The 165312-nt window shown below is 42.8% G+C and carries 134 protein-coding genes, 9 tRNA genes, 1 other RNA gene and 1 riboswitch; of the genes, 27 read left to right on the top strand and 117 right to left on the bottom strand.

Annotated features, from left to right (window positions below):
- Window positions 1–355: 355 nt before the first annotated feature.
- Entirely contained in the window at window positions 356–1897 is a 1542-nt protein-coding gene (gene guaA, locus G625_RS0103735) for a glutamine-hydrolyzing GMP synthase (RefSeq protein WP_029200040.1), read from the bottom strand.
- 242 nt (window positions 1898–2139) lie between these two features.
- Window positions 2140–3513: an NCS2 family permease gene (locus G625_RS0103730; RefSeq protein ID WP_029200039.1), complete on the bottom strand. Its 1374-nt coding sequence runs from the start codon at window positions 3511–3513 to the stop codon at window positions 2140–2142.
- Window positions 3514–4020: 507 nt separating this feature from the next.
- Here G625_RS0103730 and G625_RS0103725 point away from each other — a divergent pair.
- Window positions 4021–4860 carry a DUF5688 family protein gene (locus G625_RS0103725; RefSeq protein ID WP_029200038.1) on the top strand — a complete coding sequence of 280 codons (840 nt, stop codon included), beginning with the start codon at window positions 4021–4023 and terminating at the stop codon, window positions 4858–4860.
- Window positions 4861–5174: 314 nt separating this feature from the next.
- On the opposite strand, the gene G625_RS0103720 is transcribed toward G625_RS0103725, so the two are convergent.
- Entirely contained in the window at window positions 5175–5717 is a 543-nt protein-coding gene (locus G625_RS0103720) for a helix-turn-helix domain-containing protein (protein WP_029200037.1), read from the bottom strand.
- A gap of 330 nt (window positions 5718–6047) precedes the next feature.
- Between G625_RS0103720 and ssrA the strand changes: the two genes are divergently transcribed.
- Window positions 6048–6393, top strand: a transfer-messenger RNA (tmRNA) gene (gene ssrA / locus G625_RS21810).
- A gap of 53 nt (window positions 6394–6446) precedes the next feature.
- Here ssrA and uvrA read toward each other — a convergent pair.
- The 24 genes from uvrA to uxuA all read right to left on the bottom strand — a co-directional run bounded on the left by uvrA (window position 6447) and on the right by uxuA (window position 29507).
- Window positions 6447–9278 carry an excinuclease ABC subunit UvrA gene (gene uvrA, locus G625_RS0103715; protein WP_029200036.1) on the bottom strand — a complete coding sequence of 944 codons (2832 nt, stop codon included), beginning with the start codon at window positions 9276–9278 and terminating at the stop codon, window positions 6447–6449.
- A 144-nt stretch (window positions 9279–9422) separates the two neighbouring features.
- The gene (locus G625_RS0103710; protein ID WP_029200035.1) at window positions 9423–9938 is read right to left on the bottom strand and encodes a Gx transporter family protein; all 516 of its coding nucleotides are present in this window, start codon (window positions 9936–9938) and stop codon (window positions 9423–9425) included.
- A 185-nt stretch (window positions 9939–10123) separates the two neighbouring features.
- A complete protein-coding gene (locus G625_RS0103705) occupies window positions 10124–10321 on the bottom strand; it encodes a cold-shock protein (protein ID WP_029200034.1) in 198 nt (65 codons plus the stop codon).
- A 166-nt stretch (window positions 10322–10487) separates the two neighbouring features.
- Window positions 10488–11375, bottom strand: a complete 888-nt coding sequence (gene hslO, locus G625_RS0103700) for an Hsp33 family molecular chaperone HslO (RefSeq protein WP_029200033.1) — start codon at window positions 11373–11375, stop codon at window positions 10488–10490.
- Window positions 11376–11503: 128 nt separating this feature from the next.
- A complete protein-coding gene (locus G625_RS0103695) occupies window positions 11504–12058 on the bottom strand; it encodes an SEC-C metal-binding domain-containing protein (RefSeq protein WP_029200032.1) in 555 nt (184 codons plus the stop codon).
- 91 nt (window positions 12059–12149) lie between these two features.
- Window positions 12150–12995, bottom strand: a complete 846-nt coding sequence (gene kduI / locus G625_RS0103690; protein ID WP_029200031.1) for a 5-dehydro-4-deoxy-D-glucuronate isomerase — start codon at window positions 12993–12995, stop codon at window positions 12150–12152.
- Window positions 12996–13195: 200 nt separating this feature from the next.
- Complete coding sequence (locus G625_RS18200; protein WP_044931447.1) at window positions 13196–14653, bottom strand: AI-2E family transporter; 1458 nt, start codon at window positions 14651–14653, stop codon at window positions 13196–13198.
- A 617-nt stretch (window positions 14654–15270) separates the two neighbouring features.
- Complete coding sequence (locus tag G625_RS0103680) at window positions 15271–16005, bottom strand: thiamine diphosphokinase (RefSeq protein WP_029200030.1); 735 nt, start codon at window positions 16003–16005, stop codon at window positions 15271–15273.
- An 82-nt stretch (window positions 16006–16087) separates the two neighbouring features.
- Window positions 16088–16612: a nucleoside deaminase gene (locus tag G625_RS0103675; RefSeq protein ID WP_044931444.1), complete on the bottom strand. Its 525-nt coding sequence runs from the start codon at window positions 16610–16612 to the stop codon at window positions 16088–16090.
- Window positions 16613–16623: 11 nt separating this feature from the next.
- The gene (udp, locus tag G625_RS0103670) at window positions 16624–17406 is read right to left on the bottom strand and encodes a uridine phosphorylase (protein ID WP_029200028.1); all 783 of its coding nucleotides are present in this window, start codon (window positions 17404–17406) and stop codon (window positions 16624–16626) included.
- 122 nt (window positions 17407–17528) lie between these two features.
- Entirely contained in the window at window positions 17529–18230 is a 702-nt protein-coding gene (gene deoD / locus G625_RS0103665; protein ID WP_029200027.1) for a purine-nucleoside phosphorylase, read from the bottom strand.
- 113 nt (window positions 18231–18343) lie between these two features.
- The gene (locus G625_RS0103660; RefSeq protein WP_029200026.1) at window positions 18344–18763 is read right to left on the bottom strand and encodes a cytidine deaminase; all 420 of its coding nucleotides are present in this window, start codon (window positions 18761–18763) and stop codon (window positions 18344–18346) included.
- Between the two features lie 80 nt (window positions 18764–18843).
- Window positions 18844–21267 carry an AAA family ATPase gene (locus G625_RS0103655; protein ID WP_029200025.1) on the bottom strand — a complete coding sequence of 808 codons (2424 nt, stop codon included), beginning with the start codon at window positions 21265–21267 and terminating at the stop codon, window positions 18844–18846.
- A 73-nt stretch (window positions 21268–21340) separates the two neighbouring features.
- Window positions 21341–22183, bottom strand: coding sequence for a hypothetical protein (locus G625_RS0103650; RefSeq protein ID WP_029200024.1), 843 nt, complete (start codon window positions 22181–22183; stop codon window positions 21341–21343).
- Between the two features lie 395 nt (window positions 22184–22578).
- A tRNA-Leu gene (locus G625_RS0103640) sits at window positions 22579–22659 on the bottom strand.
- Window positions 22660–22784: 125 nt separating this feature from the next.
- The gene (locus G625_RS18195) at window positions 22785–23714 is read right to left on the bottom strand and encodes an EAL domain-containing protein (protein ID WP_049895665.1); all 930 of its coding nucleotides are present in this window, start codon (window positions 23712–23714) and stop codon (window positions 22785–22787) included.
- Between the two features lie 139 nt (window positions 23715–23853).
- A tRNA-Lys gene (locus tag G625_RS0103630) sits at window positions 23854–23926 on the bottom strand.
- 5 nt (window positions 23927–23931) lie between these two features.
- A tRNA-Gln gene (locus tag G625_RS0103625) sits at window positions 23932–24003 on the bottom strand.
- A 20-nt stretch (window positions 24004–24023) separates the two neighbouring features.
- Window positions 24024–24097 (bottom strand) — tRNA-His (locus G625_RS0103620).
- Between the two features lie 53 nt (window positions 24098–24150).
- Window positions 24151–24224: transfer RNA gene (locus G625_RS0103615), tRNA-Arg, on the bottom strand.
- Between the two features lie 123 nt (window positions 24225–24347).
- Entirely contained in the window at window positions 24348–24980 is a 633-nt protein-coding gene (locus tag G625_RS0103610; RefSeq protein ID WP_029200023.1) for a bifunctional 4-hydroxy-2-oxoglutarate aldolase/2-dehydro-3-deoxy-phosphogluconate aldolase, read from the bottom strand.
- 306 nt (window positions 24981–25286) lie between these two features.
- Window positions 25287–26471, bottom strand: coding sequence for an RdgB/HAM1 family non-canonical purine NTP pyrophosphatase (gene rdgB / locus G625_RS0103605; RefSeq protein WP_029200022.1), 1185 nt, complete (start codon window positions 26469–26471; stop codon window positions 25287–25289).
- 317 nt (window positions 26472–26788) lie between these two features.
- Window positions 26789–28399, bottom strand: a complete 1611-nt coding sequence (locus G625_RS0103600; RefSeq protein WP_029200021.1) for a mannitol dehydrogenase family protein — start codon at window positions 28397–28399, stop codon at window positions 26789–26791.
- Window position 28400: 1 nt separating this feature from the next.
- A complete protein-coding gene (gene uxuA / locus G625_RS0103595) occupies window positions 28401–29507 on the bottom strand; it encodes a mannonate dehydratase (protein WP_029200020.1) in 1107 nt (368 codons plus the stop codon).
- Window positions 29508–29860: 353 nt separating this feature from the next.
- On the opposite strand from uxuA, the gene G625_RS18190 reads away from it, so the two are divergent.
- The 4 genes from G625_RS18190 to G625_RS0103565 all read left to right on the top strand — a co-directional run bounded on the left by G625_RS18190 (window position 29861) and on the right by G625_RS0103565 (window position 35860).
- Window positions 29861–30574, top strand: a complete 714-nt coding sequence (locus tag G625_RS18190) for a GntR family transcriptional regulator (protein ID WP_049895662.1) — start codon at window positions 29861–29863, stop codon at window positions 30572–30574.
- Window positions 30575–30837: 263 nt separating this feature from the next.
- Entirely contained in the window at window positions 30838–31611 is a 774-nt protein-coding gene (locus G625_RS0103585; protein WP_242826585.1) for an SDR family oxidoreductase, read from the top strand.
- Between the two features lie 479 nt (window positions 31612–32090).
- Window positions 32091–33770, top strand: coding sequence for a sensor domain-containing diguanylate cyclase (locus tag G625_RS0103570; RefSeq protein WP_029200017.1), 1680 nt, complete (start codon window positions 32091–32093; stop codon window positions 33768–33770).
- A 261-nt stretch (window positions 33771–34031) separates the two neighbouring features.
- Window positions 34032–34137, top strand: a riboswitch (glycine riboswitch).
- A 340-nt stretch (window positions 34138–34477) separates the two neighbouring features.
- Entirely contained in the window at window positions 34478–35860 is a 1383-nt protein-coding gene (locus G625_RS0103565; protein ID WP_029200016.1) for an alanine/glycine:cation symporter family protein, read from the top strand.
- Between the two features lie 51 nt (window positions 35861–35911).
- On the opposite strand, the gene carB (G625_RS0103560) is transcribed toward G625_RS0103565, so the two are convergent.
- The gene (carB, locus tag G625_RS0103560) at window positions 35912–39130 is read right to left on the bottom strand and encodes a carbamoyl-phosphate synthase large subunit (RefSeq protein WP_029200015.1); all 3219 of its coding nucleotides are present in this window, start codon (window positions 39128–39130) and stop codon (window positions 35912–35914) included.
- A gap of 502 nt (window positions 39131–39632) precedes the next feature.
- On the opposite strand from carB (G625_RS0103560), the gene G625_RS0103555 reads away from it, so the two are divergent.
- Window positions 39633–41000, top strand: a complete 1368-nt coding sequence (locus tag G625_RS0103555; RefSeq protein ID WP_029200014.1) for a GGDEF domain-containing protein — start codon at window positions 39633–39635, stop codon at window positions 40998–41000.
- Between the two features lie 172 nt (window positions 41001–41172).
- On the opposite strand, the gene G625_RS0103550 is transcribed toward G625_RS0103555, so the two are convergent.
- The 13 genes from G625_RS0103550 to G625_RS22280 all read right to left on the bottom strand — a co-directional run bounded on the left by G625_RS0103550 (window position 41173) and on the right by G625_RS22280 (window position 56711).
- A complete protein-coding gene (locus G625_RS0103550; RefSeq protein ID WP_029200013.1) occupies window positions 41173–42774 on the bottom strand; it encodes a xylulokinase in 1602 nt (533 codons plus the stop codon).
- 171 nt (window positions 42775–42945) lie between these two features.
- Complete coding sequence (gene araA, locus G625_RS0103545) at window positions 42946–44382, bottom strand: L-arabinose isomerase (protein ID WP_029200012.1); 1437 nt, start codon at window positions 44380–44382, stop codon at window positions 42946–42948.
- A gap of 164 nt (window positions 44383–44546) precedes the next feature.
- A complete protein-coding gene (locus tag G625_RS0103540) occupies window positions 44547–45677 on the bottom strand; it encodes a GntR family transcriptional regulator (protein ID WP_029200011.1) in 1131 nt (376 codons plus the stop codon).
- A gap of 121 nt (window positions 45678–45798) precedes the next feature.
- Complete coding sequence (locus G625_RS0103535; protein WP_442852564.1) at window positions 45799–46710, bottom strand: ABC transporter permease; 912 nt, start codon at window positions 46708–46710, stop codon at window positions 45799–45801.
- A 72-nt stretch (window positions 46711–46782) separates the two neighbouring features.
- Window positions 46783–48282, bottom strand: a complete 1500-nt coding sequence (locus tag G625_RS0103530) for a sugar ABC transporter ATP-binding protein (RefSeq protein ID WP_029200009.1) — start codon at window positions 48280–48282, stop codon at window positions 46783–46785.
- A gap of 14 nt (window positions 48283–48296) precedes the next feature.
- Entirely contained in the window at window positions 48297–49265 is a 969-nt protein-coding gene (locus G625_RS0103525; RefSeq protein ID WP_029200008.1) for an ABC transporter permease, read from the bottom strand.
- Between the two features lie 230 nt (window positions 49266–49495).
- Entirely contained in the window at window positions 49496–50683 is a 1188-nt protein-coding gene (locus tag G625_RS0103520) for a sugar ABC transporter substrate-binding protein (RefSeq protein ID WP_029200007.1), read from the bottom strand.
- Window positions 50684–51090: 407 nt separating this feature from the next.
- Window positions 51091–52071: a DUF3089 domain-containing protein gene (locus G625_RS18185; protein ID WP_044931439.1), complete on the bottom strand. Its 981-nt coding sequence runs from the start codon at window positions 52069–52071 to the stop codon at window positions 51091–51093.
- A gap of 78 nt (window positions 52072–52149) precedes the next feature.
- Window positions 52150–53805, bottom strand: coding sequence for an amidohydrolase (locus tag G625_RS0103510; protein WP_029200006.1), 1656 nt, complete (start codon window positions 53803–53805; stop codon window positions 52150–52152).
- Between the two features lie 528 nt (window positions 53806–54333).
- Window positions 54334–55719: an ATP-binding protein gene (locus G625_RS0103505; protein ID WP_029200005.1), complete on the bottom strand. Its 1386-nt coding sequence runs from the start codon at window positions 55717–55719 to the stop codon at window positions 54334–54336.
- An 84-nt stretch (window positions 55720–55803) separates the two neighbouring features.
- Window positions 55804–55965 carry a chemotaxis protein gene (locus G625_RS22285; protein WP_156885016.1) on the bottom strand — a complete coding sequence of 54 codons (162 nt, stop codon included), beginning with the start codon at window positions 55963–55965 and terminating at the stop codon, window positions 55804–55806.
- A 132-nt stretch (window positions 55966–56097) separates the two neighbouring features.
- Window positions 56098–56553, bottom strand: a complete 456-nt coding sequence (locus G625_RS0103495) for a hypothetical protein (RefSeq protein WP_029200004.1) — start codon at window positions 56551–56553, stop codon at window positions 56098–56100.
- Window positions 56550–56711, bottom strand: coding sequence for a hypothetical protein (locus G625_RS22280; protein WP_156885015.1), 162 nt, complete (start codon window positions 56709–56711; stop codon window positions 56550–56552). Before G625_RS22280 ends, G625_RS0103495 begins: the two co-directional genes overlap by 4 nt.
- A gap of 766 nt (window positions 56712–57477) precedes the next feature.
- Here G625_RS22280 and G625_RS0103485 point away from each other — a divergent pair.
- The 6 genes from G625_RS0103485 to G625_RS0103455 all read left to right on the top strand — a co-directional run bounded on the left by G625_RS0103485 (window position 57478) and on the right by G625_RS0103455 (window position 62969).
- Window positions 57478–57948 (top strand): hypothetical protein, encoded by a 471-nt coding sequence (locus tag G625_RS0103485; RefSeq protein WP_029200003.1) that lies wholly within the window; start codon window positions 57478–57480, stop codon window positions 57946–57948.
- A 655-nt stretch (window positions 57949–58603) separates the two neighbouring features.
- Window positions 58604–58996: a plasmid mobilization protein gene (locus G625_RS0103475; RefSeq protein WP_049895659.1), complete on the top strand. Its 393-nt coding sequence runs from the start codon at window positions 58604–58606 to the stop codon at window positions 58994–58996.
- Entirely contained in the window at window positions 58945–60249 is a 1305-nt protein-coding gene (locus G625_RS0103470; protein WP_029200001.1) for a relaxase/mobilization nuclease domain-containing protein, read from the top strand. The genes G625_RS0103475 and G625_RS0103470 overlap by 52 nt, the downstream gene beginning before the upstream one ends.
- A complete protein-coding gene (locus tag G625_RS0103465) occupies window positions 60176–60976 on the top strand; it encodes a DUF6040 family protein (RefSeq protein ID WP_156885014.1) in 801 nt (266 codons plus the stop codon). The genes G625_RS0103470 and G625_RS0103465 overlap by 74 nt, the downstream gene beginning before the upstream one ends.
- Before the next feature lie 120 nt (window positions 60977–61096).
- The gene (locus tag G625_RS0103460; protein ID WP_029199999.1) at window positions 61097–61378 is read left to right on the top strand and encodes a hypothetical protein; all 282 of its coding nucleotides are present in this window, start codon (window positions 61097–61099) and stop codon (window positions 61376–61378) included.
- A 559-nt stretch (window positions 61379–61937) separates the two neighbouring features.
- The gene (locus G625_RS0103455) at window positions 61938–62969 is read left to right on the top strand and encodes a radical SAM protein (RefSeq protein ID WP_198014846.1); all 1032 of its coding nucleotides are present in this window, start codon (window positions 61938–61940) and stop codon (window positions 62967–62969) included.
- A 249-nt stretch (window positions 62970–63218) separates the two neighbouring features.
- Here G625_RS0103455 and G625_RS0103450 read toward each other — a convergent pair whose 3' ends face one another.
- The 7 genes from G625_RS0103450 to G625_RS0103415 all read right to left on the bottom strand — a co-directional run bounded on the left by G625_RS0103450 (window position 63219) and on the right by G625_RS0103415 (window position 67200).
- Window positions 63219–64241, bottom strand: coding sequence for a hypothetical protein (locus G625_RS0103450; protein WP_029199997.1), 1023 nt, complete (start codon window positions 64239–64241; stop codon window positions 63219–63221).
- Between the two features lie 74 nt (window positions 64242–64315).
- Complete coding sequence (locus G625_RS22275) at window positions 64316–64471, bottom strand: hypothetical protein (protein WP_156885013.1); 156 nt, start codon at window positions 64469–64471, stop codon at window positions 64316–64318.
- A gap of 31 nt (window positions 64472–64502) precedes the next feature.
- Window positions 64503–65486 carry a hypothetical protein gene (locus tag G625_RS0103440; protein ID WP_029199996.1) on the bottom strand — a complete coding sequence of 328 codons (984 nt, stop codon included), beginning with the start codon at window positions 65484–65486 and terminating at the stop codon, window positions 64503–64505.
- Window positions 65487–65572: 86 nt separating this feature from the next.
- Entirely contained in the window at window positions 65573–65788 is a 216-nt protein-coding gene (locus G625_RS0103435; protein ID WP_029199995.1) for a hypothetical protein, read from the bottom strand.
- A gap of 637 nt (window positions 65789–66425) precedes the next feature.
- Window positions 66426–66785 (bottom strand): hypothetical protein, encoded by a 360-nt coding sequence (locus G625_RS0103425; RefSeq protein ID WP_029199994.1) that lies wholly within the window; start codon window positions 66783–66785, stop codon window positions 66426–66428.
- Window positions 66786–66794: 9 nt separating this feature from the next.
- Complete coding sequence (locus G625_RS0103420) at window positions 66795–67004, bottom strand: hypothetical protein (protein ID WP_029199993.1); 210 nt, start codon at window positions 67002–67004, stop codon at window positions 66795–66797.
- Between the two features lies 1 nt (window position 67005).
- Window positions 67006–67200, bottom strand: a complete 195-nt coding sequence (locus G625_RS0103415; RefSeq protein ID WP_029199992.1) for a hypothetical protein — start codon at window positions 67198–67200, stop codon at window positions 67006–67008.
- A 394-nt stretch (window positions 67201–67594) separates the two neighbouring features.
- On the opposite strand from G625_RS0103415, the gene G625_RS0103410 reads away from it, so the two are divergent.
- A complete protein-coding gene (locus tag G625_RS0103410; RefSeq protein ID WP_029199991.1) occupies window positions 67595–68194 on the top strand; it encodes a recombinase family protein in 600 nt (199 codons plus the stop codon).
- Between the two features lie 33 nt (window positions 68195–68227).
- Here G625_RS0103410 and G625_RS0103405 read toward each other — a convergent pair whose 3' ends face one another.
- The 6 genes from G625_RS0103405 to G625_RS20950 form a co-directional block, all read right to left on the bottom strand.
- The gene (locus tag G625_RS0103405; protein ID WP_029199990.1) at window positions 68228–68902 is read right to left on the bottom strand and encodes a hypothetical protein; all 675 of its coding nucleotides are present in this window, start codon (window positions 68900–68902) and stop codon (window positions 68228–68230) included.
- Between the two features lie 29 nt (window positions 68903–68931).
- Complete coding sequence (locus G625_RS0103400) at window positions 68932–69234, bottom strand: hypothetical protein (protein WP_156885012.1); 303 nt, start codon at window positions 69232–69234, stop codon at window positions 68932–68934.
- A gap of 127 nt (window positions 69235–69361) precedes the next feature.
- Complete coding sequence (locus G625_RS0103395) at window positions 69362–70792, bottom strand: restriction endonuclease subunit S (protein ID WP_029199988.1); 1431 nt, start codon at window positions 70790–70792, stop codon at window positions 69362–69364.
- Window positions 70789–72270, bottom strand: coding sequence for a type I restriction-modification system subunit M (locus tag G625_RS0103390; RefSeq protein WP_029199987.1), 1482 nt, complete (start codon window positions 72268–72270; stop codon window positions 70789–70791). Before G625_RS0103390 ends, G625_RS0103395 begins: the two co-directional genes overlap by 4 nt.
- A 1-nt stretch (window position 72271) precedes the next feature.
- Window positions 72272–74596, bottom strand: a complete 2325-nt coding sequence (hsdR, locus tag G625_RS0103385) for an EcoAI/FtnUII family type I restriction enzme subunit R (RefSeq protein WP_044931480.1) — start codon at window positions 74594–74596, stop codon at window positions 72272–72274.
- A 48-nt stretch (window positions 74597–74644) separates the two neighbouring features.
- Window positions 74645–75793 carry a helix-turn-helix domain-containing protein gene (locus tag G625_RS20950; protein ID WP_049895656.1) on the bottom strand — a complete coding sequence of 383 codons (1149 nt, stop codon included), beginning with the start codon at window positions 75791–75793 and terminating at the stop codon, window positions 74645–74647.
- A gap of 204 nt (window positions 75794–75997) precedes the next feature.
- On the opposite strand from G625_RS20950, the gene G625_RS22700 reads away from it, so the two are divergent.
- Window positions 75998–76333, top strand: a complete 336-nt coding sequence (locus G625_RS22700) for a hypothetical protein (protein WP_049895653.1) — start codon at window positions 75998–76000, stop codon at window positions 76331–76333.
- Between the two features lie 757 nt (window positions 76334–77090).
- Here G625_RS22700 and G625_RS0103370 read toward each other — a convergent pair.
- The 5 genes from G625_RS0103370 to G625_RS0103350 all read right to left on the bottom strand — a co-directional run bounded on the left by G625_RS0103370 (window position 77091) and on the right by G625_RS0103350 (window position 79779).
- Window positions 77091–77759 (bottom strand): hypothetical protein, encoded by a 669-nt coding sequence (locus G625_RS0103370; RefSeq protein WP_029199985.1) that lies wholly within the window; start codon window positions 77757–77759, stop codon window positions 77091–77093.
- Window positions 77760–77762: 3 nt separating this feature from the next.
- Window positions 77763–79094 carry a hypothetical protein gene (locus G625_RS0103365; protein ID WP_029199984.1) on the bottom strand — a complete coding sequence of 444 codons (1332 nt, stop codon included), beginning with the start codon at window positions 79092–79094 and terminating at the stop codon, window positions 77763–77765.
- Between the two features lie 13 nt (window positions 79095–79107).
- On the bottom strand, window positions 79108–79263 hold the full coding sequence (locus G625_RS22695) for a hypothetical protein (RefSeq protein WP_198014844.1): 156 nt from the start codon (window positions 79261–79263) through the stop codon (window positions 79108–79110).
- A gap of 112 nt (window positions 79264–79375) precedes the next feature.
- Window positions 79376–79534, bottom strand: a complete 159-nt coding sequence (locus G625_RS22265) for a hypothetical protein (protein WP_156885011.1) — start codon at window positions 79532–79534, stop codon at window positions 79376–79378.
- Window positions 79531–79779 (bottom strand): hypothetical protein, encoded by a 249-nt coding sequence (locus G625_RS0103350; protein WP_156885010.1) that lies wholly within the window; start codon window positions 79777–79779, stop codon window positions 79531–79533. Before G625_RS0103350 ends, G625_RS22265 begins: the two co-directional genes overlap by 4 nt.
- A 546-nt stretch (window positions 79780–80325) precedes the next feature.
- Here G625_RS0103350 and G625_RS18170 point away from each other — a divergent pair.
- The 6 genes from G625_RS18170 to G625_RS0103310 all read left to right on the top strand — a co-directional run bounded on the left by G625_RS18170 (window position 80326) and on the right by G625_RS0103310 (window position 82934).
- Entirely contained in the window at window positions 80326–80688 is a 363-nt protein-coding gene (locus G625_RS18170; RefSeq protein WP_044931434.1) for a hypothetical protein, read from the top strand.
- Window positions 80689–80696: 8 nt separating this feature from the next.
- Complete coding sequence (locus G625_RS0103340) at window positions 80697–80897, top strand: hypothetical protein (protein WP_029199982.1); 201 nt, start codon at window positions 80697–80699, stop codon at window positions 80895–80897.
- A 170-nt stretch (window positions 80898–81067) separates the two neighbouring features.
- Window positions 81068–81349 carry a type II toxin-antitoxin system MqsA family antitoxin gene (locus G625_RS0103330; RefSeq protein ID WP_242826583.1) on the top strand — a complete coding sequence of 94 codons (282 nt, stop codon included), beginning with the start codon at window positions 81068–81070 and terminating at the stop codon, window positions 81347–81349.
- Entirely contained in the window at window positions 81349–81774 is a 426-nt protein-coding gene (locus tag G625_RS0103325) for a hypothetical protein (protein ID WP_029199979.1), read from the top strand. The genes G625_RS0103330 and G625_RS0103325 overlap by 1 nt, the downstream gene beginning before the upstream one ends.
- Window positions 81764–82420, top strand: coding sequence for a DUF6718 family protein (locus G625_RS21805; protein ID WP_084152740.1), 657 nt, complete (start codon window positions 81764–81766; stop codon window positions 82418–82420). The genes G625_RS0103325 and G625_RS21805 overlap by 11 nt, the downstream gene beginning before the upstream one ends.
- A gap of 316 nt (window positions 82421–82736) precedes the next feature.
- On the top strand, window positions 82737–82934 hold the full coding sequence (locus G625_RS0103310; RefSeq protein WP_029199976.1) for a DUF7695 domain-containing protein: 198 nt from the start codon (window positions 82737–82739) through the stop codon (window positions 82932–82934).
- A gap of 87 nt (window positions 82935–83021) precedes the next feature.
- Here the strand turns inward: G625_RS0103310 and G625_RS22260 are convergent, their stop codons facing one another.
- From G625_RS22260 to G625_RS18160, 6 genes are all read right to left on the bottom strand, one after another.
- Window positions 83022–83195 (bottom strand): hypothetical protein, encoded by a 174-nt coding sequence (locus G625_RS22260; RefSeq protein WP_156885009.1) that lies wholly within the window; start codon window positions 83193–83195, stop codon window positions 83022–83024.
- Between the two features lie 87 nt (window positions 83196–83282).
- Window positions 83283–83666: a hypothetical protein gene (locus tag G625_RS0103300; protein ID WP_156885008.1), complete on the bottom strand. Its 384-nt coding sequence runs from the start codon at window positions 83664–83666 to the stop codon at window positions 83283–83285.
- A gap of 17 nt (window positions 83667–83683) precedes the next feature.
- On the bottom strand, window positions 83684–84028 hold the full coding sequence (locus tag G625_RS0103295; protein ID WP_029199974.1) for a hypothetical protein: 345 nt from the start codon (window positions 84026–84028) through the stop codon (window positions 83684–83686).
- 68 nt (window positions 84029–84096) lie between these two features.
- Window positions 84097–84636 carry a Uma2 family endonuclease gene (locus G625_RS20940; protein WP_049895649.1) on the bottom strand — a complete coding sequence of 180 codons (540 nt, stop codon included), beginning with the start codon at window positions 84634–84636 and terminating at the stop codon, window positions 84097–84099.
- Between the two features lie 66 nt (window positions 84637–84702).
- Entirely contained in the window at window positions 84703–85161 is a 459-nt protein-coding gene (locus G625_RS0103285; RefSeq protein ID WP_029199973.1) for a hypothetical protein, read from the bottom strand.
- Between the two features lie 442 nt (window positions 85162–85603).
- A complete protein-coding gene (locus G625_RS18160; protein WP_044931430.1) occupies window positions 85604–86146 on the bottom strand; it encodes a helix-turn-helix domain-containing protein in 543 nt (180 codons plus the stop codon).
- Window positions 86147–86520: 374 nt separating this feature from the next.
- Between G625_RS18160 and G625_RS0103275 the strand changes: the two genes are divergently transcribed.
- Window positions 86521–88056, top strand: coding sequence for an ATP-binding protein (locus tag G625_RS0103275; RefSeq protein ID WP_029199972.1), 1536 nt, complete (start codon window positions 86521–86523; stop codon window positions 88054–88056).
- Between the two features lie 459 nt (window positions 88057–88515).
- Here the strand turns inward: G625_RS0103275 and G625_RS0103270 are convergent, their stop codons facing one another.
- The 14 genes from G625_RS0103270 to G625_RS0103185 all read right to left on the bottom strand — a co-directional run bounded on the left by G625_RS0103270 (window position 88516) and on the right by G625_RS0103185 (window position 107797).
- Window positions 88516–89004 carry a hypothetical protein gene (locus G625_RS0103270; RefSeq protein WP_029199971.1) on the bottom strand — a complete coding sequence of 163 codons (489 nt, stop codon included), beginning with the start codon at window positions 89002–89004 and terminating at the stop codon, window positions 88516–88518.
- A gap of 328 nt (window positions 89005–89332) precedes the next feature.
- Window positions 89333–90466 carry a plasmid recombination protein gene (locus tag G625_RS0103265; RefSeq protein WP_029199970.1) on the bottom strand — a complete coding sequence of 378 codons (1134 nt, stop codon included), beginning with the start codon at window positions 90464–90466 and terminating at the stop codon, window positions 89333–89335.
- A gap of 1759 nt (window positions 90467–92225) precedes the next feature.
- Complete coding sequence (locus G625_RS0103260; RefSeq protein WP_156885007.1) at window positions 92226–92378, bottom strand: hypothetical protein; 153 nt, start codon at window positions 92376–92378, stop codon at window positions 92226–92228.
- A 2363-nt stretch (window positions 92379–94741) separates the two neighbouring features.
- Window positions 94742–95050, bottom strand: a complete 309-nt coding sequence (locus tag G625_RS0103245) for a glutaredoxin domain-containing protein (protein WP_029199967.1) — start codon at window positions 95048–95050, stop codon at window positions 94742–94744.
- A gap of 773 nt (window positions 95051–95823) precedes the next feature.
- A complete protein-coding gene (locus G625_RS20930; RefSeq protein ID WP_049895644.1) occupies window positions 95824–96405 on the bottom strand; it encodes a type III toxin-antitoxin system ToxN/AbiQ family toxin in 582 nt (193 codons plus the stop codon).
- 320 nt (window positions 96406–96725) lie between these two features.
- Complete coding sequence (locus G625_RS22255; RefSeq protein ID WP_156885005.1) at window positions 96726–96893, bottom strand: plasmid mobilization protein; 168 nt, start codon at window positions 96891–96893, stop codon at window positions 96726–96728.
- A gap of 75 nt (window positions 96894–96968) precedes the next feature.
- Window positions 96969–98312: a tyrosine-type recombinase/integrase gene (locus tag G625_RS0103225; protein ID WP_029199966.1), complete on the bottom strand. Its 1344-nt coding sequence runs from the start codon at window positions 98310–98312 to the stop codon at window positions 96969–96971.
- 214 nt (window positions 98313–98526) lie between these two features.
- Window positions 98527–99723: a THUMP domain-containing class I SAM-dependent RNA methyltransferase gene (locus G625_RS18145; RefSeq protein WP_044931426.1), complete on the bottom strand. Its 1197-nt coding sequence runs from the start codon at window positions 99721–99723 to the stop codon at window positions 98527–98529.
- An 84-nt stretch (window positions 99724–99807) separates the two neighbouring features.
- Entirely contained in the window at window positions 99808–100455 is a 648-nt protein-coding gene (locus tag G625_RS20925) for an HAAS signaling domain-containing protein (protein ID WP_049895643.1), read from the bottom strand.
- A gap of 215 nt (window positions 100456–100670) precedes the next feature.
- Window positions 100671–102491 (bottom strand): aspartate--tRNA ligase, encoded by a 1821-nt coding sequence (aspS, locus tag G625_RS0103210; protein ID WP_029199965.1) that lies wholly within the window; start codon window positions 102489–102491, stop codon window positions 100671–100673.
- 176 nt (window positions 102492–102667) lie between these two features.
- Window positions 102668–103939, bottom strand: coding sequence for a histidine--tRNA ligase (hisS, locus tag G625_RS0103205; RefSeq protein WP_029199964.1), 1272 nt, complete (start codon window positions 103937–103939; stop codon window positions 102668–102670).
- 212 nt (window positions 103940–104151) lie between these two features.
- Complete coding sequence (locus tag G625_RS0103195) at window positions 104152–105417, bottom strand: diaminopimelate decarboxylase (RefSeq protein WP_044931423.1); 1266 nt, start codon at window positions 105415–105417, stop codon at window positions 104152–104154.
- Between the two features lie 282 nt (window positions 105418–105699).
- A complete protein-coding gene (gene pyk / locus G625_RS0103190) occupies window positions 105700–107130 on the bottom strand; it encodes a pyruvate kinase (RefSeq protein WP_029199962.1) in 1431 nt (476 codons plus the stop codon).
- A 19-nt stretch (window positions 107131–107149) separates the two neighbouring features.
- Window positions 107150–107797 (bottom strand): hypothetical protein, encoded by a 648-nt coding sequence (locus G625_RS0103185; RefSeq protein WP_029199961.1) that lies wholly within the window; start codon window positions 107795–107797, stop codon window positions 107150–107152.
- Between the two features lie 496 nt (window positions 107798–108293).
- On the opposite strand from G625_RS0103185, the gene G625_RS0103180 reads away from it, so the two are divergent.
- Window positions 108294–112676, top strand: coding sequence for a 2-hydroxyacyl-CoA dehydratase (locus tag G625_RS0103180; protein WP_029199960.1), 4383 nt, complete (start codon window positions 108294–108296; stop codon window positions 112674–112676).
- A 322-nt stretch (window positions 112677–112998) separates the two neighbouring features.
- On the opposite strand, the gene glyA is transcribed toward G625_RS0103180, so the two are convergent.
- Together glyA and recJ are read right to left on the bottom strand one after the other, a co-directional pair.
- Window positions 112999–114252, bottom strand: coding sequence for a serine hydroxymethyltransferase (glyA, locus tag G625_RS0103175; protein WP_029199959.1), 1254 nt, complete (start codon window positions 114250–114252; stop codon window positions 112999–113001).
- Between the two features lie 25 nt (window positions 114253–114277).
- The gene (gene recJ / locus G625_RS0103170; RefSeq protein WP_029199958.1) at window positions 114278–116029 is read right to left on the bottom strand and encodes a single-stranded-DNA-specific exonuclease RecJ; all 1752 of its coding nucleotides are present in this window, start codon (window positions 116027–116029) and stop codon (window positions 114278–114280) included.
- A gap of 78 nt (window positions 116030–116107) precedes the next feature.
- On the opposite strand from recJ, the gene G625_RS20920 reads away from it, so the two are divergent.
- Entirely contained in the window at window positions 116108–116974 is an 867-nt protein-coding gene (locus G625_RS20920; RefSeq protein WP_029199957.1) for a CPBP family intramembrane glutamic endopeptidase, read from the top strand.
- 45 nt (window positions 116975–117019) lie between these two features.
- Here the strand turns inward: G625_RS20920 and G625_RS0103160 are convergent, their stop codons facing one another.
- The 3 genes from G625_RS0103160 to pflB form a co-directional block, all read right to left on the bottom strand.
- A complete protein-coding gene (locus tag G625_RS0103160) occupies window positions 117020–118579 on the bottom strand; it encodes a helicase HerA-like domain-containing protein (protein WP_029199956.1) in 1560 nt (519 codons plus the stop codon).
- Window positions 118580–118854: 275 nt separating this feature from the next.
- Window positions 118855–119592: a pyruvate formate-lyase-activating protein gene (gene pflA, locus G625_RS0103155; protein WP_044931419.1), complete on the bottom strand. Its 738-nt coding sequence runs from the start codon at window positions 119590–119592 to the stop codon at window positions 118855–118857.
- 165 nt (window positions 119593–119757) lie between these two features.
- Window positions 119758–122004, bottom strand: coding sequence for a formate C-acetyltransferase (pflB, locus tag G625_RS0103150; protein WP_029199954.1), 2247 nt, complete (start codon window positions 122002–122004; stop codon window positions 119758–119760).
- A 402-nt stretch (window positions 122005–122406) separates the two neighbouring features.
- Here pflB and G625_RS0103140 point away from each other — a divergent pair, with 402 nt between their 5' ends.
- Both G625_RS0103140 and G625_RS0103135 read left to right on the top strand, forming a co-directional pair.
- Window positions 122407–122817: an RrF2 family transcriptional regulator gene (locus G625_RS0103140; protein ID WP_029199953.1), complete on the top strand. Its 411-nt coding sequence runs from the start codon at window positions 122407–122409 to the stop codon at window positions 122815–122817.
- Between the two features lie 188 nt (window positions 122818–123005).
- A tRNA-Arg gene (locus G625_RS0103135) sits at window positions 123006–123079 on the top strand.
- Window positions 123080–123202: 123 nt separating this feature from the next.
- On the opposite strand, the gene G625_RS0103130 is transcribed toward G625_RS0103135, so the two are convergent.
- The 24 genes from G625_RS0103130 to G625_RS22690 all read right to left on the bottom strand — a co-directional run bounded on the left by G625_RS0103130 (window position 123203) and on the right by G625_RS22690 (window position 150103).
- On the bottom strand, window positions 123203–123766 hold the full coding sequence (locus tag G625_RS0103130) for a DUF5662 family protein (protein ID WP_029199952.1): 564 nt from the start codon (window positions 123764–123766) through the stop codon (window positions 123203–123205).
- Window positions 123767–123852: 86 nt separating this feature from the next.
- Window positions 123853–124176, bottom strand: a complete 324-nt coding sequence (locus G625_RS0103125) for a hypothetical protein (protein WP_029199951.1) — start codon at window positions 124174–124176, stop codon at window positions 123853–123855.
- 234 nt (window positions 124177–124410) lie between these two features.
- Window positions 124411–124608, bottom strand: coding sequence for a hypothetical protein (locus G625_RS0103120; RefSeq protein ID WP_029199950.1), 198 nt, complete (start codon window positions 124606–124608; stop codon window positions 124411–124413).
- A gap of 258 nt (window positions 124609–124866) precedes the next feature.
- Complete coding sequence (locus G625_RS20915; RefSeq protein WP_049895640.1) at window positions 124867–128595, bottom strand: EAL domain-containing protein; 3729 nt, start codon at window positions 128593–128595, stop codon at window positions 124867–124869.
- Window positions 128596–128811: 216 nt separating this feature from the next.
- Window positions 128812–128897 (bottom strand) — tRNA-Ser (locus G625_RS0103110).
- Between the two features lie 55 nt (window positions 128898–128952).
- Window positions 128953–129026 (bottom strand) — tRNA-Met (locus tag G625_RS0103105).
- Between the two features lie 51 nt (window positions 129027–129077).
- Window positions 129078–129150: transfer RNA gene (locus G625_RS0103100), tRNA-Val, on the bottom strand.
- A 265-nt stretch (window positions 129151–129415) separates the two neighbouring features.
- On the bottom strand, window positions 129416–130435 hold the full coding sequence (locus G625_RS0103095) for a glycosyltransferase family 2 protein (RefSeq protein ID WP_029199949.1): 1020 nt from the start codon (window positions 130433–130435) through the stop codon (window positions 129416–129418).
- Window positions 130436–130690: 255 nt separating this feature from the next.
- Window positions 130691–131626, bottom strand: coding sequence for a carbamate kinase (arcC, locus tag G625_RS0103090; protein WP_029199948.1), 936 nt, complete (start codon window positions 131624–131626; stop codon window positions 130691–130693).
- Between the two features lie 193 nt (window positions 131627–131819).
- Window positions 131820–135035: a carbamoyl-phosphate synthase large subunit gene (gene carB, locus G625_RS0103085; RefSeq protein ID WP_029199947.1), complete on the bottom strand. Its 3216-nt coding sequence runs from the start codon at window positions 135033–135035 to the stop codon at window positions 131820–131822.
- Window positions 135036–135039: 4 nt separating this feature from the next.
- Entirely contained in the window at window positions 135040–136149 is a 1110-nt protein-coding gene (locus G625_RS0103080) for a carbamoyl phosphate synthase small subunit (protein WP_029199946.1), read from the bottom strand.
- Between the two features lie 140 nt (window positions 136150–136289).
- Window positions 136290–137126: a diaminopimelate epimerase gene (gene dapF, locus G625_RS0103075; protein ID WP_029199945.1), complete on the bottom strand. Its 837-nt coding sequence runs from the start codon at window positions 137124–137126 to the stop codon at window positions 136290–136292.
- 343 nt (window positions 137127–137469) lie between these two features.
- Window positions 137470–138930, bottom strand: a complete 1461-nt coding sequence (locus G625_RS20910; RefSeq protein WP_029199944.1) for a GGDEF domain-containing protein — start codon at window positions 138928–138930, stop codon at window positions 137470–137472.
- A 185-nt stretch (window positions 138931–139115) separates the two neighbouring features.
- On the bottom strand, window positions 139116–139823 hold the full coding sequence (locus G625_RS0103065) for an ABC transporter ATP-binding protein (protein ID WP_029199943.1): 708 nt from the start codon (window positions 139821–139823) through the stop codon (window positions 139116–139118).
- A complete protein-coding gene (locus tag G625_RS0103060) occupies window positions 139816–140595 on the bottom strand; it encodes an ABC transporter ATP-binding protein (protein ID WP_029199942.1) in 780 nt (259 codons plus the stop codon). The genes G625_RS0103065 and G625_RS0103060 overlap by 8 nt, the downstream gene beginning before the upstream one ends.
- A complete protein-coding gene (locus G625_RS18120) occupies window positions 140595–141686 on the bottom strand; it encodes a branched-chain amino acid ABC transporter permease (RefSeq protein ID WP_044931457.1) in 1092 nt (363 codons plus the stop codon). Before G625_RS18120 ends, G625_RS0103060 begins: the two co-directional genes overlap by 1 nt.
- Window positions 141687–141711: 25 nt before the next feature.
- Complete coding sequence (locus tag G625_RS0103050) at window positions 141712–142593, bottom strand: branched-chain amino acid ABC transporter permease (protein WP_029199941.1); 882 nt, start codon at window positions 142591–142593, stop codon at window positions 141712–141714.
- 233 nt (window positions 142594–142826) lie between these two features.
- Complete coding sequence (locus G625_RS0103045; RefSeq protein WP_029199940.1) at window positions 142827–144020, bottom strand: ABC transporter substrate-binding protein; 1194 nt, start codon at window positions 144018–144020, stop codon at window positions 142827–142829.
- A 586-nt stretch (window positions 144021–144606) separates the two neighbouring features.
- Complete coding sequence (locus G625_RS18115; RefSeq protein WP_049895637.1) at window positions 144607–146148, bottom strand: D-alanyl-D-alanine carboxypeptidase family protein; 1542 nt, start codon at window positions 146146–146148, stop codon at window positions 144607–144609.
- Complete coding sequence (locus G625_RS0103035; protein WP_029199939.1) at window positions 146145–147053, bottom strand: DNA glycosylase; 909 nt, start codon at window positions 147051–147053, stop codon at window positions 146145–146147. The genes G625_RS18115 and G625_RS0103035 overlap by 4 nt, the downstream gene beginning before the upstream one ends.
- Window positions 147034–149121 (bottom strand): aminopeptidase, encoded by a 2088-nt coding sequence (locus G625_RS0103030; RefSeq protein WP_029199938.1) that lies wholly within the window; start codon window positions 149119–149121, stop codon window positions 147034–147036. The genes G625_RS0103035 and G625_RS0103030 overlap by 20 nt, the downstream gene beginning before the upstream one ends.
- A 6-nt stretch (window positions 149122–149127) precedes the next feature.
- On the bottom strand, window positions 149128–149448 hold the full coding sequence (locus tag G625_RS0103025; protein ID WP_029199937.1) for a hypothetical protein: 321 nt from the start codon (window positions 149446–149448) through the stop codon (window positions 149128–149130).
- Window positions 149449–149471: 23 nt separating this feature from the next.
- Window positions 149472–149951: a VanZ family protein gene (locus G625_RS0103020; protein ID WP_029199936.1), complete on the bottom strand. Its 480-nt coding sequence runs from the start codon at window positions 149949–149951 to the stop codon at window positions 149472–149474.
- Between the two features lie 2 nt (window positions 149952–149953).
- Window positions 149954–150103 carry a hypothetical protein gene (locus tag G625_RS22690; RefSeq protein ID WP_029199935.1) on the bottom strand — a complete coding sequence of 50 codons (150 nt, stop codon included), beginning with the start codon at window positions 150101–150103 and terminating at the stop codon, window positions 149954–149956.
- 153 nt (window positions 150104–150256) lie between these two features.
- On the opposite strand from G625_RS22690, the gene G625_RS20905 reads away from it, so the two are divergent.
- Window positions 150257–151195: a GNAT family N-acetyltransferase gene (locus G625_RS20905; RefSeq protein WP_198014842.1), complete on the top strand. Its 939-nt coding sequence runs from the start codon at window positions 150257–150259 to the stop codon at window positions 151193–151195.
- 115 nt (window positions 151196–151310) lie between these two features.
- Here the strand turns inward: G625_RS20905 and G625_RS0103005 are convergent, their stop codons facing one another.
- From G625_RS0103005 to G625_RS18105, 9 genes are all read right to left on the bottom strand, one after another.
- Window positions 151311–153770, bottom strand: coding sequence for a glycogen/starch/alpha-glucan phosphorylase (locus G625_RS0103005; protein WP_029199933.1), 2460 nt, complete (start codon window positions 153768–153770; stop codon window positions 151311–151313).
- 94 nt (window positions 153771–153864) lie between these two features.
- Window positions 153865–157116 carry an isoleucine--tRNA ligase gene (ileS, locus tag G625_RS0103000; RefSeq protein WP_029199932.1) on the bottom strand — a complete coding sequence of 1084 codons (3252 nt, stop codon included), beginning with the start codon at window positions 157114–157116 and terminating at the stop codon, window positions 153865–153867.
- 249 nt (window positions 157117–157365) lie between these two features.
- Window positions 157366–157782: a PTS transporter subunit EIIB gene (locus tag G625_RS0102995; RefSeq protein WP_029199931.1), complete on the bottom strand. Its 417-nt coding sequence runs from the start codon at window positions 157780–157782 to the stop codon at window positions 157366–157368.
- A 112-nt stretch (window positions 157783–157894) separates the two neighbouring features.
- A complete protein-coding gene (locus G625_RS0102990; RefSeq protein WP_029199930.1) occupies window positions 157895–158803 on the bottom strand; it encodes a LysR family transcriptional regulator in 909 nt (302 codons plus the stop codon).
- 18 nt (window positions 158804–158821) lie between these two features.
- Complete coding sequence (locus G625_RS0102985) at window positions 158822–159979, bottom strand: hypothetical protein (protein ID WP_029199929.1); 1158 nt, start codon at window positions 159977–159979, stop codon at window positions 158822–158824.
- 11 nt (window positions 159980–159990) lie between these two features.
- A complete protein-coding gene (locus G625_RS0102980) occupies window positions 159991–160977 on the bottom strand; it encodes a diaminopimelate dehydrogenase (RefSeq protein ID WP_029199928.1) in 987 nt (328 codons plus the stop codon).
- Window positions 160978–161163: 186 nt separating this feature from the next.
- Window positions 161164–162405, bottom strand: coding sequence for an alanyl-tRNA editing protein (locus tag G625_RS0102975; protein ID WP_029199927.1), 1242 nt, complete (start codon window positions 162403–162405; stop codon window positions 161164–161166).
- 10 nt (window positions 162406–162415) lie between these two features.
- Window positions 162416–164239 carry an aminopeptidase P family protein gene (locus G625_RS0102970; protein ID WP_029199926.1) on the bottom strand — a complete coding sequence of 608 codons (1824 nt, stop codon included), beginning with the start codon at window positions 164237–164239 and terminating at the stop codon, window positions 162416–162418.
- A gap of 15 nt (window positions 164240–164254) precedes the next feature.
- The gene (locus G625_RS18105) at window positions 164255–164965 is read right to left on the bottom strand and encodes a Cof-type HAD-IIB family hydrolase (protein ID WP_198014840.1); all 711 of its coding nucleotides are present in this window, start codon (window positions 164963–164965) and stop codon (window positions 164255–164257) included.
- Window positions 164966–165312: the final 347 nt, after the last annotated feature.

Below are 165312 nucleotides of genomic sequence, written 5' to 3'. Positions count from 1 at the left end.
CATTCGTCAAAATGACGGTGGATAAGGAGATTAAAATCCGTCCGAAAAAAGTAGACCATCCACAAAAACACCGGTTTATGATGCATAAAAAGAAAAAAAGTACTGTGAAATAGCGAGAATTATCCACAACTGTATTTTTATGACTGCATTCATAAAATGAGAATTCAGATATCCACAGATGCCGTATGAAAAGTCAGCTGAAATTTCGGCATCTTTTTTTGCAGAGGGTGGGGGTCAAAGAATTAAGCCTAATGAAATCGTTGATGGGGTGGGCAAAAAAAGTGCCGACCAAGGAATTTATAATCCAGGGTCGGCTGAACTGTTACTATTTATGCCCGTTTCCAGCGATAATACATTACTCCAGCTCTATCGTCCCGGGCGGCTTACTCGTGAGGTCATAGAATACTCTGTTTACTCCCTTAACCTCGTTTACGATCCTGTTCATGCACTTTTCAAGTACTTCGAAAGGAATGTTGGTTACTTCCGCGGTCATGAAGTCATCTGTCTCAACTGCACGAAGAACCACAGCATAGTCATAGGTTCTGAAGTCGCCCATTACACCTACGGAACGTACATTGGTAAGTGCCGCAAAATACTGGCTGATCTTTCTGTCGAGACCTGCATTTGCGATTTCCTCACGGTAGATGGCATCCGCATCCTGAACGATGCGAACCTTCTCGGGAGTTACTTCGCCGATGATTCTGACACCGAGTCCTGGACCCGGGAATGGCTGACGGTATACCAAATACTCAGGAAGACCAAGCTGTAAACCTACACGGCGAACCTCATCCTTAAAGAGAAGGCGCAGCGGCTCGATGATGGCCTTGAACTCAACCTTCTCAGGAAGGCCTCCTACATTGTGATGAGACTTGATAACTGCGCTCTTGCCGAGGCCTGACTCCACAACGTCAGGGTAAATGGTTCCCTGGCAGAGGAAGTCTACAGCACCGATCTTCTTTGCTTCACGCTCGAAAACTCTGATGAACTGCTCGCCGATGATCTTACGCTTCTTTTCAGGTTCTTCAACACCCTGAAGCTTTTCAAAATATTCAGGTCCTGCGTTAACGCGGATGAAATTAAGATCGTACTGACCCTTGTCGCCAAAGATTGCCTCAACCTCATCACCCTCATTTTTACGAAGAAGACCGTGATCAACAAATACGCAGGTAAGCTGCTTTCCGATGGCTTTTGCCATAAGAGATGCAGCAACTGAAGAATCAACTCCGCCGCTGAGTGCCAGAAGCACCTTACCGTCTCCGACAGTCTTACGGATCTCTTCTATCTTATCCTGGACGAATGTCTCCATCTTCCAGTCGCCGGTGCATCCGCATACATCATAAAGGAAATTATGGAATAACTTGTTTCCTTCTACGGAATGCTGTACCTCCGGGTGGAACTGAACCGCATAAATCTTACGCTCAGGATCTTCCATTCCTGCTACAGGACAGTTCTCTGTGTGGGAAATGATTTTGAAGCCCTTAGGAGTTTCTGCAATGTAGTCGGTGTGGGACATCCACATGATGGTGCTGTCTGAAACACCGCGAAGAACAGAATTCTGTTCATCAATGAGCACCTCGGTACGACCATACTCTGATACCGGTGCAGTCTTTACTGTGCCGCCAAGTTCATAGGCGATAAGCTGAGCACCATAGCAGATACCAAGGATAGGTATACCAATATCAAAGATAGCAGGGTCGATGTGCTGAGATTCCTCTTTATATACTGACTGAGGTCCGCCTGTAAAAATGATACCCTTTGGATTTAATTCTTTGATCTTATCAAGACCGATTGAAGATGCGTAAACTTCGGCATAAACTCCGAGGTCACGTACTCGTCTTGCAATCAACTGGTTGTACTGACCACCAAAGTCCAGTACCACAACAAGTTCTTTTGCCATTTTTCCTCCAAACCTTTTAGACAACGAGATACTGTAAATCAATGTATAAAAAATCAGATGATAAATCAATATACAATTAATATAATTTTTCGCAAAAAATGCGTGCCCTTGTAACAGTTCAGTCGGTGGGTCAGGGGGACGGGGTTGGTGTTCCATTTTCCTAAAATGGAACACCAACCCCGTCCCCCTGACCCACCGACTGAACTGTTACGTGCCCTTTGGGAGCCCGCATCTAAATCTAATTACTGGAAGTTCATTATAAGTGTAATTATTCTCAGGCAGAAAAGCACGAATACTACCCACATGGTCGGGCTGACATCCTTTGACTTTCCTTCACAGGTCTTGATGATAACCCATGCAAGAATTGCAAACATTATACCTGTAGCGATTGAGTATGAAAGCGGCATCATAAGCATTGCAAGATAAGCACCAACGGTGTCTGCGATATCTCCGTCGAAGGAAATCTTCTTGGCTGAAGATACCATGAGCATTCCTACATAAAGAAGTGCGGGAGCTGTTGCAAAGCCCGGGATGGCAAGGAAAATAGGTGAAAGCAGCAAGGATACGAGGAACATGCATCCGGTTGTAAATGCTGTAAGACCTGTCTTTCCTCCGGCTGCAACACCTGCTGAAGACTCAACGAAGGATGTGATGGTTGAAGTACCGAGGCAGGCACCTGCTACTGTTCCCAGGGCATCTGCCATAAGAACTCTTCCAACTCGCGGAAGCTTGCCTTCTTCATCAAGTAAGCCTGCCTTATCGGCAACGCCGACTACAGTGCCGACTGTATCGAAAAGGTCTACGTAAAGGAATGAGAATACGATAGCGATAAACTGTATAAGATTCTTTGCTACCCAACCAAAGTTAAACTTGAATGCTGTGTTTGCGATGCCTCCAAGCTGTAATCCCTGTGAGAAATCCGGAATGAGACTGTAAACTCCTGCATCGATGTCAACCTTGTACCAGCCCGAGAACTCGGCAAGGATTCCGAGAAGCCATGTAGCAAGGATTCCTATGAGAACCGCACCCTTAACTTTATAGTTAACAAGTACGATGATGATAATGAAACCGATGAGCGCAAGGGCAACTCTTGGATCTGCAAAGCTTCCGAGAGTTATGGTAGCACTTCCGTCGTTAACATTAAAAAAGATAATGTTTGCGCCCTGAAGTCCGATGTAGGCAACGAAGAGACCGATACCTGCAGAGATACCGTTTTTGAGATTCTGAGGTATTCCGTTGATCATCTGCTCTCTCACCTTGAATACCGAGAGGAGGATAAATATAAGACCCTCTACGAGAACCGCTGTAAGAGCGATGGTGAAAGGATTCTCAACATCGGCAAGCTCGCCGAGACATACGGTATAGGCGAAATATGCGTTGAGACCCAGACCTGCTGAAAGTGCGATGGGGTAATTTGCATAAAATGCCATGATGAAGGTTGCCAATGCTGACGCAATTGCCGTTGCAACGAATACGCCGCTTCTGTCCATAACGGAACCCAGTATGTTAGGGTTTACGGCGAGGATGTATGCCATGGTCAAAAATGTTGTTACACCTGCAATGACTTCGGTCTTCACAGTTGTACCGTGTTCCTTTAGTTTAAAAAACTGTTCCATACAAAAAATAGCCTCCTTTTTTTGCGGGATGATTCTTATATGCTTCGCAGGTCCTGAGACCGGAACGATGCATATGCCCTTTGAAAACATTGATAATTCTAGCACATAATGATGAGGAAGTCTTAAAAATATAATTTCTTGTTGACATCGGAAGGAAACTAAAATATAGTAAATTCCGAAAATCGTGAACAAGAAAATCATGATTTTTAATAAATGAGTTTTTCTCGGGTTTTCATTATCTGTTAAACCCGGATGACTCAGTATATTTCTATAATGCCTGTATCGGAGTTAAGAGCTTCAGGGAATCGATCGTCCATCGGAGCTTCCGGTCATGCGCTTAAACCGACATTAACTTTTGGGTATCAGGCGGATCAGACCTTTCAGGTCAATCAAAAATTCAATCAACAATAATATCATCGGTTTCAGGTTTTATGTGAAAACCTGAGCTTTCTTGACGACCCCTTTTTCTGCGGGTTGAAGTTTCAAAAATAAGGAGAATTAAAAACAATGACAAATGAATATGAAATCAAAGATGAATTATTAACTCGTGGTTATGCGGAGGTTACTATTTCCGATGTTGTGAAAAATTCAGTCCGGATGACCGGAATAACCATCAGAAAAAATAAAGATGAAATCATTTCTCCCTGCATTTATATCACGGATAAAATAAGAAATCTTGAAAATGCCAAAGCTGCCTGTGACTTTATCGAACGTCGCCTGGTAAGAAGTCAGGATCCTGATATCGGAGATCCGTGCGAGCTTATTTCAAAAGAGAATATTCTTAAAAGGGTGGCCATAGGCGTCCAGAGAAGTTCGGATCAGGAGCTGATCAAGCGTTCAACCGAATTTGAAGGCATTGAGCAGTTCCTCTTTATCTCCGGTGACAATAAGGATGGAAGCAGCTGGAAAGTAAAGCTTAGCCGGGCGCTTTTGGACAATGCAGGGCTTAGTGAAAACGAGGTTTGGGAAAGAGCTGAGAAGAATACATTTTCGGAGGAAAACATTTGCATCAAACCTATGAGAAGTATTTTTGAGGAAATTCTCGGAAAGCTTGATGACCCCAATGAGTATGATGTGCCCATGTATGTTGTTTCAAATCAAAAAAGATTGAATGGTGCTGTGCAGATCTTCAATAAAAAAGCTGTTAAGGAATGGGCCGGAAGTCACGGGTACGACACCCTCTTTATGCTGCCCTCTTCTATTCATGAGGTTATAGTGTTGCCGGTGGAGGTGAGCAGTATGAATTTTGAAGAGCTTAATCTGATGGTCAGGGATATCAATGCCTGTGAGGTTAATCCCATCGATCAGCTCAGTGATCATGCATATATGATCGATCTGGCAGGCTGAAAAAGCCATGGCTCCGGGATGTGATTATGAGAATGGCGCAGGCACCGGTAAGACCAAGACACCGGTTTGAACTGAAAAAGACGGACTACGGTATGTGATCACGAGCTGAGCAGACATTTAGTTTGCAGCTTATAATGCTGCTGCCGCGCACTTTATAAATCATGGTTAATACTAAAGAGAGACCATTACGTAGATGAAACACGTAATAGTCTCTCTTATTTTTACATGATCAACGGTTTGCAATGAGTGTGTCCCTTAGTCCGGAAGATGTGATTTGATTATAGAAAACTTTTCCTTGCCATTTTATCAGATGTTCATGAAGGTGTATTGTTTTCGTTTGTTATGGATATTTCCGTATTGCTTTGGTTATAGCCTGTCTTATTGGTATCTGCAACCTTCGTGTTTGGACCATCGTTTTTATATTTGTTTACCGTGAGAGGTTTTAGAGTGTGTCTCCTGTCGTTTTCAAGGGCACTTTGGTACAGTTCTGATTTTGCAATTTCTGCATTAATGTTCTTCATCAATTCATTAAGGGCTTTTTCTGTTTTGCTGAGAGGCTCTGATTCCAAAATTCCATCGTAAAGAGCATTGGCATCCATTTTGAGGGCGTGCATCAAAATAACAAGCTGGTGAGGGTTGGGATGTTTTCCATAATTATTTCTCTCGAATTGAGAAATAGTAACTGAAGGAATTCCTGTTATATCCGAGAGATTCTGCTGAGTATAATTAAGTTCAACGCGACGTCTGGCAATGTTTTTGCCTATAATCTTCCAATCGATGCGATAGGACTTGTTGTTATAGATGGGATCCTCCGGGTAGATTCTTTTGTTTTTTGCACGTTTTCTGTATGTAGGCATAACTTTTCTCCTTATGCCGTGATTTTAATTGCATTTGGAAAATATAAACATTCTCGGATTGGGTGAGAAGTTACCTAATCTGATATAGTTAGCGAAAATTTATATGTCGGATTTGGTGATAAATGGAAATTAAATATACCGGGAAGGGTTAGTTTGAGGATGTTTGCATTTTGTAACAGGGGTTTCCTATGTACAGTAACAGTTCAGTCGGTGATCCGGGTGGGGTGGTCCACCGACGGATCTGTTACTATGTACAAATTAAAAACAAATTTTTAAACTACAGGTTTATTTACAAGTCTTTATAAATTCGCTATTATCATTACGTAACAAGGGCTAGTACCGGTTTCGACGGGGACGATGCAGCTTTAGAAGCTATCCGAAAGACAGTCGCGTTAAACTTCAAACCTAAATATAAACGCTAACGATACAAGTTACGCATACGCAGCTTAATTGCTGCGTGGTCAGCCTCATTGCACTCACACTTTGAGAACCTGGCCTCATCTATGTGAGAAACGACTTTAAGAGTTCCTCCTCTTAAAGGGCGTATCAGAGGATACCGGTCATAACAAGACGTGCACATCTTAGTTATGATGGGGAATCTTAGAAGTGTACTATGATAGTAGAAGGAGAGGGAATTTGTTTTCGGACACGGGTTCGACTCCCGTCTGGTCCACTAAAAAGGGATATCGCCAGGATGATGATCATCCGGGCGATATCCCTTTTTTTCTGTCACTTTTTAAGATATTTCTTTATATAGTGTCCGGTATAGGATTCTTTTACCTTTGCTACTTCTTCGGGGGTGCCCTTGGCTATAACGGTGCCGCCCTTCTCTCCGCCCTCAGGGCCGATATCTATGATGTAATCAGCACATTTTATGACATCAAGATTATGCTCTATTACTATTACCGTATTACCGCTTTGGGCAAGCTTATCAAGCATGACCACAAGCTTGTGGACATCCGCGAAATGAAGTCCTGTGGTGGGCTCATCAAGGATGTAGATGGTTTTTCCGGTAGGTCTGCGGCTTAACTCGGTAGCGAGCTTTATACGCTGTGCTTCACCGCCGCTGAGCTCTGTACTGGGCTGTCCAAGCTTAACATAACCGAGACCCACATCATAGAGAGTCTGTATCTTTCTGGTTATGGTAGGAACATTTTTAAAGAACTCAAGAGCTTCCTCAACGGTCATTTCCAGAACGTCGTAAATGTTCTTTCCTTTGTATTTAACATCCAGAGTCTCTCTGTTGAATCTCTTGCCGTTACATACCTCACATGGAACATACACATCCGGAAGGAAGTTCATCTCTATCTTTACGATACCATCGCCCTGGCAGGCTTCACATCGGCCGCCCTTAACATTGAAGGAAAATCTTCCTTTGCTGTAGCCATGGGCCTTTGCATCCTGAGTTCCTGCAAAGAGATCTCTGATGAGATCAAATACTCCGGTATAGGTTGCGGGATTTGATCTGGGAGTACGGCCTATGGGTGACTGGTCTATGGCGATTATCTTATCCAGCTGTTTGATGCCGTCTATACGTGTGTGCTTTCCTGCTATGATACGGGCTCTGTTAAGCTGGCGTGCCAGTGATTTATAAAGTATCTCGTTTACAAGAGATGACTTGCCGGATCCCGATACGCCTGTCACACAGGTGAACACACCTAGAGGAAATTCCACATCGATATTCTTTAAATTATTCTCCCGTGCACCAACAACCTTTATCCATCCGTTGGGTTTGCGCCTTTTCTTCGGTACCGCGATCTTCAGCTTACCGCTCAGGTACTGTCCGGTTATGCTTCGCGGGTTTGCCATGATCTCGTCTATATTGCCGGTGGCGATGACTTCTCCGCCCTCAGAACCGGCTCCAGGTCCTATATCTATGATATAGTCGGCAGCTCTCATGGTATCTTCATCATGCTCTACCACAAGCACTGAATTTCCCAGATCCCGGAGATGCTTCAAAGTGCCGATGAGACGGTCATTGTCACGCTGATGAAGTCCTATACTCGGTTCATCAAGTATGTATGCTACTCCCACAAGACCGGAACCTATCTGGGTGGCCAGACGTATACGCTGGGCTTCACCTCCGGAAAGAGTTCCGGCAGCACGTGACAGACTCAGGTAATCAAGACCCACATCCAGCATGAAGGTTATCCTGTTTTTGATCTCCTTCAGGATTTCGTCAGCAATCTTATGCTGCATGGGGGTGAGCTCCAGTCCCTGTACCCATTCATTGAACTTGGTAATGGATAATGTTGTGGCCTCGTAAATATTGAGATCACCAACAGTAACTGCAAGGCTTGATGGTTTCAGTCTGGCACCGTGACAGCTTGGACAGGAAGTTATGCGCATGAACTGTTCATACTCTGCCTTCATCCTGTCGGAGAAACATTCCCTGTAGCGGCGGTTAACATTGGAAACAAGACCCTCGAAGGCTACGTGGTGCTCGTTGCCGTTTCCGAATTGGGACTCGTAGTAAACAGTAACCTTCTCGTCTCCTGTTCCGTTTATGATGATGTCTCTGGCCTTATCACTCAGTTCATTAAAAGGAGTATCCAGACTGAAAGCATATTTTTCGGAAAGAGCCTTCAGCATGGCATGGGTATAGCTTCCCTCGTCCTTTGAGTTCATCCATCCCATAACTGAGATGGCGCCTTCATTTATACTCAGGCTCTCGTCGGGGATCATGAGTGCAATGTCAAATTCCATTTTATAGCCGATTCCGAAACACTCGGGACAGGCACCGAATGGATTGTTGAAGGAAAAGCTTCTGGGCTCGATTTCCTCGATGGATATGCCACAGTCAGGACATGCGAAACTGGTGGAAAAATTCACCGGCTCACCGCCGATGACATCCACGGTCATCTGACCCCCGCTAAGCTGCATGACCTGTTCAGTTGAATCTGCCAGACGTTTTTCTATGCCCTCTCTTATGACGAGACGGTCAACTACTATTTCGATATTATGTCTGATGTTTTTCTCAAGCTTTATTTCTTCGGAAAGCTCGTAGAGATTTCCGTCGATACGCACTCTTACATATCCGGAACGACGGGCGCTGTCCAGAACCTTTTCGTGCATGCCCTTTTTTCCTCTTACTATGGGAGCAAGCAGCTGGATACGGGTTCCGTCCTTCATGAGAAGCAGCTGATCTACAATCTCATCTACGGTCTGCCGTCTGATTTCTCTTCCGCAATTCGGGCAGTGAGGGATACCGGCACGTGCGTACAAAAGACGCATGTAATCATAAATCTCGGTAACGGTTCCGACCGTTGAACGGGGGTTCCTGTTTGTTGATTTCTGGTCAATGGATATGGCTGGGCTCAGACCCTCGATCATATCAACCTTTGGCTTTTCCATCTGTCCAAGGAACTGTCTTGCATAGGACGAGAGGGACTGCATATATCTTCTCTGCCCTTCGGCATAAATGGTATCAAATGCCAGCGATGATTTACCTGAGCCGGATAATCCTGTCATGATAACAAGCTCATCCCTAGGGATGTCCAGATCCACATGCTTGAGATTGTGTTCACTGGCTCCCCTGATCTTGATGTAATTCTTTCCCATTACTACTCCGCTTTATATGATAAAAAAGTAAAATGTTTAAAAAACTCGACAAACAAATGTTTGCCGAGCAATTGTATCATGATTGAAATTGAAAATCAATATAACGAATATACGTTTTGCTTTTGTTTATGATTATTTCATATTTCAGATGTTTTGAACCTGATGCAAATACATGTGTATGCGGTCTGCTATAAGTCCCGCGACGAGACCTATCAGGGCTCCGGCAACAACTCCCGCCACCATAAGTACAGGGAGATAAAACAACAGTGCCTCGCTGTGAAGCAGTAATATCGCGGCTAAAAGCTGGCCCACATTATGCATTACACCACCGGTGATACTTACCACTGTTCTTTGGAAACCGCCTATCTTTATAAGTGCGGTCATGGTAAGGAAACTGATTGCAAAGCCAGACAGAGAGTATGCCAGAGTCATGGTGTTGCCAAACATAAAGCTTACCAGAAGGATTCTCAGGAAACTTATGATTAATGTTGGCACAGCACCCAATGTGTAAAGACCTATGACTGTAACTATATTCGGAAGTCCCAGTTTGACTCCGGGGACACCTATATTGATGGGAATCATTGCTTCTACATAGCTCAGAATCATAGCCAGTGCCAGAAGCATCCCGTATAAACTTGTTTTTCTTGATGATATTTTCATAACGGTAATTATAAGCGAAGGGTATTTTAATCGCAAGTATAAGTACTGTGTATAGCAGCGCTTAAGTTATTGCAAAGTAAAAGCGGTACCCATCCGGATACCGCTTTGCTTTTCTGTTTAGTTCTCTGATACTTTTCTTGCAAATAATATATTAATTACAATTAAGGTACGTGGAAATCTAAAAATTAAAGCTTAACTACGTTTACTGCCTGAGGTCCCTTTGCGCCATCCTGAACGTCGAACTCAACATTCTGTCCCTCTTCAAGTGACTTGAAGCCATCACCTGTAAGACCTGAATAGTGAACGAAAACATCCTTGCCTGACTCATCAGAAATGAAACCGTAACCCTTCTGATTGTTGAACCACTTAACTGTACCCTTCATTGTGTATACCTCCATAAAGTAATGCAGAATGATTTCTGCAACGGAATAAATATTAGCATAAACCAAAATCAAGGTCAATCAAATGTATACAAACCGGTTATACATTTTTGAAGGGTGAAACATAAATAAAAATAATATGAACCCCGGGATCATATGTCCACAGGGTTTATTTTGCTGAATCATACAGCTCCTGAAGCTCGGCCACAGAAAAACTATAGTGCTTCTCGCAGTAATCACAGAAAACATCCTGTGTTTTTTTGTCAGCGATCAGAGCTTCAAGCTCCTTCTTTCCCAGGGATATAAGAGCCTTTGATACTTTTTCCCTGCTGCAGTTACAATGAAAACGTACAGGAATATGATCGTTGATCTCCATATCCATATCACCGAGGATAAACTGAAGCATCTCTTCCGGTGTCATGCCTTCGTCAAGCATGGCTGTTACGGACTTGATGTTTGAAAGCTTTTTTTCCAGCTTTGAGATGACATCTTCCGTGGCATCCGGCATAAGCTGAAGGATGAAACCGCCGGACTGCTTTACGGTGTTGTTTGTGTTCATAAGAACGCCGAGTCCCACTGAAGAAGGTATCTGCTCGGATACGGCAAAATAATATGTAAGATCCTCTGCGATCTCTCCGGTCCGGAGATCCACAGAACCGATGTAGGGCTCCTTGAGACCTATATCCTTAATAACACTGAGCTTTCCTTTTCCGAGAGCCTCTCCTACGTTCAAATGTCCTGCTTTGTTTGGAGGAAGAAGGACATTGGGATTGGAAACAAAGCCTTTTACATTGCCCAGATTGTCAGCTGTGGCAGTTAAGCCTTTTATGGGACCGTCGCCCTTTATGGTAAGTGTGAGCACGCTTCTGTCGCCCTTTAAGTCAACACCCATCATCAGCGCTGAGCTCATAAGTCTTCCGATGGCTGCTGTACATATAGGGAAGGTGTTGTGGATTTTTCTGCATTCCTCAACCAGATCTCTGGTTGTACATGCAAATGCTCTGATCAGTCCATTAGCCGCAGTTGCTCTTACCACATAATCATGACTGTCCTCGATATTTGATTGAGTGAGCCTCGCGGCTTTGAGCGGTTCAAAAGAATCTGCAGGGGTTCTATCCTGATAAGTGCCGGCGGAAGCATTACCCTCCACACCGGCACTTATGTTTGTCCTGATCTTTTCTGACATTACTGTTCAGCTCCTGCCATAGCCTTGAGCTCATTTTCCTGGTCTATGCGCATGTGGCACTTCTTGTACTTCTTGCCTGATCCGCAAGGGCACTGATCGTTAGGGTAGATCTTCTTGCCTTCTCTGCGGATGGTTCCTGAAGCCTTCTGTTTACGGTAAAGCTCATGACGCTTCTCTTCTGTAAGGATAGAATCCCATGCAGGAAGTCCGTAAAGCCAGCTTGCCTTTGCCTCTACCATGTTGTAGTAAAGCTTCTCAGGGTCGATCTCAATCTTAACCTGAGTGTTCTCATCCATGGTTTCGATAGGATTGTGATATCCCTTTAAAGACTCGTCGATTCCGTCAAGTACTCCTGTGAAATGGAATACATCGATGCCGAAGTGGTCTGCAAGCTCTTTGACAGTTCCTTCGTATACATGTGAAGGATCCTTGAGTACTTCCTCATAGAATCCCTTCTCAAGTGCGAAGTACTCCTGCCAGAGTCTTTCCTGGTCAGCCTTTGAAAGTCCGTTGCCGTAAGCCTGGGTTCTCCAGGTTTCAAGTAATGTTGCCATAAAAATCTCCTCACCCTGTCACAGGGTTTCCTTTTTTGATAATGTTTCGGTCTGACATTATACGACAGACCACCACACTATTCTACTATATTTATCGCAAATCTGGTGTATAAATATTGTCCATATCATCAAATTCCTGATTTTCTCCGCCCATAGCCCAGATAAATGTATAATTATGGGTTGCGGAAGCACAATGAATGGACCATGAAGGTGAGATAACAGCATCATAGTTATGCATTACCAGATGTCTTGTTTCCTGAGGCTCTCCCATGAAGTGGATAACAACCTGATCCTCAGGCACCTCAAAATATGTATAGATCTCCATACGTCTCTCGTGTGTATGAGCAGGCATGGTGTTCCATACAGAACCCGGTTTAAGTTCTGTCATACCCATGCTGAGCTGGGCTGTCTTAAGTACATCGGGATGGATGAACTGGTTGATGACACGCTGGTTTGCAAGCTCCGGCTCTCCGCAAGGTCTGTGATTTGCCTCTGCCATGGTAATGAGCTTTGTTTCATAGCTTACATGGGCGGGTGCGGAAACCATGAAGAATTTAGCCGGCTTTTCAGCATCATCGGAGGAGAAAAGAACTTCCTTTGCTCCCTTTGTGATGTAAAGGCAATCCTTGTAGCCAAGCTTATATTCTGTACCGTCAACCAGGATCTTTCCGGATCCGCTTCCGATATTGAAGATACCTATCTCACGTCTTTCAAGTATATAGTGTGTTCCAAAATTATGCCAGCAATCGATGCCTTTGTCCAGAGAAACTGTTTCATGTACTGGCATACATCCGAATGTAACCATACGGTCAACATGGGAGTAAACTGCAACTACTTCGTCCGGCTTGTAAAGGTCTGTGATCAGAAATTCGTTTCTGAGTTCTTCTGTTGTGTATCTTTTTACATCTCTCTGATTTGCGCTGTATCTTATATCCATTGATAGCCTCCTGAAAAAAATAATGCTCTTTTGGTTATAAAAAACGGGTCCGGAGCTCTGCCAAAAACAGGACTTCCGAACCCAAAATCATTATACATAAAAATGGCGGAATTGCAACACTTAAAGCGCTTTCAAGGTAATTTAGAAAACCGGTTTATAAAGTGACTGAAAAAGAGCCGGAGGATGCCTCCGGCTCTACACTACTTTTCTGCATTTGTAATATTATCTGCTATCAGGTTTCCCTGGTCATCCAGCGTTACCTTCCTTTTATCCAGAAGATATTGGGTGAGGCGTTTTACCCCCTGAAGGATGATGGCCCAGATGGGAACCCCGATGATCATGCCAACAAATCCAAAGAGGCCGCCGAACAAAAGGATGGAGAACAGTACCCAGAAGCTGCTGAGACCTGTTGAGCCACGAAGGATGTAGGGACCGATGATATTGCCGTCCAGCTGCTGAAGGATCAGGATAAAGATGGCAAAATACAGAGCATGGATAGGACTTTGTATCAGTATAAGTATGATTGAAGGTATGGCTCCGATGAAGGGTCCGAAGAATGGGATTATATTGGTGACTCCCACTATAACGGAAACCAGCATGGTGTAAGGCATATCCATTATGCTCAGAACCACAAAGCATATTATACCGATGATGAAAGAATCGATGATCTTTCCTACTATAAAGCCTCCGAACATCCTGTCTATTTCTTTTAGCTCAGCAATTACCATATGAGCATACTTTGATGGAAGTATGGCGAAGAGAATCCTGCGGGCGCTTATGAGCATGGACTCCTTGGTATTGAGAAGGTAGGCCATGATGATGAGACCGATGATGAAGTTTTTTATCCAGGTTACCGCTGACCATATACCTATTCCCAGGGATGTAATGACATTTCTCAGGTTAGGAAGCAGGGAATTCTGAATAAACTGCTGCATAGAGGTGAAGATTTTTTGTATTTCACCGGACAAAGAATCGCCTATTCCCAGGGAATTTGTAATGCCTTGTATAAAATTGGAGATATGAGTGATGATACCCAGAGAATCAGTGGAGTTCTCAATCAGCTCTGAGAAATAGTCGTCATCGATAAATCTCAAGGTGTAGGACAGGCTGGACAGGGACTTGATCAACTCAGGAATGATCATTGAAACGAGTCCGAAAACAGCTATCAAAACAAGCAGCACGGAGAAAAATGTAGCAGAGATACTGCTGATCCTTGCTATAAAGTTCTGTCTCTTAACCTCAGCAGGAGTTTCTTCGGTATTGTTTTTTGCAAGTTTTCCGGTGACTTCTTCCCGCAGCTTGTCGGTAAACTTATTTTCGGAAATCTTATCAGAAATCTTATCGGAAAGGCTTTTGAGCTTTGCCTGAAGCTTCTGCCTTCCAAGGAGAGCTTTTTCGGTAGTCTGATCCGAGGCAGACTTCATGACTTTATCCAAAAGTATCCCTGTGTATTTATAAATAAGCTTGTAGGCAGGGTTCACAAGATAAGCCATGACAGCACCGGTTATGATGGGCGATAAGATAGCTATCAGATTGTTGAACCTGTCGGTTATCAAATTATAGTTGTGTAAGGCCAATATGACAACGGCACTTCCTACTATCACAAGGAATGCTGTGATTCCCCAGCGTTTCTGTATTTCCCACTTCTCTTTATTCACTGCTGTCCTCCGGGATGATCCTGTATAAGTTTAAGGTGAAAGAATCGAACTTTATCTTATATAACTATAATACTGATTATAACACATGATAAACCAAATTCACTTTTTTACATTAAACTATGGAATTTTTTTCTCCCCAACGTAATCGAGTAGAGGGAAGGCACCCATACTCGATGTCACGTTGGCCTTCAAATGAATATAAATATTCCCTTGAAGGTCGTATCGCACAAACAAAAAAACCGGTGAACTGCTCACCGGTTTAAAAATCATACGATTTTTTGGAGTAAGACCAAAACGCCGTACCACACGCTTGACTCCTAGCCTGTTTGCTAGGTGGGAGACCCCACGAATACCACTATAGTCCTTTACCAGATGGAAGGCATTATATTATGTATTCAGATATCGGAATCCCGTATGTCGTATTTGTAGGTTCAATTTGTGCGGCCTCGCACGTTCTAGTTATTTACTTCTTAAACGAATTATAACAGAACACATTTTTCTGTTCAAGATATACGTAAAACTGTCATGAAAATTTTAGAAATAAAAAAATTTCTTTTTTTCAGGATAAGGCAGTCATGCGGACGTTGTGTTTATACAAACGCGCATGGGAGCTCCGGTTAATTACAGCAGCTGAATTTATGCACCTTCATCTGGTCATAGATAAGAAGAAGGGTTCCGTCCTTAACGCTTATCTCCGCCTCTGTTCCCACGAATTCATTGCTTATTCCGGTGGGGATGGTGTTTTGCAGTTCCACATCATTGACGATGTATTTGAAGCCCTTTTCGGTTACTCCACGGCACCGGTCCGACAGAGCAAGTGCGGAAAAATACCCCTGCATTTCAGCCGGAAATTTTTGGGTTTCGTTATGTATCGCCGTTATGATCTGGAATTCGTTGTAAATATATCCCCGGCAGCCACGAGCAGCCAGAAACCCAAGTATCTGAAGATTGGCAATGCTATGGTCGATACGTTTTCCGGTTCCGCCTATAATATGAAACTCCGAAAAGCCCTGTTCGAGGCCAAGTCTCACACAGGCCATCATATCGGGATCGTTTTTTATGGGATCTATGACCTTTGTTTCGATGCCGTCAACCTCCATCTGTTTAAGATGATGCAGATATTCGGCTTTTTCTGCGTCTTCATATATGTCAAGATCTTTAACCGGTCCGGTGGTGCCTGCTACCCCGTCAATGTGCATTGAATCAAAATCCCCCACAAGGAGATCCGGTAGGATACCTGACTTTATTAAATTCTTATATCCTGCATCTGCGGCTATGATAAAGTCCTCTTCCGTGAGTTCTATGGGGATTCCGAAATAGTCTCCCGCACCGACAATTATGCATCGCTTCATAAATTCTGCCTTTCGTTGTTAAGGCGGAAACCCATCACCTTTATGTTGTGGGTTTCCGCCATTGTTGTTTATAGGATAATGCTTACTTCTCTCTGCTTCTCATATTCCGGAAAAAATCCGTCATCAGATGTGTACAGTCATCAAGAAGGAGTTCTTTTGTTACTTCACATTGATGATTGAATCTTTCTTCGTGCAGCATATCAAGGATTGAACCGCAGCAGCCGGATTTTTGACTCATTGCACCGATAACGACCCTTGGTATCCTGGCCTGGATTATAGCCCCGGCACACATGGGGCAGGGCTCCAGGGTAACGTACATGGTGCAGTCTTCAAGTCTCCAGTCATCAAATGTCTTACAGGCTTTTTTGATGGCTATTATCTCCGCATGCATAAGGGAACTGTGCATTTTATTACGCTTGTTGTAGCCCCGGCCTATGATGGTTCCCGGGAGGATGCCGTGAGCTTCGGCATTCTTATCTGCCTTAGTGTTGGGATCCGTACCGTCATAGACTATGATGCAGCCTATGGGGACATCCCCGCTCATGGCAGCTTTCCGGGCTTCCCTTAGGGCAAGCTTCATATACTTTTCTTCATGGCTTAAATTCATAAAAAATATCCTTATTTACCCTTTGCCTGATCCTGTTTTATGAGGGTACGGATTGCCTCAATGGCAGTGCGAATGGCTTTGTCAGTGTCATGCTCTATGACATTGGAAAGACCGGCCTTCTCACGTTCCTGGTTTGACATGACGAAAAGAACTGCTCCCACCCGGACTCTTAAATAGGCTCCTACGGTAAAGATGGCAGCGGATTCCATTTCTGAAGCCTTGCAGCCAAGCTTAAGCCAGGAATACCATTTGTTCAGGAGCTCGTAATTAACGGGAAGATCCTCCGGCTTGTGCTGACCATAGAAGGCATCCTTGCACTCAACAACGCCAATATGATGTTTGAAGCCCAGATTCTCTGCGGCATTTTTAAGGGCAGTGGTCACCTCAAAATCCGGAACTGCGGGCCACTCGATGGGAGCATACTCTTTTGAAGTTCCCTCCATACGTATCGCGCCGCTGGCAATGACTACATCTCCGGACTCAACATTGAGATCCATACCTCCGGCAGTTCCCACGCGTAAAAATGTATCCGCCCCGCACATGCAAAGCTCTTCAAGGGCTATGGATGCGGAAGGTCCCCCGATACCCGTAGAAGTGACGGATACCTTAACACCGTCCAGAGTTCCTGTGTAGGTAACGTATTCGCGATTATCAGCTATGAATTTCGGGTTATCAAAATACTTCGCGATTTTTTCGCATCGCTTAGGGTCACCGGGAAGTAGTACATATCGTCCTATCTGCCCGGGGGCAACACCTATATGGTACATGGTTTGGTCTTCTGAGTAATTAATCATTTTAATCTCCATTCCGCCCTTAAGCTGTGGCACAAATAGTGATGGAATATATTTTTCACACTAATCTCCATTACGCCCGTTTTGTCTGACGGCACAAATAGTTAAGAGATGTATTTTTCTCATTATGCAAGCTCTAAAGCTATGAGCATCATGTTGTTAAAGGATTTTTCACGCTCATCGGCGGAAAGCTCACCGGACTTGAAAAGATGATCGGAAATGGTAAGTATGGCAAGGGCATTTTTGTGTGCTGCGGCAGCATTCATGTAAAGACCGGCAGCCTCCATTTCAATGGCAAGGCAGCCCATGTCTCTCCACTTTTCGTTTTTTCCCTTTCTCTTGTCGTAGAATATATCTGAGCTTAAGACATTTCCAACATGCACATCCACCTTCAGGTTCTCTGCGGCATCCACTGCCTTTGCGAGAAGACCGTAGGTTGCGATAGGTGCAAAGGTTCCCGGAAGCTCAAACTGTGATACATAGTTGGACTCTGCGCAGGCACCCATGGCGATGATGACATCATTGAGATTAATGTCGTCCTGTAATCCTCCGGCAGATCCGATACGGATAATATTGTCTACGTCATACATGTTGTAAAGCTCGTAGCTGTAGATGCCGATGGAAGGTATGCCCATTCCGCCGCCCATAACGGAAACTCTCTTGCCCTTGTAGGTTCCGGTGAAGCCCAGCATATTTCTTACTGTATTGAAGCATACGGGATTCTCAAGATAAGTTTCTGCGATGTACTTTGCGCGAAGGGGATCTCCCGGCATAAGAACTGTTTTTGCGATGTCTCCAAGATTTGCTTTGTTGTGCGGTGTTGGCATTTTTCATTTCCTCCTAGAATTTATGTGTCAGTCAGGGGCCCTGACTGACATTGATTTTATCCACCGGGGACGGTTCTCACCGGCGAGAACCGTCCCCGGTGGATTTCTGTTCATTAAAGCAGGTTTTCCGGTCCGAAGCTCTCGGGGAGCAGCTGGGCCAGTGTATAGATTTTGTAGTCTTCGGTGCTCCTGGCAAGTATGATCTCGAAGGTGTCAGGATCGCAGAATTCCCTCATGACCTGCCGGCAGATACCGCAGGGTGATGCGTACTGTAAAGGTTCGCCCTCAAGTCCTCCTGTGATTACGATACGTTTGAAATCCTTTACTCCTTCACTTACAGCTTTAAAAAATGCTGTCCTTTCGGCACAGTTTGCTGCCCCGTAGCTGGAATTCTCCACGTTGCAGCCTCCGAAGATCCGGCCGTCGGAGCTTTGGAGTGCGGCCCCTACCCTGAAGTGAGAGTAAGGCGCATAGGAAAAATTACGCATATCCAGTGCTTTTTCTATAAGTGTTTTTAAGTCATTTTCTGTCATATATCTGCCTTTCCCGGAGACATGGATCGTAAATCCGGTCCGGAGATTTCAAGGTCGAAAGCATTGCTTCCGAATAGTTCTTAATCATCAGTTTCGAGCCTGAAGCCCAGAGGATATTTACGTGGTTCCTTTTTGTTAAGTATTTCGGCACTTTCCGAAGCCGCCAGGCGGAAATCCTGTCTGGTTATGAGCCTTCCGTCATTCTGATCTATCTCAGCCCGGAGAAGGGTTTTTGACCAGGTCATGTCAAAAAGATTTCTTACATAACGGGCGTTGGTGAACCTGCCGGATTTTGTAACCTTTTCGGGAAGCTTGTCAAAATACTTAAGGATTTCTTCACGGAGGCCTTCCTCAAGACTGAACTTATTTCTGCGGACCATCCTGAGGAATATATCTCCAAGCTCCTTTCTGCTGAAATCCTTGAATTCGATTTCGCTGTACATGACACTGTCTATATCAGGAACGTCTTTACGTACTTTTTCAAGCTCCTCGTATGTCAGGGCAAGTATCACAACCAGATTACGGTTGGCTTCCATTTCCGAGATCAGGGTTTCCAGAGCCTCCTTATGGAAGTCATATTCAGGCTTGCTGTTTTCCTCATCGCCATCATCAAAGTCTTCAGTGTCTTCATCAAGTTCGCTGACCATTTCTTTTATCTCGGGATATGGTTCATCTATGAAGAGAATTGAGTCCAGAGCATCTCTGCAAATGCTGAGGGTTTTCGGAACTGTTTCTCCCGGAACCGTTCCCATGAGATCCTTCATGCTGTGCTCTATGATCTCACCCTTTTTGAGAATGCCTTTCTCCCGGAGGATGTCGCCGAGAAGTCTCGCAACAACAGTTCGTCCTGTTCCGGGATTACCCACAAACCTTATATTGAGAGGCTGCTTCGTTTCCGACATTTCCTTTATCAGGATATTTAACTGCTCACGGACCTCCTCGGTACCTATCATATCCACAAGCTCCTGCTCCGGAGTTGAGATATCGTGGTGCTTTACTATGAGGTCGCCAATGTCTTTCTCGGTGATCTCCTTAAGCTCCTTTTCTTCAGTTTCCTTTTCTGCTTGTGAAGATTCAGAAGATTTTCTCTTCTTAGCTTTGGTATCAGGTTCTTCAACTTCCTCTTCCGTGATGCTCTGCTCCAGCTTCTTCAGCACCATTTCCTTGACTATCTTCCCTATGGTATTCATACCATAGAAACGTCCGTCGGACTTCTCTTCCGCGATGCGCTTTCTGAATATGGTGAGGGCTTCCGGGGAAATGTTGTAGCCGTAATCCTCAAGCTGGGAAACCGCCGTTTCTTCAAGAAGCTTTTGGTTTAGAGGCGGAAGTGTTACCACCTCAACTGTAAAGATATCCCCTATTACATCCGCTACCTGATTAAGAATCTTCTTCTCAACATAAGGTATCCTGAATATATATCTGTACATATCCTTCTGCCCGTACAGGAACAGAAGGAAATCCCTGAACTCAGGATCGTCTATCTGTCCAACCCAGGCGCTTATGTCTATGCAGTACATACTGGCTTCGGTCTGGACTATAAACTGCTTTGCCATGGTGGTGGGAAGACCTATGGATCTTCCGCAGGCCAGTTGTATCTCACAGCCTCCGTACTCTGACGGAAGCAGATTCTCGTCACGCATGAAATCGAAAAACATTGAGACTCTGGCGTTAATGCCTATATCCTGCTCTGCCGAGAAAAGATAGGCTCTGTCCTCGAGGACATCGATGAATTCCTCTGTCTGAAGAGCCGGAGCGATGCGGTTCAGGCGTTCGCAAAGTGAGATGAGACTGTCACTTCCCTTAAGGTTCTTTATCCTCTGGAAAGCCGGGGCGATGTCTCCGTCTTCTTTCTTGTTTCCGAAGGAGATGGGATCCTGACCGAGCTTTTTCTCGGACTTTTTGGATTTGACATTATCCTGCTCTTTTCCTTTTTTGGAAGGCTTGCCCACGTTGCCGGCCCCCTCTTCTCCCACAGTTACTATCTCTGTTTCATCAGAACCCTCGGAATCCTCCTTCAGGGAGGTATCGGGGGCTGTTCTCATGCGTTTGCGGCTTGGAGCACCCTTTGTCTGTTCATGGCTGCCTTCTTTTCCGCCACCTTCTTCGAAACCGGTAAGCTTCTCGGTATGGGACTCTTTACCGGAAGACCTTCTTTTACGAGCGCTTCCGGATTCCGGCTCACTCTGACCGGATTCATCCTCATCCTCATCTTCATCCTCATCACTGACAGCACTGATCCTGTAGTTAATGATGGCTTCCTGAACATCGTAATCCATCTCGAATCTGTTCTGGAGAATCTGCCTCAGGTAGTAAACGGCTTTCTCCTCGTCAAGGACATTTTCATCATAGATAAAGGTGGATTTTGTGACTCCCAGGTACTGTACCTCCAGAGGAAGCTGTTCTGTCATGTCCTTGGCAATGATGTGTGAAGGAACACTCATGTCTTTTTCCGAAACGGCGGCAAGCCACTGCTCGTCAATGAAAACTGTTAATGCTCTCATATAGCTCTCCTGTAAACGCATGTTTTTCGTCGTTTATCTCTGACATATTGAGATCAACCCACAGGCTTTTGTATCAGCCTATTTTTGAAAGCTGTCCTGCGATACTGCCATCGTAATTGTAATAAACGATCGTATTGTAATCAGAGAATAATAAATACGACTCCTGATCCTTTTTGTTTGATTTAAACATTGTGATGCCGGGATGAGGAATATTTTTTCCGACGTAGGTGTAGGTAATGGTATCAAGGCCATCATCGTCGGACAGAATTACATTGAGCTCGGTGTCGGAGTTTTCTGTAATGTCTATGGTATAGTATTTGGTCTTTGTCCCACTGAAAGTAATGGGTCCGGAATATAATCCGTTGTAGCTGTTTCCGTGGAGCTGGGCAGCTCTTATTTTGGCCTGGGCTACAGTATTCTGATCGCTGCTCATACGGTGCATGACATAGCCCTTCACAGTCCACCTGCCTAAAGGATCCACTGTGAGTCCATCCGGGGTGATGGTATTGATGAGGTAGCTGTCGGAGTTCAGGAAATAGTATCTTTCTGCCATTCCGTTTCCTGCGGTGTCGGCCCATAACCAGGCACCCTTTGCGTCCTCGATCTGCTGTAATGTCATTTCCGAACCATCTATGCCTCTCGCATTGGGATTCATGGGATAAGTAGGTTCGCTCATGCCAGTATTTGCGATGGTTCCTTGTCCTACGACGGTGTAGGCGAGGGTTTCCGCGGGAAATGCGAGGAGCATGAAAAACGCCATCGAAAGCGCCTGCAGTTTAATTAAACGTTTAGATGTTGATGTCTTTTTATTCACTACACTTTTGGCAGTAATGTCCTTCGTATCAAACGGACTGTTAAAAGTTGAGGTTTTGAGTTTCATTGATTTTATGATGTTTGATTTATTTGGATTTTTCATAATAATATCCTTTCGTTGTCATGGACAGAAACCCACTTGCTTTAGCAGGTGGGAGGAGTCCTGTTTATATGCATCTCCTTCTGTTTTGACTGATTATCACGAACAAAATCTTATATATAATAATAGCATAGTTGAATCGAAAATTTGACATATTTTTTCTGCATGTCCGGAATTAAAAGAAAAATTCTTTTATTGCTTTTTCTGCTGCCTCCCTCCGGAGTCACATGGGAATCCGGGGAATCTTGGGCAGACATCACTGAGATTGCCTGTGTTAAGTACCGGAATAACAAGCTTGTTGTTTTTCTGAAATGGCGGAAAAACCAGGAAAAAACAAAAGCGGCAGAAACCACGTAATTCCGGAGGGAATGGGGCTTCTGCCGCTTTTGTTTGATTTATGAGGTTGATGGGACTTGAACCCACACGTCAGGGACACAGGAACCTAAATCCTGCGCGTCTGCCAATTCCGCCACAACCTCACGTTGGTGTATGATGCAATCACCGTTCTATCTTAGCAAATGAGGGGCGGATTCGCTAGTGTTTTTTGGCTTCAACCTTTCTGTTTTATTTCGGCATAAAGCTGTCGGGAAAAAAGGCGGGACATTTATGAAGGAATCAGCTCTTTCCTGCAGAGATTACTGTATTTATTTTCGAAGTCTTTGACAGAAACGGGCTTTGAGAAAAGGTAACCCTGATATACATCACAGCCCATGGCATTTAACATTTCAAACTGATTTGGCGTTTCAACACCCTCAGTTACGGTTCCTATGCCCAGGCGTTTAGCCATAAAGATGATGGAATCAAGAATTATCTCTCCCCTGTTTTCGTTTGAGGATTTGCTGAGAAATCCCGTGTCGATCTTTATCACGTCTGCATTGATGTCTTTAAGCATATTCAGTGAAGAATAACCGCTTCCGAAGTCATCGATCTCAATCAGAAATCCTGCCTCCTTAAGACGCATTATGAGATTGTTTACGGCAGAGATGTTTTTTATGATCACAGATTCTGTTATCTCGAGGTGAAGCTTTGACGGATCCACGGCATATTTATGTACAAGATCTGTTATCACCTTGAAAACATCCATAAGCTCCATATCTTTGGGGGATATATTGATGGAAATGTGGAGGTCTTTGAATTCAGTATGCTTCCACTCCCTGAGTTTACGGATTGCAAGCTCCCATATGTAACTGTCAAGCTTACCGATAAGATCGGATTTTTCAAGAATAGGGATGAATGCATTTGGCGGAATGATCGTGTTATTGTCTTTTCGCCATCGAGCAAGAGCTTCTGCGCCTATCAGATCCCCATTGGGATCCATCTGGGGCTGCAGGTAAATGCTGAATTCTCTATGTTTCAAAGCATAGTCAAAGTTTGCAATTATGGACTTTTCCGTAAGAGGCTGATGCTCTTTGTAAGGCAGATATTCTTCGCGGGTTATTAATGATGCGGCATTTCGTATTTTTTCAAAAAAATGATATAGAAAGGGATCTATAGCTAAGTTTCCAAAGCTGAAATAAGCATAGTTGTTTAACATATATTTTTTCCTTACTTTTAAATCTTATTGATTTTTTGGGATTTGTTTTTTGACCGGATATCAAGAAGATATCGGGATTAAAAGAATTTTAAAATAAAAAAACTTGATGAATCAATCATCAAGGTAAATACATAAGAGATGAGGCTGACGGGATTCGAACTCGCGACAACTTGATTAAAAGTCAAGTGCTCTACCGACTGAGCTACAGCCTCATAAACAGGGCCAGTTGGATTCGAACCAACGAATGCAGGCGTCAAAGGCCTGTGCCTTACCGCTTGGCGATAGCCCCACTTTAGCCTGCTGGCTAAGGGTGGGTACCGGAATTCGAATCCGGGATCTCCAGAACCACAATCTGGCGCGATAACCAACTACGCTATACCCACCATATTACGGTCGCTCATGCGAACCTATGTTATCCTCTTTTATTAAAGAGAAATGAGCCAGAAGGGATTCGAACCCCCGACCCACGGCTTAGAAGGCCGTTGCTCTATCCAGCTGAGCTACTGACTCATTTGTCACTCGTTTCAAGCGACTCAGTTATTCTAGCGAATAGCTGATTGAATGTCAACACAAATATTTGATTTTTTTATTTTTATTTTACGAGGGCCTTGAGGCCCTCGTAAAACCGTCATATCAGTGAGTAAGATCGTATGCTTCACGGCAAAGCTTTGCGATTCCGTCCCAATCCTTTGCTGCAACCATATCCTTCTTGCATACCCATGTTCCGCCAACGCTGATGATCTTGTCGAAACCGAGATACTCGTTAACATTATCAACATTTACTCCGCCTGTAGGCATGAACTTGAGCTGAGGGAATACGCTGGCAAGTGACTTGATGGTCTTAAGTCCGCCGTAGTTTCCTGCAGGGAAGAACTTAACCATAGGAAGGTTGTATCTTAATGCGTTTGTGATATCTGTAGGAGTACATGTTCCCGGGCAGTAAGCTACACCGTGTCCGATAGCGCACTGTGCTACTTCATCAGAGAATGAAGGTGCAACGATGAACTGAGCGCCTGCATTGATGGCACGTGTGCACTGCTCACGGTCGATGACTGTTCCTGCACCAACTACTACATTCGGACACTCCTTAGCGATACGTGCGATGGCTTCTGCTGCTGCAGGTGTTCTGAAGGTAACCTCGGCCATAGGAAGCTTGCCGGCCTCAAGAGCTTTTGCAAGAGGAACTGCATCCTCAACATCATCGATAACTACTACAGGACAAACCTTGATCTCAGCAAGCTTAGCCATAAAATCTTGTTGTGTCATAACATATCTCCTTTATTTTCAATATAAAAACTTATCATATGCGGTAATGCACGGGGGATTGGCATCACCTTGGTATACATTTATTTGTAACCGCTTACATTTTTGTATTATATAGGATTATCGTCCGGCTTACAAGAGGGAATTTGCTATATTTTAAAGAATAAACATGTACCGGCGGGGACGGTTCTCTCCGGTGAGAACCGTCCCTACCGGTGAGAACCGTCCCTGCCGGTACTGAGTGAAATAAAAAGGGAAACACCATAGCGGCGTTTCCCTGAAAATGTATTTTAAAAATATATAAATTGCTCAGTGAAGCTTCAGATAAACCTGGTGGTAGCTGAGCTCTCCTTCTTCGCTTACGTCGACAACCATATAGGATGGACGTCTGTCTGACTGTCTCGGGTAACTGATGGAACCGGGATTTATGCAGGTTACGCCGTTTATATCCTTGAGATAAGGCCGGTGGGTGTGACCGAACATGGCGATATCGCAGCCCCGGGCTTTGGCTTCCTCTGTAAGCTGGGTAAGGTCCATACCGACTCCGTAGTAGTGTCCATGGGTAAGAAAGCACTTGTGTTTACCCAAAGTGATCACCTGCTCTCTCGGAAGTTCGGTGAAAAAGTCATTATTGCCCTGAACAAAGTAGCATTCAACACCGTCACCGGCATATTGCTTTATCATATGCTCGGTTCCCTCGGAATCCCCGAGATGTATGAGATAATCAATCATTCCGAGTCTTTTCAGAACATCTTTAAGATTGTCATCATTACGATGAGAATCGCTGACTATCAGGGCTGTCTGAAAGGGGCGGACAAGTCCGCTGCCCTCCTTTCTTTCGGGAAACGCACCGCTGTTAATGCCTTTTTCTTTGTCTTCCCCGATAACACGCTTTAAAAGCTCCCGCATGGCTCTCAGGGCTTTTCCTCTGTGGGACATACTGTTTTTCTCCTCTGCCGTAAGTTCTGCGGAAGTTTTTCCGTATTCGGGAAGGTACAGTATGGGATCGTAACCGAAACCGTTGGTTCCTTTAGGCTCTTTTGCTATGAGGCCTTCGAATTTTCCTTCTGTGTGAAAGACTCTTCCGTCGGCAAATACCGCACAGATACTGCAGGCAAAATGTGCTGCTCTTTCATCTCCCTCTGCGAATCTGAGTTCATGGATGATTCTTGCATTTTTGACATCATAGGAGGTGTCTTCACCGAGATATCTTGCGCTGTAAATACCCGGCATACCCAGCATGTAATTTACGCATAATCCGGAGTCGTCCGACATGATAATGTCATCGTCCTGCAGCATATCGTGGGCAAGCATATAACTTCTTATGCCGGAAGCCTTGAGCTCGGCATTTTCGGCAAAGGTCTTTCCTGTCTCAACAGGTTCAAAGTCGATTCCGAGCTCACTCTTTGCTACGATATCTTCAGTCACATCGCCAAGGATCTGCCTGATCTCTTTCATTTTGTTCTTGTTATGGGTGGCAAAAATAATACGCATAATGTCTACTTTCTTTTTCTGAGTTTACTGCTGCTTTTGGATACTGAAATCTGTTGTCGTAAAAACGCTGCAGCAAAAATCATAATCGCTTCCAGTAAGTAATCATACCAAAGACACAGCCTAAGATGAAAGCTTTATTTATCATTTTGGATAATTTATCCCCCTGGCCCACCGACTGAACTGTTACCCGGGTATGGCAAAGCACCACAGGGGACGGTTCTCGCCGGCGAGAACCGTCCCCTGTGGTACTTGATAACATCGCAGATGAGGAGTCTTATGCATGGGAAACCTCATCTGCGGCACTTTAGGGTATCAAATCAGCCGAGATATTTTACAAGGGTGGCTCTGACTGCGCCGGCACCTGCGATTTCTTCTTTAAAAAACTCTTCGATTCTCTCTCCGAGACCGATTGAATAGAGGTCTGAGCCAAAGATGTTGACATTGGAAAGAATCGGCTTTAACTTGTCGCCTACAGTCTCAGGCTTTCCGAGCTCGATGCCGCGGAGCGCCTCTGTAAGTGAATCAAGCATAGGATCTGAGGAACGTTCAAATGCTTCGCCCTTATCATTAACACCGAGAAGATATCTGAGCCAGCCGGCAATGGCAAGAGGGATAGCCTCGAGCTTTCTGGCATCGCCGTACTTTCCTACATAGCTCTTTATGGTCTCGCCGTAACGGATACCAACCTTCTGCGAAGTGTCGGTTGCGATACGCTGAGGGGTATCGGGCATGAAGGGGTTAGGGATACGTTCGTTGATGACTTCATTAACAAAGGCTTCAGGTGAAAGGATACCGGGATCGGTAACAACAGGCATACCTTCAACAGGTCCGATCCTGTGAACAAGCTCTTTGAGCTCCTTGTCCTTCATCTCATCTGCAATAAGGTCATAACCAAGAACGCAGCCGTAAACTGCAAGTGCTGTGTGAAGGGGGTTAAGGCAGGTTGTTACCTTCATTCTCTCCACTTTATTAACAGTGTCACGGTCTGTCATATAAACACCGGCCTTCTCGAGTGCGGGACGGCCGTTAGGGAACTTGTCCTCGATAACGAGATACTGGGGACCTTCTGCATTAACAAAAGGTGCGATGTAGGTGCGCTTTCCTGTGATAACAGGTGCCATATCCTCGATGCCAAGCTGCTCAAGCTCCTTTTCCACAGACTCTGCAGGTCTCGGAGTGATCTTGTCGATCATGGACCAAGGGAAGGCTACGAACTTCTCATCCTTAAGGTAAGCGATGAAATCTGCAGGAACAAAACCCTTCTTCTCCCACTCTTCTGCCATTGTTACGATGGAGCTCATGAGCTTCTCACCGTTGTGTGAGCAGTTGTCGCAGCTTACGATGGCAACAGGATACTTTCCGGCTTTGAAACGCTCGAAAAGAAGTGCTGTAACGATGGCCATGGCTGCACCCGGCTTCTCGGGACCGTTGTCGATATCTGCCTGAACAAACGGGAAATACTCGCCGGAAGCATTCTTAAGAGCATAGCCCTTTTCTGTGATGGTAAAGCTTGCCAGCTGGAAATCAGGGTTTGTGAAGATTTCCTTGAGGCGATTCCAGTCAGCAGGTACCTGAGACTGAGCCTTGATGGCTTCGGTAAGGGAACCGATGACCTGCTTCTCTGTTGAGCCGTCAGCCTTTAATGTTACGCCCAGCACAAGATTGTCATAAGGATCATAAATCTTGTCCACTACGTCAAAGTCAAAGGTCTCAACACAGGTGATTCCTTTATCAAGTGCACCTTCCCCGATAAGCTTATCAGCGATTCCGCCAATGAAAATACGGAAAATGTTTCCGATTCCGAAGTGAACCCAGACAGGGGACTTCTTTGTATTCTCTGCAACTTTTTCAATGTCATAGGCAGGGAGCTTTACGCCTGCCTTCTGCCATGCTTCTTTATCCTTTAATCCTTCAAGAGTTAAACGCATTTTAGTTTCCTCCAAGTCTCTTCTCGCTCTTCTCGATTGCTTCCCAAAGTCCCTGAATGTATGTAGCGCCGAGGGCTCTGTCATAGAGTCCGTATCCCGGCATTACGCCTGGCTTACCAACCTCATCCCAGATGTTTCTTCCGTGGTCAGGTCTGATAGGTCCGTCGAAGCCTGTCTCGTAAAGGGCACGAACGATCTCATACATATCGAAGTTTCCGTCGCTGGAAATGTGGCATGCCTCCTGAAAATCATAGTTCTCACGGGAAGTATCATTGAATCTCAGGTTTCTTACGTGAGCGAAATGAATACGGCCCTTAAGTACGCGAATCATGTGAGGAAGATCATTCTCAAGGTTTGTGCCGTAGGAACCTGAACAGAAGGTTACACCGTTGTGAACATCATCAACAGCCTTCATAAGACGAAGGATGTTCTCCTCTGAGTTGATGATTCTTGTGAGGCCGAATACTGACCATGCAGGATCATCCGGGTGGATAGCCATCTTGATATCATACTTGTTACATACCGGCATGATAGCCTTGAGGAAGTATACGAGATTCTCGAAAAGCTTCTCGCCGTCAACATCCTTGTACATATCGAAAAGATCTTTGAGCTTTGCCATACGCTCAGGCTCCCATCCCGGAAGAACTGTGCCCTGTGACATCTTCTCCATGGAAGAAGCAAGGTCATCCGGATTGATGGCATCGATTGCTTTCTGGCTGTAGGCAAGAACTGTGGATCCGTCCGGATTCTTACGTGCAAGCTCTGTTCTTGTCCAGTCAAATACAGGCATGAAATTGTAGCATACAAGGTGAATGTCTTCCTTGCCGAGGTTCTCAAGAGTCTCGATGTAGTTTGCGATATATTTGTCGCGATCCTTGTCACCAACCTTTATGGAATCACAAACGTTAACAGATTCGATTCCGCTGATGTGAAGACCGGAAGCCTCAACCTCTTCCTTTAAAGCATGGATCCTCTCCTGTGACCATACTTCACCGGGAGTCGTATCATAAAGTGTTGTGATAACACCGGTTACTCCGGGAATCTGTCTGATCTGCTGTAAGCTGATAGAATCGAACTTTGAACCATACCAACGAAATGTCATTTCCATAATAAAAATCTCCTTTTGAATAATGCTTTGATAATTGAGGAATAAAAGGTCCTCAAAGTGTATACCAGTTTTTGATGATGCAATAGTAATCCTTTTCGGGAAAAATGTCAATAAAAAAATCATAATCAAATAATCGGTATTATATTAAAATACTATGAAAAGCCAGCATAAATACTGCACATGGAAAAGCTGGTACCAGGATTTTCGATAAATCTGCCATAGGTGCATGAAGATTTGGTAAAATAACGATTACAAATGTATACTACAACCGGAATTTAGCTTTATGACTTGATTTAAATCCGGAATTGATTTATTTTTATCTTGTGATTGTATACAAGTTTGAGGGGGATATTATGAATACAGAAAATAACATGGTTGAGACTCCCAAATTGCCTGAGGAAATACACTATTATTTATGGAACCGGATTGCGACGCTGGAGCTTCGTCCCGGGGTGAAACTCAGTGAGCTTGGTCTTGCTGAACAGTTTAACTGCAGCCGTATTCCTGTAAGAGAAGCTGTCAGACGTCTTAATATAGAAGGCGCTCTTGAATCCCAGCCTCAAAGGGGCAGTTTTGTAAGTAAGATCAATCTTGATAAGGTCAGAAAAGTAAGATATCTAAGGGAAGTTCTTGAAACCAGAGTGGTTCTGGATGCTTTTGATGCCGGACTGCTGGATCCGCTGGTACCTCTTCTTAAGGGCATGATCAATGATCAGAAAACCATGATCTCCTTCAATGAAATGGAGAAACTTACGGAAGCAGATACACTGTTCCATGATTTCTTTTATCATTTGCAGCACAAGGAGTTTGTTCAGGAACATACCGGAAGATATGATATTCATTATATAAGAGCCAGACGCTTTGCTCTCGGAGTGGAAAGAAGCGACGATCAGAAATATGATGACAGCATAAATATTGTTTCCCAGCATGAACGAATTGCAGATGCTATCGAAAGTCATGACAGACAGGCACTAGAGGATGAACTGAAACATCATTTCAGAAATATTAACCATACCCTGGAAAAAGTGTCCGCTAACGAAGAATTTAAGACTCTTTTTGAATCATAATATGACATAAGTGCCATAGCCTATCTTCCGTCTTGTGACGGCACAAAAGTGGTGATGGACTTTCACAAAGCGGCATATTATATAAAAGAAATGATTTTTTGTCCTTTTTTTTATTAAAATTGACCTATTATCAAAAAAATTGTATTATATAAAAGTTGGAGGTTTCGGAACAGACAAATAATTGTTGGAAACCTTTAAACATTTATATTGAAAAAAGTGTAAGGAATAATAGGTCGTTGGCTGACCGGGAAAGAGGTATGATCATGAAAAATTATTTTGATTTAAAGGGAAATGTTGCAATTGTTACAGGCTGTTCAACCGGACTGGGAGTTCAGATGGCAAAGGCACTGGCAAACCAGGGTGCTACTATCGTTCCTGTAGCCCGTCGTCAAGAATTGATTGAGGAAGTGGCAAAGGAACTCACAAAGGAATACGGTGTTGAAGCATTTCCTGTAAGATGTGATATCACTGATACCGAAATGGTTGAAGGTATGATAGACAAGGTTCTTGAGAAATTCGGAAAGATCGATATCGTTATCAACAACGCAGGAACAGGTGCTGTTGCTCCTGCTGAAGATATCACAGATGATCAGTTTGCCAATGAAGTAAACATTGACCTCTTTGGTTCCTTCAAGGTTGCACGTGCGGCTGCCAAGAAGGCTATGATTCCTGCCGGATACGGACGTATCATCAATATAGCTTCAATGTACGGTCTCGTTGGAAATAAGATCGCACCTGCAAGCCCATATCATGCTGCAAAGGGTGGCGTTGTTAACCTTACCAGAGCACTTGCTGCTGAGTGGGGCAAGTACGGCATCACGGTTAATGCCATCTGCCCGGGTTACTTCTGGACACCGCTCACACAGGAGACACTTGATTCCGACTGGTTCAAGGAGTACGCAAAGGGAGCTATCCCTATGGAGCGTTACGGTAAGGAAGGCGAGCTTGATACCACTACTCTTTTCCTTGCATCACCTGCCTCAACCTATGTTAACGGTGTTATGATACCGGTTGACGGCGGATATACATGTATCTAAGATATAATCAAAAATATGTAATGAACGGGCTGCCTTTTAAAGGCAGCCTGTTTTTCAATCATCTTCTTCCATTGAGCTTATATACTCGTTGTACTCTTCTTCCGTTGCGAATCTGATCTTCTGTCCGTTTACTATTCCGACAACACTGTAATTTTCGTAATACATTTTAAATTGCCTCCTTCATAAGACTAATAAGATAAGCATTTTCTCCGATATATAAAATGAGCAGGCGGGAGAAGTATGCCGTTTTTAGCAGTCCATTGAAATCCTTAAAGGTTCTATTTGTTATGGACATATCATAAACCGCCGGGATGACAAAAATTTGTACATAGACAGCGGAACCGGGCGGGGCTATATCCATATCGATCTCTGCGGAACCGCTTATTAATATGCATTAACAGCCAATCAGATTTACATATGAATGTCAGATATTAAGGCTCTAAAAACAGCGTTAATAAATGAGGAGTATAGAAAAGGTTATGAGTAAAGGTCAGGGACCATACATATCATTACAGACTAAATTTGCAGCGCTTATACTTGCCTGCACTTTATTTACGGCGCTTATCATCGGAGGTGTCGGACTGGGTTCTGCTGTATCGATACTGGATAAGGATTCGGCCAGAATTATGGAACTTACCGTCAGCGATGCCGCTAATTATCTCAATAACGCATTGAGAAATATGGCAGAATGTGTAGACGAAGGTTCTTTATATGCCACCACAAAGCTTGTTAATATAAGCAGTCTTGAGGATGCTTTTTATAGAGAGAATTATCTTCTGGAAATGCGACATGTTTTGAATTTCCTGGTGGATAATGACAAATGGATCTACAGTTATTATTTTCAGCTGGATCCTGAAATCTGTAGTGAAGATAATGCTTTTTGTTACAGGAAATCGGTTGCCGGCGGAACCTTTACATTTGTGGAGCCTGTTAATATTTCGGATTATAGTATGGAAGACCCCAGGGTCAGCTGGTATTATCTAGCCAAAGAACAAAAAGCAGGTGTATGGACAAATGTAAAATATGATCCTGAGCTGGATATAAACAAGATTTCATATATTGAGCCTCTGTTTAAAGGCGGAACCTTTATAGGCGCCATAGGAATGGACATAGATTTTTCCGACATCATTGAATATATAGACAATATACAGCCCTATGAAGGAAGTGCGGCTTTCCTTTTAAGCAATAAAGGAACCATCATTTATCATAAGTTTTTGGAGGCGGGAACGAATCTTGGGTCTATCAACAGTGATTTTACAAAGATCTCCCAGCAGATAAGAACCGAGAATAAGAATGAAAAACTTATCACATATGGGTACAGAGGTGAAGTAAGAAAGCTTAACTGGAGAAGCCTTAATAATAATATGAAGCTGGTCCTCACTACTCCCCTTAAGTCTATTCTTGAGGAAAGAAGCAGGCTTACTACACGTATCGTGGCTGCTGCCCTGCTTATAAGTATGCTGTTTTTCGTGCTGACCATGAATATGGTTTACCGGATAATCAAACCTATACAAAAGCTGAGGATATCGGCCTCAAGGATCGCAGAAGGAGATCTGGAGGTTGATCTGCGTCCTGAGTCCAATGATGAGATCGGGGATCTCACCGTCAGCTTTTCCAAAAACGTAATGGTTTTGAAGAGCTATGTTGAACAGATAAAGGGAATCGCCTACATTGATCCTCTGACCGGTGTTAAAAGCAAGGCTGCTTATGAGGAGTATATAAAAACAGTTAAAGATGCGATAAAAAACAGAAAAAAGGCATTATCGATCATCGTGATCGATATCAATAATCTGAAGATCATAAATGATGCCTACGGTCATGCCATGGGGGATAAATATATCATAAACTGCTGCGGATGTTTTTCGGGAAAGTTTATCAACAGTCCAATGTTCCGTATAGGAGGGGATGAGTTCGTGGTATTTCTTTCGGAATCAAGAGACTATAACGAAAGGTATAATATACTTGAATATCTTGAAAATGAAATGAATTTCAGAGCCAAAGCTGATATTCCCGTAGAAGTAAAGGTTTCGGCTGCCTATGGCATAGCGGATTTCGATCCCGTTACTTCACCTGAGGGCATGACCTATGATCAGCTTTTCAATATGGCTGACGAAAATATGTATAAAAAGAAAAAAGAAATGAAAGCTGAAAGAGCATAACTAAAAGGCATATAAGCGTTTGCTTATATGCCTTTGCTATATCTATTGATTATAGCATCGGGGTCCTTCTTGACGCATATGCAGTCGGATGATACGCTAATCGGGCAAATAAATATACGTAGAAGTTATTAGAAAAGTGGTTGTTATAATTTCCTGTTTTGCTTAAACAGCATCCCGGAGATAGACATTGAATTGTTTGATATGATAACCTGCCGAAGGAGTAAAACTCTCAGGAGTCTGTGACGGACGGAGACTAATAACGGAGTGAACTCTGGAGAAGCTCTTTTAGAGTGCCGAAGGTGCAAAGGCTCAGGATTATTCATTGATCCTGCCCCAATCTCTCAGGCAAAAGGACAGAGGGTTAATTTTTTATATTTGTAAACGTGGATATCTGACGGATGCATCCAAGCTTTGATCATGGGATGTATAATCGTTCGTTTGGAAAAGTCAGTTTTCTGAGTTTGCAAATATGTTCAAAATCTTTGTGCTTATCAGCATGATCTTTTGGTCGGATTCGGGTTCGACGAGTTTATTCCTGTTACGTTTCTGTAATTGTATTTCCGTAGGTTTTTGGTTTTATTATCCCGCATTGCCGTTTTTCAGGTGCTGCTGTTTGACCGATGATTTGTCATCGATGCAGGTTTAAGCATTCAGCTGCTCTTACGCTTATCTAAAGCTTCTGACAGCTCTAAGGGGGGAGTATCACAGTGGATAACTTAAACAACATTATCGTTCTTTTGGATGACAAAATCTGGTTTGTTCTTTTGTTCCTTTTGATAGGAAACGGATTGTTTTTCTCAATAAAGACAGGCTTTGTTCAGATCCGAAGATTTCCAAGTGCATGGCATCGAGTATTCGGAAACTTTTCGCTTAAGGGTAATGCCAGTGAAAATGACGGAATGAGTTCATTTCAGGCATTGGCAACCGCTATTGCAGCCCAGGTAGGAACCGGTAATATCGCAGGCTGCGCTACTGCCATTGTGGGCGGAGGCCCCGGTGCAATCTTCTGGATGTGGCTGGCTGCCTTCTTTGGTATGGCTACCATATACGGAGAAGCGGTTCTTGCCCAGAAAACAAAAACAAGAGATGAAAACGGCGAAGTAATCGGAGGTCCGGTTTACTATATTCAGGAAGCCTTCAAGGGAAGTGTCGGAAAGGTGCTTGCAGTATTTTTCGCAGTCATGACTATCCTGTCCCTGGGAATCATGGGAAATATGGTCCAGTCAAATTCCATAAGCGATGCTTTCTTTACAGCCTTCGGAATGCCAAAGTGGGTAGTTGGTATCTTTGTTGCCGTTATTTCAGCATTTATCTTTGTTGGCGGAATCAGCCGTATCGCTTCCTTTACCGAAAAGGTTGTCCCTTTCATGGCCGGTCTCTATGTAGTAGCCTCAGTGATAATGCTTATCATCAATCATGCGAATGTTATCCCGGCCATCGTTTCTATCTTCAGGGGTGCTTTCCAGCCTCAGGCTGTAGTTGGTGCCGGAGCCGGAATCGCTGTTCGTCAGGTTATGCGTCTCGGCGTTGCCCGCGGACTTTTCTCAAACGAAGCAGGTATGGGTTCAACACCTCATGCACATGCTCTTGCAATAGTAAATCGTCCTCAGGAGCAGGGTGAAGTTGCCATGGTTGGCGTATTCATCGATACATTTATCGTTCTTACAATGACAGCTCTTGTTATCCTTTCATCAGGTGTTCTCGGAACGGAAGTACTTTATGCCGGTGATATCACAGGAACCCCTGTGGCACAGCTTGCCTTCACAACAGGTTTTGGCGGCTTCGGCCCGATGTTCGTCGCTATATGTCTTCTGTTCTTCGCCTTTTCGACCATCATCGGATGGTTCTTCTTTGCAAGACAGAACATCACTTTCCTTTTTGGAAAGAAGGCAATCATTCCTTTCGCTGTCATCGACGTAGTATTTATCTTTGCAGGTTCCCTTTTGAAGGTTGACCTTGTATGGAACATGCAGGATCTTTTCAACGGAGTTATGGTTATTCCCAACATCATAGGCCTCATCGCCCTTTCTGGCGAGGTGGCCAAGATGTCAAGGATGAATTCAGATGACAAAAAAGAAGCAAAAAAATAGCATAACAGATATACAGTAAGAGCCGGAGGTTTTCCCTCCGGCTCTTGTTATTTACTGTATAGACTTATGCCATTCCTGGAGTGACATGATGCCGTCATCGCCATTGTCTTGTACGAACTTGATGCCTTCGGCTGCAGCCTTTGCCGCAGCAACAGTGGTGATGTACGGAACCTTTGCCTTGATGGCAGTCTTGCGAAGATAGCTGTCATCGTGGACGCTGTCCTTGCCGATAGGTGAATTGATGACAAGGTCGATGTTTCCGTTTGTGATGAGATCCATGATATTCGGACGGCCCTCGTAAAGCTTCTTAACCTTTTCTGCAGGTATTCCTGCGTCGGTTATAAGCTTATGAGTGTTTTCTGTTGCAACGATATTGAAGCCTGCTGCTGAGTAAAGCTCTGCTATCTCAGCTGCGTAAGCATGATCCTTGGTGTTAAGGGAAATAAGAACTGTGCCCTTGGTAGGAAGCTCTGATTTGGCAGCTTCCTCCGCCTTAAAGAAAGCTTCACCTGTAGTCTTCGCAAGTCCCAACACCTCTCCCGTTGAACGCATCTCAGGTCCGAGGATAGGATCAACTTCAGGGAACATGTTGAATGGGAACACAGCCTCCTTCACACCGTAATATGGAATAGTTTTGTCGGTTAATGCAGGTACCGGTGAAGGTCTTCCGGTTAGCTCTCCGGTGATGATATCCACGGCGATAGGAACCATGCTTATTCCGCAGACCTTTGAAACCAGAGGTACGGTTCTTGAAGCTCTCGGGTTTGCCTCGATAACATATACCTTTCCGTTTTCAATAGCGTACTGCATGTTCATAAGTCCCACAACATGCATCTCTTCCGCAATCTTTCTTGTGTATTCCTTTATGGTCTCCAGATTATCCTCCGGAATGTGCTTTGAAGGCACGATGCAGGCTGAGTCACCTGAATGTATACCTGCAAGCTCGATGTGCTCCATAACAGCCGGAACATAAGCATTAACACCATCACTGATGGCATCGGCCTCACACTCCATGGCGTTGTTAAGGAAACGGTCGATGAGGATAGGCCTGTCCGGGGTGACTCCGATGGCAGCACTCATATAGTCGCGGAGACTTTCGTCGTCGTATACCACTTCCATGCCGCGGCCGCCAAGTACGAAGGAAGGACGAACCATGACGGGATATCCGATTTTGTGGGCATTGTCTAATGCTTCCTCAACAGTGGTAGCCATGCCGGCTTCAGGCATCGGAATGCCAAGCTTATCCATCATTGCGCGGAAAAGATCGCGGTCCTCCGCAAGGTCAATGACTTCCGGAGTTGTTCCCAGGATTTTTACGCCGTTTTTCTTCAGGCTGTCAGCAAGATTAAGCGGTGTCTGTCCTCCGAACTGGGCGATGACACCAACAGGATTTTCCTTCCTGTAAATGCTGAGAACGTCCTCAAGGGTGAGGGGCTCGAAGTAAAGCTTGTCAGAGGTGTCATAGTCTGTAGACACGGTCTCGGGATTGCAGTTTACTATGATGGTCTCAAAGCCAAGCTTTTTCAGAGACTGGGCAGCGTGTACACAGCAGTAGTCGAACTCGATACCCTGTCCGATACGGTTGGGTCCGCCGCCAAGGATCATTACCTTCGGGCGGTCAGTGCTTACCTTGTCATTGTCCTGTCCGATGTAGGTGCTGTAGTAGTAAGAGCTGTCTTCTGTTCCGCTTACATGCACGGAATCCCAGTTTTCCGTAACGCCGATTGCTTCACGGCGGTTTCTGATATCGTCTTCGGAAATCTCCAGGATCTTCGCAAGATACTTATCTGAGAAGCCATCCTTTTTAGCCTGAGTGAGTGCCTCGTCGGAAGGAACATTACCCTTGTTTTTAAGAAGCTCCTCTTCTTCCTCCACCAGCTCTTTCATCTGTTCGATGAAGTATTTCTTGACCTTTGTAAGCTCGAAGATCTCATCCACGGTTGCACCCTTACGAAGGGCTTCATACATGATGAAATGTCTTTCGCTTGAGGGTGTGATAAGGAGCTTAAGGAGCTCATCCTTTGTAAGCTCATTGAAATTCTTTACAAAACCAAGGCCGAAGCGGTCTTTCTCGAGAGAACGGATGGCCTTCTGGAAAGCTTCCTTATAGTTCTTTCCGATACTCATGACCTCGCCTACGGCACGCATCTGTGTGCCCAGCTTATCTTCAACACCCTTGAACTTTTCAAAAGCCCAGCGTGCAAACTTGACAACCACGTAATCTCCGTCGGGAACGTATTTGTCGAGAGTTCCGTATTTTCCGCAGGGAAGCTCGCTTAAGGTGAGACCTGTTGCCAGCTTTGCAGACACAAGGGCGATGGGGAAACCTGTAGCCTTTGAAGCAAGAGCTGATGATCTGGAGGTTCTGGGATTGATCTCGATAACTACTATTCTGTCTGAAACCGGATCGTGGGCGAACTGAACATTGGTGCCGCCGATAACTCCGATATGCTCTACGATCTTGTAGGCCTGTCTCTGGAGCTCATCCTGCAGATCCTTTGAAATGGTAAGGAAAGGTGCTGTACAGAAGGAGTCACCGGTGTGAATGCCTACGGGGTCAACATTTTCGATGAAGCAGATGGTGATCATGTTGTTGTCTTTATCGCGGACAACCTCAAGCTCCAGTTCTTCCCATCCAAGAATGGATTCTTCTACCAGAACCTGATGGATGAGACTGGCCTGAAGACCTCTTGCACAAACTGTCTTAAGCTCATCCCTGTTGTAAACGAGACCGCCGCCTGCGCCGCCCATGGTATAGGCCGGACGGAGAACCACAGGATAACCGAGCTCATCAGCTATCTTAAGAGCTTCTTCAACGCTGTAGGCAACCTCACTTCTGGCCATGTCCACACCGAGCTTGTTCATGGTTTCCTTAAACTCGATACGGTCTTCGCCACGCTCAATGGCATCCACCTGTACTCCGATTACCTTAACACCATACTTGTCAAGGATACCTTCCTTATAAAGTTCGGAGCAGAGGTTGAGACCTGACTGTCCGCCCAGGTTAGGGAGCAATGCATCCGGTCTCTCTTTTGCGATGATCTGCTCGACTCTGTTGACATTTAAGGGTTCGATATATGTAATGTCAGCCATCTCGGGGTCTGTCATGATAGTGGCAGGATTTGAGTTGACAAGAACGATCTCATAGCCAAGGCTTCTCAGTGCTTTGCAGGCCTGGGTTCCGGAATAGTCGAACTCACAGGCCTGTCCGATTACGATGGGACCTGAACCTATGATAAGGATCTTGTGTATATCTGTTCTCTGTGGCATGTATATTCCTCCGTATAAATAAACATTTCTGAATGATTATAGCATTAATTATGCATAAATATACCCATAAAATGTATTTTTATCAAATTATATAAAAATATGCATTATTGTATGTCATAAATGGCAATCTCGTTTATTCACAAAAAGTCCCTGAAGGAGTCCATAAAATAACGTGTTTAACCATGATTACTCCTTTTTGCTGATGTGATAAATTACCGAATTGGAGCGCCCGGCACAAAGTGCTCATGGGCACTAAACTATTATATAAAAAAACAGAAGTAATGTGTAAAAAAAATAAACAGGAGCTGCAGACACATTCAAAATATGTTTTCTTCTATGGTATAATTGTATATGTGTACTCAAGGCAACAAAATAAACCATAGTTATCGGCAGTATCAGCTGCCGGTGATCGGTATCATTTTTGTATTCCGGTGATCGGTACCGTTTTCGTATGTGGGTGATCGGTATCATTTTCTTATTGATATATTTGAGAGACTGTGATATGGGAAAATTCAAGAGTTCCTTTGTTGAGATTGATAAAAACTTAAATATCATGCACTGCAGCGAGAGTTTTCTTGCTTATACCGGCCAAAGCAGCGTGGATGATCTTAGTATGCTCGTTCCATCCACGGATCTGACCGGCCTTAGGGATGAAATACATGCCCTGGAGCCGGGGCAGTCGACTCTTTCATGCTTCAGAGTGCGGAATATTGACGGTGTCCTGTCATGGTTTGCGGCAACAATAGAAAAACCTGTAAACCCCGATGACAATATAAAGGTGTATCTTTCAGACATTCAATCCATGAAAAACGATGTTGAGGAAGAATGCTACGACAAGATGACCGGTGTATACACCAAGAGTGCCATTATTGAGTATGCCCAAAACCTTATGCATAAGTCTCCTCCCGGGCATTTTTACTTTTGCCTGATGGATATCGACAATTTTAAATCAGTTAACGATTCCTTAGGGCACATGGCCGGAGATGATGTGATCATAGAAGTGGCAAAGTCTGCAAAGAAATATGTGGGTGACAAGGGCGCTGTCGGAAGGATCGGTGGTGACGAATTTATGCTTGTTCTGGAAAAGGTCAATACAGAACCGAAGCTTCGTGAGATTCTGAGGGCAATCAGATATGATATCCGTGAGAAATACATGGATGAAAAAGCAAATAAGACCGTAACGATTTCAATGGGCGGAGCTCTTTTCCCAGATAATGCAAAGGATTATGACAGCATGTTCCAGCTTTCGGACAAGATGCTCTATCTTGCCAAGACAAAGGGCAAGGATCGCTATATCATTTACACTCCCCATATCCACGGAAACATTCTGTATGACGGTAAGGTTATGACCATCGCCCAGCATATGATCATCAATAATCAAAAGAGTGATGTGATCATGGAGCTGATGGATAAGTTCATGATGAGAAGAACCCTTTCGTTAAATACGGCACTTGAGAAGATTTTGGTCACTTATAACCTTGATGAGGTCTTCTTCCTTGGAGAGGATGATCTTACATCCTCCTTCGGTTTAAAGAAAATCACTGATGATGCCGTCGGAAACAGTTTTGAAATTGACAGTCTGGATCTGTCTTCAACTGTCCCTGAGGATTTTCATCCTATGTTTGATACCTACCCTGTCAAAGTAGTCAACATGTTTGATCTGCAAAGGGATAATTATCACAGGTTTGCCTCATTTATGGTGGATAATTGCTTTCGTGTTCTTGTGGTGTATCATATGACTCTGACACAGAGGGGCGGCTATATCATATTTGTCAGCAATATAACCAGCTCCTGCAGACTGTCGGAAACGGATTTCGCAGACCTGACTTACTTTTCAAGAATGGTAGAATTAAGCGGCCAGTGCCCATGATAAGCACCGACCGCTTTTCTGTAGATATATAATAGCCGATTAGATTGACATCTGTGTGTCAGATATAAATGGCGGAAAGCATGCATTTATAGATGAGGAGAAAATCTACCATTTCAGTTATCCACCGGGGACGGTTCTCGCCGGCGAGAACCGTCCCCGGTGGGTCTGAAAACTACCATTTCATGGCATCGACGGCAGCGCGTTCTACTGCGATTCCGTCTTTGTAATGCTGTGTGAAGGTTTCAAAGCCTTCTACATCGGCAGGATCCGGTGAAACTGTGGTTCCGGACTGGTCTGCGAATATTTCCTTTGCAAGGAAATCACCCAGGCTTCCGGCATCCTTGCCGCGGAGCATGTAAAGGGCCAGTAGCGCTTCACCCCATGGACCGCCTTCGCTTGCGGTATCCATAACGGTTACCGGAGCATTGACAGCCGCAGCAAGATAATTCTGGGCAACGCCCTTTGTCTTGAAGAGACCGCCGTGACCGGTAATGCTCTTGACCGGCACCTTCTCATCCTTCAAAAGGATGTCCAGACCGAGCTTTACAGCTCCGAGAGAGGTGTAGAGATGGGCTCTCATGAAGTTTGCAAGATTGAACTTACTGTCCAGAGTGCGGGCAAATAAAGGTCTTCCTTCATTTAAGTGAGTGATGCCCTCTCCCGAGAAATAACCGTAAGGCAGAAGTCCACCGCAGTCTTTGTCACCATTTAAAGAATTGGTGTAGAGCTTGCCGTACAGATCACCCAAGTCAACGGTATATCCCATAAGCTCTGAGAATTCTTTAAAGAGATTCACCCAGGCATTGAGATCCGAGGTTCCGTTATTTGCATGAGACATTGCAACAGGATATCCGTCGGGAGTTGTAACCATATCGATCTCGCGATATAGCTTTGACAGCTTCTTGTCCTGTGAAAGTACCAGCATGGCAAAGGTACTTGTGCCGGCGGAAACATTACCCGTGCCGGGAGCTACGGAGTTGGTAGCCACCATGCCGGTTCCGGCGTCTCCCTCGGGAGGACACATGGGTACGCCTGCCCTCAGGGTGCCGGTCTCATCCAGAAGCTTTGCACCTTCTTCTGTTAATGCTCCTGCCTGCTCACCTGCCACAAGAACTTTGGGAAGAATATCCCGAAGAGTCCATGTATACCCCTTGTCTTTTATGAGAGCATCGAACTTTGCCACCATCTCCTCATCATAGTCAAGCTTCTCTGAATCAATCGGGAAGATTCCCGCTGCATCGCCTATGCCGGTAACCTTCTCTCCTGTGAGTTCCCAGTGAATAAAGGAATCAAGTGTTGTTACAAAGGAGAAATCTTTTACGAAGCTTCTTCCCTCCAGAACCATCTGGTAGATGTGTGAGATGGTCCAGCGAAGAGGGATGTTGAACTGAAATTTTTTCGTAAGTGCATCAGCTGCCTGCTCTGTGTTACTGTTTCGCCAGGTCTCAAAAGGACTGAGAAGTTTTCCGCCCTTGTCGAAGGCCAGGATTCCATGCATCATGGCACTGATTCCCAGGGCACCGTAGGTTTCAGGCACTACGTCATACTGCTCTTTTACTGATTTCACTAAAGAACTGTAGCATCTCCGAAGTCCGCTATGGATATCTTCCATAGTATAGGTCCAGATGTCATTTACCAGTCTGTTTTCCCAGTCGTGGAATCCGATGGCGAGAACGTGCCCCTTATCATCCGTAAGTACTGCCTTTATTCTGGTTGAACCAAACTCTATGCCAAGAGCCGTCTTTCCTTCCAGTATTTTTTCTTTTGCACCCATAATTTTTTATACCCTCTCTTCTCATCTATTAACGTTTTTTGACGTATAGATACCAATCTAATCGGTTCTACAAACCAAACTAATTTGTAAAAGATCAGAGGGTGAACCACTAACTCCGTCCCTATGGTCCACCGGCTGAACTTTTACGTTTATTTCTGAGATACAGATTTATCAAGCTCCCAGATGAAGGAGATCTGCCTCGGTTGTATCCTCGCCGATAGTTACAAGCTCTGTGCCTGTAAGCTTTGCGAAAAGGGCGATATCAGCTCTTGTTAATGCTGTTGATATGACGCTGTGATGAGCTCCGCCTGCGTAGCACCAGCCCTCGGTACCGATCTCAAAGTTTGGCTTATGACGGAACATGATACGGGCAACCGGAAGCTTAGGCATGGGCGCTGCCTGCTTTACAAGCTCGATATCTGCGCAGATGATACGGAAACGGTCTCCCATATCCACCATGGTTACCTGAATTGCGTCGCCGGTTACTCCGTCAAATACAAGACGTGCCGGATCTTCCTTTCCGCCGATGCCCAGAGGATGAACCTGGATCTCAGGCTTTGTTGCTGCAAATGCAGGCGGTACCTCCAGCATGTGAGAAGCAAGCTCCACCTCCTGACCTTCTGTAAGGTCATAGGTGTAATCCTCGATGAATCCGGTAGCACCTTTTCTTGATTCTGCCATCTTCATGAGAACAGCGGATAATGCAGAGATTTTGTAGTCTCCCTCAGGTCCGAAACCAACGCCCTTAGCCATAAGGTTCTGTGCTGCGATGCCCGGAAGCTGCTTAAGATTGTGAAGATCCTGGAAGGTATCTGCAAAGGCACCGATGTGATTCTTTTCAAGGAACTTATCGAGAGCCACCTCCATCTTTGCCTGTTCACGAACAGAAGCCACATTATCGGTCTTCATGGTGTAGTTTGCCTCGTACTCTGCCATTTTTGCATCTACTTCACTATCAGAGACATCGGCCATGATCTTAACCAGATCGCCGATGCCGAAATAATTGCACTCCCAGCCGTAACGGATCTGTGATTCTACACGATCGCCGTCTGTAACAGCAACTTCACGCATGTTGTTTCCGAAGGATGCAACCTTTAAATGATGTGAGTAGTCAATGGCCTTCGCAACCTCTGCAAACTGACGGATCTTTTTGAGGACACTTTCATTCTTGTAGTAACCGGCCACAACTTCGTGCGGGATTCCGAGACGTGCTACGATGAAGCCGTACTCGCGGTCGCCGTGAGCTGACTGGTTAAGGTTCATAAAGTCCATGTCAATGCTGTCATAGGGAAGCTTCTCATTATGCTGTGTGTGAAGGTGTAAAAGAGGCTTACGAAGCTCCTGAAGTCCCTTGATCCACATCTTGGCCGGTGAAAAGGTGTGCATCCAGGTGATGACACCAACACAGTCGTCATCAACGGATGCCTTACGGAGATCCTCAATGCAGGTCTCTGAATCAACAACTGTAGGCAGGAGCTCTACAGATACGATCTCCTGAAGGTTTTCGTTTAAAAATGATGCCATATCGGCAGCATCTGCTGCAACCTGACGGAGACATTCGTCTCCGTAGAGATCCTGACTGCCGACTACAAAATATAATTTCTTCATAATTCTTCCTTCTTTCTGATTACATCTGCCGTTTAAATTTCGCTTTGCGAGAGGCTGATGGTAAATGGCGGTTTTTATAGAAAACCTGCCATAAATAAAACCACTTAGCTATGTTATTGCCTTTTTATATGATCCGTGACAAATATCCTGCAGGTAAAGGCATTCTATTTATGATCTCTTATATCCCTTACGGAATTACCCTGATTAAACGAAACAGGGAATTGATAAGAGTAGTCATGATGAGTCCAGTTTTGATCCTTCATCATGCGGAGGAGATTTTGGGCTGTGAGTTTTCCCATTTCGAATTTCGGGTGTACTGCCGATAAAATCGTCAGCTCTCCGGCCTCCTGCATTTTTGCATCATCAAAGGAAACAATGGAAACATCCTCCGGCACCTTCACGCCTCGTTCGTTAAGAAAATCTATATATCGATATGCGATCTCGTCATTGTAGAGAACAAGGGCTGTGCACTCCTTTGTCCTGCGATAGAATGACATCAGACTTTTCTTGCTGAATTTATCCTCCATGTCCTTTGTGGTGTACCAGCGTACCCAGTCGTCGTCAAAGCGAAGACCCAGTTCGGACAGGCACTCTGTATAACCACGATAGCGTTCCATTCCCTGCATGTCATCCGACTTAAACATTCCCCCGATCTTTCTGTGACCATTTTCAATCAAATGCTTAGTCAGTTCATAGCTGCTTTTTGCATCAGACATTTCAACACTGTCGAAATTTATGTTTGAATAATGATTATGGATAAAGATAGTAGGGATATTCTTCCTTTTGATTTCTTTATACAATCTCTGATTGGGATTCGGGAAGCTCGTACGTGTGCCCTCTATGATCAGGCCTTGAACACCTGCCTTCAGGAAATTTTCAAGGAACATGGTTTCTTCATTGAGATGATTTTTTGTAATGGCTACATCGATCTGAAGCCCCTGTTCCTTCATGACCGATTCTATTCCGGCATAGACCTCCGGAAACAGATAATCTGCAAAATAGCTAAGAATCAAACCTATATGCGGTTTTTTATCCCCCTCGGGTTCCGCATCAGTATGGTAGGAAACGTAGGTTCCGCTGCCGCGGACCCTTTGGATGAGTCCTTCCTGTTCCATTTTGTCAAGGGCCATACGTACAGTCTGCCTGGAATAGCCAAACTTTTTTTCCAGTACATGCTCGGACATGAACTTGTCGCCGTTTTTAATGACGCCACTCATGATGAGCGTACGGCCCCATTTATACAGTTTCTGATATTTTAAGCTTTCGTTGATATGCTTTTGGTTATCTTTGCTCATTCTGTTTACTCTTCACTACTCATCTGTAAATGATGTTTTCCGGCTTTGGTATCTGACACAGATGCAGATTTTGTTGGCTCGTAAAAAAGATATTTACAAGGGGTCACAGGTTTTGAGTTGGTTATTTGATGACCTGTAATGATTTCCTGTCTGCAAAAACTGCCACAAATACCAGGAATACTATTCCCTGTATAAGCTGCATCATCTGTGTTGAAAATCCCATCATGGTGAGTCCGCTGTTAAGTACGATATACAGAAGCGAACCTACGATGATATTTTCAAAACGAACCTTGGCTCCGCCTGAAATAGGCATTCCTCCGAGTACAAGAGCGATGAGAATCTGTGTTTCCAACTGACTTCCGCCTGAAGATGTAACGGATCCGACCTTGATAACATTTATGAATGCCGCAAAACCTGTGATGGCGCCGGACAATACATAAACCCAGAATTTCATCTTGTCTGTTCGGATACCTGAGAACATGGCTGCTTTCTCTCCTGCGCCTATAGCCTTCAGATAAGTTCCGAATTTGGTAAATCTGAAAAGTACAAAACCTGTAACAAGAACAAGCAGAGTAAGAGCTACTTTAAGTTCTGTTCTGTCAAAATTTATCAGAGCAGCTGATCCCGCTACCGGAGCATTGGTGGTCAGGTACTTGATGAATCCGCGGAACAGAAACATTGTACAGATAGTAACTATAAAGGACTTGATCTTACGGTATACATAGAAATATCCGTTAAATGCACCTATCAGTGCTCCTGTCAGGATGCCGCATACTATGCTTAGGGGGATGTTGATTTTGGACACCATACATACCACTATGGATGCTATTCCCAGGATGGATCCCTGTGAAAAATCAAGACCTCCCATGGTCATGATAAAAAATACACCGGTTGTGGCGATCATGGTCACATATACCTGGGAAAGAACAAGGGGCATATTTTTGACCATTCTGAAATTAGTCAGAACATTAAATACCAAAAATACTATGATCAGACCAACGATGGGAAGATATGTCTTGACTGCGGAAATCATGGAGAGATTTCCTGTTTTCGTTTCTTTTGCTGCTGCCATCTCTGTTTTACTCACTGCCACCATAATTCCTCCTTAAACCATCATTGTGATCAGATTGTTTTCATCCAGTGACTCGCTTCTTTCGATCTGTCCGTTGATCATTCCGTCCTTCATGATGATGATACGATCACACATTCCTATAAGTTCCATCAGCTCTTCGGAAATCATGATGATTGATTTTCCTGCTTTTCTCATTCTGTCCATGAGCTGATATATATCCTGCTTTACCTTGATATCGATACCTCTTGTCGGGCTGTCCAGTACGACGATATCCGAATCTTTGCCTATCCATCTGGCGAGAACTACCTTCTGCTTGTTTCCGCCGGAAAGATCTGATACAAACTGATCGACATTTACCATCTTTACCGACATGTCTTTTGCGAATTTATCTGCAAAGTCTCTGAGCTTTTTATCACTTAACATATGTCTTTTGTCTGCAAGCTCATCCAGAGAAGGAAGGCAGATATTGTCCATGATGCTCTGATTAAGTACAACGGATTCATTATCTCTGTCCTTTGAAGTATATGCGATGCTGTGCTGAATAGCTGTGGGGATATCATTGATCTCGGTGCCGTCTGAAAGCTTTACGGAACCGGTTCTGTCATAGGAAGCACCGAAGATGGCCTTGCCTACTTCGTGCATTCCGGATTCCGAAAGACCTCCGAAGCCTAAAATCTCTCCTTTGTGAAGCTCGAAATCAAGCTTGTTCAGGAGCCCCGGTACCGATACATCTTTCACTGAAAGAACGACCTCGTCGGATACCTTGCTGCCGTAATCTGAACGGTAGTAATCTCCTGTCACTTCGCGGCCTACCATGAGACGCTTCAGATCCTCTTCGGAAACATCTTTGCTCTTTACGGTATCGATATAAACTCCGTCACGAAGAATCGTGATGGTATCTGAACGATCGAGTATTTCCTGAAGGTCATGGGATATAAAGATAATGGTATTGCCCTTCTCTCTTATTTTGTCCATAACCTTGTAAAGCTCATTTCTTCCCTCCTGGGAAAGAGCTGTTGTGGTCTCATCGATAACAACGATCTTTGGGTCAAAATAAGTTGCCTTTACGATCTCAACCAGCTTCCTGTCTTCGAAGTTGTAGTCATCGATCATTCTCTGGGCTTTGATCCTGTCAAATCCGTAGCTGTGGAGAAGCTCATTGGCCTCTTTTATCATTTGCTTTGTGTTCTTGATTCCGCACTTCACAAATCTTTCCTCATGCCCCAGGAATATATTTTCTGCTACGGTAAGACCTGAAAGTGTTCCAAGCTCCTGGACTATGATGGAAACGCCGTGGTTGTTGGCATCCACCTGATTTTTCGGATGGATTTCTTCGCCGTCCAGAACAAAGATACCGCTGTCTATACTGTAAATGCCTGTCAGCATATTTGTTAATGTTGACTTTCCTGATCCGTTCTCGCCTATCAGGGCGTGAACCTCTCCTTTGTTGATGTTAAAAGAAACATTCTTAACTGCCTTCGTGATACCGAAGGACTTACAAAGATTTTTTACCTCTAATCGAACCTCGCTCATTGTACCCTCCTGTGTCACTTTACAATTTCGCCTTTATTGATCTTTGTGGTTACAGTGATGATGATCAGAAGCGCAAAGCCTGTGATAACATCCTGAATCGCTGTGGGAGCGCCCAATGCGATAAAGCCGAAAAAGATGATGTTGATGATGAACTCACCGATGATGATGGCCTGTAAAGGAATGCCGTATTTTTTGAAGGCAACTCCGAAGAAACAGCCCATTGTAGGGATAAAGTTACGGCTCATGGAAGCCATGCCGGTTACAGCGACCATTGAGGATCCATAGCTTATGGTCAGAACTGCCATGATGCCTAAAAAGCCACCGCTTAAAATGAAGGCCAGAACTTTGTATTTGTTGACATTGATACCCATGTTCTTTGCAACAAATTCGTTGCTGCCGATGGCATAGGTATAAGTACCGATTTTTGTATAGTTAAGGAATACATAAGCTACGATAAAAGCGGCTATTGCAAGAATGATATCGCCGGGCATCTGTCCGAAAACTCTCAGACCTGCCGGTAATGTCTGCTCAACGCCGCCTGCAATGTAGTTTGCAACCGACTCATAAATAAGTGCAAGACCTGTGGTTACTATCATTGACGGGATACGAAGCTTTACATAAAAGCTTCCGTTGAAAAGTCCTACCAGACATCCGCAGAGTAAAGCGCCTATAATGAGACCTGCATATCCAAGGCCAAGCTTTGTAGCGAAAACACAGCCTACTATTGCTGAAAGCATGATGTTTGCACCGATTGAAAAGTCAAACATACCCATGACCATTACAAAGTAGAAACCTACGGCACCTACACTTGCGATAAGGCTGGCCTGAAAATAGCTTAGCATATTGTTGAATGATCCAAAATTGTGTGGTGTAAGTATTTTAAAGATTCCCCAGGAAAGCACAACCAGTAAGAGTAAAATCAAATAACCGCGAAGGCTTCCTTCAATCTTTCTTTGATCCATTGTTACAGCGGAAGAATTCATTTTGTTACCTCATTTATATATCTGTGGGAAGCCCGGCTGTATGATTCTCTACGGTAAAAGCCTGGGCTGTATTTTGGAAACATCAGCCCGGAGAAAATTCGTTTAGCGAATGGCTGATGCTACATGTCAGGTCTTCTTCGAAAACCTGACAGATGTTTTTAAAACTCGAGCCGATATCTGTGCCTAAGCTCGATACCGGCTCATATGATGTTTATTAATAGTTTTTGTATTTATTTTCCTGCACGCGCAGCTGCATCCTCGATAGAAATCTTAGCGGCTGCTTCCTTAAGTCCATCAAATGAAAGCTCAGACATTGAAACGAGCTCTTCGTCTGTATATGGAAGCTGGTCTACGAAGTACTTCTCATAAGCCTTGTAGTCATCGGCTGATGATACATAGAGATATGGGAACGGAACGTCATTAAACTGTCCTTCAAATCCTGTGTAGTTGCCCTTGATAGCGTTGTAAACCATCATGAATGCGATAAGCGGATCGCAGTAATGTCCGCCGGACTCACCTGCCATTGAACCGTTTTCAAGTCTCTCTCCGAGATCAGGAAGGAAGTCTGTTGATACGATGTCGATATCCTGTGTCTTTCCTGCACGCTCAACAGCTGCAATAGCTCCCTGAAGAGGATCTCCGCCGCCGCCGGCAGGGATAAGTGCATCGAGAGACGGATCTGCAGACATCAGAGCTTCTGCAGCCTTTGAACCGCCCTCTGAAGTCGTACCTGCATACTGGGGCTCGGAAAGCTTAGCCTGATCATCAGGATGCTCTGCATTCCACTTTTCAACACCTGCCTTATAGCCTTCCCATCTTCCGAGCCAGGTTGCATCACCCTGCTCCCATCCGATGAGACCGATGTTGCGATCGCCCTTGTCGAGAAGGATGTTTACAAGCTTCTCGCCGTTCTCGGGCTCATTCTCATGAACAGCACCTACATAGTAAGGTGAATCTGTAGCAGCTTTATAGATGTCTGCGCTGTTGTCCTTTGAGATTACACGGAAGAACTGTGCGAGATAAACCTTGTTGTCGTTACATGTCTTGATGGCTGAAGTCATCTCTGTATCAGATGAGTTACAGATTACGATTCCCTGGCAGCCGGCTGCTGCGAGTTGCTCAACAGAAGCTGTTACCTTTTCGGAAACATGGCCCTGATCAACATACTGAACCTGAACGCCCAGAGACTTTGCGGCCTCATCAAGGATCTGCTTGCACTGTGATCCGAGGACGTCTGTTGAAGACCAGATAGATACACCGATCTTTATGTCCTTGTTGTCGATAGCGGCTGTCTGTCCGCTTCCTGCTGCAGGTGCTGCAGGTGCTGTGGGTGCACTGTTACTGCCACAAGCTGTAAGTCCGGTTACCATAGCTACGGACGCTGCAACGGCCGCAACTTTTCTCAGAATTTTTCTCATTATTAAACCTCCATTTAATGATTGATCACTTTTTTGTTGCTTTTCACAACTCGTTGAACGTAGTTTATCAGTGGCTTTGTCTATTTGCAATACAATACAAGGTATTTATATCACAAAGTTGTATTGAAAATATGCATAAAATCACATATAAATGGCGCGAAAATCTACGAAAATATGTCAAATACACAACAGCCCTTGATTTTGGGTGGTTTTTATGAGTGAAAAATAGTTCAATTTCTATATAAATTTAACATTTAGAGGACGTTGTTCCAAAAAACAATACAACTTGGCATTTGTACGGTTTATGTATTTTTTCTGACAATAAAAAGAGGAATGTGATAATAACCACATTCCTCAGAAATACTATGAATTCGAGTGTTTAACTTCGATTTTTATAATTTATTTTATTAATGACTGTCCTTATACGCCGCAACACGTTTTCCTACATTATCCTTTATGTTGCTATAGTAGTAGGTATAATCGCTGGCGTGGCGACCGTCCGGGCCGAAGAACTCGGCTGCGGTTCTGGCATTTTCCTCGGGCATTGGTTCAACCTTTGCATGAGTAACGACCACACCGCGGGCGAGATTGATCTGCGCATCCGCACCCATATCGCCTATCGTGGCCTCACCGGTTTCTTCGTTCTCCACGAGGGATCCCAGGTTCATGCTGGCCGGAGCGTAGGTTTCATCAAGCTTCCAGTTGAGGGGGTTAATGCTTCTGGTGTTAGGCAGTACAACGACGTTGTGAGCATTAGTCTCAACGTTCTTAGGCCCCTCTGTATTCCATGCTATTATGACGCCTGTGTCGGTTTCGCCGGTGGCGAACTTAAGGTGCGGGTTGGCCGCAAGATACTCGTCTGTGACGGAGTAGCCGATGGTGTAGGCTGCGACCATGCGTGCATAGTAATCCGGGTGATCCTTAAAGTAAGTACGAAGCAATAACAGAACCATGGCTGAGCCCTGGCTATGACCTGCGATGATAAAAGGACGACCACCGTTGTAGTTTTCAAAATAGTAGTCCAGGGCAGCAGTTATATCGTCCATGGGCATGCCTGCAAAAGCAGCATCTGCGGTTCCGGTTTTCTTAAACATTTTTCCGGCATACTTTAAGCCTGACTGGCGGTAGTACGGGATGAAAAGGTTGGTGGCATCCTCATAAGCAGTCGCATGCAGCTGGTACTCTTGTTCCGCACCCTGCAGCATCTCTTCATTGTCGAGGCTGGCAAAGTCGGGGGCACCTTCTGCAAAGCTTCCCATGATATACTCCGTCGCATAGACATAGAAGGTATCAACATCCTTGGTGATTTCCGGAAGCTTGCACCAGCATTCTTTCCTGGAATAGTCGGGTGCAATACCTAATGTATCTGATGAAAGGTTGTTGCTCATTATTTCTCCTCTCTGCTTTTAATTTTACGGTTCAGCCTGTGGACCATGAGGAACAGGCTGAACCGTTAACAAATATTTTTATTTCACTTTCTTTCCGCCAAAGTAAACTTCCTCCGGCTTGTTGAAGCTGAATCCTTCTTTTTCGGCTGTGAGCAGGTCTTTGTCGAATACCAGGAAGTCTGCATCCTTGCCGGCAGTTATGGAACCCTTTTTGGATTCGATGCCAAGCTGTTCTGCTCCGTTTATCGTATATCCAACCAGCATCTCCTCAATTGTCATTACCTCTTTTTCAGGAGGAAATACCTCAGGGAATCTGGCAAATTCGTAATGTCTGGTCTTTTCTGTGATCAAACGTGTCATTCCGACTTCCATGCCAAGATACGGATTCCAGGTCATAAAGTCTCCGAAGACAATGTTGTCACTTGACCATGCTACCTTGGCACCGGTATCCCAGACAGTTCTGCAGCGGAACTGCTTTTTGGAACGCTCCTCGCCGAGCCATGTAGCACTGAAGCTGGTATCTCCTGCGTGCCAGTGCGGTGTGTAGTTTGCATAAACTCCAAGCTTAGCAAAACGGTCAAGATCCTCATCACACTGCACCTCAAGGTGTGCACAGGTGACTCTCACATGGAGGTCATCGCCCATTTCTTTTTTTGCCATCTCTACGCCATCCAGAACTGTTCGTGATGCACGTTCTCCGACTGTGTGAAGGTGAAGATCCAGATTTGCTTCATTAAGATTCTTCAAAAGCTTCGCAATTCCCTCTGCAGTGAAAGCGGTAGATCCCAGTGTATGGATATCTACATAAGGTGTTACCATTGCAGCGGTATGGATCTTCTGGGTACCGTCCATGAAAATCTTCATTGTATGAACCTTCAGGTGCTCAGTGTTATACTCACGCTGTATACGCTTCAGCTGCTCCAGGCCCTCCTCTGCATCCTTTTCGGCATTGACAACCAGGCATCCGTCAACATAAACGGGCAGCTTTCCCTGCTTATCCAGTTCGCACAGGCGCTTATATACCTTCTCATGGAATTTCATATCGCCGGGAAGTCCCGCATCAAATACTGCGGAAACTCCGTATTCGACTGAAAAATCGATCCAGCGTTTTAGTGCCGCATCAACCTGTTCATCGCTAAGCTCCATTCCGCTGTCGAGAATGATGGGAACCTCCGTTGCGCCTTCATACATATTTCCGGTAACATGTCCGTCTTTTCTTACATAAAATGCAAGTCCTGGTATTGGATCTGGAGTATCGTCTGTGATACCGTGCCGTTCAAGAATTTTTGAGTTTACCCAGATGCTGTGACCCTCGCCTTCCTGAATCTGAAGCTCGGCATCAGGACATATAGCGTCGAGCTCCTCTTTTACGATATCCTCTCCCTTAAGGTATTTCTTCTCCAAAAAGAATCTGTAGCGCTTCTGCCCCGGATGCTCCTTGATAAACCTTTCCATCAGGTTCAATGCCTCCTGCTTGCCGTTCGGTTCAAGGCGTTCATCGATTTCTGCGTACTCAAACCCCACAGGAATGGTTATATGGACATGGCTGTCGATGATGCCGGGCATAATGAACTTTCCACCTAGGTCTGTAATTTCTCCCTCATAATTCGCAAGTCCTGCCTCGTCGCCAACATAGACAAATTTGCCGTCCTTTACCACAAGAGCTGCAGCCTGTGGATTGGCCTTGTCCGATGTAAAGATTTTCGCATTCCTGATGATCTTATCTGCTTTCATGTTTTGCTCCTTTGAAAAATATATTCTTTATCCGCCAGCTTTTTTGTCATCTAAAAAAAGCCCGTTAACACATACATAAGTTTTATCGACAGATGTTCTTTCTCATATAATTTTAAATTCGAAATAATTGTCCGCCACACGATCAGGCAGCAAAGTCATGTCATGGCAGACCATAAAAAGCTTCTTTTTCGAGATGTAACTAAGGAGACGTGGCCTGATAAGAAAAAAGTACTTCTCAGGTAAATAGAATTACCTTTGAAGTACTTTTATTTCGCTTTATCGTCTCAAAACCCACGTAATATCAGGCTTTTTTCTCAAAATCATGCGGCTTATTCTGGTTTACCATCCTGCCCGTATATGAGTAGAAGTATGTTTTCATCAAACCGTGTTTAAAGTGAATAAACCCTTGATATTACGTGCTTTTTTTGTACTTCAAATAAAATCCGGCCAATATTTTTATGCCTTCCGGCCAATTCTTGAATTCACAACAATTTGTCTTATAATTCGTATTTCTGACAGCTCAATACTTTACGTATCTGTTCTTAAATAAACATTATGATTGTCCTCCGCATATTCCAACAGTTCGTCAGTAAAGCCGTTCTTTGAAAAGATTACAAAGTGCTCTTTTCTGTTCTCCATATTCCATTTCACCTCCCTGGATTTATCCTTCAGAGCATCAAGAACAGATAGTCCCTTCTTATTTTTGGAATATTTGCATTCCCCGAAAAGGATATCCTTGCCGTTTGAATCGTAGGCCACGATGTCGATTTCTACATCCTTTGCGCCCCACCATCTGCCAACTCTGTTAAACATAAGTGAATCAGATAACAAGTCCCAGGTCCGTTGTCTGCATATGTCTTCGTAAACATAAGAAACATGATTATCTATCAGATTTTTCCGTATCTTCTCCTCTACGAATTCTGACCTTCCTGATTCAAGAAGGCTTTTATTCGGATAAACATATTTAAACCAGAATGCGATGAAGTTATCCTTGATGTTATATAAGCCCATCTTACTTTTTTCAGGATGCTCCTCTGTAATAGGCACTTCTCTTTCGATGATATCAAGGTCCATCAGATTCTTTAGATAGGATGTAAGTTTAGTCTGATGGACTTCTAATGCGGCTGCAATCTTACCCAGCTTGTGATTTCCAGCTGCAATAGTCTTCAGTATTGAAAAATAACTTCCTATTTCCGACACTTCCTTCTGAAGCAGGAATTCGGGTTCAGCGTACAGAAATGCATTCGTTGACAATATGTTTTTCTTTATTGCCGTATATACATCCTTTTCATCCTGAAAGATATTAATGTACTTAGGTACTCCACCGGTGACGGCATATCTCATTATCTGTTCGTCCAAACTCAGTTTCTCGTTAAATTCGTGATAGTAGGCAAAATCTATTTGCTTAAGCTTTATCTGGGCTGTTCGTCTGCCGTACAATGGGGAATTATAATTGAGTACCTGGGATGTCATCATGTTAATGAGCGAACCGCATAGGATTAGCATGATATTCGATTTACTTAATATGGTATCCCATATCTTCTGCATGATAGACGGGAACGAAGCATTGGCTTTTCCAAGATATTGAAACTCATCGATAACAAGTATTATCCGTTCATTCTTGCTCTCCGACGCGACAACCTTAAATATAGGATCCCATGAGCTAAGGCTCGATTCAGCCAGCAAATCGTTGTCAAAGGTCTCAGCCACCAGATTTTTAAAGGCATTTCTGTTTTCAGATTCATTCTCCTCAGTTGCCAGAAAATATATAGCCCGTTTATCTTCACAGAAATGGTTAATAAGAGCTGTCTTTCCAACACGCCTTCTTCCGTACAGCACAACAAAAGTCGCCTCTTCCTTGCGGTATTCATTATCCAAGGTTTCTAATTCATTAATTCTGTCTACGAATTTCATATAGGTCACCTATTGCAAAATAAATATATCTACAGATATTATAATACAAAATATAATACCAGTAAATATATTACGCAGAGACGCTCACCCTTGACTAGCAACTTTGTCATTGAAATCTGTTATCAGTTTCTTTAGCTGAAAACCCTCGTCAACTCCTGCCTTTTCGCATGAGGCAGAGAATTCATCCATCAGCTCTTTTTTAATTTTAAATGTTTCTGTACTGACTTGCTTGATTTTCTTTCTCATCTCTTCTTTTATGTAATTCCCATGTGACAACCGAAACGGTTGTTGTGACTATCGTTCTGAATATATCCATAATATTGTCCTTTCTACCAATAGATTGACGTTTCTTTTGTATAGATGATACTTGCATGTATGTTAGCAGATTGATAATTTAAGGAGATTGAAATTTCCCTTTTCAAGGAGCATGAAGAGCTGATTAACCCTCTTATGTGCTCTCTTTCTCTGTGCTTTTGCTTCATGACGGGCATATTTCTTACTTGAGAATCTGAAATTCTTCTCGCCTCGCTCCATGGCAGCTTTATATCTGTCGTGCTCATAGATGTAGTTGAGATATCCGCTTATCATGTTACTGGATAACGCATCTACCTGCCTATGATAAGGTTCATTCTCAGGATGAACAAAATCCAGAGGCTCTGAAACAGTGTTTCTATGGTAGAGGGTAATAGCCTCATGTTTTTTGGAATAGACCATTTTCCAACAACCAATCTCGGTTTTTACATACAACACACTATCTATGAACCTGAAATCCATCTTTTTATTCTTTCTGTAGTATTCGATGGTATTCTGTTCAGTTCTGTAATGGTATGTCATTGAGTTACAGCATTTGCAGATGCGGTATCTTCTTTTCTGGGCATTCCTTTTGCTAAAGACATTCGGTTCTTTGGAGACATCATTTTTACGTAGTGACAATTCGGCTTGTGATATATCCTGCTGTCAGCATCCATGCTTAATACTCTTTCGTTCTTCATAGGAATCCTTTCCTGCCAGTTGGCAAATTGTGTAAACGATGCAAAGTAATGTGTAATTACTTTTTCTATGATTTGAGTCTACATCATGGCAGGTGGAAAAAATTGTACATTAATTCTCTATTATCTGCTCGTTCATTATGTCTAAAACCCGTCTAAAACGTGTTCGAAAGAAAATTCCTAAACACGTACTCAAAATAAATAGAAATTCCTGTGTGCGTTTTAAAGAATTCATCACATATTTACTGTGTAACTAAAAAAAGGCAACCAAATGCATATCACTAAAACCGGTTTTGACTGTGAAATATACAGTTGCCATAAACAAATAGATCTAGTAAAGGAGCCAATTAGACTGTGAAGCGTCTGTAAGTCAGAAATAAAAGTGGGGTTACGTGATGATGTGACAACACAAAAAGACGAAGAGATTCTTCGCTAGGACTTGAATAAGATATGGAACTGCGTTGGTACTGCAGATTTTCTGTGGCAGCATACAATGGGGTGCGCATTAAACGCAGTGTTATCGCCGATTGCTTCGAAATGAAGCGGTACGGTGTAGACAAATCTCCTCTAGGTGCTTGATAGGCAACACGACAAATCACGCAGGTACCGCAAGACCCAGGCTCCTTTAGAGCGTTCGTGGACGCTAATGAAAAAGACGGGCTCGTACACTTATTGTACAGCAACGTCACCACGGATTCAATTGTAACTGATAGTTGATATGGTCACATGAAACTATCGAAAAAAACACTTTTATAGAGGAGAAATATCAATGGATGTTTACAACATTACCAATTTAGCAACAGAGAGTGTTTCAGCGGATGTGACACTCCCTGATAATCTGAAGATAACAAAGGAAGAAGCTCAGCAGAAAACCGATGCCGAACTTCTCCAGATGATCCAACAGGCCCAGGGCCATACAGGGAAAGATTTTTCGGATTACATGAACTGTGACTTTTCCTACACCTACCTCACCGGACTTATCCGTGACAGAGGTTACGAAAACGGATGGCACAAAACATCTGAAGGATCCTCTCCTATTCTGAAGCCAACCGTTATCCGCATGAAAAAATCCGAAGATGGCACTACCCGAAAATCTTTCATCATCGAAGAAGCCGTTGCGGAAGAATGGAAATCCTTCAACAGGAATGTTCCATTTCCTTCCGTCACCCTCGGATGTGCTTTACGTAGGTTCATGGAGGATTATAATTCCGGACGCATCAAATTCGAGCTTGAAATATGATCCCCATCCTCGGGCGTTCTCGTCCTCATTCCGGGACTTCCTCGTTTCACATATTCTTCTATGCGAAGAATATGGAAACTCAAAAGCCCCTCCAATCGGACGAGGCGATTTAGCAGAAATCAAGCCGATGCTTTCGCACCGCTTTGATTTCTTCCCGTTCAGTCGATGCCTGACCACTACGAAGGAGCAAACAGTCCACCGGACTCTTTGCTCCTTCTCCGTTTGACCTCCGTTCGAGCAGGACATTCCTTCCTTATCGGAAGCAATGCCCCGGCTCTCACTCCGGTCATCAGTCATCTCCTTCCGGGTAAATCGCAAGACCACAAATCACCCCTCAGGGTGATTAGGCAAGTTTCGCATTGTGGCAAGCCACAATGCACCGCTGCACCAGAAAAGCCTTTGGGCTTTTCCGCTTCCGCTAAACTTGCCAGTGGGCTTTGCCCCCTTGGAACCCCCAGCAAGGTTTATTCAACCTCTGCACACCGAAGCCCTCCTTCAGTCCGTCTAAGGGTCCACCCTTGCATCCCGCCAAAGGTATTGCATCCCCTTGGAACCCTGCTCTACATAACATACTGTGCATCAGATGTTATGCGGATTATCACACATAGGGTGTCGCCCTATGTGTATATCAAGAATGAAAAGGAGAGTGAACAAAATGCTTAAAGTTAAGCGTAAAAGAAATAGGGCAGTCACCGTACGGATGAATGAAACTGAGTACGCTGACTTCCAGAATAAAGTTGAAGAGTCCGGTCTTTCACAACAGGCATTTGTGATAAATGCCGTTCGTGGTGCCACCATAACCCCTTCCGATGAAATCGCTGTCCTTAAGGATATAAGCAAGACCTTCGCAGATTTTGAAAAGCAGGTCTGGGGCCTTGGCACAAACGTGAACCAAATGGCCCACATTGCGAACAGCAAAGGCTATCTGTCCGGGGAATCCACGCTGACTAGATTATCCGACCAGCTCAGTGATATGAGAAAGGAGAGTGAAATGATATGGCAATCAATAAGGTCGTCAATAAATCAACAAAAAGTCACGGAGCAATGAGGAATGTCATTGAATACGTTCTCCGTGATGAAAAGATAAAAGAAGGCTACGTCGAAGTCACAGGGCCTTATGCTGCTGATACCATCAATTACGACGATGTTTACAAAACATGGCTTTCAGAAAAAAAGCTCTGGAACAAGGATTCCGTAAGAATGTATGTCCATAACATCATCAGTTTCCATAAAGATGAAGATGTTACTCCTGCCGATGTCCTTGCTATCGGAAAGGAGTTTTCAGATAAATTCTTCTCCGGCCACCAGTGCGTCATCGGTGTCCATCAGGATAAGGATCACCTGCACTGCCACATTGTCACTAACAGCGTTTCATATATTGACGGGATGAAGCTTCATCAGACTAAGCGGGATCTCCAACAACAAAAAGACTTCACCAATATCCTGTGCCTTGAAAGAGGTCTCAGTATTGCTGAAAAGGGACAACACTTTGACGGATCCGCTATTGAAAAGGGTGAGATCACTGCATGGAGCAAAGACAAGTACAACCTTCTTATCAATGATTCAAAGAAGAGCTTTGTTGCTGAATGCGCAATTGCAATCCTTGAAACCGTTCCCGAGTCTACAAGCCGTGAAGAATTTATCTCCGGAATGGCAGAAAGAGGATGGTCAGTTCAATGGGAGGATTCACGAAAGCATATCGTATTCCAAAATGAAGACGGAAAAAAAGTCCGTGACACTAACATCGAAAAGACCTTTACAGGTATGGAAGTAAACAAGGAGGCATTATTAAATGAATTTACGAGACAGAATGAACTCAGGCTCGACATACTCAGAGCCGATAAAGAAAGAGCTGCAGCCTATGCAGAACTCAAACGCTACTATTCCGAACTTGAGTCCGAAATTACGAGACTCGGTAATGAAAGAGCAATTGGAGATAATTCAGAAGCAATCCGAGAAAATTCGGGAGCAATCCCAAGACCTGCTAGATCTTGCCAGCATGATAAAGGATATGCAGTCTCAGCTAGATCAGATTGTGCCGGAACTGGAATCTCTGAAGAAACAAGGGAGAACATCGGATATAGAGAAGATACGGAAGCTTTCATCCGAAAACTCGAATCTCATGAAAAAGCTTCAGAAGAAAAGCGAGACTATTGTATCGCTGAACGACAGGATAGGGAAGCTGAGCGGCGCAGACTTAATCTTGAAAGAGAACGAGCGATTAGAGATGAGCAACAAAGAATTGCTGAAAAAAGAGCAAAACGCAAGAAACGAAGCATCAGCCATGGTTACAGCCGTTAAAAAGAAATATCAGCAAATACGGGTTGAGCTTCAATCTTCCATTGATGCTGCCAAAGCCCGTGAACGTGAGGCGCAAAAGTTGATAGCTGATGAATCTGCTAAAATTGATGCCCTTGCTGAATCCAAGGTTGCAAGTACGAAGAATGACCTTAAAAGACACTATGAAGAACTTGTTGAGAAGCAAAATAATTCACATGAACATAAGATGCGTGAGCTGGAAAGATTGTATAAAGGAAAGGTAAAACTTCTATATGGTCTGACCAGGGGTGGAATCGTTTATGGTCTCTTTGTCACCTCTTTGGCTGCGGTCAACTCCAAAAGATTTACTAATGACTTTATTTTGGTATTCAAGTTTTTAGGAAACTATATCTGCTTTTTGTTGGAAAATGCTTTTGATCTTGCATCGGCTGCGTGGTCCTTAAAGGAACATATCCCCTATCCCATCATAGATGTGCTAGTTCCTGGATTACTTGCTGGTTTAGGTTTTCTTCTCATATACGTTGGAATCATAGCCATAACGGGTTTCGTCCTATATATCATAGGAAAAGCCTATTCAAAATCATTTGCGGACACCCTGAGTGTTGCTGTAGCCCTGGTATCTCTTGCCTTGTTGGTATGGTTTGCTGATAGCCTAACCTTCATAAAATGCAACTTAATCCTGGTATTCCTGATTATACATGCTGTGTATGTATTTTTACGGATGATGTACGTCATGAGGGTACGCTAGTCCAATTTAGACAGTACCTTTTTTTAGCTAAGTTACCCATTTTGGTATAGAAGTCACCCAAAACAGCAATGTTTTTCTCTCTAATCTTATCATATGATTTACAATAGCGAGGTGTACAAGATGATCGATTGGATTAGTGTAAGAGAAAAACTTCCAGAGTGTTACAATTTAAGAATATTCGATGAATACGGTATATATAAGTCAAGCAAAAATTACCTTATAGCAACCAAGCACGGCGGTTTCTATATCGGTTACTTGGAACAACGTAGAACCCTGGAATCTAAGCGGTGGATGAATACATGGTGCGTTGCTTCTATTCAGGATGATGGTATCGATTGCGATGGTACTGATATTGAATATGTTATCGCATGGGCAGAACTCACCAGACCACGATTTAAATAACAAGCAAAGTTAAAACATATGCACTATGTACAAATATAATCTTTATGTTAAATATTTATTATAATTATTGACGGCATAAAGTTGTGGATTTAGAATGTGTTTAATGTGACATAAAATGATTTTTCATTATAAGTCTATTTGCGTTGTTTTTATTGAGGCTATAGAAAGGAAGGTGCAATATTTTGAAAGATTCGGATTTATGGTTGGTTGAAGTTGTTGATGATTCGGACCAAGTAGTGGTACCTTTCTCAGCAGGATGCTGGGGTGGTGGCGGAGATACGGACGAAGATACTATTTGTTAATTTATTCAAGGCAGGCTATTGAGCCTGCCTTTTTATTCAAATTATTATGCTAAATAAAGATTGGACGTATAGAAAATTATATAATTGGCACTGTTTGATACATCTACCAGATAATAGGATTGTTGAGATATCTCCTGCACTAGCAAAACTATTTTCAAACTATGATGGTAACTATACCGCATGGAAAAACGATCTACAAATTTCGGATGAAACTGGAGAAAAATGTCTGAAGATTCTTGTTTCTAATGGGATATTATATGAACAAAACATTTAGTCTAAACACAATAGTTGATTATACAAAGCAGTACCATTTACCTTTGTCGGTCCATTGGGATCTTACCGAATTTTGCAATCTGAAATGCAAGCACTGCTTTATTAATAAAAAGCCCAAGTATGTTGATCTACCCCTTGCTTTGGAAGTGGTAGATTTCCTAAAAGATAAAGGATTTTTTCTTGTCACACTAAGCGGTGGAGAAGCTCTTTTACACCCTCACTTTCCCATAATCTATAAAGCACTAAAACAGGCAGGAATGCTAATAACTTTGTTCACTAATGGTACAAACTTTACTTCTGAAATACAAGAATTACTATCACAATATAAACCCTACAAAGTCGAAGTCTCTGTCTATGGTATTGATGAACAATCATGTTTCGAGTTTACCGGGATAAAGGGTTCATACAATAAATTAATCGAAGGCCTCGAATTCTTGAGCGATAATAGTATTAATACTACTTTAAAAGTTCCATTAACAATAAAAAGTCAGAAATATATAGACACTATTATTCAGATGTCCCAAAAATACGGGTTTAAATATCGTTTTGGAACACTAATCCTACCGGTGTTAGAAAATAATGATCATAGCGTGCTTTCAGAGCGTCTCTCGGCAGAACAAATTGCTAATATTATTTTTTCCTTTCCTGAATCTTATTCGTATTATGAAGAATACTATAATTCAAGAAATGATAATGTTAGTTTTGAAAGCAGATGCTCATCAATGATGAATCACTACACGATATGTATTGATGCCTTTCAATTTTGTTTAAACACGAAAAATCCTTCATATAAGTTTTTTGACCGAAAAAGCTTATATGAAGGATTTACCAACATTACCTCATACAGAAAAAATATGCTGGAAGCATATCGAGAATCAGCATGTGGAAACTGTAAACTCAATAAATATTGCTTAGGTTGTCCTGCATATCTGCGATTGGAAAATGGCAATACTAATCATTGCAATGAATACCTCAAGTGTCTCACGAAAGAAAAGATGAAAAAAATACATGAATAATTTCAAAAAGAACCAAGAAGAGAATTAATTCCGGCGCATAAAAGAGCGAATTCTCCCAGTTATCTTGATAATTGAGATATCCCTGTTCTGCTACGCACATTGGCCACACAAGAACACATTTCTTTAAGATATGTGTCATAAAACACACTGAAGAAATACCGTGGTTAGATAAGGATCATTTGAGGTAGACATCACTCGAATGATCCCTATTTTAGCTACCATTACATGTTCTATAAACTTCATAAGTGTTCATATCAACCCCTCATATCTTCCGTCATCTTCCCAGCTTGCCATTTCAATATCGTCAGCTACGGCAACTTCCAAAAGCTTTTCTCTGTATAATCTCAAGAGGACATCTTCTCCTATTTTTCCTTTTAAATAACTACTAAGAGCATAAAAAACTTGCTCATTCACCTTATAAGGATCTTCATAGTACTCAAAATCCATATAATTCCCTACAACTTCCCGGAATACTCCACCGAGAGAGTCTGCTAAATACACAGAGGCATCCATGTCATCACTATCACCATTTTTACTAATGAATTCATTGGTATCCCATGTTGACATTTTGTTAAGAACAAACCCACCGTTACTATGTTTTAACGGATTGTCATCGGTTTTGGGAATCCAAAGGATATCTCCTTTTTTAAAGGGAGTCGGGAAATCGAACCATAGATGATCGAAGAAATCCAAGATACCGTGCATTGGCGCCGGAACACCTACCGGTGGATAATCGTTAATTTCCAAAACCTGCCTGTCTCCTCGGTATTCCATTTCGTATAACTCATCCGTATTGTCGAGAGACTGCTTAAGGAATTTATACCTTAAAACTTCTCCGTTTTCATTCGTGGAACCTTCATTCATATATGCTACTTCCTTGTGAAATGCATCCATACATTTCTCTAAGGTCGGATAAACAGGCATATATCCCTCTGAATATCCCTGATCATCCCTGTAGTAACAGTTATACATGTAGACATATTTCCCAACCAGTTCATCTTGCAGGAATTTCTGTATCATCTGATCCACTGTCTCCATGTACAGATTGATGCTTTCATGAAGACTCGTCCATCCCATGTCATATCCTTTGGGTGGTTGTCCACAATCTGGCATGGTCTGAATGAGTTCCTGCCAAAGCAGCTTTTTTTCTTCGTAAGACAGTCTGTGACACTGATATATTAGCCATGCTACTTCCAAAGAATTGAACTTATAATCTTGATTCTGTAAGAACTCTCGTATGTCTTTGGAATTGATTAGTGCGAAAACATCCATAATATATTCCTTTATTTCGGGATTATTAAACTTTTCTAGTATATCCTGTTATAAAAATACTTTTCGGCATTCACCTACTCTTGTTGGATGATTTTATTTATTTCATCAATAACTTCTCTACTGGCATCATGGTAACATTCATCCGATATCTTTAAATCAAATTCATTGCCATCTGATTTGTCAAAGAGTTTCCAAGGATAAAATGCAAGATAATCATCGTACTTCTCCATTATCTTCTTATTTTTTTGAAAATCATATATACTACCTCTCAATTACCTGTGTCGAAGAATCCCACCAACTGATTGTAGTATCATTAGCTAGGACTTGTTCCAGGTATTTCTTTCTAAAACTCCTTAGAAGAACTTCAACGTCAAATTTTCCTTTCATGAAATTACTGAGTACATTCAAAAACTCCTCTTCAGGTTTTAAAGGCTCACGATAGAATTCATAATCCATATAATTATATGGGTGATCGTAATCTATTCCGTAATTAGGAAACACCATGTATACAATGCCATTCATATCAGTGTTATCCCGATAGGTTTTATCTACATCTGGAGAATCCCAGGTACATAAATACTTTAATACAAAGCGCTCGTCACAATATCGATCAAAAACGCCTTTGTAATTTGGAATCCAAAGGATATCCCCCTTTTCAAAAGGTGTTGGGAATTCCAAGTAGAGTTCCTCGAAAAAATTCGGGATAGGATTATATTCATCGGGATTCTCATATATATCAAGTATTTGTCCATCACTACGGTATGTTACCTCTATGTAATGATATGGGTTATCAAGAGATTGTTTTTTGATTTGATATGAGAGAACCTCATCTCCATCTTCAGAATCTTCTTGAAAATCAGTAAGACATAATTCCAAAGAAGGAAAAATCGCATAATAATCTTCTGTCCATTCCTTTTCATAAGACCCGTACCTATAGCTGTACATGTATACGTTTTTATGATCCGGTTCATTTTGTAAGAATAACTGTATCTTTTTGTCAAATACTTCAATATATCGCCTGATGCTTTCATGAAGGCTTTTAGATTCTGTTTCACAGCTTCTCTGAGGTAAAGTGCAGTCCGGCATAGTCTGTACAAGCTCTTGCCACAGCGTTTTCTTCTCTTCATAAGATAATCTGTGGCATTGATATATGAGCCAAGCTGCTTCCAAAGAATCGAACTTATAATCCAAACTCTGTAAATATTCACGAATATCTTTAGAGTTTATACAAGAAAGTATATTCATTAAAAAAGTCCTTTTTAGAATTCATAAATAGGCTTTAATCTAAACTTAAAAGCGGATACTACATGCCAAAAATGTATTTCTCATGATTATTTTCTTCGTTCCTTAATAATGCTGCAAATAACCATGAATTCATCATTATCAATCCATTGCCCTTTCTTGCGCTTGTCATTTAACTCTTTTGCCATTATAAATAGTTCATCTGTGGAATATTTCGAGTAGTAAGTCTTTATCTTATTAATTTTGGCAGTATAATTACTGATTGAGTCTCCGATAAAATTAAAAAAAGCTTCTAATAAACCCATATTATTACCCTCTTATCTGGTCTCTAACTAAACTATGCAAGTATTGACCGACTTAATACACTTTGTCTTTGTTCCAATTCCTTGATTCTTTTTTTTAATCTCTTATTCTTTTATCCAAAATAAATTTTTCACCTATTGAAGCTGTCTTCTTTCGTTCCTTAAGTATTTCTATTTCCTTCTTCATTAATTCACATTTTATTGAATATTCTCGTGCGGCGGAGCCGCCTGTCCGGTGAAGATAGAGCCATGTTTCCGGGAGTGCAGAGCCAGTAGTTTATTCCGCGAAAGGCTCTTTACATGAGTAACACATGATAGGCTAAATGCCATTGCAATAGGGCTTTGAGCCTATCTGCCGCATTGCAAAACAATCATGTGTGATAGAGGCTCATGTCAAGAGCACCGTGGAATAAACTACTGGCGGATGGCTCTCAGGTGCCGGAATGGTGTCTTTCAAATTCCGGACAGGTGGCTCAACCAACCCCAGATTATTCATTTTATGTTGATAGAATTAATTATCATAATATTATCACTCCTATAAAATCTTCCGATTCTATACTAATAGTAATTGACCTCTGCATCTTCAAAGTTGTCTACAGATATACCATGAATAATCCACGAAATAATATCAGAAAAAGTACTAGAGAATACCTCCTACATCAAATTCTTTAGCTATCGTCCAACCTAAAAATTCGGTAATAGAAAATGCGATAGTTCCATTAACAGCATTTCCCACCCCAGGAATCCACCCTGTCAATAAATTTGCTATATATTTTCCAGCGGAACCCGCCATAGTAGTTGCGACAGCTGATGTTGCAGTGGCTTCTGTAAGTGTCTTTCCAAACACTTTTCCTAATCCTATAACCATAGCGATTTGTATTCCGTTAAGGGGCACACAATCACTACCAGGAATATTTGCTAATCCTAGTCCTACCGATGCTGCAGCTGCTGAAGATGTATGTATTATTTTATGACATTTATTTTTTTGTTCTTTTGTCATACGTTCCTCCTACTTTTCAATTTTGTATATCGCTCCACAAGCACGACATTTGCCATTAAAAACTGTGTATTGACCACAATTAGAACACTTTTGACCTTTTCCTCCTTTGCCATCATTTACAGGAACAATCATTGTGTACCCACATGCAGTACACTTTCTTCCTGTTGATGTTTCAAAGAAAGTGAATTTGCTACAATTGGGGCATATTTTACCTGCCATATTAATCTCCCTCCTTTAGTCTCTTTGCACGTTCAATTAACTCTTTTGCTTGTTTAAAGTGATCCTTAGCTCTTCCGTAGTGCTCATCACCTAAGTCATTTTTGGCATAGGCCCACTCGCGTCTTGCTTTTGTGTCATGATATTTTGCCGTTTTTTCAAGCCTCGATATTTGTTGTTCCTTTGTCAATTTCGCCATTTTATAACCTCTTACAATATAGTGTACTTTTCTACACAACCTAATTACATACATATATATATATAAATGTACCATGCACCAAAAGATAAATTAAATGAAATTTATGTAAAACCTATATTAACTTTTAATTTATATGCACCCATAGTCAATGACGGTTTTATCTACCAAAGTACATTTTTAGGGATTGGATTTTTTGGCCTTGATATTACTATATTTTTTTCATAACAAATTAATGATTTTCATAGTTGGGTTGAAGTACACTATGAAATATATGTGTACATAAAAACAGATGATTTCGTTTACACTTAAAATGATAACAATAACCACAGAAAAGAGGCTGATTTTTGTATAAAAAAGTCAACTACCCTTTTCTTTAACATAAAGGACTGATTATATGATTTACGGATATGCTCGTTGCTCTACCAATGAAGAGAGACAAGACATTGATCGACAGAAACGAGAACTGTATGCTCTCGGTGTTACTGACGACAAATATATTTACTGGGAATATGAATCCGGTACCAAGGATGACCGTGCCGAACTTCAGAAACTTATGGATATCGTATCAGAAGGAGATGCCATAGCCACCACGGAAGTATCACGGCTCACAAGGTCTACCAAGCGCCTTTGTGAGATCCTTCAGACCATAAAAGATAAAAAGCTGATTCTTGATATCGGCGGTTCCTTCCGTGTGGACTGTTCCAAAGGTGAAATGGATCCTATGACAGAGGGGATGGTTAAGATGTGGGGCGTATTTGCTGAAATGGAGCGTAATATCATATCACAGAGAGTGAAGTCTGGCATGAAAAATGCAGCTGCCAAGGGAAAACAGATTGGAAGACCTGAAACCACCAAGGATCGTCTTCCCGATAAGTTTTGGAAATATTATCAAATGTATAAGTCCGGTGACATCAACATTTCAGAGATGGCTCGTATCATGGATTGCTCCCGGGTATCTGTTTACAAGTATATAAAAATAGCGGAGATGGATTAACCATCCATCTCCTAAAATATTGAAGTAATTATATTATCCGTTTCTTCGATTTAATTCTTTATTGTGTTGTTCCAGCAGATAATCGGCTCTACTGTCGTCACAAAGCTTATTATACAGTAGCCTGTCATCTCTGCTGTTTCCATCATAGTATTGTCGCCTTGGCAGGTCGTTATAATGGCAAATCTCTATCCAGCTTTCGGCATAACGGAATATCTCATCACAAATTGTTTCTATTTGTATAATACATTCTTTGGATAAGTGCGTATTTCCAATCCCAATTGAAAAGAATATCGGAAGTCCCGAACCATGCTCTATATCCGTTTCACATTGATGAAGGATATTACATCGCATTTCATAAAACTGTTCAGCATAGTTCTCTCCAAGAATTGAAACCAGAAAGCTGTCCTTATAATACTCGTTTTTTACAAGTTTACCACCAACGGTTGATTTGGATCCCAGACTTATCCATTCATTGCACCACTTGACATAAGCTCTCCTGTCGTGCCAGCGAATAACACCTCTATTGTCTTCGTACCATACGCCGTTTTCATCATTTCTACTCTTGCCTTTATATTTCTCATCCGCATACTCGACCCTTGAACACATGGAGGGCAATGTAAGCGCCACTACCAAAGCGCTCCAATAATTCTTATCTTCAAGAGACTTCTTTCCTGCCTCAATAATAGTTTTTATTGACAATTCAGCCATGAAACATCCTACTCCCTTTTGTTTTCTTTCTAACCGGTAGGGGCATTTATTATAAAATACGGTCTCATACTATGTTTAGATGCTTCACCAAGGATCTTTCCTGATGATGCTACCACGCACTTACTCATAACATCCTTATCAGCAAGAACAAATTTCTCAATCTTAAACCATGTTTTGAATGTTCCCGCAGTGTCTCTGTAATACTCAGGAATAGCTTCTTTTTCAGGCACTCCATACTGAATTTCTTTAACTTCAGCCCAATACCTTTCAGCCTTTCCACTTCTAATGAGCAATATTCTTAGACTATCCGATGCCATTATTTCTTTTATCATCTTTTCCGATATTTTGGAGCCCACCTTTCCATACAGACATATCCTAGCTTTTCGATTATCTCTTCGTGTGCCGAAATAGTCCCGCATTCAGGCGAAAAATGTTCTCCAAAGCGTAGAGCTATTGTTTTTATTTCACTAACCTTTCACAGAACGGAAGGAGTTCCTCTATTTTGGCAACAATACGATGTTGTTCTTCAAGCGGCGGTAACGGTATGACTATCGCATCCCACAGTCCTCTGTTAATAATAGGTGTTGCTGTTCCTCCTGAGTTCTCCTTCATATAGTCCTTAAAATAATAACTATCTAAAACATAATAAACATACTTGCTATCAGATATTAAAGGATAGATAGAATTGATTTGCTGGTTAAAGGTTACTTCTCTGTCAACCAACGCACATTTTCCTATACTACCGCCTATGCATACTTGTAACACAGAATCTGACGGAGTAACACGACCATATTCTTTTCCTTCTTCGGAAAGTCCCTGATTATCATAGTTGACATTTCCATTTTGAATATCTCCAGGTCCCAAAAATGGAATATAATTACCAAAATACTCCGGATGAGATTTTTTGGGTGTGTTTCCAGTTTGTGTTACTCCAACTGAACATACCCTTACCCATTTCCAGCTTTCAGGTATATCAAATGGAATCTCATCCACCGTAATCTCTGCTAAAGGCTTTTCTTTCTTTATCTTTCCTTCCTTGATCAACCTCTGCTTTTCATCCTGTATCTGCTGATACAGTTCTTCAGCCGTTCCTTCTTCCGGTCTCTGCTCCACCAATTTGCCCTGAATGGCGTACTGAAGGATAGACTTCTTCATATCCTCCGGGAATTTGGCATTAAACTTCTCAAATTTGTTGTAGGCTTCAGCATAGCGGTCAACATACGGAAGAAGTTCCTCTATCTTGGCAACAATACGATGCTGCTCCTCGAGCGGTGGGAGTGGAAAAATCAACCCCCTTACAGTATCTCTATCTATGCCTGGTATCATACTTTTAGCCTTGCTCTGAAGGTTTGAAATACTTATTTCAATAAAGTAACGCAAATACTCAATACTGACTAAGATTTCTGTGATTGCCATTATCTGTCTTGCAATATGAGCCTCAGGGATATTTAAAATACATGTTTTTCCTATGGTTCCCTTACAAGTAAGCAATAAATTTCCCTGCGTAGCTATGGATGTCGGTGTTGTTGTCCATCTATTGATAATAATCTGTCCATTATCATCAATATTGCTCGCTCCTGTTAAATACACAATGCCTTCTTTTTTATCATTATATCTATTAGACGGTAAATCTTGCCCAGACAAAAGATCTATACATTCTCCAAGCCTGCAGAATCTCCAACTCTCAGGAATGTCAAACGGGATTTCATCCTCTGTAATCTCCGCAAGAGGCTTCTCTTTCTTTATCTTTCCTTCTTTGATCAGTTTTTGTTTTTCATCCTGTATCTGCTGATACAGTTCTTCGGCCGTTCCTTCCTCAGCCCTCTGCTTCACCAATTTTCCTTGAATTGCAAAGTGAAGAATACTTGCTTTTAATTGTTCAGGAGTCATTCCGTAACACCTCCCGGCAATAGCGCTTCCAGTTCAGCAAGAACCTTATCTATTTCTGCATTAAGGGTAGTTCTCTTCTCTTGGTAATTCTGGATTGTTTCCATTGGAGAAAGAACCTCTTCCTCTTCATGAGGATATCCACAAAGATCAATATTGCATCCCTGATCCTTCAAAAGGAAATCAGTCGAATACTTCTTTGCCTTCGGTCCATCTTCAAGTTCAATTTCTTTTTTGTCATTCCACCAAGCTATTGCATCATCGAAATGCTTCAGTTCCATCGGTTTGGTCTTGGAGAAATGCTTTCTGTCAGAAGGCATATCCACCCTATAGAACCAAACATCACCCGAAGGCATCTTGTTATCAAAGAACAGAAGATTTGTTGAAATAGATGTGTACGGGCTAAATACAGATCCCGGTAATCTGATAACGGTATGCAGATTAAACTCTGTGAGAAGTTTTGTCTTTATCGCTACCTTGGCATTATCAAGACCGAAAAGGAAACCATCGGGTACAACAACAGCAGCCCTTCCGTTCTTCTTCAGACGATACATGATAACTGACATAAAGAGATCCGCCGTCTCAGATGAAGCAAGATCATCCGGGAAGAACCCCTGTATAGACTTATCCTCGTGACCACCATAAGGAGGATTCATCAGGATAACATCAAACTTATCATCATCGGTATAATCCAAAAGATTATGCTTCAGAGAGTTCATGTGATAGATATTCGGCACTTCGATATCATGTAAAAGCATATTGGTAACACAAAGAAGATAAGGGAAAGGCTTCTTTTCAATACCATAAAAACTATCGTCAAACTGCTTCTGTGCAGCTGTATCCTTTACTTGCTTCTGTAACTGCCCTAGCCATGATGTGATAAAGCCACCTGTACCGCAGGCAAAATCTGCCATCTTTTCACCAAGCTTCGGCTGTATCATAAGTGCCATAAAGTCTGTTACGGCACGGGGAGTATAGAACTCACCGGAAGATCCGGCAGCCTGCAAATCACGAAGGATTTCCTCATAAACGAAACCGAATGCGTGGCTTTCCTTTACATCATCGAACTCGATTTCATCAATAATATCAATGACCTGACGGAGATATACACCGTCCTTCATATAGTTATTGGCATCCTCAAAAGTGGATTTTACAATAGCCTTCTTTACAGGAGTATCCGGTGTTACGGGCAGTTCCTTTAAGGTCGGGAAAAGCGTATTATTTACAAAGTTCAGCAGCTTGTCACCGGTCATAGCATGACCATTATCATCTGCCTGCGCCCAGTTACGCCATCTGCATTCATCGGGGATGATGGATGTATAGTTGTCCTCATTCAGTTCCCAATCATCCTCCTTGGCATCATAGACCTTCAGAAAGAGCATCCATACCATCTGCTCAATTCTTTGTGCGTCACCGTTAATACCGGCATCCATACGCATGATGTCTCTGATTCTTTTGATAAAACCTGACTGCATCGCCATCTTAACCTACCTCGATTCCATAAATATTTTCTTCAAGCTCTTTTACAGCCTGTTCATACTGTACCTTGCCACCGAAGAGTTTCACGATTTTCGCAGGCTTTCCGTACTTTTCAAAATCAGCCAGGGAAAGAACCCTGATATCTTCAACCTCGGTAATTCCCTGATTCATATACTTATCCAAAAGGATCTCCAATACAGCCCTGGCATCCCCGGAATACTTGGAGAAGAAATCCCTCTTCTTTACATTATTGGCTCTCTCTGCCCTTGTTAGAGGTTTCTGACCGTATGCAACATAACAGATGAAGTCAAAATCATCTACATCAGCCATATTCTGATCCTTCTTCAGGGCTTCAAGATCAATGCCCATTTCTGCAAGGGCTTTTCGAATCTCTTCCTTCTTATCAGATGCCTTCCATTTACGGATAAAGTCTGACAGGGAAGCATATTCACCCTTAATATTGGTTCTCGTATAGTCAATGATATCTTCCTGCCGGAGTAATCTTCCGTTAGCATCATAGACAGATACAGTCTTATTGATAATCTTTACCTGACATCCATCTTTATCAACGATAGGTACCCCAAGCCTTTCAACAGGTTCTATCGGGTGATCAGGGTCGTATGGAGGCTTCGGAGGATGATTCTCCGTACCGCCATGATGGAAATGTTCATCCTGCTCTATCGGTCCATCCCATTCAGGATCCGCAAAGAGTTTTGTAACGCCACGGAAGTCCATAACAGCAAAGTGCGTTTTTCCTTCCTTTTCACGGATACGGGTTCCACGACCTATAATCTGCTTAAATGTGGTCATGCTCTCGATATACTTATCAAGTACGATGAACTTCGTCATCTTGCAATCTGCACCGGTTGAAAGCAGCTCAGATGTCGTTGCAATAACAGGATACTCTGATGATACGGATATAAAGTAATCCAGCTTACTCTTTCCATAAGTATCAGATCCTGTGATGCGAACCACATAATCAGGATTCTTCTCGACCATATCGTTATTAAGGTTTACAAGCGCAATACGCATACGTTCCGCTGCATCCTCGGTAGCACAGAACACAATGGTCTTCTGCATTCTGTCTGTTGCCTTCAGATACTCTGTAATCTCGTTAGCAACCTCATTGATACGGTCTTCAAGGATAACACCATTCGGATAATCGAAATCACGGTTATTGTAGATGCGATCTGGTATCTCGTTTCCATACAAGTCAGTCTGACCCTTATACGGTCTCCACCCATCACTGATATCCAGAGTGACATTGATAACCTTAAAAGGCGCAAGGAATCCGTCCTCAATACCCTGCTTCAGACTGTATGTATAAACGGGATCCCCGAAGTAATCTATATTGGAAACTTTCTCACTTTCCTTCGGAGTCGCTGTCATACCGATCTGTGTTGCTGTACTGAAGTATTCAAGGACTTTACGCCAGTTACTGTCTTCCTTAGCACTTCCACGGTGACACTCATCCACGATGATAAGGTCAAAGTATCCTGCCGGGATCTGACGGAAGTGTTCTTCATCGTTCTGACCCACCATCTGATGATACAGTGCAAAGTTCACTTCATGGGATGAAATCTTATTCAAACAATCTTTATCGGAAAAGTCCACCTTATAAATAGTCTTCTCTAATGGAGCAAAGTCCTGAAGGATGCTCTGATCCACAAGGATATTTCTGTCCGCAAGATAAAGGATTCTTTTCTTTATGTCAGCTCGGAGCAGTCTGTAAACAATCTGAAATGCGGTATATGTCTTTCCGGTACCGGTTGCCATGACAAGAAGAAGTCTCTGCTGACCTCTTGCAATAGCCTCAACGGTACGGTTTACGGCGTTCCTCTGATAATATCTTGGAGGATATGTATTTTGCGATGAATAATATGGCTGATCGACAACCCTCTTTTCTGCTTCCGAATAGCCGGAGCCATCATTTACTTCCGCATAAAACCTTTTAAACAGTTCTTCCTGTGTCGGGAACTGATCCAATGGAATCTGTCTCTCTTTTCCTGTAAGGAAATCATGCTCATAAAAGGCATCACCGTTTGATGAGTACGCAAACGGAATATCCATCATCTGAGCATAGGTTATAGCCTGCTGAAGGCCAAAGGATACCGAATGGTTATTATCCTTTGCTTCCACAACAGCTATTGGCTTGCCACTATTTAGGTATAATAAATAATCAGCAAACTTTGGTTTGCTGCGGGCGACCATATTGCCACGAATATTGATACGACCGTCTGTGATCTTGGTCTCCATAGTGATATGACCAGACCACCCTGGCTGAATTGCCGGTGTGATGTAATTAAGCTTAATATCTTCTTCTGACATCTGCTTCTTATTCAAAACCGCCACTTGGAGACCTCCTTCCCAAACTATCTATTCTTCATCACTTAGATTGTCATCAAAAGAAACATCGTTTTCACCAGTAATCTTGATTCGGAACTGCTCTTCAAGGTCATTAAGTTCTTCTTCTGACCAATGAGGCTGTCTCTCTATGATGTATGAAATATCCGCCCAACTCCGTTGAAGGTTTTCAAAAAATCTATATTGTGATGATGGATACTTATAGGTAACATACAGCACTTTATCCTTAGATGTGATGCTCTTTACTATATTTATCCGATGCTGCTGTAATGTCTCAATTGCACACACAAGTAATGCGTAAAGTCTTTTACTATCATCATCTTTCGTTATATCCTCAGATTTTACCGAAAAAAGATGTACGTAATCATAGTCAATTTCAGCTCTTTCTTCAGGCGTGAATTGTTCCAATGGTAGACCTTTTTCAAGAGTTTTTTTGATTAGGTATATCAAATCTGATTCTTTTTCTATCGGGGTATATGAAGCGCTGACCTCAGGCATGATACCTTCAAGAGCCTTATCTATTCGATTGATCTCAGCCTCACTATTCCTCTTTGCATATAGTTCGTCTAACTCAGCTTGAAGACGACGCTCCCTCATGGCATCACGCATTTTCTCAGATGTCTCTTTTGCATCGTTATAGGGATATTCCCCTCTCCATAAGGAATATTCTTTCGCCTTAGTTGCCTTTTCTTCTGAAGTATCCGAACTATTTGGCTGATACTTCTGACGCATCTCATACCATTTTTTCAGGAACCCATTGTAATCAAGCTTTGTAACACTCTTATCCAACACAGTGCTACCGCTAAACTCCAAATAATATCCATCATCTTTCTTTACTGGATGTAAACCATGGAAATCTTCCATATCAAATAAAGCATGATACATCCTGTTATAAGGAATCATATCAGCATCAAAAAGAGCACATTCGTCTATGGACAATGCAGCTGCTATATCTTTTAAAGCCTTTTCTCGAGGTATCTTTTTATTTTTCTCATACTGAGCAATTCGAACATCAGCTGTTGAAGCTGAAAAACCGCATCTTATTCCCAGTTCCTTTTGAGACCAACCCCTCAACTCACGGTACTTTTTTATTTTTCCACCGATGGATCCCGGAGAAACATAATCGTCACCATCAAATAATCTCATTATATCAAAAGCCATGGTTTATCCCTTCCATTTGCTCACAATAAGCGCAATCTTAACCTAATTATAACAGAATCCTTTCTTATCTAAACATAAAAATATATATTAGACTTAAAATATCTACACTAAACTTTAAGGTTAGCACTTGTGCTAATCAGTTAGATATGTTAGACTACATATACAAACCTAAAAGGTTAGTGTTGAACCCATAGGAGGAAAGCAATGGAAAAAAATATAGAAACGGCTTATATCGGTCCCCAGCAGATCATGGAGGACTGGGATGTTTCCAGAGCCACAGCCTACAACATCATAAAGAAAATGAATGCACAGCTAAAGAAGGAACATCCCACAGCACTCATAATCGCAGGCAAAGTAAACAGGATATGGTACAAGGAAGCTTGTTTACAAACATCTGAAAAAAGGCGGTTAAAGAAATCATTAAGGAGTTTAAACACAGCGATGCCAAAAAAGGCCGTAATATACCACTTTACAGATAAAAGTGAAAAGAGACCAGTAACCTACAGAAAGCAGCTAAAAGTCCTCAAGGAATATGCTTGACATTGAGAAGATTCTTACATAGTGTTTTAGCAGAAACCACCAGTGGATACCTCCGGTATCTCTGAATGTAGAAGTTTGGTCGCTAATACATTACAGAAACACAGGTGGTTTTTCAATTGTTAAAAAACGGTTTTAAGGTATGATTTTTATCTACCATCATACCCGAAGCCTCTCATTTTCACACATATAGATACGCTCTTATCAATAAATAATTTAAGTGATTCTATAAGTAGTATACTGACGGGGTTGGTCATGATGTGTCCAAGTGAAAAGGTTATTTATAAACATTTCGTAAAACTATTAATTATAGAATTATGTCTATGCCATTTATACATAAGAATCTATTTTGTATAAAATCTTTCGCATACACTCAATACTTATGTCGGCAAATAACATCATATTCATGATGCTAGATAATAACGATTAATTGCCCACTTTGAGTTTATTTTTTAATAATAATAAAAATGCCATCAGAACCTGTGACTGGATCTGGTGGCATTGAAGTGCCTTTTTTTGTAAGCACAAGTTGTGTGAGAAATCCCCTGATTTATACCAAATGCTTAGCATTAATCCTGTCTATTTCCTCATTGATGATATCGCCTAAGGTTTTATCATCAAGTTCTATGATCTCCTTTGCAGCTACAGACTTATCCGCAAACGCATCACAAAGAAGTACCGTGTAACATTAAGAAAGACTTAAATACGTAATGATTATAAAATGATGCACGGTATCAATGGCTCGGTTCTAAACTTTCTCTTACATATCCTTCGAGTCCCCCGAATCAATTATCTCCCCGGAATCCGCATTCACATAATCCACATGAACATTTTCTACTTCTTTTCCGGAAAATACTGCGTACATGCCTCCACACATGTAAAAAGTCACTATTCCTAATGTTTCCGCAAAATCAAGCTCCTTGTTCTTTGTGGTAACAGTAAAGCTTGTAAAATCCTCATTAGCTTCGATCTTTGTGATATTCGGATACTCTTCTGAATCTACCATCTCTTGGAGTGAAGAATTAATGGAATCCCTGATTCCTGAAAGAAGCTCCTCGTGCTGTGCCTTGTTCATCACATAAGTAGCACTTCCGTCGCTGTTCAGAGTTATGGATTTAAACCCTTTTTCCTTTGCAAGCTCATCAAGCTCTTTCTGGGTAGTCTCTCCAACATAGTCTTTCGGAATATTAAGAGTCACGTTGAATAACCCCTTGTCAACATTTACGTCACCAAGAGCTTCAAGTTCTTCCATGCCATCATCGGAAGTCTCTGTAGTCTCTTCTGTCGCAGGTTCCGAACTTTTTTCAGTCTCTGCAGTTGTACTCTTTAAAGCCTCTGGCTTTGCTTCCTCCACCTGACTACCGCAACCGGATATAGCCGATATACTAATAGCAAATGTGAGGATTATGGCTAATGCTCTCTTATTCATGGCTTAAAACCCTCCCTTTCGCCCGGTTAGATAGACTTCAACCGTATCAAATGGCTCATAGGCTGTGATCTGCTTTGAAAGTGTTGCTCCGGGCTTTATCTCACTGTCTCCATCTGTTATGTATGTAGAACCATATTCAACTACATTTCCGGAAGAATCCAGGAATAAAGCGTATGCTTCTACAAACTTTGCAGATTCTGTACCATTGTTTGTTGCAGTAACGACCACATTTTTATCATTTATGTTCTGAACCACTTCAAGGTCACTAAGTACCGAACCATAATATGGATCTGTGTCATAGCTCATGGTGTATTCAACATGGTCAATGTCCTTTACAGAGTCAAAGTAGAAGGTTGCTATTGATTCTTCCCCAGGGCCTACTACATCTATTGAACCATCGTCAGCACCGATTACGTTTCCTGATGCATCATATGCTGTCATATTGATATTAATCCCTACGGTTTTTTCGCTGTTGTTTCCTATCACAAGGAACCTCATGCTGTCGCCTATAGTGTTTTCATAGCTGTATTCTTTAACAGAAAAGTCACTGTCTGATACTTCGTTTGTTGAAACGGAAGCCTCTCCATCTGATCTGCCTGTCAGATAACATTCAACATGGTCAAAATCATTATAGGTAGAGAGCTGAGCAGATAATGTTGCCCCCGGCTTTATTTCACTGTCATTGTCTGTAACGTATTTGGAGCTATATTCTACAACATTGTTGTCTGCATCAAAGAAAAGAGCGTAGGCTTCTACAAACTGAGCATTGTATTCACCATCATTCGTTGCCCTGATGGTCAGGTTCTTATCATTGATGGTCTGCTCCATACGGATATTGTTGATGACTGGCTTATAATATGGACTTGTGTCATATGAAAGAGCGCAGTCGACCTTGTCTATTCCTGAAACACTATCAAAGTAGAAAACCATAAGGCTCGTCTCTCCGGGACCAAGTACATCAATTTCCCGCTGACTTGCACCTATCACACTACCTGTCGAGTCATAAGCTGTTGCATTTCCGTCGATTTCTACCGTAGCTGCAGAATTATTCTTTACTATATAGAAATAAAGGGAATCTCCAATTGTGTTCTCGTAGATGTAGCCTGTCTTCTCAAAATCATCATCGCTTACTGATTTTGAAGTCACCGAAGACGCTGTTTCCTTCTTCTGCCTGTTATCGACTACTGTAGAACCGGAACCGCCGCTCTTCTCGGTTTCTGTGCGATTGTCTTTCACTTCAACATTTGCTTCAGTAGTCTGAGCAGGACTTTGGGTTGACCCGCAGCCTGCCAAAATTGCCATTGATAAAATAAGTGCCAAAGACCATTTCTTCATAAGTCAGCTCCTCCTATACCTTTCTGGAAACCATCAGGAACCCGATTCCTGAAAGTAACGCCGCAAGCGCTCCAACGATACAGGCAAGGCCAATGTCCCCAAACATCATGGAACCAAGAAATATCCCCGCCACTCCTACAAGAATAAGTAAAATAGCTATAACTTTCATTCCAACCTCCGTGTTAGATATATATGAAGTTTCTCTGTGCCTCACTACACAGGTTTTTACCGGTATTTTGTTAAACAGGTTTTTAAACCTAAATTATTAATCTATTTGTTTTTCAGAAGAAAATATGAAGTAGAACCAGGGCTATGAATATGGCAAATAATACTACTGACACGAATTCCCAAAGACTGTCCCCTGATCTTTCACCGTGATGGTCAAACTCAAAGTCCAGATAATCATCTTCAAAGTCTACGTCATATCTCTTATAACTCATGCTATCTTAGCCACCTCCTTAAAGCCTTTTATGCAGAAAATGCCATCATTCATAAAGGCTCTTACATCATCTTCAAATCCTTGTCTTGAAAGGTAATCTACCCGCGCTAAAACATCATTCCATTTCTTTCGGAACACTTCGAGATCCATGCCACACATCTCAGAGACTTCCTTTTCGCTGTAACCTGCAGCATATCTTATTCGGATATCAATGTTCCTTAGCATCAGTGTTCTTTTTTTCGGCATCCTAACCATATAATCCTCCTGATTCTCTACTGGTTACGTTCATCGAAACCATTGTCCTTAACGTTATATTTGCAGAATATGCATCCGCCATTGTATTGGTCACGGATGCTTTTGAGATGTAAGAAGAATCAAATCCTTTCCGATGAGGTTTCTTTGTTCTTCTTATCCTATAAATATCGTAGCAAATCAGGCGAGAAAAAAATGTACATTTAAGAAGAATAAATGTTCTCATATAATGGCCAATGAACAATGAATACCAATGAATACCCACCGTAATGCAAAAATAAGCACATTTATCTTTAACATGCATATTAATCTGGACGCGCGTATACCCTGTTTCCAACTGCTTCTATTTTTCTTCTTTTTTACTTAACCATAACTTAAGTTTCTGTTTGTTGAAATAACCAATCATACGTTCTATAGTATGTTTATAGTTAGAGAGACACATATTATGGATGAAAATATCATGGAAGTAGGAAAACTGGCTTTAAAGATTTCTTCTATCATTAATTATGGGAATGAAACGTAAATAAAAAAGGAGGGAACATGCTCTACCCAATATGTACATTGCAGGATGATACTGAAATAACATCTTCGGAACCTGATGCTGACGGATATATAAAGATATATCTCGAAAGATTTGATAGCAAGACAGATGGATTTCTTGATAAAACAATCAAAAAAACAGATATTACAGTGAAAGAATTCGCTGGACGTTTGGAAAATGTAAGGGATGCATATTTTGACTTCGCTGTTGCAGTTTTGACATATGTTAAAAAGGAGCAGTCCCGCCTTAATTCCGTGGAAAAGTTTATGGATAAAAATCCAGAAGCATTATTAGCAGATATTTTAGAGTTCATATCTGAACAGGATGATTTTTATGATGATGCTGCTCCTGCAAGAAAATGAGGTTTCTTATGTGCGAGATAATTGAAGAATATGTTCGAGAAATAGTCGCTCTTCAAAAAGTGCAGGATATCGTCGATCATGTTGAAAATGCGATGAAAAATGTAAATATGACGGAGCAAGAAGCCTGCAAGATCATTGGTGTCACAAGAAAGTCTTATAAAGAAGCAAAAGAACTTATCTCCGCCCAAATAAATACTGATAATATATGAAGAAAAATGTATGCCGGAATCCAGTTTGGACCATGATTTTATAGTAAAAGACAAGGAAAATGTTGACCGAATAGTTGATGCGCTAACTAATCCTAAGAAACGAGTTCTTGAACCCACTAAATCAATCATCGGCAAAGAGGCTATTCTCCAGCTTATGAGGAAGTGGCAAAATGGTCAAAGAAAGGACAATAAACGGGGAAAATAAAATGTGCAATGCCTGTTTTAATGACAAGAAAATCAAATCAACGACTACTTTCACAATTGATTGTAATGGCAGCCTCATAGTAGTGAAAAATGTTCCTTGTATGGAATGTGAGCGCTGCGGCGATATTTTGTATTCCGACGATGTTTCCCAAAAATTGGAAAACATCGTAGAAGAGGCTAAGGCGCGTTCGTATGATTTCTCCGTTGTTGATTATGAGAAGGCAACGGGAATCGAGAAGGAGGCTTAATGGTTTACCCTGTTTTTACATTGGATGATGGAACTGTGTTCAATATAACTGAATACATAATATACGGGAACAGACCAATTCATATTGTGAAGTATCATGAAGAAAAGGATAAACGTCGTAGCACAACTATATTTTTGCCTGAAAAAATAGTTTTAGCTCGATGGAACTATAGTCGCGAAGACATAGACAAGCTCATTGGAATTTTTTATGAAAAATTACGTGACATCTATGAAGGGCTTGGAGAACCGACAGATGAAGAATATGATTCTTCCTTTGCATTTAGTTATGTATTGGGATACATAATGGAAATCGAAAAGAACATTAAAAAAGTTGCTAAATATTTTATGTGTGAAGAATCCACTCTTACTGAGGAAGAAGCAATGGCAGAAGCTCGACGTGTATTGGACGGTGACGATGATGATTGATCTTAAAATAAAATGGGATGAAGAAGCCTCCGTGTTTGTTGCGGTCTGCGACGAAATAGGCTTAGCGCTTGAAGATAAGTCATATACTACACTGCTGAAGCGTGTCAAAGAGGCCATTCCTGAAATGGCGAAGGAGAATAATATAGAATGTCCTGCCATAAAAATAATTGATGAAACAAATATTATCAAAAAAAGAGCGAAAACTGGAAATCGAGAGGCATATATTCGGGTGCTTGAAAAAGTAGGTGACGAAGACCCCGGGGATGATGATATCTATATCCTTAATGACTTATGCGAAGATGGATGCAGAAACCCTATGACTGATGAGGAAGTGGCTGCATTTGTTGCAGATGTCAGGGAGGAAAGACGATTATCACAGCAGACAGATGTTGGTAAAGGTTCCGACATGGAAAGATCAAGGTCCTGCTATCTGATAGCAAAGAAATTTGATGGTGTGGGATGTATCGCTCTTGAAACTGAGAGCGGTAAGGAGCTAGCTGAATTAGTTTCGAATCTTGGGAAGAAAATGCTTGATAGCGGAATACAAATTTTCACACTCTCCAACCCTGAAATGTTTGGGGAGTACAAGCCATACACCTTTGTAGCCTCAAAGGAAGATTTCATTAGCAGAGTTTTGGAGATGTGACATATTACAGCAAAGGAATTTTCAGGAAGGAAAACCATCTATGTTAAGCGACGAAACAAAGAAAGTTGTTTTAGGGAATGTACAGCTATTACGCTATTGCGAGCAGAAAAACATATCTATTAATAAATTGCGAAAATGCAATATAGAGCGGATGGGTGACTCTCTACATCAGTCAATTTCGGCAATATTACTCTCAGGAACACCAGCTAAAATCATGGCATCAATCTTCTTTTTGAATTCACGGAGGGTCTGGGGAGTATGAAGCCCCAGGTTTTTTTCCGATTTGAAAGTTATGATTTAAAACGGAGGTAGGATTATGCAAAAGATAATAAAAAATTGTATCAAATGCAAATCTTGTGGTGATGTGTTAGAATCAAAAAATAGACACGATTATAAGCAGTGTTCTTGCGGTCGTGTTGCTATTGATGGTGGACGTGATTATCTAAGAAGATGCTTCACTTCTTCACCAGATGATTTTGAGGATTTATCAGAAGTTCTTGAAGAAAAAGAATAGTTTACTGCTGTTTTTGCGTACAGAGGAATGGGAGTCTATTTCTATATTGCACACAGATTTCATTGAGCCGATGCACGGAATGTCTTTTCATATTTTCTTATAGAAACTATTCGTTACATCTTCCACTTCTTTGGAAGATGTAAATTCCTCAGCAGATTCTATCGTAACCTTGTCCCTTTTGAGCAGGGGATTCTTTCCTTCTGTGTCATTTAATGCTTCATTAAGTCCCACCATAATACTTTCATATACATTGTTACTCATATCCATAACCTCCAGGAGTTACTTGGTTTAAAACTTTCTCGTACTCTGGTAACGAAAAGTGTGGAAAAATTTTCTGAAGTAAAATTACTAATGATTTTCAAAAAGCTCCTCTACCTTTTCTTTAGAATAGTGTATTGATTCTTCTTCACCAAAATGGTGATGTTCTTCCCCATGATGATCAAAAAATATTGTTCTTTGTCTCTCAAGCATCTCTTTCCAATTAGCTTCAAGTTCAATACCTACTTGATAATCGTCAATGTCTCCAGAGCAAATCACATGGGCTATATGCAATCCATTACAATATCCATCCCATTCATAACGTGGAATATGTTTAAAGTAATCTTCAATACACTCCTGTAGTTCTATTATTGAAAAAGACTCCGGTGAATATTTGTATCTTTCCAAATTAGGCGCACTGACGTCATCACCCATACAAAAGCTGCTTCTTAAAAAATAAATATAATCATCCATGTCGTAATTATTGCTTTCTAGTCTTCTACGTTCGGTTTTGAAATAGTTTTAAACGTTATCGGCACATCCATCTTTTCAGCCCAATTAGTCGGACTTGCCCAATCCATCCAAATCTCTTTTCTGTGTTTTTCATTTCTTGCAAGTCTGGCAATGATGTCTTCACAAGCAGTCCAAAGCTCATCTGCATCATATACCTTCTGGTCGATAGGAATCTTATTTTTTATTACAGCAACATGCCATTTCCCATCTTCCATAAAAATACAGGTTTTTCCACTTGCTTTCTTATCTATCATGTAACCATGAACATGATTTTTCTTAAATGCTCGTTTAAGATAAAAGAAATACTCCCTTGGTTCAACCATCGGTTCCTCCATATGAAATCAACACTTTATTCACCTGTTCTGCCATAGCTGGTCTCCATAGCAGTTAATTAATTCAGGATATGAGAAAGATCGATTTCTAATCCAGGATAGCACTGTACAGGAATTGCCGATGTTGATTCATACCAATCCATTTCAGGCATACCTTCATTTTCAGGCAGATAACGCACCACCAGCTTTCTTTGAAGATCCACGACCCAATATTCCTGAACACCGATATTTAAGTAGACAACCATTTTAAATACATAATCCTGTTTTATTGAGGTTTCAGAAGTGACTTCAACTATGAATTTTGGTGCTGTATGTACTCCATCCTCTTTTAACCCGGATTTATCGCTTACAGTCATTACATCAGGTAAAAAGAAATTATTCTTTTTATCGCAAAGTTCGTTACAATAAAGTCCTACACTATTCGTGAACACCTCATCTTCACCATTATTATCCTCTATAAACTTCTCTAATGCTGATTCAATATCCCTTACAGTCCTACAGTGAGATACTGATTGCATACCATTCACTACAAGAACCCCGTTAATTAGTTCCGCATGATCATCTCTATTTATAACATCTTCTATTGTAGTAAGGCTCACTTTTTTAATTCCTCCGAATACTACATGTTTATTTGGAAATGTATTTTCGAGCTTACAATTTATTTATCAGCCGCGTAAATCGTATCTGTCTATTAGCCATTCACGAATCTTCCGCATCGAAACTTCTTCCCCGGCTTCAATCCACTCTTTTACCTTAGGAATAGTCTCTTCAATAAATGGCTCATCAGACATAGAGGAAATAATTTTTATAGTTTCGATCGGGTGTTCCATCACCTTATCATCAAGCATTTGTTCGTTTAGCAAAAGTTTATTCAAAGCCGCTTTCTCTGAAACTGTAAGGTTTTGATTTTTAGAGATTCGGTATTCAATCTCTCTTGGCTCAAGAAAATCTTTGGCCGTAGCTTCACTAATTCCTACTGCCTTCTCCAAGAGCTCAAGCCTATTATCAAATGTCAAATCCATGAGGTATAAAACATTTAATGCGCCTTCAACTTTTCCGCTTACAAATCCCTGCCAATGCTCGCGGTCTAATAAATTTTTTATTTTATCTGATATTTCTAACATCTTACCCCCAACGCTTTTGCAATAACCAGATGGTCTCCTTCGTATATGCAATCATTTTTTTTACTGAGATAATCTTCCTACTTCATACACATTAATAATACCTCCAGTGAAACGCATTGTCATTTAACTGAAAGTTTAAAATAAAACCCCATGATATAAAGTCAAGCATTTAACAAACAAAATTTAAAGAATCAACCCGTAATTTGAAAAAAGAGTGTTCCTTTTATTTTGGTGTGAGGGGGTAAAAGATGTGCTTTTTGAGATCCGTAATACATGAGAAGATACTCATTCGGTAGTTGTTATTGAAATTCAGTCACTTCCCTTTTTTCTGTATTAATCAAATAAATAATCGCACTTTAAGTTAGATTTGTCTTACTTTTTGAATAAAGAAAAAGTTCGGACTATGTCCGAACCACGTTATAAAAGAAACTAATTATGATTTTCATTTTTCATCTTTATCAATAGAATGCGGAAAATTCCATTCCCACATTTGATAATCGTGTATTATTTTCTTCCGTTCTTCGTGAGAATCAGTATTAATCAAATCTTTTTCCAACTGCTTTCTTCGGTCATGCCAAATTTTAAGATTCTTATTCATTGTACTTACCCTGGCATCATCCTGCTTTTCTCCAAAACAAAGGCACATTTGACCGTCAATCTCTTTGACTCGCAAATCGTATAGAGTTTCCATCTCAAAAAAGGCGTACATAGCCCCAACAAAATCTGATACTTTGGGGTCCATAATAGCTCTTGCATCTACTTCTAGCACCTCTGCCATTTTCTTACAGAGCTCAGTTCTAGGGTTTCTGGCACCATTTTCATACTGTTGAATCCTGTTGGCGACAAGGCCAACGTTTTCTCCAAGCTCGCTCTGTGTCAGTCCCTGTTCCTTTCGAATCTCTCGGATTCTCTTTCCAATACGGCCGTCACTAGCTTCGTAGTTATTATTTTCGACATGTTGTTCTAAAGGGTTGTATGTGTACATCAGTAATACACCTCATTTTAAATATTTTTTCTTTCATAAGTATAATAGCACATTTTATGGCTTATCTTGGCGTTTACAGCATAAATTAACAAAAAAGTTTTTAAAAGTAACATATATGCTGTTTACAAAAACATTTATGTGCTATATAATAGCCATAACATATATGTGATTGTCCTTAACATCTAATGTAAAGCATATGGATATGCCACTTTATTCTCAACCTAGTTTCCATCAAATAATAAGCAGGCTTTGATGAATGGAAATGAGGTATGGGTAGTTAAGTGAGAAAGAAAACGGATGAGTATTTATAATACTCCATCACCTACGTTTTAGATGATTAAATTGGACAAAATATAATCAAAAGGAGAAAATATATGTCGGAAATTTTACCAATTTTTAATGAACCAAGGGTTCCAGAAGTATGGAACGGTATTGCAGGTCACTTTGATAACCTCACCCAGAATATCAATGAATTTATTGATAACGCAATTTCAAATTTTTCTGTAAATGACCTTTACAGCCGAAATATTCTCATCACTGTAGAGGAACTCAATGACGATAAGATAGAAATCACAATTGAAGACACGGGTACCGGGATAAAAGATTTGAATAATGCATTTACATTGGGCTGTCAGTTATCACGAGAATCACCATTTAATGAGCACGGATTCGGATTAAAACATGCTCTTGCAAATGCAAATCCGAAGAACGACAGTTGGGAGATTATTACTCGAACAGAAGAAGATATTGCATTGCACCAGTATAAGATAATATCAGCGCCATATAAGATAAAAGATTTTACTGCAGCAATAAAAACTGATTCATCATGGCCAGGACAGTATAATAGCACGGGTACTATAATAAAATTTAAATGTTCAAAAGAACTGTATAAAACAATTGCACGAGGTTCTGGAAAAAGTTTTCGAGCATTTTTAACCATAGCTGACCTCCTATGTGAAGATTTAGGTTTCGTGTATGCCGGGGTAATAAAGAGTGGCCTTGCAAGCATAACATTAGAAATTATTGCTTTGAATGGCACCCATTTCAAGCGTGCTGTTGGTGCATTAACACCTAACTGGGGTAGCCCTCTTAAGCAGGGACAGGGCGTTGATACGGTGGATCTTGGCGGAGGTTATGTGAAAATCGAATACAATTTTGGCTGTTTAAATGAACCTGCTGAAAGAATTGAATTCGATAATTCCACTTCAAGAAAGTACTATCAGAGAAATATGTCGTCCTCTGGAGTAGAGATTCGAATTAATGGGCGTGTATTATGTTACAATATTTTCAAAGAGATTTGGGGTATTGAAAAACACAATTCGTATAACTACTTGTTAGTTACAATAAACTTAGTTTCTGATAATCTCAATGCTCTCCCGAAAACCAGGACATCAAAGAATGGTTTTCGAGAAGGTGATGAGAAGTTAGAGGCGCTTTATGATTGGATTCGGGCACGAATGAAGGAACCCCTTAAGAGTATTGTATTGATTGATGATGAACGCGAATACTTTAAGATAATAAAGAACAACAAGTTAAGATATGATTCGGACCCAAACAAGATTATTGAGACTGAAAAGCCAGTATTCACCTCAACAGGTAATAGGCGGGATTACGCGAGGATTGACCTGTATGAATTAACCAATGGAAAGATTACTATCTATGAAGGTAAGAAGGATATGACGACCAGCAAGGATGTTTATCAGTTGCGCATGTACTGGGACGGTCTTATTTTTGATAAGGTCACTCCCAATAATGGAATCTTAGTGGCCAATTATCACCCCGATTCCGTTAAGGATTTAATCCAGATCGTAAACACTATGAAGGATGCCAATGGCAACAATTATCATTTGGAAGCCAAGACTTGGTCAGAAGTAGGCTTAGATGTAGATAAGTTAAAGGCTCCTCACTAAATTAATATTATCCCCTTAGTTATTGGGTCTTCATTGATAATTATTATGTATCATGAAGATCCTTTTTTAGCGATTAACTTTACTCATTTCCAATAGTATCCATTGTTGTGTCATAACCGTTAGGTGTTGTACCGTCTTCCTGTACAATGTAAGCAAGGGTAATTGAATAGAGTTGTCTCTATTACAGCTCCAGTTAATAAGCAGTTTCCTTCAATATGTCTTCTCTCATTCCCCAATAACCGAAAAATCACCCATATTCTCAAAAACCAGAAAACAATCAAGATTAATCATAAAAAAACAGAAAAATAAAACCAGAAAACAAAAACTCCCGCACAGGCTGTACCCCCATTCCCCTCTCTTTTGCGGGGTTGAAGCAAAAAAATACAGCCGCCCCTGTAGGAGTGACTGTATGGTGGGTTAGGCGAGTTTGGCAATATATGTGTCGCTATCGCCGACAAGCTACATATAAGATGATTCTGAGTGCTTCTGAATATTCTTATTCATTTCCTCGTTTAAAGACTCGATGAATCGTCTTGCCGTAATTTCTGACGCAAGGATGCTCTTGGTCAGCTTTTCATTATTTAGCACGCATTCATAAAAGTCATGCTGAAATCTTTTCATTGTTTCCTCGTATGTTTCCTCAAGGAAGACTGGAAAATCCCCCATACAGGTGATGGGAATACCTTCTAGAATTTCGCAATCAATATCTTCTTTTTCGTAACATTCCCACCCAACGAAATCAATAAGGGCTTCAATGACATATTTGCCCATGAATAAATTTGGCCAGCCATCATAATAGCCCTCATCATCCTCGTCGTATGAAAGCACAATTCTGCATACAACAGGCCCCATATTAAATGAACCGAGCATTCTTTCATCGTCAAATGCTTCAGGGGTAGTCTTAACTGCGTCAAAAGTTTCATTTGAAAAACATACTACTTTGGTCATATTAGTATTCCTCTTTTCTTTCTCCCGAACTTCTATGTCGGGTGGCGGAGCTTTATGCTCCTTGGTTTTTTTATTGTCAGAGTTAATATGTGAACTGATTCCTGAAGATAATCGAAAAATTTACCATTTTTTGAAGTCAGTAAAAAAGAGCAAAAAAAACACAGCTCACTCCCGAAGGAATGGCTGTGATCAATCTAAAGCTTCAACGCCTTATTATATTGATAGCCAACGTCACTGCTATTCTTAGTGGCGCTAAATATATGAAAGTCTGACAGCGTAATAATGAAGTTTATAAGAACATTATCAAGATAATAAACAACTAAGTATATTAATTGTATTTGCCAATTTTTCCACTATTGACTATAAATAATTTCTCCGTACGGATTCTTGTGTCCTCGTCTCTCTTTTCTGCGTCTTTTCTTTCCTGTTCCTGACTTTCCGCTTCTTTCTGCTTCTTCTCCTTTTCGTATTTATCAGCATCAAGGATAAGCTGTCTCACAATCTTGAATTTTTCATCGTCTTTATGCTCATCCATGTACTCCAACAGACAGTTAAAAGAATTGGCAGCGTTCTTGCAGGCTTCAACAGAACCAAAGCGCTCAATAATGTCTCTTAAAATAGTGTCACGCTCAATATCTTCTTTCAGAGCGGTCTCCTGACGGGCAACGGAAATGGCGTTCCTTTCCCTAGCTTCAGCCCGTTCGATTCTGCGCTGTGCCTCAAACTCATTCCTCGTTTTAGCAGCGTATAAATCCTGATAAATTGGGTTAACTCTACGTCTGTAGGCAACGGCTGTCTCATCGGGGAGAACCATCGGGAGCTGCTGTTCATAAGCCTTTTTAGCTGCCATGTTGAACTTATGGGATGTCTGCCATGTTCCACGGCTTCCACGCTCGCCACGGGAAAGACCGTACTTCTCCATAGCCTTAGCATATTCGTCCTGATACTTGGAAAGGAGAGCCTTTCCGTCCGTGTAATAGCTTGCATTAAAATGTCCCTTGTCATCAATAGGCATAATGAAAACGTGCATGTGCGGATCACAGTTTGGTTCGTCTGCGTGATAGATGGCAGAGATGAGATTGTCGCCATACTTTTCAGGGCAGGCGTTAAATGTCTTTTCAAGCCATAAGATAGAATCTTTCTTCCAACCATCTAAATCAATGCTGTCTTCTATTGATTTAGGATAGGAAACAACGGCTTCCAATCCTCTGACACCATCTTTCCTGAATGTGAGTCCTTCGCCATTCTTCTTGTCGGAGTAGCCGAGTTCTTTCATCTTGTCTTTTACGACATAGCTCCATGATGTTCCGCTCATGTCGATTATCACATCATTCTTGTATGCCAAATTCTTATCAGCGTTTGGAACGGGTATTGTCCTGTAGCAATGTTTCCATTCGCTATTCATCTGTGATGGGGTCTTGTATTTATCCATATGGAAAAATGCGTAGTTCTTTTCTGTCATATAATACCTCCTGCCCTGGCGTCATTCTATTTTTTTTGTCCTTACCCTTTCTTATTTCCAAGGCATTCAGTTATAATATGCTTCGTTTAATTTCAGAATAACTTTGATTTTTATATGGAAATATTCTTTACTATAAATAATTTCAAAACTCTTGCGTTTAAATGGGTGGTGTTTTCGCAGCTATAGCTTCAGAAGCAATTCTAAGTGTAGCTTGATGATGTATCTCTCTAAAACCCTACACGAAAAATCGCTCCTATACTAGAAAACGTCTCTAATGGCGGATATACTGCGATCCAATACAATGTAAAACCTAAGGTATGACTAAATCTCTTTTCTTTTTAATATAATGTCGCTGGCACAGCATTTACCAATATCACGTTTTGGAGCCATTTGATTTTTATATATCACCTCCTGCTTTTGGGGTAGGGTTTTACTGTAATACTTTTACATGTATAAAATATCAAGTTATTGGTATCACACCACAAACGCTGTATTACTTGGCTTGATTGGTGAATCGTCAGTCTTCCTTTCAGTATTTTCTCATTCCATCAAAACAATATTCTTATTCTCTCTTTTGACAAAGCCACAGTACTTTGTATTTACACACTATACTTCCCCGCTAAAACTTCTCTCTCATAGTTCTCTTTTCTCTTATTCGGGCATTCTCTGTTTTATACTGTTGCCATCAGTTTTTACATTTTTATCGTAAGAGCCGCTACGTTACTCCTGAATTATCGCATTTGACTCTTTCTCTAGACCTTTATCAGAAACTGACGACTATCGTATCAGTTGCCAGTTCGCACATTTCCACTGCTTGTATCACGTTATTGGTATTTCAATAACCGCATGGCTAAGAGTAGGTGAGTCATATATTAATATGCCGATAAAGCGACCCTCGCCTTAATCCATAAAGTTAAAGAGGGCTATATATTCTCTTGCTCTTTTACTGATGCGTTAGGTATTTCGTAGGGACGTTGAAGTCGGACACATTCAGTTGTGGCTTTTATTTGTTATCAATATCCTTTTATTCTTTCCCGTATCACTTTCTAATTGAGACGTTTTTATTCGGCTCTAATTATATTATGGCAGCAACACCTAACCCTTCAGGCATCAATACATCACACGGATAAGTCGTTACCAAAAGGGGCGGGCATAATAATTCTCAAAACAAATCTCAGCCTATCGGTCTATGGTACTGGATATGACATATATAGCTGACCGCAGCCGTATCAATATCCTATATCGGTAACGCCATATGAATACCTACTGCATCAACTCACCATATATCTATATACCTACAGGCGCTATATATCCGTACAATATCATTTTCCGTATCAGTACCTCGTTATTGGTATTCTCTTTTTATCAGTTGCCATATATATCTTTATCGATGAGCATCATCTTTATATATGTATCTCGTTATTGGTACTATACATATATCATCATATCAATTGCCAAAAGAGGTAATCATCTGTATTTGGATTTCTCTTTTCGTGTATCGGTAATCGTCATAGCGGTAGTAGGTAAAGCGGCATATAGTTTTTTGGCATTAGAGCATTGGCATCCGTATTTTGCAGGCATTTTAATATAGTGGCGTATCGCAATGGTACATACACAGGCAGATGCGTCAGCGTAGGTGCGGTTATATCTTTAGTGCGGTGTCCTTTGTTACGGTCAGGTATGTTCTTCTCTCTTTTTCTCTTTATATGCGGGGCATTATTGTCAGCACTCGTTTATTTGTTCTCGCCCTCTCTACTATTTATGGTCGTCGTTCTCTTTTGTCATAGTCGCCACAGCGTAGTGCTGTCGTTTTACTCTCTTTTCCTTTTCTCTTTTTCTGTTTCTTTTTCTTTTCTCTTTTTGTGGCAGCCGTTATGTATGTTTCGGTAGTCAAGTATTCTAATGCTGCCATACAAGCATCTCGTATCACTTGCCCGTCCGTATCAATTGCCCGCTCGTACATTCCCTCTTGTTTATATCACGTTACTGGTACTATATTTTATGCCAAATCACTTGCCCAAATCAGCGCACTAACTTTTTCTTTTTGGTATCTTTATATCTGTATCGCTTAACTGATATTTATCGTTTACATAGTCTTCTCTCTTTTGCGGTGGCACTGTGTACCCGCCATCATCACGTTACAAATCATTTTTCCTTTTCTCTTTTCGTTGGCACCACCACTCTCTTTTGTGGGCATCACCCGTATCCCTTCCGCTATCACTACCAGGTCCAATATCGTCTCACCCTATGCGTCCCATTTTTCGTCTCCTTTTTATTCTCTCTATTATTCTCTATTTCGTCGGTGGCGTTGTCGTTCTCATTTGCGGGTATCCGCAATTTACTCAACATCTAGCCCGGGTTCAATATATCATCAGGCTATTCATCAATTTTTTATCTCTTTTTTTCCTCTTGTTGGTAGCGCCTCCGTTCTTTCTTGCCGCTTATATCTGCACTCTACGCAAGGCGGGGCATTGACATTTATTTTTTTCTGTTTTTGCTTTCTGCTTTTTTTAAAAAGGGTTTGCTCAGGCACCACATGCCATCTGACATTTTTCCCTTTTATCCTGGCGTCTAAAAAAAATAAAAAATGCATCCCGTAAGCTTTATGGACGCGATACTTCTTTTCTTCTTTCTTTTTTTCAAAGCCTCTAATGGTAGTCTCTAGTTTATCTATTTAGCAAGGTGGTAACGTAAGCGCCGCTTTTCATTATTGCTTTCTATGCCGTATATCTCTATTAACTCACTACGGTTTGGGTGTTTAATAAGGGGGTTTCCGTATCTACGCTTTGGGGGCGTTTTTTCCAAAAAGTAAAAATTTGCCGCCTTCTTTGCTGTTTTCGCATCCCTTTCCCTATAAACTCACTACGGTTTGTGCGTTTATTTAGGCTTCTTTCCATATCTACGGTTTGAGGGCATTTTTGCCAAAACGCAAGATTTTGTCACCTTCTTTCTTGTTTTCGCATCCCTTTCCCTATAAACTCACTACGGTTTGTGCGTTTATTTAGGCTTCTTTCCATATCTACGGTTTGTGGGTATTTTTGCCTAAAAAGCAGGTTTTCGCCTCCATCTATATTGTTTTCAAATAGTATTCCCTATTAACTCACTACGTTTCGTGTTTTTGTTTGTGGTACTTTCCATATCTACGGTTTGTGGGTGATTTCGCCTAATAACAATATATCTCCGCTTTCCTGTTTGATTTCTTACTGATCTCCATATTAACTCACTACGGTTCGTGTATTTATTAAGGTGCCTTCCGTATATGGTTAATCGTGATGAGTTACTGAAGAACTTGAGATTTCGGATTTATTAAACCAATACTAAATCTCCATTTATTACCTCATTGTAATGGCAAAATGGATTATTGTTTTCACCAAAAAAGACGTTGTTTCGGATCTTTATAGAATGACTTAATGCGCTGATTTTATATTTATATCAACGTTCACTTGTGAAAAAATCATGTAATTCCTGTCTTGATTTCTAATAAAAGCTTATATATTTTCATTCAAAATCTTCATGATTTTTAGCTTTGAAAAACGAACTTTTGCATCAGATTCCAGTCTGTTTATCCTTCATTTTTTCCGTGACAATCAAACTATTTTATCTGGATTGTAATTGAAATTATAGTTAATATTCATCCGAAGATTACCATAGATTATCTATTAATGTCCTATCTTCTTACGATATACATCTTCTTATTTGGCACCAAAACACATTCGATAAGTTATAGAAATGCCCAGGTAAACTTCTCTATGAACTCCATTACTTCATTACATTCATCTACTTTTCAGATGTCTTTTCTCCAAAAAATCTCTTCAAAATGTGCGTTTATTTATCTTTGTTTTTTCATTAGTCTCTATCACAATTAACAGTTGGCAATCGGTGTTTTTTGAAATTTTAATGATGTTATTTTGGGTTTGAAGAACATATCTAGATGTAGAAAATTCACTAATTTGTGACCGTGTGGTTGATATTAAATGATTGAATCCCGACGGGAATGTAGAGGGAGTCTCTCAGGACGTTCTCTGTAGCTTCTCTGTAGCTTTATGAGGATTAAGAACGAAATAGTATATAAAGATTTAACAGAAAAGATTCTGTTGAACCTGTAATGCTCCCATAAGGGAATCCTCTTAGTAAGGATATAATGGCACGTTCACACTCTCTCGCATTACCGTTTTTAATTAATATTAAAATACTTATGATGTCATGTTTTATAAAAAAACAGCCAGATAACACATGGTTTCTGACTGTTTACTTATAAATATTTTATTGTTAATTTTAGCAATTCTTTCCATCTATCGAACATGACTGTCCTGACTTTATTATCTGAAGTCCCTTCTCCTTCAGATATCCTTCCCAGTCTAGTAATACAGACTTGTCCTCTGTTACAACTGCTGGTATCCCTATCTTTCCGGTTCCTTTGATCTCATCAAAGACAGAATTTGTATCTCTTATCTTTATGAAAACAGCCATATCATGAAGGGAATCTCCAATATTTCTGAAATCATACTCCACATTATTTGCATCCAGACTCGCCTTTAGGTTAACACAGTCCTGACAATCTTCTCTGCCATAAATCTTAAGCATTTTGTTCCTCCTCTTCCCATCCTTTGCATACATTACACCAACCTACAGTGCCGGTGATTCTTTCCAATTCATCAGGGGTAATCTTTACCGAAGTGAACTCGTTCCCACCTGAAGGATGAACGTATACGTCAAGCCATATCGGGATATCTTCAGGAACAGCAAAAGGACAAACTCCACCAGGCTGAAAACCCAATGCTATTAAGTTAAGCACTTGACAAATGAAAATCAAGAACATCCCGATTTTTTTTGAAAAAAAGGGGTGTTCTTTTTTTTGAGGGCGAGGGCTTGACAAAATGCAAAACATATGCTTTGGGGATTGCTACATTTTCAGTTTTTATGTTTCAGGCATCAAAAAAGACTCCGCAAAAGCGAAGTCTTTGAATATGCTGCCGTCTCAGCGTTACAAGCCTTTCACTTGTATGGTATATAGATGGCTCTTTCGATACCATCACGAGTGCTGCCGATGTGAGCGGTTGTTATCGATGACGTTAATATTAACGCTCACCGCTGCAAGCTCCTTATGCAGATGTCTCAAAAATGAGGGGACATATATGCATATCTCGGCATAAATATAATAACACGGATTGGGAATTTGGTCTAATGGAAAAGATTTGACACTTTTTGAAAGCCATTGTAATATCTTAAGTGAAGAAACGAGTTTGTTACCATACGGCTTATTGCTTAAGTGGGTTGCTTGTTTCTTTTTTTATGTTCACCTGCTTGTGCAGGAACAGAGCTACCCTATTTTCGTATTGAGTAGAAATTCGATATCATTAACCAAGACAAAATGACATAAAAAATCCCATCTCTGTACTTAAAAGTACATTGGTGGGATTTTTATTTGTGTTGTGCAGGATGCTGTTTTTCATATTCCGAACACAGTATTTTATATTTTTATAGGATTCATCCTTTTCGGCGTACAATTTGTATAGTAACAATGCTTTACTTTTAATTTCTTTGGCATGATTGTTACACCATATTTCCTCGTAAATACGGAGTTCCTTTGCCTGTCTTCTCCCTTCGGGGTCGTGCTTTCTAATTTCGGTGTCGAGAGGTCTTATCTGATTTAGCGGAACAGGTATCATCTTATTAAATTCCAACGCAGAAACCATCTTTCCACATCTGTATATCGGCATAAAGTCAGGCTCTTTATTTGTTAAATAATGAAACCGTGGCTTATAACTGGTCAACGGAACAAAGTAGTTATATCCATTTATCACGGCAACAATACCTACAAACGGACGACTTTCCTTACCATCAACTCTGTATATAGTTGAGTCTCCACCGTTAGTTTCGTCCCTCAAAGCGTTTATATATTTTGGCAACACTTTATACAATTTAAATTCATTCGTCATGCTTATTCCTTGTAAAAAATAAAGAGAGGACTGCTTACAGTCCCCTCATAGTATAATTTCTTATACCCATTTTCGAAGTCCACTTATCGGCAGGACGCTCCACTTGTCTGTAAGTTTATCAAATTAAATATGATTGTCAAGTTTTATAGAGAAACTTCATTAATTTTTATGATAAAGTGAATGTGCTTTTGACATCAATACGAGTTTGCCGGGAGTTTACTTATGAATGGACTAACAATCGAATCGCCTTTTCGTATTTATTCATGATCTGTTTTGATGCCGTCGCTACCTCTTCATAGGATTAATGGGAAGTTTACTTTTCATTTTTGCTTTATTAGCATTTCCATTCGTGCTTTATCATTATACGCCAGCATTTTAAAATAGTTGCTAACATTAAGACCATGGGCTGCGGCCAGTTCCTTCAATAGTTTTTTCTCGCTCCTTGTAACATAAACATGCACCTGAACCTTGGTAGAATCTCTATACATTTTTGTTCTCCTTTTTCATTAATATCTTTTAAGAACAATATGTATAGTTTTTTCAAGAAAACGAAAAAAATATATTTAAAATTTTAAATTACGCATTATTTCCTTTTTCCGCTCAATTTTTTCGTCCTTGCTACGTTGGGTAAGAGTATAGTAGTACTTTCTCACTGTAGCAGGTTCATCTCTAAGAATATCGGCGGCACGTTCTATGGCCTCCTCAGTGGGACCATTGTAATTATCTATAATGTATACAGCGAGACTACCTCTAAAAGAATGAGGATGCAGCTTTTTGTTAATTCCTGCTTCTGCCAACCATTTTTTAAGTAGATTGTTTGTATTCCCTCTGGATAACAGTTCACCTGCAAGGTTTGGGAACAACAGATCATCATCATTTTTTACGGCACAAAGTTCATTTAACACCGTTAACCCAAATGAAGCCACAGGAACGAAATCTTCGGAATTCTTTGTCTTTGTTCGTCCATCCTCGTGTTCGCCTGTACGCTGAATATACAGGGTTTCAGTTTCAGGGTCAAAGTCACGCTTACGAAGGGCCAATGCCTCGCCAGGACGGATTCCTGTTGCCATAGACACCAAGAATAATGCAGCATATACAGGAACTAAGATCTTTCTGCGGCGATTGTAAGGATATTTTGTCCGATACTTTGTCATGAGAAAGCGTACAAATTGAGGAAACTCTTCACCTATAAGGAAATCATCCTCAGTTTTTGCTTCCGCTACAACCTTATAAATACTGAGGTTTGCTGCCGGAGACGGATCTTTTGAGTTCTCATACAACTTGTTAACAACATCTTTTACAACTCGAATAGCTCTGTTTATATAAGAGGCGCTGTAATGTCTGAATTCAGGACGCTTTAATCCAAATAAGATTGCATCTGCTTCTTCCTTTGTCTTAGCAGCCATTGCTTTTTTTTCAGCACGATTATAGCTGGCAATCTGGCTTTCGGTCATTCTATGTATTTCATACATTTCTTTCGAGAGGCTGTTCCTCCATACCATAAGTTCTGGTTTAAATAGCATATTGACCTGCTTTTTCCCAATTTCCGCATCGATGATAAACGTCTTACATGCACGTTCTACCATTTCAATGGTTTCATCAACAACTTTCTGTTTTTTTCTAGCAACATCATATTGATCTTTTTTAAGCTTGAGTTCATTTAAAACTGCTTCTGCAAGTGTGATTTCACCGTTTGCTACTTTCTGACCATAAATGATCTTATCCTGTTCTATTTCAGCTTTTTCGAGTATAGCCTGTATACATTCTTTGTGGCTCTTGCTGGGTTTTCCCGACCCTGACAAACGTTGACTCGAACCATCCGCAAAATAAAATGTAGCGCGACAACGCTCCCTTTTACCATCCTTGCTAAACTTAAATTCGCTATGAACAAGTTCATTAATAATCATTTGAATTCCTCCATATTTCTCTTTTTAGATAATATGTTGTGAATTCATTGATATTTAAAAAATTTATAGGGGTATTTTTTTCCGACCAAAATCCGGCCAAAATCCGGCCAATTTTTACCCCAAATCCGGCCAAAATAATAGTACTTCTCCGGTACCTGATAGATACTTTTGAAGTACTTTTAGTTAACCTTAGGGTCTAAAAACCCACGTAATTTCAAGCTTTTTTCTCAAAATCATGCGGCTTATTCTGGTTTACCATCCTGCCCGTATATGAGTAGAAGTATGTTTTCATCATGCCGTTGTAGATCTTACGGTTCTTGTCAGCCTTGCCGAGGTACTTCTCGGAATCCTCCCAGGCGGTGATGACATGCATGGCCCAGCTATCGAGACCCTGGTAAGCTTCCTTAAGCTCTGTGTAAAGCATGGGAAGATTTCTCTTGTCCTCGATACGCTCGCCGTAAGGCGGGTTTGTGATGATGTAGCCTGCCTTTCCGCTGTGTGAGAAGTCCGCAAGATCACGTACCTGAAGGTGGATGATCTTGTCAACTCCGGCGCGCTCCGCATTCTCTCTCGCTACCGGAATGACATCAGGGTTAATGTCATAGCCCTGGATGTCGATCTTCTTTCCTTCAGCTGTCATGCCGGTTTCGAGAAGCTGAGTGTCAACCATCTCATTCGCTTCGTCGAAAGCATTGTACCAAAGCTTCTTGTCGATGAAGTTGGTCCAGGTCTCGGAGATGAAGGCTCTGTCCATACCCGGGGCAATGTTTGCGGCCATCATGGCTGCCTCGATAACGAAGGTTCCGGAACCGCACATAGGATCAACCAGTGCATGGTTTCTGTTCCAGCCTGACTGCATAAGGAGGGCTGCCGCAAGAGTCTCTGTGATAGGAGCAAGGCCCTGCTTCAGGCGATAGCCTCTCTTGTGGAGAGACTCACCTGAGGTGTCGAGACAAACTGTAAATTCATCCTTATAGGCAAAGACTCTAACCGGATATTTTGCACCGTGCTCTTCAAACTGGGAAATGCCGAAATGTTCGCCCAGCCTTGCAACCATAGCCTTCTTCATGATGGACTGAATGTCTCTGGTAGAGAAAAGCTTTGACTTAACGGAGCTTGCCTTTGTTACCCAGAAGCTGCCGTCTACAGGAATGTACTCCTCCCATGGAAGCTTTTTGGTTGCCTGGAACAGCTCTTCCCAGGTTTCAGCCTTAAAAGAACCAACCTTAAGAAGGATTCTTTCAGGTGTACGCATGAAAATGTTTGCACGGCAGATGGCATCGGCATCGCCTATGAAGCCTACACGTCCGTCGGTTACGGTTGTGATATCATAGCCGAGGTCGATGACTTCTTTTTTTGTTACCGCTTCAAGACCAAAATGGCAGGGAGCTACTAATTCGAATGTTTTCATATTTTTCCTTTTCTGCTTCTATTAAAAAAGACGGATCTGAATGCGTGGATTTTAATCTCAGCATAACAAATCCGTCATCCATGATTATCGTAAAAATTTGTTTATCAGCCAAACAATACAGAAGGCTACCATTATTGTAGGTAGGTACGGTGACAGGATGTACAGAATACCGCCCACAACGTTTATAATCACTTCAAGTATGAGGAAGAAGATGATAAAGGCAATGAGACAACCCCAGCCGCCGGTGCTGAAAATATGTCCGTAATTACCGCTTTTTTCACCTCTGAAGAAGTCACCGAAACCGGAACGGTTGTTGTCGTTCCTTGTGCCTTCTTCCGAATAACTCTTCTGCTCACGACGGTTCTCATCCTGATAACCTTGCTTAGGCTCATCGTTTTCAGACTCTGAGTAGGATGAACTTTCGGCATTTCTGTAGGATTTATCTCTTTCGAACTCAAGGGCGTCAGAATAAGGTTCTGTATCTATGGTTCCTCTGATTTCTTCGTCCTGATTTGCAACAGGATCCCCCGCTGCCTCTGCAGTATCGATAATGGTTTTTGCAAGGAGTCTCGGAGAGCCTAATTCCTCAACCACTTCCGATTCTGATCTTCCCTTACTTACTTCGCCGCTGATATAGTTGTCATAGTAAGCAAGCTGTTCACGTATGATCTGATCGGATACGTTGAGATTGAGCTGCACCGTTAAATCATGGAGGAATTGTTCTTTTGTCACTAGTATGTCCTCTCTCTCGAGTTTAGTCATTAATAGAATAAACCGAGACTGGCATATGATGCAAGTCTCGGCCGTAAAGTTCATATAAAATTCACTTCTATTCTAAGCAGTTCATGTTAAAAAAAGCATAGTCCGCCGGCTGATTACCGGGCAAATCTTTATTATCCATGACACTTATAGCCGAGCGGGAGAAAAAATCCCGTTCGAACGAAAAATCAGTTTTCTTCTACGGATTCTTCAGGCTTCTCGTCAGGAACAACTGCGATTCCGAGATCTACGAGCTGCTGCTCATCAAATACGGGAGCCGGAGCTTCCATCATGGGATCTGAACCATCCTTAACCTTCGGGAAGGCGATAACATCACGGATAGTGTCTGATCCAACCATCCACATGGCAAGACGGTCAAGACCGTAAGCAAGACCTGCGTGAGGCGGAACGCCGTACTTGAAGGCCTGCATAAGGAATCCAAACTGCTCGTTTGCCTTTTCAGGTGTGAAGCCAAGCTTCTCAAGCATCTTTTCCTGTACGTCTGCCTGGTGGATACGAACTGAACCACCGCCAAGCTCTGTACCGTTAAGAACGATATCATAAGCCTTTGCACGAACTGCGCCCTGATCTGTATCAACCAGAGGAAGATCCTCATCCATAGGCATTGTGAACGGATGATGCATAGCCTGGAATCTGTCAAGCTCCTCTGACCACTCGAACATAGGGAACTCAGTAACCCAAAGGAACTTCCATGCGCTTCTGTCGATAAGCTCGAGGTCTGCACCAAGCTGGAGACGAAGTGCTCCGAGGGAATTCCATACAGTAGTCTTCTTTGTATCTGAAACGATCATGAGCATATCGCCCGGCTGACCGCCCATTGCATCAACAAGAGCCTTAAGCTCTTCTTCTGTCATGAACTTTGCGAAGGAGGACTTGTAAGTACCATCCTCGTTGATTGCAAGGTAAGCAAGACCCTTTGCGCCATAGCCCTTAACGAACTCTGTGTACTTGTCAATCTGCTTACGAGGCATCTTTGCCTGGCCCTTAACATTGAGACCCTTGATCACACCGCCGTCCTTAGCGCAGTTTGCGAATACGGCGAAACCACAATCCTTAACAGCCTCGGTAACATCCTGAAGAAGCATCTCGAAACGCATATCAGGCTTGTCTGAACCGTAGCTGTTCATGGCATCTATCCACTTCATGCGGCGGATAGGAAGCTCAATGTCTACATTGCAGATCTCCTTAAAGATGTACTGAAGGAGTCTCTCATTTACTTCGATAACGTCATCAACGTCTACGAAGGAAAGCTCCATATCTACCTGTGTGAACTCCGGCTGACGGTCTGCACGGAGATCCTCGTCACGATAGCATCTTGCAAGCTGGAAGTAACGGTCAAAGCCGGATACCATGAGAAGCTGCTTAAGAAGCTGCGGTGACTGCGGAAGAGCGTAGAAAGAACCGTGGTGCATACGTGAAGGTACAAGGAAATCTCTTGCGCCTTCAGGTGTTGACTTGATAAGTGTTGGAGTCTCGATCTCAAGGAAGCCGTTATCCATCATGAACTTACGGATGCAGAAGGCAAGCTTCGCACGGGTCATGATACGCTGTGCAAGCTCAGGTCTTCTGAGGTCGAGATATCTGTACTTGAGACGGACATTCTCATTTGTTGTGATTCCGTCCTCGATAGGGAATGGCGGAGTCTCTGATTCGGAAAGGATACGAAGTGATCTTGCTGAGATTTCGATGGAACCGGTCTTCATGTCCTTGTTGGCGTCCTTGCCACGGGAACGAACGATACCGGTTACTGCAATTACGAACTCTGAACGAAGCTTTGCTGCCTTCTCAAATACCTCTTTGCCGCAGTCTGCTTCCTCAAAAATGATCTGTAAGATTCCGGAACGATCACGAAGATCTGTGAAGATAAGACCACCCTTGTTTCTGGATTTCTGAACCCAGCCCATCATGGTCACTTCTTTTCCGATAAATGATTCATCAAGCTCTGTACATCTGCACGTTCTGTGCAGACCTTTCATTGACTCTGCCATAAGTATTACCTCTGTATTATTAATTAATGATGAGTTGTCCAATGTTCAGGCTTCTCATCTATGTAAATGCCGCCCGGTTTAGACGACAGTACTATCTGTTAAATTGGTACCTCGCATAAAACGATATGCGGGATGACATTTAAACAATAAAGCAAAAAACGATTTAATAGGTGCTTTTAATTAAGAGCGTCCCGGTAAAACTCCCTGAACTCTGTGTAGCCTTCCTGTGTGAGCTGTTCCTTCTGGAACTTTTTGTTCTTGTTCATACGGGAAACCAGAACTGTCTCACCCTTAGCGCGAAGCTCCATGGCTTCATTGAGAGCCTCGGCAGTCTTCTCTGCATCAAGGTTTTTGTCAAGAAGGAATGCGGTCTTCCTGTTCTCTCCCGGAACATGCTCGTCTGCATCCAGCATGATTGTGATGATACGCTCGAAACCGATGGAGAATCCGACAGCCGGTGTATCCTGTCCTGTAAACTTTCCTACCATCTTGTCGTATCTTCCGCCGCCGCCAACTGAACCGCCGAAGCCTTCGGCACGGATCTCGAAGATAGGTCCGGTATAGTAGCCCATACCGCGAACGAGAGTAGGATCGAATTCAACATTAACCTTAACACTCTTTACCTTTGCAACTGCTTCTACTATCTCGGCAAGGTTCTTTGTTACGCTTTCGGGAAGAACGTCTTTCAGCTTCTCGCCAAGTGAACGGATGTCCTTAGCTTCTGTACCGATGCTTTCGAGAAGTGTCTGATACCTGTCGATGAATTCCTCTTTATATCCGAGTGAAAGAAGCTCTTCCTTCACACCCTCGTTTCCGATCTTGTCTGCCTTATCGAGGCTTATGCAAACCTTCTCGAAATCCTCCTCGGGGAAGCCGGCATATGCCTGCATGCCGCGAAGGATTTCACGGTCATTGATAACGATCTTGAAGTTGTACTTCTCACCAAAACCTATGCGGTTAAGAAGCGTTGAGATCGCAAGGATAAGCTCGATTTCGGAGACATTGGAACCATCACCGAAAATGTCTATATCGCACTGTACGAACTCACGGAAACGTCCCTTCTGAGGACGGTCTGCTCTGAATACAGGCCCGATCTGAAGCGCCTTGAAGGGGTTTGGGAGCTGTGCCTGATTCTGGGAATAAAAACGGCTTAAAGGAAGTGTAAGGTCATATCTGAGGCCTGAATCGCTGAGATCGTCGAGGCTGCCGTTCTGATAGGCTGACTCAAGCTTGTCGCCGCGCTTCATCACCTTGAATATGAGCTTTTCATTGTCACCGCCCTGCTTGCTGAGGAGGTTTTCTATATGCTCCACAACCGGGGTTTCGATCTCTGTAAAACCAAATTCCTTATATGTTCTTCTGATCTCTGAGAGAACATACTGGCGGAGTTCCATCTCACGGGGAAGGATATCCTTCATGCCTGTTACAGGCTTTTTCTTTAATGCCATTTCCATACCTCAATATCAATAAATTTACGGTCAATTATTATATCAATATTCCATAAGTACCGCAAGACCTCCGGTCATATTTGAACGGAGGTCCTGTGATTCAAAGGAAACAATTCGGCCGGTGAACCAGGGGGACGGGGTTGGTGGTCCATTTTCCGGAGAAAATGAACCACCAACCCCGTCCCCCTGGTCCACCGGCTGAAAAGCTTCTATCAAAGATATTTCTTCATTGTGTCGTCTATATCAAGGGTTGCAAAGTAGTCCTGAGGGGTCTGGGCGCGGCGGATAAGCTTTACCGAACCGTCTTCTCTTAAGAGAAGCTCGGCGGACCAGAGCTTTCCGTTGTAGTTGTAGCCCATGGCGAAACCGTGTGCTCCGGCATCGTGAATGAAGAGGTAATCTCCCTTCTCAAGCTCCGGAAGTTCACGGTCGATGGCAAACTTGTCGTTGTTTTCGCAAAGTGAACCTACAACATCGTAGACCTTGTCTGCGGGTGCATTTTCTTTTCCGAGAACGGTGATGTGATGGTATGAACCGTACATGGCAGGTCTCATAAGGTTAACTGCGCAGGCATCAACTCCGGCGTACTCCTTGTAGGTGTGCTTGAAGTGGATGACCTTTGTGATGAGAGCGCCGTAAGGGCCTGTCATGAATCTTCCCATCTCTGTAAAGATACTGATGTCTCCCAGGCCGTTTGGAACCAGTACCTCGTCAAAAACCTTATGTACACCGGCACCGATGACTTCAATGTCATTGCCCTCCTGGTCAGGCTTGTAAGGTATGCCTACACCGCCGGAAAGATTGATGAAGTTAAGCTCAACTCCGGTTTCGTTTTTGATCCTTACGGCAAGCTCAAACAGCTGCTTTGCAAGTGTTGGATAATAATCATTGGTTACTGTATTGGAGGCAAGGAAGGAATGCATTCCAAAATGCTTTACACCTTTTGATTTAAGGATCTTGAAGCCTTCGATGATCTGGTCTGTGGTCATTCCGTATTTGGCATCCTGAGGGCTGTCCATGATGGTATTGGCGATCTGGAAGTATCCGCCCGGATTGTAACGGAGTGACATGGTCTCCGGAAAAGAACCCAGTGTCTCTTCAAGCTCTTCGATATTTGTGAAGTCATCGAGATTTATGATGCCTCCAAGCTTGTCAGCGAAAACATACTCGGAAAGAGGTGTTTCGTTGGAAGAAAACATTATATCATGACCGGAAAAACCGCAGGCATCTGACATCTGAAGCTCTGTAAGTGAACTGCAGTCGGTTCCGCAGCCCTCTTCCTTTAAGACTTTCAGTATAGAAGGGTTAGGACATGCCTTTACCGCAAAATATTCCTTAAAGCCATTGTTCCAGCTGAAGGCCTTCTGTACCTTTCGTGCATTCTCACGGATGCCCTTTTCATCGTAAAGATAAAAAGGTGTGTCATAGGTTTCAGCTATCTTCTGAATCTGCTCAAGAGTTGCGTAGGCTTTTTTCATATGAATTCTCCTCATCTAAAAATGCTGGTTTCCCGACGTATATATCTGACATACTTGTTCAGGTCTCTTCGGCTCAGCGATTGTTTAAAAAAAGGCCTCACAAATAAGAATATCTGTGAGGCCTTGTATTAACATTGGTATGCAGGAAAGAGTCTACTCTGTCTGCTTTTATTTTATCCGGAGGGGACGGTTCTCGCCGGTGAGAACCGTCCCCTCCGGATTTTTTGACCTTTTGCGTTAAATGATAACTCATATCGTGCAAAAGTTAAAATAATTTTTAGTTTATGCTCCCATTACCCGCATGATATTTGTAGGAGTAACCGGCTGGTTGCGTGTAAGTCTTGAAAGGATACCCGCTGTGATTACGCAAATGTCACCCTTCTCAACGATTCCGCGGCTGCGGAGCTCATCCATGGAGTTCTCAAAGAGCTCGTCGGTTGTATCGGATCTCTTTGCCCAGATAGGAGTAACGCCCCAGAGGAGCATCATCTGACGAACTGTTGCCTGGCTTGGTGACATTGCATATATAGGTGTTGCAGGACGATACTTAGAAATAAGTCTTGCGGTTGAACCTGTAAGTGAAGGAACTATAAGTGCCTTTGCGTTTAGCTCTGAAGCAGTTGTTACGGAAGCCGCACAAACAGCGTTGGAGATATTAGCATAGGTGCTCTGATCAACCTTACGGTTCTTATAAGCGCTGTAGTCAAGGAACTGCTCTGTATACTCAACGATGGAAGCCATCATCTCAAGAGCTTCCACAGGATACTTACCTGCAGCGGTCTCGCCTGAAAGCATTACCGCATCTGTGCCGTTATATACTGCATTGGCAACGTCTGTAACCTCGGCTCTTGTAGGACGTGGATTACGGATCATGGAATCCAGCATTTGAGTTGCGGTGATTACAAGCTTTCCTGCATAGTTGCACTTTTTGATCATTTCCTTCTGAAGCTGTGGAAGACGCTTTGCCTCGATCTCAACACCAAGGTCACCACGTGCAACCATGATACCGTCAGCGGCTTCGATGATCTCATCAAGATTATCGAGACCTTCCTGTGACTCGATCTTTGCGATGATCTTCATGGTTGAACCGGCATTGTCAATGATCTCACGGATCTGACGGATGGTCTCTGCATTACGAACGAAAGATGCCGCAACGAAGTCGAATCCAACCTCAAGACCAAACTTGATGTCAGCGATATCCTTATCTGTAAGTCCCGGGAGCTTAATGCTTACGTTCGGTACATTTACGCCCTTCTTCTCGCCAAGCTCACCACCGTTAGTAACTTCGCAATGAATATCAGCTCCTTCAACCTTCTTTACAACGAGACCGATGAGACCGTCGTCGATAAGGATAACATTACCTTCCTTGACATCTTCGTTGAGTCCGTCATAGTTGATATAAACCTTATCCTTGGTTCCAATGCACTCTTCTGTTGTGAGGATGATGGATGCTCCTGTTTCCAGAGTAACCTTCTTGTGATCCTCAAGTTCGCCTGTACGGATTTCAGGTCCCTTTGTATCAAGAAGAGCTGCTATCTCTCGTCCGCTGTCTTTTCTTGCTTCCTTAAGAAGTGTAAGTCTTTCAAGGTGCTCCTGATGGCTGCCGTGTGAGAAGTTGAAACGTGCTACGTCCATGTTCTCGGCAAGCTTTCTAAGGATATTGTAATCATTTTCATTAGGTCCAAGTGTACATACAATTTTAGTCTTTCTCATTAAAATCCTCCTGGAATATTTATCTAAAATCATTTATATGGAAAACATTGTTATTCTTTGGTCTCTGATTGGTAAGAAAGAAAAACAATGCCACATTCAAAAGTGATAATGCGATGGCTACCTTGGTGCTGAAATCCGGTGTGGATATAAATATGAAAAGGTAGAGCACCACTTCTGCTATGGCGAGCCACTGTGCTTTTATCGGTATGAAAAAATACAGATAGAATACACTGTCCGGAAAAGTAAGCGCATATGCCAGGAATATACTGAAGGTCATATACGTCGGGTAAAGCTGGAGAGGTATACCTGTAACAATGTAGAAAAGCAGTGATGTCACTACCAGCATCAGGACTCCGGTAAAATAAAAGAAGTTATATTTAAATGTTCCCCACAATCTCTCCAGGGTGGAACCGAGGCTGTAATAAACAAATACAGCTATGACCATCCATATAGGTGAAGTGGAAGGCGGGTAAAACAGAAAAGTTACTATACGCCAGATGTGTCCGTGAAGTATGGCTTCCGGATCAAGATCCAGATAATAGTAATACAGCAGCGGATTAAACATTTGGATAATAAACCCCACTACGTAGATAACGCAGATGTATTTCATGAGATCGGGGATGGCATATTTCCCGAGTTTTCTTTCAAGCTTTTGATAAAATGTCAACTCTCATTCTCCTCTGTAAATGTAAGATTTTTACCGTTTATCTCTGACATACAGATGCAGATCTATCCGGTTCCTTAAAGTGTATTTTGTTTCTTTTTGGGAAACACCTGCATTTAGTGTGCGTCCTCATTTATATCTCTTATAAGTTTACTATTTTTATAAGAAGAACACACTCTTTATTGCAAAAAAATTTCAATACAGTATATAAGCACTTTGGGTGTTTTTCAAGACAAAAAAGACATTTATTCACAAAAGTTTTACATTATCACGGTTGAATGGCTCATTCCGAAATGTTAATATAACTTTTTGATTTGTACTTTTATAATTATGTAGAAATCAGATATATCTGAACCGGCGTATAAGGAGAATGAGTTATCTCACTAAGGCCGTTTTTGATACTATCCGGTAATGTTTATGACCTGACTGTTTTTACGCGGCCGGAGTTACCGTGAGACATTTTCCGGATAAAGGGATGTTTTAAATGGGGTTTTAATATATGCAGAAAAACAGACTTGGAATTGATATAGGTTCGACAACTGTCAAGATTGCGATCATGGATCAGGATGAGAAGCTCCTGTTTTCTGATTATCGTCGTCATCATGCGGATATTCAGGGGACTCTTGCGGATATCCTTGAGGAAGCAAAAAAGCAGTTGGGAGAGATGAGCCTTTCTACAGTGGTTACGGGGTCCGGAGGACTTACTCTCAGTAAACATATGGATGCAGCCTTCTGTCAGGAGGTTGTGGCCGTTGCGACAGCATTGAAGGCTTACCGGCCGGATACGGATGTGGCTATAGAGCTTGGTGGAGAGGATGCCAAGATCATTTATTTTAAGGGTGGAATCGACCAGCGAATGAACGGAATTTGTGCAGGAGGAACGGGTTCCTTCATTGACCAGATGGCATCGCTTCTTCATACAGATGCTGCAGGGCTTAATGTTCTCGCAAAGGACTATCAGATGATATATCCTATCGCCGCAAGATGTGGCGTTTTTGCAAAAACCGACATTCAGCCGCTTATAAATGAAGGTGCAGCCCGTGAGGATCTTGCCGCATCTATTTTCCAGGCGGTGGTGAATCAGACCATATCGGGTCTTGCCCAGGGTAAGCCCATCAGAGGACACGTTGCATTTTTAGGCGGTCCTCTTCATTTCATGCCTGAATTAAGAAAAGCATTTATACGTACTCTGAATCTCCAGGGTGACGAAATTATAGAGCCTGAAAACAGCCATCTTTTTGCTGCCATAGGCTCCTGTCTTAACTGCCCTGAAGATGCAAAGGAAGAATCTGTCTCTCAGCTTATCAATATGCTCCGTAACGGAATCAAGATGGATGCAGAGATAAAGAGAATGGAGCCTCTCTTCGGGAATGAGGAAGAATACAGGAAGTTCAGCGCCCGTCATGACAAAGCAAAGGTACGGACTGCCGACCTTTCACAGTACCATGGTAATGTTTATCTCGGTATAGATGCGGGCTCCACTACCACAAAGCTTGCCCTTGTATCCGAAGAGGGTGAACTTCTTTACAGATTTTACAGAAACAACAACGGATCTCCTATCGCAACAGCGATAGAATCCATGAAAGAGATACGGGATCTCCTTCCGAAAGATGCCCGCATCGCCTACAGCTGCTCCACAGGATACGGTGAAGCCCTGCTTAAGGCTGCCTTCCAGCTGGACGAGGGGGAGGTAGAGACCATTTCCCACTACTATGCCGCTTCATTCTTTGATCCTAAGGTGGACTGCATACTGGATATCGGCGGACAGGACATGAAGTGCATCCGCATCAAGGATGGCACAGTTGATTCCGTACAGCTTAACGAGGCCTGCTCCAGCGGCTGCGGTTCCTTCCTGGAGACATTTGCAAAATCCCTGGACTATTCGGTTATAGATTTTGCCCATGCTGCGCTTTTTGCCGAAAATCCTACGGATCTTGGTTCCAGATGTACTGTTTTCATGAATTCCAACGTAAAACAGGCACAGAAGGAAGGTGCAACTGTTAATGATATCTCCGCAGGTCTTGCATACTCAGTTATCAAGAATGCCCTTTTTAAGGTTATAAAGGTTACAGAAGCCAAGGATCTGGGCGAACACATCGTTGTTCAGGGCGGAACCTTCTACAATGATGCGGTGCTCCGTGCTTTTGAGAATCTTTTGGGAGCTAATGTGGTAAGACCTGACATCGCCGGAATCATGGGTGCCTTTGGTGCCGCTCTCATTGCCCGTGAAAGATATCACATGGCAAATGAAAAGATCAAAAAGATGAAGCCTACAGAGGAAATAAAGGTTCCCCGTACAGCTTACGGCCGTGTTCAGACTACCATGCTGCCACTGGACGAAATCATTAACCTTAAATACACAACAAAGATGACCCGCTGCCAGGGCTGCAACAACCACTGCGTTCTGACAGTTAATCAGTTCGGTGCCGGTCGTAATTACATTTCCGGAAACCGCTGTGAAAGAGGTCTCGGAAAAACCAAGATTAAGAGGGATATTCCGAATCTTTACGAATACAAGCTTAAGAGAATGTTCGACTATGAGCCGCTGCCTCAGGATATCGCAGTGCGCGGTGAAGTAGGTATACCGAGGGTTCTCAATATGTATGAGAACTATCCTTTCTGGGCTACCTTCTTCAGAGAATTAAAGTTCAGAACTGTTCTCTCTCCTGCAAGTACCAGAAAGATTTACGAGCTTGGAATAGAGAGTATACCTTCGGAATCCGAGTGCTATCCTGCAAAGATCGTTCACGGACATATCGAATGGCTCATAAGAAACGGACAGAAATTCATATTCTATCCATGCATACCTTATGAACGTAATGAAACTCCTGATGCAGGAAATCACTATAACTGCCCCATGGTTACCTCCTATGCCGAGAACATCAAAAATAATGTAGAAGGCCTGGAGGATAACTCTGTTATGTTCATGAAGCCTTTCCTGGCTTTTACGGACGAGAAAATCTGTACCGATCAGCTGGTAAGGATCTTCATACATGGCGACGATATGGAGCATTCCATCCGCCCTGTGGGTGAGCTTACTGAAGACAAGATCATAGAACAGTTTAGATCATGGAATATCACTGAGGATGAAGTCAGAGCTGCAGCCCATGAAGCATGGCTTGAACTTGAGCGTGCCCATGAGGATATGCAGAAAAAGGGTGAGGAAACTCTTCACTGGATGAAGGAAACCGGACACAGGGGAATAGTTCTTGCAGGAAGACCTTATCATGTGGATCCCGAGATAAACCATGGAATTCCGGAGCTTATCACCAGCTATGATTTTGCGGTGCTTACGGAAGATTCCGTATCCCATCTCGGACAGGTGGAGCGTCCCATCATCGTTACAGACCAATGGATGTATCACACAAGACTTTACAGAGCTGCCGAGTTTGTAAAACAAAGAGAAGACGTTGACCTTATACAGCTCAATTCCTTTGGATGCGGACTTGATGCCGTGACGGTGGATCAGGTCAGAGACATTCTCACAGGATCTGATAAGATTTACACTGTCCTTAAGATTGATGAGGTTAATAACCTCGGTGCTGCACGTATAAGAGTAAGATCCCTTATCGCAGCCATCAGAGTAAGGGACGAAAGAAATTACGTACGTAATGTCCGTCCGGCAAATTATGAGAGAAGACTCTTCACCAAGGAGATGAAGGCAAAGAACTATACCATCCTCTGTCCTCAGATGTCTCCTATACATTTTGAGATTGTTGAAGCAGCCTTCCGTGCCGCAGGCTATAACCTTATAGTATTGAATAATGCTAACCGTTCAGCCATAGACACAGGACTTAAGTATGTAAATAATGATGCCTGCTATCCTTCCATCATAGTTGTGGGACAGATCATGGAGGCTCTTAACTCAGGAAAGTACAATCCTGATGAAACTGCTGTCATAATGACCCAGACAGGAGGCGGATGTCGTGCATCAAACTACATAGGATTTATACGCCGTGCCCTTGAACATGCGGGAATGTCACAGATACCTGTTATTTCCCTCAATACCAACGGCATGGAGTCAACCCCGGGATTCAAGCTTACTCTCCCGCTTCTGACCAGAGCCATGCAGGCGGTGGTTTACGGAGACGTATTTATGAGAGCCTTGTATGCCACAAGGCCATACGAAGCGGTTCCCGGTTCTGCAGAAGCATTACACCAGAAGTGGCTTAAGGTATGCAAGGCGGCTGTCTCAAAGAAGACAACCTCTATGTACCTCTTCTCAAAGAATGTAAAGAGGATCATAAGAGACTTTGATAATCTTCCATTAAAGGAAGGTGTTGTTAAACCTAAGGTAGGCATTGTCGGTGAGATACTTGTTAAGTTCTCCCCTCTTGCCAATAACCATATTGTTGAACTTCTTGAAAAAGAAGGCGCTGAAGCTGTAATGCCGGATCTTATGGATTTCCTGCTTTACTGCTTCTATAATCAGAACTTCAAATATGAGAATCTGGGCGCCGGCTGGAAGGGCAAGGCACTTTGTAACTGTGCCATAAACCTTCTGGAGTATTTCAGAAAAACGGCCCGTAAGGAATTTGCCAAGTCCAAGAGATTCACTCCTCCCGGAGAGATCAAAGAGCTTGCAAAGATGGCCAGAGAATATGTTTCCATCGGCAACCAGACCGGCGAGGGCTGGTTCCTTACCGGTGAGATGCTGGAGCTCATGGATGAAGGAGTAAACAACATCGTTTGTACCCAGCCTTTCGGATGTCTGCCGAACCACATCGTCGGAAAGGGTGTCATCAAGGAGCTGAAGAAGCACAATCCTGACGCCAATATAATCGCCGTAGACTACGATGCAGGAGCCTCCGAAGTCAATCAGCTTAACCGTATCAAGCTGATGCTCACTGTTGCGCAGAATAAGCTGAAGGAGCAGGCGTAAGGCGTTGGCTCCCCGGTCAGAATTCGGTGCACGGGCGTGACGGCTCACGGCGTTGAAAGTACATTCCGCAAAAAAAGTCCGCCAGAGCTGGACACTTACGTGTTCATCTCTGGCGGACTTTTTTTGCTCCATGTTCTTTCAAGCAGCAAGCCTAGCCACACCCATGCACCGAATTCTTTACGTTGTGTAGGGCGGAAAGTATAAGTACCTCTACGCCTGTGCATAATTCTCAGTTTTAGGTTCTCTGGTAACTTCTCGCATCAGCTTTCAAATAAATAAAAATGTACTTCGTATAGGGAGAGAAAGACAGTGGAGACAGCCTTTAGCCCTCGTAAATCGGGTACTTCCTGGTGAGCTCGGCAACCTTGGCGATGACCTCGTCGCGGGAGTTCTCGAAGTCGGTGGCAACCTTCCAGATGCACTCAGCGATAGGCTTCATGTCCTCCTCCTTGAAACCTCTGGTGGTAACGGCAGCTGTACCGATACGGACACCGGAAGTAACGAAAGGTGAACGAGGATCGTTAGGAATAGCATTACGGTTAAGAGTGATGTGAACCTCGTCGCAGTTGTTCTGGAGAACCTTGCCGGTAAGCTCAGGAATATTTGTGAGGTCAACAAGCATTAAGTGGTTGTCTGTGCCGCCTGAAACAAGCTTGAAGCCCTGGGCAACCATAGCCTCTGCAAGAGCCTTACAGTTTTTAACGATCTGCTCCTGATAAGTCTTAAACTCAGGCTTTAATGCTTCGCCGAAGCAGATAGCCTTGGCAGCGATAACATGCTCAAGAGGACCGCCCTGGCATCCGGGGAAAACAGCCTTGTTGAAGTTGTATTGCTTTGCGATCTCTTCGTTTGAAAGGATGAGACCTCCTCTTGGTCCTCGGAGAGTCTTGTGGGTTGTAGTGGTAACTACATGAGCATAAGGAATAGGTGACGGATGAACTCCGGCTGCCACAAGACCTGCGATATGAGCCATATCAACCCATAATACAGCACCGCACTTATCTGCAATCTCACGGAATCTCTTGAAATCAATGATTCTGGGATAAGCAGAAGCTCCGGCAATGATCATCTTTGGCTTCTCACGGAGAGCTGTAGCCTCCAGCTCGTCATAATCTATGAAGCCGTCATCATTAACACCATAAGGAATGATATTGAAGAAACTGCCTGAGAAGTTTGCAGGTGAACCATGAGTAAGGTGTCCTCCGGCATCCAGTGACATGCCGAGGATCTTGTCGCCCGGCTTACAGATTGCCATGGTTACTGCCATATTTGCCTGAGCACCTGAATGGGGCTGAACATTGGCATACTCGCAGTTAAAAAGCTTCTTGGCTCTTTCGATAGCGATGGTCTCGATATCATCTACGTGTACGCAGCCGCCGTAATAACGTTTTCCGGGGTATCCTTCAGCATATTTGTTTGTAAGGATCGTGCCCATAGCCAGCATGGATGTGTCTGACAGAATGTTTTCAGACGCTATAAGCTCGATGTTGTTCTGCTGACGGTCATACTCCATAGCAATCAACTTTCCAACCTCAGGATCTGCCTGGGTTATATAGTTCATCACTTCCTTGATCATAGTTACCTCCATAAGACATGATTTACTAAGGCTTCAACTGATAATCGTCTATGATTATTTGAAGACTCTGTGTTCCATTATATTCATTAATCTGTGGATAGTAAACCACATCTATTTTTGTGCAGGCTCTCTTGCCTCTTAAAAAATCATCACCGTTTGTAAATATCAGCCCGTCCATTAATAAGCCGGTTTCTGACTGAAGTCTCATTTTTACCACATTTCTATTTTTTCCCAGGACCCGGCAGTCCGTAATTCTAAGGTTTTTTGTAGCAAAACAGGGTTTTTCATTTCCTTTTCCAAAGGGCTCCAGTTTTTCAAAGTCGCGGATAAGGTTATATGAAATATAATCAATCGGCATAGGGACGTCTATCCAGATTTTGTCAATGAGCTGGTCCGGACTTAGGTTGCAAAGAGTGTTAAGTCTGGTTCTGAATTCATCGATATCTTTTTCCAAAAGAGTGAATCCGGCGGCCATCGGGTGTCCGCCCCATTTGACCAGAAGTTCGCTTACTTCCTGGAGATGCTCGGACATGTTATAACCGTCAATGCTTCTGCCGGAGCCCTTTGAAAGAGCTTCACCGGCTTCGGCACCTTCAGCCTTTGTTATGACAAATGCCGGTCTTGAAAACCTTTCCCTTAATCTTCCTGCCACGATACCGGCCAGACTTTCGTGGAGCTCCGGCAGATATATTACCAGCACAGACTGATTTAAATAGTTTTTTTCCACCATTTCAATGGCTTTGTTGGTGGCCTCTATGGTCATGGCTTTACGGGATTCATTCAGTTCTTTAAGCTTTACGGCTTTCATAAACGCCTTCTCTTCATCCGTGGTAAAGAAGAGATCCAGAGCCAGCTCTGCGGATCTGAGACGGCCGCCGGCATTGATACATGGACCTATGATAAATCCGATATGATAGGTGTTAAGGTGTTCCTGCGCCATAAGATCCTGGACTTTAAGGAGTGCTCTTAAACCTGCATTACCGGTCTGTTTGATTTGTTGAAGTCCGAATTTTACTATGGTTCTGTTCTCGTCCCGTAGATCCATTACATCACAAACCGTTGCAATGGCGGCAAACTCCAGGAAATCATAGTACTCTTCTTCAGGGATGGTGTGGTTCTGGTAAAGCATGATGATGATCTTCCATGCAACCACTGCACCGCATATATCCGGAAAAGGATAACGGCTGTCTTCTCTTTTTGCATCCACCACAGCACTTGCAGGAGGAAGAATGTCTTTGGATTCGCAGCCATAGTCCTCATCCTGTCTTTGCCTTACATCATGATGATCCGTAACAAGGACCGTGAGGCCCATGTCTCTTGCGTGTTTTAGCTCCTCTATGGCGGCGATACCGTTGTCACAGGTAAGAATAACATCAACTCCGTCTTCTTTTGCCTTATCGATGATATGGATGTTGATGCCGTAGCCGTCCTTTATTCGATCCGGAAGAACGTAGTCCACAACTGCACCAAGTCGTTTCAGACCTTTAACGAGAATGTAGGTTGCACAAACTCCGTCAACATCATAGTCTCCCACTACCCTGATATGTTTTCCCTCTTTTATAGCCCTGTTTAGCTGATTCATACATTTAATGGCATCAGGAAGGTAAAGAGGTGAATGAAGATCCTCTTCAAGGGAACCGTGAAGAAACTGTTCAATCTGTTTATCCGAGTTAATGTCTCTGTTTCTGAGTATTCTTGCGGTAACCTGATCGATGCCGTATTTATCTGCAATAGCCTTGAAATCGGCCTTTTTATTGTAAAGAAACCATTTTTTCATATTGAATCCTTTTATGGTATAATGTTTAATGAAAACCTTGTAGAGTATATCACAATAAAAGTTGGAGAACTATATTATATGACTTATCCGGTTAAGAGATTGTTTTCAAAAATCGCCATTACCATGCTGCTATATGAGATCATATTTCAGGTAGGCGGATCATTCATGGTGGAATATGGGTCCAACATATACAGAAATGAGAATTTCTCTATGATGATCGCAGGCTTCATTTCACTTACGGTATCGCTTTTGATGCTGGGGACCGAAAACATTCATGTAAGATACAAAAAGTTTAATATATGTACCTTTATCTATCTCCTGCTTCTGATATATGGTATCCAATATTTATCCCAATACATCATCGATCCCTTACAGAATATTCTGGGAGAACTGGGATATTCTCTTGATAATGCCAGAGACCTCGCCACAGGCTCCGACATTAAGGGGTTCTGGGCCATAGTTTATGCCGTTATCATGGCGCCGCTTCTGGAAGAATGCTTCTTCCGCGGGATTTTGTACGGACATTTCAGAAAATACGGAAAGATTTTCGCCATAACCATAACCTCATTTCTGTTCGGACTCATGCATTTTAATCTGGTTCAGTTTATAGCTGCAATGTTTATAGGTATCGTATTTGCCTGGATAAGAGAGACATATGGGATGAAGTATTCCATTCTGATGCATATGGCCAACAATTCTGTTGCTCTTTTGCCTTATCTTTATAAAGGGGATTCTATAGTTATTGACGTAGCATATTTTTTTCTGCTCTTCGGCGGAGCACTGCTTCTGGTGATTTCTGTTATCAGGAACTTCAAGGTATTCCTCCGGAATCTAAGTGAGGAGCCTTCCCTGGGACATATGTATAAGCTTTGGTTCACTACTTTTTCGGTTATTGTTGTTACGATACTTTTTGTAGTGATTACTCTTTTCAGTATAACGGGTTAACAGGAAAACGCTTCGGCAGAGATGGTTATCTGCCGAAGCGTTTTGTCAGCTTTTAAAGAATGTGTCCAGAAGGCCTCTTCCGAGAGCAGCTCCGATATTGCCGCCTACTCGCTTTCCGAAGGTGCCCAGGAAGGTTTTTCCGATGGCTCCGCCGGCTTCTCTTCCCAGGGTTCCGGCTGTTGAACGACCGACGGACTTGACAGCGGTCATTTTCTCTTTGTTTGCCTTTGCCTGTGCCTTTGCAAGGGCTTCCGCATCCTTTTCAGCCTGCTTCTCCGCTTCGATTCTGGCAGCTTCCGCAGTTGCTTCATCGGTAAGTCTCTTGAAGAATTCATAGGCAGAATCTCTGTCAACTTCTTCACTGTACTTTTCTGCAAAATCAGAAGAATTCATGACCATGAGTCTTGATGAATCATCAGCAGGTCCCATCAGCGACTGAGGAGGCAATACACGGCAGCGTCTTACATTGTCAGGTTTACCGTCTTCATCCAGGAATGAAATAAGGGCTTCTCCGGTTCCCAGGTTCTGGAGAACTTCGACTGTATTGAAGTTCTTATTCACTCTGAATGAATCTGCAGCTGCTTTTACCTTCTTTTCTTCGGACGGTGTATAGGCATGCAATGCATGCTGGATCTTATTTCCGAGCTGTGCCAGAACGGAGTCAGGAACATCACTTGGATTCTGGGTGATAAAGAAGATACCTACACCCTTAGAACGTATGAGCTTAACAACCTGCTCGATCTTATCCACAAGAGCCTTGGGGGCATCATTAAACAATAAATGAGCCTCGTCAAAGAAATAAACCATCTTAGGCTTATCCCGGTCTCCTACCTCCGGAAGCTGCTCAAAAAGCTCGGATAACATATAGAGCATGAAGGTTGCGTAAATCACAGGATTCTGTACGGTGCTTTCTGCTTCAAGGATATTGATCATTCCTCTTCCGTCGCTGTCCTGTCTGAAGAAATCATGAATATCGATAGCGGGCTCACCGAAGAATTTATCCGCTCCTGCTGTTTCCAGTGCTACGATGGATCTGAGAATGGCGTTAAGGGAAGCGGTGGTCATGTTGCCGTACTGTGAGCTGTATTTTTTGTTGTTCTGGGCTACATACTGAACCATGGAGCGAAGATCCTTGGTATCCAGCAAAAGAAGGTTTTCTTCATCTGCAATACGGAAAATGATTGTGAGGATATTGGTCTGAAGATCTGTGAGCCCAAGGATACGGGAAAGTAAAGTGGGTCCGAATTCACTTACGGTGGTTCTCAGGGGCAGACCTTTTTTGCCGCTTATATCCCAGAATTGTGTAGGGAAGTTCTGATATGTAAAGCCTTCTTTATCAAGGCCGAAATACTGAATGCGTTCCTGCATGTTTGCGTTGTCAACTCCGGGCTTGATCATTCCGGAAAGATCGCCTTTTATGTCGGAAAGAAATACCGGAACGCCCATGTTGCTGAATGATTCGGCAAGTACCTTTAATGTTATCGTCTTGCCTGTGCCGGTGGCTCCGGCGATGAGTCCGTGTCTGTTGGCCATGCGCGGCAGTATACATACTTTTTCGTTGGTATCCATGTCAAGGCCGGCCCAGATGGTGTTGTTATATAGCATATGTTCCTCCCCATGATTGAAATTCACTGAAATAACTAATAACTATTTTATCACGGAGGGTGGTGAAATGGTACAGAAAATGCAAGGGACGCGTGGCGGCCCACGGCGTTGAAAGTACATCTCAATCAAAAATCCGTGCAGCTCGGACGCTTACGCGTTCGTTCTGCACGGATTTTTGCTTTCGATGTTCTTTCAAGCCGCAAGCCTAGCCACACATCCCTTACATTTTCTTCCGTTTTCGCTACCGGAAGGTAATTATGAAGTACCTTTGAAATTTACTTTATACCAAGTATTTCTTCGGCGTGATTTATAAGGTCAGGACTCGGAGTGGGGGTGTCGGCAAGGGTGTATTTCAGGCCGAGCTTTTCGTATTTGTAGAGCGCCAGGGTGTGGTAAGGGAGGATTTCGACTTTTTTTACGGTTTTCAGGGTGTCGATGAAGGCTTTGGTGGCAATGAGTTCTTCGTCGGAATCGGTGAGGCCTGGGACGAGGACGTGGCGTATCCATAGGTCGACTCCCTGCTCGCTAAGGTAGGTACAGCAGTCAAGGATGTTTTTGTTGGTATGACCGGTGAGCTTTTTGTGTTTTTCGTCATCGATTTCTTTGATGTCGAAAAGGACTGTGTCGGTGACTTTTATGAGGCGGTTGAATTTACTGAAGAAGGGTTCTTCTCTTGTAAAGGGCTGGGCGGAGGTGTCAAGGCAGGTGGATATGCCCATGGCTTTGGCTTTTTCGAACAGGTCAATGACAAAGTCTATCTGTACCAGCGGATCTCCGCCGCTTACTGTGATGCCGCCATCTTCTCCCCAGTATTCACGGTAGCGAACAGCATTGTTAAGGATTTCGTCTGCTGTTCGCATATCAGCGCTTGTGAAATCCCAGGTATCGGGATTATGGCAATAGCGGCAACGCATATTGCAGCCTTTTAGGAATACTATATATCTTACTCCGGGACCATCTACAGATCCGAAGGTTTCAATGCTGTGGATCGCGCCTTTGATTGCTTCTGCCATGATTTTACCTCCAAATTGGATGTGCAAATCGAGTATAGTCCATAATCGATTCTGTGTAGACCTTCACATGTGGGTTTGTAAAATCACATGTGAAAGCTTTATTGTGAAAACAAAAACCGCCACTTCCTGAGAAAGCGGCGGTTTATTTTCAAGGTAATATGTGAATTAAAGTGCCTTGTGCTCTGTTCTTGAGATTACGTCAAGCTGCTGCTCTCTGGTAAGGTCAATGAACTTAACGGCATAACCTGATACGCGGATGGTAAAGTTAGCGTATTCAGGCTTCTCGGGGTGTTCCATGGCATCCTTCAGTTTCTCAACGCCGAAGACATTGACATTAACATGGTGAGCACCCTTTGCGAAATAGCCGTCCATAACTCTTACAAGTGTTGTAGCCTGCTCATCCTCGCTGTGTCCGAGTGCTGCAGGATTGATGGTCTGGGTATTGGAAATACCATCAAGAGCGTACTCGTATGGCAGTTTTGCTACAGAGTTAAGGGATGCAAGAAGTCCTGAGTTCTCTGCACCGTAGCTTGGATTTGCTCCCGGTGAAAGCGGAGCGCCGGCAGGACGTCCGTCAGGCATAGCACCTGTTGCCTTTCCATACACTACGTTTGAAGTGATGGTAAGGATAGAGGTTGTAGGCTCTGAATCTCTATAGGTGTGGTGCTTCTTTATTTTTGTCAGGAAGGTCTTCAAAAGGTTAACTGCTATATCATCTGCACGGTCGTCATCATTACCATACTTAGGGAAGTCACCTTCCACTTCGTAATCAATTACGAGGCCATCCTCGTCACGTACAGTCTTAACCTTGGCGTACTTGATGGCAGAAAGTGAATCAACTACATGTGAGAAGCCGGCGATACCTGTTGCGAATGTACGGCGTACATCTGTATCGATGAGAGCCATTTCAGCAGCCTCATAGAAGTATTTGTCATGCATGTACTGAATAAGGTTAAGAACGTTTACGTAAACTCCTGCAAGCCAGTCCATCATCTGATCATACTTGCGGCAAACCTCATCATAGTCAAGATACTCTGAAGTGATAGGCTTGTACTCAGGTCCTACCTGCTCCTTTAACTTCTCATCCACACCGCCGTTGATAGCGTAAAGAAGGCACTTTGCAAGGTTTGCACGAGCTCCGAAGAACTGCATTTCCTTACCGGTCTGTGTAGCTGATACACAGCAGCAGATCGAGTAGTCATCGCCCCATACAGGTCTCATAACATCATCGTTCTCATACTGGATGGAAGATGTTGTGACAGAGATCTTTGCGGCATACTTCTTGAAGTTCTCGGGAAGTCTTTTTGTATAAAGTACTGTAAGGTTTGGTTCCGGTGCAGGTCCCATGTTTTCCAGAGTGTGAAGGAAACGGAAATCGTTCTTTGTAACCATTGAACGGCCGTCCTGACCCATACCTGCAACCTCAAGTGTAGCCCAGACAGGGTCACCGGAGAAGAGCTGATTGTATGAAGGAATTCTGGCGAACTTAACCATACGAAGCTTCATTACGAAGTGATCGATGAGCTCCTGAGCTTCCTGCTCTGTGAGAGTTCCTTCTGTAAGATCTCTGTTAATGTATATATCAAGGAAGGTTGACACACGGCCTACTGACATTGCGGCACCGTTCTGTGTCTTGATGGCAGCGAGGTAACCGAAGTAGAGCCACTGTACAGCTTCCCTTGCGTTCTTTGCGGGAAGGGAAATGTCATAACCGTAGGATGCAGCCATCTCCTTCATCTGACGGAGAGCTCTCATCTGATCTGCGATTTCTTCTCTCTGGCGGACAACATTGTCTGTCATGGTTCCGTCGCCGCAGTTATCAAAATCCTTCTTTTTCTCTTCGATGAGGAAGTCGATACCGTAAAGAGCGATTCTTCTATAGTCGCCAACGATACGTCCACGGCCGTATGTGTCGGGAAGACCTGTGAGGATATGGGCATGACGAACTTTTTTCATCTCAGGTGTATAAGCATCAAATACGCCCTGATTATGTGTCTTATGGTACTCTGTAAATATTTTATGAAGAAGAGGATCGGGAGTGTAACCATAAGTTGTACAAGCCTGCTCTGCCATTTTGATACCGCCATATGGCATAAATGCTCTCTTAAGAGGTTTGTCAGTCTGAAGACCTACTACCTTCTCTTTATCTTTTGAATCAGCGGTAATATAAGCAGCGTCATAAGCTGTGATACCGGAAACCACCTTTGTTTCCATATCGAGAACGCCGCCCTTGGCTCTTTCTTCCTTCTGTAATCCTTGAACCTCATTCCAGAGATCCTTTGTTGCCTCTGTAGGTCCCTGCAGGAAGCTTGCATCACCATCATATGGTGTATAGTTGTTCTGGATAAAAGAACGAACGTTAACATCGCTTGTCCAGTGTCCGGCATTAAAGCCTCTCCATTCCTCTCTCATGTCTTTTCCTCCAATATTATAATTGCTTTTTGATTATCAGACCCTTTTTTCCGTCGGCTGTGTTCTTCCCTCCGGACTCCTCCTCTATCTGATAGATCAATATTAACCCCTTGCTGAAACAAAAAACGTTGCTGCTGCAACAAAAAATGAATTTTGCATACAAGATACGTATTTGCTTCAAGCACCGAAAGTATATTATTTTGACAATAATTAGTCAATACAGTAAAAGTTCATATCAAGGATGTTTACCTATAAAAACAATAGGATTTTTTCTTTCCGGATTTTTTGTCTTTGCTTAAAAACAATCATTTTACCTTTCTTGAATAATGCCTAGTGATGTGCTAGGATTATTTTGGCTATAGGTATAAGCTATGCCTTTTGCAACTACGGAGGTTTTTGTATATGATGATTTCAACTAAGGGTCGTTATGCACTTTCGACTCTGATAGACATTGCCCAGAACTATGATGGAGTGACACCTGTAAGTATCAAGGAAATTTCAGAACGTCAGGGGATTTCCATAAAATATCTTGAACAGATCATTTCTCTTATGGTTAAGGGTGGTTTGTTAAAGTCCATACGCGGTGCGAAAGGGGGATATCTTTTTACCCGCCCGACAAATGAGATCAAAGTAGGTGAAATTCTTGATGCCGCAGAAGGTACTCTTGCACCGGTGAATTGTGTCAGCGGATCCTCTTCCTGCTCAAAGGCTGCCAATTGTCTCAAATTTCCTTTATATAAGAAGATAGACGAGGCGATTTATGAGGTTGTGAATAAATACACCCTGTATGATCTGGTTAATGATAAGATTTAAAACTCTGATGGACCATGGGGACGGGGTTAGTGGTTCATCACTATTTTTGACATTAGATTGATTAATCTTATGGATTAAAAAAATTTTCACGTTTATCGAAACAAAATTCATTTTATTCTTGACTTTCATCTTTTAATTGAGTATTATTACACACGTCTCTAAGAAAGACTTCTGAGAGACAGTGAGATGCGTGCGTAGCTCAGCTGGATAGAGCGTCTGGCTACGGACCAGAAGGTCGTGGGTTCGAATCCTGTCGCACGCATAAAAACCGAATCGCTTTTGGCGGTTCGGTTTTTTTGTACTTCGTTATGCGGAAATCTACATTTATTCCAATGGATAAGGTTCTCGCCGACGACAACCTTACCCATTGGATAAAGGCACCTGATCAAAAGTGATCATGTGCCTTTTTTCTACGCTGTATTTCTTTTTTCAGATAGGAAAAGGTCTTCTCTTCTCCTTCTGTTTTGAGCATCCACAGAAGCTCACTGATTTCTTTTCTGGTTTCGTTTTCTAAGAGGAGGGAGTCCTTCGTAGGAAGAAAGTATTCCCATGGGTAACCGTCGTTATAGTCTTTTCCTTTGTACACCTTTGCTGCCGCAACACGGTCACAGAACATTTCTGCAACGTATCTGTAGGGCATTCGGCAGCCCACCATGAAGCCTTTTTTTTCTATGTCATAATCGCACCAGTATTCAAAATGGTGTTTGTTACGGCCCTTATGATGAAGCCATGCTTCACAAACTCCGGTTTCAAGTCTTTCTGCAGTATTCGGACTTCTGTTGCCCTGATAATAAAAGATGCCCGTCTTAAATTCTGTCCAGGTGTATTTGGAAAGGTCATGAAGCAGGCCCTGCTTATAAAGCCCAACTCTGAAACAGTTTTTCATTACTTCCAGTTTGTGCTTGTTTATGGTTTTGAAGTGTTTTAACGCATTTCTGAAATAATTCATATAAACGCCCCATTCCGCTTTTTGATTCGGCGCACAGGTAGTAATTAACAATATTTTACAGCAGGCGCCTATTGCGAATTAATAAGTTAAAACTCTTCAGTAAGCATACGATTGGCTTTTTTATGATCTCCAAGTTGTATGAAATAATCATATAGGAAGTCTCTCTGACGATTCGTTAACGGTCTGATATGGGTTGCGGAGATTTCCTGCTTTCCGGGATCATGTATGAGGCAATACCCTTTATCACAAAGAAAGTCACGCTCATTTGCGCAGTATCTTTCGCAGAATTCATGATACCAGCCCTTTGACCGGATTATTTCTTCGGCTCCGGTAGTGTGCTCGCCCCAATCGTATTGGGTAAAGGTGCCATCAGGTGAAACCCATCCGAGAACAGCTTTGGAATCATACATAACTTGACCTCCTTTGGTCAGATATAAGATATGTTATAGAAGAGTTTTTTAGATATTTCCATCATATCAGATATATGGAGAAATTGGTGAAAAATATTAATCTGAAACTTGTAAAGCTACGGTTTTCATTTCACTTCCGTCGGATATTGAACACATACAAAAAAAGAAGCCTATGTCTATCCGGATGCTCCGGAGAAAAACATAAACTTCTTCATAATCTATATAATGCAAGTATTACCTGGTAACCTCTGACCATGAACCCTTCATGCCGATGGAACCGAATTTGCATGGATTAACCTTTGAATAGAAATGCTGCTTTCCGCTGTCATCAATAACTGATACACAGAACTGATTCATGTCCTCAACTTCATAAGCCTTACCGTTTGTAAGTCCGTTTGCAAAGCTTGCGCCTCTGTACAATAACTTAGTCATTACTCTTTTCTCTCCTTATACACACATGTTATATTTACTAATCCCCAAAAAACATTCCCTATTATATCGTTAAAAAAATATTATTCAACTATAAAAATAATAATATAAATATTATACATTTTTTTGCATATTACTATAAATATTATTAATTAAAAAGATTTAATTGTCATGACGGATCATTACGTATTGTGTGCAAATTGTAAGGAATGATATCTTCGAAAAACGACGGGCAGGGGAAACCCCTGCCCGAAAACATGATCACTTATTTACTACTTCGCAATGTACAAAACAGGTATTGGGTATATCTGTCGGTGAAGCCGTAATGTTCATCCACTGGTAGGAGGCACCATCATAGATTTTGGCCCTGATGTATTCTCCTCTTGCTGCTCTTGAGATAAGGCTTAAGCACTTTTTATCCGTATTCGGGAATATCTCGTAATAGCCCTTTCCCAAGAGCTGTTCCCTGGTTTTACCCGTCAGCTCACAATACGCTTTGTTAACAAATATATAGATGATATCAGTTGGCTCAGTGCTTCCTTCGGTGTATTTCGGAGTTGCCATGAAGCCCGGGAACGGGATATCACTGTAGGGATCCGGAACTATCTCCATCTTCATTCTTGCGTTGGAATCTCTTCCCTTCTGTCCGGTGTGTAATTTTTGATTGGTCAGCTCAACGATATTCTCGAATGCATCCTTTTCTGATGAGGAAGTTGTTCCGTAATGAGCTACCAGCCTGCAGCTGCGGCCGTCTATTTCTGTGATTTTGTTTATCTGTGTCACACAATTAGCAACACGATCCAAAACCTCGCTGATGGTGAGTCCTTTTTCGCAAATACCAAAGGCGGAACCTTCATTTCTTGAAATAACGGCAGTTTTTCCGAAGGCGGCTTTGATCGTATCGGAAAGTTTAACCAATAATTTATGAGCTACTGTTTCTCCGTAATCATGGAGTACAGCGTTGTAACCTTCCACAAAAATTGACGTATAACAATACTCTTCTCCGTTTGTTTTGTAGTTATTTTCAAGTTCATAGATGGCAGCCTGCAAGCCCAGGGTATTCATAACACCTGTTACCGGATCCAGAGATCTGTCATCTCTCGATGCACCATCGGCTATGATATCTTCATCGGCATCTACAAAATATCCCACCAGACCCACGATCTTGTTGTCATGATAGATAGGTATCTTGGAAGCAACGATATTGTGAGATCTGCCATTAATTATATTAATGGTAGATTTATTGTATATAGCATAACCTTTTGAAAGGAGTTCATGCTCGTCAGACTCAAAGGGGGTATCGTTAAGATGCCAGCCTAATTCCTCATCGGTTTTTCCTATAATATCTTCCCTGGAACGGAATCCGTAATAATTATAAAAGGCTTTGCTTGCCCCCAGGAATCTCCTGTTTGTATCCTTCCAGAACAGCTTCAGATTACCCTCATTGATAAAGGAAGCCCAGATGTCCGAGTTAAAATCGTCGTTATCATTAAGCTTCAGATATCCATAGTCAAGTATACGTCTGACGTAATCCTTTTTCTCTTGGGAATCCAGCTGGTCTATATAGGCGGGCTTAATGCAGAGAAGCAGCTTTTCGCATTGGGAATCACTGATCTTTTCCACAAGTGTTTCTATCCAGGAATAGTTTCCGTCAGAGTTCTTTACTAAAAAGATTTCCGAGAAGAAACCTCTGTCTGATTTTTTGATTCTGCTGAGCAGATAATCCTTTTCAGAGAATTGATGCCATTTTTCAAGATCATCGGTGTAAACATTAAGTTTAACGGAGAGTTCCTTCAACATATTTAAAGAATCGTACCTTTGTCCCATTGACTCACCGACGATATTGGAGGTTAATACATTGACACTGTCATTTGTCATATCCAGTACATAGACATTATCATACATAGCTGCCAGGTTTCTGAGATCTCTGTCGGACTGGTTTGCCTCCTCCAGCTTCTCATATATTTCGCTGCTGATGGTGGCTGATAAAATATGTCCTTCACGGGATGCGGCTACAGCCTCAAAGGATAACAGAAAATATCTGCCATTGTATACAAATGTCGTCATATCCATTTTTCCGCTCGATATGACTTTATCAGCCAGATTCTGGAAAATATGATATACCGTATCTTTGCTGAGAGATGTGCCTTTATCAATGGTTCCGGTGGAAGTAAATGAAATGTCGGCAACATGCTCGATATAGGCAGTATTTTTATATACAACAGAAAAATCCTGTCCGTCATAAAAGTATAAAGCAAGCGGTAAGGACGAAACCACATCGATCATTCCTGCTTTCTGATAAAGAGAATAAAGCTCTCTGGTTTCCATGAGCATACCCTTTTCTTCGCGGAACTTTTCTGCTTCGCCGTAAGGCATGGGTTTACCATAATAGTATCCCTGGATGCGTTCGCAGCCTATATCCCTCAGGAAATCCGCATGTTCCTTTGTTTCCACACCTTCGGCAAGTGTATGCATGCCCAGATTTTTGGCCATTTTCACTGCCATGGTAACAATGGTTTTGGACTTTTCGTTAAAGTTCCTGAGGAAACCCATATCTATCTTGATTTCGTCAAAATCAAAATCCTTCAGTATGTTTAATGAAGAATAACCGCTTCCGAAATCATCCATATACACTTCGAAACCTGCAGCATGGAATTTGCTTATAGCTTCACGTATCTGTTCCCGGTCTGTCATGATCGCAGTTTCCGTTATTTCTATACAGATAAGATTTCTTCCGACTCCATGTATATCACATTCGTTTGAAATGATTTCTACCGGGTCGCAGTAATCGAAATCGGATCTGGATATGTTAACAGAGACAGGAACTGTGGGAAGACCTGTCTTCTGTCTTTGCTGCAGCATGGTAATGGCTCTTCTTGCGATGTACATATCAAGCTTATAAGAAAAACCATTGTCCTCAAGAATCGGGATAAAATCTCCGGGAGATAAGAATCCGTGTTCCGGATCTATCCATCTTGCCAATGCTTCATATCCGCATATCTGCTCGGTATAGGTTCTGATGACAGGCTGATAAAAAGGCTCTATCCATCCTTCTGAGACAGCCCTGTCAATATTTGTCAGAATATAGTTCTTTTTGGATATGGAGTGTTCGATATCATTGTCATACCAGACGTAGGTGGAATTTACTGCTGAGGATAATGTATCTGCCGCGACTTTTGCATTGTCACAGGCTGTTTCTGCACTCACATCGTCTCCATAAAGGGAAAGCCCCATCCTTACAGACAGAGTTTTACCGTCATTAAGCTCCTTTAGTTCATTTATGATACTGTCCAGTTTGTCCTGAAGACTCTCTTTATCGGTATATACATAAAAGTGGTCTTCGCCAAAACGAGAACAATGTTTAAGTCCGAAGCATTTTACCAGAAGCTGGGCAAAGGAAATAAGCAGTTTGTCACCTTCCTCCATCCCGTAACGTTTATTGAAACGTTTCATGGCGATGAGGTTAAGAGCTATGATAACAGGGGTCATGTTCTTCTCAAGGAGTTCTGCGGCGTAGTCATTTGCAAGATTGAAAAAACTGCGTCTCCTGGTTAGTCCTGTGAGAGATTCGGTTGAATACTTATATTGATTAACAAACATCAAAACAACAGGCGTTTCGCCTTCGCCTGCCGCATCAAGATAATTGCAGTAACAGACTACATAAATAGGCTTGCCGCCTTTGGTGCTCATTCTGAAATTTTTCTGGACGAAAAGTTCATCTGAAGATGACAAACGCATATGAAGGTTGTTTCGTACCGTATCATAATCTTCAGAATAAGCGATTCCCTTAAAAGAGTTGCCGGTCAATTCCAGAAAATCAGTTTCATCTTCATAGCCTAACAGTTTAATTAAGGACTTATTTGCATAAACCAGCTCTTCCTTATCCCAGTCAGCTTTAAAAATCAAAATACTGCCGGACTGCCTGGCAAGATTATCAAGGATATATTTACTTGCGTTAGATATATTTGTGATATCAGTGATTGATTTCATACTAACGATACCTCATCGTATATAGATTCCCAAAGAGGTTGTCGACAGGTTTTATGATAAAGATAATTGTTTTGACGAAAAGGAGTTATTTTAATGGAAGTCTTTCAGTGAAGACTAATGGAAGAATTCCATCGGTGATAGTTCTCGACGGCGAGAACCTTCACCGGTGGAAAAAACAGGCAGGAAAGCCTGTTGACTTTCCTGCCTGTTACGGAGCGCAGAGGGTGGGGTTCGAACCCACGTGCCCTTGCGGACAAACGGTTTTCAAGACCGCCTCGTTATGACCACTTCGATACCTCTGCATATTCTTTTAAGTTATAAGAGCGTTGGATTTAATCCAACGCTCTGAGCCCTTAATAGCGAGAGGGGGATTTGAACCCTCGACACCACGGGTATGAACCGTGTGCTCTAGCCAACTGAGCTATCTCGCCATATAATTCTCGACCCAGGCCGCGCATAAAGCGCAGTCCAGACCGAAGACGTGGGGCCTACAGGGCTCGAACCTGTGACCCCCTGCTTGTAAGGCAGATGCTCTCCCAGCTGAGCTAAGACCCCGTCTATCACCTTTCGGAAAATTCTTTCTTTCGGCGACTCGTATATATTACTAAATCAATCTTTTGTTGTCAACAAACTTTGACAAAAAAATCAAAATAATCCGTATAAATAATTATTAAAGCAATTTGCCGAACTTATAGCTAAAGCACATTGAAAGTATTTATTCAATGTGCTTTAGAGGTTTCTTTATATTAGGAACTACAGCTCCGGTATATATCTGATACCGGAATATATGTGTAATCTGCCCGAAACCGGAAGGCGTTATTTAGTTAAACCCGTAGAACTTCCGTGCCAGCTTGTAGCATAGGATGGTAAGCTTGTTTCCTGCCTTGCTGTTGAAGTTCATGCCCTGTCCCATAAAGGAAGCTCTCATACGTAGCCATACGGGGAAGTTGGATTCCTTGATATAGTTCCAAAGCTCCTTCTTTTTGGCCATGTTCTCTTCCGTGCCGGATTTAATTGCAAGTACAGATGAAACAGTTGTAATTATCTGAAGATAATTGAACATGTAATTTCTTAACTTGCGGCTCGGCAATTTATTGATATCACAGCATTCAAGCATTATCCTGTTTACTCTCAGCTGCTGGTCTATACGGCTTATCATGATGGTCTCATTTACCGACTGATCATCTCTTCCGATGAAATAGTGGTAAAGATTTGTGTTCATGTAGTAGATAGTCTTAACTGATGGCAGTGGCTGATATACAAAGATGTTGTCTACGTAGAAAGTATGCTTGGGAAGAACCAGATTACAGTCTCTCAGCATCTGTGTACGATAGATGACCGAATGCATAAGTATATACTGTCCGATATGGAAATGCTTAACTTCGTTCCAGGTAAAAATCCTGTCCTGAGGAAGTGCGGTGGTATACTTCATCACCTTTTTATGGGTCTGTCCCACCTTATCATAAATGAAGTTGCAGACAAACATATCCACAGGAGTTCCCGCCATAACCAGCTCACGGAGCTTGGTGAGGACCTTGGGAAGAGCCTCCTCATCGAGCCAGTCATCTGAATCCACAACTTTATAAAAAAGACCTGTTGCATTCTTAAGTCCTGTATTTACGGCTTCACCATGACCGCCGTTTTCCTGATGAACAGCCTTTACGATACCGGGATACTTTTCTTCATATTCCTTTGCAATTTCAAAGGTATTGTCCTTCTGGGATCCGTCATCAACGACTATGATCTCAACTTCGTCTCCTCCTACAAGGATTGATTCGATACACTTTCCCATATAAGCTGCTGAGTTGTAACATGGGATAGCAAAACTAACTAATTTCATGATATTTCCTCAAAATAAAAGCAGTTAATCTCTTTCGATCGTTTATTCGGGAAGGGAAAACTGCTTTTTTGTGTACATATTTTTTATGATAATGTCTAAGCATAAGACAAAATCAAAAATTATGAATAATAAAAAGCTACGTGAAAATTTTAACCCCACGTAGCTATATTTTCAAGTTAATATATGCTTACAAAAATGCTTTGCCGGTTTAAGCGATATTAGTACACGTCGCCTTCACATATCATGACGGAATTATCATGCTATAGTCGTTCCCGCAAGTCCCGCAACTGCCTTTTCGGCAAGTTCCATAGAGGTAATGATGGCGCGGCGTCCGTTGCCTGCCTCTACGAAATCGATTCCCGCTTCGACCTTCGGCTGCATGGACTTAAACTCGAAGTGTCCGTCCTTGATGTACTGCTTTGCTTCTTCAATGGACATCTTATCGAGAGCCTTTTCATCCGGCTGTCCGAAATTAAGGGATACATGATCCACAGCTGTTGTGATGAGTAGAATGTCTGCGTCTATCTCCTTTGCAAGAAGTCCTGCAGTTCTGTCCTTCTCTATAACAGCAGCTGCGCCTTTAAGGTTGTTTCCCTGCCTGAGAACCGGGATTCCACCACCGCCGCAGGCGATGACCACCTGATCCGCATCCAGTAGAGCCTTGATGGCATCGATCTCAACGATGGATTTCGGAATCGGCGCTGAAACTATACGCTGGAACTTTCCTTCGGAGATCATGGTTACGTGATTTCCGTTATCCTCTTCCCTCCTGGCCTCTTCGGCATTCATTATCTTTCCAACCTTTTTGATAGGATTGTAAAAACTCTCATCGTATGGATCCACAAGCACCTGGGTGAGGATTGTAGAAGCTGTTTTATAGATTCCTCTTTTTACGAGCTCTGCCCTTACCGAGCTCTGAAGGTCATAACCGATCAAACCCTGGCTCATCGCCGAGCATACGCTTAAAGGAGTATTTACATACTGATCCGGGTACTCCTCTGCAAGGTTTTTCATGGCAGTATGGATCATACCTACCTGAGGAGCATTGGAGAAGACCAATGCCACCTGATATCCGTTTTCAACAAAATCCGCGATCATAACGGCTGTTTTTTCTGTTGCAGCCTTAAGCTCCGGAAGTGTAAAGCCCAGGTCCTTGTGACCGAGAGCGATAACCATACGCTTTTTACTCATATAATTGTCTCCTTTTCGAGATTCCTAAGAACGTGAATGTCAACAGTTGATGTCGGACCGCTTCGCGATGGCCGGTATTATATGCCGGATTCTCACTTAATCTGACACCGGTCACCTGGAGCGGGTCTCTAAGTTCATCCCGGGAGTCTGTGCAAGCATACTTTAGAGATGAACTTATGAAACTTATATCACATCAGTTCTCTTCATCCAATTTGGCTATATCAACAAGAGTGATTTCTGATGACTTGTTTTCAAGTGAAGTTGCAAGAGCCTTTGCGGTATCAATGGCGGTAAGAACATTAACACCGGTCTCAACCGCATTTCTTCTGATGACGAAACCGTCCTTTCCTGCCTCTGCCCCTTCCTTAGGTATGTCTATGACTATATCAAGCTCATGTCCGAGAACCAGGTCGAGAATGTTTGGAGACTCCTGCTCCACCTTACGTACCTGGAAGCACTTTACTCCGCCTTCCGAAAGAGCCTTCTGGGTTCCGAGGGTTGCGAAGATACGGTATCCGAGAGCTTCAAAACGCTTTGCGATAGGAACAATTTCTGCCTTGTCCTCATCCTTAACTGTGATAACCATGTTCTTATACTTGGGAAGCTGGATTCCCGCACCCTGGAAGGCCTTGTAAAGAGCTTCGTTAAAGGATTTTGCGATACCGAGACATTCGCCGGTGGACTTCATTTCAGGTCCCAGGCTAATGTCGGCGCCCTTTATCTTCTCGAAGGAGAATACAGGCATCTTTATAGCGTAGTATGCGGCTTCCTTCTGAAGACCCGGCTCGTAGCCAAGCTCTCTTATGGTGTGTCCGCAGATGATCTTTGTGGCAAGAGGAACAATCGGAATTCCCGTAACCTTGCTGATGTAAGGTACCGTTCTTGAGGAACGCGGGTTAACCTCAATAATGTAAACCTCGTCACCGTCTGCAATGAACTGAACATTAACCATACCGATAACGTGAAGGGCCTTGGCAAGACGCTCCGTGTAATCGATGACTCTCTGCTTTGCGGTTGCGGTGAGACTTCTCTCTGGGTATATGGAGATGGAGTCTCCGGAGTGGATACCGGTACGCTCTATATGCTCCATAATTCCCGGGATGAGAATGTCTTTGCCGTCACATATTGCATCAACTTCAAGTTCTGTTCCGCGGATGTACTTATCTACCAGGATCGGGTGCTCCTGGGCGATCTGGTTGATCTCTCCTATGTACTCGTCGATATCCTCATCACAGATGGCGATACGCATTCCCGCGCCACCAAGTACGTAGGATGGACGCACAAGCACAGGATAGCCAAGCTCGTTGGCAGCTTCCTTTGCTTCCTCCGAAGTGAATACGGTCTTACCTGCGGCACGCTGGCATCCGGTCTCCTGAAGGATGGCATCGAATCTCTCACGGTCCTCTGCGGCATCCACGTCATCCTGCTGGGTTCCAAGGATAGGCACACCCATTTTCTCAAGGGCATCCGCAAGCTTGATGGCGGTCTGACCACCGAACTGGACCACTGCTCCGTCCGGCTTTTCTATATCAACTACATTCTTCACATCCTCCGGTGTCAGAGGCTCGAAATAAAGCTTGTCTGCTATATCGAAGTCTGTTGAAACCGTCTCAGGGTTGTTATTTATAATTATAGTTTCATAGCCCTCTTTTTTAAACTGCCATGTACAGTGAACCGAGCAGAAATCGAACTCGATACCCTGGCCGATACGGATAGGACCGGAGCCCAGAACCAGAACCTTTTTCTTCTTTTCCGGATCACGGAAGGCACCGGTTGATTCATTTTCGGAACCGAAAACGCTGTAATAGTAAGGCGTCTCAGCCTCAAACTCCGCAGCGCAGGTATCAACCATCTTGAAGGCAGCCTTTATATCCCACTTGTCACGCATCTCAGCTATCTCTGACTCTTCATAGCCTGTGAGACGGGCGATAACATTATCCGTGAACTCAATCCTCTTGGCTTCACGAAGTAAAGTCTCGTTCATGGACTCGCTCTTTAAGCGGTTCTCCATGTCAATGAGAATCTTGATCTTATCGATAAACCACTCATCAATCTTTGTGATGTTGTGGATCTCCTGGTAACTGTAGCCGCGGCGCAGCGCCTCAGCGATAACCCAGATTCGGCGGTCATCAACTCTGTGAAGAAGCTTCTGAAGGTCATGGTCATCAAGATCTGAGAAGTCATAGGACATAAGTGAATCCACATGCTGCTCCAGTGAACGGATGGCCTTCATGAGACCTCCCTCGAAGTTATTGGCGATGGCCATAACCTCACCGGTGGCCTTCATCTGGGTTCCCAGAGTGTGCTCGGCGGTTATAAATTTATCGAAAGGAAGACGCGGCATCTTAACTACCACATAGTCAAGCATGGGCTCGAAGGAAGCGTAGGTCTTTCCGGTTACGGCATTCTTTATTTCATCCAGGGTGTAGCCGAGAGCGATCTTTGCAGCCACCTTTGCGATTGGGTATCCGGTTGCCTTTGAAGCAAGAGCCGATGAACGGGAAACTCTCGGGTTAACCTCGATAACACAGTACTCCATGCTCTCCGGGTGAAGGGCATATTGAACATTACATCCACCGGTGATTCCCAGCTCTGTGATAATGTTTAGAGCTGAAGTTCTCAGCATCTGGTATTCCTTGTCACCGAGAGTCTGTGAAGGAGCAACTACGATGGAGTCACCTGTATGTACGCCCACAGGGTCAATGTTCTCCATGTTACATACGGTGATAACATTACCCGCAGAATCACGGATAACCTCGTACTCGACTTCCTTCCAGCCGGCGATGCACTTCTCAACCAGTACCTCGTGAACTCTTGAAAGTCTCAGACCGTTTTCAAGAATCTCGGTGCACTGCTCGCGGTTCTCGGCGATACCGCCGCCGGAGCCTCCAAGGGTATAAGCAGGACGGAGAACAACAGGGTAGCCGATCTCTTCAGCGACTCTGAGACCATCCTCAACCGAGTGAACAACCTCTGAAGGGGCCACAGGCTCATTGATCTTTTCCATGGTCTCCTTGAACATGAGACGATCCTCTGCCTTTTTGATGGTAAGAGCTGTTGTACCGATAAGTCTTACATTGTGAGACTTAAGGAAGCCTGACTCGTCGAGAGCCATGGCAAGGTTAAGACCTGCCTGTCCGCCGAGGGTGGGAAGGATGGAATCCGGCTTCTCCTTCTCTATAAGTCTCTCCAGAACCTGTATGGTCAGGGGCTCAATGTATACATGATCCGCGATATCCTTGTCTGTCATGATAGTTGCAGGATTTGAGTTGAGAAGAACGACCTCGATGCCTTCCTCCTTAAGAGAACGGCAGGCCTGGGTTCCTGCATAGTCAAACTCTGCGGCCTGACCTATAACTATAGGTCCCGAACCGATCATCAATACTTTTTTAATGCTGTTGTCCTTCATTCTCTCATGCCTCCATCATCTTCATAAAACGCTCGAACAGATATGCACTGTCCTTAGGTCCCGGGCAGGCCTCCGGATGGTACTGTACCGTAACGATGTTCTTGCCTACATATTTAAGCCCTTCGTTGGTGCCGTCATTAACATTGACAAAGGCTTCCTCGCAAACCTTTGGATCCAGTGATTTGGGGTCAACTGCATATCCGTGGTTCTGTGAGGTGATATAAACACGACCGTTTGAAAGATCCTTTACCGGATGGTTTCCTCCGCGGTGACCGTACTTGAGCTTGAAGGTATCTGCGCCTGTGGCAAGAGCCATAAGCTGGTGTCCGAGACAGATTGCGAAGATCGGAACCTCCGAATCATAAAGCTTTTTGATTTCCTTTATGATGGAAACATTTTCCTTAGGGTCTCCGGGACCGTTGGAGATCATGATGCCGTCGGGATTCTGGCTAAGTATTGTCTCTGCTGTTGTGTCCGCAGGATATACAGTCACATCACAGCCCTGTCTCTGAAGAGAACGGATAATGTTTCTCTTGGCGCCAACATCGATGAATGCAACTCGCTTCGGCTCCTTATCGCCTGTGTAGCGGCTTCCGTCCGGATTCTGAGCCTGAGCCACATAGACGCTCTTTGTGGTGGTCTTTGCAACTACACCTGTAACGGAGTAAGCCTTGATCTTCTCAAGGATGGAGGAAAGCTCCGAACCCTTGTAACGCTTCGTGGTGACCATACCGTTCATGGTTCCCTTATCACGAAGTATCTTTGTCAGGGCTCTGGTGTCTATTCCGGCGATTCCCGGTATATCGTTTTTCTTTAAAAAGTTTTGGATTGTATTTTCAGATCTGAAATTGGAGGGTATGCGTGATAGCTCACGAACTATAAATGCGTCCAGCCATGGACGTTCCGACTCCATATCGTCATAACAGATACCATAATTACCGATCAAAGGATAAGTCATGACAGTTGCCTGTCCTGCATAAGAAGGGTCGGTTAAGACCTCAAGATAACCGGTCATGGAAGTGTTGAATACCACTTCGGAAATGACCTCCTTCACAGCGCCTATCGACGTACCTTTGAAAACTGTTCCATCTTCAAGAATCAGAAATGCGTCCATTGTTTCTCCTTTTGTTGTAAAAATCTGTCGCGAAGCCTTATAAATGGAGATGCATATGAATGCATCTCCTATATATAATTTGGTCGCGAATATTTCAATTTCATTGATCAGATATGATTGAAATCATAAGCTGTATCTTATTAATCGGGGAAATCTCCGCTGAAGACCTCCACCGCAGGTCCTGTCATGAAGCAATGTCCTGTGGCGGATTCATATTTAATTTTCAAATCGCCACCTATAAGGTGAACCGTAACCTCTGTGTCAGGCTGAAGCTTCTTTGCCATGCATCCCGCGGCAACAGAGGCTGTTGCTCCGGTTCCGCAGGCTAATGTCTCGCCCGAGCCTCTCTCCCATACCCTGAAATCAATTTCGGTAGGGGAGATGATCCTGATGAACTCTGAATTCACTTTCTCGGGGAATCTTCCATGAGTCTCGAAATCATGTCCATATAAAAGAAAATCCAAATCAGAGACCTTAGAAACATTAAGCTCAGGATTATCGGACAGGAAATAAATCGCATGAGGATTACCGACGTTTATGCCGATAAAACGTAAATGCATCCCATGAACAGTGATATCTTCAGGAAGCTCGGAAGTGAGTTTCGCAATTCCCATATCAACTGTTGCGTGGGTCATTTTACCGTTGTCTGTATAAAGCTTAATTTTCTTAAGTCCCGATTTGGTATCGATGACTGCTTCATCACGGTCACTTGGAATAATGCCGTGATCATATATGTATTTCGCTACGCAACGTATGCCGTTGCCACACATATTACCTTCGGATCCGTCCAGATTGAACATATGCATATACGCATCTGCCTTATCGGAGGGTTCGATGAGGATGAGTCCGTCGCCGCCCACACCGTAGTGCCTGTCGGCGATCTTCACCGCGAGGGATGAAGGATCCGTCACTTTCTCCGAAAAGCAATTTACATATACATAGTCGTTTCCGCAACCCTGCATCTTTGTAAATTTCATAGGCTTTCCTTTTTTTAGTGTCACGAGGTCAGAAGTTTGAAACATGAAGTGCTTCACGAGCTTTACTTCAGAACCCCGTTTGTTCAAATTTTCAATATAATATCAAAAATCGGGTCCAGGCACAATATAAATAATATACATAAAATGAATTTTTATGTAAACAAAAGGTAATGGTTTGGTTCACTGCTACTATCAGGATTCTCTTAGGAAATTGATGATAATGGAAAAAGACATCCGATTCCCTTATATGGGGTTACCGGATGTCTTTTTATATATTTTTATTATTTTGCAGGTGTGTTTTTTGTCATTGGAAGCAGGTTCTTTGTCATTTTCTCTTGTTGATTTATATTTCTATCAAAGTGTATGTAGCTCTGCTCTTTTTGGCTTCATACAGTGCCTTATCCGCAATTCCTATGAGATTGCTCACAAGCTCCGTGCCTAATGCTGCACCAAAGCTCATAGTGATGTGAACCTCCGGGTAATCCACAAGAGTGATTCCCTCAAGCTCTGACTCAAGGTATGTAAGCTTGCTTTCCAGGTCTTCTTTTTTGATATCAAAGAAAACAATGGTAAATTCGTCTCCGCCATAGCGAATGACTACATCATCCTTTCGGACAGACTGTTCAAGGATTTCCGCAACCTTCCTGATGGCTTCATCACCGCATTGGTGACCGTACTTATCATTGATCATTTTAAAGAAATCGATATCAGCCATTACCACAGCTTCGCAAGGGAGATACACGATCTTTTCATCAAGAAACTTTCTGTTTCTTATTTTGGAAAGAGAATCAATATAGATTTCCGTTTCAAAATCAGATATTTTTTTCTGTTGTGCAAGATGCTGCAGCTTGGTTTCCGTAATGTCTAAACAACCATAAACTATGTGGGTGATTTTTCCATCCTTATCCCGGTCACCCACCAAAAATACTCCGTTGAACCAACGCTTTGCACTTTCGCTGTAAAACTCAAGACTTGTGGATCCATGTTCTTCGATAGCTGAAAGTATTTTGTCTTTTTGCAGCCAGTTTTCAAAGCTCTTACGGAAGCTCTCCGCTACAGTGGTTTTCACATTATTCATAAGAAATCTAAAAGCATCAGGATCTTTCGGAGCCATTTCCACGTATTCATTGGTGCTGATTATGCGGTAGCTCATATCGCTCACATCGATGAATAAGGAGAAATTGAAGATCTGCCCCATAGCCTCAATGATTTTCAGGTACTCCTCCAGCTCCTGCTGCGCCGTGATGTCACGATAACAGCCCATATATATCTCTAAGGAGCCGTCATCAGGACGTCTTACAAATCTTCCTGCTCCGGTGACCCATATAATGCTGCCATCCTTTTTGCGCATACGATAGGTGGCATGTGTTATATCAGGTAACCTGCGGTGAATGCGAACTGTATCCCAGAAAAGCTTGACCAGACCATCCCGTTCTTCAGGAATAAGGGTTTTTACCCAGCTGTCAAACTCATTAGGAAGGTCATCAAGTCCGTCATATCCCAACAGCTTCCGGGCTTCTTCATTGAACTCAAAGCTCAGCATGTTTTCATCACGATCAAAGGTACAGTAATACATACCGGCTTTAAGCCCTTTAGAGAACATATCCTCTCTTATTCTGGCAACTCTGCATTTGGTGTTTGCCTCTTCTATTCTTTTGTTACATTCAATTATGAGCTGCTGCTGCTCCTTTGGATATTGTTCCACATCAAATAAAGGCACCATATCGTCCAATAGAGTGCTTTCTTCAGTATTAAACTTACCTATACCGTTATCTAGGCTGTCTAAAATCGTATCTCTATCCATATACCTGTGATTCCTTGCCTGTTCTTCACCTAAGGGAAGACATAAAAATAATGATCATCTACTATTTTAGCACATACTAAAAGATAATAAAAAATGACATCTGTTGTATTGTACATTAGATGTCATTTTTTGTTAAAAAAGTTGTGGGATTATCTGAAATGGGACATGAACCCTGTTCCCCGGGTTCATTTTTTCTTCCCGAGATAAGCTGCCTTGATATCATCGTTTGCAAGGAGTTCTGCACCTGTGCCTGAAAGTGTGATGCGGCCTGTCTCCATGACATAGGCCTTGTCGGCAACCTTCAGGGCCATATTCGCATTCTGCTCGATGAGGAGAATGGTGGTGCCGCGTTCCTTGTTGATCTTCTTGATGATGGAGAAGATTTCCTGCACAACTATGGGTGCAAGACCGAGGGAGGGCTCATCCAGCATCATGATCTCAGGATTGGACATGAGCGCTCTCGCTACCGCAAGCATCTGCTGCTCACCACCGGAAAGAGTTCCGGCAAGCTGCCAGTTACGTTCCTTAAGTCTCGGGAACAGATTATAAACATTCTCTATGTCTGCTGTGAGATCATCGTTTCTTAAATATGCGCCGATCTTTATGTTCTCAAGAACGGTCATGTCGGGGAATACTCTTCTTCCCTCGGGGCAGAGCACGATGCCCTTTCCCACTCTTTTTGCTGATGGCATGTTGGTAATGTCTTCGCCGTCAAGATTGATGGTCCCCTCGCTGGCCTTAACAAGACCTGCAATTGTACGAAGGGTCGAAGACTTTCCTGCGCCGTTTGCTCCTATGAGAGTTACGATGGAATGATCCGGAACCTCAAAGCTGATGCCCTTAACCGCTTCGATTCCACCATAGTGTATTTTAAGATTATCTACTTTAAGCATCCTCAGAACCTCCCAGATAAGCTTCGATTACTTCAGGATTGCTCTGGATCTCATCAGGAGTTCCCTGAGCGATGAGCTTTCCGAAATTAAGAACATAGATGCGTTCTGAAATCTGCATTACCAGATCCATATGATGCTCTATCATGAAGATACTGAGCTTGTACTGATCACGGATCTTTACGATGAAATCAGTAAGCTCCTGAGTCTCCTGAGGGTTCATGCCGGCAGCCGGCTCATCCAGAAGCAGAAGCTCAGGCTGTGTCGCAAGTGCTCTTGCAATCTCAAGATGTCTCTGGAGACCGTAAGGAAGTGAAGATGCGATCTCATCCTTTAGCTCATAGAGACCCTGCTCCTTAAGAAGCTGTGTGGTCTCTTCTCTCATGTGCTTCTCTTCAGCACGATTTAGTCTAAGTGTCGCGGTGAAAACATTATCCTTTGCACGGAGATGCTTTGCGATGAGAACATTATCAAAAACAGTAAGATTTGAGAAAAGTCTTATATTCTGGAAGGTTCGTGCGATACCGAGCCTTGTGATCTCGTCCGGGGAGTTTCCCTTCAGATTCTTACCATTAAAGCTGACCATCCCGGAAGTAGGTGTGTAGATTCCTGTGATACAGTTAAATGCAGTTGTCTTACCTGCACCGTTAGGGCCGATGAGAGCAACGATCTCACCCTTATTTACATCAAGAGAAAGATTGTCTATGGCTCTTACTCCTCCGAACTGCATGACAACATTCTGCATACTGAGGACATTCTGTGTGTGATCGTTCATTATGCCTTGCCCTCCATCTTTTTACTTTTCTTTTTGAACGGATGTTTAAAGAAATCAAATATTCCGTTCCAGCTGAATTCATTTGTTCCCATGAGTCCCTTTCTGTAGAAAAGAACTACGATCATGAGAAGTATGGAGAAGATGACCATACGGAATCCCGGTCTGAAAAGCGGTACCTGAACTCCTCCGAGCATGAGTGGCTCATCGAAGAATCTCAGAAGCTCTCTTCCTGCGGTAACGATGAAAGCACCGATAACAGAACCTGTAACGGAGCCGATACCACCGATAACAACGATGAGAAGGATATCGTAGGTAAGGGCAACCTGGAAGGTCTTACTGTCAATTGATCTCATGAACATGGCAAGCATTCCGCCGCTTATTCCGGCAAAGAATGAAGAGATAACGAAGGAAAGCTCCTTGGTCTTGAAAAGATTGATGCCCATGGCCTCCGCCGCTATCTCATCCTCACGGACGGCTTTAAACATTCTTCCATAGGAAGAATTGATGAGAAGCACCATAAGTCCGATGCATATAACGGATAATGCCAAGGGCTGGAAAATACTGGTAAATCCGGGAATGGACTTAAGACCGTATGATCCGTTTGTGATGGTATCGAACTGAGGTGCAGCGATACATGCACGGATGATCTCTGCAAATCCAAGAGTTGCTATGGCAAGGTAGTCAGACTTGAGTCTGAGAACCGGGAAACCGATAAGAGCTGCAACACCTGCAGCAACCAGTCCTCCAAGGATCAGTGCCACAATGATCGGGAGCTGAATTCCCGCAATGGCAGGATTAATTCCGGAAATATAATATACAGAAGCTCTCTGACTTACAGGGATGGTAAAAACAGCTGTTACATAAGCACCCAATGCCATGAAGCCTGCCTGACCAAGTGAGAACAGACCGGTGAAACCATTAACCAGATTCATGGAAACCGCAACCACAGCGTAAACCATGGATCTTTCAATGATGGAGATCGCATAGCTGTAGCTGTATTTATTTGCTTCAAGATAACCGCATATCAAAAGAACCACAGCTATAAGTATAAGTGTGCATATGCAGTTTCTTCGTTTTTCTTTATTGATCATTCTGTTTGGACTCATCCTTTCCTCCTTAAACCTTGTTGGTAGTCTTCTCACCAAAAATTCCGGTAGGGCGGACAAGGAGAATAACTATCAGGATAACAAAGGTAAATGCATCCGAGAAGGTGGACTGACCGGCAGCAACCAGTGCTGTCTCACCTATTCCTATAAGGAATCCGCCCACAACTGCTCCGGGGATGGAACCAATGCCTCCGAAAACCGCAGCAACGAAACATTTCATTCCCGGAAGTGAGCCCGAGAACGGGAATACTGTCATACGGTCTGTAAAATAAAGAATGGAACCTACAGCCGCAAGAAGTGAACCTATTGCAAAGGTTATGGAAATTGTACGGTTGATATCGATACCCATAAGAGAAGCTGTCTCATAGTCCTTGGATACCGCTCTCATGGCCATACCCATCTTTGTATGCTGTATAAGAGTCATAAGAAGATATACAAGTATGATGGTGAGCACCGGTGTCAGAAAGGTTACGAAGGAGGCTGAAAGACCTCCAAGCTGGTATACCTTTTTGAGACCCGGGATTTCAGGGTATCCCATGGGCAGCGCCGTGAAAAGATAGGTTGCAAGATTCTGGAGCAGGTATGATACACCGATGGCTGAGATCATGACAGACATTCTGGGTGCGGAACGGAGGGGCTTGTAGGCTACTCTCTCGATGCCCACACCGAGAACAGTTGTTACGATGAGAACAACCGGAAGGGCTATAAACCATGGAAAGGATGCCATGGCAAATATCATGAAATATCCTGCCATCATGAAGATGTCACCATGCGCGAAATTGATAAGTCTGAGTATACCGTAAACCATGGTGTAACCAATGGCTATCAGTGCATAGGCACCACCCAGTGAAATACCTGTCAGACACTGCTGCAGGAATGTTGTAAGAGACATAAGACAATTCCCCTTATTGAAAGAATAGATTTTGTTTTGACCATAGGGTCTTACAAAGATTGAAGGGACATCTTTAAGGATGTCCCCTCATATAACGCCTTTTAGATTGAATGATTCTGGCGGCTTTTTTAGAAAGCCTACATTGGACTTTCAGAGACTGATCCGGGTTTGAATGAATATGGGAAACAGGATCTCCGGAGAAAACCGGTTTCCATCAACAAACTATTTTATGATCAGCTGTTAATGGTTGTGGTTGTAAGGAACTTAAATGCACCATCCTGGATGGTCTTGATAAATGCCATATCCTTGTTTGCGTCACCCTCTTCGTTGAAAGAAACAGCACCTGTAACACCGTCAAATGATACAGTCTTGAGAGCATCCTTTATAGCCTCGCCGTCTGTTGACTGTGCCTTCTCGATGGCATTGTATGCTGCAAGGTAAGCGTCATATCCGAGAGCGGATACTGCAGGGATGATGTCTGACTGATCATTTGACTTTAAGTACTCCTTGAAGCCCTTGATAAATGACTCGGCCTCTGCATTGGCAGGTTCAGCCTCATCGAAGAAGGTTGAAAGTACTACGCCCTCTGCGTCGGCTCCTGCGTTCTCAATGATGGTTGAGTTCTCCCATGTATCACCTGCGGCGATAAGAGCTGTGATACCAAGCTCTCTTGCCTGCTTGATGATGAGAGGTGCTGTAGTAATGGATGAAGGAGCGAATATTACGTCAGGATTTGCAGCCTTGATGTTTGTAAGAACCGCCTTGAAATCTGTCTGGTTTGTCTGGAACTGCTCCTCATCAACTACTGTTCCTCCAAGCTCTGTGAAAGCAGTCTTAAAGTAGGAACCGAGACCTGATGAATAGTCATCTCCAAGCTGTGTAAGCACGGCTGCGCTCTTATAGCCGTTCTGCATAGCGTAGTTAGCCATTACAGTACCCTGGAACGGATCCAGGAAGCATACTCTGAAGTAATATTCATTTCCTTGAGTAACCTGAGGGTTTGTACATGAGCATCCTATGGCAGGAACCTTGGCATCCGCAAAGATCTGTCCGGCTGCTATGGAAACACCTGAACCGTAAGAACCTAAAACTACGGAAACCTTCTCGCCCATAAGCTTGTTGGCTGCATTTACTGCCTCAGTCTTATCTGACTTGTTATCTACCTCTACAAGTTCGATTGTATACTCCTTGTCACCGATCTTGACTGTCTTGTGAGTTTCGTTTGCATAACGAATACCAAGCACCTCCTGGAATCCGCCGCCGCCGTTCTCACCGGTTGTGGGCTCAAATACACCGATCTTGATAACGTCTCCCCCTGCACTTGCACCGCTTCCTGAATTTCCGCCTGCTGATGCTCCACCGCAGGCAGCAAGTGATGCAGTCATTGCTGCAGCAAGACCTAATGATAAGATTTTCTTCAGTTTCATTTTTCCCTCCTAAGTGTTGACTCGTTAGTCAAAAGTCGATATATGCTGGCTTCGCTTTCACGCTGAAGCTGACTTATATCCGTTATTTGTTTTTGTACAATCTGCTTATTTTGTCCGTCCGGGAAAAACAAGTGTGTTTCATGCACAAACATTTGTGATTATTCTATCACTTTTAAGGATTATTTCAACATATTTAAGGCTAAAATATTACTCAATGTTAATGATAGAATGTTTATGACAACTGCGGGTTATGACTTGACGCAAAAAAACGGAGCTACCGCATGCGCGGCAGCTCCGTTGCTGTCCTCTATATGTTATATCAAGCCGGACGAAAATGCAAGGGATGCGCGACGGCCCACGAGATTGAAAGTACATCCGGCACAGAATTGTTCGCCCAGTATGCACTGACGTGCATTCTGTTCGGACAATTCTGTACCGTCTGTTCTTTCAACTCGCAAGCCTAGCCGCACATCCCTTGCATTTTCTGATTTTGGCTATTTACCAGATAATTTTAATATAGCAGTAGAGGATGATAGAAAAAACAGCTTCGGCGATGATTAGCAGTACCGAAGCTGTTTTTATATCGTTACATCCGATGGTCTTTACGGCCACGGCTGATGTTTTTGCGATTGGTTATATTATTTTGGTCGTAGTGGTCGTAACGATTGTTATTGAAATTTGTATTGTGATTGTTGTGGTTTTGGTTCTTTTGGGATCTGCGGATCTGAAGGACTTCCATGAATTCCTCTTCGGACATGTCCAGGTCTTTGAGGCGTTCGGTGCGGCGGTCATGCATGTATCTGGCCATTTTCCGGGAATCTCTCACACGTTTTATGCCGAGAGCGGCGAATGTGGCTAAAATGGCAACACCGACAACGCCGGCAATTGCGGTCACGCTTATGGAGGTCAGGGCTTCCTTAGGCTGTTCGTCCGCAGCGGAGGATTCCTGAGAGCTGGTTTCTATGGCGACTGTCGGTTCTTTTTCGATAGAATATCTTCCCACGGGGAGACCGTCTGCAAGATATTCTATTTCAGCTATGGTGTGTGCGGAAACATAATCCGGCAGGTTATAGTTCAGTCTGTAGGTAAGTCCTTCCTGAGAGGAGCCGACCGGTAATGACACATACATGGGTTCCTTTACGGAAAGGTCTGAAGCTGTGCATCCGGAATCCACAATAGTATCTGCGATCAGACGGTTCTTTATATCCTCTATGTTGAAGAGTGATGGATCCAGAAGCTGGTTTTCCGTACTGTAGAAACCGAGGTCCAGCATGGCTTTTGTATCGGTATAGTGAGCAGGGTTCTTATCTTTAAGAACAACGGCTACAAGATTTCTGTCGTTTTCACTGGCCATGGTGATGAGAGTATTGCCGGAATCCATGGTATAACCGGTTTTTCCTGCAATGACTCTGTTGTCGGAGTACTTTGTATCATCACGGTGCATTTTGTGTTCCATATAAACTGTATGGCCATCCGGATTACGGATGGTGCTTGCCAGCTTATAGGAAAGGTGGGAATCGATCTCCATGAAGGCTTCATTTTTCATGGCAGCTATGCCTATAAGACCCATGTCATAGGCGCTTGTATAGTGATTCTCGTTAAAAAGACCTGAAGGATTTGTGAAATGGCTGTCTGTGCATCCAAGCTTTGCAGCTTTTTGATTCATCATTTCCGCAAATGCTTCCCTGGAGCCTGCGACATGACAGGCCAGAGCATTGGCTGCCTCGTTGGCAGATTTCAGAAGAAGTGCGTGGAGACAGTCTTCAACCGAAAGAGTATCGCCCTCTTCTATCTGGGCGTTGGAGGATCCTGCGTCAACATTGTAAACATCGTCATGTGAAAAGGTGACCATATCATCAAGTTTGCAATTATCCAGCACTACCAGTGCAGTCAGGACCTTTGTGATGGAAGCCGGGTACTCTTTTGTATGTGCATTCTTCTGAAAAAGCACAGCTCCCGTATCTGCGTCCATAACGATGCCGGCTTCAGCATTGATCTCCACATACGGAAAATTCCATGCTGCGTACGCTTTGATGGCACTAAGAGGCGTGATGAGGTTACATATTAAAATTGTCAGTGTGGCGAGCACGGTTAAAAACCGTATTCCACCATGCTTCTTTCTGGTCATTGTTTCTCTCTTCCGGTTCTTTTTATTTTGTCTTTTTCATGTTCAAGTCTTGCATAGTAAAACATGTATTGCTGGAGCACTCCGAGGACCGGTTTATAGCTTTCCGGCCAGGTGCCTCTGTAAAACTGCTCTTTTACTCTCTTCATCCACACATCCTCCGGACAAAGGGATAATCTGTGAAAGCCGAAAAGTGCTGTACAGGAGGCGACCTTTATACCGACTCCGTGAATCTTCAATAATTCTTCCAGGAGCACTTCATCGGAAGCTTCGGAAAGTGCTTTTAGGTCAATCTCTCCAGTTGACACCTTTCTTGCGGCTTCCATTATGTAACCGGTACGGTAGCCCGTTCCGGTGGAGCCTATCTCCCGATCATCAAGTCCTGCCAGAGTCTCTGCATCGGGAAAAGGATAATATGTTGTCTTTTCCGGTATTCCGTGGGTTAATGCATGCCACTCAGAGCTGTCAATAAAGCATTCCTCTTCTGCAAGAGCACAAAGCTTTTCAACTGTTGTACGTATGGCAGGCACGGATTTTCTCTGAGAAATGATAAAGCTTATGAGCATTTCCCAGGGATCCTGATTAAGTATACGGATGCCGGTTCCATAATCCATGCAGGATTTCAGAAATTCATCTGAAGGATCTGCATAGCTTCTGTAGCTTTCGTAATCTGTTGTGAGATCGAAATAATGTTTATAATAGTCCTCCCACTCAGATTCGGTGCAGCTTGCGAGATACGAATCCTGTCCACCTTCAGGGTCTCTTGAGATAAGAAGACATTTGCCTGAGGCTACGATTTTATATACGGGATATTTTTCGTTAATGTTTCCCACTGAAGTCATGCGGAAACATTGGCCCGATTCTGCTATGGCAGTCAGATCAAAATCTTTAAGCGTCAAGTGGATCATTCAGTACCTCCGTGCCCTCAAGAACAAACCTGCCACCGGAAATGATGTATATATGTTCGCCCTGACCGGTAACAGCCTCTATGGACTCAAGTTCATGATACGGGATTGTTATATCCGTATGAACGGCAAAATATGCTTTATCGGGATTTGTTTTTCTGAGGATGGAACACTCATTGTCTTTGGCAATGAGCTCTTTTCCGTCAGGGTTAAACAGATGCATTTCCTCAATAAAGGAGTAACAGGTATCGCCAACGGCAAAATGAGGCCCTGTTTTCTCTGCAATGAGGATGGGCATCCTTGCACCGATCCCGTATTTATCGATCATTTTGTAAGCAAGAGTATTTGTTCCGATGGCGAATTCTCCTATGGGAAGGTTTTCCTTCTCTCCGAAGATCACGCGGCGGATAAGTGCTCTTGAGGCTTCCGGATCCTCAAAGTTTTTACAGCTGTAATCAGTCACTCTTCCGTTTTCGAAAACTATCCTTAAGTCTTGGAATTGTATGCCGCCTATAAATACCGATTTAACGTTCAGTATACCTTTTGTGCCTGTAAGTACAGGGGATGTAAATACTTCCCCGAGAGGAATGTTTACATCGGACAGACAGTTTTCAAAGTTTGACTGTTTCCCGGGATCAGTAAGGGAATGAAGCATCACCTTCATGTCGGTATCATTTCCACGGCCTTTAACAAGCACATAATCCGCTTTATCGAGAGCTTCTATAAGCTTTGCCTGTACCGGCATATAGGTTTCCGAAGACAGAGTGTTGATGGCAATTGTCTCCCGGAAGATTTCCTGAAAATCAGGTCCGATGGTAGGCAGTGGCCATGCAATAATTGTGAAGGAACGTTCCTCGGCATCTATATACTTATATACGGTATTCTGGAGGTCACTTCTGTATTTTCCGTAAACCTCCTTCTGATGATCATTGAAGCTTAGCTTCTCGGACTTCTCCACGGGCTCGAACCCGGGCTCTCCAAAGGTTTCCATAACAACGGGCCCGGCATAACGTTTTATCTCCGAATCATAGGAACGGAATATCTGATCCGTTTCCTCAAGCATACGGGATGATATGCGATCTCCCATTACAAGAGAAAGATCATAGCTGTGATCATAGTCCATCTGCCGGTTGGGGCTCTCATAAAGGAAGCCGGCTCCCTGGGGAGATCTGGTAAGGAAGTGAGAGGATCTCACCGGAACAGTGTAATCATAACCATCTTCCTTAAAGTACTCCGCTGCACGTTTTACCACTCTTTCGAAACCTATATGGAATCTAAATTCAATAAGAGATTTTTTATCATAAGGCTTTCCCTGGCTCAAAAATCCGTCTTTGAAGCCTTTGTACCAGGTGTAAGCCATACGGTCCACCTCTTCATCTGTAAGAGAAGCGGTAAACTCTGCTGTTTTGTATGCTGTATCTGATATATAAGCTCCGTAAAGATATATGTCATCAACGTTTTTAAAATCATGTGATGACAGGACTTTTTTTGTATAGGTGTCTGAAGCTATAAACTGTCCGTCCATCTGCTTCTTCAGGAAGTCCATGGAGTAATCATAAGCATAGGAATACAGAACATCCTTTACTGTCTGAACCTCGGGAAGTGATTGTGCGTCAGCATTAACCTCTGAAGCTCTGTAATCAGAAGTGAAAAGGCAATATACCTGAATAAAGGTTTCCAGGACATTAGTTATATCAATAAGATCCTTCTCATAGGCACTCTGAATAAGGTTCTCGATTTCCATAAGAAGTACCGAAAGGATATTTCCATAGGGGGAAAGTTTCTTTTCGGCGTAAGCCGGATTAAGGTATGAGTTCTCGTAATCCCTTACCATATCCTCATACAGCAGCTTATTCCATTTACGAAGGTCAATGTTTACATCTTTACCGGAATGGCTGTCTTTTAACAAAGAATATCCGGACAGATCTGTATGTTCAGTTTCTTTTATAAAATCATCAAGCATTATGATGAATCTTGCGCATGTAATGAAATAATCCCGGAAAGTTTCCGGCACAGCCTTTTCTTCCGGGATTTCTCTGATGCGCTCTATAGCATCGTTATATCGTTCCATATTACCTCAAAAAAACAAACCTAAAAGAAGCAGGATGACCCATAGGATCACTATGATTCCTGCTGCGATACCTGCAACGTGTAAAGGTATGTAATTGCACTCGGGATCCTTTTCAAAAACCATGGAATTAAAAACTGTATAAACAGCCATAATGATGGAACTTATGCCCAGGGCGCCTACAAACAATGGTCCCTGTCCCTCCATACAGGTGGAGATCACGATACAGGACACAAGTAAAACAAAGGATATTATGGCGGTCATCACTCTGAACCAAGTACCGGGTACAATCTTTTTACGTATATAATTATATCTTTTTTTATTAGCCACTAAATGCCTCTGGATCCATGACGTCATTCCGGATGACGTTTAAAATAATTTACTTTTCTTATGTGCTGCACAAAACAGAAAACAGCATAACCTAAAGTGCCTCCCAGAGTATTAAGTATGATATCGTCCACATCACAGCTTCCTGCACGCAGTACAAGCTGGATCATCTCGATACCGAAGCTCAGGAGATAAGTACAGATCACGGCATTGTACCAATGCTCCCTGCATCTTGAGCTGATCACACCCAGTATAAAACCAAAGGGCATAAAGCCGAGAATGTTTCCGTAGAGGTTCAGTAAAACTCCTCTCAGCCCTATCTGATTTCCGGAAAAAAGGTATCTGCTGATCTCTACAAAGGGTGTGAGATTATAGGTGTATTCTGTTTTTGCGCCTACTCCTCTCTGTTCCATCTCAGAGAAAAACATGAGATAAAGAAGAGCAGCCAGATAAAGTACGAAAAGGATCCAACCAATCTTCTGGTTTCTGGTTGAATGCTTTGCCATTTTTAGAAAGTGAGTTCGTTCTTACGCTTTAAAAGTACGGTTCCGTTTATGATGGAAATAATGCCAACTGTTATTCCTGCAACAAGGATCACTATTCCGAGAGCGATGGAGCCGGCTCCGGTATCTCTCATTGTTTTATAAATCTTCTCCATGATATCTCCTTTTAACTGATTTCTATAAAGGCTAATGTATTTTATCATAATGGGCTGTAGGTGTCAAAAAATGATGATTTTCGGGACAACAGAACCGTATCCACCGGGGATACTTCTCATCGACGAGAACCATCCCGGTGGAATTTTGTTAATGTGTTTGTTATAATTCTCTCTATGGAAGCTGAATTATTTAAAGAATTGGAAGATAATGACAGAGCCGCTGTATGTGAGCTCGTCAATGAATGTAATCTCGCAGATCATACGAACTATGATACGGATCTGGACGGGGATTTTTATTATATTGTCAGAAATGATGATAAGGAAGAAAGCGGAATTGATTCTGAGCTTATTGCTGTTCTGTCAGGCTACTTTCTCGGTGAGACAATAGATGGAAAAAAAGTAATTGAAGTAGAAGCCTTTACCCATCCTGTAATGAGGGGAATAGGCTTCTTTTCCATGTGTTATAACAGTCTGAGGGATGATTTCAGGGACGTTAAGATAAAATTCATGATAAAGAAACCGCTTTTCGGATTCGATGATGTCTCATATGAGCATATAAATTTTGATTCCGATGATGAATCAGAAACAGAAGGTTTCCTCTGTGAGTGTGATTCTCATAATGGATCAGAATCAGATAGTTCCCTCTGTCAGGGTGCTTTCCATGGTGGATCAGAGGATCAAAACGGGGAAAAGCCATTCAGAATCAAAGCTCCGGTTCCTTTTGTGATACCGGATACCTACGAGACTCTCACGGCTATAAGTGCTGTTCATGTTTATGACGAGCTCCTTATGGAAAAGGTTCTGGATCACCCTATTGCGGACCCGGGAGATGATCTATGCTGTAAATACGGTGAGGTCCACCTCACAGGCTATGACAAGGAAACGCTTTATCTTTACGGACTTCTGGTATATGACAAGTACCTTGGCAAAGGCCACGGAAAAGCTCTTATGAAAGCCGTTGAAAACTACGAAAAACCCGGGAAGTATAAAAAGATACTTTTGCAGGTTTCAAGCAATAATGTAATAGCTCATAATCTATATGAAGGTCTTGGATATGTGGAGACCGAAAGAATCGTATATATGATGGTATAAAAACAGCGCAGGTGGTATCCCACCTGCGCCTTTTTGCGATAAAGCCTTCACACGTGCGGTGTACCTGTACAAACGCACATGATCCGGGAGTTTTTTCCCTATTCGAATGTAGTCATTAAACCTTAATCTTAATCCTGTCAAGCTTCCAAATATCTTCCACATACTCTTCGATAGTTCTGTCAGATGAGAACTTACCGGCATGTGAAGTATTGAGAATTGCAGCTTTAGCCCACCAGGACTCATCCTCGTACTGCTCGCAGGCTCTTCTCTGAGCTTCGTCATAGGCAGCGAAATCCTTAAGTATGAAGTAACGGTCAGCCACATCTGATTCATGTGTATTGAGAAGTGAGTTATAAAGCGGACGGAACAGCTCAGGATTCTCAGGGCTGTAATATCCGTTTACAAGCTGCATAAGGACTCTTCTGATTTCCTGATTATGGTTGAAAATCTCCATAGGATTGTACTGATGATTATGCTCAAGAGCGATAACCTCATCAGATGACAATCCAAAGGTGAAGGCATACTCATGACCTACTTCCTTAACGATCTCAACATTGGCACCATCCATCGTTCCAAGTGTAAGAGCACCGTTAAGCATAAGCTTCATGTTTGAGGTTCCGGAAGCTTCCTTTGAAGCTGTTGAAATCTGCTCTGAGATATCTGCAGCCGGGATGATAAGCTCGGCATTGGATACTCTGTAATCCTCGATAAAAACAACCTTGATCTTTCCGTTTATGGAATCATCGTTGTTTATAACATTGGCAACATTGTTGATAAGCTTTATGGTAAGCTTTGCTGTCTTGTAGCCTGCTGCCGCCTTTGCGCCAAAGATATAAACATGAGGATGGAACTTCATCTCCGGATGATCTTTGAGCTGATTGTAAACATACATTACATGAAGTATGTTCAGAAGCTGTCTCTTATACTCGTGAAGTCTCTTAACCATGACATCAAAGATAGCTTCGGTTGAAACCTCTATGCCATTATGCTCAAGGATGTACTTTGCAAGGCGCTCCTTGTTGTGGCGCTTGATAGCCATAAACTCGGCCTGACACTTTTCATCATCTGCATATACAGCCAGTTTGCTAATCTTGGAGAGATCTGTGATCCATCCATTTCCGATCTTATCAGAAATCCATGCGGCAAGCTCAGGGTTTGCATGAAGAAGCCATCTGCGCTGTGTGATACCGTTTGTCTTGCTTGAGAACTTCTCAGGATACAACTCATAGAAATCCTTGAGAGTTTCTTTCTTGAGAATCTCTGTATGAAGCTCTGCAACACCATTTACTGCATGTCCGCCAACGATAGCAAGATGTGCCATCTTAACCTGTCCGTCATATATGATAGCCATCTTTTTGATTTTATACTCTGCATTCTCAGGATAATTAGTACGGATATACTCACAGAAGCGTCGGTTAATCTCCTCAACGATCTGATAAATACGTGGAAGAAGCTTTGAGAAAAGCTCGATAGGCCATTTCTCAAGCGCCTCAGCCATAATGGTATGGTTTGTATATGCACAGGTCTTTTTGGTTATCTCCCATGCCTCATCCCATGAAAGCTCATAATCGTCCATAAGGATTCTCATAAGCTCTGCTACCGCAACTGTAGGGTGTGTATCATTTAACTGGAAAGCAACCTTCTCATAGAGATGCTTAATGTCTCCGTTGTGTCTGTCAACATAATCCTTTACAGCTGTCTGCACGGAAGCTGAGATAAAGAAATACTGCTGGCGAAGACGAAGCTCCTTACCTGCATAGTGATTGTCATTTGGATAAAGAACCTCAACTATGTTACGGGCCATGTTTTCATTTTCAACAGCAGCCTCATAATTACCCTTATCAAACTCATCAAGGCGGAAAGTTTCCTTTGCCTGAGCATCCCATACACGAAGAGTATCTACCACATGATTGTTGTAGCCTACAACAGGTGTATCATATGGAATAGCAATAACTGACTGATATCCCTTATGCTCGAATTTAAGCTTTCCGTTGTGGTTCACGGATTCTACCCATCCGCCAAACTTAACTTCCTTTGCTAGCTCTGAACGGCGAAGCTCAAATGGATTTCCATCTTTAAGCCAGTCATCAGGTACTTCCTTCTGATATCCGTTAACAATCTGCTGCTTGAACATACCGTATTTATAACGTATGCCGCAACCGCATGCACAATATCCAAGAGTTGCAAGAGAGTCAAGGAAGCATGCTGCAAGTCTTCCGAGACCGCCGTTTCCGAGAGCCCAGTCAGGTTCCTCATCCTCAATGGCATTAAGGTCAAGATTAAGCTCCTCAAGAGCTTCCTTTATCTCATCACGGCAGGAAAGATTTATGATGTTGTTACCGAGAGCCCTTCCCATGAGGAATTCCATTGAAAGATAATACACTCTCTTGGCATCCTTTTTCTCAGTTACCTTCTGAGTTTCCATCCAGTCATCAATGATGGTGTTCTGCACGGCATATGCAACTGCATGAAATGCTTCTTTTGTTGTGAGCTCATCAAGTGATCTGCGATAAAGCTTGCGGGCACTGCTCTTAACCTCTTTTTTGAATAACTCCTTATCGAACTTCTCCACTATCCTATCCTTTTCCTTTCTCAAAATTAAGATTTCGAATCCTTATGGAAACAAATATATGTTTCCATAAGGGGGTTCCTATCTGGTCAGTAATATATTAAATCTTTTCGACAGCGAGAGTCATGGTCTCTCCGTTGATATCCCATGCCTTCTCGTATCCCTGAGTAAGATTATACACGATTGCGTCCGCCATAACCACTCTTATAATCTCACTTTCATTTTTACGCATAAGATTAGCCATTTTATCATTGTCCTTCACATATACCTTTATGTGATCCATAACCTCGAAACCGGCTTCTTTACGCATTGTCTGTATCTTTGAGATGATCTCTCTTACAAAGCCCTCTTCTATGAGCTCCGGTGTAAGATTTGTATCGAGAACAACAGTGAGATTGTTGCCCTCTTCTGTGACAAATCCACCCTTCTCGGATACATCTATAAGAAGATCATCCTTTGTAAGTGAAACCTCTTTGTCACCATCAACCACAAACTTAATTTCGCCGTTGGTCTCAAGCTCGTCCATGGCCTTTGATCCATCGATCTCAGAAAGATATGTACGTATCGAATTCAGATGCTTTCCGTACTTGGGACCTACAGTCTTAAGCTGTGGCTTGAAGGTGTAGGAAGTAAATGCTCTTAAGTCATCCTGGAAAATAACATTCTTTACATTGAGCTCATCCTCGATGATGTCAATGTAATACTGATCAAGACCGGACTCCGACTTCACATACATGTTACCGATAGGCTGACGGTTCTTTACAGCTGCTGTATTTCTTGCCGCACGACCAAGGATAACTATACGGAGTACCTTATCCATGCTCTCTTCAAGAGCTGCATCTATCATTGATTCATCCGCCTTAGGGAAAGAACAAAGGTGAACCGATTTCTTTGCCTTGGGATCAACTGTGCATACAAGATTTCTGTAGATGGACTCTGTGATGAACGGAACCATAGGTGCCGCAATCTTTGAGAAGGTAACCAGTGTGGTATAAAGAGTCATGTAAGCATTGATCTTGTCCTGCTCCATACCCTTTGCCCAGAAACGCTCTCTCGAACGGCGAACATACCAGTTGGACATGTCATCTGCAAATTCCTGAAGGGCATTTGCTGCCTCAGGAATTCTGAAGTTTGTAAGATTGTCATCTACTGCCTTGACTACGGAATTGAGCTTGCTGAGAAGCCACTTATCCATAACCCCGAGCTTATCGTATTCAAGTGAATACCTGGTTGGGTCAAAATCATCAATATTCGCATAAAGCACAAAGAATGCATAGGTGTTCCAAAGTGTGGAAAGGAACTTACGCTGTCCTTCTACCACAGCCTTGTCATGGAATCTGTTTGGAAGCCATGGAGCCGAGTTTGTATAGAAGAACCAGCGGATAGCGTCTGCGCCGTGCTTCTTTAATGCTTCCATAGGGTCAACAGCATTACCCTTGGACTTACTCATCTTCTGTCCGTTTTCGTCCTGAACATGACCGAGTACGAGAACGTTCTCGTAAGGTGCCTTGTTGAAAAGTATTGTACTCTCTGCAAGAAGTGAGTAGAACCAGCCTCTGGTCTGGTCAACTGCCTCACAGATAAACTGTGCCGGGAACTGTGCCTCAAAAAGCTCCTTGTTCTCAAAAGGATAATGATGCTGTGCATATGGCATAGCGCCTGAATCGAACCAGCAGTCGATAACTTCAGGTACTCTCTTCATGTCGCCGCCGCACTTAGGACACTTGCAGGTAAGCTTGTCAACGTAAGGCTTGTGGAGCTCGATATGCTCGTAACCTACGTAATCTGAGCTGTAGCCCTCCTTGCCGGAAGCCTTAAGCTCTGAAAGAACATCTTCATAGTTGTATGCTCTTTCTCTCAGCTCCTGAATAGAACCGATGGCATCCTTCTCGCCGCAGTCCTTACATACCCAGATATTGAGAGGAGTTCCCCAATAACGGTTACGTGAAAGACCCCAGTCCTGAACATTCTCTATCCATGCACCGAAACGGCCTGAACCGATGGTCTCGGGATACCACTTAACGGTAGCATTATTCTTAACAAGGTCATCCTTTACAGCGCTCATCTTGATGAACCAGGATTCTCTTGCGTAGTAGATAAGCGGTGTATCGCATCTCCAGCAGTGAGGATATGAGTGTGTGAACTTAGGAGCATCATAGAGAAGCTTTCTTCCCGAAAGATCCTTCAATACCTCAGGATCACAGCTGATGGCACCCTCTGCGATTTCCTTTTCCGTAGGCTTACATCTCATGCCTGCGAACGGAGTCTCGGCAGTCATGCATCCGCTCTCATCAACGAACTTAACGAGAGGCATATCATTCTCACGACCTACACGGGCATCATCTTCACCGAAGGCAGGAGCCTGGTGAACGATACCGGTACCGTCTTCAGCTGTAACGTAAGAATCACATACTACGTAATGAGCTCTCTTGTGCTGCTTAGCTGCCACATCTGCCGCACACTGATAAAGGGGCTCATAGTCAATACCTACGAGATCCGTTCCCTTATAGGTCTCAAGAACCTCATAAGCCTTCTCACCTTCCTTTGCAAGAGGTGAAAGAACCTTGTCAAGAAGTGATGAAGCCATGACATATGTATAACCGTCAGCGGCCTTGACCTTTGAATACTCAAGATCCGGATTTACGCAAAGTGCGGTATTGGAAGGAAGTGTCCATGGTGTGGTTGTCCAGGCAAGGAAGTAGAAATCCTGATCCTTTGCCTTGAAACGAACGATGGCCGAACGCTCATTTAACTCCTTATAGCCTTGAGCTACTTCGTGGCTGGAAAGAGGGGTTCCGCAGCGTGGGCAGTAAGGAACTACCTTGAAGCCTTCATAGAGAAGACCCTTCTTCCAGATCTCTTTAAGAGCCCACCACTCGGACTCGATAAAATCATCGTGATATGTAACATATGGATTGTCCATATCTGCCCAGAAGCCTACCTTGTAGGAGAAATCCTCCCACATTCCCTTATACTTCCAGACATTTTCCTTACACAAATCTATAAAAGGCGCAACTCCATACTTCTCAATCTGCTCTTTTCCGTTGATGCCGATGGACTTTTCAACTTCCAGCTCTACAGGAAGTCCGTGGGTATCCCATCCTGCCTTTCTGGGAACCATAGAACCCTTCATGGCACGGTATCTTGGGATCATGTCCTTAAATGCACGGGTCTCAACATGTCCGATATGAGGTTTTCCGTTTGCGGTAGGAGGACCGTCGTAGAACACGTAAGAAGGATCTCCCTCATGCTCTTTGATGGAATCCTCAAAGATATGATTCTGTTTCCAGAACTCCTCAACCTCATTCTCGCGCTCTACGAAGTTCATGTTTGTATCAACTTTTTTAAACATCAGCGCCTTATCTCCTTAAATCATATATTAAACCGAAATTCCGCAGCATCCTTTGCCGTTTTTAAACGTGATTTTCCAATGTTTTGAAAAATGAGTAAACTTCGATCTTTAGCGTACTAATTATATCGGACTCACCTTGTAAAATCAAGCAAGGGAGGCGTTAAAAGCTTTACAGACGGGTAGATATAACCGGAATTTATGGATGATATAAAACAGCCGGTGTTCCGCTATGGAACACCGGCTGTTATGTCACGCTACCGGAGTAACATGTTTTTTCAATTCATTTTCCACGGATTCCGCTTCGGAACCTATGATTATATGTACTGCTGTTTTACTGGGGCGAAGAACTCCTCCGACTTTTGCGGATCTGATCTTCTTCTCATCCACGGCACCGTATTCGTTTATCTGTACCTTCAGCCTTCCGCCGTCATGGTCGACTTCCCGGACATTTTCGCTGCCTCCGAGACCTTCAAGAATGATCTTTGCAACTTCAGACATATCAGCTTTATTGTCCAGGGTGATATGCAGCTTCTCATCCTCTGCTATCTTCATAGAAAGCTTGTCTGCATTTTTTCGTTTAATTTTTTTGTAGACATTGTAGGCTATAATGACAGCAATCACAGCCGCCACTGCCAGAGCAATGATCAGGATATTGTTGTTTTCCATACCGTCTCCGTTCCGTCGCCTTCAGCCGGCGGCATAAATAGTGATGAAAAGTATTATTCATCAGTCCCTTATCCCAGAGCTTTTATGAATATATTTTCATTAGTCTTTTCTGTCAGAGCTGCTGCTTTGAATATTTTTTCAATTCGGCCACATAGCGTTCCCCAAGTTCACTTAAAGGGATTTTTTTCTTCTTGATATATCCTATAGTCATCTTTTCGTTGGTATCAAGCTTTACAGTGGTATATTCATCACCGTTCAGTTCTTGACAGATGATGCCTGAGCACATTGTATATCCATTGAGCCCAACCATGAGATTCAGGGCTGTGGCCCTGTCATCACACTTTATGATCTGCTTATAATCATATGTGCTTAGTACTTCCTCTGCAAAATAGAAAGAGTTATGCTCCCCCTGATAAAAGCTGAGGCAGGGATAATGCTTCAGATCCTCAAGGGTCACAAGCTGCTTTTTTGCCATGGGATTCTGTTTACTCATAAAAACATAAATGTCACAGTCAAAAAGCGGTATGAATTCCAAAGAATCTTCTCTAAGTATCTTGCCGATGACTTTGTTGTTGAAATCATTCATGTAAATAACCCCGACTTCGGAGGTCTGATTCTTTACATCATTTATGACTTCAATGGTCTTGGTTTCCTTAACAGCGAACTCGTAAGTATCCATACCAAACTCTCTCGCAAGCTGTATGAAGGCTTCAACCGCAAAGGTATAATGCTGCATTGATACTGCAAAATTCTTTTTACGGGTGCCTGCATTGACATACTTGTCTTCCATGAGCTGGTACTGCTCAACGATCTGTCTCGCGTATCCGAGAAACTCCTCACCCTCCGCAGTGATGACTATACCACGATTGGATCTGAGAAAAATGTCGAGACCGATTTCTTTCTCAAGCTCTTTTATTGCGGCAGAAAGTGACGGCTGAGTGATAAAAAGATGCTTTGCGGCCTCATTCATGGAACCGCAGTCGGCAACCGCGATCACCTGTTTTAACTGCTGTAGTGTCATATTATATTCCCTTGGAAGTTACTTCCATGCTGCAGAGTAGGTAACGAAACCCGCAGGATCAATATGTATATGGTCTGCCATCCAGGTTTCATGACCGGATCCTATGATATGAGAGGGTGACATGGTGCTTATGCTTCCATCTGACTCTTTTATTTCAATCACGGCATCGGTTCTTAAACATCCGTCACCTATATAAACCCTTTCACCCATGGAGCCATCTGCCTTTCGTTTATACAGCTTCATAGAAGCATAAGTATACCAGGAGAATCCGTTCTCTTTTTCAGGCATAAGCTGATAGCCTCCTGAGGTGCGTTCAGAAAACTCGGCAATAAGATCAGGATTCTTTACAAGATAATCCCTGTAAATATAGGTCAGGTCACTCATCTTTTCCGCAGGTTCTTTTGATCTGTACACTGACCCATTATAAGCTAGCTTTGTTCCATCGGGAGCAACCGTATCAATCAGTGCCGCACCGTCCTCTCCGACATAAAAATTGCCTACGTGAGCGGATTTTGCAAGTGTGCCTGTAGATGGATCAAGGTAGTAAAATTTACCGTCGTCAATGATCCAGCCTACAGTGAGCTTACCGGACTCATAATAATATTTCTCCCCGGTAGCATCTGTGTACCAGCTTTTATACAGCTCAGTAGCTTCTCCGGTTACGGGATCTGCCTTGTACAGAAGAGTGGTGCCGTTTTCGTCGGTTTTATAGACAGAAGAAGTGTCATTTACACTGGTAGAAAATCCTGTTACGTCAGATGCTGTCACTGTTTCAGTCGTTGATAAGGTTTCTGAAATTGCGGTGTGATCTGAAGAAGTATCTTTTTCAGAAGATTCCAATGTTTCTGCAGCCGGTGCCAATGTCTCTGTGGTTGGTGCCAATGTTTCTGCACTTGATGCATTTTCGGAAGGTGCAGTCTCCGCAGCACCGGACTCTGAAGTATCTCCTTTGTACAGAGCAAGACCGGTTTTAATGTCTTCCGGTATATCAAGCCCGTTGGCTTTGTAAAAATCAGCCACGGTAGTATAGTATTCGGCCTTTTGAGAGTCATTAAGCAACTCAAGTGCAGCTGCAATATCATCTTTTTGTGCCGCAAGGCCTAAGGATGTCTGGGATAGTGAAACTGCCGCTGTTAAAGCGGCAGATATCATAAACATTTTTCTTGTATATTTCATATATAACCTCATCAGAGTAATGTGTGTCTCTGCTCTTCAGGTGTCTTTGGATTGAGATAAGCAGGAGCCACATCAAATACTGTGATACAGCCCTTCTCACCTTTCTTTGCCATGCGGTCAACCGCTCTTGCGTAAGCTGCAAGTACTGAGCCTGTGAACTCAGGGTTTGAATCAAGCTTCAGGCTGTACTCGATGAACTCATGGTGCTGACCTTCATCACCTGTCACACCGGATCTCATAACAAATCCGCCATGAGGAAGCTCTGCGTGATCCTTCTTCATCTCATCTTCTGAAATGAAGTGGATGGTAACGTCGTAATCTGCGTAGTAATCAGGCATGGTCTTGATAGTCTCTTCAACCTTTGTCTGATCTGCACCATCTTCCAGAACTACAAATACCTCTCTCTTATGCATCTGTCTTGCTGAAAATACCGGATGTTCACCGTTTCTTACGGCATTCATGGCATCTTCTACAGGAAGTGTGTAGGATCTTGCATCCTTTACGCCCTCTACGCGGCGGGCTGCATCACTGTGTCCCTGGGAAACACCCTTGCCCCAGAAAGTATAATGCTTTCCTTCCGGAAGTATGGACTCTGCATAGATTCTTGCGATGGAGAACATTCCAGGATCCCATCCGCATGAGATCATTGCAAGCTTTCCGGCTTTTTTAGCTGCTTCATCAACAGCTGCAAAATGCTGGGGAACCTTCGGATGTGTATCAAAGCTGTCGATGACATTGAAATACTGTGCATATTCCGGTGTCTGCCTGGGAAGGTCTGTAGCTGAACCTCCGCAGATCATGAGCACGTCGATCGCGTCTTTATAATTTAAAACATTGTCAACGGTATCTACCTTAACGCCCGGTGTATTGATCTTAACTGTTGAAGGATCACGTCTTGTGAATACAGCCACAAGCTCTTCATCCTCGTTGCGCTTTATTGCACTTTCAATTCCGCGTGAAAGATTTCCGTATCCAAGTAAACCTATTCTGATCATAATTATCTCCTATTGAGTGAAACTATAACAATACGTTACAAAATACGCAAATATTATAACACACTGAAATCGCTACGCAATAGCGTGAGGCTGTTACAGATATATGAAAAATTTGTGAAGTGTGTTATTACCGGCGGGAATATATGGTATGGATGCCATCTGGCTCCTACCTGTTTATTCTTGGCTGAATCAACAAGAAAATACTTCTTCCATCGTTCTCCGGAGGGTGGCTTCCGAACATGTGGCACTGCCCTGGATCATTTCTTTTTGTCCGCCGCCGCGGCCGTTTACGAGAGAATTGAAATCTTTGGCTTTACTTCTGACATCCACGTTTGATGAACCTATGACGTAATTCCACTGACAATTATCATCCTGAGCGTTTATGGAATCGTCTTTTCTTCCGAAAACTCCAACTACTTTGGATGCAGTGTGCTTCATGAAATGGTCGCAGCATTTTCGGAGCTCAACATTGTTCATGCCTTCTTCTATATCTGTGAGAACACCGTCGAAATCCTTCAGGGTTTCTGCCTTCATTTCGTAGTATCTCTGATTGATGGCACCGATACGCCAGTCTTTCTGACGGCTCTGATCCAGAACCAGCTGTACGCCTTCCACAAGTTCATCTATGGATATGGAAAGCATGTGGGACAGCTGAACCAGCTGCTCATGTTTTTTTCTGTAATCGGACAGAGCATCGTTTCCGCAGAAGAGTTCAACTCGAACTCCTCCCTTATGACCAAGGACAGAGAGGATCTTGATGGCTCCTATTTCGCCGGTGGTCATGACGTGGGTGCCACAGCAGGCACAAAGGTCGGCGCCTCCCAGATCCACAAGTCGTACATCGCCTTTAAGTTCTTTTTTTGAACGGAAATCTGTCCTTTCAAGTTCTTCCGGTGTTGGCCAGAGAGTATTGACCGGCACATTTGAAAGGACAACGGCATTGGCCTCTTTTTCTATTTCCATAAGCTGCTCAAAAGTGAGGATACCGTCGAAATCGATGGTCATGACATCGCTCATATGGAAGCCTACATTGTTGTAGCCGAAATGTTTATGAACGAGGCCTGAAACGATGTGCTCACCGCTATGGTTACGGGAATTTCTCATACGGTTTTCCCAGTCGATGACGCAGTGAAGGGTTTCACCCTCCGGCAGGGGTCTGTCAACGGTGTGAAGTATTTTCACCTTAATGTTTCCCCGGTCATCTGTGAGCTTTTCGCCGGTGGATGGGTCCTTAAGTGTAACCTCCTGAACATCCGACAGAACTGCATCTCCGATAGTGCCTTTATCCGCCGGCTGACCGCCTCCCTCAGGATAAAAACCGTGTGCGTCCAGTTCTACCAGATATTTATCTTCTTTTTTAACGCAGGACAAAACCTTTGCGTCAAATTCCTTCACATAAGGAACCTGATAGTATAATGATTCTTTTTCCAAAATAGTCTCCTTAAATTTCCCTTGTCGATTCTTTCAGCCACTGAAGCTCTTTTCCATCAAGATAAGGTGAAAGCTTTTCGTACACAGTTCTGTGGTAGGCATTAAGCAGGTCGATATCGTGCTTTTCCATCATAGAAAAATCAATAGCCTCCAGGTCGTAGGGTGCCATGGTAATGAAGCTGAACCTGAAGAAATTTCCGAACTCAGTAGTCTTCCATTTTTCTACCAGAGTAAGATTCTCGGTTCTTATTCCGTGACTTCCCTCGATGTAAAGTCCAGGTTCATCGGAAGTGATGTTTCCCTCTGAGAGAGCCACATCCTCCATTCTGCCGGGAGCCTTGCGGTAACGGATGGCGTTGGGTCTTTCATGAACATTCAGGCAGAAGCCCACACCGTGACCTGTTCCATGGTTATAGTTGAGACCTTCCTTCCAGAAAACCTCTCTTGCGGCAAGGTCCAGGGTTATTCCCGAAGAACCCTCAAGGAATTTCACATCTCCGAGTCTCAGGTGCGCCATAAGCACCATGGTATAATGCTTCCGTTCCTCATCTGTCAAAGGTCCCATGGCTATGGTTCTTGTAATATCAGTGGTTCCTTCATAGTACTGTCCGCCGGAATCTACCAGGTAAAGTCCCTTTGGTTCAACCTTTGAAAAGCTTGTTTCGGTTGGTGCATAGTGAGGGAGGGCTGCATTGGAACCATAAGCGGAAATGGTTGTGAAGCTTGGCTCGATATAACCCTCCTGTTCTTTACGGAAGCTTTCAAGTACAAGTGCACTGTTCCACTCATTGAGTTCGTCGGATCCAAGAATCTCCCGGGTCTCCTCTGTAAGGGCACCGGACTCATCAAAAGCGTGCTTCATAAAGTAAAGATACTTTGTGATAGCTACGCCATCCTTGATGTGGGCCTTCTTCATATTCTCAATCTCTGTAGGGTTTTTGCAAGCCTTCCATTTTGAGGTAGGAAGCATTTCCTCTGCAATCTTCATGCTGTCATGAAGATCCGAAATGGTCTCGAAATTGGTTTTTCCCTTCTCGAGAAGAACGGTCATGTCTCTGAGAATCTTTACATCCTCATAGAAGCTGTCATAGTCCTTGAGACACACATTGATCTCTGAAAGATATCCAAGTACAGTATCATCAAAGTCAGCTTTGTTTGCATAAAGGACAGCATTATCCATATAAACGATAATGTATGAAAGAAAAACCGGATTGCAGGGGATATCATCAGCTCTCAGGTTAAGGAGCCAGGCAATGTCATCGAGACTTGTGATGATATGGAGTGCGGCTCCATGCTCCTTCATGCAGGTTCTTAAATCCTTAAGCTTTTCGCCTGCGCTTTTTCCTGTATATTTTTCTTCAAGTATCCATACTTTTGATGCGGCAAGTGCAGGTCTTCCGGCCCAGACATTACCCACCAGATCGGCTCCTGTGGAGAGGGAAGCATTTTTTGCGGAAAGCTTTTTCTTAAGTGAATCACCATGTTTGAAATCCACGCATCTTCCGTCAAAGCCCAGCACACCGCCATCAGGAGTTTTCTCCAAAAGGTATGAGTCAAGAGTTGGAACTCCTGGCTGGCCCATTTTCATAAGGTCAATGTCTCTGCCCTCCATCTCCTTCTCTGCCTGTATGAAATATCTTCCGTCAGTGAATAAGGCAGCGCTATCCTTTGTTACCACCATATTGCCTTCTCCGGTAAAGCCTGAAAGGTAATGGATGGCACGGAAGTGGTCTCCTACATATTCACTTTGATGAAAGTCATCGGTAGGAATCAGATATACGTCCACACCTGACTTCTCCATTTCAGCTCTTAGATTTTTTAACTGTTCGTTCATGTAAAATTCTCCATATTATATTAATCCAAAATGAACTAAAGCATTTTTTATTCCGTCTTCATCGATCCTATCTGTGATGTAATCCGCAACGGCTTTTGCTTCATCCTGGGCATTACCCATGGCAACACCCACATTCACCATCTTCAGCATTTCGATATCGTTAAGGCTGTCACCAAAAGCGTAAGTATCTTTTTTGTCGATTCCGAAATGTTCGCATAAGCGCTCAATTCCTCTGGCTTTGCTGTAGGCAGCTTCCACAACATCGGCACCGAAATTCTTCGAGAAAAGCATGACACTAAGCTCCGGGAATGCTTCCTGAAGGACAAAGCTTTTTTCTCTGCTTCCGTAAAAAGCCAGCGACCTTACGGGAAGGTTCAGAAGCTCCCAGGGATCCCGGAAATCTCTTCCCTGATATATGCCGTAGTAGTTTTTATCAAACCACAGAACCTCTTCATGATTTATGAAGTAATCCTTTTCATTTATTCTGCAGCCTATCGGAAAATTTGCATCGGCGCAATAGGTGAGGAGCCTCTTGAGCAGATCCTTATCCATGATGCGGTCCATGAGGACATTATCCTTAACCTCAACCATGGTACCGTTCATATGTACAAGGGCATCGGGATTAACTTCCCTGAGATATCCGATGGACATGTTGTTCTTCATGTCACGGCCCGAGGCGATGATCACGAGATAATCATTGTTCTTGAGCTTCTCAATGCTTTCCAATAGCCTTTCGGAATCCAACCGGATTTTGACCATATAACAAGGGGATTAGCCCCGAATGAACATTGAAAAGAGAATACTATCCTAAAAACAGAAGAAGATGAGTGTATTTCTGGGATATATTCTAAAAAAGGCGTACTTTAACAAAGCACCTGATTTGAGTGACTTTTGGGATCAATGTGGTAGAATGATATCAGTTGATCAACTAAAAATCAGGCAGCTTGTGCGAATATATCTCTGACAGGATTATCGGATTGAGCTTTGCCCCATGCGTCAAGATGTTGACACATCATGATGCAGTAGAGGCGGCAGTACCACATTTTTGTAGAGTGGTGTCTGCCGTTTTCTAA

It is taken from the genome of Oribacterium sp. NK2B42 (genome assembly GCF_000424445.1).
In the GTDB taxonomy this organism is placed as follows: domain Bacteria; phylum Bacillota; class Clostridia; order Lachnospirales; family Lachnospiraceae; genus Oribacterium.
Note: the sequence above shows the minus strand (reverse complement) of the source record. Positions and strands in the feature narration are given on the sequence as shown.

Coding starts and splice junctions, on each gene's coding strand:
- guaA (WP_029200040.1), bottom strand. CDS start 1,897: ATGGCAAAAGAACTTGTTGTGGTACTGGACTTTGGTGGTCAGTACAAC.
- G625_RS0103730 (WP_029200039.1), bottom strand. CDS start 3,513: ATGGAACAGTTTTTTAAACTAAAGGAACACGGTACAACTGTGAAGACC.
- G625_RS0103725 (WP_029200038.1), top strand. CDS start 4,021: ATGACAAATGAATATGAAATCAAAGATGAATTATTAACTCGTGGTTAT.
- G625_RS0103720 (WP_029200037.1), bottom strand. CDS start 5,717: ATGCCTACATACAGAAAACGTGCAAAAAACAAAAGAATCTACCCGGAG.
- uvrA (WP_029200036.1), bottom strand. CDS start 9,278: ATGGGAAAGAATTACATCAAGATCAGGGGAGCCAGTGAACACAATCTC.
- G625_RS0103710 (WP_029200035.1), bottom strand. CDS start 9,938: ATGAAAATATCATCAAGAAAAACAAGTTTATACGGGATGCTTCTGGCA.
- G625_RS0103705 (WP_029200034.1), bottom strand. CDS start 10,321: ATGAAGGGTACAGTTAAGTGGTTCAACAATCAGAAGGGTTACGGTTTC.
- G625_RS0103695 (WP_029200032.1), bottom strand. CDS start 12,058: ATGGCAACATTACTTGAAACCTGGAGAACCCAGGCTTACGGCAACGGA.
- kduI (WP_029200031.1), bottom strand. CDS start 12,995: ATGGATATAAGATACAGCGCAAATCAGAGAGATGTAAAAAGATACACA.
- G625_RS0103680 (WP_029200030.1), bottom strand. CDS start 16,005: ATGAAGCGATGCATAATTGTCGGTGCGGGAGACTATTTCGGAATCCCC.
- G625_RS0103675 (WP_044931444.1), bottom strand. CDS start 16,612: ATGAATTTAAGCCATGAAGAAAAGTATATGAAGCTTGCCCTAAGGGAA.
- udp (WP_029200028.1), bottom strand. CDS start 17,406: ATGATTAATTACTCAGAAGACCAAACCATGTACCATATAGGTGTTGCC.
- deoD (WP_029200027.1), bottom strand. CDS start 18,230: ATGCCAACACCGCACAACAAAGCAAATCTTGGAGACATCGCAAAAACA.
- G625_RS0103660 (WP_029200026.1), bottom strand. CDS start 18,763: ATGACAGAAAATGACTTAAAAACACTTATAGAAAAAGCACTGGATATG.
- G625_RS0103655 (WP_029200025.1), bottom strand. CDS start 21,267: ATGAGAGCATTAACAGTTTTCATTGACGAGCAGTGGCTTGCCGCCGTT.
- G625_RS0103650 (WP_029200024.1), bottom strand. CDS start 22,183: ATGAAAAATCCAAATAAATCAAACATCATAAAATCAATGAAACTCAAA.
- G625_RS18195 (WP_049895665.1), bottom strand. CDS start 23,714: ATGTTAAACAACTATGCTTATTTCAGCTTTGGAAACTTAGCTATAGAT.
- G625_RS0103610 (WP_029200023.1), bottom strand. CDS start 24,980: ATGACACAACAAGATTTTATGGCTAAGCTTGCTGAGATCAAGGTTTGT.
- rdgB (WP_029200022.1), bottom strand. CDS start 26,471: ATGCGTATTATTTTTGCCACCCATAACAAGAACAAAATGAAAGAGATC.
- G625_RS0103600 (WP_029200021.1), bottom strand. CDS start 28,399: ATGCGTTTAACTCTTGAAGGATTAAAGGATAAAGAAGCATGGCAGAAG.
- uxuA (WP_029200020.1), bottom strand. CDS start 29,507: ATGGAAATGACATTTCGTTGGTATGGTTCAAAGTTCGATTCTATCAGC.
- G625_RS18190 (WP_049895662.1), top strand. CDS start 29,861: ATGAATACAGAAAATAACATGGTTGAGACTCCCAAATTGCCTGAGGAA.
- G625_RS0103585 (WP_242826585.1), top strand. CDS start 30,838: ATGAAAAATTATTTTGATTTAAAGGGAAATGTTGCAATTGTTACAGGC.
- G625_RS0103570 (WP_029200017.1), top strand. CDS start 32,091: ATGAGTAAAGGTCAGGGACCATACATATCATTACAGACTAAATTTGCA.
- carB (WP_029200015.1), bottom strand. CDS start 39,130: ATGCCACAGAGAACAGATATACACAAGATCCTTATCATAGGTTCAGGT.
- G625_RS0103555 (WP_029200014.1), top strand. CDS start 39,633: ATGGGAAAATTCAAGAGTTCCTTTGTTGAGATTGATAAAAACTTAAAT.
- G625_RS0103550 (WP_029200013.1), bottom strand. CDS start 42,774: ATGGGTGCAAAAGAAAAAATACTGGAAGGAAAGACGGCTCTTGGCATA.
- araA (WP_029200012.1), bottom strand. CDS start 44,382: ATGAAGAAATTATATTTTGTAGTCGGCAGTCAGGATCTCTACGGAGAC.
- G625_RS0103540 (WP_029200011.1), bottom strand. CDS start 45,677: ATGAGCAAAGATAACCAAAAGCATATCAACGAAAGCTTAAAATATCAG.
- G625_RS0103535 (WP_442852564.1), bottom strand. CDS start 46,710: ATGATTTCCGCAGTCAAGACATATCTTCCCATCGTTGGTCTGATCATA.
- G625_RS0103530 (WP_029200009.1), bottom strand. CDS start 48,282: ATGAGCGAGGTTCGATTAGAGGTAAAAAATCTTTGTAAGTCCTTCGGT.
- G625_RS0103525 (WP_029200008.1), bottom strand. CDS start 49,265: ATGAATTCTTCCGCTGTAACAATGGATCAAAGAAAGATTGAAGGAAGC.
- G625_RS0103520 (WP_029200007.1), bottom strand. CDS start 50,683: ATGAGAAAAATTCTGAGAAAAGTTGCGGCCGTTGCAGCGTCCGTAGCT.
- G625_RS18185 (WP_044931439.1), bottom strand. CDS start 52,071: ATGAGCAACAACCTTTCATCAGATACATTAGGTATTGCACCCGACTAT.
- G625_RS0103510 (WP_029200006.1), bottom strand. CDS start 53,805: ATGAAAGCAGATAAGATCATCAGGAATGCGAAAATCTTTACATCGGAC.
- G625_RS0103505 (WP_029200005.1), bottom strand. CDS start 55,719: ATGAAATTCGTAGACAGAATTAATGAATTAGAAACCTTGGATAATGAA.
- G625_RS22285 (WP_156885016.1), bottom strand. CDS start 55,965: ATGAGAAAGAAAATCAAGCAAGTCAGTACAGAAACATTTAAAATTAAA.
- G625_RS0103495 (WP_029200004.1), bottom strand. CDS start 56,553: ATGACATACCATTACAGAACTGAACAGAATACCATCGAATACTACAGA.
- G625_RS22280 (WP_156885015.1), bottom strand. CDS start 56,711: ATGAAGAACGAAAGAGTATTAAGCATGGATGCTGACAGCAGGATATAT.
- G625_RS0103485 (WP_029200003.1), top strand. CDS start 57,478: ATGGATGTTTACAACATTACCAATTTAGCAACAGAGAGTGTTTCAGCG.
- G625_RS0103475 (WP_049895659.1), top strand. CDS start 58,604: ATGCTTAAAGTTAAGCGTAAAAGAAATAGGGCAGTCACCGTACGGATG.
- G625_RS0103470 (WP_029200001.1), top strand. CDS start 58,945: ATGGCAATCAATAAGGTCGTCAATAAATCAACAAAAAGTCACGGAGCA.
- G625_RS0103465 (WP_156885014.1), top strand. CDS start 60,176: ATGAGCAACAAAGAATTGCTGAAAAAAGAGCAAAACGCAAGAAACGAA.
- G625_RS0103460 (WP_029199999.1), top strand. CDS start 61,097: ATGATCGATTGGATTAGTGTAAGAGAAAAACTTCCAGAGTGTTACAAT.
- G625_RS0103455 (WP_198014846.1), top strand. CDS start 61,938: ATGAACAAAACATTTAGTCTAAACACAATAGTTGATTATACAAAGCAG.
- G625_RS0103450 (WP_029199997.1), bottom strand. CDS start 64,241: ATGGATGTTTTCGCACTAATCAATTCCAAAGACATACGAGAGTTCTTA.
- G625_RS22275 (WP_156885013.1), bottom strand. CDS start 64,471: ATGGAGAAGTACGATGATTATCTTGCATTTTATCCTTGGAAACTCTTT.
- G625_RS0103440 (WP_029199996.1), bottom strand. CDS start 65,486: ATGAATATACTTTCTTGTATAAACTCTAAAGATATTCGTGAATATTTA.
- G625_RS0103435 (WP_029199995.1), bottom strand. CDS start 65,788: ATGGGTTTATTAGAAGCTTTTTTTAATTTTATCGGAGACTCAATCAGT.
- G625_RS0103425 (WP_029199994.1), bottom strand. CDS start 66,785: ATGACAAAAGAACAAAAAAATAAATGTCATAAAATAATACATACATCT.
- G625_RS0103420 (WP_029199993.1), bottom strand. CDS start 67,004: ATGGCAGGTAAAATATGCCCCAATTGTAGCAAATTCACTTTCTTTGAA.
- G625_RS0103415 (WP_029199992.1), bottom strand. CDS start 67,200: ATGGCGAAATTGACAAAGGAACAACAAATATCGAGGCTTGAAAAAACG.
- G625_RS0103410 (WP_029199991.1), top strand. CDS start 67,595: ATGATTTACGGATATGCTCGTTGCTCTACCAATGAAGAGAGACAAGAC.
- G625_RS0103405 (WP_029199990.1), bottom strand. CDS start 68,902: ATGGCTGAATTGTCAATAAAAACTATTATTGAGGCAGGAAAGAAGTCT.
- G625_RS0103400 (WP_156885012.1), bottom strand. CDS start 69,234: ATGATAAAAGAAATAATGGCATCGGATAGTCTAAGAATATTGCTCATT.
- G625_RS0103395 (WP_029199988.1), bottom strand. CDS start 70,792: ATGACTCCTGAACAATTAAAAGCAAGTATTCTTCACTTTGCAATTCAA.
- G625_RS0103390 (WP_029199987.1), bottom strand. CDS start 72,270: ATGGCGATGCAGTCAGGTTTTATCAAAAGAATCAGAGACATCATGCGT.
- hsdR (WP_044931480.1), bottom strand. CDS start 74,596: ATGTCAGAAGAAGATATTAAGCTTAATTACATCACACCGGCAATTCAG.
- G625_RS20950 (WP_049895656.1), bottom strand. CDS start 75,793: ATGGCTTTTGATATAATGAGATTATTTGATGGTGACGATTATGTTTCT.
- G625_RS22700 (WP_049895653.1), top strand. CDS start 75,998: ATGGAAAAAAATATAGAAACGGCTTATATCGGTCCCCAGCAGATCATG.
- G625_RS0103370 (WP_029199985.1), bottom strand. CDS start 77,759: ATGAATAAGAGAGCATTAGCCATAATCCTCACATTTGCTATTAGTATA.
- G625_RS0103365 (WP_029199984.1), bottom strand. CDS start 79,094: ATGAAGAAATGGTCTTTGGCACTTATTTTATCAATGGCAATTTTGGCA.
- G625_RS22695 (WP_198014844.1), bottom strand. CDS start 79,263: ATGAAAGTTATAGCTATTTTACTTATTCTTGTAGGAGTGGCGGGGATA.
- G625_RS22265 (WP_156885011.1), bottom strand. CDS start 79,534: ATGAGTTATAAGAGATATGACGTAGACTTTGAAGATGATTATCTGGAC.
- G625_RS0103350 (WP_156885010.1), bottom strand. CDS start 79,779: ATGCCGAAAAAAAGAACACTGATGCTAAGGAACATTGATATCCGAATA.
- G625_RS18170 (WP_044931434.1), top strand. CDS start 80,326: ATGCTCTACCCAATATGTACATTGCAGGATGATACTGAAATAACATCT.
- G625_RS0103340 (WP_029199982.1), top strand. CDS start 80,697: ATGTGCGAGATAATTGAAGAATATGTTCGAGAAATAGTCGCTCTTCAA.
- G625_RS0103330 (WP_242826583.1), top strand. CDS start 81,068: ATGGTCAAAGAAAGGACAATAAACGGGGAAAATAAAATGTGCAATGCC.
- G625_RS0103325 (WP_029199979.1), top strand. CDS start 81,349: ATGGTTTACCCTGTTTTTACATTGGATGATGGAACTGTGTTCAATATA.
- G625_RS21805 (WP_084152740.1), top strand. CDS start 81,764: ATGATGATTGATCTTAAAATAAAATGGGATGAAGAAGCCTCCGTGTTT.
- G625_RS0103310 (WP_029199976.1), top strand. CDS start 82,737: ATGCAAAAGATAATAAAAAATTGTATCAAATGCAAATCTTGTGGTGAT.
- G625_RS22260 (WP_156885009.1), bottom strand. CDS start 83,195: ATGAGTAACAATGTATATGAAAGTATTATGGTGGGACTTAATGAAGCA.
- G625_RS0103300 (WP_156885008.1), bottom strand. CDS start 83,666: ATGGATGATTATATTTATTTTTTAAGAAGCAGCTTTTGTATGGGTGAT.
- G625_RS0103295 (WP_029199974.1), bottom strand. CDS start 84,028: ATGGTTGAACCAAGGGAGTATTTCTTTTATCTTAAACGAGCATTTAAG.
- G625_RS0103285 (WP_029199973.1), bottom strand. CDS start 85,161: ATGTTAGAAATATCAGATAAAATAAAAAATTTATTAGACCGCGAGCAT.
- G625_RS18160 (WP_044931430.1), bottom strand. CDS start 86,146: ATGTACACATACAACCCTTTAGAACAACATGTCGAAAATAATAACTAC.
- G625_RS0103275 (WP_029199972.1), top strand. CDS start 86,521: ATGTCGGAAATTTTACCAATTTTTAATGAACCAAGGGTTCCAGAAGTA.
- G625_RS0103270 (WP_029199971.1), bottom strand. CDS start 89,004: ATGACCAAAGTAGTATGTTTTTCAAATGAAACTTTTGACGCAGTTAAG.
- G625_RS0103265 (WP_029199970.1), bottom strand. CDS start 90,466: ATGACAGAAAAGAACTACGCATTTTTCCATATGGATAAATACAAGACC.
- G625_RS0103260 (WP_156885007.1), bottom strand. CDS start 92,378: ATGGCAGCATTAGAATACTTGACTACCGAAACATACATAACGGCTGCC.
- G625_RS0103245 (WP_029199967.1), bottom strand. CDS start 95,050: ATGCTTAAGATTTATGGCAGAGAAGATTGTCAGGACTGTGTTAACCTA.
- G625_RS20930 (WP_049895644.1), bottom strand. CDS start 96,405: ATGACGAATGAATTTAAATTGTATAAAGTGTTGCCAAAATATATAAAC.
- G625_RS22255 (WP_156885005.1), bottom strand. CDS start 96,893: ATGTATAGAGATTCTACCAAGGTTCAGGTGCATGTTTATGTTACAAGG.
- G625_RS0103225 (WP_029199966.1), bottom strand. CDS start 98,312: ATGATTATTAATGAACTTGTTCATAGCGAATTTAAGTTTAGCAAGGAT.
- G625_RS18145 (WP_044931426.1), bottom strand. CDS start 99,723: ATGAAAACATTCGAATTAGTAGCTCCCTGCCATTTTGGTCTTGAAGCG.
- aspS (WP_029199965.1), bottom strand. CDS start 102,491: ATGGCAGAGTCAATGAAAGGTCTGCACAGAACGTGCAGATGTACAGAG.
- hisS (WP_029199964.1), bottom strand. CDS start 103,939: ATGGCATTAAAGAAAAAGCCTGTAACAGGCATGAAGGATATCCTTCCC.
- G625_RS0103195 (WP_044931423.1), bottom strand. CDS start 105,417: ATGAAAAAAGCCTACGCAACTCTTGAGCAGATTCAGAAGATAGCTGAA.
- pyk (WP_029199962.1), bottom strand. CDS start 107,130: ATGAGAAAGACTAAAATTGTATGTACACTTGGACCTAATGAAAATGAT.
- G625_RS0103180 (WP_029199960.1), top strand. CDS start 108,294: ATGCAGAAAAACAGACTTGGAATTGATATAGGTTCGACAACTGTCAAG.
- glyA (WP_029199959.1), bottom strand. CDS start 114,252: ATGATCAAGGAAGTGATGAACTATATAACCCAGGCAGATCCTGAGGTT.
- recJ (WP_029199958.1), bottom strand. CDS start 116,029: ATGAAAAAATGGTTTCTTTACAATAAAAAGGCCGATTTCAAGGCTATT.
- G625_RS20920 (WP_029199957.1), top strand. CDS start 116,108: ATGACTTATCCGGTTAAGAGATTGTTTTCAAAAATCGCCATTACCATG.
- G625_RS0103160 (WP_029199956.1), bottom strand. CDS start 118,579: ATGCTATATAACAACACCATCTGGGCCGGCCTTGACATGGATACCAAC.
- pflA (WP_044931419.1), bottom strand. CDS start 119,592: ATGGCAGAAGCAATCAAAGGCGCGATCCACAGCATTGAAACCTTCGGA.
- pflB (WP_029199954.1), bottom strand. CDS start 122,004: ATGAGAGAGGAATGGAGAGGCTTTAATGCCGGACACTGGACAAGCGAT.
- G625_RS0103140 (WP_029199953.1), top strand. CDS start 122,407: ATGATGATTTCAACTAAGGGTCGTTATGCACTTTCGACTCTGATAGAC.
- G625_RS0103130 (WP_029199952.1), bottom strand. CDS start 123,766: ATGAATTATTTCAGAAATGCGTTAAAACACTTCAAAACCATAAACAAG.
- G625_RS0103125 (WP_029199951.1), bottom strand. CDS start 124,176: ATGTATGATTCCAAAGCTGTTCTCGGATGGGTTTCACCTGATGGCACC.
- G625_RS0103120 (WP_029199950.1), bottom strand. CDS start 124,608: ATGACTAAGTTATTGTACAGAGGCGCAAGCTTTGCAAACGGACTTACA.
- G625_RS20915 (WP_049895640.1), bottom strand. CDS start 128,595: ATGAAATCAATCACTGATATCACAAATATATCTAACGCAAGTAAATAT.
- G625_RS0103095 (WP_029199949.1), bottom strand. CDS start 130,435: ATGAAATTAGTTAGTTTTGCTATCCCATGTTACAACTCAGCAGCTTAT.
- arcC (WP_029199948.1), bottom strand. CDS start 131,626: ATGAGTAAAAAGCGTATGGTTATCGCTCTCGGTCACAAGGACCTGGGC.
- carB (WP_029199947.1), bottom strand. CDS start 135,035: ATGAAGGACAACAGCATTAAAAAAGTATTGATGATCGGTTCGGGACCT.
- G625_RS0103080 (WP_029199946.1), bottom strand. CDS start 136,149: ATGGACGCATTTCTGATTCTTGAAGATGGAACAGTTTTCAAAGGTACG.
- dapF (WP_029199945.1), bottom strand. CDS start 137,126: ATGAAATTTACAAAGATGCAGGGTTGCGGAAACGACTATGTATATGTA.
- G625_RS20910 (WP_029199944.1), bottom strand. CDS start 138,930: ATGGATAGAGATACGATTTTAGACAGCCTAGATAACGGTATAGGTAAG.
- G625_RS0103065 (WP_029199943.1), bottom strand. CDS start 139,823: ATGCTTAAAGTAGATAATCTTAAAATACACTATGGTGGAATCGAAGCG.
- G625_RS0103060 (WP_029199942.1), bottom strand. CDS start 140,595: ATGAACGATCACACACAGAATGTCCTCAGTATGCAGAATGTTGTCATG.
- G625_RS18120 (WP_044931457.1), bottom strand. CDS start 141,686: ATGATCAATAAAGAAAAACGAAGAAACTGCATATGCACACTTATACTT.
- G625_RS0103050 (WP_029199941.1), bottom strand. CDS start 142,593: ATGTCTCTTACAACATTCCTGCAGCAGTGTCTGACAGGTATTTCACTG.
- G625_RS0103045 (WP_029199940.1), bottom strand. CDS start 144,020: ATGAAACTGAAGAAAATCTTATCATTAGGTCTTGCTGCAGCAATGACT.
- G625_RS18115 (WP_049895637.1), bottom strand. CDS start 146,148: ATGACCAGAAAGAAGCATGGTGGAATACGGTTTTTAACCGTGCTCGCC.
- G625_RS0103035 (WP_029199939.1), bottom strand. CDS start 147,053: ATGATCCACTTGACGCTTAAAGATTTTGATCTGACTGCCATAGCAGAA.
- G625_RS0103030 (WP_029199938.1), bottom strand. CDS start 149,121: ATGGAACGATATAACGATGCTATAGAGCGCATCAGAGAAATCCCGGAA.
- G625_RS0103020 (WP_029199936.1), bottom strand. CDS start 149,951: ATGGCAAAGCATTCAACCAGAAACCAGAAGATTGGTTGGATCCTTTTC.
- G625_RS22690 (WP_029199935.1), bottom strand. CDS start 150,103: ATGGAGAAGATTTATAAAACAATGAGAGATACCGGAGCCGGCTCCATC.
- ileS (WP_029199932.1), bottom strand. CDS start 157,116: ATGTTTAAAAAAGTTGATACAAACATGAACTTCGTAGAGCGCGAGAAT.
- G625_RS0102995 (WP_029199931.1), bottom strand. CDS start 157,782: ATGGAAAACAACAATATCCTGATCATTGCTCTGGCAGTGGCGGCTGTG.
- G625_RS0102990 (WP_029199930.1), bottom strand. CDS start 158,803: ATGACACTACAGCAGTTAAAACAGGTGATCGCGGTTGCCGACTGCGGT.
- G625_RS0102985 (WP_029199929.1), bottom strand. CDS start 159,979: ATGAAATATACAAGAAAAATGTTTATGATATCTGCCGCTTTAACAGCG.
- G625_RS0102970 (WP_029199926.1), bottom strand. CDS start 164,239: ATGAACGAACAGTTAAAAAATCTAAGAGCTGAAATGGAGAAGTCAGGT.